Source organism: Vibrio sp. A2-1, assembly GCF_021728355.1.
GTDB classification, from domain to species: domain Bacteria; phylum Pseudomonadota; class Gammaproteobacteria; order Enterobacterales; family Vibrionaceae; genus Vibrio; species Vibrio splendidus_K.
Genome location: NZ_JAKKCO010000001.1, coordinates 1614803 through 1826148, shown reverse-complemented (window position 1 = coordinate 1826148; position 211346 = coordinate 1614803). Strand labels below are relative to the sequence as shown.

181 protein-coding genes, 1 rRNA gene, 4 pseudogenes and 1 riboswitch (1 of these 187 cut by a window edge) are annotated in these 211346 nt (G+C 44.3%); of the genes and pseudogenes, 84 read left to right on the top strand and 102 right to left on the bottom strand.

The genetic code is table 11. From position 1 onward, the window contains the following. A 16S ribosomal RNA gene (locus L3V33_RS07730) occupies window positions 1-350 on the bottom strand; the annotation flags it as partial. A gap of 593 nt (window positions 351-943) precedes the next feature. Then, window positions 944-1468, bottom strand: a complete 525-nt coding sequence (locus L3V33_RS07725) for a DUF3087 family protein (RefSeq protein ID WP_102550916.1) — start codon at window positions 1466-1468, stop codon at window positions 944-946. A 257-nt stretch (window positions 1469-1725) separates the two neighbouring features. On the opposite strand from L3V33_RS07725, the gene trmY reads away from it, so the two are divergent. Next, complete coding sequence (trmY, locus tag L3V33_RS07720; RefSeq protein WP_054546299.1) at window positions 1726-2325, top strand: tRNA (pseudouridine(54)-N(1))-methyltransferase TrmY; 600 nt, start codon at window positions 1726-1728, stop codon at window positions 2323-2325. A gap of 102 nt (window positions 2326-2427) precedes the next feature. Here the strand turns inward: trmY and L3V33_RS07715 are convergent, their stop codons facing one another. Beyond that, on the bottom strand, window positions 2428-3528 hold the full coding sequence (locus tag L3V33_RS07715) for a permease (protein ID WP_237290147.1): 1101 nt from the start codon (window positions 3526-3528) through the stop codon (window positions 2428-2430). 232 nt (window positions 3529-3760) lie between these two features. Between L3V33_RS07715 and L3V33_RS07710 the strand changes: the two genes are divergently transcribed. Together L3V33_RS07710 and sigZ are read left to right on the top strand one after the other, a co-directional pair. Next, window positions 3761-4057, top strand: coding sequence for a metalloregulator ArsR/SmtB family transcription factor (locus tag L3V33_RS07710; protein ID WP_004733042.1), 297 nt, complete (start codon window positions 3761-3763; stop codon window positions 4055-4057). Then, entirely contained in the window at window positions 4041-4640 is a 600-nt protein-coding gene (sigZ, locus tag L3V33_RS07705) for an RNA polymerase sigma factor SigZ (protein WP_171312083.1), read from the top strand. Before L3V33_RS07710 ends, sigZ begins: the two co-directional genes overlap by 17 nt. 135 nt (window positions 4641-4775) lie before the next feature. Here sigZ and L3V33_RS07700 read toward each other — a convergent pair whose 3' ends face one another. Beyond that, window positions 4776-5390 (bottom strand): YitT family protein, encoded by a 615-nt coding sequence (locus L3V33_RS07700; protein ID WP_029222369.1) that lies wholly within the window; start codon window positions 5388-5390, stop codon window positions 4776-4778. Between the two features lie 396 nt (window positions 5391-5786). Here L3V33_RS07700 and L3V33_RS07695 point away from each other — a divergent pair, with 396 nt between their 5' ends. The 4 genes from L3V33_RS07695 (at window position 5787) to L3V33_RS07680 (ending at window position 8619) form a co-directional block, all read left to right on the top strand. Next, entirely contained in the window at window positions 5787-6014 is a 228-nt protein-coding gene (locus tag L3V33_RS07695; protein WP_237290146.1) for a hypothetical protein, read from the top strand. 15 nt (window positions 6015-6029) lie between these two features. After that, window positions 6030-7235, top strand: coding sequence for an MFS transporter (locus tag L3V33_RS07690; RefSeq protein WP_054546296.1), 1206 nt, complete (start codon window positions 6030-6032; stop codon window positions 7233-7235). Window positions 7236-7460: 225 nt separating this feature from the next. Then, window positions 7461-8186, top strand: coding sequence for a sulfite exporter TauE/SafE family protein (locus L3V33_RS07685; RefSeq protein WP_237290145.1), 726 nt, complete (start codon window positions 7461-7463; stop codon window positions 8184-8186). Between the two features lie 70 nt (window positions 8187-8256). Then, on the top strand, window positions 8257-8619 hold the full coding sequence (locus tag L3V33_RS07680) for an MmcQ/YjbR family DNA-binding protein (protein WP_237290144.1): 363 nt from the start codon (window positions 8257-8259) through the stop codon (window positions 8617-8619). A gap of 52 nt (window positions 8620-8671) precedes the next feature. Here the strand turns inward: L3V33_RS07680 and L3V33_RS07675 are convergent, their stop codons facing one another. Continuing rightward, window positions 8672-9418: a phosphatase PAP2 family protein gene (locus L3V33_RS07675; protein ID WP_237290143.1), complete on the bottom strand. Its 747-nt coding sequence runs from the start codon at window positions 9416-9418 to the stop codon at window positions 8672-8674. 387 nt (window positions 9419-9805) lie between these two features. Beyond that, a riboswitch (FMN riboswitch) is annotated at window positions 9806-9956 on the top strand. Between the two features lie 187 nt (window positions 9957-10143). Between L3V33_RS07675 and ribB the strand changes: the two genes are divergently transcribed. Further along, the gene (ribB, locus tag L3V33_RS07670; protein ID WP_004733029.1) at window positions 10144-10800 is read left to right on the top strand and encodes a 3,4-dihydroxy-2-butanone-4-phosphate synthase; all 657 of its coding nucleotides are present in this window, start codon (window positions 10144-10146) and stop codon (window positions 10798-10800) included. Window positions 10801-11181: 381 nt separating this feature from the next. Then, complete coding sequence (locus L3V33_RS07665) at window positions 11182-12045, top strand: hypothetical protein (protein ID WP_237290142.1); 864 nt, start codon at window positions 11182-11184, stop codon at window positions 12043-12045. Between the two features lie 153 nt (window positions 12046-12198). Here the strand turns inward: L3V33_RS07665 and L3V33_RS07660 are convergent, their stop codons facing one another. Continuing rightward, on the bottom strand, window positions 12199-13095 hold the full coding sequence (locus L3V33_RS07660; protein WP_237290141.1) for a LysR family transcriptional regulator: 897 nt from the start codon (window positions 13093-13095) through the stop codon (window positions 12199-12201). A gap of 162 nt (window positions 13096-13257) precedes the next feature. Between L3V33_RS07660 and L3V33_RS07655 the strand changes: the two genes are divergently transcribed. Continuing rightward, on the top strand, window positions 13258-13896 hold the full coding sequence (locus L3V33_RS07655) for an NAD(P)-dependent oxidoreductase (RefSeq protein ID WP_237290183.1): 639 nt from the start codon (window positions 13258-13260) through the stop codon (window positions 13894-13896). A 77-nt stretch (window positions 13897-13973) separates the two neighbouring features. Here L3V33_RS07655 and L3V33_RS07650 read toward each other — a convergent pair whose 3' ends face one another. Beyond that, a complete protein-coding gene (locus L3V33_RS07650; RefSeq protein ID WP_237290140.1) occupies window positions 13974-14627 on the bottom strand; it encodes a cupin domain-containing protein in 654 nt (217 codons plus the stop codon). 135 nt (window positions 14628-14762) lie between these two features. Continuing rightward, window positions 14763-15530 (bottom strand): SDR family oxidoreductase, encoded by a 768-nt coding sequence (locus L3V33_RS07645; protein WP_237290139.1) that lies wholly within the window; start codon window positions 15528-15530, stop codon window positions 14763-14765. Between the two features lie 105 nt (window positions 15531-15635). Here L3V33_RS07645 and L3V33_RS07640 point away from each other — a divergent pair, with 105 nt between their 5' ends. After that, window positions 15636-15974, top strand: a complete 339-nt coding sequence (locus tag L3V33_RS07640) for a helix-turn-helix domain-containing protein (protein ID WP_004733017.1) — start codon at window positions 15636-15638, stop codon at window positions 15972-15974. A gap of 56 nt (window positions 15975-16030) precedes the next feature. On the opposite strand, the gene L3V33_RS07635 is transcribed toward L3V33_RS07640, so the two are convergent. Next, complete coding sequence (locus L3V33_RS07635) at window positions 16031-16936, bottom strand: LysR family transcriptional regulator (RefSeq protein ID WP_237290138.1); 906 nt, start codon at window positions 16934-16936, stop codon at window positions 16031-16033. Between the two features lie 282 nt (window positions 16937-17218). Between L3V33_RS07635 and L3V33_RS07630 the strand changes: the two genes are divergently transcribed. Further along, complete coding sequence (locus L3V33_RS07630; RefSeq protein WP_010433036.1) at window positions 17219-17938, top strand: SDR family oxidoreductase; 720 nt, start codon at window positions 17219-17221, stop codon at window positions 17936-17938. 109 nt (window positions 17939-18047) lie between these two features. Here L3V33_RS07630 and L3V33_RS07625 read toward each other — a convergent pair whose 3' ends face one another. Together L3V33_RS07625 and ompW are read right to left on the bottom strand one after the other, a co-directional pair. Further along, entirely contained in the window at window positions 18048-19874 is a 1827-nt protein-coding gene (locus L3V33_RS07625; RefSeq protein ID WP_237290137.1) for a choice-of-anchor I family protein, read from the bottom strand. A 202-nt stretch (window positions 19875-20076) separates the two neighbouring features. Beyond that, window positions 20077-20730: an outer membrane protein OmpW gene (ompW, locus tag L3V33_RS07620; protein WP_237290136.1), complete on the bottom strand. Its 654-nt coding sequence runs from the start codon at window positions 20728-20730 to the stop codon at window positions 20077-20079. A 398-nt stretch (window positions 20731-21128) separates the two neighbouring features. On the opposite strand from ompW, the gene glgC reads away from it, so the two are divergent. Next, a complete protein-coding gene (glgC, locus tag L3V33_RS07615) occupies window positions 21129-22349 on the top strand; it encodes a glucose-1-phosphate adenylyltransferase (RefSeq protein ID WP_237290135.1) in 1221 nt (406 codons plus the stop codon). A 122-nt stretch (window positions 22350-22471) separates the two neighbouring features. Here glgC and L3V33_RS07610 read toward each other — a convergent pair whose 3' ends face one another. Beyond that, on the bottom strand, window positions 22472-23902 hold the full coding sequence (locus L3V33_RS07610; RefSeq protein ID WP_171314370.1) for a Na+/H+ antiporter NhaC family protein: 1431 nt from the start codon (window positions 23900-23902) through the stop codon (window positions 22472-22474). A gap of 411 nt (window positions 23903-24313) precedes the next feature. Then, window positions 24314-24898 (bottom strand): hypothetical protein, encoded by a 585-nt coding sequence (locus L3V33_RS07605; RefSeq protein WP_171314369.1) that lies wholly within the window; start codon window positions 24896-24898, stop codon window positions 24314-24316. Window positions 24899-25318: 420 nt separating this feature from the next. On the opposite strand from L3V33_RS07605, the gene raiA reads away from it, so the two are divergent. The 3 genes from raiA to L3V33_RS07590 all read left to right on the top strand — a co-directional run bounded on the left by raiA (window position 25319) and on the right by L3V33_RS07590 (window position 26997). Beyond that, the gene (raiA, locus tag L3V33_RS07600; protein ID WP_004733000.1) at window positions 25319-25675 is read left to right on the top strand and encodes a ribosome-associated translation inhibitor RaiA; all 357 of its coding nucleotides are present in this window, start codon (window positions 25319-25321) and stop codon (window positions 25673-25675) included. A gap of 277 nt (window positions 25676-25952) precedes the next feature. After that, on the top strand, window positions 25953-26108 hold the full coding sequence (locus tag L3V33_RS07595; protein ID WP_237290134.1) for a DUF3012 domain-containing protein: 156 nt from the start codon (window positions 25953-25955) through the stop codon (window positions 26106-26108). Window positions 26109-26217: 109 nt separating this feature from the next. After that, a complete protein-coding gene (locus L3V33_RS07590; RefSeq protein ID WP_237290133.1) occupies window positions 26218-26997 on the top strand; it encodes an HAD-IIB family hydrolase in 780 nt (259 codons plus the stop codon). Between the two features lie 170 nt (window positions 26998-27167). Here the strand turns inward: L3V33_RS07590 and phnE (L3V33_RS07585) are convergent, their stop codons facing one another. From phnE (L3V33_RS07585) to L3V33_RS07535, 11 genes and pseudogenes are all read right to left on the bottom strand, one after another. After that, window positions 27168-27971, bottom strand: coding sequence for a phosphonate ABC transporter, permease protein PhnE (gene phnE / locus L3V33_RS07585; RefSeq protein WP_004732994.1), 804 nt, complete (start codon window positions 27969-27971; stop codon window positions 27168-27170). Further along, entirely contained in the window at window positions 27971-28795 is an 825-nt protein-coding gene (gene phnE, locus L3V33_RS07580) for a phosphonate ABC transporter, permease protein PhnE (protein WP_054541529.1), read from the bottom strand. Before phnE (L3V33_RS07580) ends, phnE (L3V33_RS07585) begins: the two co-directional genes overlap by 1 nt. Next, window positions 28783-29553: a phosphonate ABC transporter ATP-binding protein gene (gene phnC / locus L3V33_RS07575; RefSeq protein ID WP_237290132.1), complete on the bottom strand. Its 771-nt coding sequence runs from the start codon at window positions 29551-29553 to the stop codon at window positions 28783-28785. The genes phnE (L3V33_RS07580) and phnC overlap by 13 nt, the downstream gene beginning before the upstream one ends. A 128-nt stretch (window positions 29554-29681) precedes the next feature. After that, the gene (gene phnD / locus L3V33_RS07570; protein ID WP_004732989.1) at window positions 29682-30722 is read right to left on the bottom strand and encodes a phosphate/phosphite/phosphonate ABC transporter substrate-binding protein; all 1041 of its coding nucleotides are present in this window, start codon (window positions 30720-30722) and stop codon (window positions 29682-29684) included. Window positions 30723-31022: 300 nt separating this feature from the next. Then, window positions 31023-32243, bottom strand: coding sequence for a glycerophosphodiester phosphodiesterase family protein (locus tag L3V33_RS07565; RefSeq protein ID WP_237290131.1), 1221 nt, complete (start codon window positions 32241-32243; stop codon window positions 31023-31025). 290 nt (window positions 32244-32533) lie between these two features. Next, window positions 32534-33886: a sigma-54 dependent transcriptional regulator gene (locus tag L3V33_RS07560; RefSeq protein ID WP_237290130.1), complete on the bottom strand. Its 1353-nt coding sequence runs from the start codon at window positions 33884-33886 to the stop codon at window positions 32534-32536. Continuing rightward, a complete protein-coding gene (locus L3V33_RS07555) occupies window positions 33883-35856 on the bottom strand; it encodes an ATP-binding protein (RefSeq protein ID WP_237290129.1) in 1974 nt (657 codons plus the stop codon). Before L3V33_RS07555 ends, L3V33_RS07560 begins: the two co-directional genes overlap by 4 nt. Window positions 35857-36238: 382 nt before the next feature. Continuing rightward, window positions 36239-37225 (bottom strand): N-acetyl-D-Glu racemase DgcA, encoded by a 987-nt coding sequence (gene dgcA / locus L3V33_RS07550; RefSeq protein WP_237290128.1) that lies wholly within the window; start codon window positions 37223-37225, stop codon window positions 36239-36241. Between the two features lie 57 nt (window positions 37226-37282). Continuing rightward, window positions 37283-38290: an N-acetyltransferase DgcN gene (gene dgcN / locus L3V33_RS07545; protein ID WP_237290127.1), complete on the bottom strand. Its 1008-nt coding sequence runs from the start codon at window positions 38288-38290 to the stop codon at window positions 37283-37285. 91 nt (window positions 38291-38381) lie between these two features. Then, window positions 38382-39271: pseudogene (locus L3V33_RS07540) on the bottom strand (LysR substrate-binding domain-containing protein). A 116-nt stretch (window positions 39272-39387) separates the two neighbouring features. After that, entirely contained in the window at window positions 39388-40224 is an 837-nt protein-coding gene (locus L3V33_RS07535; RefSeq protein ID WP_237290126.1) for an SGNH/GDSL hydrolase family protein, read from the bottom strand. Between the two features lie 277 nt (window positions 40225-40501). Between L3V33_RS07535 and L3V33_RS07530 the strand changes: the two genes are divergently transcribed. Beyond that, the gene (locus tag L3V33_RS07530; protein ID WP_171314361.1) at window positions 40502-42562 is read left to right on the top strand and encodes an alpha-amylase family glycosyl hydrolase; all 2061 of its coding nucleotides are present in this window, start codon (window positions 40502-40504) and stop codon (window positions 42560-42562) included. 118 nt (window positions 42563-42680) lie between these two features. On the opposite strand, the gene L3V33_RS07525 is transcribed toward L3V33_RS07530, so the two are convergent. After that, window positions 42681-43193, bottom strand: coding sequence for an RNA methyltransferase (locus tag L3V33_RS07525; RefSeq protein ID WP_004732974.1), 513 nt, complete (start codon window positions 43191-43193; stop codon window positions 42681-42683). A gap of 275 nt (window positions 43194-43468) precedes the next feature. Between L3V33_RS07525 and L3V33_RS07520 the strand changes: the two genes are divergently transcribed. Then, entirely contained in the window at window positions 43469-45130 is a 1662-nt protein-coding gene (locus L3V33_RS07520; protein WP_237290125.1) for a methyl-accepting chemotaxis protein, read from the top strand. A gap of 104 nt (window positions 45131-45234) precedes the next feature. Here the strand turns inward: L3V33_RS07520 and L3V33_RS07515 are convergent, their stop codons facing one another. Beyond that, window positions 45235-46104 (bottom strand): LysR family transcriptional regulator, encoded by an 870-nt coding sequence (locus tag L3V33_RS07515; protein WP_017088293.1) that lies wholly within the window; start codon window positions 46102-46104, stop codon window positions 45235-45237. 262 nt (window positions 46105-46366) lie between these two features. Here L3V33_RS07515 and L3V33_RS07510 point away from each other — a divergent pair, with 262 nt between their 5' ends. Next, entirely contained in the window at window positions 46367-46714 is a 348-nt protein-coding gene (locus L3V33_RS07510) for a DUF3316 domain-containing protein (protein WP_114635660.1), read from the top strand. 154 nt (window positions 46715-46868) lie between these two features. Here L3V33_RS07510 and L3V33_RS07505 read toward each other — a convergent pair whose 3' ends face one another. Then, complete coding sequence (locus tag L3V33_RS07505; protein WP_237290124.1) at window positions 46869-48506, bottom strand: methyl-accepting chemotaxis protein; 1638 nt, start codon at window positions 48504-48506, stop codon at window positions 46869-46871. 261 nt (window positions 48507-48767) lie between these two features. Here L3V33_RS07505 and L3V33_RS07500 point away from each other — a divergent pair, with 261 nt between their 5' ends. Continuing rightward, on the top strand, window positions 48768-49193 hold the full coding sequence (locus L3V33_RS07500) for a DUF3010 family protein (protein WP_010432976.1): 426 nt from the start codon (window positions 48768-48770) through the stop codon (window positions 49191-49193). 106 nt (window positions 49194-49299) lie between these two features. On the opposite strand, the gene L3V33_RS07495 is transcribed toward L3V33_RS07500, so the two are convergent. After that, window positions 49300-50199 (bottom strand): DMT family transporter, encoded by a 900-nt coding sequence (locus L3V33_RS07495; protein ID WP_237290123.1) that lies wholly within the window; start codon window positions 50197-50199, stop codon window positions 49300-49302. Window positions 50200-50323: 124 nt separating this feature from the next. Between L3V33_RS07495 and L3V33_RS07490 the strand changes: the two genes are divergently transcribed. Then, window positions 50324-51751, top strand: coding sequence for a PLP-dependent aminotransferase family protein (locus tag L3V33_RS07490; RefSeq protein ID WP_237290122.1), 1428 nt, complete (start codon window positions 50324-50326; stop codon window positions 51749-51751). 97 nt (window positions 51752-51848) lie between these two features. Here L3V33_RS07490 and L3V33_RS07485 read toward each other — a convergent pair whose 3' ends face one another. The 3 genes from L3V33_RS07485 to L3V33_RS07475 all read right to left on the bottom strand — a co-directional run bounded on the left by L3V33_RS07485 (window position 51849) and on the right by L3V33_RS07475 (window position 54892). Next, window positions 51849-52397, bottom strand: coding sequence for a carboxymuconolactone decarboxylase family protein (locus tag L3V33_RS07485; RefSeq protein ID WP_017076508.1), 549 nt, complete (start codon window positions 52395-52397; stop codon window positions 51849-51851). Between the two features lie 340 nt (window positions 52398-52737). Next, window positions 52738-53706, bottom strand: coding sequence for an HTH-type transcriptional regulator YidZ (gene yidZ, locus L3V33_RS07480; protein ID WP_017076509.1), 969 nt, complete (start codon window positions 53704-53706; stop codon window positions 52738-52740). Continuing rightward, complete coding sequence (locus L3V33_RS07475; protein ID WP_145571879.1) at window positions 53681-54892, bottom strand: MFS transporter; 1212 nt, start codon at window positions 54890-54892, stop codon at window positions 53681-53683. Before L3V33_RS07475 ends, yidZ begins: the two co-directional genes overlap by 26 nt. Before the next feature lie 481 nt (window positions 54893-55373). On the opposite strand from L3V33_RS07475, the gene L3V33_RS07470 reads away from it, so the two are divergent. After that, on the top strand, window positions 55374-56537 hold the full coding sequence (locus tag L3V33_RS07470) for an aromatic amino acid transport family protein (protein ID WP_237290182.1): 1164 nt from the start codon (window positions 55374-55376) through the stop codon (window positions 56535-56537). A gap of 159 nt (window positions 56538-56696) precedes the next feature. On the opposite strand, the gene L3V33_RS07465 is transcribed toward L3V33_RS07470, so the two are convergent. Continuing rightward, window positions 56697-57134: a MarR family transcriptional regulator gene (locus L3V33_RS07465; RefSeq protein ID WP_171312141.1), complete on the bottom strand. Its 438-nt coding sequence runs from the start codon at window positions 57132-57134 to the stop codon at window positions 56697-56699. Between the two features lie 126 nt (window positions 57135-57260). Between L3V33_RS07465 and L3V33_RS07460 the strand changes: the two genes are divergently transcribed. The 4 genes from L3V33_RS07460 to L3V33_RS07445 all read left to right on the top strand — a co-directional run bounded on the left by L3V33_RS07460 (window position 57261) and on the right by L3V33_RS07445 (window position 60468). After that, window positions 57261-57683, top strand: a complete 423-nt coding sequence (locus tag L3V33_RS07460; protein WP_237290121.1) for an organic hydroperoxide resistance protein — start codon at window positions 57261-57263, stop codon at window positions 57681-57683. 192 nt (window positions 57684-57875) lie between these two features. Beyond that, a complete protein-coding gene (locus L3V33_RS07455; RefSeq protein WP_171314353.1) occupies window positions 57876-58184 on the top strand; it encodes a helix-turn-helix transcriptional regulator in 309 nt (102 codons plus the stop codon). A gap of 154 nt (window positions 58185-58338) precedes the next feature. Continuing rightward, window positions 58339-59679: an aldehyde dehydrogenase family protein gene (locus L3V33_RS07450; protein WP_237290120.1), complete on the top strand. Its 1341-nt coding sequence runs from the start codon at window positions 58339-58341 to the stop codon at window positions 59677-59679. A gap of 9 nt (window positions 59680-59688) precedes the next feature. Further along, window positions 59689-60468, top strand: a complete 780-nt coding sequence (locus L3V33_RS07445; protein ID WP_237290119.1) for an oxidoreductase — start codon at window positions 59689-59691, stop codon at window positions 60466-60468. Between the two features lie 91 nt (window positions 60469-60559). Here L3V33_RS07445 and L3V33_RS07440 read toward each other — a convergent pair whose 3' ends face one another. After that, window positions 60560-62539 (bottom strand): methyl-accepting chemotaxis protein, encoded by a 1980-nt coding sequence (locus L3V33_RS07440; RefSeq protein ID WP_237290118.1) that lies wholly within the window; start codon window positions 62537-62539, stop codon window positions 60560-60562. Between the two features lie 401 nt (window positions 62540-62940). Here L3V33_RS07440 and L3V33_RS07435 point away from each other — a divergent pair, with 401 nt between their 5' ends. Beyond that, window positions 62941-63114 (top strand): hypothetical protein, encoded by a 174-nt coding sequence (locus L3V33_RS07435; RefSeq protein ID WP_237290117.1) that lies wholly within the window; start codon window positions 62941-62943, stop codon window positions 63112-63114. A 154-nt stretch (window positions 63115-63268) separates the two neighbouring features. Next, complete coding sequence (locus tag L3V33_RS07430; protein WP_065206324.1) at window positions 63269-63853, top strand: TetR/AcrR family transcriptional regulator; 585 nt, start codon at window positions 63269-63271, stop codon at window positions 63851-63853. Window positions 63854-63960: 107 nt separating this feature from the next. Here L3V33_RS07430 and L3V33_RS07425 read toward each other — a convergent pair whose 3' ends face one another. Further along, window positions 63961-65832 carry a fructose-specific PTS transporter subunit EIIC gene (locus L3V33_RS07425; protein WP_237290116.1) on the bottom strand — a complete coding sequence of 624 codons (1872 nt, stop codon included), beginning with the start codon at window positions 65830-65832 and terminating at the stop codon, window positions 63961-63963. 227 nt (window positions 65833-66059) lie between these two features. On the opposite strand from L3V33_RS07425, the gene L3V33_RS07420 reads away from it, so the two are divergent. Continuing rightward, window positions 66060-66398 carry a PTS fructose transporter subunit IIB gene (locus tag L3V33_RS07420; protein WP_017074509.1) on the top strand — a complete coding sequence of 113 codons (339 nt, stop codon included), beginning with the start codon at window positions 66060-66062 and terminating at the stop codon, window positions 66396-66398. An 8-nt stretch (window positions 66399-66406) separates the two neighbouring features. Next, a complete protein-coding gene (locus tag L3V33_RS07415) occupies window positions 66407-67180 on the top strand; it encodes a PTS sugar transporter subunit IIA (protein ID WP_017074508.1) in 774 nt (257 codons plus the stop codon). A 44-nt stretch (window positions 67181-67224) separates the two neighbouring features. On the opposite strand, the gene L3V33_RS07410 is transcribed toward L3V33_RS07415, so the two are convergent. After that, a complete protein-coding gene (locus L3V33_RS07410) occupies window positions 67225-68064 on the bottom strand; it encodes an AraC family transcriptional regulator (protein ID WP_114635677.1) in 840 nt (279 codons plus the stop codon). Window positions 68065-68442: 378 nt separating this feature from the next. Here L3V33_RS07410 and L3V33_RS07405 point away from each other — a divergent pair, with 378 nt between their 5' ends. The 4 genes from L3V33_RS07405 (at window position 68443) to L3V33_RS07390 (ending at window position 73824) form a co-directional block, all read left to right on the top strand. Next, window positions 68443-70347 carry a fructose-specific PTS transporter subunit EIIC gene (locus L3V33_RS07405; RefSeq protein WP_237290115.1) on the top strand — a complete coding sequence of 635 codons (1905 nt, stop codon included), beginning with the start codon at window positions 68443-68445 and terminating at the stop codon, window positions 70345-70347. Window positions 70348-70462: 115 nt separating this feature from the next. Then, window positions 70463-71680 carry a mannose-6-phosphate isomerase, class I gene (gene manA, locus L3V33_RS07400; RefSeq protein ID WP_237290114.1) on the top strand — a complete coding sequence of 406 codons (1218 nt, stop codon included), beginning with the start codon at window positions 70463-70465 and terminating at the stop codon, window positions 71678-71680. A gap of 265 nt (window positions 71681-71945) precedes the next feature. After that, on the top strand, window positions 71946-72386 hold the full coding sequence (locus L3V33_RS07395) for a PTS sugar transporter subunit IIA (RefSeq protein WP_065206330.1): 441 nt from the start codon (window positions 71946-71948) through the stop codon (window positions 72384-72386). 13 nt (window positions 72387-72399) lie between these two features. After that, window positions 72400-73824, top strand: a complete 1425-nt coding sequence (locus L3V33_RS07390; protein WP_065206331.1) for a fructose-specific PTS transporter subunit EIIC — start codon at window positions 72400-72402, stop codon at window positions 73822-73824. 203 nt (window positions 73825-74027) lie between these two features. Here L3V33_RS07390 and L3V33_RS07385 read toward each other — a convergent pair whose 3' ends face one another. The 7 genes and pseudogenes from L3V33_RS07385 to L3V33_RS07355 form a co-directional block, all read right to left on the bottom strand. Beyond that, complete coding sequence (locus tag L3V33_RS07385) at window positions 74028-75533, bottom strand: bifunctional diguanylate cyclase/phosphodiesterase (protein ID WP_146455515.1); 1506 nt, start codon at window positions 75531-75533, stop codon at window positions 74028-74030. A gap of 209 nt (window positions 75534-75742) precedes the next feature. Next, window positions 75743-75985: pseudogene (locus L3V33_RS07380) on the bottom strand (diguanylate cyclase); the annotation flags it as partial. Then, window positions 75978-76243: pseudogene (locus L3V33_RS23240) on the bottom strand (LysR family transcriptional regulator); the annotation flags it as partial. The pseudogenes L3V33_RS07380 and L3V33_RS23240, both read right to left, overlap by 8 nt. Before the next feature lie 240 nt (window positions 76244-76483). Then, window positions 76484-76894: a cytochrome c3 family protein gene (locus L3V33_RS07370; RefSeq protein WP_237290113.1), complete on the bottom strand. Its 411-nt coding sequence runs from the start codon at window positions 76892-76894 to the stop codon at window positions 76484-76486. Window positions 76895-76909: 15 nt separating this feature from the next. Next, window positions 76910-77509: a cytochrome C gene (locus L3V33_RS07365; RefSeq protein ID WP_237290112.1), complete on the bottom strand. Its 600-nt coding sequence runs from the start codon at window positions 77507-77509 to the stop codon at window positions 76910-76912. A 79-nt stretch (window positions 77510-77588) separates the two neighbouring features. Beyond that, complete coding sequence (locus L3V33_RS07360; protein ID WP_237290111.1) at window positions 77589-78638, bottom strand: ethylbenzene dehydrogenase-related protein; 1050 nt, start codon at window positions 78636-78638, stop codon at window positions 77589-77591. A gap of 430 nt (window positions 78639-79068) precedes the next feature. Beyond that, window positions 79069-80694, bottom strand: coding sequence for an ABC transporter substrate-binding protein (locus L3V33_RS07355; RefSeq protein WP_237290110.1), 1626 nt, complete (start codon window positions 80692-80694; stop codon window positions 79069-79071). Between the two features lie 149 nt (window positions 80695-80843). Between L3V33_RS07355 and mpaA the strand changes: the two genes are divergently transcribed. Further along, complete coding sequence (mpaA, locus tag L3V33_RS07350) at window positions 80844-81551, top strand: murein tripeptide amidase MpaA (protein WP_237290109.1); 708 nt, start codon at window positions 80844-80846, stop codon at window positions 81549-81551. A 180-nt stretch (window positions 81552-81731) separates the two neighbouring features. Here mpaA and L3V33_RS07345 read toward each other — a convergent pair whose 3' ends face one another. Together L3V33_RS07345 and L3V33_RS07340 are read right to left on the bottom strand one after the other, a co-directional pair. Beyond that, window positions 81732-82439, bottom strand: coding sequence for an ion transporter (locus L3V33_RS07345; protein WP_237290108.1), 708 nt, complete (start codon window positions 82437-82439; stop codon window positions 81732-81734). Between the two features lie 80 nt (window positions 82440-82519). Next, window positions 82520-83614, bottom strand: a complete 1095-nt coding sequence (locus L3V33_RS07340; protein ID WP_237290107.1) for a type I restriction endonuclease — start codon at window positions 83612-83614, stop codon at window positions 82520-82522. Window positions 83615-84366: 752 nt separating this feature from the next. Here L3V33_RS07340 and L3V33_RS07335 point away from each other — a divergent pair. The 5 genes from L3V33_RS07335 (at window position 84367) to L3V33_RS07315 (ending at window position 88510) form a co-directional block, all read left to right on the top strand. Further along, window positions 84367-85515 (top strand): S-(hydroxymethyl)glutathione dehydrogenase/class III alcohol dehydrogenase, encoded by a 1149-nt coding sequence (locus L3V33_RS07335; RefSeq protein ID WP_017064961.1) that lies wholly within the window; start codon window positions 84367-84369, stop codon window positions 85513-85515. A gap of 154 nt (window positions 85516-85669) precedes the next feature. Continuing rightward, window positions 85670-86509: an S-formylglutathione hydrolase gene (gene fghA / locus L3V33_RS07330; protein WP_171314337.1), complete on the top strand. Its 840-nt coding sequence runs from the start codon at window positions 85670-85672 to the stop codon at window positions 86507-86509. A 160-nt stretch (window positions 86510-86669) separates the two neighbouring features. Further along, window positions 86670-87002 (top strand): multidrug efflux SMR transporter, encoded by a 333-nt coding sequence (locus L3V33_RS07325; RefSeq protein WP_012601126.1) that lies wholly within the window; start codon window positions 86670-86672, stop codon window positions 87000-87002. 145 nt (window positions 87003-87147) lie between these two features. Next, window positions 87148-87549, top strand: coding sequence for a hypothetical protein (locus L3V33_RS07320; protein WP_237290106.1), 402 nt, complete (start codon window positions 87148-87150; stop codon window positions 87547-87549). Between the two features lie 223 nt (window positions 87550-87772). Then, window positions 87773-88510, top strand: coding sequence for an NUDIX domain-containing protein (locus tag L3V33_RS07315; RefSeq protein WP_237290105.1), 738 nt, complete (start codon window positions 87773-87775; stop codon window positions 88508-88510). Between the two features lie 142 nt (window positions 88511-88652). On the opposite strand, the gene L3V33_RS07310 is transcribed toward L3V33_RS07315, so the two are convergent. After that, window positions 88653-90173, bottom strand: coding sequence for an aldehyde dehydrogenase family protein (locus L3V33_RS07310; protein ID WP_016785531.1), 1521 nt, complete (start codon window positions 90171-90173; stop codon window positions 88653-88655). A 355-nt stretch (window positions 90174-90528) separates the two neighbouring features. Here L3V33_RS07310 and L3V33_RS07305 point away from each other — a divergent pair, with 355 nt between their 5' ends. Both L3V33_RS07305 and L3V33_RS07300 read left to right on the top strand, forming a co-directional pair. After that, entirely contained in the window at window positions 90529-92319 is a 1791-nt protein-coding gene (locus L3V33_RS07305) for a sigma-54-dependent Fis family transcriptional regulator (RefSeq protein ID WP_237290104.1), read from the top strand. Between the two features lie 402 nt (window positions 92320-92721). After that, window positions 92722-94836, top strand: coding sequence for a methyl-accepting chemotaxis protein (locus L3V33_RS07300; protein WP_237290103.1), 2115 nt, complete (start codon window positions 92722-92724; stop codon window positions 94834-94836). 146 nt (window positions 94837-94982) lie between these two features. On the opposite strand, the gene L3V33_RS07295 is transcribed toward L3V33_RS07300, so the two are convergent. Beyond that, window positions 94983-95834, bottom strand: a complete 852-nt coding sequence (locus tag L3V33_RS07295) for a LysR family transcriptional regulator (RefSeq protein WP_237290102.1) — start codon at window positions 95832-95834, stop codon at window positions 94983-94985. A 98-nt stretch (window positions 95835-95932) separates the two neighbouring features. On the opposite strand from L3V33_RS07295, the gene L3V33_RS07290 reads away from it, so the two are divergent. Further along, window positions 95933-96580: a glutathione S-transferase family protein gene (locus tag L3V33_RS07290; protein WP_054546227.1), complete on the top strand. Its 648-nt coding sequence runs from the start codon at window positions 95933-95935 to the stop codon at window positions 96578-96580. Window positions 96581-96657: 77 nt separating this feature from the next. On the opposite strand, the gene L3V33_RS07285 is transcribed toward L3V33_RS07290, so the two are convergent. The 5 genes from L3V33_RS07285 to L3V33_RS07265 form a co-directional block, all read right to left on the bottom strand. Beyond that, on the bottom strand, window positions 96658-96891 hold the full coding sequence (locus L3V33_RS07285; RefSeq protein WP_017054877.1) for a helix-turn-helix transcriptional regulator: 234 nt from the start codon (window positions 96889-96891) through the stop codon (window positions 96658-96660). A gap of 10 nt (window positions 96892-96901) precedes the next feature. Continuing rightward, on the bottom strand, window positions 96902-97450 hold the full coding sequence (locus L3V33_RS07280) for a DUF2975 domain-containing protein (RefSeq protein WP_054546226.1): 549 nt from the start codon (window positions 97448-97450) through the stop codon (window positions 96902-96904). 130 nt (window positions 97451-97580) lie between these two features. Beyond that, window positions 97581-98519 (bottom strand): LysR family transcriptional regulator, encoded by a 939-nt coding sequence (locus L3V33_RS07275; protein ID WP_081008959.1) that lies wholly within the window; start codon window positions 98517-98519, stop codon window positions 97581-97583. Window positions 98520-98622: 103 nt separating this feature from the next. Then, window positions 98623-100113 (bottom strand): DUF1254 domain-containing protein, encoded by a 1491-nt coding sequence (locus L3V33_RS07270; protein WP_054546224.1) that lies wholly within the window; start codon window positions 100111-100113, stop codon window positions 98623-98625. 119 nt (window positions 100114-100232) lie between these two features. Beyond that, the gene (locus L3V33_RS07265) at window positions 100233-101714 is read right to left on the bottom strand and encodes a DUF1214 domain-containing protein (protein ID WP_237290101.1); all 1482 of its coding nucleotides are present in this window, start codon (window positions 101712-101714) and stop codon (window positions 100233-100235) included. 288 nt (window positions 101715-102002) lie between these two features. Here L3V33_RS07265 and L3V33_RS07260 point away from each other — a divergent pair, with 288 nt between their 5' ends. Then, the gene (locus L3V33_RS07260) at window positions 102003-103445 is read left to right on the top strand and encodes an N-acylglucosamine 2-epimerase (protein ID WP_237290100.1); all 1443 of its coding nucleotides are present in this window, start codon (window positions 102003-102005) and stop codon (window positions 103443-103445) included. A 134-nt stretch (window positions 103446-103579) separates the two neighbouring features. Here L3V33_RS07260 and L3V33_RS07255 read toward each other — a convergent pair whose 3' ends face one another. The 3 genes from L3V33_RS07255 to L3V33_RS07245 form a co-directional block, all read right to left on the bottom strand. Next, window positions 103580-105025, bottom strand: a complete 1446-nt coding sequence (locus tag L3V33_RS07255) for a sucrose-6-phosphate hydrolase (protein ID WP_237290099.1) — start codon at window positions 105023-105025, stop codon at window positions 103580-103582. Continuing rightward, window positions 105022-105981, bottom strand: a complete 960-nt coding sequence (locus L3V33_RS07250) for an aminoimidazole riboside kinase (RefSeq protein WP_237290098.1) — start codon at window positions 105979-105981, stop codon at window positions 105022-105024. Before L3V33_RS07250 ends, L3V33_RS07255 begins: the two co-directional genes overlap by 4 nt. A gap of 194 nt (window positions 105982-106175) precedes the next feature. Further along, window positions 106176-107615, bottom strand: coding sequence for a sucrose-specific PTS transporter subunit IIBC (locus L3V33_RS07245; protein ID WP_237290097.1), 1440 nt, complete (start codon window positions 107613-107615; stop codon window positions 106176-106178). Window positions 107616-107849: 234 nt separating this feature from the next. Here L3V33_RS07245 and L3V33_RS07240 point away from each other — a divergent pair, with 234 nt between their 5' ends. Continuing rightward, window positions 107850-108836, top strand: a complete 987-nt coding sequence (locus L3V33_RS07240; RefSeq protein ID WP_146455468.1) for a LacI family DNA-binding transcriptional regulator — start codon at window positions 107850-107852, stop codon at window positions 108834-108836. Window positions 108837-108971: 135 nt separating this feature from the next. Here L3V33_RS07240 and L3V33_RS07235 read toward each other — a convergent pair whose 3' ends face one another. The 4 genes and pseudogenes from L3V33_RS07235 to L3V33_RS07220 form a co-directional block, all read right to left on the bottom strand. Beyond that, the gene (locus L3V33_RS07235) at window positions 108972-110345 is read right to left on the bottom strand and encodes a carbohydrate porin (RefSeq protein ID WP_237290096.1); all 1374 of its coding nucleotides are present in this window, start codon (window positions 110343-110345) and stop codon (window positions 108972-108974) included. Window positions 110346-110896: 551 nt separating this feature from the next. Then, window positions 110897-111173, bottom strand: a pseudogene (locus tag L3V33_RS07230) (prolyl oligopeptidase family serine peptidase); the annotation flags it as partial. A 93-nt stretch (window positions 111174-111266) separates the two neighbouring features. Beyond that, a complete protein-coding gene (locus L3V33_RS07225) occupies window positions 111267-111674 on the bottom strand; it encodes a hypothetical protein (protein ID WP_029223609.1) in 408 nt (135 codons plus the stop codon). Window positions 111675-111867: 193 nt separating this feature from the next. Next, the gene (locus L3V33_RS07220; RefSeq protein WP_237290095.1) at window positions 111868-113199 is read right to left on the bottom strand and encodes a ferric reductase-like transmembrane domain-containing protein; all 1332 of its coding nucleotides are present in this window, start codon (window positions 113197-113199) and stop codon (window positions 111868-111870) included. 263 nt (window positions 113200-113462) lie between these two features. Between L3V33_RS07220 and L3V33_RS07215 the strand changes: the two genes are divergently transcribed. The 3 genes from L3V33_RS07215 to L3V33_RS07205 all read left to right on the top strand — a co-directional run bounded on the left by L3V33_RS07215 (window position 113463) and on the right by L3V33_RS07205 (window position 115509). Beyond that, a complete protein-coding gene (locus L3V33_RS07215; protein WP_054546217.1) occupies window positions 113463-114164 on the top strand; it encodes a flavin reductase in 702 nt (233 codons plus the stop codon). Window positions 114165-114300: 136 nt separating this feature from the next. Then, entirely contained in the window at window positions 114301-115092 is a 792-nt protein-coding gene (locus tag L3V33_RS07210; RefSeq protein ID WP_237290094.1) for a CLCA_X family protein, read from the top strand. A gap of 93 nt (window positions 115093-115185) precedes the next feature. Further along, window positions 115186-115509: a DUF4144 domain-containing protein gene (locus L3V33_RS07205; RefSeq protein WP_237290093.1), complete on the top strand. Its 324-nt coding sequence runs from the start codon at window positions 115186-115188 to the stop codon at window positions 115507-115509. Between the two features lie 125 nt (window positions 115510-115634). On the opposite strand, the gene L3V33_RS07200 is transcribed toward L3V33_RS07205, so the two are convergent. After that, on the bottom strand, window positions 115635-116483 hold the full coding sequence (locus tag L3V33_RS07200) for a MurR/RpiR family transcriptional regulator (RefSeq protein WP_237290092.1): 849 nt from the start codon (window positions 116481-116483) through the stop codon (window positions 115635-115637). Between the two features lie 93 nt (window positions 116484-116576). Then, entirely contained in the window at window positions 116577-118184 is a 1608-nt protein-coding gene (locus tag L3V33_RS07195) for a PTS transporter subunit EIIC (protein ID WP_237290091.1), read from the bottom strand. Between the two features lie 227 nt (window positions 118185-118411). On the opposite strand from L3V33_RS07195, the gene L3V33_RS07190 reads away from it, so the two are divergent. Then, complete coding sequence (locus tag L3V33_RS07190) at window positions 118412-119107, top strand: putative N-acetylmannosamine-6-phosphate 2-epimerase (protein ID WP_237290090.1); 696 nt, start codon at window positions 118412-118414, stop codon at window positions 119105-119107. Window positions 119108-119122: 15 nt separating this feature from the next. Then, on the top strand, window positions 119123-120259 hold the full coding sequence (gene nagA / locus L3V33_RS07185) for an N-acetylglucosamine-6-phosphate deacetylase (protein WP_237290089.1): 1137 nt from the start codon (window positions 119123-119125) through the stop codon (window positions 120257-120259). Window positions 120260-120483: 224 nt separating this feature from the next. Here the strand turns inward: nagA and L3V33_RS07180 are convergent, their stop codons facing one another. The 3 genes from L3V33_RS07180 to L3V33_RS07170 form a co-directional block, all read right to left on the bottom strand. Continuing rightward, on the bottom strand, window positions 120484-121881 hold the full coding sequence (locus tag L3V33_RS07180; protein WP_237290088.1) for a sodium/glutamate symporter: 1398 nt from the start codon (window positions 121879-121881) through the stop codon (window positions 120484-120486). Between the two features lie 177 nt (window positions 121882-122058). Next, window positions 122059-123198: an epoxide hydrolase family protein gene (locus L3V33_RS07175; RefSeq protein ID WP_237290087.1), complete on the bottom strand. Its 1140-nt coding sequence runs from the start codon at window positions 123196-123198 to the stop codon at window positions 122059-122061. A 90-nt stretch (window positions 123199-123288) separates the two neighbouring features. Further along, window positions 123289-124779, bottom strand: coding sequence for an aldehyde dehydrogenase (locus L3V33_RS07170; protein ID WP_237290086.1), 1491 nt, complete (start codon window positions 124777-124779; stop codon window positions 123289-123291). A gap of 102 nt (window positions 124780-124881) precedes the next feature. Here L3V33_RS07170 and L3V33_RS07165 point away from each other — a divergent pair, with 102 nt between their 5' ends. Then, the gene (locus tag L3V33_RS07165) at window positions 124882-125787 is read left to right on the top strand and encodes a LysR family transcriptional regulator (protein ID WP_237290085.1); all 906 of its coding nucleotides are present in this window, start codon (window positions 124882-124884) and stop codon (window positions 125785-125787) included. Window positions 125788-125940: 153 nt separating this feature from the next. On the opposite strand, the gene L3V33_RS07160 is transcribed toward L3V33_RS07165, so the two are convergent. Next, window positions 125941-127269, bottom strand: a complete 1329-nt coding sequence (locus L3V33_RS07160; protein WP_029225082.1) for an anaerobic C4-dicarboxylate transporter — start codon at window positions 127267-127269, stop codon at window positions 125941-125943. 411 nt (window positions 127270-127680) lie between these two features. Here L3V33_RS07160 and L3V33_RS07155 point away from each other — a divergent pair, with 411 nt between their 5' ends. The 10 genes from L3V33_RS07155 (at window position 127681) to L3V33_RS07110 (ending at window position 139292) form a co-directional block, all read left to right on the top strand. After that, entirely contained in the window at window positions 127681-128340 is a 660-nt protein-coding gene (locus tag L3V33_RS07155; RefSeq protein WP_017076947.1) for an HAD family phosphatase, read from the top strand. A 195-nt stretch (window positions 128341-128535) separates the two neighbouring features. After that, window positions 128536-129162 (top strand): HD domain-containing protein, encoded by a 627-nt coding sequence (locus L3V33_RS07150; protein WP_231902998.1) that lies wholly within the window; start codon window positions 128536-128538, stop codon window positions 129160-129162. A gap of 41 nt (window positions 129163-129203) precedes the next feature. Beyond that, window positions 129204-129719 carry an N-acetyltransferase gene (locus tag L3V33_RS07145; RefSeq protein WP_237290084.1) on the top strand — a complete coding sequence of 172 codons (516 nt, stop codon included), beginning with the start codon at window positions 129204-129206 and terminating at the stop codon, window positions 129717-129719. Between the two features lie 157 nt (window positions 129720-129876). Further along, window positions 129877-130563, top strand: a complete 687-nt coding sequence (locus L3V33_RS07140; RefSeq protein ID WP_237290083.1) for a DNA-3-methyladenine glycosylase I — start codon at window positions 129877-129879, stop codon at window positions 130561-130563. Between the two features lie 194 nt (window positions 130564-130757). Further along, on the top strand, window positions 130758-131492 hold the full coding sequence (locus L3V33_RS07135) for a GntR family transcriptional regulator (protein ID WP_017075215.1): 735 nt from the start codon (window positions 130758-130760) through the stop codon (window positions 131490-131492). A 454-nt stretch (window positions 131493-131946) separates the two neighbouring features. Continuing rightward, window positions 131947-133392: a xanthine dehydrogenase small subunit gene (xdhA, locus tag L3V33_RS07130; protein ID WP_267136824.1), complete on the top strand. Its 1446-nt coding sequence runs from the start codon at window positions 131947-131949 to the stop codon at window positions 133390-133392. Further along, on the top strand, window positions 133385-135790 hold the full coding sequence (gene xdhB / locus L3V33_RS07125) for a xanthine dehydrogenase molybdopterin binding subunit (protein ID WP_237290082.1): 2406 nt from the start codon (window positions 133385-133387) through the stop codon (window positions 135788-135790). Before xdhA ends, xdhB begins: the two co-directional genes overlap by 8 nt. A gap of 55 nt (window positions 135791-135845) precedes the next feature. Continuing rightward, on the top strand, window positions 135846-136727 hold the full coding sequence (gene xdhC, locus L3V33_RS07120; protein WP_237290081.1) for a xanthine dehydrogenase accessory protein XdhC: 882 nt from the start codon (window positions 135846-135848) through the stop codon (window positions 136725-136727). Between the two features lie 59 nt (window positions 136728-136786). Then, complete coding sequence (gene guaD, locus L3V33_RS07115; RefSeq protein WP_237290080.1) at window positions 136787-138121, top strand: guanine deaminase; 1335 nt, start codon at window positions 136787-136789, stop codon at window positions 138119-138121. A gap of 289 nt (window positions 138122-138410) precedes the next feature. Then, window positions 138411-139292: an AEC family transporter gene (locus L3V33_RS07110; RefSeq protein ID WP_054546206.1), complete on the top strand. Its 882-nt coding sequence runs from the start codon at window positions 138411-138413 to the stop codon at window positions 139290-139292. 113 nt (window positions 139293-139405) lie between these two features. On the opposite strand, the gene L3V33_RS07105 is transcribed toward L3V33_RS07110, so the two are convergent. From L3V33_RS07105 to L3V33_RS07055, 11 genes are all read right to left on the bottom strand, one after another. Then, window positions 139406-139786, bottom strand: coding sequence for a carboxymuconolactone decarboxylase family protein (locus L3V33_RS07105; protein WP_145563063.1), 381 nt, complete (start codon window positions 139784-139786; stop codon window positions 139406-139408). Between the two features lie 60 nt (window positions 139787-139846). After that, the gene (locus L3V33_RS07100) at window positions 139847-140203 is read right to left on the bottom strand and encodes a MerR family transcriptional regulator (RefSeq protein WP_237290079.1); all 357 of its coding nucleotides are present in this window, start codon (window positions 140201-140203) and stop codon (window positions 139847-139849) included. A 44-nt stretch (window positions 140204-140247) separates the two neighbouring features. After that, a complete protein-coding gene (locus tag L3V33_RS07095; protein WP_054546204.1) occupies window positions 140248-140766 on the bottom strand; it encodes a hypothetical protein in 519 nt (172 codons plus the stop codon). Window positions 140767-141014: 248 nt separating this feature from the next. Then, a complete protein-coding gene (locus L3V33_RS07090) occupies window positions 141015-141485 on the bottom strand; it encodes a GNAT family N-acetyltransferase (RefSeq protein WP_237290078.1) in 471 nt (156 codons plus the stop codon). 50 nt (window positions 141486-141535) lie between these two features. After that, window positions 141536-142771: an MFS transporter gene (locus L3V33_RS07085; protein ID WP_076647255.1), complete on the bottom strand. Its 1236-nt coding sequence runs from the start codon at window positions 142769-142771 to the stop codon at window positions 141536-141538. A 38-nt stretch (window positions 142772-142809) separates the two neighbouring features. Continuing rightward, complete coding sequence (locus tag L3V33_RS07080) at window positions 142810-143313, bottom strand: RDD family protein (RefSeq protein ID WP_145563071.1); 504 nt, start codon at window positions 143311-143313, stop codon at window positions 142810-142812. An 85-nt stretch (window positions 143314-143398) separates the two neighbouring features. After that, complete coding sequence (locus L3V33_RS07075) at window positions 143399-143863, bottom strand: DUF2846 domain-containing protein (protein ID WP_017105042.1); 465 nt, start codon at window positions 143861-143863, stop codon at window positions 143399-143401. A gap of 333 nt (window positions 143864-144196) precedes the next feature. Then, window positions 144197-144670 carry a GrpB family protein gene (locus L3V33_RS07070; RefSeq protein ID WP_017075226.1) on the bottom strand — a complete coding sequence of 158 codons (474 nt, stop codon included), beginning with the start codon at window positions 144668-144670 and terminating at the stop codon, window positions 144197-144199. Between the two features lie 16 nt (window positions 144671-144686). Further along, window positions 144687-144926, bottom strand: a complete 240-nt coding sequence (locus L3V33_RS07065; RefSeq protein ID WP_237290077.1) for a hypothetical protein — start codon at window positions 144924-144926, stop codon at window positions 144687-144689. Window positions 144927-145512: 586 nt separating this feature from the next. Then, window positions 145513-146109, bottom strand: coding sequence for a DJ-1/PfpI family protein (locus L3V33_RS07060; protein ID WP_145563078.1), 597 nt, complete (start codon window positions 146107-146109; stop codon window positions 145513-145515). 94 nt (window positions 146110-146203) lie between these two features. Continuing rightward, window positions 146204-147421 carry a DUF3644 domain-containing protein gene (locus tag L3V33_RS07055; protein ID WP_017075230.1) on the bottom strand — a complete coding sequence of 406 codons (1218 nt, stop codon included), beginning with the start codon at window positions 147419-147421 and terminating at the stop codon, window positions 146204-146206. 778 nt (window positions 147422-148199) lie between these two features. Here L3V33_RS07055 and L3V33_RS07050 point away from each other — a divergent pair. Further along, entirely contained in the window at window positions 148200-148940 is a 741-nt protein-coding gene (locus tag L3V33_RS07050; protein ID WP_237290076.1) for a MipA/OmpV family protein, read from the top strand. Window positions 148941-149029: 89 nt separating this feature from the next. Here L3V33_RS07050 and L3V33_RS07045 read toward each other — a convergent pair whose 3' ends face one another. After that, window positions 149030-149248 carry a hypothetical protein gene (locus L3V33_RS07045; RefSeq protein ID WP_132970713.1) on the bottom strand — a complete coding sequence of 73 codons (219 nt, stop codon included), beginning with the start codon at window positions 149246-149248 and terminating at the stop codon, window positions 149030-149032. Between the two features lie 217 nt (window positions 149249-149465). On the opposite strand from L3V33_RS07045, the gene L3V33_RS07040 reads away from it, so the two are divergent. Continuing rightward, on the top strand, window positions 149466-149912 hold the full coding sequence (locus L3V33_RS07040; protein WP_048658945.1) for a TetR/AcrR family transcriptional regulator: 447 nt from the start codon (window positions 149466-149468) through the stop codon (window positions 149910-149912). Between the two features lie 253 nt (window positions 149913-150165). Here the strand turns inward: L3V33_RS07040 and L3V33_RS07035 are convergent, their stop codons facing one another. The 5 genes from L3V33_RS07035 to puuE all read right to left on the bottom strand — a co-directional run bounded on the left by L3V33_RS07035 (window position 150166) and on the right by puuE (window position 154722). Continuing rightward, window positions 150166-151485, bottom strand: a complete 1320-nt coding sequence (locus tag L3V33_RS07035; protein WP_237290075.1) for a urate hydroxylase PuuD — start codon at window positions 151483-151485, stop codon at window positions 150166-150168. A 14-nt stretch (window positions 151486-151499) separates the two neighbouring features. Next, on the bottom strand, window positions 151500-152060 hold the full coding sequence (locus L3V33_RS07030) for an ureidoglycolate lyase (RefSeq protein ID WP_004732859.1): 561 nt from the start codon (window positions 152058-152060) through the stop codon (window positions 151500-151502). 15 nt (window positions 152061-152075) lie between these two features. After that, the gene (alc, locus tag L3V33_RS07025; protein WP_237290074.1) at window positions 152076-153062 is read right to left on the bottom strand and encodes an allantoicase; all 987 of its coding nucleotides are present in this window, start codon (window positions 153060-153062) and stop codon (window positions 152076-152078) included. Between the two features lie 183 nt (window positions 153063-153245). Then, the gene (gene uraD, locus L3V33_RS07020; protein WP_102424562.1) at window positions 153246-153761 is read right to left on the bottom strand and encodes a 2-oxo-4-hydroxy-4-carboxy-5-ureidoimidazoline decarboxylase; all 516 of its coding nucleotides are present in this window, start codon (window positions 153759-153761) and stop codon (window positions 153246-153248) included. A 22-nt stretch (window positions 153762-153783) separates the two neighbouring features. Next, on the bottom strand, window positions 153784-154722 hold the full coding sequence (gene puuE, locus L3V33_RS07015) for an allantoinase PuuE (protein WP_237290073.1): 939 nt from the start codon (window positions 154720-154722) through the stop codon (window positions 153784-153786). Between the two features lie 411 nt (window positions 154723-155133). Between puuE and uraH the strand changes: the two genes are divergently transcribed. From uraH to L3V33_RS06985, 6 genes are all read left to right on the top strand, one after another. Continuing rightward, complete coding sequence (uraH, locus tag L3V33_RS07010; protein ID WP_237290072.1) at window positions 155134-155487, top strand: hydroxyisourate hydrolase; 354 nt, start codon at window positions 155134-155136, stop codon at window positions 155485-155487. A gap of 247 nt (window positions 155488-155734) precedes the next feature. Next, window positions 155735-157078 (top strand): NCS2 family permease, encoded by a 1344-nt coding sequence (locus L3V33_RS07005; RefSeq protein WP_017075241.1) that lies wholly within the window; start codon window positions 155735-155737, stop codon window positions 157076-157078. A gap of 262 nt (window positions 157079-157340) precedes the next feature. Continuing rightward, a complete protein-coding gene (locus L3V33_RS07000) occupies window positions 157341-158792 on the top strand; it encodes a nucleobase:cation symporter-2 family protein (protein WP_054546195.1) in 1452 nt (483 codons plus the stop codon). A 175-nt stretch (window positions 158793-158967) separates the two neighbouring features. Then, a complete protein-coding gene (locus tag L3V33_RS06995) occupies window positions 158968-160332 on the top strand; it encodes an 8-oxoguanine deaminase (RefSeq protein WP_237290071.1) in 1365 nt (454 codons plus the stop codon). 761 nt (window positions 160333-161093) lie between these two features. Beyond that, window positions 161094-162332 (top strand): alpha-xenorhabdolysin family binary toxin subunit A, encoded by a 1239-nt coding sequence (locus L3V33_RS06990; protein WP_237290070.1) that lies wholly within the window; start codon window positions 161094-161096, stop codon window positions 162330-162332. Window positions 162333-162483: 151 nt separating this feature from the next. Further along, entirely contained in the window at window positions 162484-164880 is a 2397-nt protein-coding gene (locus L3V33_RS06985; protein ID WP_237290069.1) for a hypothetical protein, read from the top strand. A gap of 176 nt (window positions 164881-165056) precedes the next feature. On the opposite strand, the gene L3V33_RS06980 is transcribed toward L3V33_RS06985, so the two are convergent. The 3 genes from L3V33_RS06980 to L3V33_RS06970 form a co-directional block, all read right to left on the bottom strand. Beyond that, window positions 165057-166493: an amidohydrolase gene (locus L3V33_RS06980; RefSeq protein ID WP_237290068.1), complete on the bottom strand. Its 1437-nt coding sequence runs from the start codon at window positions 166491-166493 to the stop codon at window positions 165057-165059. Window positions 166494-166687: 194 nt separating this feature from the next. Beyond that, window positions 166688-169705, bottom strand: coding sequence for an efflux RND transporter permease subunit (locus L3V33_RS06975; RefSeq protein ID WP_237290067.1), 3018 nt, complete (start codon window positions 169703-169705; stop codon window positions 166688-166690). A gap of 2 nt (window positions 169706-169707) precedes the next feature. Further along, window positions 169708-170541 carry an efflux RND transporter periplasmic adaptor subunit gene (locus tag L3V33_RS06970; RefSeq protein ID WP_237290066.1) on the bottom strand — a complete coding sequence of 278 codons (834 nt, stop codon included), beginning with the start codon at window positions 170539-170541 and terminating at the stop codon, window positions 169708-169710. Window positions 170542-170773: 232 nt separating this feature from the next. On the opposite strand from L3V33_RS06970, the gene L3V33_RS06965 reads away from it, so the two are divergent. Next, complete coding sequence (locus tag L3V33_RS06965) at window positions 170774-171472, top strand: response regulator transcription factor (RefSeq protein WP_237290065.1); 699 nt, start codon at window positions 170774-170776, stop codon at window positions 171470-171472. A 56-nt stretch (window positions 171473-171528) separates the two neighbouring features. Continuing rightward, the gene (locus L3V33_RS06960; protein ID WP_237290064.1) at window positions 171529-172779 is read left to right on the top strand and encodes a HAMP domain-containing sensor histidine kinase; all 1251 of its coding nucleotides are present in this window, start codon (window positions 171529-171531) and stop codon (window positions 172777-172779) included. Window positions 172780-172874: 95 nt separating this feature from the next. On the opposite strand, the gene L3V33_RS06955 is transcribed toward L3V33_RS06960, so the two are convergent. The 5 genes from L3V33_RS06955 to gcl form a co-directional block, all read right to left on the bottom strand. Beyond that, window positions 172875-173492 carry a TetR/AcrR family transcriptional regulator gene (locus L3V33_RS06955; RefSeq protein WP_017111425.1) on the bottom strand — a complete coding sequence of 206 codons (618 nt, stop codon included), beginning with the start codon at window positions 173490-173492 and terminating at the stop codon, window positions 172875-172877. A 192-nt stretch (window positions 173493-173684) separates the two neighbouring features. Further along, the gene (locus tag L3V33_RS06950; RefSeq protein WP_237290063.1) at window positions 173685-174995 is read right to left on the bottom strand and encodes a glycerate kinase; all 1311 of its coding nucleotides are present in this window, start codon (window positions 174993-174995) and stop codon (window positions 173685-173687) included. A 187-nt stretch (window positions 174996-175182) separates the two neighbouring features. Beyond that, entirely contained in the window at window positions 175183-176079 is an 897-nt protein-coding gene (locus L3V33_RS06945; RefSeq protein WP_017086615.1) for a 2-hydroxy-3-oxopropionate reductase, read from the bottom strand. 37 nt (window positions 176080-176116) lie between these two features. Further along, window positions 176117-176893 carry a hydroxypyruvate isomerase gene (gene hyi, locus L3V33_RS06940; RefSeq protein ID WP_237290062.1) on the bottom strand — a complete coding sequence of 259 codons (777 nt, stop codon included), beginning with the start codon at window positions 176891-176893 and terminating at the stop codon, window positions 176117-176119. Window positions 176894-177045: 152 nt separating this feature from the next. After that, on the bottom strand, window positions 177046-178818 hold the full coding sequence (gene gcl / locus L3V33_RS06935; protein ID WP_237290061.1) for a glyoxylate carboligase: 1773 nt from the start codon (window positions 178816-178818) through the stop codon (window positions 177046-177048). Window positions 178819-179131: 313 nt separating this feature from the next. On the opposite strand from gcl, the gene aceB reads away from it, so the two are divergent. Beyond that, complete coding sequence (gene aceB, locus L3V33_RS06930) at window positions 179132-180757, top strand: malate synthase A (protein WP_237290060.1); 1626 nt, start codon at window positions 179132-179134, stop codon at window positions 180755-180757. 103 nt (window positions 180758-180860) lie between these two features. Further along, window positions 180861-181301: a heme-binding protein gene (locus tag L3V33_RS06925; RefSeq protein ID WP_016795812.1), complete on the top strand. Its 441-nt coding sequence runs from the start codon at window positions 180861-180863 to the stop codon at window positions 181299-181301. 122 nt (window positions 181302-181423) lie between these two features. Here L3V33_RS06925 and L3V33_RS06920 read toward each other — a convergent pair whose 3' ends face one another. After that, complete coding sequence (locus L3V33_RS06920; RefSeq protein WP_017075257.1) at window positions 181424-181861, bottom strand: DoxX family protein; 438 nt, start codon at window positions 181859-181861, stop codon at window positions 181424-181426. A 205-nt stretch (window positions 181862-182066) separates the two neighbouring features. Between L3V33_RS06920 and L3V33_RS06915 the strand changes: the two genes are divergently transcribed. Next, the gene (locus L3V33_RS06915) at window positions 182067-182972 is read left to right on the top strand and encodes a LysR family transcriptional regulator (RefSeq protein ID WP_237290059.1); all 906 of its coding nucleotides are present in this window, start codon (window positions 182067-182069) and stop codon (window positions 182970-182972) included. Between the two features lie 29 nt (window positions 182973-183001). On the opposite strand, the gene L3V33_RS06910 is transcribed toward L3V33_RS06915, so the two are convergent. Beyond that, the gene (locus L3V33_RS06910) at window positions 183002-183304 is read right to left on the bottom strand and encodes a hypothetical protein (RefSeq protein ID WP_146455395.1); all 303 of its coding nucleotides are present in this window, start codon (window positions 183302-183304) and stop codon (window positions 183002-183004) included. Between the two features lie 283 nt (window positions 183305-183587). Beyond that, window positions 183588-184070 (bottom strand): MarR family transcriptional regulator, encoded by a 483-nt coding sequence (locus L3V33_RS06905; protein WP_010432677.1) that lies wholly within the window; start codon window positions 184068-184070, stop codon window positions 183588-183590. Window positions 184071-184194: 124 nt separating this feature from the next. Here L3V33_RS06905 and L3V33_RS06900 point away from each other — a divergent pair, with 124 nt between their 5' ends. Next, a complete protein-coding gene (locus tag L3V33_RS06900) occupies window positions 184195-185088 on the top strand; it encodes a DMT family transporter (protein WP_145563148.1) in 894 nt (297 codons plus the stop codon). A 134-nt stretch (window positions 185089-185222) separates the two neighbouring features. Further along, the gene (locus L3V33_RS06895; protein WP_017075262.1) at window positions 185223-186146 is read left to right on the top strand and encodes a LysR family transcriptional regulator; all 924 of its coding nucleotides are present in this window, start codon (window positions 185223-185225) and stop codon (window positions 186144-186146) included. A 764-nt stretch (window positions 186147-186910) separates the two neighbouring features. Here the strand turns inward: L3V33_RS06895 and L3V33_RS06890 are convergent. Both L3V33_RS06890 and L3V33_RS06885 read right to left on the bottom strand, forming a co-directional pair. Further along, window positions 186911-187306, bottom strand: a complete 396-nt coding sequence (locus tag L3V33_RS06890) for a RidA family protein (protein WP_145563156.1) — start codon at window positions 187304-187306, stop codon at window positions 186911-186913. Beyond that, window positions 187306-187614 (bottom strand): antibiotic biosynthesis monooxygenase family protein, encoded by a 309-nt coding sequence (locus tag L3V33_RS06885; RefSeq protein WP_237290178.1) that lies wholly within the window; start codon window positions 187612-187614, stop codon window positions 187306-187308. The genes L3V33_RS06890 and L3V33_RS06885 overlap by 1 nt, the downstream gene beginning before the upstream one ends. A gap of 113 nt (window positions 187615-187727) precedes the next feature. Between L3V33_RS06885 and L3V33_RS06880 the strand changes: the two genes are divergently transcribed. From L3V33_RS06880 to L3V33_RS06865, 4 genes are all read left to right on the top strand, one after another. After that, window positions 187728-188630, top strand: a complete 903-nt coding sequence (locus L3V33_RS06880; RefSeq protein WP_237290058.1) for a LysR family transcriptional regulator — start codon at window positions 187728-187730, stop codon at window positions 188628-188630. Window positions 188631-188901: 271 nt separating this feature from the next. Beyond that, complete coding sequence (locus tag L3V33_RS06875) at window positions 188902-189819, top strand: DMT family transporter (protein WP_237290057.1); 918 nt, start codon at window positions 188902-188904, stop codon at window positions 189817-189819. A gap of 261 nt (window positions 189820-190080) precedes the next feature. After that, entirely contained in the window at window positions 190081-190929 is an 849-nt protein-coding gene (locus L3V33_RS06870) for a hypothetical protein (RefSeq protein ID WP_237290056.1), read from the top strand. 722 nt (window positions 190930-191651) lie between these two features. After that, complete coding sequence (locus L3V33_RS06865) at window positions 191652-193349, top strand: hypothetical protein (RefSeq protein ID WP_237290055.1); 1698 nt, start codon at window positions 191652-191654, stop codon at window positions 193347-193349. A gap of 954 nt (window positions 193350-194303) precedes the next feature. Here the strand turns inward: L3V33_RS06865 and L3V33_RS06860 are convergent. Genes L3V33_RS06860 through L3V33_RS06850 form a run of 3 tightly spaced genes read right to left on the bottom strand, consistent with a single transcriptional unit; the run spans window position 194304 to window position 196916 of the window. Continuing rightward, window positions 194304-195485 (bottom strand): MFS transporter, encoded by a 1182-nt coding sequence (locus L3V33_RS06860; protein WP_146455375.1) that lies wholly within the window; start codon window positions 195483-195485, stop codon window positions 194304-194306. Further along, window positions 195475-196620, bottom strand: a complete 1146-nt coding sequence (locus L3V33_RS06855) for a phosphotransferase (protein ID WP_237290054.1) — start codon at window positions 196618-196620, stop codon at window positions 195475-195477. Before L3V33_RS06855 ends, L3V33_RS06860 begins: the two co-directional genes overlap by 11 nt. An 11-nt stretch (window positions 196621-196631) precedes the next feature. Next, the gene (locus L3V33_RS06850) at window positions 196632-196916 is read right to left on the bottom strand and encodes a GNAT family N-acetyltransferase (RefSeq protein WP_004732803.1); all 285 of its coding nucleotides are present in this window, start codon (window positions 196914-196916) and stop codon (window positions 196632-196634) included. A 274-nt stretch (window positions 196917-197190) separates the two neighbouring features. Between L3V33_RS06850 and L3V33_RS06845 the strand changes: the two genes are divergently transcribed. Next, on the top strand, window positions 197191-197937 hold the full coding sequence (locus L3V33_RS06845) for a flagellar brake protein (protein ID WP_237290053.1): 747 nt from the start codon (window positions 197191-197193) through the stop codon (window positions 197935-197937). A 201-nt stretch (window positions 197938-198138) separates the two neighbouring features. On the opposite strand, the gene L3V33_RS06840 is transcribed toward L3V33_RS06845, so the two are convergent. Continuing rightward, window positions 198139-200499: an ATP-binding protein gene (locus tag L3V33_RS06840; protein ID WP_017083022.1), complete on the bottom strand. Its 2361-nt coding sequence runs from the start codon at window positions 200497-200499 to the stop codon at window positions 198139-198141. A gap of 240 nt (window positions 200500-200739) precedes the next feature. Between L3V33_RS06840 and L3V33_RS06835 the strand changes: the two genes are divergently transcribed. Together L3V33_RS06835 and L3V33_RS06830 are read left to right on the top strand one after the other, a co-directional pair. Continuing rightward, window positions 200740-201234: a hypothetical protein gene (locus L3V33_RS06835; protein WP_004732800.1), complete on the top strand. Its 495-nt coding sequence runs from the start codon at window positions 200740-200742 to the stop codon at window positions 201232-201234. A 12-nt stretch (window positions 201235-201246) separates the two neighbouring features. After that, complete coding sequence (locus L3V33_RS06830) at window positions 201247-202875, top strand: ABC transporter ATP-binding protein (RefSeq protein WP_237290052.1); 1629 nt, start codon at window positions 201247-201249, stop codon at window positions 202873-202875. Window positions 202876-203075: 200 nt separating this feature from the next. On the opposite strand, the gene L3V33_RS06825 is transcribed toward L3V33_RS06830, so the two are convergent. After that, window positions 203076-204089, bottom strand: a complete 1014-nt coding sequence (locus L3V33_RS06825) for a substrate-binding domain-containing protein (RefSeq protein ID WP_004732795.1) — start codon at window positions 204087-204089, stop codon at window positions 203076-203078. A 96-nt stretch (window positions 204090-204185) separates the two neighbouring features. After that, window positions 204186-207284, bottom strand: coding sequence for a GH116 family glycosyl hydrolase (locus tag L3V33_RS06820; protein WP_237290051.1), 3099 nt, complete (start codon window positions 207282-207284; stop codon window positions 204186-204188). 64 nt (window positions 207285-207348) lie between these two features. Here L3V33_RS06820 and L3V33_RS06815 point away from each other — a divergent pair, with 64 nt between their 5' ends. Then, on the top strand, window positions 207349-208296 hold the full coding sequence (locus tag L3V33_RS06815; protein ID WP_237290050.1) for an aldose 1-epimerase: 948 nt from the start codon (window positions 207349-207351) through the stop codon (window positions 208294-208296). Between the two features lie 73 nt (window positions 208297-208369). Here the strand turns inward: L3V33_RS06815 and L3V33_RS06810 are convergent, their stop codons facing one another. Then, a complete protein-coding gene (locus tag L3V33_RS06810) occupies window positions 208370-210784 on the bottom strand; it encodes a glycosyl transferase (RefSeq protein ID WP_237290049.1) in 2415 nt (804 codons plus the stop codon). 93 nt (window positions 210785-210877) lie between these two features. Beyond that, window positions 210878-211346, bottom strand: the final stretch of a protein-coding gene (ugpC, locus tag L3V33_RS06805) for a sn-glycerol-3-phosphate ABC transporter ATP-binding protein UgpC (protein ID WP_237290048.1). The gene runs 623 nt beyond the window's last position; 469 of the gene's 1092 nt are visible here — the last part of the coding sequence; the start codon falls outside the window, past its right edge; its stop codon occupies window positions 210878-210880.

Genomic DNA, 211346 nt, shown 5'->3' with positions numbered 1-211346 from the left:
AGTCTGGACCGTGTCTCAGTTCCAGTGTGGCTGATCATCCTCTCAGACCAGCTAGGGATCGTCGCCTTGGTGAGCCATTACCTCACCAACTAGCTAATCCCACCTAGGCATATCTTGACGCGAGAGGTCCGAAGATCCCCCTCTTTGGCCCGTAGGCATTATGCGGTATTAGCCATCGTTTCCAATGGTTATCCCCCACATCAAGGCAATTTCCTAGGCATTACTCACCCGTCCGCCGCTCGACACCCAACAAATCCTCCGAAGATTCAATGTTGTCGTTTCCGCTCGACTTGCATGTGTTAGGCCTGCCGCCAGCGTTCAATCTGAGCCATGATCAAACTCTTCAATTTAAAGTTTTGATTACCTAAATTAATAGGTGTGACTCAACGAATACTGACTTCAAAACTAATATTCATGTAAACATGAACATGTAATTCTAAAGCTATTACCATTCCAACAGAATGGTAATGAATTGACTGTGCCGAATAATTTCTTTCTACAAGAGAAAGTAGTTAAACGTATTGGTCACTCAGTTCATTGAAATCAAGTTTGTTACCGAAGTAACTGTTTTACCCAAAGGATAAAACGTTTTGATATTCATCAACGAGTGCCCACACAGATTGATAGGTTTAAATTGTTAAAGAGCTTTGCTTGTCGAAACTTTCTTTTTACAAAGAACCCCTTGAAAGCGGACGTGAATTCTAGCGATTTAATCTTAAGTGTCAAACACTTTTTAAAATTAATTTCTTTCGAACTTTCCGTCTTACTGATTACCGCTGAAGCCTTGTGGCGTCTGCCGTGTCAGTGAGGCGGCATTATAGAGATCATCGTAAACATGGCAACCCATTTTTTGATAAAAATTCAAAAAAGTTGCTTAAGCGTCTACTTTTACGTCAAAACCCTCTTTCATAGGCCAAAGTTAATACAATCAAGAGCATATAACTTAGAATTTCGCGACTAGATCTTTCGAAAATGCCTTTATATCCAGTTCGATACTCCACTTTTCACTCAGCTCCACTATGTTATCTAGCGATTGCTGAACCGTTTTTATCGTCAATGTATTGTTATCTAGGTCATATACCTGTTTTTGCGTAGTGTAATAGAAGTAAAGGATCGTCAGTGCTTCTCGATCGCCTTGCTCAGCTTTCGGTTGAATACGCTTGAGCTTGCGATAGATTTGATTGTGAGTTTGTTTAAGGTTCCACACATAAAGTGCTTCCTTAAAGTAATCATGCCCTTTCACACGACTCGCGATAAAGGCATTCAGTGCGACAGATAAAATCACCCCGAGTACATTCAAATGGAAATTGCCTGTCGCTTCCCCAGTAACGGATCCAACTGAACCAAAAAGTTCAATCAGAATGCTACCGAATACGATGGCAAACAAGGCGAGTGACCCAACCAATGAAACCAACAGTAAGTTCATCTTCTTTTTATATTCTTCTTTATTAATCTTCTGTAACTTCATCGACTACTTCCTTATGTAAGTCACCTGATAATTTGCGCATACTATCTATGTAAACCTTGGTTCGCTTCAACCTTTACCATCTTGTAATGTGGTCATTCTCTATTTAATACGTAGAGTTCTTCTGATCAGTACTATACATAACTCCATTTGACTTCATTAATAGAAAAGAGTTACATACCGCCATAAATTTTGGTTATTCATCAATTCATGTTGATAAAGCCTGTTTCGCTTTATCACATACTGACAAGGTACATTCCATGCGTTCATTTGTATTACGCGCTCGCGCAGCCCCTACAGAGAGTAAACTTATCTTAGAAGGTGTTGGTCAAGATGCTCATACCGAGATTCTGGCTCATACTCTGATGAACACGATCTTCGTTGCTCAATCTCACCGTGAGAATGTCACCGTGCACCTTGTGTTAGAAAGTACTAAAGACTTTTCACGTACCATTACATTCGATTCAAACGAGATCACCAACATTGGTGGCTTTCATGAATCGGCATTGTTATCAGCGGTAGTAAGAGCGGTTGACGCTTCTCAGGGTATGACAAAAGAACAGACACGTCAGGTTGAAGCTGGCATCACTGTTCGTACAATGAGCTTTGAAAAATTGGTTAAAGAACTGGCTGAAGACCATCAGCTGTACATGATGGATAAGAAAGGCGATTTTATCCGTGATGCCGAGATTGCGGAAAACCCATGTTTCCTTCTAACTGACCATATCCCTATGCCGAAGAAAAGCTACAACAGCTTGAAGCGTTTAGGGACAGAGAAGATCAGCTTAGGTCCAAACATGCTGTTCGCTTCTCAGTGTGTAGTGTTGATCAACAATGAGCTTGATATTCGCGGTTTCTAACCTCCTAGCTAATTATCTAAACAAAAAAAGAGCTCACTTAGTTGAGCTCTTTTGCTTATTTATCTCTCAGTATCGATGGTGTTATCTCGAAATCAGACCTGATTAACCAAAGATGAAGCTGTATAGGAAGCCTGCACCCATCGCCATGCTTAGGATAACGAATAGGAATGCTGCAATCATTTGGTTCTTGAAGATTGATTTAAGCAGGATAACTTCTGTCAAACTTGCACCCGCACTACCAATGATCAATGCCATGACTGAACCCAACGCCATACCTTTCTGAACTAGAGCAGCACTTAGTGGGATTACCGCTTCAGCACGAATGTACAGTGGAATACCAATTACAGCGGCTACAGGAATCGCATACCACATACCTTCACCAGCGTACTGTGCAATGAGGTCTGTAGGAATGAAGCCGTAGATGAATGAACCAATCGCGATACCCATCATTAGATAAGGGAATACTTGTTTGAAGTCTTTCCAAGTTGAGAACCAAATTCTCATCCAACGGCTAGGTTCTTTCTTCTCTACGATTTCAGCCGTCGCGCTTCCATCCGTTGAACAGCATGACACAGTCACTTGTGGTTCTTCTTTTTTCGAATCGCAGCAAGATGTCTCTTTTGCCATTACAGGTGCAGGCTCACCACATGCACTTGTACCACATGAAGATTCTGCTTTAGCAGGTACTGCTTTCTTAGGGGCAGAGTCATCACAACTAGTCCCACAGCTTGAAGAAGAACCTGTCGATTCATACGCTTCAGGTTTTACGTAACGCTCAAAGCCAAGCTTCTCAAGTGCGTAACCTGCCACTACCGATACCGTCATTGCTACAAGGAAATAGAACACCGCGACTTGCCAGCCGAACGTAATCACGAACAAGCCAATGATCACCGGGTTTAACAGTGGGCTACCAAATAGGAACACCATCATTGGACCGAAGCCTGCTCTTGCACGCAGCAATCCTTTTAGGAAAGGAATCGTCGAACATGAACAGAAAGGCGTAATCGCACCCAATAGTGCTGCAACCACATAGCCCTTACCGTTACGTGAGCTCAAGATAGATTGAATCTTTTCTGGCGTAAGAAACTCTTGCAGAATCCCAACAATGTAGCTGATCGCCAAGAAAAGGATGATTAGCTCTACTGCTAAGAAAGCGAACATATCAAGTGCGTCTTTTAGCATTGTTAACATTTCATTGCTCATAATAACTCCAAACTGGATTTAAGGCGGGACTCTATGAGGAAAGTAACCAACCCCTTAATTTCGAATATTCTCGAATTATAGAAATATTTCGTAACAGATCAAGATTTATTTCGATAAAAATCGAATTGATTTTAAAAGGAATAATTTTCAATAAGTTATTGAATCACTATTTTTACATTTGTATTCGGATTACATTTCGACTAATATCGAAATTAAATCTTGAGGAGTTAATATGAACTTAGAAGTCGTTGCGAAAGCACTTAAAGAGTTGGGTCACCCTATTCGCCTAACTATTTATAAGAGTGTCGTTAAAGCTGGCTACCAAGGCATTGCGGTTGGCGGCTTACAAGAAGAGCTCGGAATTCCGGGGTCTACCCTTTCTCACCACATATCAAGCTTGGCATCGGCAGGACTAATCAGCCAAAGACGAGAAGGAAGAACGTTATTCTGCGTGGCGGAGTATGAATGTCTAGAAGGCGTGATTGACTTCTTACAAGACGAGTGTTGCGTAAATGAACAATGCAACTAATGCACCTTTGAATAGGGCATCTTTGGACTTAGAACAGGTTTGGGCTGAGTATCAGCAAGCGTTAAAGTCATTCTTGCATTCTAAGGTCAGCAACACCGCCGATGTAGACGACTTGCTTCAAGAGATCTTGATTAAGACTTATCAAAACCTAGACAAAGTCCAAGATACAAGCAGCGTAAAATCGTGGCTATTCCAATTAGCCAATCACACCATTATCGACTTCTATCGTAAGCATGCTAGACAACAACGTGACAGCCAAATTGATGCTGAAGATCTATGGTTTACCGATTTAGACCACAATTCTGAGTTCAAACAGAAGCTTTCATTATGTATTGAACCCTTTATTCAGGCGCTACCTGAACAAAGTTCATCATTACTGCTTGCTGTCGACATCAAAGGCCAAAGCCAAAAAGAGATCGCAGAAGCTCAAAACATCAGCTACTCGACCGTTAAGTCTCGTGTTCAGAAAAGTCGCGGGGATCTTAAAAACCTGTTTGAAGAGTGTTGTAACCTGTCACTTGATCAACAAGGCAATGTGATTGACTGCGAGCTTAAGCCAGACAACGATTGCAGCAACTGCTAATGGCTACATCGAAATAGTTATTGAAATGAACAAAGCCAGCAATTGATGCTGGCTTTGTTGTTTTTATAATCTGCAAATCACTTTGCTTAAGCTAACCTAGTGCTTGAGCGAACCTAACTACTCTGCTTCCACTTACTACGCTGCTTCCGCTTTTACGACCGGTTGATAGCGCCCCGGTTTATGGTTCATCGCTAGAATCAAGTTGGTGACTATCGCACCAAGCACAGACAATAGAACCAGTGACACGTCAACAATAAACAGTGAAAGCACTACAATCGTACAGTCTAACGCCATCTGAACCTTGCCCGCTCGAATACCAAAACGTTCTTGTAAGAATAACGCCAAAATGTTGAAGCCACCCAAACTCATCTTATGGCGGAAGATCACCAGCATGCCGGTACCAATCAAGCCACCACCGATTAAAGCTGCATACAATGCATGAATTTCGGCAATCTGAATCACGTGATACAAATGGTCCACAGCGAACGAAACAATCGAAACCGCGATAAAGGTATTGATGGTAAAACGCCAGCCCATACGAGCAACCGACAAAATATAGAAAGGTAAGTTGAGCGCGAAGAACACTTGACCAAAACTTAGGTCTGTTACTTTGGTAATGAAGATCGCTAGACCAGCCGTGCCTCCGGTGAGCAAACCGACTTGATTGAAAAAGATAACGCCAAGTGAAACCAGTGCGCTACCTAAGAGCAGTGCCAGTAAGTTTTCGCGAAGATTATGATCTTTATCCATGTGAATGACTCTCCCTGAATCTTTGAACATCGCGTTTCAGTAGTTTTGAAACGATTTACGCCTAAATTTACGATGTTTGACAGATAAGTCGAGTGAACGGCTAATGTTGCTTAGTGATTAGTTTGTATATTAGTTTTTACAGTTTTGTGAAATCTTCAATTAAACAGATAGTTAAAAACCTGCAGTCAGGCTCTCATTATTAATTGCATGCTTCTATCGCTGAATGAGTGAACTTCGAGTTTTCCTCTTTATTGGTCACGTTTCGCCCTAATTCTAACGATGCTTAAATCTATGCATAAAACGCATAGACTAAATCACAAAAGGTCATTTGATACATACACTACTCGTCATTATGATGCGCGACTTCTTACAACATTGAGCGCATGTAAACACCTTATGTTTTCACAATCTCTTTTTGCCCAACTGGCCAGAATGACGCTATTCCTCGTCATTAGTTTGGTTATTGTGCATCACAGTCAGCCATTGATTGATCTCTTGGCTCAGCATGCCGTGAGCAGTGGATGCCACCAGCAGTCAACGCATGAGCATTCTGGACACGAACATCACCATGAGATGACTGACCAACACATGTCAGCGCAAGACCACTCACATCACCACCATTAATTTAAGAGTATTAGAATGAGCATTTTCCGTTTTCCTTTACTGGTATGGCTTGGGATCGGCACACTTATTATCAGTCTAGGGATCAGACAATCATTCGGCATTTTCATGATGCCAATTTCAGAGCATTTCGGCACGGGGCGAGAGTTTTTCAGCTTCGCTATTGCTCTACAAAACCTGCTGTTCGGTGTGTTCCAACCTTTTGTGGGTATGGCCGCAGACAAATGGGGAGCAAGACGCATCATTATTGCTGGCGCATGTGCTTACGGTTTGGGTTTACTTCTTACCTCAATTTCTACCGAATCAAGCATGCTTTACGTTTCATTGGGCGCACTCGTTGGCCTTGGATTGAGTGCGACAAGCTATGTGATCGTGTTAGGTGCAGTAGCAAAAGTAGTACCTGCAGAGCACGCGGCTAAGGCATTTGGTTTAACCACAGCAGCAGGTTCGTTTGGCATGTTCGCTGTGATTCCAGGCGCACAATACATGTTGAACGAATTCGACTGGCAAAGTGCGATGCAAGTATTTGGCGTGCTTTGTTGTTTCATGATCTCTTTTGCCCTGTTTATGCGAGCGCCGAAGTCGGCAACCAATAAACAAGTAGAAGACACTCAGACACTAAAAGAAGCGCTGTCTGAAGCATTTGCGAACAAAAGTTATTGGTTGATTCACGCAGGCTTCTTCGTGTGTGGTTTCCACGTGATGTTCATTGCTACGCACTTACCGAGTTACTTAGCCGACAAAAACCTACCCGCGAGCAGTGCAGCAATGGCATTGGCTTATGTGGGTATTTTCAACATCTTCGGGTCTTATTTCTGGGGTGTGATGGGCGATAAGTTCAGCAAGCGTCATGTAATGTCGGCACTGTACTTAGTTCGTACTGTAGTTATTGGTGCGTTTGTGACTCTTCCAGTAACTGAATCAACGGCTGCTATCTTTGGTGCGGCGATTGGTTTCTGTTGGTTAGGAACGGTACCACTCACCTCTGGACTAGTTCGTCAGATCTTCGGTGCGCGTTACCTATCTACTCTGTACGGTTTGGTGTTCTTTACTCACCAAGTGGGTAGTTTCTTAGGCGCTTGGGTTGGTGGTCGTATTTACGATTACTATGGATCTTACGAGCCAATCTGGTGGTCAACAGTGATACTGGCATTTGCGGCTGCGCTTATCCACTTACCAATTAATGACAAGCCTATTGAACGCCTGAAATTGGCAATGGCTTAACGTTTAACGCTGACTCCCCCATCAGCTAAAAACCAACAGTCATTCCAATAAAGAGAGTGAGTATTGAAGGATAACATCCTGAGGTATTCGCTCTCTTTTTCGTTGCCCGTTATATCGACAATAATAAAGGTCGATATTTGCATAAACCTCACTGAATAATAAGACTATTCTTTTCGTTTTAATTTATAGTATTCGTTAGCTCCTTTAAAACTAATCCGCAGGCTTATGGAATACATAGATCAGACAGTACTTATCGCGATGGCACTCATTTTTGTCGGCTCGTTTGTGCAAACCGCAATCGGCTTTGGCTTGGCTATTGTGGCAGCCCCACTGCTGTTTTTAGTCTCACCTGACTACGTACCCGCGCCTATCTGTCTCGTTGGCCTGTTCATTTCTATATTCAATGCGTTTAAACACCGAGCAAACATTTCTATCGGCGGATTAAAAATCGCACTGCTTGGACGCATTCCGGGGTCGATTGCAGGTGGTGCTTTGTTAGTGATGGTTTCAACGAGCGTGTTGTCTCTGTGGTTAGGCTTATTAGTGGTATTTGCGGTGATTGTCAGCTTGCTGCCGTTTAGGTTAGAGCCAACACCGACCAAGATGGGCATTGCTGGATTCTTCTCAGGATTCTTTGGCACCAGTTCAGGTATTGGTGGTCCACCAATGGCGTTACTACTTCAGCACCAAGATGCCAATCAACTTCGTGGTAACCTTTCTGCGTTTTTCGTGTTTAGTTCTATCATTTCATTACTGGTACAGATCCCAATTGGCTTCTTCACGCTACACCACTTGATCATCACTATACCTTTGCTGCCTGCTGCTTGGTTGGGTTACAAAGTGGCGTTAATGACGACACAAAGTATCCCTAAAGAGAAGATACGCATTGGTTCATTACTGCTATGTTCTCTCAGTGGCTTTACTGCTATCTGGCAGGGCTTAGCTGGCTAGTTCATAACGAAAACGCTGATAACGAAATAAGAACAGTTCCAACACACCGATCTATTGAAAGGACACTCCTATGACATACGACGAGTTCAACGCATTCTGCGAGTCACTACCTGCCACCAGCTATGTGATGCAGTGGAATAACTCTCACGTTTGGAAAGTAGGTGGGAAGGTGTTTGCGATTGGTGGTTGGGGGCCTAACGACGAGCCTGCGTTTATCTTTAAGGCATCCGATCAGAACTTCGACTTTCTGAAAGAGGAACTGGGCGATAAACCCGCGCCCTACTTTGCTTCGCGCGGAATGAAGTGGATTCAGCTTTTTGAAAGCACATCAGAAAGGGATGAGGAGCTGAGATACTACCTCACTGAATCACACCGAATTGTTTCATTAGGGCTAACCAAAAAGAAACAAGCAGAACTAGGGCTCAATCAATAACGTTTATCACGTATTGCTAATCTGAGCCCTCTTTCGGAATGAGGAAGGATCCCTAGGAAGTCTGTTTCAAAAATGCAGGTAAATAGCGTTCTATTTTTTGCTCTGAGATAAGCGGCACCAATAGATAGATAAGACCTGCAAAAGCGATAGATCCGGCTAAGTCTTCTGGGCGATGCATACCAAGCCAAACTCGGCTGTAAGCGACACCACCAGCCCAAACCAGTAAACCACCTACCAAATAAAAACGCTTCGCTTCTAAAAACAATCCACCGAAGAACGCCAAACACACACCGACGAAAATCATGTGTCCAGATGGGAAAGAATAGTCAGTCTCACCCAACCAGTGGCGCGTTCGCCACTCACTCACCTTATCTTGCACAGATGCAATCGCTGCGTTCTTTTCTACCAGTGGCAGTTCATAAAACACTTCTGGCATTTCGACAACTTCTTGCGTCACCAAATACTCAGAATAAGGTCGAGGGCTTTCTGTTGAATGCTTTAAGAAGGTTTTCGCTGTAAAGCTAAGAACCAACAACAGGCCAAGCTGCAGACACAGGCTGACTAGCTTAGCTTTGGAAAACTTCATCGTGAGCAATGCCAGAGACAAAACAGCTAGCGTTACCAAGAATCCTTGATTGCCTGCTGAGTACGTCACGAACGTCATGAAGGCACCATAGACAGGCAAAACCGCACTTCCAAGGTCAAAGTTCGATCCAAAGATCAAAAAAGGTACGAGAGAATACAAACTTAGAACGAGAAGTAATAAGCCTTTGGATTTGTTAGAGAACAGAGAAGTCATGGCTAAGATCTTTTAGGTAAAGTGTCCGGATGCTATCGCAGCTTAGCAGCGCTAATATCAATTTTATGTCAAAACGGTCAGTAAGACGTCATGGTGTAACAATATTGAATTATTAAGCCACGTTAGCATTCATTTGATAAACATTTGCTTTATCAACGATATGAATTGGACACACACTCATGTTCATAGACACATGAAAACTCTTTCAAACATCAAAAATCTACGCACAACTGTGTATGCAAACCAAGTGATGTCTGTTTCGTTGATAAAATGAGCACTTACCGCATTCAAAGAGCAGAATCTAAAAAACTTTGCTGTCAGTCCTTTAAATCCACTATTGAAAGGATTACCATCTGGTCTGCTTTCAAAGCAAAACAAATTATTAATTTTTATTCTCAGGGCGGGGCGAAATTCCCCACCGGCGGTATGTCCTTAGCAAAATCTAAAGATAAGCCCGCGAGCGCTCGATTCGTCGAGGTCAGCAGATCTGGTGAGATGCCAGAGCCGACGGTTATAGTCCGGATGAGAGAGAATGAAAACACACTCGTTTAAGTTGGAAAGGCGTACCCGCGTGAGTTGGGTTCGTGCCTCCAACTTAGACGGGTGCATTTCGTTTTGGATAAAACCATAATGAGCTAAAGCCTCTTGTAATGAGTTGGCTTTGTCGTGCTCGGTTGAGATCCCTCATACAGCCCTGATTCTGGTGATATTTTAGGAGTTTAACCATGAATCAGTCTTCACTACTTGCCGAATTTGGCGAACCAATCACTCGCGTTGAAAACGCACTGCAAGCTCTACGCGAAGGTCGTGGCGTACTTTTACTTGACGATGAAGATCGCGAGAACGAAGGTGACATCATCTACTCAGTAGAACACCTAACGAATGCTCAAATGGCGCTTATGATCCGCGAATGCAGCGGCATTGTGTGTCTGTGTCTAACCGACGAGCAAGCAAATCAACTTGAACTTCCACCTATGGTTGTTGATAACAACAGCGCCAACCAAACTGCGTTTACCGTAACTATCGAAGCAAAAGTTGGTGTAACAACAGGTGTTTCTGCCGCTGACCGTGTAACAACGATCAAGACAGCTGCAAACCCAACAGCTAAACCTACTGACCTTGCTCGCCCCGGCCACGTATTCCCACTGCGTGCTCGCAAAGGTGGCGTACTTGCTCGCCGCGGTCACACAGAAGGCACTGTGGATCTTATGCAAATGGCAGGTCTTCAATCGGCAGGTGTACTGTGTGAAGTAACCAATCCAGACGGCACGATGGCAAAAGCGCCAGAGATCGTTGCTTTCGGTAAAATGCACAACATGCCAGTACTAACCATTGAAGATATGGTGATGTACCGCACTGAGTTCGACCTTAAGCTTGCGTAACGTTTAATCGTCAGTGTCCCGCGCTGGCGATAATTGGATCGCTAGTAAATATTGAAAGGCCTCACTTTTTAATGCTGTTTCTAGTTAATAGCATTAAAGAATGAGGCTTTTTTAATTTCCGTACTTTGAGACGAACTAGAGATTGATCGCCGAAGTGTCCCTACCTATCGACACCTCCCCAGCCTAATCACAAGAAAAGCGTAACCTCTCAAAAAATCCTGCAAAATATGAGAAACATTCACTCGAATGGTGAAGTCATGCACCATCATTGATCATCCATAAATAAAGAAAAAACATAAACCACTGAAATATAACGCTTATTGATTTTGGCACGGTGTCTGCACTACCACTAAGTAGGTATACACATATTAGGAGTTAAATATGTTTGTAATTATTTCCGTTGGTTTATCCATAGCAGTACTTGCTGCCCTATTTCATTTTTCCAAAAAGAGACAAACGGCGCTATCACATAGGTTTGAAACCTTAGTTCTACTCAGAGAACTATTGCTGCTATCACGCAAACATCGCGCCGCAACGCATTATGCTCTTGGTTATAAGCTGTCTAGCGACTCGATTCGAAAAGTGAATGAGATTTACGACAACATACTTGAGGTGTCTGAACTGCTTCAATCTCATGTGTCGTTTGATAGCCGTCCTATGTATCGCATCTATCACCTCAAGCTCATCGCCATGCACAGTGACTGGCAAAACCGAACTTTGGTGCGTAACCAATCTATTCACGGTAAAACCATTCGCCACAGCATGTTCTTGATGGATGAAGTCATGATCATCTGGCTGATCCAATCTGAACGAGAAGACATGAGTAGCGAATACCATATGAATTGGCAACAGATCTTAGACTGCATGGAGATCTTGACCAAGCTTAGAATGTCTATCCCTGGAATAGAAAAGGCGGATATGGAGAAGCCAGAAGAGTATGCGAGATTCAAATTCTACGCCTCTCAGACACACAGAAAACTTAACCAATTATCAATTATCTGCCCTATAAGCAGTGGGTCACCGATTTGCACACGTGCGATGCATGCACTTACTGAGATCGCATCAAGTACCGAAGCAACTCAACCGGCAGATACCATGTACGAATTGACAAGCGATATATCAACCGTCGTTTCAAAAGTATACGACCAAGTATTGACGGACATTACCAGAAGCTTGTATCGACCTTTACCTGACATTAACGAAAAGGCGATAGACACCCGATTATCCGTACATCATTACATGTAAAGACTTCGTGAGAGGAGAGCGTGCTGGAACTCTGAATTATTGAGTTCAAATCCGATATCACCTTTGATATCGGATTTTTGTATTTATATGTTTATGCCTTGTGTACTTGTGTACTTGTGTACTTGTGTACTTGTGTACTTAGGATATATAACCTCAAACATCCTCAGATTTAATATCGTTAGACCAAGCTTCTGCTGCAAAATCAATAAACTGACGTACAACAGGGAGTTGATAGCTGCGTGATAGATACACCGCCCAAAGCACACTGCTCGGTGAAACAAAGTCTTCCAAAACACGTTTCAACTTACCATTGGCAATCAATAGATTCGCTAAGTCACACGGTAATCGCACGATCCCTTTGCCATGCTGTGCGGCGCGGGTTAACACCCCAACATCGTTGGCTTTAATAGTGCCAGACACCTCAACCGAATAATATTGGTTATCTTTCACGAAATCCCACTTCGTCACACTCAGATGGCGAAAGCAATTATGTTGTCGAAGTTCTTCAATCGTTTTAGGTTCACCGTGCTTGTCTAGATAAGCAGCAGATGCACACACAACCGAATCAATTTCCATTAGCTTTCTGGCAATTAAGCTTTCATCAGGTTGATCGGTATATCGAAGTGCAATATCTATCCTCTCATCCACCAACTGAGCAAAACGATCCGATGCAAACAACTCGACCGTGACATTAGGATGACACTCAGTGAATTGTTCGACCACATCCAGCAGCATGTTTTGAGTTAAACCAATGGGTGCAGCAATTCGAATTACCCCCGAAAGATCATCGGTTTGATTGAGCGAAGTGACTTCTAGCTCTGCGGTCTCGTGGAGAATTTTTTCGCAACGTTGTAACGCAACCTCCCCTGCCGCCGTCAAACTCACCTTTCGAGTGGTCCTGTGCAATAGCCTCTGCTTTAACCACCCTTCTATCTCTTGAACATGGCGTGAAACCTGTAATCGGCTCATGTCCAAATGCTCAGCTGCCTGAGTGAAACTGGCACAATTCGCAACTTCGACAAAACTGCGCATCGCCGTCAACCTATCCATCACACTCTCCTTGAACTGTTTAGCAGCTAATCGAATCTTATTAGATCACTATCTAGATACAATCTACATCATTTTTCGATATTTATCGCAACCTAGTGAGCTATTAGACTGCAATGGCTGTCGAGAAAACGACTTAATAAATTAGATAATTGGAGAGACATGATGAAAATTGCAGTATTAGGCGCATCAGGTTGGATTGGTAGTCACATCGCTCAAGAAGCTCAATCTCGTGGTCATGATGTGGTAGCTGTTGTAAGAGATGCAAACCGCGTGGAAACCAAAGGCATTGAAGTTCGTTCATTTGATTTACAAGACGAAGCCGCAAGTCTAGCAAACGCACTAGCCGGCGTTGATGCAGTAATTACTTCGATTGGCGGACGTGCTCTGGGTAATCACGACATCGTAAAAAACACTGCGACTAAATTGCTGGCAACATTACCAAGCATCGGTATCGAGCGCCTGCTTTGGGTTGGCGGTGCAGGCTCATTAGAAGTAGCACCAAATGTACCGCTAGTGACCGTTCCTGATTTTCCAGCGGATTACAAAAACGAAGCGCTAGCACAAGGCGAAGCTCTTGAAGTGTTCAAGCAATCGAACAGCGAAGTTAACTGGACGTTTGTTAGCCCTGCAGCAGAAATCTTCCCGGGTGAGAAACTGTCAACCTACCGCATAGGCGGCGACCAATTACTCACCGACGAAGATGGCAACAGCAAAATATCCGTCAGCGATTACGCTATCGCGATGATTGACGAACTAGAATCTGGCAAGTTCCCACGCCAACGTATTGGTGTCGCTTACTAGTCAGCTTATATGCAAAAACTAAAAAAGCCGCTTGTTCAAAACAATGCGGCTTTCTCGTCTTTATATTTAGCATTCCTTTAATCCAATGGCAGATGCCCCGTTTTCACTAGGATAACCGTCTCTTCTTCCACATAAGGGAAATGCTCGCTCATATGCGGGCTGCGCATCCATGTGTGTTTTGGATACTCACCATGTTCGTCTTTAAAGGTGCCAGAAAGTACAAATATCTCTTCACCGCCAAAGTGACGATGTGGCTGAAAACGTTCGCCAACTGGCCACTTCACTAACGCGACATGCTCGTGTTCGAATTCATGCAGCGGCATCACTTGTAAACCGCCAATCCCCGGAAGCCACTCTGTTTCTAGAGTATTGATGCGAACTTGAGTTAAGTCTCTCGCGTCAAACTGGTTGAGCTTAACCAAAATCGTGCAGCCATTTTTGCTTGATGGAGAGTGCGCGCTGCCCGGCGGATTACGGATATAAGTGCCTGCAGGGAAGTCTCCTGTTTCATCAGAGAATACACCCTCTAATACGAAGATCTCTTCGCCTTGTGGGTGTGGGTGCTCAGAAAACGAAGATTCGGGATCGTACTTCACCACACTGGTCGTGTGACCTGATTCTTTCTCTTCTCTTTCTAGCGGCTTACGCCATACCCCTTTGGCAGGGCTAGCGATCCAATCTAATGTCTCGGTTTCAATAACCAGCTTTTTTGAAAAGTCCATGCTGAACATAATGGCGACCTTACTCTTGTTATCGTTTTAATTATTATTGTTGTCTTTCTAGTTTCTATTCTACGCGAATACTCATCAAGGAGGCCATCTCGCTGCTATTTTGTCTACGCGACAGCCGCCTAAAAAGAATCCTAATTAATTGCGACCAGCAATCACACCGCCATCAACATCCCAGATTGCACCCGTTACCCAATCTGCACTGTCTGACAATAAGAAAGAGATGCTATTAGCGATGTCTTTCGGCAAACCTACTCGACCAATAGGGTGGAACGCGTTGAAGCCTTCTAACGCTTGATCCACTTCTTCCGGTTTAATGAAAGATTCGTAAATCGGCGTTTTAACCACAGCCGGGGAAACCGCATTCACACGAATGTTATGCTCAGCCAGTTCCATTGCCATGTGCTGTGTTAATGCGTGCAAGCCAGCTTTAGCCATTGAATAGGCAGAAGATGGCGTCGCTTTGATTGCCTGCTTACCCCACATAGAGCCAACGTTAACCACACTGCCACCGCCGTTCTTGATCATCAATTTACTTATCGCTTGAGTGATGAAGAAGGTTGCTTTATTCAGCTGCATATATTGCTCGTAATCAGATTCTTGATGCTCGATAAACGCTTTAGGGTTGAAGTAGCCAGCCGCATTAACAAGGTAACCAATACCCTCTTCAAGCGACTCTAGATGCGCAATGAGATTAGGCACACTCGCATCATCATAAAGGTTAGCTTGCCAGCCTGAAGCGTGACCTAACGATTGCAGTTCTGACACCGCTTTATCTAACTTAGTTGGGTTATTGCCGACAACCAACACATGGATGTTCTGAGCGACTAACTGCTTCGCTGTTTCAAAGCCCATACCACTTGTGCCACCGATAATTACTGCAATACCATTTTTAGTGAAGTTCATTTTGTTATCTCCTAAGTCATGTGAACGTGGTAATCTTAGGCCTTGAACTAACACTATGAATAGTAAGTACAAATCGGTTAGGTAGGTACTTATTGGTACATCTTTATGAAAAATCAGGAAAACTTTTTTTCAAGAAAATCAGCACCAGAGCGTTCAGCTCGCATGGTGGAAACCATCTACGGCTGTAAATGGTCGCTAACGGTTTACCAATTACTGGCAAATGGCATTAATCGCCCTGGTGAAATGGTGCGCTCGGTCGAAGGGTTATCGACCAAGGTATTGAATGAATGTTTGAAGCGAAATGTAGAATTCGGGATTTTAGATAAGCAAATGTTCAACGAACTGCCACCAAGAGTTGAGTATCAAGTAACACCCTTTGGTGAGAAGTTTTTACTGATTCTGGACCAGCTGGAAAACCTACAAAACGAAATCGACGAGATGTAAGTTCGAGCCGGTCCAACTATTGCCAAAAAACGCAAGGCGTAAAAAGCACGCACTATTTAGCTCACTGGCATTTGCTCAAAGCGACCTTTTACAAAATCAATAAAGGTTCGAATTCGGCTCGGTTGATAGCGGTCTCGATGGTAGATCGCTGAAAAATCGACCTTAGGCACCACCCATTCTTCAAATACTTGCAGCAGTTGCCCGTCGTTCAGTTCTTGCAAGCAATAGATGGTTGGTACACGAATAATTCCGTTGCCCGACTTCGCGCCCTGCACCAACACTCGCCCATTTTTACATTGCAGCCTACCTGTCACATGCACATCGACCGTTTTCTTGGTGTCATCTAGCGCTTGAAAGCTCCACTTGCGCACCGAGCCGGTTAAGCAATCATGATGGATCAGATCTTTGGGGTGACTAGGCTTTCCTTTACGAGCAAAGTACTCTGGGCTCGCGAGTGTTCCCATCTCAATGTCCAGAAGCTTTCTTGCGATAAACCCTGCATCTTCTAAGCTCCCCATGCGAAAAGCGATATCGAAAGCGTCTTCAATCAGGTCGACTCGGTTACTACTAAAATCAAGACTGATGCTGATGTCTGGGTAGAGCTGCATAAACTCATTGACCAGATCCGCGATGATCACCTCACCAAGATAACCCCCGACACAATTTACTTTTATGTCGCCACGCACTTCTTCGACATCGTCCACAGCAGCAATCAATGCTTGGTCTATATTATCTAAGGCTTGTTCGCATCTCGCGTATAGATCTTGCCCTGCGTTCGTCAACCTCAAGGTTCGAGTGGTGCGGATAAACAATGTCACTCCCATCTGTTTTTCTAGGCTACTCACTTGGCGCGACACATGGGAGCGCGAGACATCAAGCTCCTCCGCTGCTTTAGTGAAGTTACCTAAACGAGCGATAAGCACGAAAGAGCGAATATCTGACAGATTAATTTGATTGAGCATGGTCGCCAGCTTACTTGTGAAATTAAAAAGTGATGAAGCTATAGAGTTATGACGCTATAAATCTATAAATCTATAAATCTATAAATCTATAAATCTATAAAGTGAACATCTTTATTGTTGCACTACAGCAACAGTGTTTCAAGTAAAGCGCTATATATCAACAATGCTATTTTCCTTAATATACCTCCATCGCAACGAAACAAGGCAACAAGCACTTGATTCGAATGCACTTAAACAGCACGTCGTAGCCAACCGACGCAATAAAAGTACAGAGGAAATAAAATGAAAAAACTAATCGTAATTACAGGTGCAAGCTCTGGTATTGGTGAAGCAATCGCTCGTCGTCTAAGCGATGAAGGTCACCCTCTGCTACTTTTAGCTCGTCGTGTTGACCGCCTTGAAGCGCTGAACCTACCAAACTCACTATCAGTAAAAGTAGACGTAACAGACAAAGCGTCTTTTGATGCAGCAATCGCACAAGGTGAAGCGAAATTTGGCCCTGTAGACGCGCTTATCAACAACGCTGGTGCAATGCTTCTTGGTCAAATCGATACTCAAGACGCTCAAGAGTGGAAGACAATGTTCGACGTGAATGTAATTGGTCTTCTAAACGGCATGCAATCTGTACTTGCTCCGATGATGGAACGTAATACAGGTACTATCATCAACATCAGCTCTATCGCAGGTAAGAAAACATTCCCAAGCCACGCAGCTTACTGTGGTACTAAATTCGCGGTACACGCTATTTCTGAGAACGTTCGTGAAGAAGTGGCTGCTTCAAATGTTCGTGTTACCACTATCGCACCGGGCGCTGTAGAAACTGAGCTTCTGTCGCACACTACCTCTCAAGAGATCAAAGACGGTTACGATTCTTGGAAAGAAGACATGGGCGGCGTACTGGCAGCTGACGATATTGCTCGCGCGGTATCATTCGCTTACCAGCAACCACAGAACGTTTGTATCCGTGAAATTGCTCTAGCGCCAACTAAGCAACAGCCATAGAAGTTAATTATCACGCATATATTTGTGATGCATAAATAAAAAGCGCCATTACTGATTCAGTAGTGGCGCTTTTGTTTTTATTGAGTCTAGCTACAAGCAGTAACCGTGATTAAAACTCAACGCGGTAAACTGATGTGCTACCACTCACTTCGTTGCCAACCGCGATAAAGTGGTTACCAGAGCGAGTGAAATACTTGATTGACTCTGGGCCTAGGTCACCCGCTTTCGAGTTGTAAGTCTCGTTGTCGCAATCACCGCCTTCATCAACCTTAGTGCATACAGGTTGAGTAAAATCGCGGTTATTTAGATAGCTAATGAAACTTGCATTCTTAGGCTGCGTTACGTCGTAGACCATGATGCCACCTTGGCGCTCAAGTCCAATAAAAGCATACTGCTTGCCGTTAATCTCAGCCACTTCGATAGCTTCAGGCTCTACCCCTTTGTCATCACTGCGATCATCACCGCTTTGGTTGTTATCATTGGTGCTGTTGAAGTTTGCTGGATCTCGTTCAAGAACGATTCGAGCGAAATCATCACCACTATCAAACACTAACTCGCCTGACTCATCCCAGATAGAGAAAGAACGACTACCAAATGCTTGAACCTTTTGGTCAGCAGCAAGTGTTCCTTGTGGCTTAATCACTTTAAGACGAGCAAGTTGCTTATTGTCTTTGAGTGCCCCAGCCAATGGGTGGTTCGCGTCAACGTCTAGCTTCTTGCCACGCACTTCATCAACATAAGCGATACAAAAATCTTTTTCTGTGGTGTAGTTTTCGGTGCCTTGGTAATCGTCACCATCCCACTCAAAGCCTTTGTCATCACACATTTGCTGTGTCGTTTTGATGCCATATTCACGGCCATCACCTTCGTTCGCAGTCACGATATAGGTGTTGCCATCGACACTGTAGCTGGTGATGCTGTCTGGCATGTAAAGGCCTTCTAACATTGCGTAACTTTGTAGGTTGCCGATGTTTTTGTCTTTGTTCGACGCATCTAACTGAGCGGTATCCCAAGGCTTTCCACCTAATCCCAGAATCGCATCCACTTCTGCACTCTCGACGTCAATTGCTGCCAATACATTGTTCTCTTGCAGGGCTACGTAAAGCTTTCCGTTATCAGCAAACGTTAGGTATTCCGGTTCAAGGTCTTGAGCAACGGTTGCATTAGGCGCCGAGATTCGAACCTTGTCGGTTAGTTCTGCATGGCGTGGCTGGCCTTGGTTAAATGCCTTAAAATCAATCTGCGTGACTTTCGCTTGCAAAGGACCATTGGTTAGATCCACCAACGTTACTGAACCTTCAGGGTCAATGCTGTAATCCGCATTCGGCTCACCTTCATTTGCAGAGGCAATATAGCGACCATCTTTCGAGAAGCTCACCATGTCCGGCAATGCACCAGCCGTATAAATAGTGACCAGCTCTAACGTGTCTGAACGATAAAGTGCAATGATGCCATTTTGTTGCTTATCGGCGTTCTCAATCGCGACAGCAACTAAGCCCTGATGAGTCGATACACTGTTCGCAGCACCGATATTAATACCAGAAGCCGCAGCGGCTGATTGAAGATCGATAGAGCCTTCAGATGTCGGTGCGCTGTCAGCGTCCATCGATAACACATCAACTTTCTGTGCTTGAGCGTTAACCACATAAAGCTTGTCGGTACATGAATCGTAGCTGACGATTTCGGCTGCAGAAGTATCAAACGGAGCGTCAGCAATAGTACGACCAGCCAGACTAATCCCAGAAACAGTGGCATCTGTCATGTTCGGTTGTTGGATGGATTGGCATTGAAGGCTAAAAGCATTAAGTGACGTTTGAGATTGCGGAGCAGTCGTTGATGGTGTTACCAACGTTGAAGTTGACTGAGAACACCCAACCAGAGCAGAACTTACCGCGATAGGCAGTAATAGAGTCAGCTTATTAAATTTACGATTCATATATCCTCCATAATTAGAATCGCGATCATAGAGGGCTGTTATGACAGTTATCTTTCTCTTTTATTAACAATAAATGACGATAATAGGTTTCTTTTACTCATAACAACAGAAAGTTAAGATGAGCACTCTATTAACAAGCAAGCAAAAAAAAGCGCCCAAGCTGACTGGTGCTTGAGCGCCTTTAGTAAACTAATAAGGAGGGTTAGAAGTTGTAACCACCACCGATCATGAATACCCATGGGTCGATATCAACGTCTGTTGAGTATTGTGTTGTAGTTCCACCTACTGTTTGCTTGTACTTAGCTGTAGTACCAATATCTGCATACCAAACTGACGCATTCAAGAACCAATCGTCGTTGATCATGTAATCCATACCGATGTTAGCAGCCAAGCCCCAAGAATCATCAAGTGATAGGTCACTTAAGCCTGCAGCTTTACCCGTACCATTCAAACTTTCATCGAAAAATACAGTGTAGTTGATACCCGCACCTACATAAGGGCGGAAATCACTGTTCGCTTGACCGAAGTAGTACTGCACCATAAACGTTGGCGGAAGGTGTTTAGTGTCAGCTACTTTACCTAAGCCATTTACAGAAATATTGTGTGAAAATGGGCTCGCGGCTAATACTTCAAAGCTGATGTTATCTGTAAACATGTAGCCGAAAGTAAGGCCAAGCTGAGTATCAGAATCAACCGAGAACTCTAGGTCTGGATTGTTAAGTACAGCGCCACTGCTGTCATTTGGAGATACTGTCGCTGCACCTGCACGGATGATGAAATCACCTTCTTTATGAGCAAGAACGTTGGTTGACATAAGAGCCGCAATAACCGCAATACCACATACTGTTTTTTTCATTATTATTTCCTTTTGTAGGGCTTATTCTAATTGTGAATGAGTAATCATTTCTTATTTTTCGTGCAAGGTAGCATATAATAACCCTACTTTATTGATGGAAATCAATTTGTGAAAACTTGTAATTGTTTATGTAAATTTATATCGACTCGATCACTTTATTACCTCATTTTATTGACAATTTTGTAATGCAACTTTTCCGTGCGTCATGCCGTTAAATTCACCGCCTCAATCTTGCTCGGACCTTTTGGATCAAAATGGAGCAAGCCAACATTTCGTGTGCATCAATTTGGTGCGGCCTCGTATTATTAGCTCATACCTCGCTTAATATTCAATAGGTTACATTTGGCTTAGTGCTTGCAAGTGTATGTTCATAATCATAAATACATGAGGTTCTGACCATGCAAGACACTCTAACGATCGTTCTGGCCGGCGGTGTTGGCTCTCGGCTTTCTCCCCTCACCGATAACCGTGCAAAACCTGCGGTGCCCTTTGGTGGCAAATATCGAATCATCGATTTCACACTCGCGAACTGCCTGCATTCTGGACTTCGCCAAATTCTGGTACTGACTCAGTACAAGTCTCACTCTTTGCAAAAACATTTACGTGATGGTTGGTCGGTGCTTAACCCCGAGCTCGGCGAATACATCACCAATGTTCCTCCACAAATGCGAACGGGTGATAGCTGGTATAGCGGAACAGCCGATGCGATTTATCAGAACCTGTATTTGCTTTCTCGCAGCGAAGCGAAACATGTGGTGGTGTTATCAGGCGACCATATTTATCGTATGGACTACGCGCCAATGCTCAAACAACATAAACAGAGCGAAGCCGACTTAACGGTGGCTTGTATGGAAGTTTCGATTGATGAAGCCAAAGAGTTTGGCGTTATGGAAATCAACGAATCGCATCAGATAAACAACTTCACAGAAAAGCCCCGTTATCCTGCCTGCGTACCCGGAAGGCCAACACGAAGCATGGCTTCAATGGGGATTTATATTTTCGATAAAGAAGTGCTTACACAAGCACTATTGGCGGATGCAGAAGATCCAAATTCCAGCCACGATTTCGGTAAAGATGTGATACCTAAATTGGTAGGGGATAAAAGCGTTTATGCCTACAAATTTGGAGACACCGAAGGCAGAGTTACACAAGATACTTATTGGAGAGACGTTGGTACCCTCGACTCTTATTATCAAGCCAATATGGATTTACTAAAGCCAGTTTCCCCTATCGATTTATACCAACCCGATTGGGCAATCCGCACTTACGAACCTCAATTACCACCCGCTCGAACCATCGCTTCAGTTGAAGGGAATCAAGGGATCTTCATCAACTCGATGATCGCAAATGGTGTGGTGATAGAAGGTGGTTCAGCGCAGAACTCCATCTTTTTCCCAAAAGTTAAAGTCAACAACGCGGCCATTGTTATTGACAGTATTCTGTTTGAAGATGTTGAAATTGGGAAAAATTGTCATATACAAAACTGCATCATCGACAAGCATGTGAAAGTGCCTGATGGTACCCAAATAGGTATTGATAGTAGAGCGGATTCAGAACGATTTCATATATCAAATAAAGGCGTGATTGTGGTGCCCTCTTCTTACCAATTTGAAGAGTAATCTTGGTCATTGTAATAGCTTTTCTTTAAACGAAAAAAGGCAGCGAATTCGCTGCCTTCTTAGTAATTCACACGGCCTCAGTTAAACCCTAACTGTCCATGCATTCGATTAAACAGAAACCCTTAGAAAGGCCCTAGCTCAATCATTTGAGCAATCACAACTGAAATCAAAGCACCCACCGACCAGAACAAGAACAGCGGTAAGAAGAAGCGAACCCACTTAGTGTAAGGCACTTTTGCAATAGCCAATACCGCTAACAAGCCACCATTGGTTGGGTAAATATAGTTAGAAATACCATCACCCAGTTGAGAAGCAAGTGCGGCTACTTGGCGAGTCACTTGACCAATATCTGCCAATGGAATGATGATTGGCATAGTGATCACCGCTTGGCCACTGCCAGACGGAATGAATAAGTTGATCGCAGCCTGCGAGAAGTAGATCCCTGCCGCTGCCACAAGTTTAGAGCTACCAGAAATGATCTGTGCAAGATAGAAGATAATAGAATCAACAATCTTCGCATCTTCCATAATGGTCAACACTGATCGAGCGAAGAAGATGATCAGCACTGCCACCAATACATCGCTAACACCTTTGGTCCAATACTCACAAATCTTGTTCGGAGATAAACCGGCAACCAAACCCGGAATGATCGCCATTGCCACGAATGCACCCGCAATCTCGGTAAAGCCGAAACCCATCGTCAGCGTGCCGAAGATCATGTATGCGAATACGCCCAAGAACGCGATACCCGCAAGCTTTTCACGAGTAGTCAGTGTTTTCGCTTCAACGCTAGATTCGTAGTGGTAACCCGTACCATGCAACAAACTTTTGGTTGGATCTTGCTTAACTTTACGCGCGTAGTTAAGTACATACCAAGCACCCGTTAGCAACATGAACATGCCAACAATAAAGCGGTACCACATGCCTGAATACATAGGCAGTTCAGCAATAGTGTGTGCGATACCCGTAAAGAATGGGTTAGCCAAAGCTGCAGCGAAACCGGCACAACTTGCCAGTAAAACAACGCCAAGTGCCGTGATCGCGTCATAGCCAAGCTTAATACAGATCGGGATCATCAAAGAGATAAAAATGACATCAAGCTCACGCATACCCGTGAAGGTGACGTTGAAGAAAATCGCCGTCATGATCACAGGTGCAATCACGTACAAGCCTTGCTTCTTTAGCTTCGTCGTCAGCGCAACGACGGATGCGTCTAACAAACCCATGTGTTTGATAATGCCGAAAGCACCACCAACGAATACCACAACACCCATCACGCCAGAAGCGGATTTGAAGCCTTTAAAAAATGATTCGAAAAAAGAGGCTAATGTCGTTGGGTTACTGGCTAATAATGTGTAACTGTCTGGGTCAATCACAGTGCGACCATTCATGACCACTCGTTCAAACTCACCAGCAGGGATGAAGTAAGTTGCGATTGCAGCAACAATAACCATGATAACCAAAGAGAGAAACGGGTGGTTTACTTCTTTCTCTATCGGAGCTGTGTTACCAGCTTGAGATGTAGGTACGGACGTAGATACCGTAGTCGTCATATAGACTCCTTACTTGTCAGCAACTAAGGAGTACTTAGCCGCCGAGAGGGATTTTTGGAAAAACGAAACCCTTCACGCAGAACTAAGTTCGCGCTAATTTAGGCTGTTTCAAAAAGGCCTTTGATAGATGGTGCTCTCAAATGTACATAGTGAAGTAGTGAGTACTACTCTCTTTGCGTCCGAGCAAAATGCAGATGTTCAGCCAAGTCAGGCCAAACTGAATGAGGTCATTACGGGCAGATAAATAAAGAAATCCGCTGAGTAATATGTTTTTTATCAATTACAAAGACAAGCCGCGCATGCTAACACAACGAGCGGTAAATTGTCAGAAAAGTGTGAGTTTCGTCATGTTTTGGTGGGCTTTAAAAAAGCGCCTAGCAAAAACTGGGCGCTTTTTTACATTGAACTGAATTACTTAGGCGCTAGCTCATAGTTTTCTTGCATCTCATGAGGGGCAATCCCGTACTCATAATCCGCTAAGTAACCATCCTTATAGACCTTCATTCCCTTCTCATCCCAGCTCACTTTGATCATCGCCGTGTTGCCATCTTCACTGCCTAACAGCTCAAGAATTTCAGCATCGATCTTAATCGCTTTAATGGTTTTAATACGCTTAAAGGGCTTAGATTCAGTGGTTGAGGTTGGCAAAGATCCGTAGCTGCTGATCCATGTCTCTTTAGGTACTAGCCATTGGTTGAAAACATCATCCACAATCGCTTTCGGCATGCTTGCGATAACAACAGAATCTGTCATTACGTTATTTGTCTCGATGCTGTAACCGCCCTCACCGTCTGAAACATAGGTAGGGAAATCAATGCCAATTTCAGACTCTGCTGGCAAACGACCTAGAGTGACCGACTTCTTAACGTACAGTTCTGCCGTTTCAAACTGCTGCATGATCTCTGGAATTTTCTGAAACTCAACAGGGGCAGCAAAGGCATTAAAAGCGAAAGAAAGGGAAGCTGCGATTACAGCGAATTTAACAGGCATTTTCATGTTAACGGATCCAAATAGAAGATGGCAGTTAGAGTATCCCGTACTAAAATTCATCTCAATATCTCATTGTTCTTTATATCAGTAATTGTGATATCGACAGAGCAGATATGTTTTGTTCACTAAAATGGATGTGGATTTATAAAAGCAGACTAGAATAAGTATTTGGAGTGATGCGTGATTAGGGCGATAAAAACTAAGTTGAAAGAGTGAATTGGAGTAATACTTCAAAGGTGAGGGATTTTTAAACACGTTTGAAATTCACGAAACATAATATGCGACCAGTTCATCGGACTTTCAAGGGAGTAATGGGAGATTATTTGATAACACTGAAGTGAATCACACATGTGCTATTTCGCAGTTGGTTAAACTCACCGATGTTTGCTACGTTTAAATGACACAGTCATTGGAAAGGTATGATTTATGAAAATAAATGTTCAAACACATCACGTATCAATTAACGACGAGTCACGCAAAGACATCGAAAGTAAATTCGAGAAGATATCGAACCATTTCCCATCACTGATCAGTTGCGACATCATCATTACTAAAGAACACGGTCAACATCAGGTAGAAGTATTCACCAACTACGAAGGTGTACGAGTAACAGCAAAATCTACAGACGATGTTATGTACCCAGCTATCGCTGCAGCACTCAAGAAACTTGAAGCAGGCTTAAGTAACCGTAAGGGACAATTGAAAGCAGACCTACACGAGAAACCAACGAGCACGAAGCCAGAAATCGCTTCGGACATCATCCAAGAGATGAAACTGGTATAACTCGACAAGTAGTTAAAGCTCACTAACGAATAGAAGCGCACAAGAATTTCAAAGCCAGCACATGTTGCTGGCTTTTTCGATCCCCCTCAATCTCTTTATCAATCTATTACTTTGATTTTGCCTATCACGACGGCCTAACCTCTTCACTTCCCATCTTAGAACCAAGCCCAACTCTATATCGTTTTTAACAAACTTATGTCACTGGCTGCTATAACAATCTCTAGTCGTATTTGGTACAGTTATAAGCAGAAATTTAGAGAATAAAGGAATGTTTATTATGAAAAAAATCGTGCTAATTCTATTTCTAGCGACTCAACTGATGGCTTGTACAGAAGTGGGCAGTGAAGCTTGGTGTACAGATATGAAAGAAAAGCCGAAAGGCGACTGGACTGCCAATGAAGCCGGTGATTTTGCTAAACATTGTGTTTTCTAAACACGGTTAAGCGTTAATTAACGTCACTTAGTCAGACTGAGAGAAAGACGTTTAACGACGAACTGAGCACTCCACGCAACACAATAAACCCGAATAAGTGAGTTTGAGGATGGAACACCAACTAGGTAATGACTGGCAACACATCAACTGGGTATTAACCGACGTCGATGACACGCTCACTTGGCAAGGTTCACTCCCTCCAGAAACCCTGATTGCGTTACAAAAGCTGAGAGACAATGGAATCAAAGTGGTCGCAGTAACGGGAGCCTGTGCTGGTTGGTGTGACCATATTGCGCAGCTTTGGCCTGTCGATGCCGTGCTTGGAGAGAACGGCGCCTTCTTACTAGAGAAGCAAGATAGTGCATTACAACTCTCATCTGAAACACCGCTAGAACAAGTGCGTCAGAACCAAGCTAAGCTAAAACAAGAAGTTGAAGCGATCTTGTTGAGTTATCCCGACCTATCACTAACTTTGGATCAATCTTACCGCTTGTGTGAGGTCGCGATTGATATCGGCCAAAACCGTAAGCCTGTTGATCCTGAAACTGTTCAAGCGGTACTCGAAAGAATACACGCTTTAGGCGCACACGCGACGGCAAGTTCGATTCATATCAATGCTTGGTATGGCGAACACTCAAAGAAAAACGCAGTACACCGCTTCCTTGCTGATAAAGGCTTATCGCTTGAGCAAATCCACAATGAGGCTTGCTATGTCGGCGATTCAATGAACGATCAACAGATGTTCGAATCACTACCACTCACCGTTGGCGTGGCAAACATTAAGCATTATTGGGATAAGTTAGATCATCATCCAAGTAAGGTGATGTCGCAGCCGGGTGGCTATGGGTTTGCAGAATTTGTGGATGCGCTGCTGGCAGTTAAAAGCTAGACACTTAAAAACGAGTCACGCCCTTCTAACAAGGTCTCAGGTCACTCAATATACATAAAAAAACGACCGCTAGGTAGATCGAAGTACCTAGGGTCGTTTGAGCTTCAAAATGCTAGATAAGCTCTTAACTTTGACACATCACACAAAACACGCTGCATTGCACCATATGTTTATATGAGTTTGTTACGGATGTGGATCACTACGGCTTCTGCAACGATAACCACTGCGAAGATACTCACTAATACCATCGAAACTTTTTGCCACTCAAAAAGGTTCTGCGCATCGTTTAGCACCACGCCAATACCACCAGCGCCCACTAACCCCAATACCGCAGATTCACGCACATTGATGTCCCAACGGAACAACACGATGGAGTAGAATGCGGGCATCACTTGTGGCCAATACCCTTTAAGCAAGATGCTCATCCAAGAAGCGCCTGTTGCGCGCAGAGCTTCGATAGGCCCCATGTTCACTTCGGCAATCGCTTCCGCTAACAGCTTCCCTACAAAGCCGATACTGCGAATGGCAATTGCCATAATGCCTGCGAGAACACCGGGGCCAAATAGTGCGATAAACAACAAAGCCCAAACCAATGAGTTCACAGAACGTGAAGACACCAGAAAGAATTGTGCCACCCAGTTCAGCGCTTTATTAGGTGTGATATTTGGCGCGTTCAACAACGCCAACGGAATCGCAAATATCAAGGTAAACAAGGTACCTAACGTCGCAATGTGCAGTGTTTCAATCATCGCTGCGTGGATTGATTCAGGATAGAAAGCGTAGTCCACTGGCACCATACGCTCGAACATGTCAGCAAACTGCGCTGGCGCGTCGTATAGGAACTCTGGAATCACTTCAACCGTCTGCCAAGACCAAACAATCGCACACACTAAGCTCAGGTAAACGGCAAATCGAGCTACTCGTTCATTTGGTGTAAAACGCTGCCACTCTTTATCGATAGATGCTGTTGTCATTAGAAGATTCTCCTAACAATGTTGGAAAGAAATTCACCCACAAGAATCAATGCGATAATGGTGATCAAAATAGCGGCAACGAAGTCGTAGTCAAAGCGTTGGAATGCCGAAAATAACGTGCCGCCAAGGCCGCCCGCACCCACAATGCCAACCATGGTTGAGTTACGTAGATTTGAATCAAGCTGGTAACTAGCAAAGCCAATAAAACGAGTAAATACTTGAGGCATTACCGCATACAAAATGACGCTGATAAAACTGGCACCGGTTGCTTTAATCGCTTCAACCGGTTTAAAAGAGATCTCTTCAATCGCTTCAGCAAAAAGCTTGGCAATAAAACCAATCGATGCGAAGACCAAGGTCAGGATCCCAGCAAGAGCACCGAAGCCCACCGCTTTCACAAATAGGATTGCGATGATCACCGGGTGAAAAGATCGACATAGTGCGATGAAACAACGTATTGGCGTCGATACGATTGAAGGCATCATATTTCTCGCAGCTAACAAGCCCAGAAACAATGAAATAACGATGCCAAAGAAGCTTGAGATAATCGCAATTTGTAAGCTTTCCGCTAATCCACTCAGCAGTAAGCTAGTACGCGAAAAATCAGGCGGAAACATTCTTGATAGTAACCGCTCACTTTCACCAAAACCGATGACCAAACGATCAAAGGTTAGCCCTAACGTCGAGAAACTGTAAAACAGATAAGCAACTATCGCAGCGATGATTGCTCGGTTAGTCCATGAGGTTTTGAATGGGTTTTCATGCTTCGCTGGCGACTGGTTTGACGGTACGCTTGGCGATGAACTTGGGGTTAATCCAGCCATGACTCACCCCCGTAAATGATTTTTAGATCTTCTTCTGAGATCCATTCAGGGCTACCGTCATAATGCACTTTACCGTTACACATGCCGATGATGCGCTTGGCATAACGCTTGGCTAAGTTCACATCGTGGATGTTAACCAACACGGGAATGTTTTTCTGTTCTGCGAATGTCTCCATCAACTCCATGATCTCAACCGCGGTTTTCGGGTCGAGTGATGAAGTCGGTTCATCCGCCAATAAGATATATGGGTCTTGCATAACGGCGCGAGCGATACCGACACGCTGTCTTTGGCCGCCCGATAAACTGTCGGCACGTTGGTTAGCAAAGTCTTGCAGGCCAACAAATTCAAGTAACTCGAACGCTTTTGCTAGGTCTTGCGCAGAGTAGTTGCGACGCCATGCATTCCAAGCGGTCATGTAACCCAAACGGCCACTCAACACGTTCTCGATAACCGTTAAACGTTCGACAAGGTTATATTCTTGAAACACCATGCCGATGTGTCGACGCTGTTTACGTAGCGCTTGGCCTTTTAATTGAGTCAGGTCTGCGCCATCAAATATGATCTCACCTTGGCTTGGATCGTTGAGTCGGTTGATACAGCGTAGAAGTGTACTTTTACCTGTACCAGATGGACCAATGATCGCGATGATGCCTGGTTCATCGATATCAATATTAATGCCTTTAAGGATTGGCTTGCCTGCCACATATTCGTGGAAAAGGTTGTTTATCTTTATTCCTTCATAGCTTGCTACGGCCATACTGCATTTCCTTGTGCGAATTTTCGAATGATCTATGCCCTACCCGCGAGGGCATAGATATTTAGTTGAAGTAGGTATTTTAAAAGGGCTAAGTCTTTCTAAAACTTAGCCTTCTAATAGAAAAAGAGTTAGCCGTTGTTTGCTTGTTTTGCTAGCTCAGCTGCTTTTTTCTTTGCGCGTTTAGCCGCATCTTTTTCAGCCAATTTCTTCAGGCCTGTTTTGGTGTAAGCCGTACCTGTCGCATGAGCGATATCACGAATCACATCCCACTCTTCTTTGTAGCTGATTGGCGAGAAACGATCTGCACCTTTAAATGATGCGCTCATCTCTGGTGTAAAGCGGTAGCTAAAGAAAGCTTCGTTGATCTTCTCAACTAGCTCTGGTTTTAAGTTGTACGCGTAACCAAAAGCAGACGTTGGGAAACGTGGGCTACGGTAGATGATCTTCAGTTCAGAATCGTCAACACGACCTGCTGCTACCATACGATCGTACACGTCCGATGCCACAGGTGCTGCGTCATAATCTCCATTGAAGACACCTAGAATCGATTGGTCATGCTTACCTGAGTAAAGCACTTTATAATCTTCATCTGGCACTAGGCCTTTCGCTGGGAATAACGCACGTGGAGCTAGGTTGCCAGAGTTGGAAGATGCAGAAGTGTGTGCAACCTTTTTGCCTTTCAGATCAGACATTTTGTTAATGCCGCTATCTTTACGCACAATCGTGATTAGGTTGTAGCCTTGGAAACCAGACTCATCGCCCTTCACCGCAATTGGAACGTAACCTGCCAAGTTAACTGCGTAGCCTGTTGGGCCCGTAGAGAAACCAGCAACGTGCAGTCGACCAGAACGCATCGCTTCTACTTGCGCAGAGTTCGAGTGAACTGTGTAGTAAATCACTCGCTTACCTGTAATTTTACTTAGGTGAGCTTGGAAATCCGCAAACGCATCTTTGTACAACGCAGGGTCTTCTACTGGCGTGTAGGTAAACACAAGCGTACTTGGGTCATTCCACTCATCTGGGTTCTTTGGTGAATCGGCCACCAAATCTTGGTTTTCATCACAGTATCGATCGTCTAACACACCACGACTAGAGCAGTCGCTTGCCATAGCCATTGAAGGAAGTAGTAATGAGCTAGCGATTAACAGTCCTTTAACACTGATTTTCATATTCAAACCTTACTTTTACTTATTGTTGAAAGTCACCTTAGCTACTGCAGCCTTCGTGCCATATTTTTATTTACTAAATTTCAATAACTTACAACAAAACTCAAACTAGCCAAGATCTTTTGAGTCATTCGTGTCCAACTAAAAATCCATCATTTGGGTCATTTCTGTCCCACCAATTTCAGTGGTAAAAAAAGAGCCCGAAGGCTCTTTGGTTCACTGCTTTTTCTCTTATTATTCTTTGGCTAAGCGCTCTCTATACAAACGCTATAATTAGCGACGTAACAACGCTCTCAGAATCGCCTATGCGTCGTTGTCCATGCAGTTAGCGTAATAAGTTACCGTTGCAGGCCAGTCGCTGAATACGCCCATCACACCCACATCTTGTGCCAGCACATCAAGCATTTTCATCATATCGCCATCATTGTTGATGCCGTCCTTCACGCTCTTGTAGTACCAACCACCGCCTTGCGCTAGCGGGCCAGAACGTTCCAGTGTCCATGCGATAATGTCGAGGTCTGCATCCTTAGCCAGTTTCGCGTAGTTAGACGCCACTAATTCGTTGTTCTTATCAAGTTCAACCAAAGCAAACAGAGGTGGTGCGATGATATTCACACCCGCATCGTGCAGTTCTTTCATGTTCTCAACAGACGCGACAAAGTCCGTTTGCTCATAAACACGGTCATCAAGGTAAACCGCTTGTTTGCCGAACTTCGGCGTTTCATTGATCCAATACTTCACATCATCCAAGTTAAATGACTGTAGGTAAGTCTCAGAAGGCTTGAAACCCGCCTCTTTCAGTTCATCCACCAACTTCTGCGCGTACATCTCTTGGCTAAATCCATTGAAAGGCATGTCTACTGCTGCCGATTTCAATTCAGGTGTGACCTTAACGCCGTGCTCTTTAAAGAGTGCTGCACTTTCTGCGTGTGTCATCAGTGTCCCACTTTGACTGTAAAGATCGGTTCTCCAACCTGGAGTTCCGTTCATGTACTCTTCAACCGTGGTGGCTTTTGGGTTCGCACCATCCATTTTTCCTTTTAACGTCTTAAACTCAGCCAACGTGAAATCAGAAGTACGGCACTCCACCTGAGCATCTTCACCTGTCGTTGGATTAGCTGGTGTAAACGGGGTTGAGCACTTCTTAGCAAGATCTGGGTGCGCTAATACATCGGTTGTGGTGTGCAGATCACTTTGCGAGTGACGACATACCAACGCCTTATCTTTGGTAAAGGTCACATCACACTCTACAACACCTGCGCCCATTTGAATCGCCGCTAAATAGGATTCCTTAGTGTGCTCAGGAAACTGCATCGCAGCTCCGCGATGCCCAATAGAAAAATCACTACGATGAAAAGGTCCTTCGCTGCAACTCAACAGCTTAGTTTTCAAAGGGCTCTCATCCATATTGTTGACTAAAAAGAAGGGACGAGGTCCTAAGTTTGCTGGTTCTGCAGCGGCCCATGCCGTTATTGAACTCATGCCTAATATCAGAGCAATCGAACCTTTCAGTATTTGCTTCATGTTTGTATCTCCTTGCAACAAGCAATTATTTTTCTAATGTCCTTTATTCGATCATTCAATGTTGGATAACCGTCATATATTTTTTTGACTCAACACTGAATAACCTCATGTGGGCTGACGCCACAATGTAGGGATTGCACGCTTTGTGCCAGATGTTAAAGCGCTTTTATTACAATCACTTGAAACAGTTAGCCATTCGACTAAAAACCAAATGGGTCATTGTTGTCTTGTGCTTTTATTTTGGCTTTGGTTTTGGTTTTGGTTTTCCATTTAACAAACACCTGAACGAATTAAGCTTTGAAACTCTCTTTATCCAATTGGTGTTTCTTCATTTTTCGATAAAGGGTTTTACGCGGTAAATTCAGCTTACTTGATACCTCGTTAATGTTACCTGCGCTTTCTATTAGCGCTTCCGTCAGTACATTCCTTTCGTACTGCTCCATCTGCTTTTCAAAGGCGAAATCTTCTCCGGACGCTTCACAAATTGGCGATTGAAGATCGAAGCCATCACCAACGATACCCAACACAAATCGATCAGCGACATTACGTAATTCACGTACGTTACCCGGCCATTCATGTCGACATAGCTGCTGTATCTGCTCGGGGTAAATCGTCGATGGGCGCGTCTTATATTTGTGGCTCGCTTGAATCACAAAGTGGCGAAACAGCACCTGAATGTCTTCTTTTCGTTGGCGCAGTGCCGGAAGGTTTAAGCTTGCAATGTTCAAGCGATAAAAGAGATCGGCTCTGAATTCCCCAGACTCACTCAAGCTCACAAGATCGGCTTTACTGGCTGCGACCACGACGATGTCGACAGGTATCAACTCATTACCACCAACACGCTCAATCATTCGCTCTTGAATCACACGCAGTAGTTTTATTTGTACCGCAATCGGCATGCTCTCAATTTCATCGAGAAACAGAATACCGCCATTGGCTTGTTCTATTTTACCAATGCGCTTCTTGTTCGCGCTAGTAAACGAACCCGCTTCATGGCCAAACAACTCACTCTCAATAATGCTCTCTGTCATACCACCACAGTTAATCGCGACAAATGGCTTAGTCTTACGACGACTGAATTGATGCAGAGCTTGAGCTATCACCTCTTTGCCCGTTCCCGTTTCTCCGTTGATGATGGTATCGACGCCGGTATGCGCTAAAGCGAGCACTTGCTTACGTATCGTATCCATCGCTTTTGATTGGCCAATAACCACAGATTCAATCGGTAGCTCCTCTTGCTCATCGCCATCCGAGGTTGACGGGCAACTGTGCTGACATTGGGTAATCGCCAAATCAAGCTTCTCCACCAGCTCACTCGAATTAAGCGGTTTTTCCAGAAAGTCGAAAGCGCCCAGCTTCATCGCTTCGATCGCCATTGGGATATCGCCATGACCACTCATCAATAAAACGGGCACATTCGGGGCACGGTGTTGGATTGAGCTCAACAACGTCAAACCGTCCACTTTCGGCATGCGCACGTCACACAACACAACCGACTGACTGTTCGCTTTAAGCGACTTTAGGCCAAGGTTGGGATCAGTAAAGGTGGTGACACTAAACCCTTCTAGCTCTAACATTTCGCTCACGGCTTCGACGACATCTATTTCATCGTCGATAAGAACTATGTGTTTTTCTGAAATCATGAACCTGTGCCTTTTGGTAGAGTGACGATAAAGGTGGTGCCTTGGTGTTCAACCGATTCCACGTGAATCGAGCCGCCAAAGTCTTTTATTATGTTGTATGCGATAGACAAGCCGAGCCCGAGCCCCTTACCTGTTGTTTTGCTCGAATAAAATGGGTCAAACAAATACGGGATATCGTCTTCAGGTATGCCCAGTCCATTGTCCTTAACCAAAATCTGTATGGTGTTCGAAAGCTCTTGCGTAGCAATACTAAGTTGAGGCTGCTCTTTATGCTCAATGGCATCCAGAGCATTGCTGATGAGGTTCACCAGCACTTGTTCCAAGCGTATGCTGTTGGCTCGAACCATCTGGTAGCTTTGGGGCGAATACTGAATCGATACTGGGCTCTGTCTGGTTTCAAACAGATCAATCGCATCACCAATCACCTTCTCTAGTTCCACATTATCAATCTTGCCGTCGCTCTTACGTGAGAAGGCTTTTAAGTGACGAGTAATCGCAGCCACTTTGTCTAACAAGATCTCGATCTTTTTTAGGTTCTCTTCTGCCCTGTCTGGCCTTTGCTTGCCTAACCAAAGCTGAGCACTTCTAACGTGACTGTTTACTGCGGTCAGAGGTTGATTGATCTCGTGCGTGATCCCGACACTGAGTTGCCCCAATGCAGCCAGTTTTCCGGCTTGGATTAACTCATCTTGAGTCACTCGCAGCTTGGCTTCGGCTAGGGTTCGCTCTTCCACTTCAGCTTCTAATTTTCGGTTAGTTTGCTTAACGATTTTGGCCGTGGTTTGGAATACCTTTAGGTACTTGGCCATTTGCGTCACTTCGTCTTTGCCACGAATGGACACTTCGGTATCTAAATGGCCGGTAGAAATCGCAAACATGTTGTCTTTAAGCTGTAAAAGTCTTTCCAAAATACTCTTACGCACGTAGAACCATGAAATAGCAGCGGCAGCCAACACGCTAAATAGAGAAAGGAAGAGAGAAAGACGCTGGTTAGATTGCAAAGATTGCTGCGCCTGCTGAATCGATTGGTCAATATTGCTATTCACCTTGCTGGTGTTGCTTTCGATCTGCACGGTTAATTGGTTCAAATGCTCGCGGCTGTTTTGCAGGAAGTATTGCTCTTGATAAAGATGATCGAGCGCTTTATTTTTCATCCCATACAAGCTGCTATCGCTTGAGGCAAGGCTATAAATCACCGTGAGTTGATGATCTAATTGAGGAAAATCACTTCTTAAATCACCACTGACCCAGAGCTTCCACCACTCTTCCCCTACCTGCTCTAAACGGTAACTGGTGTAATCGAGCTCATTAAAGCTTGAGTCGTTATACAGCTTCTCTACCAAGCCTAATTGGTAATAAAGCAGAGATTTCAACTGGGTATATTGGATTTGATCTTTGGCTGGGTCAGATAAACTATCGAGTGAATCACTGGCTTGTTGCAATAGAGGATAAAAGCCCTCAAGCAAGTTACGAAGTTCTTGATTGAGTTGTTCTGACTCAATCTCACTTTGATACAACAAACTCAGACTATTGTTAACTTGGGCGATAAGGTCTTTAAAATAGGCATGATAATCAGGGAACTGAACCATAACGCTATTCATCACGGAAATAGCGTCTTCGATTTTTAGCATCGCCTGTTTGCGCTCTAAATTCGATTCAGCGTCACCAAGCTGAGAAGACGTTGTGATAATCACTCGCACCATATCATTAAGGCGTGCGGCATTATCTAAGGCCGGGATTTCACTCTCCTTTAGCTCAACAAGACGTTGGTTTAAATCATCGAATGTAAAGCTGGAGACAACCGAGAGGAAGATAGTGGTCATCGATAGCATGGCTAACGCAAGTACTAAGCGCAGCTCAATACCTTTCCAACCAAACCACTTACGACGTGGGATTTTGATCGAGAACGGGCGCTCAAAACTATCCTTATTTTCTACAACCTCGGAGACATGACTACTCACTCGCCCCACCTTCTTCTCATCAAATAATCAACAGGAACTGTCAATGATTCAATTAGTTAGGGTATGAGCCTTACTTAGGTTTGCATCGAATAGCTTTAGTGAAGCTATTAAATGAAGAGTAATCATTAACATTTCACATAAGATATCATAACAATTGTTTTATAAAGCTTGAGCTGTCTGTTTTGCGATAATAGAAAGTGACCGCACCGACAGAAACGTGATTACTTTATCAATACGCCCGTAAATCATACGAATAGCGCGCTCAATCAAGCAGTAAAAACCTTCGATTATTTAATAAGTTAAGGACTAGAGATCTAAAAAATCGCACAAGCTTTCACTCGTGCGATTTCATTTATGCCATGTCCATCGACTAACCCGAGGCTCAACGAACTTAGAGAATAATCATCCCATCGCGATAAGTCAGAGCAGGAGAAACGTCTTGGCCAAGTAAGACTGGGCCATCAAGGTCGACGATTTCAGATTGAACGGCGATAGGCAGAGCTGCACGCATCGCCAAAGAAGTACCAAGCATACAACCAGACATCAGAGTAAAACCGAGCCTTTGTGCTTCTTCTGCAAGAACCAATGCTTCAGTCAAACCACCCGTTTTATCGAGCTTGATGTTGACCATTTCATACTTACCCAACAGCGATGAGAGCTGTGAAGTGGTATGACAGCTTTCATCAGCACACAGTGGAATCGGGTGCTTGATGTGTGCCAGTGAAGCATCATGTTGCTGTGGAAGAGGTTGTTCGATCATCGCAATATCAAACTCTGTTAGTTGATTGAACAACTCTTCGAGATTCAGCCCTGTCCACGCTTCATTGGCATCCAATACAATCGTTACACCTTCCGCAACTTCTCGAACTGCGCGAACACGCTCTACCACTTGCTCTCCATCAAGCTTCACTTTCAGGAGTTTTGCCCCATTTTCGACATAGTCTCGAGCCTGAGTCGCCATCGCTTCTGGAGTGCCAATCGAGACGGTCATTGCTGTCACGATTTGATTCGGTAACTCAAACAGGCTATTTGGGAAGACCTGGTCATGTTGTTTGGCTTCAAGCTCCCAAAGCGCACAATCGACCGCATTTCGCGCTGCCCCTCCGGTCAATAAAGACTGAAGATGATCTCTTAGCTCTGCCGGAGCGGTAACGCCTCGCTCAAACATACCTTCAAGCGCACTAGACGCTTGTTGGATTTGCGCTAACACAGACTCCGATGACTCGCCGTATCGTGGGTAAGGGGTGCACTCTCCCTGAGCTTGTTTGCCATCATGCTCAATATAAACACGGACAACGTGACACTCAGTTCGGCTGCCACGAGAGATGCGAAAAGCCGTTTGCATCGCGATAGTAATGGGTTCTGCTGTAATCTTCATAATTTCACTCGGTTGATGTTCGCTTTAACAAATGGAAACGTAGAAATGATGGAGTCGTTAAAGTGAATGTCGCAAATGATCAGTAATGTGTTGTACACCAAAACGCACTGGATCCGTCACGAGCACTTGATAGAGTGTGGTCCATTCTTGGCATAATGTCTCAGCATCTTCAATGCTAATTGCCGACGTGTTCAAACAGATACCAACCAATTTCACATCTGGATTCGTCAATCGCGCGGCTTGCAAGTTCGCTTCAATAGTCTGCTCTATGCTTGGCAATTGCGCATGAGGAAGGTTGCGAATGTGTGGTCGCCCAACTTCGTGACATAGCACCAAAGCGTCAGCTTGTGCGCCATGCAATAACCCTAAACTCACGCCTGCAAAAGACGGATTGAACAACGAACCTTGGCCTTCAATGATATCCCATTCGTGGTCAGTAAAATCGGGGCTAATCGCTTCCACCGCGCCGGAAATAAAATCTGCAACCACCGCATCAATCGAAATCCCGCTGCCTTCAATCAAGATACCCGTCTGCCCTGTCGCTTTAAACTGAGCTGACGTTCCCGCTTGTTTAAGCGATTTTTCAATCGCCAACGCCGAGAACATTTTTCCTACTGAGCAATCTGTTCCGACTGTGAGAAGGCGTTTACCTTGTCGTGGTTTGCCGTTACCAACCTTTAGAGCACCATCAAAGTGGCGTACATCATGAAGCTTAGTCAATCCTTGTTGCTGCATGTCAGCAAGCGGTGAAAATTCACTCAAGCGTTGGTGCATGCCAGATGCAATCTGAAATCCCATTTCTGCAGCTTCCATTATGGTTGACTGCCAAGAATCAGGGATAACGCCACCTGGGTTTGCTGTGCCAATCACTAGCGTTTTCGCCCCCTGCGCTTGAGCAGCTTGCAAGGTCATATCCGTTAAGCCAAGTGAAACAGTATCGTCTGTTAAACGCAGTTGGCCTAAGCAAATTTCTGGTCGCCATTGTTGAATTCCGCGAGCGGTTTTTGCGGCAAGTGGGTCGGTAACATCCCCAAGAAAAAGAAGATAAGGTTGAGCAATAGACATGAGCATTCCTAATTAATAAGTCTTTGTATGGATTTACTTTAATTAAGAACTCAGAAGCTGCCGAATACCTATTTATGGCGAGCCTATAACCTTAAGTTATAAGGCGAGTATGGCTCTTCAATGAAGCGATAAATTGCTTAACGGAAATCGACTGAGGGGTGTGCTCTGCGCAAAGCATCGAGACCGAGAATTGGATATCTGGTTGAAGTGGCAACACACAAACCGAATCGTCATTTTGTACTGCTCTGCAGTCCACGGGTCAACGATCGCAAACCCTGCTTGGTGTTTCACCAGTTCAGCTGCCGCGCTGTATCCACGCACAGATATTGGATGATGATAATGCGCATCTCGCGCAATAAGGCTTTGATGTAACAGGAGGCCTAATGGATCGCGGCTATCGAGCCCGATGATTGGCAACGGATAATTGATTAGATCATCGAGGGTTAATTCCAAGGGTAAATGATCAACCGTATTGGATGGAACCAGAACCTTGAGTGATTCAGTTAAGAGCGTTTCACTTAATATAGCCGGCGGCGCTTCATCGCCAAACGCGATAGCAATATCAAGCTCATGCTTTAACAACCCAGCACACAGTTCATCGCGATTGGCAGTCAGCAACTCAAAAGAGATCTCTTGTTCGCGAGACATTTGGGCTATTACCGGAGTCAGCAATTTAGTCGCCAGAATCGGTGGTGCACCAATACGCAGGTGCTGATTGCCTTGCTTCACTTTATTGGTCAAAGAACGGAACTGCCCCAATTGCTGATAGACCTTTTCCGCTTCTGGCAGCAAGGTTTTCGCTTCAACTGTTGGTACTAAGCGCCCTTTAACACGCTCGAATAAACCGAAGTCAAGCTGTTGCTCGGTGTGCGCCAGAATACGGGTCACATTGGGTTGTGACACATGCAGATTACGCGCCGCTCCGGATACGGTACCGGTCTGCATAATGGCGTAGAAGACTTCCAACTGTCTTAGGTTCAAATCAATGTCCTTTTGGGTTCACTTAACTATTTAACTATTTAACTATTTAACTATTTAACTATTTAACTACTTAATCACTTATCTAATCAGCTATCTAATCCGTTACCTGAGCGAGTTTATTTTAATAACGCTTCTATCTTAGGTTGTAGAACCTCAGCCCAAACTTGATAAGCCTTAGCATTCAAATGCAAGTCATCACAACTGTATTCATTGGATAGTAATTGATTCGGTGCTAGCACACGGTTTACATCCAAAAACTCGATATCATGTTGTTCGCAATAAGCCTGTAGTCTTTTATTGAGTTCTGAAACTTGAGGATTCAACCCTTGCAGTTTATTGCCTACGTGCAGCGTTGATTGAACAAGAATAGTAATACCTTGAGCTCTCCATGTTGTAAGCATCTCAATATAGTTCTGATAGATATGGTCAACGCTGTAACCTTGTGCAAGATCGTTAATTCCCGCCATAAAACACACCAGCTTTGGCTTCACGTTCAACGTGGTATCAATACGGCGCAACATACCCGTTGTGGTATCGCCCGCAAGGCCACGGTTGACCATTGAGACATCACGGAAAATATCAGCCCACGGAGCCCACTCAGTGATCGAATCACCAAACATCACTAGGTCTGCATTTGGAGAAAAATGACGGTGATTGTCTGATGTCATGATGTAACGGCTCATGCTGTGGCCTCGTTGTTGAATCTCAGACTGAAGAGCGACCGCTTTGAGGATCTCGCTATCCGGCGTAGTTCTATCAAATTGAGCCAACAACCCTTCAATGTGAGGCTTAAAAGGGCTAAGACGAGTACTCAGTTGATGGTGTTCTTTAAGGGAAGATAGCTTTTCTAGTAATGCATACAAAGAGCGGTTTTGACCAACTTCTTGGAATAACTGATACAGATCGAGGACAGGATTTTGTTGTAGCGCGGCAAGTAATTGCATGTCTTCCATAGTGTTATCTAACCCTTCAATTATCTAGTGATGAACCAAAGATAATATCCGATTGCTTACGGGATAGATAACACTAGAAGCAGAGAGTTACTTAATCTGAACAAAACACATACGTACTGAATAAAATTTATGGCCGTACAAATCTCAACTGGGACTCAAAAACCAGCACTTCATCATAATATGCATAAGAAATTAGCTACATATTGTGACCCCAGTCTCTCAGCCTACCGTCTACTCCTATTGCCACTATTTAACGGAGGATTTATAGAATATCAGGATGGTGAATAATAAGTTAAATCATAATAATAAGGACCTTAACGTGAAACTTTCTCTATCCAATACCGCGTTGGCCGTTACCGCCATCCTACTTGCAGGTTGCCAATCTGCACCTGAATCAGTTCAAGAACCAACGACATACCAATGCCAAACGAATACGAATGCCGACGTGAATGACTTGAGGATCTATCAAGTGATGGTCGAAAGCTTTGTCAGTGGCGATGACTCAATTGGTCATGGGACAGGCTACGGAACCAGTCACCATAACGGAGATATCCAAGGTATTATCGACTCACTTGATTACATTGAATCTCTTGGCATGAACGGGATTTGGCTAACCCCAATCTTTAATTCAGAGCCTATCGAAAACCAAGACCATTGGGCTGATAGATTGGATGCAACCGGTTATTTTGCCACTGATTATTTCAATATCGACCCTAGATTCGGAACGATGGAAGAAGCTAAAACCTTAGTTGAAGAAGCGCATGCTCGAGGGCTTTATGTCTTCTTTGATGGCGTATTTGGCCACCACAAAAAAAACGTAGTGCCGTCACCTACAGGTAAGGTGCCCCAAGGAGAAGATAATCCAGTCTCATACCCTGAGAGCCTAGCCTTCTATCAAGAAGTTGCCGAGTATTGGATCAAAGAACTCAAAATCGATGGTTGGCGCTTAGATCAGGCTTATCAAGTGCCAAAAGAAGCTTGGAGTCAAATCAGAGAGACGGTAGACACTGCTTCTTCTCAAGTCGAATACGTAAACAGCGAAGGTAAAACCGTGAACCCTCTGGGTTATATGGTCGCGGAAATTTGGGCCGGTGAGAACCGTATTATAGAAACAGGTTACGGTTCAAATGAAGCACCGGCCTTATGTTCTGCGTTTGATTTCCCGATGCGCTACCGCCTAACAGAAACCTTTGCCGTAAACGAAGCAGGCGTGGGGAACAAAGGTGGAGAATGGCTTGCAGAAGGCATGTCTTTACATTCGTTATACCCAGACCACGCAAAGCCCAACTTGATGATTGGTAACCATGACCTTGTTCGCTTTGGTGACTTATTACAGCGCGGTGATATCGCTTCTCCACAAGACAAAGAGTATTGGCAGCGTTATAAAGCGGCATTTTCATTCCAAGCAGCTTATACAGGCCCAATAACCACCTACTATGGGGACGAAATTGGCGATCAACTAGAAGGTTTTTCAGATAAAGTTTGGACTGATGACTGTGCCATTAATGGCTTGTGCGATGACCATGTAGCACGTACTAGCGGTAAAGTAGAAGGTGTCACAACTCAACTCAATACCAACGAAAAAGACTTAAAGCAGTACGTTACAAACTTAATGAAATTAAGGGAAACGCACCCCGCTCTATCACAGGGTAAACGTACAAACCTAATCGCCAACGATATCGCATATGTCGATCACAAAGCCTATGAAGGCGATGCAGTTATCTACGCAGTGAACGTTACCAACAAAGAGCAGACCATAAAACTAACCAAAGAAAAAGCAGGCTCCAAAGCTGATCTGACGGATATTGAATCTGAGCAATCTATATCAGCAATTGATGGTCATTACTCTATAGTTCTAAACCCTTTTGAAGCTCGTTTCTTGTCGATAACACAACCAAATAAAAAAGGCCCTATAGCGGCCATAATGGCGACAGGGAATGAAGTTGGACAAGGTTTCATGGCTAAATGTAATAATCCAACGATTAACGCTGAAGGGCCAATTTCAAGCCCACTTTATGTGGTTGGCAACTTTGCTGATTCAGGTTGGAAACACGTAGCTAAACGAGAGTTTGCGTATAAAGGTGGAAACACTTACCAAGTCGTTACCACTGAAAAGCCTGGTAGCTATCGCATGCAATACGCGTCTAAAGCTTGGTCACCACAATTTACAGCGGATGGGCTCAACCTAAAACTGGGACAACTAAACTCATTAACTAAAGGTGGTTACGGGCAAGATACTGCTATTACCATCCGTAATCCAGGGCAGTATGTATGGAGCTTACAGTTCGATGAGACGGGACAACCATTAAAAATTATGGCTTCCAAATGTGCTGAATAGCCAAACCTAAGACCTAAGATCCAAGTTCAACCAAGTAAAAACCCCTTATTCCTACGAATAAGGGGTTTTCATTAATCGGCATTAGATATTAAGAGAGCACATACGATTAGAACGATATCTAGCCCTGTTTCACTTGCAAGTGATTGCGATTATCACGGCTCTTTTTAATAAGCTCGTTGCTTTCATCCATTTCATCTGACTTTGCAAGGCGATCATAAAGTAGCACGTTGACCGTCGCAGCTAGATTCATACAGCCTACCGTTGGCACATACACAACGTGGTCAGCTCTATCCGCAACATCTTGAGAAATTGAGCCGTCTTCAGGGCCAAAGATATAGATAGCGTTTTCAGGGTGTTTAAAACGAGGCAGTGGTGTCGCACCTTCTGCTAGTTCTACACACACAATCTGAGTTTCCGCATCAAGATTATCTAAAAATGACTCAGCGGCAGTAAGCGGGATCGTGCGCGCTGCGCTCTTCGTATCAGTGTGGAATTTAGCGGCTTTTTCGTAGCGTTGCCCTGTGTATTTAACTTCGTCGACTTGGTAACAACCAGCCGCACGCATAACAGCGCCAACATTCGTCGGGCTCTTTGGGTTAGTTAAACCAATAATCACATGGCTTTTGTTCATGAATATATCTCACTTAACGAATAAACATAGCAAGGTGCTACAAAGGGCCGCATTCTACCAAAGCAGCGTCGAATTCAAAAGCATGGATACAAACTCGCTTTTTCGCTCTTAAGCCTCTAATTGCAAGGCTTCTCACTTGAAAAACTTAACCATCATCATATTTATCAAACAAAAACACTCTAGAGTAACAATTAGACAACAAGCCCATTTACATTTTGAAACCACATTAATAATGTGTTGAAAATTGCATGAGAAAATCACACAGGAAGCGTGACATGACCCTAACCATCAAAAACCGCCTTTATATTCTCTCTTTCATTCCTTTGCTACTAATGGCAATTGGCATGATGAGCGTTACGTATATGAAGAGCACCGAGCTAACCGCACAGCAAGTAGAATCGACGCGTAGCAATATGATGGCGATGAAAGAAAAGGAACTCAAAGCGTACCTGCAAATGGCCTACTCTTCGATCAGCCCATTTTTAGATAAAGGGGCAACGCTAGAAGAGGCTTTACCAACATTGAGAACCCTAGAATATGGCGAATCAGGCTATATTTTTGGCTATGACTCTAAAGGTGTCCGAGTTGTGGTTGGGCAAAGTAACGATGGTATTGGTAAAAACTACTATGACCTTCAAGACAAACAAGGTAATTACCTAATCCGAGACCTGATCAAGAACTCAAAATTGGGTGAATTTACGACTTACTATTTCCCGAAACCGGGCCAATCAATCGCTTTACCAAAACTCAGCTACTCAGTATTTGTTCCGCAATGGGACTTAATGCTTGGTACTGGCTTCTACACCGATGACATCGACGCTGTTATTGCCGAGATGAAAGAGAGTTCAAATGTAGCGCTACAAAGTTCCTTGACTGCTATCGCGATTTTCTGCGGATTGATTGCCCTAGTGGTAGCCGTTTTCGCTGTTGCAGTGAACCGTACCATCATGCAACCTCTTGAGCAGTTCGACCGTTCAATTAGTGCCTTTGCAAGTGGCGAGGCCGATTTAACCGCTCGAATGGAAAAATTCAAAGCCCCTGAGTTCACTAAGCTCAGCGAGAACTTCAACGCCTTCGTTGCTAGCCTACAAACCATCATCCGCAGCGTGAGTGATGTTGGCCAGCAAGTTGTCGCTGAAACCAGCAGTATGTCTTCTCGCGCCGCTCAGGTTGATGAAATTGCCACTGGTCAGCGTGAAGAGACTGAACAAGTTGCAACAGCAATGACCGAAATGACAACAACAGCACAAGAGATCTCAAGTAACGCAAGCCAGGCGGCTGACTCAGCGAAGCTTGCTGAGGGTAATGCCAAAGAAGCTCAACAAATAGTGAACGCTGCTGCCAACTCTGTTGCTGGTCTTGCTAGCGAAGTGTCAGAAGCCAACACAGTGGTATCTAGATTAGAGGGTGATGTACAAAACATTTCGTCGTCACTGACGGTCATTCAAGATATTGCCGAACAAACAAACTTATTAGCACTGAATGCAGCAATTGAAGCCGCTCGTGCAGGTGAGCAAGGGCGAGGATTTGCAGTGGTTGCGGACGAGGTTCGTAAACTGGCAAGCCGAACTCAAGAAAGCACTGGCGACATCCATAAAATGATTCAGCAGCTAAAAGCTGCCTCAGATGCTGCCGTAAAAGCAATGGATTCAAGCCAAAATAAAAGTGCTCAAACGGTGGAAGAAGCGAATGCCGCAGCCGCAGCACTGGCGAAAATCCAAGAGTCGATTGATACGATCATGGACATGAACTCATTGATTGCTACCGCGACAGAGCAGCAAAACATTGTTGGCCAAGAGATATCTCAACGTATTGTGGTGATATCCGATCAAAGCTCACAATCGGCATCATTAGCGAATCAAAACCGTGCGGGTAGCCAAAACCTCAACAGCCGCGCAAATGAGCTGTACCACTTGGTTGATCGCTTCACGGTTTAACGTTTAACGTTTAACAAGTAAAGCTATAGAGCATTAATAAAAAGGTGCCTCAGAATTTCTATTCTGAAGCACCATTTTATCTGAAGTGATTTGGTAAAATAGAACTAATCCAATTGCTCAGACAGGAAGTCCACCAGCAAGCGAACCTTTGAAGACAGGTTACGGTTCTGCGGATACAGCGCCCAAATCCCCTCTTTATCGTCTCGATAATCGGATAGCACCTCAACCAACTCTCCCGACTCTAGATCTTCACTCACGTAATATTCTGGCAGTTGAACCAAGCCAATGCTCTGTTTAGCGGCGTCCAATAAGGCTAAGCCACTGTTACACCTAATTCGTCCATTAACACGAACCGAACGCGGACGACCATTTTCCTTGAAGCGCCAATGCTCAAAACCACCCACTAAGCATTGGTGATGACTCAATTCAGAGAGCGTATGCGGCTCACCATAGCGTTCAATGTATTCAGGGCTTGCACATACATAAAGCTGTCGCTGCGATAACTTCTTTGCGACCAAGCTTGAATCTTCTAAGCGGCCAAGGCGAATCGCCACATCAACACCAGAATCGATGAGGTCGAGCTTTTGATTGGTCAGCATCAGCTCAAGTTCTACTTGTGGGTGAAGCTTTAAAAATTGATGAAGTATTGGAGCGAGTTGGCGCTCACCATAGGTCACAGGCGCAGTGACTTTCAGTAAGCCTTTTGGCGTGGATTGCATCTGCGTGACCGCAAGCTCAGCAATTTCTAAGCCTTCAACCAGCAACTTACACTGCTGATAATAGAGTTGCCCAGCCTCTGTAAGAGAAACCTTACGCGTCGTTCGATTGAGCAGTTTCACCGCGAGTCGTTCTTCGAGATTTGCTACTCTACGACTGATTTGAGCCACCGACGTAGCGAGCTTCTGCGCCGCACCGGTAAAGCTTTCACGCTCTGCCACTGCAACAAACTCACTTACCCCTTCCCAATTGGCCATGTTTTTACCTTATGCTGAACGATGGTTACCCAGACAGTGTATTGAAGATAGATATCAGTGTCACCTTGCTTGATATGCGCTGTTCATAAATGGTCTTCATCTACAATCGTTCAAAATCAATACAACCAACACCTGACATTTCTCCATATTCCTTACCTAATACTAACAAAATCGGCTTTTCTCCTGACACTCATCTTACCACTTCATTGGTATGTTGGTTCTGTACCGGAACACAGGTATTCCAACAAAGTAAGGTAATCCTATGAAAAAATTAATCATACTTGCATCAACTCTTGTTCTCAGCACCACAGCGTTTGCAGCAACTAAAACAACAATTCAAGAAACAACGCTAAAGTCTGATACATTTGTTACTGAAGCGGAAGCATACGATGCAGGCACGAACCTTATGGATGAGTTAGGCACAAAAACTTCTTTTGAGCTTTCAAGAGAACTGCCACAGTTCCAACAAACAACAAAGTACGATTCGTTCAAGATTGATGACGCGAATATGGAAGTGAAGAAAATCACGAATATGAACGGCGACATTCATTACCAAGCGAACGTAAAAGTTGACTACCGTTACACATACAAAGACGGTCGTAGCAGCTAACAGCGAATGATTGATTAGGTCTAAAAACTGATCACCTAGTCAAAAAAAAGCCCGCACTCATAGAATGCGGGCTTTTTTGTCGTTCAGCTATGATCAATGGGAGCCAGAGTGAGCAACCATTGTCAGCTCATGTTTATCTGCTTATTTTTGAAGATTAAACCTCAAACTGAGATACAAGGCTATCAAGCGCTTCACACTGTTCGGCCAATGCCATGCAAGCATTCTCAGCGCTGCTCGCCATTTCAACCATTTGCATAGTGCTTTCTGCGATGCGTTGAACATTCTTGTTCACTTCTTCAGACACTTGAGACTGCTGAGAAGCTGCGGTTGCGATTTGTGTGTTCATGTCATTCATCTTGCCGATTGAGTTACGAATCTCACTCAGTGAAGACGCCGCAGTTCCTGCCTGAACAATGGTTTTCTCGCCACTCACTTTGCTTTCAGTCATCACGCCAACCGCGTGTTTAGCACCCACTTCTAAGCGTTCAATCATTGATTGGATTTCACCAGTGCTGTCTTGAGTTTTACTCGCCAGCGCTCTTACTTCATCTGCGACTACGGCAAAACCACGGCCTTGCTCACCGGCACGAGCGGCTTCAATCGCCGCATTTAATGCAAGCAGGTTGGTTTGCTCTGCAATGCCTTTAATCACGCCAAGAATTGAAGCTATGTTCTTCACATCGGTATCCAGATCTTGAACCACGCCACCCGCGTTCTCGATATCTTGCGCAAGGCGTTCAATAGAAGTCACGGTTAAACCCAACGTCGTATCTGCCGATTCCACTTCATGATTGGCAACGTTACTTGCAGTTGCGGCATCCAGTGCATTACCACTGACCACTTCGCTAGTTGCTTGCATTTCATGAACCGCTGCCGCGACGACTTCACTTTCTCTTTGTTGGTTCGATGAAAATTCAGCAACACTTTGCGTGAGTGATTTAATGTTTTCCATCTCGCCACGTACTGCGTTCGATGTAAGAATAACTTGTTCCACGGTTACATGGATCTTGCCAACAAACTGGTTAAATGCGGAGCTTAAGCGAGCAATTTCGTCGTTGCCTTCAACCTTCATACGTTGAGACAAGTTACCGTCGCCCGATGCGATCTCATTCATCGCTTTCTCTACGTTCTGGATTGGTTGGACGATAAAACGGTTAGATAACCACATCGCAAAAAGCGCAGCGAAAACAGCGACCGCCATACCCACTTCAATGATCAACTTACTTGATTCGATAGAGTCAGCAGCTTGCTGGCGAAGCTCTCTCTGCTTCTGTTCAATCAGGGTTCTGATATCACGAAGCTGAACACGAATGATTGAAAACTCAGCGTCTAATGCTGGTGAGTAATTGATGTTGTATTGGTATGCGTTGGCAGGATCTGCAAACATTGGCTCATGCAGCGCCACCCACTTGCTCATCGCGTTCACAAGCTTTGACAACTCACCGCGAGAAGAAGGATCCAGCACACCCGCTGTATATAAAGTTTCCACACTTTCAAAACGAGGAACCGCTTTGTAAGCGTTGTCTTTAAATTCAAATTTTTGGTACTCAATCGCCGCTTGGTCTTTCGCGAGTAGCAGACCTTGAGCAGAAGCAATAACTTGGTAAATGTCACGATACCCATCTTCCAAATTGTCTAGCACGGGCTGAACCACATTATTCAGCTCATGGTTGATCGCAGCCTGAGCATTAGATCTAATGACATTAAGCACAGTAACAGTCGAGAAAACAATCACGATTACCATTAGTGGAATCGCAATTTTACTCTTAATAGATAGGTTGTTGATACTCATAAGGGGGTTAATAACCACACAGTAAATAGGGACGCGCGCATAATATACAGTATCAATATAAAAGCTAGCTAAAAATTTGATAACCTAGTCGCATATCAAACGTTACCCTTGAATCGACTGTCTATTATTCAACCAAAGGTCAACTTTAAAAAGTAGAGCCAAAGACGTTTTTGCACTTATTTACCACAGACATGCTCAAATACTGGAGAAGTAATGGAAATAGCACCATAATGTACGGCTCAAAAGTAAATAGGTATGAACATGAAAATTTGTGGTGTTGAAATCAAAGGTAACGATGCTGTCATCTGTCTTCTTTCTCTGTCAGATGGTGTATTTAATATCCCTGATTGCCGAGTTTCAAAGGTTGCGATTAGCGACGCAAACGACACGCAGAATATGAAAGACTTTCAATTCTCTTTTGCAAAGTTAATGGAAGATTACCAAGTAGACAAAGTTGTGATTCGTCAACGCCAAACTAAAGGCAAATTTGCTGGCGGTGGCTTTGGTTTCAAACTAGAAGCAGCAATTCAACTGATCGACGGCCTAGACGTAACCGTTGTGTCACCTGCTGACATCAAGGAGAGCCTTAAGCGCAACCCTCTTATGATGAAGTTCAAAGAAACTGGCCTTAAGCAATACCAAGAAGCACCGTTTACAACGGCTTACGCTTGCTTGATGCAGCGCTAATCAATAGTCGCTAGCCAATATTTGATACAGAAAGAGCCTGAATATTCAGGCTCTTTTTTGTTTCTATCACTCGGCTTTAAACCCAGTTAGTTTTGATGAAATACGCTTACCGCTCTAACGCTGTTCGCCTGCGAGCCTTGATCCATTCTGGCTTCTTCACCACCAGATAAACAGCAGCGGCAGACAAAGCGAAGCCCATTGCGCCGTAGATATCGAACGACTCACCAAAGATAAGCCAGGCTTGAATGGCTGTCGTCGGTGGCACCAAGTAAAACACCGATGCCACACTTGAAGATGCACCATGCTCTACCATGTACAGTAGCAACAGTATTGCGATACAGGACAACACAACCACCAGCCAGATCAGCGTTAACGTAAATTCTACCGTCCAGTTCACTTGCATAGTTTCGTAACGCATTGCGAACGGTAGAAACAACGCTGCAGAAGCCAAGTATTGCACCATCGCGCCGCCGACCATATCCGTCCCTTTGCAGAAACGCTTTTGGTACAAAGTACCTACCGTGATACCCACCAGCGAAACCAAACACAACAGCGTCGCCATGCCCTTTTGATCATCTGATTGCCATTCAATATTTCCCATCAACACTAGGCTAATGCCCGCAAAGCCGAGGGCTAAACCCAGCCATTGTGCGAAGTTAAACCGCTGTGAAGTACAGCTGATCATAATCAAGGCAGTCAAAATCGGTTGTAAGCCAACAAGTAGAGAACTCAACCCTGCAGGCATACCCATATCAATCGCCAGATAAGTGCCACCAAGGTAGAAACCATGAATCAAGATGCCGACAACACAAGCATGGAAGAATGCGCGACCACGAGGGATACGACGCTTAAGGATTGCAATCAAAACCAAGAACAGCGCTACGTTGGCCACCATCCTCAATGAGAGTAATGTTGCGGGTTCCGCGTATCCCACACCAAGACGTGCGCCGACAAAACCTGACGACCACAATATTACAAACACAAACGGAATCATTTTAATCAGCATTACAAACCTCTGGTCAACTCTTCATCAATGCTGTTACCTTAGTTGGGTACAGATAACTAATAAAGATACAGATATAACACTTTAAATGGTTACAGATTGAGAGTGAGCAACGAGGGAGAATAACGTGGAAGTAGAACTCAGCGGCAATAAATACCTTGCTACCGAACAACATATTAAGGCTCAGATTGATAAAGGATTATTCCACCCAGATGATCGCCTTCCCTCAATTCGCCAGCTTAGTGAACAGCTTGGCGTAAGCAAAAACACCGTGATTCGTGCCTATCAAGAACTGGAGGCTACAGGCTGGGTTTATTCGGTCCCTAAATCAGGCTATCGCGTGAAAGCACCTAACACCACCAGCTGGGATGCATCAAGCCAACCTCAAAAAGTGGACCTCTTGTCTGTCACCAAATCGGTACTCTCTCGCCCGAAAGGCCGCCTGAAACTGTTGGCAGGTTCTGCGCACCCGAACATAAACAACCCTGCGATTCGTAGCTTGTATGCCGAGATTGGCCGCCACAGTCGATTACAAACTCAATTGCCCGGTTATTACCAATTACCTCCCGGCGATGAGCAATTAGTAAAGCAATTGTTAAAGATCACCCATGATCTAGGCGTACCTGCGGGATCGAAAGAGATTGCGATTACTCATGGTGCTCAACAGGCGATCAGTTTGGCATTACGTGCGCTCACCAAGCCCGGTGACATCGTGGCGGTCGAGTCGCCCTGTTACTTCGGTAATCTACTTTTACTTGAATCACTTGGCTTGCAAGCCCTTGAAATACCAAGCAGTGTTAGCCATGGCATTGATATCCCATCACTACAGAGTGCGTTGGACAAATGGGAAGTGAAGACGCTGCTGCTAACACCAAACTTTACTAACCCAACCGGCTCAAGAATGCCATTGGCGAATCGAAAAGCATTACTGGAGATCACCGGATCTTTACCAATTATCGAAGACGATGTGTTCGGTAGCTTGGCGTTCGATACACCAATCGCTAGCCTCAAAGAGCTTGATGACCAAGATAGAGTTATCTACGTGAACTCTCTATCCAAAACCTTAGACTCTCGCCTACGAATTGGTTGGTTACTCTCGGGGCGTTACCAAGCTCAAGTCGAAAAATATCTACTTTGCGACAACATGGGCAGTTCCAATCTCATGCAATCGGCGGTCGGACAGTTTCTCACCACAGGCAAATACCGCAGTCACCTGTCCAAAATGAAACGACTCTATCAAACCAATCAAAAGCAGTTTCAAAGCTTGTTAATACAAGCATTGGACAGCTATCCTCATATGGAAGGGCGTTATCATTTATCGAAGCCAGAAGGCTCTTTTTTAAACTGGATAACATTGCCTGAGTCGGTCGATAGTTATGCCGTCTACCAAGATTGTTTAAAGCACAAGTTAGGGATTTTACCCGGTACTGTGTTTGGGACGAATGACCAATATAAACACTGCTTGCGCTTCACTGTCGCCAATATTGAAGAGAGCAAAGAGTGGAAAGAAGGGGTTGTGACACTAGCCAAGATTATCTCTAAGCACGTACGTTAGGTTACCTTTCTAATTACCATCAAGACCAAAACAACAAAGCCCCACTCAACTGAGTGGGGCTTTCATCATTATCAGGTTTTTATTTGCTTAACGGTAATTAACCTTGCCAAGCGAACTGTTCAAATACTTTGTCTACTGGCGTTTTGGCAACGCGGTTTACGTAGTTGCTGATTACTTTCTGAGACAAGCCAAGAATCACTTCTAATACCTGTTGCTGACCATAGCCCGCTTCGAAAAATGCTGCCATTTCACTTTCAGGCACATTGCCACGATTACGTACCATGCTTAACGTGAAGTCGTGCAATGCTTGCAGTTTTTCAGTTGGCAGTGCGGTGCGATTACGAAGTGCTTCGGTGATTGCAGGATCAACCTTCATTGAATGTGCAATGCCAGTATGCGCAGGCACACAGTAATGGCACTCGTGCTCAACATTTATGGTTTGCCATACCACGGTTAACTCATCAGCATCAAAAGACGAATCACTAAATGCTTGATGAAGCTGCGTGTAAGCTTTGAGAGTATTAGGTGATTCAGCCATCACCCCAAAAAGACCAGGAACTCGACCCATCTGTTTTACAGCCCCTTCAAGAATAGGTTTGCTTTGCTCTGGTGCTGATTCTACTGAGTGAATTTTAAAGTTGCTCATGTTCTATTCCTTTCGATTCTTTATACTAATTTGATTCACAATCGGAGTGATATATGACTGTTCTCCGTTGGTGTGAAAACAATATAGATCAAAATAGAACGACCGTTCAAGTGTTCATTTGAACAATCGTTCAGATTAACACTATTTATCGAATCAACAATTAAGAAATAACCGTATTCATTTGAGAAGTTCTGACCCTATCCGTATGATTTAAATAAAAAACCCATCAGACAACACCTGATGGGCTCGCTTCTAACTCTGAATTCTTATTTCAATCAACGATCAATATTAACGGTACAAGCCTTCAGGTCATCTAATCACATTTAATCTCATCACAAGATTAGACACTTTTCCCTTCAAACTGATAAAGCTCTCTAAGCGTGTCTTTTAGCCATAGAACGATTGGGTTGTAAGCATTGCGTTTATGCCAAATCATGGTGAACGGGATCAGCAGCTTTGTGGCGTTCTCTTCATCTAGAGGAATAGGCAGACAAGTAAGATTAGGGTGAAGTTGTTCAACGTAACGTCGGCAGTAATTCGGTGCCACGGTAGTCATGGTGTGGTTTGACTGAGCCGCCATAAACAAAGACTGCTCAAAACCCGCTAGCGTAAGTGCGATATGTCGGTCGAGTTGCAAATCTGTGAGAATTTCATCCAACGCCCATGTTTCACTTTTCTCCCACACAATATTGATGTGAGGGTATTTGAGGAAAGCCTCAAGGTTCCACTCTTCTTGCAAGGCTGGGTGGTCTTTTCTCAGATACACCACGGGCAAATCGTGGAACAGCACCTCGAAATCAATGAAGTATGGCAGTGCATCTAGAGACTCTTTCGACCGTGGGTGGCTTTCTCGTCCTGAAAATCCAATATCAGATTCGCCACGTACGATGGAATCTATCGAATCGTAGTCCCAATTGCGCATTTTGATCTTCGCATTGGGATAACGTTGATACACGCTTTGCGTCAATTCGTTCAGCATGATCAACGATAACGGAGATTCGGCTTCTAAATTTAAACGTAAGTCCTTTGGGGCATCGTCGCCACGAGTAGTGAGTATTTGACTACCAATCTGCAACCAGTCTTGAAGATCTTTCACCATGCTCAGCGCAAGTGGTGTTGGCGTTAAGCCCCTCGGCGTTTTCACAAATAGGGGATCATCGAACCAGTCTCGAAGTTTAGTCAGTGATTTGCTTACCGTTGAAGGCGTGACGTTGAGCTTTTTGGCAGCTTTTGAAACACTCTGCTCTTGCAACAGCAATTGCAGAGTAAATAACAAATTCAGATCAAGACGGGCTAGTGGCTTCTTCATAATCACTTTTAACTTGGGAAGGACCTACCCATAGTATTAGAGCAATACTGATAACTCCACCAGCAGCCAATATAAATGCCAACATATTCAATGCACTTAGCCCGATAACGCCCATAAACCAGATAAACAGTGCTGAAGTGCATACTTGGGAAACTCCGAGTATTGAACTTGCCACACCTGCGCGCTGTGAATAACAGCTCAATGCTTGGCTCATCGCGACACCAAAACCCAGTGAGAAGCCGCCGCACACAAAAGCAAAGCCCAACAACGTCACGTAATGCCCTAACCCACCATCAATCGATGCGAGCAACAAGATAGCCGCAACGACAAAGCAAACTTGTGAAGTCAGCATTAAGTTCTTTTGCTTAAACACATTCAAAGCAAATGGTGCAGAGAATGACACCAACATACTCACCAATGCGGTTAATGCCATAGTGTAAGAATACTGACCTCGGTCGAAGCCAAGCTCTGTCATGATCAACAGTGGAGAGACATTCACATAAGTGAGAATTGCGGTCACTCCTAGGCTGGTCATGATCACTCGGCTGATAAACAACGGGTCTTTGAACGTTTCAGTTGAAGTCGGTTGAAATGTCTCAGATAAAGAAGCTTTCGCTAACACCGACCCTATAACTTTAGGTTTAGTCTCTTTTAGCACGAGCACCGACAACAAACACACCACCACACCCATGCTCGCCATGGTCGTGAACAAGCTCGGCCATGGGTAAACCGTCATGATTAAGTGGCCAATCACAGGCGCAAGCACTGGTACGATGCAGGTAATGCCATTCATCATCGACAGCACCTTAGCGCGTTTTTGGTCGTCCAATACATCTCGCAAGATAGCGAACGCCACCACATAACAAGAGCCAGCACCCACACCTTGAAAGAAACGCACGAGAAGAAATGGTTCTGCATTGGTCACAACACCGCCGAACATCGAAGAGGTAGCAAAGACAATCGCACCGAAAATAGCGACAGGTTTTCTTCCTACACTGTCGGCAAATTTACCGGCAAACAACATGGTGGTTGCCATTCCTGCGAGATAAATAGAGAACGCGGCATGAAGCTGAGCCTCAGACGCATTTAGATCCGCGGCAATTTGAGGCAACCCAACTAAATACAAATCAATAGCCGTTGGATACAAAAGAACAAGCGTAAAACTACAAAATAGAAAACGGTACATAACACCCCCACATAATTGGTGTGAGGATAATAAGAGCGAAACGCCAAACTACCGAGTGGTATCTACGACAACGGATCTTTCCATTTACGACAAACCCTCATGCTACAACTGGATAGCCTCTTCATTGAGGAGATCCAATTAGTACTCATAAAATAAGGAAATCCGGCAGGAAATCATCAAATAAGCAAGGTTTTGACTTGGTTTCACTGAAATTAAGGCATCCGTTAATCAGCCGTATAGAACGAATGATTAAACGGCTGTTAATGAACATAAGTTATCAAAAAGATAAAACAACTCACAAGATGAATACCAAAAACAACCAGCCATATGCAGCACAAATCTCTTCGTAAATTTTTTAGAAAAATTCAAAAATTATTAGAATTTAACCCCTAACTTTACTGAGTAATTTGTTAGTCTTGGCAACAAATATTTACAATCCAACTAAAAATTAATTGGATACCTCGAGGTTGTTTTTTTGAATATGAAATTATTCGGCAGTTCTTTGATTCTTTCAGGAACTGCATTAGGGGCTGGTATGCTTGCCATTCCCATGGTGTTGGCCCAATTTGGCTTCATGATCAGCTCAGTGCTTATGCTGCTTATCTTTATTGGCACCACCTACTCAGCACTCCTCCTCGCAGAAGCGTGCACCAAAACCAAAGACAACAGTGGAATGAGCAGTGTTGCTTACCTAACGTTAGGCAGCAAAGGCAAACACTTTATCAATACACTCTTTTACCTGCTGTTGGTGTGCATGCTCATCGCTTATATCTTGGGTGTCGGCGACATCATTCATAAGTTACTGCTCGATGTCGGCGTAGACATCTCTGCATCCGCTGCTTATACCGTTTTCAGCCTATTAATGGGTGTGATTGTGGTGGCGGGTAAGTCGTATATCGACAAGTTAAATCGCGGTTTATTCATCACGATGGTGGTGATGCTGCTTATCGTTATCGCCTCTTTGTTTAGCAACATTCGCCTTGATTACCTGACTCAAGCTAGCAAATACACGGCTAATGACGTGGTGCAGTACAGCGCAGTTATCTTTACCAGCTTTGCCTCTATGGTGGTGATTCCGTCACTGGTTATATACAACCGAGAAGCGACTCAAAAGCAGATCCGCAATATGATTCTGCTAGGCTCTGTGATTCCACTAATCTGCTACCTCACTTGGTTATTCGCGATTATCGGTAACCTTGGTACAGACGCTATCAGCCAATTCCATAACATTTCAGAACTGATCTCGGCGTTTAGCGGACAGTCTTCTTGGCTGAAAGTAGTGATTGCGCTGTTCTCAGTATTGGCATTGGTGACATCTTTCCTTGGTGTGTCTATGGCGCTGTATGACCAAAACAAAGATGCAGTCACCAGCAACAAAGCATTGGCTTATGCCCTAACCTTCGTTCTACCTTTGGTATTAGCTGAGTTATTCGCTAGCCAATTCGTGAGCATGTTGGATTACGCGGGGATGGTGTTGGTGTTCTTAGCTATCTGGGGACCACTTGCAATGGTGGTTAAAGTTCGTAGGCCAGACTTTCCTCACCTACAGACTCAAGGCAGCTATACCGCAGCCGGTGGCGACACGGCACTTATCGCAACATTTGGTTTTGGTGCGTTGATTTTTATCTCTTGGTTTATGGGTTAATTCTCAAACTAATACAATATCAAGTGACCATTTCAACGGTAGTCGATACCAGAAAGCCCGTGAGCATTACTCTGGATTAGCAATGACCGCTAATTAGTAGTAAAGGCTTATGGGCTTTTCATTTTCTGATTATCATTGCCGAGAACTAAAAGCCCTCTCTCATTTGGTCAAATTACCAAGCAATTGCTCACACTGTGCTTTTAGTGATTTAAGCTCATCTTCGTTCATCTTGGAGAGACACAGCATTTCGACTGGCACGGTTTGCGCTTGTTCTTTGAGATCGACCCCAGCAGGTGTCAACGTGATAACTCGAACTCGTTCATCTTCAGCACTGCGAGTTCTAAGCACATAACCTTTCGCTTCCAAACGCTTGAGTAGTGGCGTCAAGGTGCCTGAATCTAAATGCGTTTTTGCGCCTAGCGCTTTGACATTTATCTCTTTTTCTTCCCAAAGCACCATCATCACAATGTATTGCAAGTAAGTAAGATCAAGCGCTTTCAGTAAAGGTTGATACGCCCTACTCATTGCATTCGACGCACTATACAACGCAAAACACACCTGATTATCCAGCTTTAGATAGTCATCTTGGTCGCTCATGATCACCTCACCAATAAATTAAATTGTGCACAATATACTTGCGCGCTCAAATTTTATCAATTAAGCTAGCTTTAAATTAAATTGTGCGCAATTTAATTTTACACAATTCAAATAAGGACTAAAACAATGACAACACTCTACACAACTTCTGCAACAGCAACGGCAGGTCGTAATGGCCAAGTATCAACTGATGACAATCTACTCTCAGTGGCATTGAGCTACCCTAAAGAGATGGGCGGTACAGGTGAAGCGACCAACCCAGAGCAGCTATTTGCTGCGGGCTATTCTGCGTGCTTCTCAAACGCGTTGCTTCATGTAGCGAAAGAGATGAAGATTAAGATCGCATCAGCGCCAACAACTGCAATGGTAGGCATTGGTCCAAATGAGAATGGTGGCTTTGCTTTAACCGTTTCACTAGCCGTTGAACTCGATTTAGATCAGGAGCAAGCTGTTACGCTTGTGAAAACGGCTCACCAAGTCTGCCCATATTCAAATGCAGTTCGTGGCAACATTGATGTGAAATTGTCGGTTAACGGACAAACGCTTTAGTTCTTGGTTCTTGGTTCTTGGTTCTTAAAGCATAGAACGAGAACCTAGAGCTCAACTATGTAAATCAACACGCCGACGATAAACGTGAATGACATTCTTACCTCAATGTAGCGAAATTATAATATCGAGATATTGCGATATCTTGCTTTAAAGAGTATATTTAACGTTAATCGAAAACAGCAGCCAAACGCCATGTCAGATATGAATGAAGTTTTAAAGTCAATCAACAACCCTATACGAAGGGATATTCTTCACTGGCTTAAGTCGCCTCAAGAGCACTTTAACCTAGAGAAACAACTCGTTGATACCGATGTTGAGGGGGTATGCGTCAGCATTATTCAAGAGAAGAGTGGCTTATCCCAATCGACCGTTTCTTCTTACCTCTCGAACCTGCAGCGTGCAAAGTTGGTTACTTCAAAACGCATTGGCTCGTGGACGTACTACAAGCGTAATGACGAATACATCGAGACGTTTTTAAAAGAGTTATCTAACTCACTCTAACAAGCAGAATCAAAACAGACTGGGTGGATAACGCCGTCCATTTTAATCTTATCTATTTTCAGAAGATCAGATATCGAGATTTCTCGATATCTAGCTATTAAGATGTGGCATTAAATAGAAAAAATATACGAAAAATTAAACGGAGTTGGTAAACATGAGCAAGTCTATTCAATCTTTTAATCCTAGTAATGGAGAACTGCTTGGTGAGGTCAATAACGCCTCTAGAGATGAAGTAGTTCAAACGATTCGCCAATCAAAGGCAGCACAAAAAGCATGGAGAAAACTCCCGATAAATGAGCGCGTGCGAACCATTATTAGAGCTTACCAACACCTTGATCAGCATGCAGACTCCTTCTCAGAATTACTTGCCCGCGAAATGGGTAAAGATATTGATCGTGCAATTGGCGAAGCAACAGGCGCGATTTATATGGGTCAGCATTATGCAGAAGAAGCACAACGCGCGCTCAACACTCGCAAATTGTCGGGGTCAACAGAGCTTCAATATCGCCCACTTGGGGTTGTCGGTGTAATCTCTCCTTGGAACTACCCAGTGATGATGGCAAATAACCTCATCGTGCCTGCGTTAGTAGCGGGTAATACCGTGATTCTAAAACCTTCTGAAGAGACCCCTCTTATCGCTCAAGCATTCTTTGGTGAGCTACAGAAACACCTACCCGAAGGCGTATTAACAATTTTGCATGGCGACCGCAAAACGGGTAAGGCTTTAGTTGAAGGTGATATTCAAATGATCGCGTTCACTGGCTCAAAAGCAACAGGCCAAGACATCATGCGACGTGCAGCGAGCAAGGTAAAACGCTTGGTCATGGAGCTAGGTGGCAAAGACCCAATGATTGTGATGCGTGATGCCAACCTAGAACAAGCAGCTCGCTTTGCCGTCGCAGGCAGCTTTGAGAACTCAGGGCAAATGTGTACTTCGATTGAACGTATTTATGTTGATGATCGTATCGCTGAAAAATTTGAACAACGTGTCACCGAGATAGCTAACATGTACCAGATTGGCCCGTGGGATATGCCGAACGTCAATATCGGACCAATCATCAATGCTACGCAACATGGAAAAATCGCGGATCAACTAAAAGACGCACAACAAAAAGGAGCAACTTTCCTTCTAGGCGGGATTGAACAACCAGAGCGTTATATCCGCCCTACTGTTATCACTGGAGTGACTCCTGAAATGAAGTTAGAAACAGAAGAGACTTTTGGGCCAGTGGTCGCTATCAGTCGCTACTCTAACATTGAAGATGCGATTGAGCGCGCTAACAACAGCGAGTATGGGTTGGGTGCCGTGGTGTTCGGAAACCAAAGTGTCAATGACGTTGCTGATGAACTTGATGCTGGCATGGTTGGCATTAATCAAGGACAAGGCGGTAGTGGCGACGCTCCCTGGGTTGGCGCGAAACAGAGTGGCCTTGGTTACCACGGCTCGGTTGACGGGCACCGTCAGTTTGCACAAGTAAAAGTGGTTTCAAGATAGAGGTTGATGATGAATAACAATGAAAATTTCTATGTCGTTCGACGCGAGTCAGGTACCCAGCGCAGTGACCTTCCTGTTTGGGCACCAAATTCTGCAAACCCATTTGCACTTGATAAGAACGTTAACGCGGTATCACGCGTTGAAGTAGACAACGTTCCAGGGGCTTTCCAGTTGCGAGATGTGCTGCTTCCCGAAGAAGTTCAGCGCATACTGGATGAAGCCAACCAGCTTGGATTTACAGAAGATGCTGCTGTGTCTCTACCAAGAGAAGTTCGCCACAATCAGAATCTCAACTTGATCGCAGATACTGAAACTCTCGACGTTATTTGGAAGCGTTGCCGAGATCATTTCGTTGATAAATACGATCACTTTGCTGGTGTAAAACCTCTAGGCATTAACGGTCGTTTTCGCTTTTATCGTTACGATGAAGGGGATTTCTTTAAGATGCATACCGATGGATCGTGGCCTGGTAGTCAGATTATAGATGGGGAGTTGGTCGATGATTCTTTTGGCGACCGTTGGAGCATGTACACCTTCTTGATTCTATTAAGTGACGACTTCGTTGGCGGCGAAACTCAATTTATTATTAACCGTAATGACCCGAGCAAGCCTGCTCGTCGTCAAGGGCATAATCAGGAGAATGCCAATGTAGAATCGGTTAGAACACCAAGCGGCAGCGTGCTTTGTTTTCCTCACGGTACGCACCCCGCCCATTGTATTCACGGTTCTGCGCCGATACTTTCTGGGACTAAATACATTATTCGCACCGACGTTCTATTCGAGCTCTAAGCGACTCTACTGGTCGTTTCAACTCTTAAAAAAATGTCCCGCATTAGGCGGGACATTTTGTATAAGATGGAAAACTTCTAACTCTGGAATGTTAACTCTTAAACGTATTCGAAAGCTCTTTCAGTGATGTAGCCAGTTCAGCTTGCTCTTTAGCTGTTGCGGCAATTTGGGTTGCACCCGTCGTAGATTCTGTCGACTTCTGCTCTACCGCCACAACGTTCTGAGCGATATCCTGAGTGACGACAGCTTGCTCTTCGGTCGCGGTTGCGATCTGCTCTGTCATGCTGAATATTTCGCTCACCGCACCTGAAATATCTTGCAGCGTCTGCTCTACTCCTCGTGAATCTTCAACCGCTCTTGAAGACATCTTCTTACTATTATCAATCACATTGAACGCGGTTTGCACGTCTGATTGTAGAGAGCTAATGAAGCCTTCAATTTCCAAAGTAGACTCTTGAGTACGTTGCGCCAAAGTACGAACTTCATCGGCTACAACGGCGAAACCACGACCTTGTTCACCTGCACGTGCAGCTTCGATCGCTGCGTTTAGTGCTAACAAGTTGGTTTGGTCAGCAACCGACTTAATCACATCGATCACGCTGTTAATGTTATTGCTGCTTTCGTGTAGGTGGGTAATTTTCTCAGCTAAGCCGTTAATCTCAGATGCTAAGATTTCAATCGATTCATAAGAGTGTTGGACCGTGCTCAAGCCGGCTTGTGATTGCTCGTCAGCCAGTTTAGCTGAACTTGCTGTTTGCTGTGTTTTGGCCGCAACTTCGCTCACCGTTGCCGAAAGCTCTTCTGTCGCTGTTGCAATCAAGCCGATTTGGTCTTGCTGCTCAACCAAAGTATTAGAGTTGTATTGGCAAGTTTGCGCTGTCTCTTCAGCTGCTGAAGCGAGTGTTAGGCTAGACTGAGACAAGCTATCAATAACCCCAGAGAACTTCTCTAGTGTTTCATTAAGCGATGACGAAATCTGACCCAATTCGCTGTTACCTTCGTAAGTCGCGCGAACGGTTAGATCATTGTCATGACGGACTTTAGAAAGCACACGCGTTAGATCTTTAACTCGAGTTGTTAAATCTGTAATGGCTTTAAAGCTAATAAAGGTCGCAAACAGGGTGATCACAACAAACATCGTGATACTGCCCATCATTGCTGATTGAGCTTGCTGAGTTTTCTGATCAGTCAATGCAATAAGAGAGTCTGCCAGTTGGTTCTCGGTCTTCTTCAGCTGAACAATGCGCGCCGTTGATTGCGCGAACCAATAGACAGGGTCGACATCAAATCCGCTCATTTTCGATTCAGCCACATCACGAAGCTTCTCGACTTCCGCGACCGAGCGGTCATTCAATTGTTGTTCAAAAAAGCGAACATTGTCTGGGTTACCCAGAACTTCAAAGTTCGAGAAATAGGTATTTTGGTCAGTCACCAAAGAGATGAATTTAACCAACATACCTGGGCCAAATTCATTTTTAGAAAAGGTGTTGTTGAGGACAGCACGCTCGATACCAGCTCGCTCTTTGCCTTGCAAGAAATTGTAGTAAGCGATGGTTTCAGTAGTAATCGTCGAGTCTGAGCTCAGTTCCGCAATCAAAGTCGATACACTAAGCAGTTTTGCATTCAATTTTGTGTAGTAACCTAACGCCTCAGAGAGTGGAATTGATTGAGAATCCACTCGATTACGAATAGAAGTGATCTGATTGAGGCTCCGGCTGATTTCTGTATTCAACTTTGTGATTTGCGGCAAATCGATATCAGCAGACTGCCAGTATTCGTTTCTCTGATCACGTCGACTATCCGCACTAGTACGTTGTGAACGTAATTCACTCACAAATTGAGTGCCTTGAGAGCCGATAAAGCCAGCCGTCATGCCTCGCTCTTTCTGCAACTCATGCACCAATTCACTGTATACAACCGACAAGCGTGTTAGTTGATTCAATGAAGACATTTCACTGGTGGTTTCTACGCCTTTGGATATCGCAGAAACACTAAGCCATAAAAACCCTAAGATCGGCAAAGTAAGCAAAGCGATGATTTTTTGCTTAAAAGACATATCGGTTAAATTCATTTTATTTCCCTAGCGGCTAACAAATCTCTATCTGTCATGTAATTAGACACACTTCTAAACCGGTATGCCCTTGTTGAGATCATATAATTATTCAGTTTTAACAATTACCGTTCTATATCGACAGCAATCGATAAATCTAACACTTAACCTTATAAAACTCATTGATTTATTTATAAAACTGCAAGCTATGCAACCTTAGTAGCCGTACAAATGCGTGCAACAGCATTTTCTTGGCGGAGTGACTAAAAATTGACAGTTTATGCATAACCACAAAGAGGTAGATCGGCACTCACAGTATAATCCTTACCAAACCATGCACTCGCGATCATCTATAAATTCAACATCAAATATGTATAATGCCGAGCTCTTAAAATTAACGTAGATGCATAATTAGAGGTTTTATGAATTGTCCTGCTTGCGAAGAAAACATTGGATGGGAGTGGGTAGAAGAGGCAGCAATTGAACCCAACGAAGAATTCAACTGCCCAGAATGCGATGAAACTCTAATGTATACCATTGATGAAGGCACCTATTACGGCGCGCAACATAAAACTGTAGAAGTAATCGACGCGTAAATTACAGCCTTGTGGCTACACACTGGCCACTTTATTTCAAATACTTAGCAAATAACTAAACTAAGCGGCTTACTTTCTTGCTGGCTCTTCTTTACTAGAACGGGCGTTCAGCATAAAATATTGAACATATGTTCAGATTAATGAAGTAGATGTTATGGCCAAGACAGCGAAGTTCGATAGACAAGATGTAGTAGATAAAGCAACTAACCTGTATTGGGAAAAGGGCTTTCACGCGACTTCTATGCGCAACCTACAAGACGTGATTGATATGCGTCCGGGAAGCATCTACGCGACTTTTGGCAGCAAAGAAGGCCTATTTAAGGAAACTCTTGCTCGTTATACCGAGCTTGGTATTCTCAATCTGAACCGCTTCCGCAGCGAAACGGATTCTCCAATCAAAGCGCTCGAAAACTTCGTAAAGCGTGCCGTTGTCGAATCTAAACAGAGCTCTCCTAACGGCATGTGCATGTTAGCTAAAACGGTTGCTGAACTGACTGACGAGCACGCAGAATTATTAGCAGAAGCGAAGAAATCACTAAAGATCATGGAAGGTGAATTCGCCAAGTTGATAGCTGAATCACAAGATCTAGGTGAGATAAGCAAAGAGCGAGAACCCGCTCAGCTTGCTCGTCATGTTCAAGTTCAGATCGCAGGCTTGCGTACCTATGCCAAAACATGCGACGACATCGAATTACTCAACTCGATGGTTGAGGACGTATTTAAGTACCACCCTTTTTAGAGGCTGAACTTATATAAGCTCAGACCATATAAAAAGACGCCCAAGTATTGATAATAATACTTGGGCGTCTTTTTATTTATCGCTTTTCAGCCAATCTCAAGAGCCGATTACTTTAATACTTTCGTCATGATTAACGCCTGTGCATTAAGCATCGCTTCTTTGGTGCTGACATCTAAGGTTTTAACGTTCGCAAAGCGCTCGACTTCTTTGATTGCCACATCGTGAGCAAAAATCACTAGCCTAGCTTTTTCAATATCTTTTTGTGTAATGCGATTGCCTATCCCGTTTGCACCTTGTGTTTCGACTTTTATCCGAACCCCAAGATGATGTGCCGCCTTTTCCAAAGACTTGGCCGCCAGAAAAGTGTGCGCGACACCTGACGGGCAAGAAGTAATAGCAAGTACATCAGCTCGCCCTTCTTCCGTGACCGAACCACCCGCAAATTGATTAGAGCGAGACTCATCTTCAACCACATTCTTTTTAAGCAGTATCACGATCGCAGCCGTCGTCAGTGCACCCGCTAACGTCCCAACAATGTAGCCAATCTTGCCATCAACCACAGGCAAAACAATCCAGCCCCCCCAAGGAGCATGGTTTACTACGTGGAACATAAAGCCAACCACGTTACCGACAACGCCACCAGCCACAACCGCAGGCAGAACACGCGCAGGATCGGCCGCTGCAAATGGGATTGCACCTTCACTGATGCCAATCATTCCCATAATACCTGCCGCTTTACCTGCTTCGCGTTCGTCTCGTTTAAACTTCTTCGGCGATAAGAAAGTCGCCAGCGCCATACCTAATGGGGGTGTACAAATGGCAATGCCAACGCCCCCCATTAACCATGGCTGAGTATTCACCTGAGTTTGTGCAAACAGCGTGGCTACTTTGTTGATTGGGCCGCCCATATCAAACGCGGTCATTGCACCTAGAATGCTACCCAGCACCACTTTTCCTGAGCCAGCCATACCAGTCAGCATTTGGTTCATCTCAAGCATCACCTGCGCAATGGGGGCACCAATCACCCACATCACAGCCCCACAGGTAACAAACGTGCCGACAAGCGGATAGATGAAGATAGAGCTCAGCGAGATCATGCTGTCTGGCAGCTTGATCTTCTTAAGTAGATTAACCACAAAGCCTGCGAAAAAGCCGACCACAATCGCACCAAGGAAACCAGTGTTGTATTGATTAACCGCCACCCAAGAACCAATCATGCCTGGTGCTAAACCCGGTTTGTCTGCCATTGAATACGCGATGTAACCGCCGAGCACGGCGGTAAAAAGCGTTAAGCCCGCAATACCCATTTGTGCAATGTCAGCCAGAACGCCGCTCTCTGGAACGGCACCGTGACCAGACATCATTACAGATAAAGACAATAGAACACCGCCCGCGACCACGAATGGAATCATGTGTGAAGTGCCGTACAACAAGTGTTCTTTAAGGCGATTGAGAGATTGGGCCCAAGGGCTGAGCGGCTCGATGTACACTTCATGATAGTTGGAGGCGTAGCTGTCGAAAGAGTCAGAATTGGCTTCGAGAAACAACTCTAAAGCTTCCTCTACCGACTCCATCGCCTTTAATTTTGTAACAAAGTCATCTTCAATCAGTTTGGTCGATATTTGAGCCAATACCTCGATATGATGATCATCATTGTTATCGGGTGAAGCGAGCATGAAGAACACATCAGACAATTCACCACCGTCGGCCCCATAATCGATTCCAGAACAACTGATACCAACGGCGACAGCAGGTTTAGCTACGGCTTTACTTTTCGCGTGTGGAATCGCAATACCATCATCAAATCCAGTATTACCTATAGCTTCACGCTTCCAGATATCATCAAGGAAATCACTTTTACTCGAGAGCTTACCGGCACGGTCGAGCAGTTCAACAAGCTCTTCAAATACCGCCTGTTTCGAGTCTGCCTGTAATTCCAAGCAGATAATCTCTGGCTCGATAATATTAGTGATATCCATATGCTGCCTCGTACGAGTGCCTATTTAAGTAAATGAGCTAAAGAAGTTAATGAGATGAAAAGATTAACGACCCAAGGCTTCTCAATATATAGGACGAAAAGTGCATTAACTGGATAATTGTAACCAAGAACTCAGAGTGTGACGTCCACCTTTGAATTAAAAACGGCAATCCATAAAATCCACAGATTCGGATAATAGTATCTGATCCACACAAGCCGAGAATAATAATGAGAATTGTAGCGGTAACTGCGTGCCCTACAGGCATTGCCCATACCTACATGGCAGCGGATGCATTAGTTAAAACCGCCCCTAAGTTCAACGTTTCAATCAAGGTTGAAACGCAAGGTGCGATGGGTATTGAAAACTTACTGACAGATCACGATATCGTGCAGGCTGATAAAATCCTGATCGTCTCCGATATCGACATTGAACAACCAAACCGATTTGATCCTGCGAAAACCGTGTTGATCTCAATGGAGGAAGTACTGTTAAGCGTCGAAAAGGTCTTTATCAAGCATTGTCGTGACCTAAAACCTTGTCGTGATACGAAGCCTTGTCGCAGCTAATCCTCGGTATGAATGAATATCAGATCACCTTCTTCGTAGACGACCCAGCGGCTAATTCTCACGTTGCGCAGCCTCTCACCCGTTTGGCGAAGAAGTTCAAAAGTAACATCCGTATTATCAACATCACTCAAAATCGAACGGCCGATCTATCCAAATCTGTCGCGATGTTACAAGTCGGTCTACTTCGTGGTGATTTGTGTCAGATAACCGCTGTTGGTATCGATGCGGAACTGGCGTGCTTTGTTCTTAAAGACATAATCGCCGAGCATTACGCCATGGTTGGATCGCAAGTAAACCATGAGTTCTCTAACGATTTAATTCAGCGTATGCCGCAGATATGCCCACCTTGTGAGATCAAATGGCATCATGCCAAAGCACAAACTCAATTAACCAAATTCGAATGCTTAAAAGGACTCGCTCACTTAGTTCACCCAGACGATCCTGATGAGCTTATTCTGGCTTTCATTAAGCGAGAAGAACGCTCTTCAACGTGTGTATCGCCGGGCATCGCATTACCTCATGTGATGTTTGAATCGACCAAAGATCTTTCCATCGCGGTCATCGTCAGTGACGAAGCGATTGATTGGGCGTCTCAAATTGGCCAAGTACACGTTGCCATCGCACTTGTACTGCCAACCAAACCACAAAGAGAACATATTGTAGCAGCCACCAATCTAACCAGAAACCTGCTCCACGATCAGGTTAACGAGCGTTTGCAAAAGACCCGAAGCAGTGTCGACCTACAAGCCCTGTTGATGTACATCTCTTCACGTCTTATATAGTACTTCTTAACGGGATAGATCTGATTACCTATACAAACAGTTCGCTAGATTGACCCACGATATTGTGTCGGTGTTCTTCCTGTTCGGTTTTTGAACACTCGACAAAAGTAATTCACGTCCTTGAAGCCACAACGCACCGCCACTTCATTGAGCTTGAAGTTGTACTTTTTGAGCATGAACTTGGCACGGTCGACTCGCACGCGTGTGATGTATTCTGCCAGCGTCATATGGCCCTGCTGGCGGAACATTCGTGACAAGTGATTGGATGAAATACTAAAGCGTGAGGCAATGCTGTCTCGGGTTATTTGGCGATGGAAGTTCTCTTGAATGTAGATACAAATCCCCTGATACACATCCTGCACTCGGCTGTGAGACTTCTCGACCGGCGCATCCAACATCGACTTACTGTATTGCAGTAGAGCCTGTAGCAATAACTCATCCATAGGCTGCTTGTTGCTCTCTCTTGCTAGTGAGCTAAGCGCCTCTAGAATGTTATCAATCGCAAACCCAGATCGAGTCTGAATACTGTGCTTTTGAATATCATAGAAACTCTCTTCCCCTTTGCGCTTACTCACCAAACTTAAACCAAGCTGACGACGCCCAAACAACATGCTCAACACAGAACAATCGGTATCCCAATTAGGCTTATTCCAGCAGTTAGGCGGAATGAAAATCGCATCTCCGGCTTTGGCAATAACGTTAGTGATTTTGCGATCATGACTTTCCATTTCATTAATATACTCTCCGTCAAGAACCAACTCTAAACGCGGAAAGTTCACCTGATAACTAAAAGCTGAAGGCGTATGAAAATCTCCAGCAAACCAGATGTTATGAAACGGTTCTCTCTCATTTAGCACCGAGGAGATTAAGTCATGAAATATCATTATTCGTACTCTGATGGGCAGCAATAAGGCTACGAGAACAGATATACCCCTTAGTGAAACATAGCGCTATTGAGAAAAATCACAATTTGAGATCTAGGTTACAAAAATCCAGTCATAGAAATAAATATCCAGTCTAAAAACTGATATAGAACGTCATTTTTAAAATAGACCACTACGCCACAACCTTTATAAATAAAAGCCTCGTTGCATTATCAACGCTGTCAAGATAGGCCTAAAATCGACTGTTATACCGATCAAAATCACACTCTTTTTAGAACGCAACAATCATCCAGTAAATGCATTTTTTCTGCACTACAGAAGGTGAGTGATCAATTCCAGAATACCCATTACAAAATAAAAACGTATTAGGGGTTCATTATGATCACGACATTGATCAATCAAGATTTGATTAAGCTTTCGCTTAGCGCTAATTCAAAAGAAGACGTATTTAAAGAGCTAATAGACGTGCTTTATGCACAGGGTCGAATTTCAGATAAAACACAATTTCTTGCCGATATTAAGGCGCGTGAAGCACAAGGTAATACTGGCTTTGAAGAAGGTATCGCCCTTCCACACGCGAAAAGTAGCGCGGTAATCAAACCCGCGGTTGTGATCGGAACCCATAAACAGGGCATCGACTACGGCGCAGATGACGGTCAGCCATCCAAACTCTTTTTTATGATTGCCTCTCCAGATGGCGGCGATAACCATCACATCGAAGTTCTAGCAGAGCTTTCTTCAAAACTGATTGAAGAAGGTTTTATCGAAAGCTTCATGAATGCCGACTCTGAACAAGAAGCTTTGGAACTACTTCTTAAGAAACCTGAGCCATCAACAACCGAAACCAACGTTGAGAAGCAAGGCTTCATCATTGGCGTGACTGGTTGTCCTGCTGGCGTTGCACACACTTACTTAGCAGCAGAAGCACTTGAGAAAGGCGCGGCGGCACTTGGTTACGACATCAAGGTCGAAACCAACGGTTCTATTGGTGTTAAAAACAGCCCAACTCAAGAAGAGATCGAACGTGCTGACGCGATTGTCGTGGCTTGTGACAAGCAGGTCGACATGGCGCGCTTTGCGGGGAAACGCGTCATCAGCACCAACGTGAAAGCACCAATCAAAGACGCACAAGGTTTGATTAAGCAAGCGCTCAACGCACCAAGTTATCAAGCAGACCAAGCGCCGACCAACCAATCTGTTGTAGAAAAAGCCTCACAAGCGCGTTCAGACCTTTACCGTTACTTGATGAATGGCGTATCACACATGATCCCATTCGTAGTAACTGGCGGCCTATTGATCGCACTTGCACTGGCCATTGGCGGCGAGCCAAGTGAATCCGGCATGGCGATTCCTGCGGGCAGCATGTGGAACCAAATTCTAGAAGTGGGCGTGGTTGCCTTCACCCTAATGATCCCAATCTTGGCTGGCTACATTGCTTACGCGATTGCCGACCGACCTGCCCTAACCCCTGGCTTGATTGGCGGTTGGATCGCGAACAACGGTTCTTTCTACGGCGCTGACGCAGGTACAGGCTTCATTGGCGCAATCATCGCAGGCTTGTTAGTCGGTTACTTCGTTAAATGGATTACCTCATTTAACTACCACAAATTCGTTCAACCGCTTGTGCCTATCATGATCGCTCCGATCACTGGCTCTTTGTTCATCGCGGGTTTGTTCATCTTTGTTATTGGTGCACCTATCGCTGGGCTGATGGACGCACTAACTGCGCTGCTAACGAGCATGAGTACAGGCAACGTGGTTCTGCTAGGTATTGTCCTTGGTGGTATGGCTGGTTTCGATATGGGCGGTCCATTCAACAAGGTGGCGTTCCTATTCTCGGTCGGCATGATTGCGATCGGTCAAACTCAATTCATGGGTGCAATGGCGTGTGCAATTCCTGTTGCTCCATTGGGTATGGCTATCGCAACCAGACTTGGCCGTAAGTTCGACCTATTCGAATCTTCTGAAATTGAAGCGGGTAAGGCAGCAGGTGCGATGGGCTTGGTGGGCATCTCTGAAGGTGCGATTCCTTTCGCAGCTCAAGACCCGATGTCGGTTATCCCGGCCAATGTACTTGGCTCAATGACGGCAGCGGTTATGGCGTTCTCATTTGGTATCACCAATAGCGTTGCTCACGGTGGTCCAGTGGTCGCTTTACTAGGCGCAATGAACTACCCACTGCTGGCACTTCTGTGCATGGCATCGGGTGCGGGTGTGACTGCAATTACTTGTATCGCGCTTAAAAATCTACGCAAAGCCAAGCTAACGACAGCAGCGGCTTAAGCCATTTCAACTCCAATGGCTTGAGCCCTTCGACTCTCCTTTTTTAGTAGCTAACACTTTAGTTGCAAATAGGTCGAATAGAGCTCAAGCCATGTTTCCCTTCATGGTGATTTCGATGTCTGATTTTTCTTTAGCGAACGACTCGTTCGTACAACGCTTTTTCTACCCTATGACCAACGTGATTCAAAACTACGCATGGGGTAGCCCTTCTTCGTTTAGCCAACTGTTTGGTATTGATAACCAATCTGGCGAGCCGCAAGCGGAGATCTGGATGGGCGCTCACCCCAATGGTTGTTCTATGGTGAACAATAACGGGCAGCAGACCACCCTATCGAGCTTGATCTCTCAGAACCTAAACCTGTTTCTAAGTGAGAAAGTGGCGAGTCGTTTTGGTGAGTTGCCGTATCTGTTTAAGGTATTAGCAGCAGAGAAAGCGCTCTCAGTTCAAGTACACCCGAATAAGCAACAAGCGGAATCTGGGTATGCACTCGAAGAGCAGCAAGGCATTCCAATGACGGCGGGCAACCGTAACTACAAAGATGCCAATCACAAGCCAGAACTGGTGTATGCCCTAACCGACTACACGGCGATGAATGGTTTTAGGTCGATCGACGAGATCCTTGAACATTTCCACTACCTCGATATTCCAGAGCTGCATTCGATGATCAACGATTTAGCGGGCGATCAAACACCGAATGGATTAGCGTGCTTTTTCGCAAGCCTGTTGTCTTTGGAAGGCGAACAAAAAGGAATGGCACTCAACATGTTGTTGATGAAGGCGAAGCTTTCTGATAACTGTGTGTTCCAGTTGATTTCAGAGTTGGAACAACAGTATCCGGGTGATATCGGCCTGTTTGCCCCGCTGCTATTGAATGTGATCACCCTAAAGCCAGGGCAAGCCATGTATTTGGATGCCGAAACGCCCCACGCTTACATCAAAGGGACTGGATTAGAGATCATGGCGAATTCCGATAATGTGCTTCGTGCCGGGTTGACACCTAAGTACATGGATATCAATGAACTAGTCTCTTGTACTCAATTCAATGAAAAGCCTGCGGATAGGTTACTGCTAAGCCCAGTTGAGCAAGGTGATGTAATGGAATACCGAATTCCCGTCGAGGATTTTAAGTTCTCTATCGTCCAGAATTCTCATAAGAGAGAGATCACTACTGAGGGCGCAGAGATCTTGCTGCCGCTCGATGAATCCATGGTGCTCACCCATCAATGCGGTGAAACCTGTGTGATAGAGAAAGGCCAATCGGTTTTCATTCCCGCTTATGCTGAGAGTTACAAACTGGATTGTGTTGGGCGTGTTGCACGCGCTTACAGTTAGTCAGCACTGAGAAAATCTAAATAAACTCACACTGGTCATGCCCTGCTTTTGCGGGGCATTTTTGTTTTTACGAAGCCTATTGGCGTATCAAAACATAATCAAAACGCTATTAAGTATGACCCGTATCACACTGCATTAATGATGCAAATCACACTTAATTTTGCTTGGTACAAATATGCAGTGAAGGGCTTTTATTTGCTATTTCGCGAATCGGGTTAATCCATTAATTTTAATTCAAGAACTTCAATAGTGAATGAGTTAATAAATGATCACACAGCTAACTAACGTCAACTTAATTAATAACAACCTTCAAGCGAAAAATAAAAAAGAACTGTTTGAAGAATTGGCAGGCATGTTATTTGAAAACAAGCGAATCAGCAGTAAAGAAGCCTTCTTGGCAGACATCGAAGTTCGTGAATCTCAAAGCATTACCTCAATGGACGGCATTTCTTACCCACACTCAAAAAGCAAGGCAGTCACTGAACCCGCAATTGCTGTCGGTGTTAAGCGTGAAGGCATTGAGTATGGCGATGAAGACGGCATCAATCCAACCGTATTTTTTATGATTGCATCACCAGATAACGGTGCTGACCATCATATTTATGTACTACAAGAACTATTTGGAAAATTCAGCGATGAATTTATTCAAAATATCCATAACGCAAAAGACGAACAACAAATCCTTAATATTTTAATTAATTCATAAGGCGTAGAAAATTATGAGCACCCTAGCAAATCAAGCTACCAATACCAGTAGCAATTCTAATAATAAGAATAGTAGTAGCGACTATAAAAAAATCCTCAGTACTATGAAAGGTCACCTGCTTTTTGGTACATCACACATGCTACCTTTCATCGTAGCCGGTGGTGTTCTGTTGGCTTTAGCGGTAATGGCATCGGGTAAAGGCGCAGTACCTGCCGACGGCTTGCTGGCAGACATCTCTAATATCGGTATCAAAGGCCTTGTTCTTTTCCCAATCATTCTTGGCGGCTTTATTGGTTACTCAATTGCAGATAAACCAGCACTAGCTCCTGCGATGATTTCTTCTGGCATTATGGCTGACATGGGCGGCGGTTTCCTTGGCTGTATCGTGGCGGGCTTTATCGCCGGTGGCGTCGTCTTCCAGCTTAAGAAGATCCCACTTTCTGCGAACATGACAGCGCTAGGTGCTTACTTCATCTACCCGCTTCTAGGCACTTTAATCTCTGCAGGTATCGTATTGTGGGGCATCGGTGAGCCAATCAAACTGTTCATGTCTTCTATGAACGAGTTCTTAGCTTCAATGGCTGGCGCATCTAAAATGGTTCTAGGCACAATCCTTGGTGGTATGACGGCGTTTGATATGGGCGGCCCTATCAACAAAGTAGCAACCTTATTTGCTCAAACTCAAGTAGACACACAACCGTGGCTAATGGGCGGCGTAGGCATCGCGATTTGTACACCACCTCTAGGTATGGCACTGGCGACTTTCCTATTCAAAAACAAGTTCTCTAAACAAGAGCAAGAAGCAGGTAAAGCTGCAGCAATCATGGGTTCTATCGGTATCTCTGAAGGTGCTATCCCATTCGCAGCAAATGACCCAATGCGCGTACTTCCTTCAATCGTTGCCGGCGGTATCGTTGGTTGTGTGTTCGGTTTCATGACAGACGTTCTACTGCACGCACCGTGGGGCGGCCTAATTACGGCACCAGTATCAAGCAACATTCCAATGTACGTCGTCGGTATTGCACTTGGCTCACTAACCACAGCCGTTATCGTTGGCTTCTGGAAACCAGTGGCTGTTGAAACCGATGAAGACATGGCTGAAGCGCCAGTACAAGCTCAAGCGGCTCCTGTAGCAGGCGAAGGCGAGTACGACATCGTAGCAGTAACATGTTGTCCTTCTGGTGTTGCACACACCTTCATGGCAGCAAAAGCACTAGAGAAAGCAGGTTTAGCAGCAGGCCTTAAGATTAAGGTAGAAACACAAGGTCAAAACGGTATTCAGAACCGCATCAGCGACCTAGATGTGGCTAACGCAAGGCTGGTTATCTTGGCTCACGATATTCAAGTGAAAGACGCACACCGCTTTGCTAACGCGAACGTGATTGAATGCTCGACTAAGGAAGCGATGAAGAAAGCCGCGACTATGGTCGCTATTTAAAGCCAAAGGTTATCTAAAGCCAAAAGCTATCTAAAAGAATCAATAAATTAGTGAATGCTCACTATTGATAAAATAACTACCCCCTAGTAACTAAAATCCCCATTCGTTTATCAACGAATGGGGATTTTTTATAGTTAGGCTAACAGTATCCTTCTCGATACAAGTCATCTGTATCCCTGTCGCTTAGATGAAAAAATATTACGTTATGTTGTTGAACATGGTTCTTTTTCAGGGGTAAGACTTACTTTTAACTGTTTGGAGGACATCGGGTAGCCCAGATAATAACCTTGGGCTTGTTCGCAATTTAACGTTTTCAAAATTGACAACTGTTGAGCATTTTCAACCCCTTCAGCCACGACATTAATGCCAAACCCTCGCGCGATATCAATAATACCAGACGTTATGGCTCTAGAACGATAATCATCTTCTAACCCATTGATGTAACTGCGATCGACTTTGATTTCATCTACATCTAATTTGCTAAATATACCAAAAGAAGTGTAACCAACACCAAAGTCATCTATCGAAAAGGACACCCCTTGTTTTTTTAACGTCTGAACAGCGATTGCACACTGATCTATATCTTTCAAAATAGCGGTTTCAGTAATTTCAAGACAAAGTAAGCGAGCAAACTCGGGATCCTTTCGTAGATATTCATCCAGATGGTTCATGTCATCAACGCTATTTAGCTCTACCGCTGAAATATTGACCGAGACACTTTTAAGCTCATTTCCTAGCAAGCCATTAGCCCTAAGTTGTGACGCAGTCTTCTCTAGAACTAACGTAGTCAAATCACGACAAAAATGATTCTCTTCTGCTAGCGCGACAAAGATATCTGGTGAAACGACACCATAGCGCTCATGCGTCCAACGAGACAACACTTCCACGCCAGCGACAAATTTACTTTCAATGTTGTATTTAGGCTGAAACACAATATCAATCGCTTTGTCATCAATCGCTTTACGTAATTCTTGCACCATCTCTTGACGTTGACGTTCAAGCTCAGTGAGTTTTGGGTCATGGAACTCTATCGTATTCTTGCTTTTTTTTGCTTCAGTTAAGGCGTGGATTGCTGATGCCATAAGTTGCTTGGCATTATTTCCATCAGAGGGGAATAGAGCAGCGCCAATACAACAAGTGGCGTTGATATCATAACGATAAGCACATTGGTTAAATCTACGATGTACGAGAGCAATGTAGGATTCAATATCTTCCTTATCATCAAGTTTGACTAAACATGCGAAACCATCGGAATGTACCCGTGAAGAAAGTGGTTGATGCTCAATAGGAAGTTCAATCGATCGGGCGATGTCTTTTAAAAATAAATTCGTATTTTCGAACCCAATCTGATCAGCTACAGATTTGAAGTTATCAATATCGAGTAAGAAGAGGACATAATGGTCACTGGCCTGGGATTTTTTTAGCCTTTTGTTTAAATATCGATAAAAAACGGATGGGCTATGAAGCCCAGTGACACTATCAAGATCGTTAGCGCTCTCTAAATCTCGATTATTTTTCCGAACCATTACCCATAACAAAGCAGACGTTAGAATGATAAATACCAGGCCTTTGACTGTCTGTGCTAAGGCGTGTTCTCGCAAGTCATTTGATAGTGATTCAACCGCGAGATCAGAAAATAAAACCCATAAAGATGACAGTATTAAGTAACTGAATACTATGTTGGCCGGATATCTTTTTGTCTTGTTCATCGTTAGCTGCTATCTCTCAGTCTAATGTGTCATGACTTATATGTTATAAATTGCTCATAACGTAGCACCAACATAAATCGCAATCTACCGCTCGCGTTTTTATTTTTAACTTTTGTTTACCGATTTTCGTCATCACTCTGCGCGACGAAAACCTTTTAAGGCTAAAACATGGCAAGAACAATTTGTGTGAATATTAGCTCTTAGCCAAACTAAGAGCTGCCAATCGCTTTTGTTGATGTCGAGTAACTGTCATATGACTCTTCAATCACAATTGTATTTCGTCCTTTAAGCTTTGCTTGATAAAGCGCCCTATCAGCGCGATCGACACAGTCTTTCCACTTTTCATTTTCTGATAACAAGCTAATACCAAAACTAGACGTAATTGTTAGAGTTGGTTGTTGCTCAAGTTTGATCTTCTGAATTGCTGAGCGTAATTTCTCTGAAAGGGCTGCACACCAACTGCCAATGTTCTTGAAACAGTCGCTCGCAATGGGTGTCTTCGCTTTCGACCTTGCCGTTAGTCAGTTCGATATCAACATTCTGACAAGGGGTGGTTGATGGCCAGTCCACCAGCTGAATATCGAGCCTGATAAAAGAGTATTTTTTATAGAAGGGTGGCAGGCGAGGAAGGCTTCTAAACTTTTGAGCTGCTGGCTAACCGCCGCTTGAGTGACACAAAGCTCTCGGGCAGCCGCGCCAATGGAACCAATACGAGCAACAGCTTAGAACGCAACAAGAGCGCGTAGAGGGGGGTAACATGGCTCCATTGAGCGATAGATCCAAGCTCGCATCAGACTTATCTATTCTTTGATGTAGCGATCTTTGGAATAACGCAGCTCTAGAAAATGCAGATATTTGCGAAGCACGCACCGCTTAAAGACGTTGAAGAGAGTAAACCCATCACATCTAAAGTAAGAGTACTCGCTCTACTATTTTAATATGATGAGTTTCTAGAAATTAAGGCTAGACGTATTTAAATAGCGCTCTAGCCTAACTGAATAAAAGTCTGATAATTCCTCGTCTTCTTCATCGTGGCAATCTATACAGCTATCCTTAGGATCAAATTCTTCATGAGGAAGATGACACTCGACGCACTCCATCTCTTCGCTCTCTTTGTGCTTTAGATTATGCTGGCGCCCCTCTAGATGCCCAAAATCATCATGACACTCCACGCAGCTGTTATATTCAAACTCAAGATCGTCAGAAGGTTCCTCGTCTAGATGGCACTGCCCCACACATGTTTCATCCTTCAGGTGAATATTCGCTAGATTATGCTCATCTGGATTAGGTAAATCTTCAGCGACTACCAGAACGCATACTCCAGTAAGTAACACACCAATTAAATATTTAGTCGTACTCATAAAACTGGCTCCTTCTTACCGATGCGACTTAAGCGCTTTCTCACGCAGAATAGCTTCATGGCAGGTTGCACATAGCCCAATACGGAACTTCTTACTGATACCGATAATCGGGTCTGAATCTCGATGTAAATTGTGGCAGTTGGAACATGTTAATTTGGTGGCGTGTACATCGTGGGTCCACTCACTGGCCCTCAAGCTTTCTGGAGAATGACAGGCGATACACTTTTGGTTTTGTTCGAAAATTGGTAAGTCGATATGATCATCGAATGGAATCACACTCACTAGATCAGAATCTTTGGGGTGAGAACCTTTTCTGCCATGACAAGCCGTGCAGTTGTTGTAAAACTCGGTACTGGCATGTGCGCCTACAGAAGCGATGGCATCAATATTTTTAAGCAGACGCTTTTTTTGATGGCACCGTATACAACGCTTATTTTCCTTTATTAAAGTATGCATTCCCGCTTCATTGGTAATTTGGCTAGAAAACGGTTTTACATTATGGACAGCGGAATCCTGAACTGTTGGCTCAGAACAGAGCGATAACGGAATAAAGAATATACTCAACGTGGTCAACACAAATAAATAAGAAACATATTGAGTAACTGTTTTGACCATAATAGTACTCTTCTGTGAAGAAATGATTTGAGCCGATTATTTCGACACAAATCATTTCAGTTAGTGACGAGTGTTATACTTATTTAAACTCAAGATTTAACACACCACGATGGTATATGTGATTAATTTGAGAGTTATCAAAAACCGCAACACCAAATGGATATAATTGGCTCAAATCGTTAAATTGCACATCTTGCGTTTCTGAATTTTCACCAGTAGTGACAAGCTTACGCTTCATTTCAAGAGTCCAAATACCCTCTTTCCAAACGGCACCGACTTCGATATCACCACGAGAACCGGTAAATGGCTTACCCGTTAAACCTGGAATTCGTTCCAACTGATTGTAGTCAGGTGTAAATGGTTTCTTCCCTGAGTCTAAAATCAGTAACGTTTCATTAGTCAAGTTATCTGATACATAGGCTGGCTGGCCGTCTTTTACGTTATTAACGTACCCACCACCTGTTTTGCTGTCACCTTTACGTCCCCAACCTTTGTTTTGTTCTGGATCAGTATTGCTATCGACGTATTGGTCATCGAGCTGGTTATGAACCGCAGTTCTCACACCTTTCCAGTGCCACATATCAATAAACTCACCTTCACGATTGGTGTATTTCCGTGCAGGGTTCTTGTCATCACGCCCTGCGTTTTTTCCCTTTTTAGCTCTGTGACACGCAGCATTACACCCCTTATCAGAAAAGCCTTCAGCATTGATATTCCAATAGACCGCAAATTTGTCTTCGTAGTAGGTATTGTCATGTCCGGTGTCATCTTTATTTTTTAACTGTTTCCATGAACCATCCTCTTGCTTAATCCAAGGAAAGCGGTCAATACTTTTGGTCGGATCGGCATAACTAAACAAGAAATAAATGTATTCATCGTCATACATTGATTTCATTTCCACGCTGGTTTTTTTAATACCCTCATAGCCATTATTTGGCTTATACGGTAATTTATTCACCTTCTGAGTCAGCGGTTTAGCTTGATCCCAAACGGCATCAACGCTGCCATCGATAACTATATTTGAGGCAAGCTTACTGCTCTCTAGTATCTTATCTTTTGCTTGAACAGGACTGGCTGGAATGATCATAAGTACAGCCACGGCTGATAGCGTCATCATTGAGTACTTCATTATTACCCTCCTAAATCCCATTGCTCTATTTATATAATTAAGCGTAGGAATGAATTAGGCTTTTTCAATTGATCGATATCAACTTAAATACAAATAGACTAAATAGAAAAATAGATATTTAGAACTCAACAAATAGAGGGTAATTTTTGCAGAAACCTCAAATATTATAAATATCAATAGCTTTAGAGTGGCTCTCCGTAACGAATTCACAAATAATAATGGTTAGTATCGACTTCGAGCCTCAACGTTCATTTATAGGCAGCTAAAATTGCCTATAAATAGCCTTATCTAAAACAGAGATATAATAAAGGGACGTTAATCATATATTTATGTTCAACGTCCCTCTTCTTCTTTTTTTTAATCTTTATGCGCTATTTCTTAGATCCGTCATGTCTTCAAACCGCCATATCAGATCTCACAGTTAATCTATCTATTCTTTGATATAAAGATCCTTAGAATAGATGCGCCCTTCAACGTTGTTCTTAGCAAAACCACCGACACTTGGTCGCACTAGGCGAGCCTGCATGTAGTAATAGATTGGCGCGATAGGCATATCTTCAGCCAGTAACTGCTCCGCTTGATCATAGAAACCTTGGCGATCTTGCTCATTGGTTGCGGCTAATGCGCTGTCCATTGCAGAGTCGTACTTGTCGTTGTTGTAACGAGCAAAATTACCCGATGACTCAGAGCGCAATAGGCTCAAGAAGGTCGACGCTTCATTGTAGTCACCGCACCAAGACGCTCGCATCACATCGAAGTCACCTTGGCGACGTGATACTAGGTAAGATTTCCACTCTTGGTTCTCTAACTCAACTTGCGCGCCTAGGTTGCCTTTGAGCATTGAAGCGATAGCCACTGCAATCGACTTGTTCGATTCACTGGTGTTATAGAGCAATTTGAAATCTAATGGGTTAGACGCATCGTAGCCCGCTTCTTTCAACAGCTCTTTCGCCTTTTGGTCTCGTTCCTTTTGAGTCCATTCACTATATTCAGGCTGAGTCGCATCAAAGCCTGCCGTGTACTCATGGGCAAAGGTATAAGCCGGCAAGTTACCCACCTGAGTGACGCCATTGGTAATCACATCACGCATCATTGAGTAAGACACCGCTTTACGCACTCTCGCGTCATCAAACGGAGGTCGTGTGGTATTGAATGCGTAGTAATAAGTACACAGTAGAGGGACGGCGGTATAAGCGTCTTGATACTTTGTTTTCAGCTGTTGCGCCATATGTGTTGGTACATCAGACGTGATATCAACCTCACCCACCGCATAACGGTTAATCGAAGAATTTTGGTTCTCAAACGGAATGTATGTCACTTGAGTTAGGTTCGTATCTGAACTGTCCCAATAGTTAGGATTCTTCTTCAGTTCAATCCGTTCGTTCACCACCCACTCGTCTAAAACAAAAGCGCCATTCCCCACAAACTGCTTAGGATCGCTCCACGGCTTGTCGCTGTTTTCTAGCGTTGTCTTGTGAACTGGCATCATTGAGGTGTGGCCTGTCATCGCCACAAAGTAAGGCACTTTACTATCAAGCTCGAACTTCACCGTGTGCTTGTCAACGGCAGAGATACCTAACTCTTCAACGGGCTTCTTACCTTCCGCCACGTCAGCAATATTGCTGATTTGAGTAAGTTTAAGATACCAAACATTCGGCGAAGCCAGTTTCGGGTCGACCGCTCGTCTTATCGCATACACGAAATCATCGGCCGTCACCGGATCGCCATTCGACCATTGAGCGTCTTTACGTAGGTGGAATACAAACGTCTGGTTGTCTTCGGTTTCCCAAGATTCCGCAACACCCGGGGTGATATTGCCATCGCGATCTTGGATCACTAAACCTTCAAATAGGTCACGTAGAATGTGCATTTCAGGCAAGCCTTCTGCCTTGGCCGGGTCAAGCGTCGCAGCTTCTGCATCATTGGCACGCACCAAGTGTTGCTCTTTCGCCAGAGAAGTTCCGGCAGGCAATGTTTCAGCAACGGCAGTCACTGAGATAAAAGGGGTCAATAAAGATGAAATGATTAAAGCCGTTGAATGTTTCTTAAAATCCATGTTTTTTTGCTCTCCTAGCCTATCTTTGAAGCAAAGTAATAAAATTAACAATGCGACGGTTGACGAGTTTTGACGCTATGGTTTATTTAATAGAGGTCATCTAAATAGTAGTGACTATTTGATAGTACTTGATCAATCAGGAGATTAAGGTGAGTTTAATTCCAAGAACGGAAAGAGCTGCGTTTTCGATAAAGCCGCTGTCATATGGAAAATCGGTGTTGGGCGCACCCTTGCTCTACTTCCCCGCGCAAATAGAAAGCGAATCTCGCGGGCTAATTTTAGCAGGCACACATGGTGATGAAACCGCATCTATCGCAGGTTTGTCTTGCGCCCTAAGAAGTTTGCCTGCCGCCAACTTACGACACGATGTGATCCTGTCGATGAACCCAGATGGCAATCAACTAGGCACTCGCGCCAACGCAAATCAAGTCGATTTGAACCGCGCCTTTCCAACTCAGAACTGGACAGAAAACGGCACCGTCTATCGCTGGAGTTCTCACACCCCAGTCAGAGATGTAAAAGTAAAAACGGGACAAGCCGACCAACTTGAACCAGAAGTGCAATCGCTTATCAACCTCATCGAACAGCGCCAACCCAAGTTCGTCATCTCTTTCCACGAACCACTCGCTATGGTCGACGATCCAACCCAATCTGAACTCGCCATTTGGCTGGGTAAACAGTTCAACCTACCACTTGTCGAAGACGTCGATTACGAAACCCCAGGCTCATTCGGCACTTGGTGCCAAGAAAGAAACCTACCGTGCATCACCGTGGAGCTACCACCCGTTTCTGCGGATCTGACTATCGAGAAATATTTGGATGCGTTTGTGGCGGTGTTGGGGTGTGAGAGGGTTTAAATATACTTATCAGTGAATAGAAACGAGTTAATATTTTTTGCACGCACCAAGTATCGCTATACATTCGGTACTTTGGTAAAAATAAAAAGCCAGATTCCGATAGGATATTGAAATCTGACCTTACTAGTTGCTTATCAAAAAACACTTTAAGTGGACTATCTCAACTAGTGGCGCTGATAGCTAATCATTTGGCTTTCTTAACAACTCCTTGATTTCGCTTAGTTCTGACTTAAGTTCCGCTATCTCTTCCATAAGGTTATCGTTGTTATCACTTGCCATTTCATCTACAAAAATAGCATTAGCAAGAGAAAGTGCAATAAAGCCACCTAAAACTAAAACCACTATAACAAATGTATTTACAGCATAATAAGCATAAGGTTGGTTGAGTTCTTTTGCTGCTTCTGGTATCGCTCCCCAGTTTTCTATCGTAAAAATTCCAAAGATAGTATTCATTGAACGCAACGGATCACCGAAGTACTCAGGAATTACATTAGAAAACAGCGTAAAACCTAATAGCGAGAAAAACAGCAACTGCACAGCTAGCAATATCAAAACAGCTTTGGATGCCTTTAAAGCTCTTATAAGACCATTAACAATATGCTCAGTATTTGGCATAAGTCTGACAATTTTTATAAGCGATATTATTCTGAAAATTCTTAGGTAGATAACGCTTCCAAGAGCTTCATTTGGTAAGAACAAGAAGATCGAACTTATCATTACTATCGAGAAATCAAATTTATTGCCAAAAGTCGAGATGTATTTTCGCCAAGTTTGTTCTTTGATCTTGAAAAATGCTTCAAGAAAAAAGTAAGCAACGACTAGCCAATTTAAAGCATGTATAAGAGCTGAGTTACTATAACTACTAAAAAAGGCCAGTATTACAGCCATAACGATAGCTATAGCGTTGTATCGAGGTAACGTAAAATATTTCATATACAAAAAGGGAGGTCAAACCTCCCTTGCTCTATTTATTCAAATCTAGCTGCATTATCTAGCAACTTGTCAGATAAGCTGTAGATATCATCCAAGCTTTCAATTGGGTGGCGAGTTTCTTTTTTATCTTCACCAGTAATTCCAATATATTTTTGTTTCGCATTAAAGTGTAAACGACATAAAGGTTTACGGTTATTGTCATCGAGCAAAATACCAAAGTAACTTTGCGTGTCTCTTGCCGTAATACGTGAAACATCTAATTTTGCACGTAGAATGGCTTTAACAATATTGAAGCCGTCCGTTTCTTCTTCAGTCGTAACAACCCTTGGCTTATCTTCTTCGCCTTGCTCTAGTGTGATTTCTGTATCTACTACAGATTGAACTGGCGCTTGCGCCTTAATTGCAACTTCTTCATTAGTGCCAATCGCAGACTTTAAACGATCATTGATACTATCGTTAAGGAACTGTTTTAATGCTTTTGAGGTGATTTCAAGAAATTGAGCTTTAACTTTTGCAGTTTGAACACCATCATAAACTCTTGATGTGAAAAATTTTACAAAATCTTCTTCTGGGTTCTTAAACTGTACTTGTAGAACCTTCTTAATTTGATTTAGATATTTAAGCTCCCCCGCAGCATCGACAACAGAATCAACATCAAAAGATGATTTAGTTAGCTTCTTAACCTCTGGAACAATATGCTCATCGAGATCAGACATATTCAACGTTAAGAATGGCTTCTCGTCCATTTTGTTTGGAGCATCGAGATCTGTATAGAACTCATAAACTTCACCATTCGTAAGGATAGCGATACGAGCGTTCGTTACAGAGAAATAACGGAACAGTTGACTGGCGTGTTTAGTCGATAGCTTCTCTCCGAATTTTTTACATTCGATCAAGATTTGAACTTCACCATCTTTAAGCAGCGCATAATCTACTTTTTCGCCTTTCTTAGTACCTGTATCAGCATTAAACTCAGGGACGACTTCTGTTGGGTCAAAAACATCATAACCAAGAACTGAGTGTAGGAATGGCATAATCAATGCGTTCTTAGTTGCTTCTTCTGTTTCTAATGTTGCGCCAACTTGAACTATTTTTTTAGATAGCCCCTGTAGCCTTTCGATGAAATCCATAGCCTTACCTTTCTTAGTCTTTTGATAATTTATTTGTATATCATACCAAAAGGAAAAAATTGTTCTATAAATCCATTAAAAAAGTAGGCTTTAAGAACTATGAGCAAAAAAATTCGTTCATAAGAACAACAATTCTTTAAACATGGTAGTGATTAGTAGTTTTAAACTAGACAACCAGACCATAGTTAAACGCCTAAATGCGTTTGTTTCGAAGTCGTGGATAAGCCAGTTTTCTGAGAACACGCCTTAAGACCAACAAATAAGTGGCAAGCTTAGTCATACGGAATATTTCACAGGCCTATCTAAACGAACGTTAGGCGGCTCAATTTCCGTAGGGTGAACCTACTTAGATATGGATCGACATAGGCTAAATCTACGAACTGCATTACCATCTACTAAACAAACTCAATGACTCACCGAAGTAAAAAACAAGTTGATGACCACCATACCAAATCACATAGGCTATTAACTTACGTCCTATTTGTTTCCAATTAGTGCCTTCCATAGAAAGCTACCCAGAATGTTCTTACATTTTCTGAGTAACTCCCCCTCTTCGAACTCCTCTGAATACGCCTATTATTACAAATACGTAATAATCATTTTCTATTTAAGGGGATTATCAAAACATGCACTCACACCTATACTAGCTCCAACAAAACGAGAGAGCGGAAACAATTAAGCTCAACTACTCTTAACGGGTTGAAGCTAATTGCACAGTTATCCGCTGTACTGACATATATAGGAAGCATCCAATGACAATCGAAATTAAACCTGGTCAAACGCATATCAAATCAAAAGCAATGGTTGCTTGGGCAGCTGGCGAGCCACTAAAAATGGAAGAAGTTGATGTACAACTTCCTAAAGCTGGTGAGGTTCTAGTTCGCATCGTTGCTACTGGTGTTTGTCACACTGACGCATTCACATTATCAGGTGACGATCCAGAAGGTATCTTCCCTTCAATCCTTGGTCACGAAGGTGGCGGTATCGTTGAGATGATCGGCGAAGGCGTTACAAGTGTTGAGATTGGCGACCACGTTATCCCACTTTACACAGCTGAATGTGGCGAATGTAAGTTCTGTAAATCTGGTAAAACTAACCTATGCCAAGCGGTTCGTGAAACGCAAGGTAAAGGCCTAATGCCAGACGGTACAAGCCGCTTCTCTATCAATGGCGAAACAATTTTCCATTACATGGGTTGCTCTACTTTCTCTGAGTACACTGTACTTCCAGAAATCTCTCTAGCGAAAGTAAGCAAAGAAGCACCACTTGAAGAAGTTTGTCTTCTAGGTTGTGGTGTAACAACGGGTATGGGCGCTGTATTGAACACAGCTAAAGTTGAAAAAGGCGACAACGTTGCTGTATTCGGCCTAGGTGGTATCGGTCTTTCTGCAATCATTGGTGCTCGCATGGCTGGTGCTGACCGCATCATCGGTGTAGATATCAACGAGAGCAAATTCGAGCTAGCAAAACAGCTTGGCGCGACTGACTGCATCAACCCGACTAAATTCGACAAGCCAATCCAAGACGTTATCGTAGAGATGACAGACGGTGGTGTTGAGTACTCTTTCGAGTGTATCGGCAACGTAAACGTGATGCGTCAAGCACTTGAGTGCTGCCACAAAGGTTGGGGCGAATCAGTCATCATTGGTGTTGCAGGTGCAGGTCAAGAGATCGCAACTCGTCCATTCCAACTAGTGACTGGTCGTGTATGGCGTGGTTCTGCTTTCGGTGGTGTTAAAGGCCGCTCTGAGCTTCCAGAAATCGTAAACCGTTACATGGCGGGTGAGTTTGGTCTTCAAGAGTTCATCACTCACACTATGGGTCTACAAGACGTAAACGAAGCATTCGACCTAATGCACAAAGGTGAATCTATCCGTACTGTTCTACACATGGATAAGTAATTCTCCTTGGCCTCGGTTCTTTCGAGCATCGAGGCCAAAGCTATAAATGAAAAGCAACAAACTGTCTTCACCACCTCCTGCCCGGTGGGTGGTGAAACTTTAGATGATATAGACACGTTATTCCCCAAACCATCAACCTAACGGAGCACAATAGATGACAATCGAAAACATTAGCCAAGCAAAGGTTGCTGGTGGTTGGCACAAACAATACACCCACTTTTCTGCAACGCTTGACTGCAACATGCGTTTTGCGATTTTCTTGCCGCCTAACGCAAGTAAAGAAAACCCAGTTCCTGTTTTGTATTGGTTATCAGGCTTAACCTGTACCGATGAAAACTTCATGCAAAAAGCCGGCGCGTTCAAAGCTGCGGCTGAGCAAGGCATTGCTATTGTTGCCCCTGACACTAGCCCGCGCGGCGAAGGCGTTGCCAACAATGAAAGCTACGATCTCGGCCAAGGTGCAGGCTTCTATGTGAATGCCACTCAAGCACCATGGGACAGCCATTACCATATGTACGATTACGTGGTAACAGAGCTCCCAGCTTTGATTGAATCTTTCTTCCCAGTGACGTCTGTGAAATCCATTTCAGGTCACAGCATGGGCGGACACGGTGCCCTAACGATTGGCATCAAGAACGAAGATAGCTACCGTTCTATCTCCGCATTCAGCCCAATCACCAACCCAATGCAATGCCCTTGGGGACAAAAAGCATTCAACCAATACTTGGGCTTAGATATTGAAGAGTGGAAACATTACGACGCGTCTGAGCTTCTAAAAACCAAAGGCACTAAGCTGCCAATGTTGGTTGATCAAGGCGAAGCCGATAACTTCCTGATTGAACAGCTTAAGCCTGAGCAATTAGTCGAAGCCGCTAAGATAACCAATGCCGATTTAGAGCTACGTATGCAGCCAGGTTACGACCATAGCTACTTCTTCATCTCTAGCTTTATTGATGAACACATTGAGTTCCACGCAGCTTATCTGAACAAGTAGTCACACCGATTTAGCCCACACCTTGCAAAAGCGTGAGGTGTGGGCTTTTTTGTGCCTGCTATTTAGGCGAGCCCGCTGTACCTCAATAGCAGCAACAACGATTCACTCTTTCAAACACTCCGCTATACCAAAAAAAACAATACAACTAAAAGGTACGACTATGAGCTGGTTTTTCTTAATGATGGGCGTGATGGCGGAAGCACTTTCTCACGTAGCACTTAAAGCAACCGACGGTTTCAGTTTGTCTAAACCCATCCCTGCTCTATTGGTGATTTCAGGACACTTGGCGGCATTTCTATTTTTGAGCCAAGCCATGAAGGGGATGCCTGTAGGTGTGGTTCACTCTTTATGGGCGGGCTTGGCTATCGTAACCGTGAGCTTGATTTCTACATTTGTTTACCGCCAGCACCTCGATACTATGGTGTGGGTTGGTATGTTATTTGTGGCAGCAGGTGTTGTGATGATCAACCTATCTCAAGGTCACTCGCACTAGTGTAGATAGTGACTTATGAACAGTGTGTCAATTCATTCAAACTTCCTAACAGACAGGTGTCGCCTTCACTTATTCATACTCTTACAATCAACAAATCAAACCTGTTACCATAGCGTCTTCAACATCACCTATTTTGAAGGTTGCTATGAAAGCAATTAAGACTCTTTTCTTCCTGATGGTTTTACTGAGCGGTCTGTTTACTGCTTGGCTGTTTATCCCAATTCCAGCGACCATGGACAAGCAAACGCTCGATGTTCCATTAACGGAACCGTTCAAGCTTGTGGCGTACCGCAGCAACCCGAATAATGCGAGCAAGCCGCTGACTTACCACTACTATGTGATTTCAGATGTGGTTGGCGTGGACGATATGGACCCGTTCCTAGTTACCACAGACCAATTCGTGAAACTTGGCGAATTCGATGAGAACACGTTCAATTTAACGGTTAACGGCAAGATTGAGAGCTACACCAACGATTTGTGGATCAAAAAATCTGACGGCAAGCTTCAGCACTGGTACGTAAGTGTTGATGCAAACTATATTCGTTAGAGTAAACCTTAGATAAGATTCATCTTCAGACTGCGCTTTGGCTTCCAAGCGCAGTTTTTGTTTCAAGCCGCCCGCTTTACACTTCCCTACCTTTCCACTTTCACCCGTGACTGCCGTACTCTTAAAAATGCTACAAGCAGAGCAGGTTTTATAAGCCCTTAAGATGTTATAAGCTCCACCTATGCTCGACTCCCTATAAATCAAAAATAATAAAGGATCACCCGTGGAATTTACGCTCGACAAATTTAACGGCATCATCATCGACCCAGCAACAGCCCCTCACGATGCTGACTCATTCAATGCCGAACTTAGCGAGATCACCGAATTTTCAAAGCAAAATAACAAAGGTATCATTTGGATTAGTTTGCCTATTTCAGTCTCGCACCTTATTCCGGGAGCGACTGAGCTAGGCTTCGTGTTTCACAACTGCTTAGAAGACGAGATTACACTGATTCATAAATCCGAGATGGTAGAATTTGTGCCTTTCATTCCGACCCACACCTTGGGCGCTGGCGCGTTGATCACCAACGAACATAACCAAGTGCTGATGATTAAAGAGCACAGTATGACTGGCTACAAGTTACCTGGCGGCCATATTGAATTGGGTGAAGGCATAGAAGAGTCTGTGGTTCGGGAAACATTGGAAGAAACCGGTATCGAAGCCACGTTCGTTTCGGTGGTTGGCATGGCGACAAGACACCCGTATCAATTCGGTAAATCAAACCTCTACTTTATTTGTCACCTTATCGCTCAAACTCAAGATATCGCGATTCAAGACACTGATGAAATTGCAGAAGCTAAATGGATTGATGTTGAAGAGTATATTAACAACCCCGACAGCTACCCGTTTAACCGCCAGTTGGTCGGTACTCTGATCGGAAAGCAAGGTTTAGAGCTCACTCAGCTAGAAGGCAACTATGGCCCTGTCCATAAGCCCGAGATCTTCTTTTCGAAAAGCTAGACCAATTCAAACATAAAAACGCCCAACTCAATTGAATTGGGCGTTTTGCTTTCACTTTTTATTTTTCTTAATTAAGCCAACTGCGTTGTTAGTTATTCTTTGTACCCATGATTCATTCTCATACTTTTAGAACGAACCTGTATTAGAAGAAGCCCAACGGATTAGTATCGTAGCTGATCAACAGGTTCTTAGTGTTTTGGTAGTGGTCGAGCATCATCTTGTGTGTCTCACGGCCGATGCCTGATTTCTTATAACCACCAAACGCGGCATGTGCTGGATAAGCGTGGTAACAGTTCACCCAAATACGACCCGCTTCAATGTTGCGCCCCATGCGATACGCTAGGTTTGCATCACGCGTCCACACGCCTGCACCTAAGCCATATTCGGTGTCATTGGCAATCTCTAGCGCTTCTGCTTCATCTTTAAACGTCGTTACAGCGATAACAGGGCCGAAGATCTCTTCTTGGAAGACACGCATCTTGTTGTGCCCTTCCAGCATGGTTGGCTGAATGTAGTAACCGTTGCCGAGATCATCTGGTTGCTGCGCAATTTCACCACCTGTTAGCACTTTCGCACCTTCTTGACGACCGATTTCTAGGTAGCTAAGAATCTTATCGAACTGTTCTTTAGAGGCTTGTGCGCCAACCTGCGTATCAGTATCTAACGGGTTACCTTGTTTAATAGTTTGAGCACGCTCGACCACCTTGGCGATGAACTTGTCGTACACCGATTCATGGATCAACACACGTGATGGACAAGTACACACTTCACCTTGGTTGAAGAACGCAAGCAGCATGCCTTCGACACACTTATCGAGGTATTCGTCTTCATGGTTAAAGATATCTGGGAAATAGATGTTTGGAGACTTACCGCCAAGCTCAACCGTTGATGGAATCAAGCTTTCTGCGGCACATTTCAGAATATGATGTCCAACTTCAGTTGAGCCAGTAAACGCCAACTTAGCCAAACGATCGCTAGTTGCTAATGCTTGGCCTGCTTCGCTACCAAAACCATTCACGATGTTGACGACGCCTGCAGGTAGAAGATCGGCGATCTTTTCCATCATCACTAAGATCGATGTCGGTGTTTGCTCGGCTGGCTTCATCACCACACAACAGCCCGCAGCAAGTGCTGGTGCCAATTTCCAAGCCGCCATTAAGATAGGGAAGTTCCAAGGAATGATCTGCCCCACCACACCAATCGGTTCTGGAAAGTGGTAACTCGCGGTGTTTGAATCGAGCTCAGCTGCGCTGCCTTCTTGCGCTCGAATACAACCCGCAAAGTAACGGAAGTGATCGACAACCAAAGGAATGTCTGCTGCTAAGGTTTCACGCACAGGCTTGCCGTTTTCCCACGTCTCGGCGACTGCGATTTCTTCAAGGTTCGCTTCAATGCGGTCGGCAATTTTAAGCAGGATGTTGGAGCGCTCAGTCACACTGGTCGAAGCCCAACTAGCACGAGCAGCATGCGCGGCATCAAGTGCCAAGCTAATGTCCGCCTCGGTTGAACGCGCCACTTGGCAATACACCTGACCATTCACTGGGGAAGTGTTATCAAAATACTCGCCGCTGACAGGCTTCACCCACTCGCCACCGATAAAATTATCGTATTGCGCTTTAAAGTTAACCACTGCGTTATCACTACCCGGCTGTGCGTAAATCATAGTTAGATCCTTCTTAGATTTTTAGTCGTTGCTCATTCGTTATTGAGCTTATGTTGTCGAGCTAGCATGGCGGCTTCCCTTGAGAAGAGATCTCGAGAGAAGAAAGCTCGTAAGAAGAGAGCCACCATGTTTATGCTTTCTGTTTAAAACACTGATACTTCGTGTTTTCTTCACAACAGTAACAACGCAAATCACACGCCAGAACTTCAAAACTTGTTGTTAATAAATTGTAAAACTATGATTACCAAACGTTTACAACCCTAAGTGAGTTGGCATTGAACGGACGTATGGAAACCACTCCAGTGTTCAACTGTTCCAAATTGGCACACCCTCACTGTTACGACATGGAACAGTCATGCACCTTCAACAAGCAAACACCTCAGATTGGCTTTCATCCTCTTGGCACCGCAGCACAGAAGCGGGTCTAAAACAGAGACGACTCCCCGAAGACATTCGCCTGCCACAATCGATTCTTAAACAGCGACGTCATCAATCATCTGACTTGATTCACATCGTCGAACGTAATGCTCTTCCTTTGTTCAATCAGATGTTTGCTCGTACCGACAGTCGTTTGATTTTGACGGACATTGAGGGCGTGATTCTGGCGAGTTGGGGACAAGAGCGGTTTAAAGAGAAGCTGACGTCAATTGCGCTCAGCTCAGGAGCGTGTTGGCAGGAACAACTTAAAGGCACCAACGCGATTGGCACTGCGATTGTTGAAGCCAAGCCAGTATCTATCATTGGTGAGCAGCACTTCATCCACCAGCATCGATTTATCAGTTGTTCAGCAAGTCCGGTGTTCGATCACCAAGGCCAAATGGTTGGCATATTGGACATCACCAGTGAGCAGCAACAGCACGACAGTTCGGTGCAATTACTGGTTCAAAATATGGTTCAACTCGTTGAGAATCAGCTACTGAGTCACATCCCGCAAGGTACCACTCGTATTGACCTCGCGTGTGAGAAATCACTACTGCACAGTGGTTGGCAAGGGATAGTGATAGCCAATGAAGCTGGTGAGGTAGTGGCGCACAATCAAGTCGCCTCTCAGCTGCTGGATCAAACCTCAATCGTCGGCGAATGCATCGATACCCTCTTCAACCGAACCTCATTAGACACGCCCTTTGTGTTTGAGAAACAACACCTCAAGCAACCAACCACCAAACGCACGCGCTCCATTTCAGCATCGTGTGATCTGCACCATGGCGAACAACAAATAGAACACGCTTGGCAACAAGCCAATAAGGTTATTGATAAAGGGATCAGCCTATTAATCCTAGGAGAAACAGGGGTCGGAAAAGGCGAATTTGTTAAAGCATTACACCAACAAAGCCAGCGTAAATCTTCGCCCTTAGTAGCGGTGAATTGCGGTGCGCTACCCAAAGATCTTATCGAATCCGAACTGTTTGGTTACGCGCCGGGGGCTTTTACGGGCGCAAGCCACAAAGGTTTCCAAGGTAAGATCCGCCAAGCAGACAAGGGTATTCTGTTTCTCGATGAAATTGCCGACATGCCATTGGAGGCTCAATGCCGATTGCTGCATGTTCTGCAAGATAAGTCAGTCGTCCCTGTTGGCTCAAATCAGAGCTACCAAGTCGATTGTCAGATCATCGCTGCCACGCATAAAAACCTAGAACAGTTAGTTGTGACAGGAGAGTTTCGACAAGATCTTTATTATCGCCTGAACGGCTTAGCCTTCACTTTACCAAGCCTGCAACACCGACAAGATAAGCACGCCTTAATCGAGCACATTCATAGTAAATACGCCGAAGATGAGCAAACAATCTGCCCGCACTTAATGAGCTTACTGTGCGCCTATTCTTGGCCGGGCAACATACGTGAATTAGACAATTTACTTAAGGTCGCCACCCTACTCGCGAGTGATGAAGCAATACTCACACTAGAGCACGTACCGAGTCACCTCGCTCAACACCTCACGTCATTAGCGCAAGATAATCAGCATCAACTGACGACTCCTAATACCATCAAAGACACAACGAATAGCGATTTAAGAAGTACCGTTGAAGAAACCTTACTGCAAACGTATCAAGCGAACCAAGGCAACATCAGTAAGACTTCGCGAATACTCGGCATCAGCCGCAATACCATTTATAGAAAGCTAAAGAGCTTGGGGATTCTTCAATAAAACATGAACAATGATTTGGATGCTCTGATTGAGCACCCAAAGTAGAAACACACACTTTATAAGTGGACATACTGTGCTTCGAACCAAATTAAAGTGTGAGCAAAGTCACGTAATAAGTAATCCATATTCAGGACACCCTCAAACTACAACCTCTTGATTTACCGACAAATAAATATCATTAATAAATTTAAAAGATCAATGAATACAAATAGCTAATGAAATACTAACGGCCATTTACTTACCTTATAGAACCCGCCTGCAAGATATAAATCTGAGCACTATGCAATCCTATTTATAATTTTGATCACCCTATTCTTTTTATGTTCATTATTTTGAATTTTCCATTCACTTATCTTGTTTAAAATCTCTGGGAAATTACCAATATTTGGCTATAGGGATCATATGTTTAACAGTATACGTACGCGAATTGCGGTGAGTGCAGGTGGAGCAATGGCTTTCACTCTGTTGATCGCAATGGGCATGACCACCAGCGCATTTACCGATGTGAACAAACAAGTCACTGAAAAAGTAAAGACGCAGCTGACAGAAGCCACAACGACAGATTTGCAAAACACAGCCATTCAACAAGGTTTAAACATTGCCAACCAACTTGACCCTGTACTAGCAAACCTTAAGCAAGCACGATCTATTATCGAGTTAAGTTCAGAAACCAACGCAAGCGCAGACCTTATCGTTAAACAGTTTACTGCCGCCTTGGAAGCACAAAACAAAGCTGTATTTGCGGGTTACATGGTGTGGGAGAACAAGACTTGGCCACAACAAACCGATCTGAATAACGAGATCAGCTTGGACACCGAATTAGGTTTTAACAGTCAGGGCTACCTTGCGCCTTTCTTCTCTCCAAATGATCAGAACAGCTTTGATGCCGTCGCAATGGAGAGTTTCAGCAATACCGAACTTAACAGCAACGGTGAGCGCAAAGACGACTGGCACTTAATGCCATACCAAACCGGTAAGACATTTGTGATGGAACCCTATTTCTATCCAGTTCGCGGTAAGCAAGAGCTCATCACTACCATCAGCCAACCAATCAAACAAGACGGAAAAATCATTGGCTCAATTGGCTTTGATTTGTCTTTGTTCGAGCTTCAAAGCCAAAGTGAATTGCTTGCACGTAACTTGTTTGATGGCGAAGGAAAAATCCTTATTACATCATGGAAAGGCATAACTCTCGCCAACAGCCGAGCTGGAAACATGGTGGGTAAAAGAGTCTCTTCTGAATTGGAATCCGAATGGTCGACAATTCAATCTATCGCTAAACGAGAAGGTGCAGGCCTTGTTAATTTCGGCGGCGATGAGTACGCAATAACAGCCATTGATACGAGTGATGCGCCATGGGTAGTCATGGTATCCGTTCCCAGTAGTCACCTTACAAAAAGCGTCGACGACTACACGCAATGGAGTGATGCACAGAATTCAAAAGCACTTGAAAAAGGTGTGTGGGCGGGGATCATCGCAGCTATTCTAGGTATTGCCTCAATGGCATTCATTGCCAATTCTCTGGGCAAGGTTCTAAACAATTTAGTAGAGCGTTTTAAAGATGCTGCACAAGGCGAAGGCGACTTAACTTACCGCATTGAAGTGAAAGGAAAAGATGAAACCGCTCAGCTTGCACACTGGTTCAATACCTTCCTATCTCGTATGCAAGAGATGCTACTTACCGTGATGGTAACGGCCGACCAAGTAGATAAAAACGCAACAGAAGGCCAAGCTCGTGCTGAAGTTTCACGTGACCAGTTGAACTCTCAGGTTAACGAGGTGAACTCACTTGCCACAGCCATTAATGAAATGAGTGCGACTGCGCAAGAAGTGGCAAGCTCAGCCGTTCAAGCAGCCGCAGCAGCAAGCCAAGTACAAAGCAACAGCCTTAATGGCATGACACGCATGGACAATGCCGCCAGCGCTGTAGACAGCTTGGCTGTTCAGGTCAATGACGCACAGCAACAAACGCAAAATTTGGTCGATTCGAGTACTGCTATTCAAGGCATCTTGAGCGAGATTGGTGGTATTGCAGAACAAACCAACCTACTTGCGCTCAATGCCGCAATTGAGGCTGCACGTGCGGGTGAAGCAGGACGAGGCTTTGCTGTCGTGGCAGATGAAGTACGTAACCTCGCAAATCGCACTCAAGGCTCGACAGAAGAGATTCGCTCGATGCTGGCTCGCCTAGAGCAAGAGACTCAATCTATCGTGATATTGATGGAGCAAAGCCAGAAGCAAGCGAATGACACCAAAGGCGAAACCCAAGCAGCACATCTCGCCTTGTCGGAAATCAACCAAGCGATTGAAGTGATCAACGACATGAACAATCAGATTGCTTCCGCGGCTGAAGAGCAAAGCTCAGTATCAGAAGAGATTAACCGCAATGTAGTGATCATCAATGACACCGCTGTGGAAGTGATGGGCACCATGACATCATCAGTAGCAATCAGTAATGAGCTGACAGTGAAAGCCGGAGATTTGCACGGTGAATTGAGTAAGTTTAAGCTCTCTTAACGCACGTTCAGTCTTCCATAAAAATAAGGCCGAGAAACACCATGTTTTCTAAGAAACACAATGTTTTCGGCCTCTTCATTTCTTAATTCCCGCTCAGCTCCAAACTCATCGATTGCAGTTCATCTATTAAATCTTACGGAACAAAACTAATCAGACTCTAATTCCACAAGTTGATTGAGCACTTCTTTGTCTAACACCGGGTGATGTTTGCTCGCTAAGATCAGCACAATATCGACCGAGGGTAACGGCGGCATATCTCCAAGAATTTTCAAATCCGGAGTCACGCTAAGCTTACCCATAGCACCAATCGCTAAACTCGCTTTAACAATTGCTCGCTGCGCAGAAGCCGTGTTACTGCACGCCAACAACTGATAAGGCGTACCTTGCTTAGTTAAACCATTCACCGCCGCCGCATGATATTTACAGTCCGTTTGAAACAAGGCTAATGGAACAGGCTTGGAACCATCAAATACAAACTCAGGGCTGCTAATCCACACTCCGACATCATGAGTCAGCCAATACCCCTCTTCGCTGTCGGGCGCTCGAGTGACAATTGCGGCATCTAAACGGCCGTCATCCAACCACTCTCTCAGCGTAATGCTGGGCAGGCTGAATATTTGGATTGAGCACGTAGGCTCTGCTTGCTGTAACAGGCGAATCACTTTCGGAAGAATGGTGTCGTTGTAATCTTCAGGGCAACCTAATCTTAAGGGCTGTTTGTCTTCATAACGCTTTACTTGTTTAAGCGCGGTATTGTGAAGGGCGACCAACTGTTCAGCATGAGAACGCAGCGCTAAGCCCGCTTCAGTCAGTATTAAATTACGTCCTTCTTTTTGGAAAAGAGTGACGTTGAGTTCTTCTTCCAACTTACGCATCTGAGCACTGAATGCCGATTGGGTGCGGTTGATCTGCTTCGCGGCACGCGTGAAGCTGCTGGTTTCCACAAACGCGAGAAAGCCTCGCAACGCATCAATATCCATATCGAAATCACCACCCATCGTTTTTATTAATGTATTGCATCAAAATTATCCGTTAGTGCCTCGCAATACAATCCCCTAAGCTCAAAAGCATACCCACCAAACGCAAGGAAGCAACGATGCAGCTTTATATTGGAAACCAAAACTACTCAACTTGGTCACTGCGCGCATGGCTAATATTCGACAACTACAACCTCAATGCCGAAGTCATTAAGCTCAAGCTTTTCACCTCTGATTTCTACGACACTCTGGCTAAAGTGACACCAACGGCCAAGGTTCCAACCCTAGTTGATGGTGACGTTGCGGTGTGGGATTCATTGGCGATTCTCGAATACGTTAACGACGCCCACTTGAACAGTGCAGCGTGGCCTAGCTCAGTGAAAGAACGCGCCCATGCCCGAGCTATTTCCGCAGAAATGCACTCTGGATTTTTTGCCGTCAGAAATGAAATGCCAATGAATTGCCGCGCACAACGAAAGCTAAAACTCAGTGAAGATGCACTGAAAGACATCGCTCGTATCGATGCAATATGGTCAGCGCAAATGGATCTGTACCCAGAGGGATGGTTGTTTGGTGAATGGTCGATTGCCGATGCGATGTTTGCACCAGTGGCGCTACGCGTAGAAACCTATGGCATCAAACTTTCAAAGAAGGCATCACAGTATCAGCAACGCGTGCTTAACAGTCCATCAATACAAAAATGGCTAGCAGAAGCGAGCTTAGAAACCGATGTTGTTGAAGAGGACGAGGCAGGCAAGCCTGTATAAATAGTTAGCAATGAGTCTCGATAAGGGCATCGAGACTCATTCATTATTAGATAATTAGAAAGCGATTTCCTTACCGGCTACTCTTCAGCAACGCTGTCTTGATGATCATTCGGTTCAAACTCCAAAATATCACCAGGTTGGCACTCTAAAACTTCACACAGCTTATCGAGTGTCGATAGCCTTACCGCTTTAGCTTTACCATTTTTTAATACTGATAAGTTGGCTTCAGTAATCCCAACTTCTTTTGCCAATGTCTTCAATCGCATTTTTCGTTTGGCCATCATAATGTCTAAATTAATGCGGATAGTCATGACAAGTCCTTTAAATGGTTTGGCTATGTTCGTCAGCCAGAATATAACCTTCTTTCATCACCCATGAGATGATCAAAATAATTATACCCAATATCAGTGTTAAAAAGTCCATACCAACAAAACTAATCTCGAAGATACGTTCACCTGGTGGATTATTGAACGACAGAATCACTGACATCAATGAACCATAGATAACTGAACCTAATACCCAATAAAACAGGCTATATCCGAGCTTCTGGTAGGACATTGCGTTTTCTAAAGAGAAGATTTCACCTCGCTCATAGTTACGGAATAAACGTATCAGAACCATCAGTGCGTACATAAGGATGCTGGACATCAATAAGCCTGTGAACGCAGCAACGATTCTTGTTGTCATAGTAAGCGGCAACATCGTGAAATACCCGATGTCGTAGGTAAGATAAAAAATGCCCGTCGCACTAATAAAGTCATAGGGAGTCTCAACTGTTAGCCAGAAGTAGCACACCATTATAGGGGTAAGTACAAAAAGGGATTGCAATAGCATACGTACGCGTCGGCTTTGTTTTTGGATGTTAGACATACTTATATTCCTGTTGAATTGACAGGAGGATACTAAGATCAAAACAAACGCTAATCAATGAAAAATTATCGTTTTTCGATAATTTTTTATTGATTAGCATTTAACAAAGAAGCTATTCGCTATTTTATTTTCAGAGTATATTTTCCAACAACCCACTAAATCGTGACGCTATCCACTGATGCGAAGCGGATGTAAATGTACGTTGATGCTGCAACAAATAGAGATCTACGTGATATTGTTTACTGTCTACGAAATCGTAAATGTCCACAAACCGACTATCGAAATCAGGTAGTGAACTCAACGCGTTCATACCAAAAATCACCGCATCTGAGCGAGATGCAATCTCCATTAACACATGAGTTTGAGTACTTCTAAGTTTTGGTCGTTTATTGCTTTCAAGCTCTAACAATATTTGCTGAAGAGGGGTGTTAAATGCTTGTTTGTGGTCTTCTTCTACATTCATCGCGAGCACCGGGTATCGCATGATTTCATCTAACGTAGCGTTTATTCCTACTAGAGGATGGTCTCTCCGAACAAACAGTTTGGGGTAAATGGTTCCTAACTTTGTCGCTTGGTATTTTTGATCTAGCGAACTCGAATAATGAATAGCAAAATCTAACTTCCCTTTATCGAGCAAATCATAAGGATTACTTTTCGCTGCCATTTCTATCAAGTTCACATCTGGAGCTTCATCAAATAGCTCTAAAGCCAAATTAGGAAGAATGGTACTGCCCAGAAAAGTAGGCAGGGAGATCGAAAACGTATCATTGCATTCTCGGGGATCAAATTGATTACGCTGAAATAACGCACTCAACTGCGGAAGAATGTGTTGCAGTTCTTTGCCTAACTCTAAGGATTTAGCTGTCGGTGTCAGCCCTGTCGATGTTCGAATGAAGAGAGGATCATCGAACGTTTCTCTCAAACGTTTTAAGCTCCGACTCATGGCTGACTGCGAAACAAACAACGCCTTAGCAGCATTGGTGACATTACGTTCTTTAAGCAACGTATCAAAAGCCACCAGTAGATTTAAGTCGACTCGATTCAACTGATATGAAATATCTTTTTGCATAAGCCCTCTAGCTAGATTGAACAATGACAGTGCTAAACGTTGAATAACCTTAACATGAAAAGATGCACCCATTTATAGGGTGCATTCAAACTTACTATGCCTTCTATTTTATCTTAACAAAATCACTTGGCTTCCATGAATTATCAAACCACTTTTCTGTCGGTGAATACATGCGGAAGATGATATTAAAACCCTTACCTTCCGTCGTTTGAACCCAGTTATTTTCCATTCCTTTGGGTGCATTGGGAGCAAAGTGTATGGTTATAGAACCATCGACATTTTTCTGAATACTGTCACTCAAACCATCAATACCCGCAGACTTTTGATCCGTTTCTAACATAGAACGCGTCTGGTTATCGTAGATCATAAATGACCAAAACTTCTCTACAGGTGCATTTGGCGGCAGTGTCACCGTGTAATGTTGACTACCATCCAGTACTTCCTTGTTTGCATCACGTGTCGCCAATAAGTAATCCGACCCTTTGCCTACAGTTTTTGTCACCATATCAGGGGTAATCCCCGTCGCCATGAAGTGGAAAGTTGCTCGCATATCCGAGTCAATCACGCCATTCGCATCTTTAAATTCATGGCCTGAGACTAGCGGAGTAAACCATTGTCTATCATCGTAGCGGAACATTTCTTCTTTAGGATGGAAGTAGGTTGAACGTGCTTCAGCCGTTGCTATTTTTGCCGCTTCCGACAGTATTTTCTGCATGCGTTTATTAGGAGCAAACTCCTGGCCTTTTTCTATCCCAATATCTTTGGCTAGCGACAACCATTCAGCATCAAAAATAGCAGTAGGTTCGTACTGAATTAGAGCATTTACCTCATCGTAAAACGTCGCGTCCATAGCGTGAATGGTGTTGTAGTCAACACCTGAAATGTTCATGAACTCTGTCTTATCTTCTTCTCCATACGGGTAAAGCTTGGTGGTCGCTTTTAGTGTTTCAATGCTTTCTTGCATCTCTTCTGGAGAGCTCACAAGGCGCAGTAACAACCAATGTTGATAACCTTCACTAACAATCTCAATGTATCCCTCTGGCACTTCTCCTTTCCACGAAGAATGGCGAACGAAGTACTTACCTGATTTAGCGACGTTGTCTGGGTGAGTCACGCCAATTCTGTCTACATATTTGAACGCAGCATTGTCGAGTAAGCCAAGCACTGGAGTGGGAATATCCAGAATGACTGGGCCATTTCTTACATCAATCTCTGATGTGATATACGGTGTGGTCGTGTTCGCTGTTAACCAAAGGCTATTCGCGTCTAGATTATCTTCAGAAATTGCGATGGTTTGATTAGGTTTCATGCCGATGCTTTCATGTCCCAACAATAGTCCTTGTATTGAAGCAACGGGGATGCCAGATAGAAAAACACGAACGGCGTTGGATACTTGAACGAAATTTTGAACCTTGGTGTGTGTTTCGGCTGTCGGTGCGCCATCGGTATAATTCAGTTCACCTAGATAGGTAGACTCAACCTTATTTGGCGTGATGATGCTCTCTGGCACTTGTGCGCTGAATTTAGGCTCAGCTAGCGCCACAGATGAACAACCTAAAGTAATCAGCAACGTAGCAATAATCGATTTTTTCATAATAATTTCTCTTGTTAAATTTGATTCACATAGCCTAGGCCGCACCAATTGATATTCTTCGCTTAGGTGTCACGCTCTAGGCTATTTATTTCCAGAAACGGGTTAGCGTTTATTGCTGGTTAGCCACTGATTTTTTCCATGTCTTCTAGCATCCAGTTTTTAAAGAACGTCTTCGATGTTGGACGGTAAAGTCGGAACAATAAGAAGTAATCTTCACCACCGGTAGGAACCCAGTTTTCCTCTTGTCCTTTTGGCGCTTCCGGGCCGAAGTACAAATCATAAGAACCATCTGGATTCTTTTTCATCGTGTCTGCATTTCTAGACGATAGTCCTACTCGGTCGACTCCTTTAACAAAGTTTTTGGTTTCCATGTTGTAAACAATGGCTGACCAAAAATCCTCAACAGGCGTGTCGGCTGGCACATTAAGCTTGTATGTCGCTTTGCCATCTAGCATCTCACCTTTTGAATCACGTAAGCCCGTTAAATAAAAGGTTGAACCGCCCAATTGCTTCGGCAAGTAAGTGACGTAGAAGTAAGATGCTGCACGCTTATCGACTAACACCTCATTTTCATCCACAAAGGGGAAACCAAGCTGAGCTTGAGGGCCAAAATTCCAGAAGGACCATTGCGACAAAGGCTCGCCATTTTCATCTTTCCATAACGCACTCACCGTCTGATCAGGTTCTACAAATTTCGACTGCATGTGCGCATAAGCCATCAAGACACCTTCACGTATCGCTTTTTTCTGCTCATCTGTTGGGTCGAATTTTTTACCTTTTTCGATACCGAGATCTTTTAGTAATGACGCCATCGCCTTGTCTTGAGCTCTGACCGGGTTCTCTTGGATAACGTCATTGATGTCTTGAAAAAACGTCTCGTTGTAATACGGGAGGCTGTCATACGCGACTTCCGTTGCATCTAAGTAGTCTGTTTTGGGTGGGTTTTCAGCATCAACAAGATTGTAGATTTTGATTTTCTTCGCATAGTTACCCGCATCTAAATCTGTCGCACCATTCGTTAACGATGGTCTGAATGAAAAACCATACAGATAAGTGTCGGTTTCAAATACCAGATAACCTTGCCTTTCTAGCGCTAGCTTCGAACCAAACTCGTTGTTGTAACCTGGCGGTAAGAAGAGATATTTGCCTCCTTCACCTTCATCAGCACCTTTGTAGCCAACATCCGTGATCGGTACTTCCCATTGGTTCACAACCGAGCCAAAGTAATTCACTTTGTCAGTCGCGGCAGGCACTTCAATAACGACTGGGCCATTTTTAGAGGTTGTGGTTGCCCACGCATAAGCTGTGGTGTCATTGGCAGTGAGGAGGAACCCCTTTTCTGATCCGAAAGGTTCGTTCACGTAAATCACGTCATTGTAGTCGCCATTCAAATCACGGCGGGTCGCTTTTAAAAAATCTATTTGAGTAACCGCTGGCATGTAATGAATCGCCGTTTGAGTGGCACGTTGCACCATCATTTTGTATTCAAGGTTTTCAATCTGCGATGCGCGAACAAGGATGTCGTCGGTATCATCAAACGATTGAGAATAGACAGGCATTGTGCTGATAGTGAGTAGCGAAGCTAATAGAAGTTTTTTCATGTTGAGCATATCTCTTCGTAAAGGTGAAACATTCAATTGTTTAAAAAACATCCTTTGTTTGAACCGAGTATACGAACGCGACCAAAATTCATCCAATGACTTATAGTCATTACTAATTATTCGAATTATGGATAATGCTAGATGAGATTCGATTAACTCAATACGACTCAATGACCTTTAAGCTTCCCCTTTAAACCGTTTTAATTTGATCGATTGTGATCGCCGAATCACAATGTGCAGACCTGATTGTTTATATTCAACTAAATTCAAATCATTAAGATAAACATCATGTTACGAGCAACGATCGCATTACTCAGCGTGGCCAGTTTCGCTGTATCTGCCAATGTCACCCTTCCTTCCGGAGAAGACTGGATTAATCATGCTTCTGAAGGGCTCGCACCTTACTGGCTAATGCCTAGCGCTCAGGGAGAACCGATAGGCAATTTCCCGACGTTTCGTTGTGATGACGGTACCTTGCTTGATGTTTCTGATGTGTGTCCTGAATTAGACAGAGGCTGGATCACTCCCCACTTCGGCAAAGAGTTTACGCGCATGAAATCACGTCAAACTTATGCCTATGGCGTGCTCTACCATCTTACCGGAGACAAGCAGGCTTTAGCGCTTGCCAAACAAGGCGCCTACTACCTCATTGATCAACTAGAAGATAAGCAAAATGGTGGCTTTATTGGCTACACAAAAGAGGGCAAAGCAGGTCAGAATTGGCAGCAACGTACCTCTCAAGATCAAGCGTATGCGTTGGTTGGACTCGCGATGTATTACTACCTAACCCAAGACAAAAAGGTAGAAGAAGCACTCATCGCCCAACAAGCTTTTATCTTTGATAAGTATCGACTTAGCGACAACAGTGGTCTTGCTTGGGTACTTGCCGACGGTGAAGATGGAAAAGCCACACGACGTGAATTGGTCGCGCAACTTGATCAAATTAACGGTTACATGCTGTTAGTCGCCCCTTTGCTGAAAGAGCCCACCAAATCAAAATGGCTTGATGACCTAAATTGGCTAACACAAGCTATGATCGACCACTATCACTCTGAAGATGAACAACGCTTCTACGGGGCTATTCACGATAAAGCAGCCATGATGCCCAATGCCAATCACAACGATTTTGGACACACCATCAAAGCGTATTGGATGACCTATCTAACCGGTCATGCATTAAATAATTCCGATTTGTCGGAGTTTGGTTTAGACGGCATGAAACACACTCTGGATCAGGCGCAATATCAGAAAGACTTTGCCAATGTATCTAACTACTTTGGTGAGCGACTTCAGAAGATGTGGCAAGGGCAAGATATCACGGGCTGGCAAAGCAGACCGCACAGCCAGTGGGCGTCATCATGGGAATGGGCAGAGCTTGATCAAGCGGCTATGACGGTTTCGCTGGTCGATGGTTCAATGAAAGACGTCCTGCAATACACCCTACCGACCTTTCATGATGTATGGGTCGACCACAAATACGGTGGCGTTGGGCTTGATCCTAAGCGTACTAAAGCTTTCCATTGGGGCAATGGCTATCACCAATTTGAACATGCGCTGATTGGCTATTTATATGCTCAGCAAGTTAACGCTAAACTGGCTGTATTGCACTACGCAAGACCGATCAACAGCAATATGCCAATGGAACCGTATTACTATCAAGGGGATCTAGTTAAGTTGGAAAACACTGGAGATGGAACGCAGAAGGTCAGTTTCGATAACATTCGACCTTAGCGTTGATTGCTCGATCTAAATGAACTTTATGTGCGAGGAATGGGCAAAGTCAGAGAGTTAGCACAATAGTGATGTCGCAGACCAAACAAAAGCCACTGTTGATCAGCGGCTATTTTGATGGAGATAAACGGAGCTTAGTCGTCCAACCCTTTAATTGGGGTCATCGAGCGGTAAACAGTTTTTACATCACCGGTCATCGACAATGAACTCAAATCATCGATGAAGAAACGACTGGTCATTGTATGTTTACCGCCATTGATGAAGATTTCGATCACCGATTTATCGACATAAACTTCGATCATTTGCTTAGTGCTCAACCTCGGTGCTTTTCTCACAGAGCCAAACTCTTCCGCGTAAAGTTGAGACATCTTACTGCGATCAAGCATGAACTCCGTTTCTGTAGCACTGAACACGATGTTATCACCCGCAGCATTAACAAGCGTTAACTCAAACTCGTCCGTTTCCGTTTCAAGCTGAACCATGAAGCTGGTTGTATCCAGTTCAAGAACGCTCTCAACCGCAACAGCTTCGCCTTGCAACGCGTTCAATTCAGGTAAAGTCGATTGCACCAGATAGCCATCTTGGATGTTAAGCTCGCGTGGTAATGACAACATACCCGCCCATTGGTGCGCTACAGATGGAGCGTCGATATCAGGAAGGCCTACCCAAGCAATCAAGATCCGGCGACCGGAATCGTCTAAGTAAGTCTGAGGTGCGTAAAAATCAAATCCGTAATCAGGCTGCGCGATATCTTGATGGTTTTCAAATTCCATCGAATCTAAATTCAAACAATCACCAACAATGTAAGCCACTGAGTAAATGTTTTTAAAATCGTACGGATTATCGCTAGAGACACCTTGTGGAGAAAACAACATCACTGACTGGTTATCTATCTCGAAAAAGTCAGGGCATTCCCACATATAGCCAAGATTGTTGTAACGAGTTTGAATAGAACCTTTATGCTGCCAGTTCATGAGATCACGACTTCTGTACAGCGCCATTGAACCACGTTTTTCTTGGGTCTGAGCCCCAACAACCATCAAGTAATCGTCACCGTCCTTCCACACTTTTGGATCTCGGAAATGTTCTGTGTAGTGTTCATTTTCGATAACCACACCATGCTTTTCTATTTGCCCTTTGACGGACATCTTTGCAACACACTGAGTTGAGGACCTTTCCCAGTTTTCATCACGATGATTTCCCGTGAAGAATAAAATAGCTTCGTCGTTTTCAACGAGAGCTCCACCAGAATAAACCCCATGAGAATCGTAGTCTTGATCTGGATGCAGTCCAATGCCATGGTCTTCGAAGTGAACAAAATCTTTTGTAGACAGGTGATACCAATACTTCATGCCATGAACAGGGCCAACCGGCGTCCATTGGTAAAAAATATGATGCTCGCCGTTGAAGTAACACAAACCATTCGGGTCATTCAGCAAGCCAAATTGGGGAGCAATATGGTAACTAGGGTATCCAGAATCTTGCTTACGCTGTTTTACCATCGCATCCATACTGTCTTGAGAAATCTGCTCTACGCGACAGTACCTTTGCTCTACTGTCCAGTTCGAATTCAAACTCATACACTCTCCTCTACGGCATTCGTATTTGAAGAGTCTTTTTGAATAAACTGAGTGAGGGCCTCTTGCGTTGGAAGTGCGGTCATCGCGCCTTTTTGCGTGATTGCCAATGCACCGCAACCATTCGCCCACTGAATTGCAGAATCAACGACTTGTTGATTATTCCACTCTTCATGTTGAGAAAGCTTTGCAAGCAAACCACCAACAAAAGCATCGCCTGCACCCGTGGTATCCACTGGCGTCACTGAGCGACCTGAAATCAACTCACCTTGATTTTCAAATACTCGCCAAACGCCTTTCGCGCCCTGCGTAACCAAAACAAGCGTGTTGTTAAGATCTGCAATGTTAGCTAAACCTTGTTCCATCGAAGTTGAATCGGTTAAGAAATCCAGCTCGTCTTCTGAGAATTTAACCACATCAGCCAGCTCAACGGCTTTCATGACAACAGATTTTATTTCAGATGGGTTTTGCCACACTTCATCGCGAAGGTTTGGATCGAAGCTGATGTAACCGCCCGCGGCTTTCATGCGTCGGATTGCTTCAAAAGTGCTGCTACGGCTTGGTTCATTAGCCAAAGAGATTGAGCAGACGTGTAACCACTCGTTTGTCTTAAATACGGGAATGTCTTCAACAGACATAAACTGGTCGGCACTTGGTTTAACCATAAACGTAAAGCTGCGCTCACCTTGGCCATCAAGATCAACCACCACAGTGGATGTACGTTGTTCAGGGTCCTTAACCAAGTATTCAGTATTCACACCTTCTTTTTTCAGGGTCTCTTTCATAAAAGCGCCAAACGGGTCGTTACCCACTCGGCCGAAAAATGCGCTTTTGCCTAAAAGGCGAGAAATCGCTACCGCGACATTGGCTGGAGCACCGCCTGGACATTTCAGTAATGTCGCGTCAGTCTCCGGAATGAGGTCGACAACAGCGTCTCCAGTTACCCAAACTTGATTCATCTTTCTTACCTTAAAACTGAAAATCATGACAACCGAAAGCGATGGCAATCGAAAGCAGTAGCAACCAAAAGCAAAGTGACACTTCACGCTGTCATGTGAAAATATAAAAAGGCTAGCTAAGCCAAATCACCTAGCTAGCACCCCAAAGCTTAGGAAATGAAGTGAAAGGGGGGCTTCACTTCTAGGGATAAACGTTAAGCTGTTGCTTTAATATTTTGCTTGCTGCGCTCACGCAAACCTAAAGCAACAGTCAGTGCAAAGGCAGTTACGAACGCGATGATCATCCCCACCACGTAATAACCAATTTTTTCCGGAGATATTGAAATGACACCTGGAATACCCGCCGCACCAAGCGCTTGTGCTTTCACATTAAACATAGTGATAAACGCACTTGAAACCGCTGCGCCACAAACCGCAGCAATAAATGGGTAACGAAGTTTTAAGTTCACACCAAACATTGCAGGCTCAGTGATACCAAGCAGGCCTGTTACACCGGAAGGAATCGCAATACTCTTCATTTTTGTATCACGAGTCATGAAACCAACTGCCAGTGCTGCTGCACCTTGTGAGACGTTAGACATCGCCGCGATAGGGAAGATGAATGTACCGCCAGTCGTTGCGATATCTGCAAGCAACTGAGTTTCGATAGCGATAAAGCTATGGTGCATACCTGTGATAACAAAAGGTGCATAAATCAAACCAAGCGCCGCACCACCGACAAAGCCAGCACTGTTGTACAACCAATTCAGTCCATCGCCAAGTAGGAAGCCGATATCACGTGTAAATGGCCCTACAACCGTGAATGTTAGCAACCCCGTCACAAAAATGGCCAACATAGGTGTTAACAGGTTATCTAAAACAGAAGGAATAACTTTACGTAAACCGAGTTCTACTTTCGCTAGAATAAACGCAGATACTAAAACCGGAAGTACGGAGCCTTGATAACCAACCTTCTCAATCTCAAAACCTAGAATGTTCCAAACAGGAATGTTGCCCGACACTGATGCGCCACCGAAGCCCCAACCGTTTAGAAGATCTGGGTGAACCATCAACATACCTAAGGCTGCACCTAAATATGGATTGCCACCAAACTTCTTACTCGCTGAAAATGCTAATAAAATAGGTAAGTAGACAAAAGGAGCATTAGCAAATGTGTTGATCATATTGGCTAAGTCGGTTAAAGCCGGATTGACGTCGATTAAAGATTTGCCGTCAATAAACAAGCCTTGAGCAGTTAATAGATTGTAGATACCCATCAACAAACCACCAGCAACAATAGCCGGAATAATTGGCACAAAAATATCAGACAAGCCTTTCACGGCTTGTTGAATGATATTTTGGTTATCAGCTCCAGCAGACGCCACCTCTTTGGTAGACATCTCCGTCATCTCTGTCAACTTAGATAATTCAGCATAAACTTGATTTACAATCCCGGAGCCGAAGATAATTTGATATTGGCCCGCAACCTTAAATTGGCCTTTAACTCCATCGAGGTCGTCTATCGCCTTTTCATCAATCTTGTCTTGGTCTGCGACAGCAAGGCGCAAACGAGTCGCACAATGTGCGAGTGCAGTGATATTACTTTTACCACCTAATAGAGTGAGCAGCTCTTTTGCTACTTTTGGATAATTCATTACATACCCCATTGGATTATCATTTGAGCCTTTGAATTTTCGGGAACGTTTGCAAAACAAATTTTTACCTAGAAATAACAAATGATCAAAGATAATTGCTCAATACTGTGAGAATGATCTTCAAATTATCTCCCTAGGATAAGAAGACAGAGTTAAAATCTCCTAATAACAGGTAAATTTGATGCTCTGTTTGCAAACAATCCCAAAACTAAAATTACAATTGGATAATGAATAATGGCTAGTCTTCATGATGTCGCTCGTCTCGCTGGAGTTTCCAAGTCGACGGTCTCAAGAGTAATCAACGATGAGTATGGCGTAAAAGACGCGACCAAGGTGAAGGTGCGTAAAGCGGTTGAAGAGTGTGGCTATCTCCCAAACCAAGTCGCTAAAGACTTAAAATCTCAGAAAACTAACCTGGTTGGCGTGATTGTTCCTAGGGTTTCTTCCCACGCCACCTCTCAAGGTGTCGATGGTTTAACCGCAATATTAGAACAAGCGGGCAAGCATGTTTTATTAGCGAGCACGCACCAAACACACCACAAAGAACTTGAATATATTCAGATATTTAACCAAAAACGCGTTGAAGGTATCATCTTGTACGCGACCCACCTCGACAACAAATTAGTTAAAGCCATTCAAAGCTCAGCAGTGCCGGTGGTATTAGTTGGTCAAGACGGTTCAATGTTTAACATCCCAAGTATTGTGCACGACGACACTCGCGTAGGATTTGAAGCGGGCAACCGCCTCATAGCGAAAGGTTGTAAGCATATGGGGTTCATCGGCGTGCAAGGCGATGATATTGCGGTTGATAAGATGAGATCCGAAGGCTTCGCTCAATCGCTTCAATTTAACGACCTCACACTGCAATTTCACGCCCGTGGCGACTTCACCATAGAGTCAGGTTACCAACTGGCTAAACAGTCTCTAAAAGAGCACACCAAGCTCGATGGCCTGTTCTGCGCAACTGACCGTATAGCAATCGGTGCGATCAGAGCCATTCAGGAAGCAGGCCTCGTTCCAGGAAAGGATGTCTTGGTGCTTGGTGTGGGTGATGATGAGCTCGCTTCAGTATGCACACCAACGCTGTCTACGTTTAACTATGCGTTTGATAAGGCTGGAGAAAATGGAGCCAAGCTGCTGCTTGACCGTATTGAGAAAAAAGGCTTTGAAATGAGCAAGATGGTGTTGACCTTCAAGACTATTGACCGAGAGTCTTGCTAGCGATTTATTTCAGAGATCAAGTTATCCTAAGATAAAAAAATGCCAACCTTCGAGTTGAAACGATAAGGTTGGCATTTGATGATGCGAGTATCACATCATAATTAACACTCTCTATCTAAACGATATATCAGGCAATTAGAACCAAGTTTCCATCTGCAGCGCAAACAGAACCTCGCCACCCTCTCCCATCGTTGCAGCATCTGCTTCAGTGCTGATAGAGTAACCATTCAGGTCTTCACTCCAATCCACATAGCTCACAGCGAAACGCAATTCTGGTCGGTCAAAAAAGCCGGTACTGGTTGAAAGCTTTAACGTTGGTGCCACTGTCGCTTTGTAGAAACCGCCGCTCGCTTGCTCTGTCGAGTTGTCTAAATCCATGTACTGCAATGAACCTTCATAAACCATCTCAAAGTTCTCTGTGAACTCTTGAGCTAATCGAACGTTTAAAGAAGCCCATGTGAACTCGTCATTCTTCTTCAGACGGTCTTGGCTATGCTCTGCCATTAATGCAGGTGCTAAGCGCCAGTTGTCGCCAATGCGAGTAACACCGTAGCTAAACAGGCGAACGGCTTTTGCATCATCAAGTAAATCACCATTTGAGCCGATACCTTTTAGCTCCGCACCTAAACCGTTACCAATTAACATACCGGTCTTAGAGAAGCCTTCGCTCAAACCAAAGAAGTTATCTCCATGGTACGCAAACATTGCGTGTACACCGCTTTCAGCTGCGCCATTTAAGCGGCTATCGTTGTCTGCTGAGGTCATGCCACTCAACATCACTTGCCATTGGCCAATACGGTTATTCATGGTTGCAATATAGTTTTCTACATCTGTTGATGAGCTATCAATCTCACCAAAATCTCGGCCATAAATAGAGAAATTCGCTTTCCAGTTGTCGCTCATCTGAACATCGTAAACGCCCGCACCAGTACCTGATAAGAAGACAATATCCGAATCGAAAAAGTGAATATCAAAGTTGTCGCGATCGAATCGTTTACCCGCCCAAAACGTTGCTTCAGAAAATGCTTCGGATTCAGAGAACATGCTCAGGCGATTCAGTTCTGAATACACTTGTCGTACATTCAACTGGCTTTCACTGGCTGTCCATTCGTTATTTGTCTCAGTACTATCGGCTAACATGATACGAAACAAGGCACTAGAGCCATCATCCGCAAAGCGCTTATGAATCAAGTTCGCTTCAACATAATGATCATCTTCCACACCAAGTCGTCCAACTGGTGCACCAATCGCACCCGCCGCTGTCATGTAAGGACCAGTACCTGTCGCGCCGTTTAGGTCGTCATTGATCAACAATCCAGAGCGTGCGTAGCCGTGAAACTCAAACGAAGAAGCCTTTTCATTTGCCTCAGTAGAGACCAGCTCTGTTTGTGCAACTCTTTGTTCTAATTCATTAATGCGCTGTTCTAATGCTGCAACATCTTCACTTGCTAATACTGACGTTGTCATTAGCCCCATCATTACAGCAACCGTTAAAGTGTGTAGTTTCATTCTTATTTTCTCACGTTAATTATTTAGGATTATCTGCAAACGTTCCCAAATAAATTCGTAAGTACAGTTTTGCTTATAATTTTGATGTATAAGCGTTATATCAAAGAGAAATAGAAGTTAGTCGTGTTGATTACTTCACTTTTGTATCTGGGTGGATGATAGATCGACTCTTTCGGGAACGTTACCGAAAATGCATAATTCTGATAACTTTGTCACAAGTGAAATTGATTAATGGGCGAAAAATAGTGTATCGCGCACATTGACAGCTTTAGCAAGGTAGTCGATAAGCTTGAGTGAATAGCGCACAAAGCGTGACTCGCCACTCAATAACAGCCCACCTTAACTGATGGATAGCTCCATTATCGAAAGTAAAGACGGTTTTGTTCAATCTCATAAATGACGATTGAATGATAAAAGTGGGAGTTAGAAATGAATCCACATGGTTATGAAAGCGCCCAATAAAAAAGCCAAGTTGAACTTAAGTAATCAACTTAGCTTTAAATGGCTCAATGAGTACTTTCTAGAGCGTTGAAACGCTACAAAAGTAGAGATTATTTAATTGGATAATGTCGCTCTAAGAACGCAATCACATGCGGTACATACTTATCAGTATCAAAAATTGGATCACTATGGCCAACACCTTCCTCGATAAATAGCTGATTCTCAATGCCGTATTTATCCAAAACATCTTTGAAGATCTGGCTTTGTGCTAAAGGCACTCGCTTTATCCAGTATTCCATGGGACTGAATGTAAGGCGGAGCATCACTGTTTATATAGCTGGTCGTTGAAGCTTGTGCCGCGATCTCTGGCACTTCAATTGGAATATCAATATTTGGAGTGAAAGTATGAATTCAACAGTCAGCCATCAAGATCTAAAGCTCAGCTGAAGAGGGCTTAAGGTCGATGAAATATTGAATGCGTTACTTTTTTTTATTCTGCTCAACCAGCTTTTCATTCCACGCTACGTTGCCGTCTCGCTTGCTAACATCATACTCAGAACAAAACTGCGATATGGTCATGTTGTTGTCGCCTGTTGCTAATTTTAACGCTAACTGCACTTGCTGAAGCTTGCTTTGAAGGCGAAGGTTTTGACCTGCCTTTGGGCTTTTTTCTTTGGCGAACTTTAAAGCAGCATGTTTACGCTCGGCAGCACCCGCTCGACGATCGGCTTCTGATAATAGATATTTTAGCTGCGCGACACTTTTCCCTTTTTTGAAAGCAGGCTCAAGCAGTTCGACACACTCATCAAATGATGGATTTATAACATACGGATCAATTTTATGCGCTTGTTGGCGCATCCACTCTAACGCGAGCTTTTCATCTGACATTTTGCAATCTTTACCAATAAAACAGCCGTACATGGTATCGCTCAATAGCAAACCGCTGCAATAAAAAGTTGAGCAAGTTTTGCCTTTTTCACGAGTACTTGTCGTCAGGTATCAATTACAACAAATCGGACAGTCGCCCCTGCCCCGCAACAAAGAGCCAAACTTGGCGCTATTGATACCTCTTTCGGCCTTTTTAACGCATTACAAACAGCTCTTCGTGATAGTTCTGGTCAACGTTGAACTTGTACGTACCCAATTCTTTTTTAAGCGATGTTGAGAACAGCTCTGGCCCGCAAAAATACAGTTCATAATCGTTTAAATCACCACACTGGTGAGCGATACGTTCAGCGTTTAATCGAGGTGAATGTAAAGTATCTATCACGTTCAACTTCACTCCGACTTTATGTGCAAGGTGCCATAACTCATCCACCAAATGCTCATCGACACCACGAGTACAATAGAACAGCTCGATGTGAGAGTGAGTCTTCTCTGTTTTGAGCGCTTCAAGAGTTGCAAAAAACGACGCTATCCCGACACCACCCGCAATCCAAATTTGTGGCTTACTTAAATCAAACTCAAGTCGACCATAAGGCCCTTCCACCGTAACCGCGTCGCCCGCATTTACTCGTTCATAAAGACCATTAGTAAAGTCACCCAACTCTTTAATCAAGAAGCGCAGTTCTGAATTTTTGCTGCCCGAAACAATGGTAAACGGGTGCGGATCTTCATTGCCGAAGCGTAAGTACGCAAACTGCCCTGCTTTATGGCCTCGCCAAGATGTATTGGGCTTTAGCACCAACTCCATCACTTCAGCTTGTGGAAAATATCGAGTGGAGGAAACAGCAGCAGAGTGACGATTACGACGCCCTACAAAACCCAACAAACTGTAAATCGCCGCGATAGACCCAACCAAAGCAAACGCCACCGTTAGGTAATAAATAGGCTGACCCCAATAGGCATGTTTGAGCAGTAATACCGAGTGAAACGCGATCAAAAGATACGCAACAGACATCAAGCGATGTGACAATTTAAACGGTTTGTATTTCACTGCCGCCCACAACGACGCCACCAGTAAAACAAGCAGTAGATAGAAACCCCATTCTCCAATGTTTTCAGCAAAACCGTGTAGTCCATTGACCCACGCTTCCCAACCAGACAAAGCTCTTGCAGGGCCAGAACCGTCATGACGAACAGGCTTCGCCAACACTCCAGACATCACTAGCCACTTAGGGATCTGGTACCACAACCAGTGTGTCACACCCAGAGCTACACCACCGATACCCAACCATTTGTGGACGCGATACGCTTTATCCATGCCGTTGAGCCAATTCTCAACCATAGGCAAACGCATCGCCAAGATCATGGTGATGGACATTAACATCAGAGACAAAATACCCGAGTACTGAATCATGGCGGATCGCCATTCAAATAAATTGTTTGAAGCGAAGAGTTGCGGTTCCATCGCAAACCAAAAGGCTGACATTGTGGCAATCATTGCCCAGATGATATTGCAGACTGTTTTCATGTTTTCGCGCTCTCAAAGACTATAACTTTACTTTAGTTTCTTGAATGTAAAGGGGCGTCAAAGTGCGTAAATCTATGCAAATAGTTTGCACCACATAAAAAATCACACTTTAAAGAAGCACCTGTTTCGCAAAAATACCGACGAAACCAGTGCCACATAGCTATTCAGGGCAAACCCGTTGATCGATAGAAAGTGATACTGCGTACATATTGATCCGTTAGTAAGCAAGTTTGTGATAAACAAAAATGAGAAGAAGAGAAGATATGAAGGACATCAGCCTTTCGAAACATGATCTGCAAACAATGGATCAGAGGCATCGTACTCGATTGATTAACTCTCTGTCAGGGTTCAAAAGCGCCAACCTTATTGGTACCTGTGACAAACAGGGGTTCGATAACCTTGCTGTTATCAGCTCGGTAGTTCATTTAGGATCGAACCCACCACTGTTTGGTTTTATCGTTCGCCCCTGCGAAAGTCGACGCCACACGCTAGAGAATATTCTAGAAACTAAGCACTTCACGATTAATAGTATTGGTGCCGATTTTGTTAGAAAGGCGCATCAAACATCGGCTCGCTACCCTAAACCAATCTCAGAATTCAACGCGGTCGGTCTCACACCTTATTACGACAATGTGTTCCCTGCTCCGTTTGTCTTAGAAAGCCCTTTAAAAATAGGTTTGGCCTTCAAAGAACAAATCACAATAGAAAGTAATCAAACTCAAATGTTGATTGGTGAAGTTATTACGATTCACGCGCCAAAACGCGCCATGATGCCGGATGGTTACCTTGATTTAGAAGCGTTGGACTTGGTCACGATTTCAGGACTGGATAGCTACCATGTCACGCAAAGGCTTCACCGATTGAGTTACGCCAAGCCAGACAAGCCTCTGTTTCCGCTGACTCGTGAAGGTAACCCAACTTCATGGGAAGCTTTTGAGCTCAATCTAACTCATTTTGTTCGGTAATTGTCCGTCAAAAGTGCTAACTTTCTTTGACTCCAAGAGAGGCAGCTCAAAAAAGGATTCATAAGGACGCAGCTAAACGGTATGCATCCTTCAAGAGCATCTCATTCAATCTTAATTCTGTTCCCAAGGTCCCCCTTTGAAGTTAACTCACTTTAAATACAAAACACGCAAAGGCCCAGACTACCGACATGGCGATCAGGTGTCTTTCATGGACATCAAACAGACCTTCGGTATGGGGAGCATTCGCGTGGGCGCTTGGGTTTCTAAAGAAGAGAAAGAGCTCGCTGCGAACCTGATATTCGACTCGCTGGCAGACTTGGCTTACATCTTGGCTCTACCTCCAGAAGCGATTGGCCTGCGCGGCACGTTAGGCTTAGCCTTTGGCAGTGGTGGTAGGAAAGGTGTGCAAGCACACTACGCACCGAACCAACGAGAGCTAGCCCTCGCCAAGAACGCTGGCGCCGGTGCATTAGCCCACGAGTTTTGGCATGCGTTTGACCATTACATTGCCGAAAAGGCGTTTGAGATTGGTGATATGTCCGGCCCTCGAAAACAAATCTTGTTCGCCAGTGATTGTTGGCTACACGATAGAAAGGTGCGACCTCATCCATTAAACGAGAGTTTGATGTCTCTGTTCGATGCCACATTGCTCAGCGACAATAATCTGGATAAACACGACTACGTGGCTCGAAGTGTTATTGCCGACAAGGCAACGTCTGCCCGTTATTTCTCATTACCTACGGAGATGATGGCACGTGCCTTTGAAGCTACGATTGAATCCTGCTCTGATATCGAGAATTCTTACTTAGTCGATGGCACGACCAAACCGGATATGTTCCCTCTCTATCCAGACCTCAAGCATCGCAAAGATATTTATCAAGCGCTTCAGGGATACTTCGCACCATTAGGTCGTTCTCTAAGTAAGTAACGTCTTAAGTCGTTTGCTTGAAGAGATGACCAAGCAGTGGAAAATGTTTATAGTCGAGACTCAAACTTCAACATCCATGATTTAGAGGCAGTAATGATCAGTTGGCCATCTTTGGTAAAACTCGACGGTGATGATGAGCTTATTTACGTCGCATCCGAACACGAATTTCAGGCAGAATGCTCAGACATGATATTGGGCGAAGATGATTACCTAATTGATTCAGAAGGTGACAGCTACTCGCTTCAATCAAACTCAAATCAACTGTCTCTAGCGAAACGAGCAGACCAGTATTCGGTTGAAAGCGTAACTAAACTGATTCGAAACCACGAGTTCCAGAAAGCCGAAGTGTGCCTGATGAAGATCCACTTCCTAACTATCGAAGAAGCGATTCAGTCTTTGGCTTTTGAGCCACGTTAATATTGCTTTAGATTCGAAACCTAACTTCGAAGCACAGTAGTGAATTAATACAGTACAAACAAAAACAGCGCCTAACATAGGCGCTGTTTTTCAAAATCAAATCGAGTATCCAATAAATTCAGTACTCAGACCATGAACGCCATAGTTACTTCAGCGGTGTCTTTTACCGATTCTGCGTACTCTTCGTACTCGGCCACCAACTGATTAATCAAGACGTCGACCAGAAGCAATGCACTTACTTTTGATGCGAAAGCACCGCCAGTTAAAGGGCCTTCTGGTCTAGCGGCAACCAACACTTCATCAGAAGTCACTGATAATGGACTATGGCGAATGTTAGTTAAACTCACGACTGGAGACTGTTGACTCTTCGCTCTTGTCGCCGCGTACACCACATCTTTCGTTGAACCCGAGCTTGAAATCGCAAACCACAGGTCACTTGTTTTCGACTTAACGGCACGCATCGCTGCAATATGAGTGTCTTCGAACATGGTCGAGCATTTACCTATTCGAGTTAAGCGAAAAGTTAAATAACGACCAACAATACTTGATGCCCCAACACCGACACAATGAATATTGTCGGCTTCATGAATCATCTGACAAATACGATCAATCTGCTTTCTATCTATCAGTGTACTGGTGTCTTGCAGGCTGGTAATTGCACTTTGGGTCGCGCTGTCAATTCGATCTGCATTCTCATTAAGGGGTTCATTTGCTTTCTGTGCTCGCGGCTGACTGAGCTCAATTGCCAATCCCATTCGAAAGTCAGAGTAACCTTTAAAACCCAAGTCTCGACACAAGCGAATCACGGTCGCTTCACTTGTCGTAGTATCTCTTGCTAACTCTGTAATGGTTAGGTATTGAGCGCTATCAGCGTTAGATACAATAAAATCAGCCACTTTTTTTAACTTAGGGCTGTAACCTTCCATGCCATAGCGAAGGCGAGATAGTAAATTGACTTGAGATTGTGCGTTCATAATGCTCTTAATTCCATAACTAACGCAGGGAGTATAACGTAATTTCAAACAACAAGAACCTAGCGATTGCTAGGCTCTTATCTCAATCAATTGTTATAACTGATATTTTTCGATTATCTGATTCTTATAAGTTTCAGCCTGAGTTCCGTAAATCAACTGAATACCATTGCCGGAGCGAATCACTCCTTTGGCATCCAACGATTTCCAAACCTCATCACTGGCAGGCAACTCACTGTCTTTCACAGTAATTCGCAGGCGAGTGATACAAGCGTCAATCGAAGCAATGTTCTCTTTACCACCTAAATTCGTCACGATGTCATCAATCAGCCCACCCTCTTTACCGCTATAGTCTTTACGTGTGTAAAGTTTGCTCTCAGCATCGTTACGGCCCGGCGTTGAATAATTGAACTTGCGAATCATAAAGCTGAACACAAAGTAGTAAATCACAGAGTAAATCGGGCCAAGGATCAGAATCCATTGATACGAGGTCTTAGCTGTTCCTTGTAACAAACCAAAGAAGGTAAAGTCGATGATACCGCGAGAGAAAGTAATGCCAACCGCGACGTCCAGCATGTGCATCAACATGTAAGCGATACCTTCGAGCACTGCGTGTACCGCGTACAATGCTGGTGCAACAAACAAGAAAGTAAACTCTAGTGGCTCAGTAATACCTGTCAGGAACGACGTTAACGCAGCTGAGAACAAGATACCTTTTACTTTGGCTTTATTCTTATCGTCTGCACAGCGGTACATAGCTAAAGCTGCTGCAGGCAGGCCAAACATCATTGGTAAGAAGCCACCGGTCATTGTGCGTGTCGCTTCAGAGCTAAAATGTACCGTCGCTGGATCAGCGAGCTGAGCAAAGAAAATCTTTTGGCCACCAGCGACCATTTCACCGGCAACTTCTTGTACGCCACCTAATTCGGTATACCAGAACAATGGGTAAATCGCATGATGGAGACCAAATACGTTCAATAGCCGCATCAATGAACCGTAGAAGAAAGTACCGATGTACCCCATTGCAGAGAAGGCTTCACCTGCAAAAACGATAGATTTAAAAATTGGTGGCCAGATGAATGGGAACACAAATGCTAACGGAATAAAGAATACCATTGTCATGACGGGTACTAAGCGGTTTCCGCTAAAGAACGCCAAGTAATCAGGCAATGTCACATTTGAGAAACGATTAGTAATAAACGCCGATAGTAGGCCACATGTAATACCGCCAAACACACCTGTTTGTAGCGTAAATATGCCAAGCTCTTTGGTATACATAGAGGCTAAACCCACCGCTTCATCCGCATTGGCGCCAGCCGCAATAAGCCCCTCAACACTGGTAGTCTCTGGTGAGAAGCCCTGGAAACCAAGTACCGCACCAATCACGGTATGGAATAGTAAGAAGCCAAGTACTGCGGAGAGTGCCGCCGTTTCTTTATTATTATTCGCCATACCAATCGCAACGCCAACCGCAAATAGCAATGGTAGGTTTACAAACACGAATAGACCCGCTTGGAAACAAAGTACCAAAAACTGATTGGCAAGCGTCCCTGGAGCTAAGAAGGTCAGATTATAAGTTTCAATAAGTGGCCCACTCGTAAATGCCCCACCAACCCCAAGTAAAATACCCGCCATTGGCAAAACAGCAATGGGCAACATAAATGCCCGACCGATCTTTTGTAGTACAGAAAAGATACCGTTCATGTACCCTCCAAATCCTTTGATTTATTAAAATTGTATTTAAACCGCTATGCAGCTTCCCTTAATCGAGTCAATTATCAACACAATAAAAATAATCTTCAAACACCATGAAGAAAATCTGTGATCTATGTAAAAAATATAATCTTCACTATGGATGAAGATTATTTTTATTGGTATAACAACCTCATAAACAAGTTCTGAAGAATAAAGATCATATTAAGAGGCGAGTAATGAAGAACTGGGATATCACTAAAATAGCCAAAACACTGGCCGACACTATTGTCGTTTCTATCCAACCAGTTGAAGGAAGTCCACTCGATACCACTGAGTTTGTTGTTGCTATGGCAAAGGCCGCAGAAATGGCAGGTGCACCAGCATTGAGAATAGAAAGTGCTGAACGCGTTGCTGCTGTGGCGAAAGCCGTATCCATCCCTATCATTGGCATCGTAAAGAGAGATTTACCTGACAGCCCGGTGCGTATCACACCCTTTGTTGATGATGTGAAAGCACTAGAAGCAGCAGGTGCAGCGATTATTGCTTTCGATGCGACCGATCGAGTTCGGCCGGAAACTCGCCAAGTCATTGCGCAAGCTATTGTTCAATCTTGTTGTATTGGTATGGCCGATTGTGCCGAGTTTTCAGACGGATTCTGGGCGCATTCCCAAGGCATTGAATTGATCGGCTCTACGCTTTCTGGCTACACTGGCGAGACAACTCCGGAAGAGCCAGACTTTGAACTGGTTACCAAGTTTGCTCAAGCAGGCTATCTCACTATGGCAGAAGGAAGATTCAACTCTCCAGAACTATGCAAACAAGCAATCCAAGCCGGTGCGCTTTCAGTGACTGTTGGCTCCGCCCTAACGCGTCTAGAAGTTGCAACATCGTGGTACCTCGACGCAGCCGCTAGTGCAAAAATAGCGAAATAAGAAAAGGATAGCATCATGTTAAAAGCCATTACCGCGCACGTATTGTTTGACGGTGAACACTATCTAGAGCAACACGCTTTAGTGTTTGATCACACCGGGATCCTTGAAATAACCCCAATCGACAAACTCGATTCAAGTGCCGATTTGATTAGTTACGGTGACGCTATCATTACCCCAGGCTTTATCGATATTCAAGTCAACGGCGGTGGTGGCATGATGCTCAATGATGCTCAATCCGTTCCCACGATTGAAACCATCATAAAAGCTCACCGCAAAGGCGGCACAGCGTATCTATTACCTACCCTAGTGAGCGAAAAGCCATCCGCTATGGCAGCGGCGCTAAATGCGATTGAGCAAGGGATACAGAAAAAAGTTGATGGTTTGTTAGGCATCCACTTAGAAGGTCCATGGCTAAACCCTGTAAAAAAGGGGGCTCACGATGAAAGTAACTTCTACAGCCCGAGCATTGAACAGTTGGACGCTTTTCCGTGGCTAACGAAAGGCATTAACTTCATCACTTTAGCGCCTGAACAAGTGGATTCAGCATCCATCAAATGGCTATCAGGTAAGGGTTGTATCATTGCTGCAGGACATACCAACCTTGCCGAGCTAGATCTGGTTGGCAAGCGTGAGAACATCCATGGTTTTACCCACCTATATAACGCGATGTCATCACAAACTGGTCGTGAGCTTGGCGCAGTCGGTGTCGCACTAAGTGATGATGATTGTTGGGCATCTTACATTGCTGATGGTATTCACGTTCACCCAAAAAACTTGTTAATGGCTATCAAGCTAAAGCCAAAAGACAAAATGGTGCTGGTTACCGATGCTATGGCATCAGTAGGAAACCCTGATGAAAGCTTCCTTCTTGATGGCCAAAAGATTCGAGTCAAAGATGGTAAGTTAGTTAACGAAGCTGGCAGCCTCGCTGGTGCACATATCACCATGGCTCAGTCCGTCAAAAACCTTATTAATTGGGGCGTTAGCCCAGAACACGCTTACCAAATGGCCAGCACTAACCCTGCCCATGCGATGAATCTTGAAAATGAACTAGGCTACCTAAAAGTAGGATACCGAGCATCTGCAACAATTCTTGATAAAAACGGCGAACCAAATTCCGTTCTAGTCGATGGGAATTTATACTCCGGCTAAAAGCCCAACCTAAACTCCTAAAGGTCACTCACCCCCTATTGAGTGGCCTTTTTTAATGTCCTCTCAGATCATCGATACTTCAAAACTCAGTTAACCCACCTGCGCTTTAAGAGTTATAAATATTAAAACCACTTACGGGTTCTCCTTAATCACAAACAAAAACAGCGCCAAATTAGGCGCTGTTTTATTTTTGGTTTATGTCCAAATGAACTAAACCGTTGATGCTACCAAGCTCGCTTTTTAACAAAACCAAGTAAGAACAAAGACGCAATCATCGTCACTACATAGACCGTCAATACAGGTAACATGATCGAGTTACTTGATGGAACAAATGGCAGGTTAATGTAGATAATCTGCACAATTGGCAAAATAAATATGTTCATGATTGCCAACTCAAATGCTGCAGGTGATTTGAACTCAGGATCAACAATACGCAGCAGTAATAAACCTGAAGCAACTGTACCGGTATAACAACCAAATGCTGCTAGGCCACGTTCGAACCCGTATTTAGGCATACGACGAGCAAACCACACAATTACGAAGAAACTGATCACTGACGCACAAATCGTTGTCGTTAAGAACGGGACAATGATCTGCTGGATATCGTTAATACCAATCGCTAAGAATACCGCACAAATCATGAAATCAACGGTTGTACCCGTAATACGGCGCGTTGTAGAGTTATCTAACACATGACACGATTTGGCTTTTCTTAATGTCTTTCGCGTGATAACGCCAGCTAACATGCCCCAAACATAAAGCATTCCGAAACCAAGGCCTCTAACCTTCTCAATTGATTCAGGCCAACTGAATGTCGCCCATGCCAAAGCGAAAACATAACCCGCACCGTACAGCACAAACATCACAGCAAAATGGAAAGCAAAAGTGTCGATATTCGCGCTATGAGTCGTAGATTGTGCACAAGGTTCAGAGTTACCTTTACCCATGATGCCGGTTAATAACGGCTTCGGCATACTGGATAAGTGCTTTTCAGATAACCAGCCTTTCTTAATCGCTTGATTGGCAAATGGAATACCGATAAGTACAGCAAACAGAAAACCAGCGGCACCAAAGGCTAACCCAACTGTACTTGCGCTTTGTACGCCGTATTCATTTTCCCAGATACCTCCAATAGCTTGAGCTGCCCCAGGGTTTTGTGAAAACCCAACGCTTACTAGGTAGCCGTAACCAGTAAAGATTTCACCCGAGGTAAGGTACGAATAAAGTTCAAAAACAGTACGCCCAGTGATCCCTTGTATCGCGTAGATAAGACAGTAAATCAGAGCAAGCCAAAGTGCTCCACTTCTTATCCAGCTAGAGTTAGCTTTGTCAGCTTCAGGTTCATCTTGTTGGATTAAACCAATACCGATAAAACCAAACACAAACAAATGAGAAACCAACACACCAAACGCGCTCGTTGGTATCTCTTTCCAGCCTTCTTGAGTTGGCATACCTATTAAACCGAAATTCATGAGTACAAAGCCAATCACACCACCAATCAGGGCTGAAGGAATCAGGTTCTTCTGAAAGAAGGTAACTCTTGAGCGTAGGAAAGCTGCAAAAGACAGCAATACACCGACCCAAAAAAAGGCTCCTACGTATGGAAAAAACAATGATGACATAAAATAATCCTTTATTGATCTAACACGTTTTTACTACTGCTCACTCACGCAAATACGTGTTCCTATCAGTTTCAAAGCGAGAACTTTCCACAATATCATTCAGCGAAAAGGGAAAGATCACCGCCCAAATACAGTCCAAAATCTACAGATAATTCAAAGCTTGCAAGTCAACTGGGGTTACATGCCGCGGAAGAATTGCTGGATATCTGCCATCAACGCCTTAGGTTGCTCCATTGCAGCGAAATGACCGCCGCGTTCCATAACCGTCCAACTCTTGATGTTATACATGCGTTCTGAGTATTTCCTCGGTGGCCACGCCAATGTCTCTTTCGGAAACAATGCCGCTCCTGTCGGTACCTCTACACGGCTACCATTTTCACCTAATATACGACCGCCTTCTTCACGTCGTCCGTAGTAGATCCAAGTGGAAGAGTTGAAAGTCCCTGTCGCCACATAGATCATGATGTTGGTTAACATCTCATCTTTACTGTGAACGCTTTCAATGTCCCCATCGTCTAGGTCGGACCATGAATAAAACTTCTCAACTATCCAAGCTGCAATCGCAACTGGGTTATCTTGCATAGCGTAACTCAGTGTCTGTGGGCGTGTTGCTTGCAAAGTTCGATAGCCATCCTCCATAACAGATTCACTATCTACGCGATCTGACCATGCTTGCTCTTCTTCATCTTGAGGACCATCAATATGACGCATCGTCGGGAAGTTGATGTGAATCGCTTTACAGTGGTCGGCATAATCATGACCTAACCAACTACAAATCGCGCTTCCCCAGTCCCCACCTTGTGCTAGATAATCATCGTAACCAAGTACATCCGTCATTAAGCTGTTAAGAACCTTAGCCATAGCTCTTGGTCCCATTGGTCTTTCTGGTCGGTCAGAGAAGCCAAAACCGGGCAGCGAAGGAACAATAAGATCAAACGCATCTTCTGCTTTGCCGCCAAACAACTCAGGGAAAGCAAGAGGTTCAAGCAAATCAAGAAACTCAGCAACAGAACCGGGCCAACCGTGGCTAATAAGTAGAGGACGAGGCTCTACAGAGCTGCCGCGGATATGGATATAGTGAATATTCATCCCGTCAACTGAAGCAGTAAATTGCGAGAACTTATTCATTTTTCGTTCTTGCTTACGCCAATCAAACTCGTTCACCCAGTAGTCACACAGCTCCTTAAGGTATTTGATATTCGTACCGTAATCCCAACCACCGTCGTCAGGCATATAACCCCATTGGTACTCAGCAACATTTTTTCTAATATTGAACAAAATATCATCACTCAGGTTGACCTCAAATGGTTTAATCATAAAATCGTCCCTTTCATTTATGGCTGCGATATGTCGCCATCATCCTCTATATAACGACATATGCATCAGTTCTTATATTTTTATTAACGGCTATTTGTTTACATACCAGATAGTTTTCGTCTGTTGGTATTGGTCAAATGCTTCAACACCATTGTCTTTACCGCCAAATCCAGACTGCTTAAAGCCTCCGAAAGGAGTGCTGATATCCCCTTCAGAAAAACCATTAATCGAGATAGTGCCAGCATTCACAGCTGCCGCTGCGCGTTGAGCACGGTAGATGTCAGAGGTGTAAATCGAGGCAGCTAAGCCGTAATCAGTATCATTGGCAAGCTTGAGTGCTTCTTCTTCGGTATCAAAGGCCGTTACCGCTAGAATCGGACCAAAGATTTCTTCTTTGAAGATGCTCATATCCGCAGTCACATCACTAAAAATGGTTGGCTCAACAAACAGGCCGACCTCATCAGAAGCTGTACCGCCGTAAACCAATTGCGCGCCTTCACTTTTAGCCTTATCTAGATAGCTTTTCACTTTATCGAAGTGTTTTTGCTCAATCATTGGGCCAACAATAGTGTCAGCCTGAGTTGGGTCACCCATCTTCCAATCACGCATTTTCGTGATCATTTTTTCGATAATTTGATCGCGAATAGTACGCTCAACAATCAAACGAGAACCACAACTGCAGTTTTCACCCATGTTCCAAAATGCAGCGTTTAGCATGTCATCGATGAAAGCACCCATATCAGGGATATCTGAGAAAACGATTTGAGGTGATTTACCACCGCACTCAAGAACGATCTCTTTTAGGTTACTTTGTGCGGAATATTCTAAGAACTTACGACCAACTTCAGTTGAGCCAGTAAAAGAAATCATGTCGATATCATTGTGCAAACCTAACGGTTGGCCTGTGTCTTCGCCATGACCAGTGACCATGATAAGCACCGATTCAGGGATGCCCGCTTGGTGCGCTAATTCAACCATGCGATACGTACTCAATGAGGTTTGTTCTGCAGGTTTTACAATCACAGAGTTACCCGTTGCTAATGCAGGGCCAGCTTTGAATGCAAACATCAACGCAGGGAAATTCCAAGGTAGTACCGCACCCACAACACCAATCGGCTCTTTGACAATGAGTCCCATCGCATCACCATTGGTTGGTGAAACCTTACCAAACTGCTTATCTACCGCTTCTGCGTACCATTTAATAAGTGAAATAGTTTCTGGAACATCAGTTTCAAGACACTCAGCGATAGGTTTCCCTGCTTCAACACAATCGAGTGCTGCTAACTCTTCGGCATGCTTTTCAAGCAGCGCAACCCACTTGTACATCACGTCCTTACGCTCCGCTGGGTTCAATTTAGACCACTCGCCTTTATTGAACCCTTCACGAGCTGCATTCACAGCTAGATTAACGATTTCTGAACTGCCAGATTCAATTGCACCAATGACAGATTTGTTATGTGGAGCAATTGTAGGAAAAGACAACTCACGATTTACAGAGTGGTCAGGAATCAAATGACCTGCCCATAATTCACCCTGTTCGGCCAAAGAAAAAATATCTGCTGCGACGAGTACATTGTTCATTAATCATTCTCTTTTTAATTTAATGTTTCCAGAATGTTAATAATTTGATAGATTCCCGTAAAGCATCAGAAAGATATATCTTGATACCTTTTAGGAATGAGTATGAGTTTGAATTATGAAATCCGGCATCTAAAGCACTTTTTTGCATTGGCGGAGGAATTGAATTTTCGAAGAGCTGCAGAGAAGATCAACATCGCTCAGCCAGCGTTATCGAGATCATTACAAAAACTCGAATCTGACCTGGGAGTAATTCTTTTTATTCGAACTACTCGCCTCGTAGAATTGACCGATGCGGGGAAGGCATTTCATGCGGGAGCACACCAAGCTTTTCTATCGTTAATCGACGCAGAAAAGAGTGCGATGCGCGTGAAGATAGGGGAAGAAGGATCATTGAGAATTGGCTATACGAATTTTGCGATTACAGGTCAATTGCCTCAACTCCTAAAAGCATTCAAAGACTCTTACCCTTTGATTCGGCTAGAACTTATTCATCAATTTTCAGCAGATCAAATTGAGTCTCTAGAAAAAGAGCGTTTAGATTTTGGCTTCATTACTGGCCCATTAATATATAAAGGCATCACGTCATTTCCTTTTCAACAAGACCCACTCGTCGCCATCGTTCCAGACTCTCATCCACTGTCACATAAACCATCTATAGACCTTATCGATCTAAGACATGAGTCGTTTATTTTAGGGAATGCCAATAACTGGACTCATTTTTTCAAGATCATTCAAAGGGTATGTCGCAATGCTGGGTTCATGCCTAATATCGTAGAGGAGGCTTACGATACCGAAGCCATTTTAGGCTTAGTCAGCTCTGGGTTTGGTATCAGCTTACATGCAGGAACAGTTAAGAATTACTATCGAAAAGGCGTCAAGATCATCGATATCAACGATCACCTCGACACCATCAGTACAGAATTGATTACATTCAATCCAGCTCAGAGCCCGATCAAAAAGATCTTCTTCGATTTTGCCAAATCGTATAGCAAAGGTCTAAAGAATTAGCATCAACTACTATTGTTTAGTTAGCAACTCTCACTTAGCCAAAGTTAGTTAACGGCGGAGCGAACTGAAGGGATTTCCAATACAAAAACAGCGCCTAAATAGGCGCTGTTTTTCGTTTTATCTCGCTCGTAGATTACGCGACAAGAAGTTAGGTTAAGCGATAAAAATCTGTGCCAGTGCGTAGCCTAAACAACATGCACCTACTACACCGATTAAACCGACCGACATGAATGAGTGGTTGAAATACCACTTACCAATCTTGGTGGTGCCAGAGACATCGAAGTTAACCGTTGCGATGTCTGATGGATAGTTCGGGATGAAGAAGTAGCCGTAAACTGCTGGCATCAAACCGATAAGCAGTGCTGGATCTAATCCTAAGCCAAGGCCAACAGGTAGCATCATACGTGCAGTAGCGGCTTGCGAGTTCACCACAACCGATACGATGAATAGCGCTAGAGCAAACGTCCATGGGTAATTCGTTACCATTTCCACGATGCCAGACTTGAACTGAGGCATTGCGTATTGGAAGTAAGTATCCGACATCCAAGCGATACCGAAGATAGCAATCGCCGCCACCATACCCGATTTGAATACCACGCCGTTTGGTACATCACGTGGGTCAGTTTTGGTTGCCAGCAAGATGATACCGCCGAAACAGAGCATCATCATTTGGATGATCACCGACATCTTGATTGGCTTGTCGCCGTCTACGATGGTTCTGATCTCTGGCACCATCGCCACGATAACAATCACGACAATTGAAAGTAGGAAAATCAACACGGCATTACGAGCCGAAGTTGGAAGCACTTCATCCAAAGACGTCGCCGTCGTGTTCTCGATGCGTTTTTTCCACTCAGGATCTTTTAGACGTGCTTGATAATCAGGATCATCGTTCAGTTCTTTACCGCGTTTCAAGCTATATAGAGAAAGTAAAAGTGTGCCGAACAGCGTTGCAGGAACCGTCACCATCAAAATGGAAAGCAGAGTAATGGAGTGTTGGACATCGGAAAGTTGCGCGAGGTAATACACCACTGCAGCCGAGATTGGAGAAGCCGTAATCGCTAGCTGAGACGCCACTGATGCCGCAGCCATTGGACGCTCAGGACGAATACCATTCTTCAACGCCACATCGCCGATGATTGGCATGATTGAGTAAACCGCGTGGCCAGTACCCAATAGGAAAGTCATCGAGTAAGTCACGAACGGTGCTATCAAGGTGACGCGTTTCGGGTTCTTTCTCAGTACCCTTTCCGCTACTTGCAACATGTATTTCAAACCACCCGCTGCTTCTAAAATCGAAGCACAAGTCACAACGGCGAGAATGATCAACATGACAGTGACAGGTGGAGACGTTGGTGGCATCTTGAAGACAAACACCTCGATAACCAAGCCAATCCCAGAAACAACACCTAAGCCGATACCGCCATACCGAGACCCGATATAAAGTACGACTAATAAAAATAGAAACTCAAAATACAACATAAGCAACCTTGCTAAAAATATGGACTAATTATATTTTGTCCCTAAGCTCAGCCATTTACTTATTGCTTGGTCACACTATCATTGCAGGCTCACGCAAATTGTTTTTTATAAGATTATGGTCACGCTCCCAAGCCTGTAAGTTTATGAATTGTAATAGGAAGCTAGGCACTCAACCGAGATTTGTTATGTATGATAACCATTATTGTGTCTGTTAGAACCGCATGACCTATCAAACATCAGACTCATAACTGAACGATATTATTCCAACGCAAGTTAATCAGGTTTCACCTCATCTAGAAGCATATTACCGAGACAATTCGTCATATTCTTACTGAACACTGACTCGCCTATCTCCAGGCACTATGTCAAAATGCTCGCCCTCACGACGACAACACAGAAAGAACCACGTATATGAATTTTCAAGCTGCTATTTTTGATATGGATGGACTGCTGCTCGACACCGAGCGACTTTGTATGCAGGTTTTTGAAGAAGCATGTCACGCGCAAGGCGTTCCGTTTTTGCAGGATGTTTACCTAGGCATCATTGGCTGTAACGCAAAAACCATCGAACAGATTTTTAGAAATGGCTACGGTGAAGGGCTAGATTACCCAGCGCTGAACAACGAATGGCGCACACGCTACAGTGCGATTGTTAAGCACCAAGCTATCCCAGTAAAAGACGGCGTGATTGAGCTTCTTGAGTGGCTGAAATCAAACGACATTCCAATCGCGGTGGCGACCTCCACTCAGCTTGATATCGCGAAAAAGAAGCTTGAGCTGGCTGGCCTAGATTCTTACTTCACCTCACTAAGCACAGGCTGCGAAGTGACCAATGGTAAACCTCACCCAGAGATCTACTTACTAGCGGCAGAACGCCTAGGTGTTGCCCCTGAAACCTGCCTAGCGTTTGAAGACTCAAACAACGGTATTCGCGCATCAATGGCAGCCAACATGATCAGCTTCCAGATCCCTGATTTAGTAGAACCATGTGACGAAGTAAAAGCGCTTGGACACACCATCAGCCCTTCTCTGCATGATGTGTTAGCGCAGCTTCAACAAGCCGCTGCATAAGCTCTGATTACCGTTGATAACGCTTTAATCAACACAGAATAACCTTTCTATTAAGCCGACTCACAGAGTCGGTTTTTTGTGGGTATTCCTTTTATAAAAGATAAAAACTCGCGCTTGAAACTGTTACAGTCGATGTGAAACTGATGCTAAGTGACAAGCAACATTGATAACGTCTAGAAAGGGAGAAAGAGACACGTGATTGAGAAAATTGAAAGCCAACTGCTTGATTTTGCACAGCAAGAGATGACACAAGATGCAGCGCACGATATCAGCCATATTAAGCGCGTAGTCAAAACCGCCAAGGCTTTATGTACTCAAGAACAAGCTAAGCTTGAAGTCGTGCTGCCCGCCGCTTACCTTCATGATTGCTTCACCTTTCCAAAGAACCACCCAGACCGCGCTCAAAGCTCACAAATGGCAGCAGACAAAGCCATCTCTTATCTCAAATCTATCGAATATCCTGCGCCCTACCTTGATCAGATCCATCATGCCATTGTGACTCACAGCTACAGCGCCAACATCACACCTGAAACGTTAGAAGCTCAAATCGTCCAAGATGCTGACCGCCTAGATTCTCTCGGTGCGATTGGTATTGCACGCTGCCTGTACGTCGGTCAGAGTTTTAACGCAGAGCTCTATAACCACGAAGACCCATTCGCTGAACATCGAGACTTGGATGACAAACATTACAGCGTCGACCATTTCTACGTGAAGCTGTTCAAGCTGGCTGAAACCATGAATACAGAATCCGCCAAGTTAGAAGCCAACAAGCGCACCGACTACATGCGTGGTTTTCTTGAGCAATTGGGCTCGGAAGTTTAACGGCTTAAAAAAGAGACACGCGATAAGGGAGAGAGAAGGATATGGAAATAAACCGCTTTAAAGCGTCCGACGCCGACGAAATCGTCACTTGGTTCACATCCCTCGAAGACTACGTACTGTGGGGTGGGCGAACATTTGGTTGGCCGTTAAAAACCGCTTCCATCATCGAACGTTCTCAAGAACCACATGTCGAGCTGTATACCTTTTCTGCATCTAAGTCAGACTCTGAACCGAACGCCGATTCAAACGCCAATGACTTACTTGGCTTTATGGAATTTCAACGCATGTCAGACAACGAACTTCGCTTTTGCCGGGTCGCGATTCACCCAAACCAACGAGGCAAAGGGCTTGGGCAATCCATGATAGAAAGTGCATTAGAAGCAGCGAAAGAAATTCCTGATGTCACCACCATCAGCTTAGCGGTCTTTCAACAGAATATCGGCGCAAAGCGCTGCTACGACAAAGCGGGCTTTCAGGTGGTCGACAAAGAACCAAGCGTGAAAGAATTCAATGGCAAAACCTGGCCCTTGTATCAAATGGAATTAAAGCTCGGCTAGTTTGTTCTAATTATCAGACTGGTTTTGATTAATAAGATTGTTTTAATTAACAGACTTACTTTAGTTAACAGAATTGTTTTAATTGCCAGATTTGACCCCATATCATTAAGCATTGGCTAGACCACTCAAGATACACAGATGTAATTTGGAACCTTCAATGACCCAAGAAAAATTCGACACCATTTATCAGCGCGCGGCTCACCGCAAAGGCGGAGCGGCCGAACTCGAAAAGATTGTCCGTGCGCCACTGTCACAAGCCGAGCTATCACAAATCACCGACGACCGTTGGTTGGCCGCCTTTACTGAAAAGGTATTCCAGTGTGGCATTTCATGGAATGTAGTAAGAAAGAAATGGCCGCAATTTGAAGAGGTGTTCTTTGAATTCAATATCGAAAAGATGTTAATGCTGCCGAATGAGATGTGGGAACAGAAAGCACAAGACCCACGTATTATTCGCCACCTGACTAAGGTGATGACCATCCCTGCCAATGCCACCATGATTCACAACGCCAAGCGTGAAGCCGATTCATTCTCACAAATGGTTGCCGACTGGCCATCAGAGCGCATCACAGAACTTTGGGATTACCTGAAAAAACACGGTAAGCGATTGGGCGGAAACACAGGCGCCTACACTTTACGCCAAATGGGCAAAGACACCTTTATCTTGTCTTCGGACGTTGAAGCTCACCTACGCAGCACAGATGTTGTCGATAGCGGCCGTAACACCAAGCGAGCACAACTGGCAGCGGGTAAAGCCTTCAACGAATGGCAACAACAATCAGGGCGTAGCCTGAGCGAAATAAGCCAGATCGTGGCGTACAGCTGCGGTGATAATCGCCTCTAGCCGCACTCCAAATGATTTAAAGCTCAAGATTGCACACACTTCACCGAAAACTAAATGTTACAAGTCATTAACAAATAAGCGTACATCGCACTTTCACTCGGTGGCATTGTATAGATAAGTGTATACAATGTAGGGTAGCACTCATGAATTATTCTCGATTAACCCTATCCGACCAAACAAGGGCCCTTATCTCTATGACAGTTCTCAAAAACTCTGTCTCCAAAGGTGTAAAAACTAAAGTCACAGGCCAGACTCAAGACGATGTTGTTTACTGCCATATCTTCGACGCGATACTAGAACAAAGGCTGCCACCAGCCACCAAATTAAGCGAAGAAGCCCTAGCAGAAATTTTTAGCGTTAGCCGTACAATTATCCGTCGTGCCTTACTGCGTCTTTCTTTAGAACAAGTTGTGGTGATCCGCCCGAACCGAGGCGCAATGATTGCCGCCCCAACAGTGGATGAAGCCAAACAAATTTTTAAAGCGCGCGAAGTGATGGAGATTGCTATCACTGAACTTGCGGTGAAAAACGCCACCAAAGCACAGATAGAAGAATGCAGAAAATTAGTCGCGAAAGAGAACTGTGCCTTTGACCAAGGTGATTACGGTTCTGGCTTGCGATTGTCTGGCGAGTTTCACATCAAACTGGCTGAAATGGCAGAGAATGCACCACTGCTCGCTTTTCAACGCAGCTTGGTATCGCAAACCTCACTGTTGATCGCTCAGTACGAGACAGGTAACCACTCGAACTGTTCTCTAGACGAACACTCAGGCTTACTAGATGCAATTGAGTCAGGTAACGAACAACAAGCAGTAGAATTGATGCAGGAACACCTAAGCCACATCCGTTCAAAGCTCAACCTAGACAGCAGCACAGCTTCTAGTGATCTGCATGTCGTGTTCTCAGATCTGCTTAAGAGCAAGTCATAGACGATTCAACAAGCGATTAATAACCATCATTCAACAGCTTTTTGTTAACAAAATTGGAGAGAAGTAAGCCTCTGCGTTTACTTCTCTTTTTTATGCACTCTCCCCTAAAAATAAAGACGACCATCGGCTCACATCCATCTAAAAACACTGTCTATTCTAGCCTCAACAACGATCTTAGCCTCTACAGGATCACTTCCAACAGTGCCATAAACCCCGCCTTTATCTTGTATACATAGCTATCAATTCATTCACACCAAAAAACTGTTCACCTTAAATTCAACCCCTTATAAAACAAACAACTATAGTCAAAATGAAATTGTATACAATCATCTGCGAAGACTGTTTGTTGCATTTTTGTAAATAAATAGTTGACCACAGGGTCAGGATGGATAATTATTGACCTAGAAGTCAAAAAGAATACACATGGAAATATGTCGATTTACAAGGAGGTCTCTTGATTACTTTTTTGCTCAATCAGGAAATAAGACGTGAAGATAATCTGTCGCCAAATATGACAGTGCTCAACTACCTTCGTACCAAAGTTAATAAAACGGGTACAAAAGAAGGTTGTGGGTCGGGTGACTGTGGTGCATGTACGGTAGTTCTGGGTGAAGTGGTTGATGGACAGCTGCAATACCGCTCGGTGAACTCTTGCCTAACTTTCGTTTCAGCACTGCATGGCAAGCAACTGATCACAGTAGAAGATCTACAAAACCGAGATCGCTCTTTGCACCCAGTGCAGAAAGCGGTGGTGGATTTTCACGGTTCACAGTGTGGTTACTGCACGCCGGGCTTCATCATGTCGATGTTTGCCCTAGGCAAGAACAAACCCGATGCGAGCAAAGAAGACGTCATGGAATCACTGGCGGGTAACCTATGTCGCTGTACTGGCTACCGACCAATTGTTGATGCTGCGATGTCGCTTTCAACAGACCAGCCTTTGATTGACCAATTTGCAGAACTTGAACGCAACACCATCAAGAAGCTAGAAGGTATTCAAGACACTGAAGCCAACTTACGCCTTGGTCACCTCACCGCTTTTTCCCCGAAAAGCACTTATGAGCTGGCCAAGCTTTTTCAAGCCCACCCGAACGCTAAGCTGGTTGCTGGCGGTACGGATTTAGCGCTGGAAGTGACGCAGTTCCACCGTGAAATCGAAACACTGATCAGCGTAAACCTTGTTGAAGACATGAAGGTATGCGAAGAAACCGACACCGATTTAATCATTGGTGCCAACCTGCCTATCAGCGATTCTTACTCACTACTGAAAAAACACTACCCAGATTTTGGTGAGCTACTGCACCGCTTTGCGTCACTGCAAGTACGTAACCAAGGCACCATTGGCGGTAATGTGGCGAATGCCTCGCCTATCGGTGATACCCCTCCTCTGCTGATTGCTCTCGATGCGAAAATCAAACTTCGCTGCGGCGACGAGTCACGCACGATGCCGATTGAAGATTACTTCATCAGCTACAAAGTGACGGCGCAGAAACAGAGTGAATTCATTGAACAGATCATCATTCCTAAGCCAACCAACGACAGCTTCCGAGCTTACAAAGTGTCGAAACGTTTAGACGACGACATCTCTGCGGTGTGTGGCGCGTTTGATATTCAAATTGAAGATGGCAAGGTTTCTTACGCTCGTATCGCTTTCGGCGGTATGGCAGCAACGCCTAAGCGTGCAACTCGTTGTGAAAATACGTTATTAGGCAAACCGTGGACAGACGCTAATATTAAGTTAGCGATGCAGGAACTGTATAACGACTTTGAGCCGCTCTCTGACTTCCGTGCAAGCCAAGAATACCGTTCATTGTCGGCGGCCAACATGCTGCGTCGCTACTTCATTGAACGACAGAACAAAAACAACCAAATCGAAACAAGGGTAACGTCTTATGTCTAAATCAAATTCCTCTGTTCACAAGAGCAATGCGATGACCCACGAAGAGATGGTTACCATTGCAAAACAAGACCTAAAAACTGGCGTCGGTAAAAGCGTTAAACACGACAGTGCAGCCAAGCAAGTCACGGGCGAAGCGGTATACATTGACGACCGCCTAGAGTTCCCAAATCAGCTGCACGTATACGCACGCCTGAGCACTCAAGCGCACGCTAACATCACCAAAATAGACCTATCTCCATGTTACGAATTCGAAGGTGTGGCAATTGCTATTCAAGCGAAAGACGTACCGGGTGAACTGGATATCGGCGCCATCCTACCGGGTGACCCACTGCTTGCAGACGGCAAAGTAGAATACTACGGCCAACCTGTGATTGCGGTAGCAGCCAACGATTTAGAAACCGCGCGCAAAGCCGCACACGCAGCCATTATTGATTACGAAGAGCTACCCGCGATTCTTGATGTAAAAGAAGCGCTAGAGAAAGAGCATTTCGTAACAGAAAGCCACACTCAACAACGTGGTGACTCGAAAGCCGCACTGGCAAAAGCGAAACACGTGATCTCTGGTGACCTAGAGATCGGCGGTCAAGAGCACTTCTACCTAGAAACTCAAATCAGTAGCGTGATGCCCACTGAAGATGGCGGCATGATCGTTTACACCTCGACCCAAAACCCGACCGAAGTTCAAAAGTTGGTTGCGGAAGTGATTGGCGTACCGATGCACAAAGTCGTGATTGATATGCGTCGTATGGGCGGTGGTTTCGGTGGTAAAGAGACTCAAGCAGCCTCTCCAGCGTGTATGGCCGCGGTGATTGCTCACCTCACCGGTCGACCTACCAAAATGCGTCTGCTGCGCAATGAAGACATGCAGCAAACCGGAAAACGCCACCCGTTCTACAATCAATACACAATCGGTTTTGACGATAATGGTGTGATTCAAGGTGCCGACATTACCGTTGCAGGTAACTGTGGTTACTCTCCAGACTTATCAAGTTCTATCGTCGACCGCGCAATGTTCCACTCAGACAACGCCTATTATCTAGGTGATGCAACTGTGGTTGGTCATCGATGCAAAACCAACACCGCATCGAACACCGCTTACCGTGGCTTTGGTGGTCCGCAAGGCATGATGACCATCGAACACATCATGGACGAGATTGCGCGTTACCTGAAAAAAGATCCTTTGGAAGTACGTAAGGCGAACTACTACGGCGAAGAAGGCCGTAACGTGACCCATTACTACCAAACCGTTGAAGACAACTTTTTACCTGAGATAACCGAACAGCTTGAACGCAGCAGTGACTATCACGCACGTCGTAAAGACATTGCCGAGTTCAACAAGCAGAGCCCTATTTTGAAGAAAGGCCTTGCGATCACACCAGTGAAATTCGGTATCTCGTTTACTGCGACTTTCTTGAACCAAGCAGGTGCGCTCATCCATATCTACACCGATGGCAGTATTCATTTGAATCACGGTGGTACGGAAATGGGGCAAGGCTTGAACATCAAAGTGGCACAAATCGTTGCACAGGAGTTCCAAGTCGATGTCGAACGTATCCAGATCACCGCTACAAACACAGACAAAGTTCCGAACACATCACCAACCGCAGCCTCATCGGGCACCGACCTCAACGGTAAGGCCGCGCAAAACGCCGCAATGACCATTAAGCAGCGCCTGATCGACTTCGCTTCTTCGCACTTCAAAGTGTGGCCTGAAGAGGTGGTATTTAAGAACGGCATGGTGCAGATCCGCGATGAGATCATGACCTTCAACTCATTTGTTGAACTGGCTTGGTTTAACCAAATCTCGCTGTCGAGCACTGGCTTCTACCGCACTCCGAAGATCTATTACGATCACGAGAAGGCGCGCGGTCGCCCGTTCTACTACTACGCGTATGGTGCCTCTTGTTCAGAAGTCATCATCGATACCCTAACCGGCGAAAACAAGATTCTGCGTGTCGATATCCTGCATGACGTGGGCGCTTCATTGAACCCAGCGATTGATATCGGCCAAGTCGAAGGTGGCTTTGTGCAAGGTGTCGGTTGGTTAACGACGGAAGAGTTGGTGTGGAACCAGCAAGGTCGCTTGATGACCAATGGCCCTGCGAGCTACAAAATCCCAGCCATTGCCGATATGCCAATTGATTTCAGAACGCACCTTTTAGAAAACCGTAACAACCCAGAAGACACCGTCTTCAACTCGAAAGCCGTGGGTGAACCACCTTTCATGTTGGGTATGTCGGTATGGAGCGCACTGAAAGACGCCATTAGCTATGTCGCCGTCGATGGGGCGATTCCTAAGCTGAATACACCTGCAACGCCAGAACGTATTCTCATGGCGATTCAGGAAGTGTCTGAAACGGCTCCGACCTCGGTCGATGCTCAATCAGAAACGGCTTAAGGCTCATATCGATCGTTTAGCTTGGGAAGCATAAAAAAGGGATTTAGGAGGACATATGTTTAAGGATAATTGGATTCACGAACTGGCAAAACTGGAAAAGAACTACGAACCGTGTGTAATGGTGACGGTGCTCGAAGACAGAGGTTCCGTTCCACGCGATGCGGGCACCAAAATGCTTGTCACTCGTGACCGAATCATCGCTACGATTGGTGGTGGTCACCTTGAACATGTGGCCACTAAAATGGCGCGCGAAATGCTGATTGCCAGCGAAAAATCGCTCAAAGTGGAACGCTTCAACCTAGGTGCTCGTTTAGGCCAATGTTGTGGCGGAATGGCAACGTTAAGCTTCGAACCGATTGGCACTCAGCAGAACCACCTTGTGCTGTTCGGCGCAGGCCATGTTGCCAAAGCGCTGCTGCACATTGTCGCAACCCTGCCCTTCCGCGTGACCTGGATTGATGAACGTGAAGAAGTGTTCCCTGAAACGCTGCCACATGGTGTGAAAAAGCTTGTTTCAGATGACCCGGTTGGCGAAGTGAAACACATGCCGCCGAACAGCTATTACCTAGTGATGACCCACAACCACCAGCTCGATTTTGACCTAACCAAAGCCATTATCGACCGTGAAGACAGCCGTTACTTCGGCATGATTGGTTCGCTCACTAAGCGCAAGAAGTTCGACTTCCGCTTAGAGCAACGCGGCTATAGCCAAGAGCAAATCGAAACTATGCTTTGCCCGATTGGTATTAGTGCGGTGAATGGCAAACATCCTGCGGAAATTGCGGTGTCGGTTGCGGGTGAACTGATCGCACACTATCAAGGCCAAGCACTTGAACAAAAGCGCCCAACCAAACAATATCGAAATCAGGATTTGACCGATCAACACAGTCAACCAAGCGACGTAGGCGAACCACCATTGGAAGAGAAGATCGCCTAATAAAAGTCGCAAAGCTTCAGTGGCCATAAAGTCGCTGAAGTCATTAAAAGGAAGTAAACATGACAACCCAACGCAAAGCTTATCGCGCCAGTATTTTACACAGCGTCGCCGACCCAAAAGACGTCGGTATCGATGAGTCTTACGACTATTTTGAAGACGGTGTTTTAGTGGTTGAGAACGGCCATGTCGTCGACTTAGGCCATGCCGACGAAGTATTGGCTCGCCAACCTAAAACACTCGAAGTAAAACAATATAAAGACAAGCTGATCACCTCCGGTTTCATTGATACGCACATCCATTATCCACAAACAGGGATGATCGCGTCTTACGGTGAGCAGCTTCTAGATTGGTTAGAAAACTACACCTTCCCAGAAGAAAAACGCTTCAAAAATCCAGTCTATGCACACAAAGTGGCGAAGCTATTCCTAGACGAATTGGCAAGCAACGGCACCACAACTGCACTCGTATTTGGCACGGTACACAAAGAGTCGGTTAACGTGTTCTTTGAAGAAGCCGAGAAGCGTAACCTACGTATGATCGCAGGTAAGGTGCTAATGGATCGCAATGCGCCTGATTACCTGACCGATACTCCAGAATCAGGCTATGCAGACTCAAAAGAACTGATCGAAAAATGGCACAAGCGCGGTCGTTTGCACTATGCCGTAACACCTCGCTTCGCACCAACCAGTACACCAGAACAACTCGAAACGGTAGGTAGACTGCTAGAAGAATACCCAGATGTGTACATGCACACTCACCTTTCTGAAAACAAGAAAGAGATCGATTGGGTATTAGAACTGTTCCCAGAGCGCGACAGCTATTTGGATGTGTATGACCACTATGGTCTACTGCACAAACGTTCGGTATTCGCGCACGGTATTCACCTATCAGATTGCGAATGTAAGCGCCTGGCAGATACCGATTCGGCAATCGCTTTCTGCCCAACTTCTAACCTTTTCTTAGGCTCGGGGTTGTTCCGATTACCAGAGATGGAAGATCACGGTATTCGTGTCGGCGTGGGTACTGATGTAGGCGCAGGCACTAGCTTCTCAATTCTGCAAACAATGAGTGAAGCGTACAAGATCATGCAGCTACAGCATAAGAAGTTGCACCCGGCTAAGTCGCTGTTCTTGGCAACACTAGGCGGTGCACGTTCGCTGCATTTAGAAGACAAGATTGGTAACTTGGAAGTGGGCAAAGAAGCGGATTTCGTGGTGTTGGATCTACACGCTACACAGCTGATGCGCTTTAGAATGGAACAAACCACCAAGCTTGAAGAGAAGCTGTTTGTATTGATGAGCTTGGGCGACGACAGAACCGTTAGCGAGACTTACATCTACGGCGAAAAGGCCTACGATGTGAACTTCAAAGATTACAAGAAGCTCGTTAGTTAGGCTTAAAACCGAGTAACAATCGCTAGACAGCGACAAGCCGTCGTTAATTATATAATCCGTCCAGATTTATCTAGCCTTTAAAGACCAGTTGCTGATGCCACTGGTCTTTTTTGTGCTTCATTCAAAGAAATAATAAATTAACCGCTCACAGACAACGATCTTCGGTGACGCCAAGTCATTATATTGATAGGTTAATGTTTATACATATCGACTTTATGCTTCGTTTGGCGTCTCTCTAAAACATTCGTTTCTCAGCTGAATGGAAGCACCCAATCTAGAAAGGAATTCTATGTTCGAACAGGTCGTCAGCATTCTGTTTCCCGTTTTTGCTTTAGCCAGTGCTGGCTTTGCGGTGGGTCGTTGGCTCAAGCCCGATTTCAAACCGATCAATCGCATTAACATGGATGTCTGTATTCCTGCTTTGGTGTTTGCATCACTGACCACCATGCCTCTCGACACAGAACAACTGCCACTCATCACCGCCTCTTTGGTCGCGGTGTTGGTGCCCGCTTTATTGATGATACCAATCTGTAAGATCTTTAAGCTCAACTTCAAAGCTTGGGCTCCGCCACACATGTTTCGCAACAGTGGCAACCTCGCGATTCCCCTATTCACCTATACCTTTGGCGAGAGCGCATTAGCCCCTGCTGTATTGCTGTTTGTGGTGTCGGCTTGCGTGCACATTAGTGTTGGCTTGGCGCTGTTGAGTGAAGGTAATCCGATCAAACAGATCCTCAAGATGCCGATATTCTTAGCCGCTGCATTAGCGATGACGCTGAACTTATCTGGAGTTGGTGTTTGGAACCCAATCTACGAAGCCACATCACTACTCGGCCAAGCAGCCGTGCCAATCATGCTGTTGTCGCTAGGCTCGCAAATGGTCAACTTAAGGCTGAGCGGATTAAAGGTCGGCTTGTTGTGCACGGCTCAATCACTGTTTACTGGGGCCATCGCCTTTACCATCATCTACTTCTTTATCCCGCTGCCAACGCTGCACCTGCAAATGATGGTGCTGTTCACCATGCTGCCACCCGCCGTGATGAACTACCTGTTTGCAGAAAGGTTCAATGTAGAGCCACCCAAGGTCGCGTCTATGGTGTTGTTCGGCAACTTCCTGAGCGTGGTTACCTTGCCGATCTTGTTATCATTCGCGCTGTCTTTGTCACCTTAAAGAACCGCGAACCTTCCAGATTAACGACCTTTAAAACTTAGCCAATAAATAAAAAGGGAGCTCAACTTAGCCAAGTTGAGGCTCCCTTTTTCAGACTATATTTCTTGTTTCTCTTACACTGTGTTTCTCTCCGCAAGCACCTCTTTAAATGCGAACATGCCATTTAATGCCGAAGGGAATCCCGCGTAGACCGACATCTGCAATATCACTTCTTTAACCTCTTCCTCGCTGCATCCAACATTGAGTGCCGCATTTAAATGCACCTTAAGTTGAGGAGCACAATTACCGAGTGCGGTAAGGGCAGCGACGGTCGCGATCTCTCGTGATTTCAAATCCAAACCGGGGCGTGAATAGATGTCTCCGAAGGGATACTCGATAGTATATTTGGCAAGATCAGGGCAGATGTCTTGCAGGCTTTCGATAACCTGTTGCCCTGCTTCTCCGTCGATGTGATTAAGCCTTTCTAAGCCAGTTTCAAAACGTGATTGATTCATGAGTCTGTTCCTGTATTTATAGTTCACAGGAACACCTTACAAGTTAGAGTCGACTCTAAGTCAACGGACTTTTCCACCTCGATACAAACTAATTTTTTCTTCCAACGCTGCCATGTGCTTTTGCTGCTCTTCGATATGCGCTCGCAAATTCTGTTGATGTTGTTCGAGTAACACTTGGCGTTGAGAAGTCGATTCTGGCCCTAACTCCCTCAGCTTTGCGTATTCTAAAATCTCATCCAGTGGCATTGCGGTGTCTTTCAGCCGCTTCACAAACTCAATCCAAGTGACGTCCTTCGATGTATAGACTCGATGGCCGCTACTGTTCCGCTGAACATTCTTCAACAAGCCGATTTTTTCATAGTAGCGAAGCGTATGGGCAGACAAACCCACCAACCGAGAAAACTCACTCACATTCATTACTTCACCTTTTCTATCTGGGTAATAAGTACTAGGAACTCAAACTATGCGCACTTATCTAATTTGAGCTCTGCGGTGACTTTCGTCAAACGCAACGCAATCGCGAAACAAACTAAGTAAGGACTCACATACCAAAAGATGCTTTCTAGTGGCTGCTTCACCTGCGCTTCTCTGGTTTTTATGTACTGGTTTTTCTGCTTCTCATACTGACTCAACATACCATCCACCCACACTGCATCACTTTCAACCAGCGACACGCTAGGCGCAGGAACCGTAAAATCTGATGCGTTGGGTAACAAGGTGAAATCGACATCTTTGAACGTGATCGCCGTATTCAAATACCACAAACACGCTTCATGGTGCTGGGCATGATTATCTAAAGACGGCTGACCAGTGCAGATATCACTTCTTAATTTATCCAAAGAGAACTGCTGAACAGATTCTAAAATCGCCACCGCTCTGGTTTGTTCGGTTTCAACCCAATCACCAGCCACCGATGCTCGAATTTCAGAAACAGCACCCAGCATGCCGATACCCGCCAAGAACGGCCATAAATAATCCATGAGCTTCCACTTTCGTCGGCTCAAGTTGAACCCACACCAAATCGGAAGATGAAAAAGGAACGTTAGCCCTAGTGATAGCAAAACGAAATTCAAGGAGCTAGAGAGCATGAGTTCGCTATCGAAGAAGTTCTTCATAATGAGAGACTTGCCTGTATAACAAAGAGAAATTTGATACTAGGTTCGATATTTGAAAAGAGTGTAAGGGGAAAGTAAAAACAGCACCAACCATTGGAGTTAGCGCTGTTTATTTAAGCAAGTAGCGGCTTTTCCATCGGGATACAGTCGAGGCTAATACCTCTAGGAGAGTGATAAGTGGAAAGTTCATCGCCGATAAAACCACACGAACGATAAAATTCCGCAGCATTCAGGGTCGATTCTAGCTTCATTAACGGCAAGTTGTGTTGAATCGCGAGTTCCTCTAAGAACTGCAACATCTGCTTAGCTGTACCTTTTCCTGCAAAGTCAAGGTCAACAAAAATAGCATCAATCATACCGGTTTCGATGTTAATCTTACCGCTGCCAATCACTCGACCATCAACTTCTGAAACGTGAAAAGTTTGGGCTACATCGCTTATGAATCCATCAGACATTCCACCCTGCGTCCATATTGACAGCTGTTCTTCTGAGTAATAAGCCGAGCACTTCTCGACAATGGCACGGCTTCGAATATCGAAAATATCCTGAGCATCAGACTCAACCGCTTTTCTAATTGTAATCATAAGCCTACCTCTGGTGACTAAAAGATACTACTTGCTAGTAAATCGAATAACTACTCGGTGACTAACGCAGGAGATTGCTTCCCCTTAGCTGACATAAGATAAAAACCAACGGCACCAACAACTGAAATTAATATCACACTAAACCAAGTGAAAGTGTACCCATAATCATCGATAAAGTAGCCAATCACGATAAAACTAGGCATAACGAAAACCGTTCGCAAGGTAATGAGCACGCCTTGAATGCGTCCACGATGACTCGAAGGGGAGTTGTTTGCTAAATATATGCCCTCTTTTGTCAAAAGAAGAACCTCGCCCGCAGATAGAAATAGCCAAGCAAAAAAATGAACAGGAATGTTGGGAAACAACATGACGAGCATATAACCAAAGGCAAACATAAAGCCTGCATAGGCAAGGCTTACGGTTTCAGCCTTACCTGACGTGAACTTCATTAAGATTGGAGTAATCAGCACTACCACAACACAAGCGTAAGTCATGAGTTGCCCGAAAATAATTGGGCCTTGCTCTCCAAACACATGGCTCAAATACAATGGACTAGCCATAGTCATTTGATTTAGCGAATACCACAGTAATCCACATAGAAAAGTGAACAACAAAAGCCGTGGCCTTGATTTTAAAACTGACCAAACCGAACCAGAAACGGGCTGTTCCAGTTCACTCTCGCTGGTCGATTCCGTTCCAGGTTGCAACTTCACAAACGCAGCCACAATAAAAACACAAAAAAGAGCAGCAAAACCATTGCCGAAAAAGATCCAGTCGGTGTGATTCCAGAACAAGTAGCCAGCCATAACAGGACCAAGAGCTGAACCAAAGTTATAGGCTAGATAACTCAGTGACATGACTGCATCACGATTCTGAGGGGTAGAAAGATCGGCAACTAAAGCATTACTCGCAGGTAAAGCTAAACCGCCAAAGAAATAGGCACAAAATAAGAACACAGGTACGACTACCGGAGCATCGGCGAAGAAACCACAAATAATCAATAATACAGCACACATAAACTCGCCAAACACCATGACCCGTTTATGTCCCAACCTGTCGGCTAGTCTCCCACCTAAAAAGCTCCCTAAAAGGTAAGAACCCGTCACACCCATGGCAAGGGAACCTGCGACTGTCGCGGAATAACCCAACTTATCGGTTAACAGTAAGACTAAAAATGGAACGATAAAGTTACCCATTCCCAGAATCATTCTAGCCAGTGCTAAATAATAGATATTATTCGGTAAATACCTGTAAATAGAAATGGCTGAGAAAAGCTTATGAATCATGAAGTTCCTAAAGTATTTAAGTGCTTGATTATGAATTTCTATTCGATAGTACTGAAATCTAGGTTTCTCGGCACCGAAACACTAACAACCTGAGTTCCTGCGATTAAATCATGTAGGCAACGCTTGTCTTTGCGCAAAACAAACAGACAATCTAGCGTCGTTATAAAATGACCAATTACAGGTATGTACGTAACGATTGTCATAGGTATCATTCGTTTACCCACTATTTTGAATAACCCTATATACTTACCTTCCATATCGACAATCGCGATTTCCATTAGATTTTTGCCAATCGTCTGCCCCTTCTTATGCAGCAAATATCCGTGTAACAAAAAGAACACCAACCAACCGTAAGCTGAGGCTATAAGTAGTTCTGTCGTATCAATTTTCCCTGTATCGAATATTTTTTGAAAATAATCGGTATAGAGAAAGATTGGCGTCATCATAGCTATACCAATCAGGCCATCAATCAAACTTGCCCCTACTCGGGACCATCGAGACGCGAGTACAATTGTAGGGGTGTTTTCTATTACTTCAGACATGTCCTTTCCTAAAGTCAAAATGCCTATAAATTAAAAAACGTCAGAAACTCGAAGCTCTGACGTCATCTTGAATTAGATTGAATCACTATATAGAAGGGCAGTTACCGCTTTCAGCCATTGCGACTTTGCGTACTTCAGCTTTCCCTACTTCTTCATCGACTAACTCAACACCTGCACCACCGACAAAAACGCCCATTTTAATGTATTGGTTAACGAAGTAATTCCGACCTTCAGCAGTAAAAAGGGAGACGTGATTTTCAGAAAATTCAGATTCCGTACTGACGACATGCTCTTCGTTTCCTTTGACCTCGTGATAAAAGAACACACCAGGAGCCGTTTCACCTACGCATTCTCCATCAACATATACGTACTTTTTGAGCGCGCCACCGACAAAAGTATCTTCACGATAGATATAGATGCCTGTATTACCTTCTTTAGGAGCAGGGAACGTTTTCGCTTGATCAGAAACTGAAGAATCGACTGTTGGCACAGAAGCACACCCAGATAATGCGAGAAGAAGAGCAGAGCAAAGAAATACCTTATTTTTCATGTAATAACCTAGACTTTATAAAAATGCGAGAAACATAACATATGCAAATGATTTAATTTTAAATGCCCATGCATATGTGTGAGCCACATTGCATAATGAGTAGTTAAAATTCAGAGAAGTAGATGAATCGAACTAAACCATTGTTCTGTATAAGCTTAATCACTCACGTGCAATTTTAATCAAATGGTTAGAGGATCTATTTTATGCAATCACTTCTAATGAACAGGAGATGTTCCGAGGTGAAAGCCTTTAGATAATGTGCACTAAAAAACGTACGCCTAGCGATTTAACTAGGATATATAGATTGGAGACAAAAAGGGTAAGGACTGCTGACTATTTCAGAGCCAGCACATGCTCGATAAAAGTCGACTTCTTTTCGCGGTATTCATCTTGTGGCCAACTTTCACAAGACATTTTGAGGGTGTTGTATCGCTCCACCAATGCCGGATTCACACGTAGCTTGTCACGAAACGTTAGAAAGCATTCAAACTCAGAACCATTAATGACCACTTGCAAGGCCACATCATCAACGGATGTAGATTCCAACATACACAGTTCGGGTGTTCTTAACGTATCGAGTTTCTCTGTAAAGCCGAGTGTTGTAAGTCGCTCTATAGCATCCTCAAGTTCGCCAAGCTCAACTCCAACGAATATATCTAAATCGCCCTTAGATACGGCTGATGGAATCGAAGATGCGCCTACATGCTCGACTCTCGCATTAGGTATCAGCTTTCTGATGTCACGCTCATATCGAGCAAACATTTCATGACAAGCAGTTTGGTATTGTTCAGCGGGGTAAAATTTCATGTATCCTCACTCCGAATCACAAACTATTGAACACACCAATTGCTAAAAGAAGCAACACGGTGCTAATAGCTCCGATATACGAGATTCTGGTTCGCTCTTTTTCAGTTGGAATCAATGGGGGGAAGCGCCCTAATGTAAATACTTTACAGACTATCCAGCCAGATCCGTAACCAATGAACTCAATCACTAACGACTGAAACATATATCTGAAGAATGCGCTTAATGCCCTAAAATACGCGACTATCACCTCTTCCATTTTCTGTCCTAATTAAAGTCAATTTGGAACAAAAAATGCCACGGGTAGAGATTCAGATCAAGAACCTTATACAGAACTACATATGCATACAGTCTTTCAGACGAACACCGTACATCTCATTTAGATCGCTGCAATATTTGGGTATACGCTTTTGAGAAAGCACTCGGTATTCCTCAAGTTCATCGATGGGTTCGTATGATGAAACATGTTCTTCAACTTCGTTCTCCGCTTCAGTCCTTGGTAAAATTAAAGGCGTAGTTGGGTTATTACAGACCACGCTTTCACAAATGGTATCTTGGGAATGGTTAAATTCTTCGGCATCCAAAAAATCAGAGGTCGTTGCAAGAGTAATAGGGGTTAAAAGTAAAAGATTAAGAGGAAGAAAGTTGGTAAATCTCAAATTGATCATCACTTAAATTAATAATAAAAATTAAGTGATAATTATTATCAATAAAATGAACAATGTATAGACTTTACTGACAGGTCAGAGGTTTGATAAATATCTGAACCTCCGAATGAAATATTAAGACAAAGGGGAAAATCGCCAGTATGAATGATTAACACGTGAACTAGAACTAATACACGGCTAAAGATAATCACTCACTACCGACATGCAATGACTCACGGAATCTTCTTTCTCGCCGACAGGTGCAACATAGTGAATTGCAGCTTCGGCATGTAATTCGTCTGCTAGCTTACTGATAACCCATGCTGCGAGGTATTTGGACGACAAACAGCCACCCGCCGTAGCAATGTTACCTTCCGCATAGAACGGCTGATCCAACACAGTCACACCGGATTCAATTACCCATAGCTTCGTTGTTAAATCAGTGCAAGCTGGAACTTGATTCAGCAATCCCAATACCGACATTAACAAAGTCCCTGAACATTGACCGCCAATCAATTGTGTTTGTGGATTAAGGTTTAACCTTGAGAGCAATTTAGAATCTTGGGCGATATCGCGGGTCAACATGCCACTACCAAACAACACCGCATCAGCAGTATTGGCAAATTCCAGAAGTTGCTGAGATTGAACTGTGACTCCATTCATTGAAGTCACTGATTCTGTAGGGCTAGTAATCTGCACATTCCAGCCAAACTCTTTCATTCGGTTCAAAATACCCGAAGCGATGAAAGAATCCAGCTCGTTGAATCCATCAAATGTTAGGATGGCAATATCCATATTTATCCTTATCTCTTTGAATAATCCAAATTTCAGTTCAAGTATTATATGTACATTAACCTTGAACTGAACATACTAGCCTAAGATATTATCATCAGACAGTCGCTTTCTTACGCCTATTACGATAACTCTTCAAAGCACCAGTCAACCAATTCTTCTGATGTAAATTATTAACAAACCATTCAATGAATGCTTCTGAGTATCTATGTCGCCCATCTAACTCATAATGGTAATTTGAACATTTGGAGTTCTGAGTTTTATTTTTCTTAACAACCGCCTGAAAGGAGTGGCTTGTAATATTTACGTACTCTTGTCTTGCGTTGATTTCTTCAATGGCCGTTTTCTGGTGATACGGATGAGTGATATCTGGGCCTTTGGTCTCTCGGATGATGATTGCTTTCTCACCACTGTCACTCAGGGAGAGCGACAAATCACTTTCTGACGATTTTTTAGTCAATGCCAATTTGTAATCTATAGATATAGAAAATTCATCAGAATCACACTCTTTCGCAATTTCAGTAAATTTCGTCAAAAAACTCTTAACTTGGCAAGCGGTAAGCTCTCCATAAGCTTCTTTAATTACCGCGGTTTCAGGCTCAAATCCATCAACAATGAGACTAAGTAAACCTACACTTTGACCAGCTAGTGGGCTATTACCCATTAGCAATTTATACCGTTTTTGGTAATTAAGAACCGTTGCTTGAAATAAACGCGATAGTTGAGGTTGTAGCTCTGGAATTAAAAGATGGATAGCCTGATCACGTAAGTCTATTAAGGTTTCCAAATTCTTAAATACATTGTCAGAGGGGTCCATTAGTTTAGACGTAGCTTCACGAATACTAATACTAAAGTCGCCATCTTTAAAAATGCTTGATGCTCCGTCTCTTTTAGCCAATTCCGATTTCAACATAAGCTCCCAAGCGTTCACCATCATAATCGTAAATGCTTCTACACGATTACCTAATGTAGGCCGGTTATATACCTCCAAAGCTAAAGTAAAAGCATCATGACTTCTTTTAATGAGCTGATTAGAGAACACTTCATCAGGTGACTTTCCTTGAGTATTTTGACTCTGAGACATCAATAAGAAAAACTGGTCATTTGATAGTTGCGTGATACCGCTACATTTCCAAAGTGAGCGACTTACTTTAGTAACATACTTACCTTTTAATTTTTCATTAAAATACTTATTCACCGAGTTAACACTGTAGCCAACAGATTCAGCAACTTCTCTTGCAGTAAATTCGGATCCATTTTCTTCAAGCGTTCGGAGTTCATCCAGTAACTGAAGAAGCATACCTTTTCTAACCATCTCTATTTTCCCTTCGGAAAGCACATGTTCACAATGACTTATGTTTATTTCTAATCACAACACAGCTTTTGATATATCCAAGCTGTTGTTAAAACACTTTAATTCACATATGCATATAGAGTCACCAACTGAATTATATTTCTGCATTTCCTTTGTCCAAAAAAAAAAAAATCCCCGGCGATAGGAGCCGGGGGAAGATGGGGAAAAATGAGTCTGAAGTATGCCTGCTCCTAAACTCCCCCTAAACCTCATCTAAAATTGATGTCCTAGTTGAGGGCTGGCAATGTGTCGTTGAAACGTAGTGCCTAGCGCTGCTAAAGAGTTAGTCTGAAAGAATCACCATCTATCCTCAATATCTCCTTTGATCATGCGATAGACCAGAAATGCAGCGACAATGCATAGAACAGCCATCACGATGCTGCTAATACCAAGAAAAACATAAATTGGTTCCACTTCGTCTCCCATCACTCTCTCCAGAAATAAGCCTCGATGACTCAGACACATCAGTAACACACTAATATTTAATGATAAATTAAAGGTTAACACCCTTTATTTGGCCGTAATTTTTGTTTTATCGCTAATTATTAATTAGCCAAAGCCAACGAACTGTTGTTATACTCGCCAAAAATAAGGGTCGACACCCTTTATTTTAAAAGTCTACGTTTAGTCAGACTTATCGTCAAGCTACTTCGTGGCCAAAAGTCAGAATAACCGCTCAACTCTATTGAAGTTGGGTTCCTAAATTTGAACATAGAGTCACCCCTTACAAGAGCAAAACATGAAAAAAGTAGCACTCACTACCCTCATTTTAGCCATGTCTTTATCGGCACCAATTAACGCTGAAATTGGCGTGGGACTTACCGCCAGTTACTCGCCAAATGTTTACAAAGGAGGCGATACCGAAGTTACGCCATTCCCTTTAATTAGTTACGATAATGGCCATTTTTTCATTGAAGGTGTCCAAACTGGCTATCGCTTGGCTCCAAAAGGCAGCGTGAACAATCTCGTTATATTTGCGGCCTACGATCCTCGCACCTTAGACGCGAAGGAATCCAATGATCCCGATATCAAGAAGCTTAATGATCGCGATCCTTCATTCATGGGTGGGGTCGCTTATGTATTGACGACGAATGTTGGAGAACTGAGAGCGGGTGTGGGGACAGATATCAGTTCGGTTCACAATGGCCTTTATGCTGAAACTCGTTACAGCTACCACATCAATATGGGGCCATTTGGTTTGATCCCAGCGATAGGATATTCACTCAATAGCGATAAATTGAATGAGCATTTGTACGGTGTTTCGGCGTCTGAAGCAGCCAATACTCGCTTTGAAGAATTTAACCCAAACTGGAGTGGACGTTACTTTGTCGGTTTAACCGGGTACATGCACTTATCAAAACGATTACGTTTAACGGGTGGGGTTAGATATGAAAACCTCGACTCTGAAATCGAGAAAAGTCCGATACTTGAAAGTACAACATCGGTTATTGGAAATGCTGGAATAAGTTACACTTTCTAATGTGTTTGAGCGGGGTTAACGAGACTGAATATAAGCGAAGCTGGTTTAGAAAAAGGACTTTCTACAACCTTAAACGTAAGTTGAAACCGCTATACGTACAGATCTATTTTGTTCATTTTCTTAACCACATCTTCCCCTTGAATCCTTTTTAATACCGTTCCATTCGACGATGAGATAACAATTTGCTTATGGCTATCTAGCTTGGCTGACAGGTCGGCCTTGTTCGCTGAAAACGTCGTGTTGATGTAATCAGTGGCGCTATTCAGTTTGTGACTGCTCAATGGGGAATGTATCAGGTTGGTCATCATTTCGAGTTTTTAAAAATAAAGGTTAACAACCTCTATTCTATATGCTAAATGTATAATTTCAATAGCATGAACTCGATGAGGCCTGTTTAAGCCCATTAATGTCAGTTACTCAACGATTGATTGTATCGCAAGCTTTGTGCCTTTATTCTACGGCCTGTTACTGCTGATTATCGATGGCACATAAAACACAGCCATCATCCAACATTCGGAGGCAAGAGTGGGAAGAGCAAGCGCTGCACAAGCGATTATTACACGACAAAAGATCATCGATGCTGCATTTGATATCGCATTAAATGAAGGCTTCGACAAGGCAACCTTTGCTTATATTGCTAAAAAAGCAGGTGTGTCTAAGTCAGGGATTAATGCTCACTTCGACAGAAAAGCCGATATTGCCAAAGAGCTTGAGCCTCTGTTTGCAAAGATCATCAATGAGCACTTAAATTACGAGTCGACCGCGGCGTTTTCGAAGACTTGGCAGAAAGCCATTGATAGTGAACCGAATTTTGTGGCAGCTATTATTGCATTTGGTCCTATTATGCCAACTGAGAAAGGCATCAAAGGGCTGCAATCCAAGATCCAAGGCGAAGAGCAAGAAGTGCTCGACTGTATCTATCACTGTATCGGCTATGCGGTTTGTAATATTCAATCTCGCCAATCCGCTTAATTCGCCTATCTTCATTCCGCAGATTTAACGAATAAAGCGACCGATATTCAGCTCCACGTTACCTGTTTTCTCTTTCCTATTGCCGATTGTCCAAAAACAAAAAGCCCCGGTTATAGGAACCGGGGAAACAGGGTGGGATGAGTTTGGCGCGTGCCCGAAACCAAACTCTCCCCAAGCCTCACCTAAGACTCATGCTCTTAGGTAAAGGATACTGAGTACTGTTATTACAAAGTACTGCTATTGCAAAGTACGGTTATTGAAGCGTAGCGCCTTGCTCTACCCAAGTGCCGATGAGTGCGCGCTCTGCATCGGTCATTTGAGTCATGTTGCCGAGCGGCATCACCTTGGTTGTTACCGTTTGAGCAACAATTCTTGGTACGTTGGCTTTAATCTCTTCTGGGGTATCAAACATCACACCGGCTGGCGCAGCAGCAAAAGCGGCGTGGCTAGGGGTTGATGAATGACACACAGAACAGCGCTCTTGAATGACTTTGTTGATGGTTTCAAAGCTTACGCCTGCGCTAGCAGTTTGCATTGCGTGATCTGCTGGTGCAATTTGAGAACTCGCCGTAGTTGAAGCAGTACCGTTTTCAGCAAGCTCTTCTGTCGCCGATTCAGTCGCACTTACTTGCACTTCTTGAACCACAGGTGCTTGCACAACCGGAGTCATCTGCTTTTTCGCATAAGGTGAGGTCACAAACGCCAGCGTGATCATACCCAATGCTGCTACTGGTACTGTCCATGCGAACTTCTGGCTACCATGACGCGTGTTGAAATAGTGACGCACCAAGATACTGAAGATCGCTAAGCCAGCAAGAATCAGCCAGTTGTATTCCGAGCCATAAGTGCTTGGGAAGTGGTTACTGATCATGATGAACAGCACTGGCAGTGTCATGTAGTTGTTGTGACGAGAACGCAATAAACCTTTCGCTGGCAATGCAGGATCCGGTTCGCGCTTCTCTTCAATCGCTTTCACCAAGTTACGCTGCGCCGGCATGATAACGCGGAATACGTTACCCACCATGATGGTACCAATGATGGCACCCACGTGGATGTAAGCACCACGACCACTGAACACTTGAGTTAGGCCATAGGTCGCAGCAACGAGCAACACAAACAGCACAACACCAAGCAACACGGGGGTTTTACCTAATGGTGAGTCACACAGTAAGTCGTAGATAAACCAACCAGCAACGAATGAACCAATACCAATCGCGATTGCCGTTGTTGAATCAAGGCCAGAGCCCGGTGCAATCAGGTAAATCTCCGCGTTAAGGTAGTAAACCACGCCCAGTAGACACACACCGGTGATCCACGTGAAGTAGGCTTCCCATTTGAACCAGTGCAGGTGCTCTGGCATCTCTGGGGGCGCAAGTTTGTACTTCTCTAGGTGATAAATACCACCGCCGTGAATTGCCCATAAGTCGCCTGAAAGGCCCGTTTTTGGGTTTACTCGATTAAGGTTGTTCTCTAACCAAACAAAATAAAATGATGCGCCTATCCACGCAACACCAACAATCATGTGAGCCCAGCGTATTGCTAAATTCAACCACTCTGTAATATGCGGATCCATAATAAACTCCTGTATCACAACGCTTTAGCTAAGCGTTGCTCTTCCTTATTGTCGTCCGTTGGCAGATCGTCCAAATGTAATGCCACTCGATCGCTGTCGAAATAAACTTCATCACAATTGTGCCCTTCGCCGCCTCTATCGACGATCAAGAACTGGTCTTGATCAGTAAGCGCGAGAACTGGGTGATGCCACACCCCTTTGTGATAGTTCACTCCTTGACGGCCGTTGCTCAAGAAAGCTCGGCTATTGGCTAATGTTGGATCGTCGCCTTTTGGCGCAACAACAATTAAATAGGGTTGACCAAGTAATGGAATGAATGCCTGAGAGCCAAGTGGATGACGCTCTAACATTTTGATGGTCAGTGGGTAGCTCAACGGTGTGGCTTGGAAGATGCTGATGATCGCTTCTCCGTCTTGGTCTTGCACATCCGTTGTCGCTAGCTTGTGGTAGCGACGTGTTGATCCACTGTTGATCATGAAGAAATCACTATTATCGGACTCGATAACATCGCCAAACTCTGCAAAAGCCTGCTTGGTTAACGGTTCGATGGATAAACGACGTATTCCATTACTCATATCTGATTTCCTTACCTATTTCGCCTTCGTACCAAACAGACGCAAACGGCTGATACCACCATCTGGGAATATGTTTGCACGTACGTGGGTAATTGCACCAAGGTCGTTTACCTCAGAAATGAATTCGTGAATCTCGTGTGCTTGCAGCTTTTGTGCAGGCAACAATTCACGCCAGAATAGGCTTTGTGTTTCTACTTGGTCGTCGGTACCGCCTTTCACGTAAGCCGCTTGAATTGAGCAGCTGTCAGGGTAGTTACCTTTGAAGTGAGCCGTGTCCACTACGATACGTTCGATGTTGCCTGGGTGGCCTAGTGCCACGATAACCCAGTCATTACCCGGTGTACGACGACGCGCTGTTTCCCAACCGTCACCCATGTTTTCACCGCGGCCTGGACTTAAGATGTTGGCTTTGTTGCCGTAGTGCTCATCGCTACATGCCAGTGCTCGGCCACCGTGTTCAACCGATGCTAGGTCGACTTGTTGCTGAGAATCAATTGCTTCCCAATCCACACTTGGTCGGCCATAAACACGTAGGCGCGCTACACCGCCGTCTGGATAGATGTTCAAACGTAGGTGCGTAAATACTTGGTCACTTTCAATCGCTTCAAGATGATGATGATCACCTTGTAGTGCCATTGAAGGCAGAATTTCTTGCCACTCTGTTGAGTCAGTTGGCTCACCTTGTGGTGAATAACACGCGTCAATTGATGCCGAAGGTGGGAAGTTACCTGTGAAGAATGAGGTATCAATATCAACACCAGCAATAGTGCCAGCTAGGCCAAGGCGAACGACACAGTAGTCGTAACCTTCACCACGTTTACGTCTGCTTTCCCAGCCGTCCATCCACTTGCCGTTATCGTCGTATAAATCGTCTTTCCACTCTGGCGCTGCGTGGCTGAGTAGACGGCTTTTATCCGCGAAAAAATCGTCGGTTGCGAAGATAGCTTCTGCGCCGAGTTTTTCGTCTGCAAGGTTTATGAATTGTTCAAATGTTTGGGTCATGTCCGTATAATCCTATCCAATTAATCAAGTAATAATAAAATGAGAACTTAGTGGCTTATGCTTTATTCAATAAGGCTTTGATAAACAAGCCTTCGATAAATCAAGCTCTAATAAGCAGCGCTCTAATAAACAAAGCTCTTGGCTCACTAAGACTGGGCTGAGATAGCTGTTAACTCCGTTAACTTACATATCCCAGAGACGAAACATCGCGATCTTGTTGATCTCTTGAATCGCCGTAGCAAACTCAGTTTCACTATCATTTCCTAATCGCATCTCGAACGACTCAAGAATTTGGTAACGATTGGCTCCCTTCACCGCCATGATAAAAGGGAAATTGAAGCGACTTTTGTAGCTGTTGTTGTAAGAAGTGAATTTTTCAAATTCTTCGGCGTTGCACTGGTCAATGCCCGCCCCCGCTTGTTCTTTGGTCGACGACTCGGTAAGTTCGCCGTTTACTGCTGCTCGACCGGCTAAATCCGGGTGAGCGTTGATCAAAGCCAACTGTTTGCCTTGGTCTGCACTTAACAAGGTCGATGCCATTTTCAGATGAAGATTCTCGATATGGTCGTCTTCGGCATTCAAACCTTGGTCATACACCAGTTCTGCAACCCACGGGCTGTGTTCGTAGACATCAGCAAAATGAGCGACAAAGGTATCGCGGTCCATGGTTGTTGGTTGGCATGATCGAAATTCAGTCACGTTAAGCCTCCTTGCTTCACTGCTACTTTTGCGGTTGATGAATAGCGTTATTTGGTTGATATGGATGATGTTGGTGCCAGTGGTTAGCAATATCGATTCGACGACACAACCACACGCTGTCGTGCTGTTTTACGTAATCTAAGAAACGTCTCAATGCAGCAATACGACCGGGGCGACCAATCAAACGACAGTGAAGCCCAACCGACATCATTTTCGGTACGGTTTCACCTTCCATATAAAGGGTGTCAAACGTGTCTTTCAGATACTGGAAGAACTGCTCACCCGAGTTGAAGCCTTGCGCGGTTGAAAAACGCATGTCGTTCACATCGAGAGTGTATGGGATCACCAGTTGCGGATGACCGGTCTCGGTGTGCCAATAAGGTAGGTCATCATCGTAGGCATCCGAGTCATAAAGAAAACCGCCCTCTTCTGCAACCAAGCGACGCGTATTTGGACCGGTTCGACCTGTGTACCAACCTTGTGGGCGTTGACCTGTCACTTGCTGGATGATCTCAATCGCCTTGGTCATGTGGTCGCGCTCTTCAGACTCATCAATGTATTGATAGTCTATCCAGCGATAACCGTGACTACAGATTTCGTGCCCGGCTTCGACCATGGCTTTGGCAACGTCTGGGTGACGCTCAATCGCCATAGCAACCGCAAAGACGGTCAATGGGATTTCATATTCATCGAACAAGCGAAGAACACGCCATACACCCGCACGGCTACCATATTCATAAATGGATTCCATGCTCATGTGACGTTCGCCTTTGATCGGCTGTGCGGACGGGATCTCTGAAAGAAAAGCTTCAGACTCGTCGTCTCCATGTAACAAACAACGCTCACCGCCCTCTTCATAGTTCAATACAAAAGAAACCGCGACGCGCGCATTACCTGGCCATTGAGGGTTTGGAGGGTTAGCTCCGTAACCGATCAAATTTCTTGAATAATCCTTATTCATCCAAGTACTCCTAACATAAGTGGTTGGCTTAGCCGCTCTTCAAGTGAGTCACCAAATGATTCAACCAAATGGATTCTCGATAAACAGAGCAACCTTACCCCTGTACATTTATTGTATACAATTATTTATCTCAATGTAAAGATTTTGTTATTCAAGTTAAATTTACGCACTATTGCCAATTAAAAACAATAACTTAACCAATACAACACTCACCAAAAAACGATAATAAAAATCTATAAATTCAGAAAAAACGATACAATGGTTAACATTTTCCCAACAATTCGCTTTACTAATTGTGTACAGTTCGTACATAGTTAGTGATAACAAAGTGACCAGTTGCATTCTTTGCAAGGTCGAAACAGACAGATAAACCACGGAACAGAGGAGCGCCAAAAGCGCTATTAAAGGACTATGGGAAGATTAACAACACACGTATTAGACACCACGCACGGCTTACCGGGCACAGAGATCAAAGTAGAGCTTTATAAGGTCAATGAAGACTCAACAGAAAAGCTGGCGACGGTGATCACCAACTCCGATGGCCGAACCGATGCGCCGATTCTGGCAGGGAATGATTTCCGACCAGGGAAATATCAATTGGTGTTCTACGTTGCGGATTATTACAAAAGCAAAGATGTGGAATTGGATGGCGTGCCTTTCCTAGATGATGTGGTCATTCGTTTCGGCTTAGATGATCCAGACGCGCATTATCACGTTCCTCTTCTCGTCTCGCCTTACAGTTTCTCAACCTATCGGGGCAGTTAGTCCCGTGTCCTAGCACTTAGAACTAGGCTCAACCATCGAATAATAAACAGATTCGTGCGTGCATCTAAAATGATGCGCGCTCACTAAACACGCTCATATAAAAATACTAACAACGTTATTAGTTAGAGAGTTGATGACTAAACAACAGATAACTAAAGAAATAACGGCTAGGAAAAAACCTTAAAACTTAATATTGAAATCTCGCTGTATTCAATAAATGGATCACAACATAAAAGGACTTGCTGACATGAGTGAGAGTAAAACAGAAATACTCAACCAAGACGCGAATAACGGAATTTTAGAGAAACTCTTTAAAATTAAGGCCCACGGAAGCAGCGTGAAAGATGAATTAATGGGGGGTGTGACTACCTTCGCCACTATGGCTTACATTATCTTCGTTAACCCACAAATTATGGCTGCGTCAGGCATGGATGCAGGAGCGGTATTTGTCGCGACTTGTATTGGTGCTGCGATCGGTTGTTTGTTAATGGGGCTATTTGCGAACTGGCCTGTCGGCCTTGCACCGGGCATGGGCTTGAATGCCTTCTTCTCATTCACGGTAGTAAGCGAAATGGGCTACACCTGGGAAGTGGCGTTGGGTGCAGTGTTTATCTCCGGCATCTTGTTTGTCGGGATGAGTTTCTACAAGGTTCGTCAATGGATAATCGAAAGTATCCCGGTGAGTCTGCGTTATGCCATGACAGCGGGCGTTGGCCTATTTTTAGGTCTAATTGGCCTTAAAACAGCGGGCATCGTCGTCGAAAACCCAGCGACTTTGGTTTCTTTAGGGGATTTTACTAAACCTGAAGCTCTACTGGCCGCTATCGCCTTCTTGATCATCGCGGTACTCAGTGAGCGTAAAATATTTGGTGCCGTGTTAATCGGAATTTTGAGTGTGACTCTGGTCGGCATGATGCTTGGCTTAGTGCATTACAACGGCTTCTTCGCAGCGCCACCAAGTTTAGCGCCTACGTTCCTAAAAATGGACATTATGGGTGCGCTTGATGTTTCGATGATCAGCGTTATCTTGGCTTTCCTTTTCGTCAACATGTTCGATACCGCAGGTACTTTGATGGGCGTGGCTGAGCGTGCAAATCTGACGAACCCTGAGACAGGCAAGATCGAAGGTCTGAGCAAAGCGCTGAAAGCCGACAGTATCTCAAGCGTGGCAGGTGCGTGTGTGGGTTGTCCGCCAGTCACCAGTTACGTAGAAAGTGCCGCAGGCGTTGCAGCAGGTGCGCGAACTGGCTTATCTGCGATTGTGGTTGGCGTGTTGTTCTTAGCGGCGATTTTTCTATCGCCACTTGCAGGTATGATCCCCGCTTACGCAACCTCTGGCGCGCTGATTTACGTAGCGTTCGTAATGATGAGCAGCATGCAACACGTTGATTGGAAAGACTTCACCAACGGTGCGCCTGCAGCTATTACCGCCCTGATGATGCCACTGACATTCTCTATCGCAAATGGTATAGCACTGGGTTTCATTACCTACACGGTATTGAAACTGGCGACAGGTAAAACAAAAGACGTATCAATTTCGATGTACTTCCTAGCCGCGATTTTTGTCGCGAAGCTCGTGTTCATCGGTTAATCAAATCGTTCTTGAGCCGTCGCTTAGACATATGGTCATTTAGAGATGGCTCAAGAATGAGTGCTTGGTTTGTTCACAAGCCAAGCTATCAAGACACATGCTAGAACAACATTTTTAAGAAAAAGCTAATAGTGCTAATCAGCGGAGTGCAGACGCATTCCGCTCGGTTAGTGCACCTTTTTTATGACCCTACGCAGTTTGTAGAAGTCATTATTTGACCGCCAATCGCCTGTAAACGGAAACGCAGGCAGAGGAATATCAAATGAAACTTCTGTACACCCTAAATGAAAGACCGCCTCACGGCTTAACCTTCCTACTCGCATTACAGCACATGCTCGCTTCGATTGGTGGCATCGTTGCTGTTCCCCTTATTGTCGGCGCGTCAATTGGCTTGCCTAACACCGAGATCGTTTCGCTGATCAATGCTGCGCTGCTGGCGTCAGGTATTGTGACCGTCGCTCAATGCCTTGGTTTCGGCCCTGTAGGCATTCGACTGCCCGTTGTGATGGGCTCAAGCTTTGCCTTTTTGGGCGTCGCCATTTCAATCGGCAACGAAGGCGGTGTCGCCGCGATTATGGGCTCGGCGTTGATCGGCTCGTTTGTCGTGATTGGTGCCAGCTTCTACATGGACAAGGTTAGAAAGCTTTTTCCAACCGTGGTAAGTGGTGTGGTGGTTACCCTAATCGGCTTAACCATTTTACCGGTTGCCATGAATTGGGTCGGAGACTCCCCAGCCAATACGGAACAATTCGCTACGCTACCAAAACTGTTTCTAGCTCTGGTCTCTTTGGGGATTGTGGTTGGTGTATCGGTTTACTGTAAAGGCGCGGTTGCCGCTTCGGCCATCGTGATTGGTTTGGCGGGCGGCTACATTGTGGCGCTATCGCTCGGTATGGTCGACCTTGAGCAAATCAGCTCTGCGGCTTGGGTCGGTGGTCCTGAACCTTTCAAGTACGGCTTTACCTTTTCTGCGAGTGCCATCATCAGTATGAGTTTGGTGTACATCGTGGTTATCGCCGAAGCAACAGGTGACTTCATGGCACTAGGCAACAACTGCCAAACCCAAGTCAGCGGTAAAGACTTAAAACGTGGTCTATTAGGCGATGGACTTGGTAGTACCTTGTCTTCCATTTTAACTGCAATGCCATTGGCGTCATTCAGCCAAAACGTCGGCATTGTAGGTATCACAGGGGTAGCAAGTCGCTATGTAGTGGCTGCAACCGGTGGTTTGCTAATTTTAGGTGGTTTATTCCCGAAATTAGCCGCAATTGCCGTCACGATTCCGAAACCTGTTCTAGGTGGTGTAGGTTTCGTGATGTTCGGTATGATTGCCTACGCGGGCATCCGCATGCTGATAAAAGCCGCAGACACCAAACGAAATGCCTTGGTAATCTGTGTCGGTTTGGCGTCTGGCTTGGCCGTCACTTTCGAACCAAGGTTGCTGCAACACTTGCCGCATGATCTAGCGAACTTTCTTCACTCTGGCATTACAACAGGCACCATCATGACGGTTCTGCTAAACCTTGTGTTGCCGAAATCTTCACGAGCAGAAGAGCAAGAAGCGTTGGCCGAGAGCCAAGCGCAAGTTGAGCTAGAAATGAAAGAACAAGCGGAAGAAGAACGACACTCAGACGAGCAATTAGAGATTCAACAAGCAAGTACAGAAACAGATGTTCAAGCGGCATCAGAAAATCCTGAGCCCAAAGCGAACTAGCTGATTCCCTAATTAACTGGTTCACTGACTAGCGTAAAACCGATTTTCACAGAATCAGGGAATGATTAGAGCGTTGAACGTTTTAGCGCCCCTGATTCGAATTTATCTTTCAACAGCAAATACCAATAAAGACCCTCTTCCCTGAAAAGGCTGAGATGGCTAAGGACTACTATGAATGGAAACCATCTGGATTAAGAATCCTCTCGCAATCTACACTGGCTCACTGGCTGATGCAGAAGGTGGTATTGTCATTAAAGGTAATACAATCATTGAGCTGGTTGGCAAACACAAAGAGCCAACCTTACCCGTAGATTACAGCGTCGACGCCTCTCGTCATGTTGTGACTCCTGGGCTTATCAATGCGCACCACCACTTCTATCAAACCCTAACGCGAGCCTACCCCGGCGCACTGAATAAAGAACTCTTCCATTGGCTACAAAGCCTCTACCCTGTTTGGGCTAACCTCGATGCTGAGATGATGAGCCTTGCCACTGAACTGGCGCTGGTTGAGCTAATGATGTCAGGTTGTACGACAGCGTCAGACCATCATTACTTGATACCTAACGGGCTAGAGCACGCCATCGATTTACAAGTCGAGGCCGCAGAGAAACTAGGTGTAAGAGCGATATTCACTCGCGGCTCCATGAGCCTTGGAGAAGATGAAGGTGGACTACCTCCACGACACACCATTCAAACCGAACAGACCATCATTGATGACAGTGAACGCTTAATCCGCGATTACCACCAGCGTGATGAAGGGGCGATGATTCAAATCGCACTCGCGCCTTGTTCGCCGTTTTCAGTCACCACCGATCTAATGAAAGAGACAGCCAAGATCAGTGAGCGTGAAAACGTAATGATGCACACGCACCTTTGCGAAACCTTGGATGAAGAAGACTTCTGTATTGAGAAGTTTGGCTTGCGCCCTGTCGATTATCTCGAAGATGTGGGTTGGCTGAACGAACGCACTTGGCTTGCTCATGGTATTCACTTCAATCCAGAAGAGATCAAACGTTTGGGTAAAGCAGGCATTGGCATTAGCCACTGCCCAACGTCCAACATGATGTTGGCTTCCGGTATTTGTAAGAACAACGACCTTGAAGCAGCAGGCGTAAAAGTCGGACTGGGTGTGGATGGTTCCGCCTCAAACGACGGTTCAAATATGATTGCCGAAGTGCGCATGGCAATGTATCTACAACGCCTGCAATATGGTTCTGCCAATGTTTCACACCTCGATGCACTGCGCTGGGCAACGTCAGGCTCAGCACGCGCAATGGGCAGAACCGACATTGGAACGCTAGAGGTTGGCAAACAAGCCGACATCGCAATGTTCAAACTCGATGATATTCGTTTCTCTGGTAGCCACGATCCACTGGCTGCATTACTACTTTGTGGTGCTCAACAAGCGGATAAAGTGATGGTAGCCGGAAAATGGCGAGTTAATGATGGTGCCGTTATTGGCGTAGACATGGAGCAACTGATGCACCGTCACCACGCCGCTGCGATGAAACTTGGTAAGTTAGCGATGAATAACCATTAGTTGAAACACTTGCCCATCAAACACTGCAAGCCAAAGCGAGTGGCTTTGATGGGCAAACCTCCATAAACGTCCACAATGATTCGAAAACATCCCAAATCATCCCAAAAAATGTAAACCTGATGCCTCTCAGTCTATTTCCTAATTAATTTCGACTCAATATACCAAAAACATAAACCGCCAATAATTAAAGAAAACCTAATTTAACTCTATCTAATATAAGATTGACTAATAAAACATTCACTAATAAAAAATCACTCATAACCCCTTCGGTAAATATCAAATCACCCGTACATTATTTGGCACAGATCAAATTTAAAACGTTCGTTCTATTTATATATTCATCAAATTAATCAACAGATTTAGTAATAATACGAATAATGGCGATAATTATATTTTTATCACTTACCACCTTTATGAATAGAATGAAAACCTCTCGAGACCTTTCCATACCTAGCCTGACAAAAGAACCAAAACTAATGATTCAAATATCATTAAATTCAATAGATCAACAAACGATCAATATGAATCCAAATGTGTGACCTAAATGGAACTTTTCATTATAAATCTGCTATAGATTGGCCAAATCTTATAAAAACAAAAAACACATTAAAGAGGTTAGTTTTAAAGAACAAAAAATAATCACAAAAATAACAATATTAAAATATTCAATAACCCTTCATAAATATTTAAAAATACCATCTAAATGGTAGAGGATTATTGACTTTGCAAAAAGCTAATAACAAATCTAACAGGGCTAAATAATGAAAAAAATCACAAAAAAACTCGTATTATCTTCGATTTCGATTGGGCTACTTTCCTCTTTTGCACTCACTTCTCAAGCAGCTCCAGTTCAAATCAACCAAGCGTCAGCTGAACAAAACATACCTCAAGTCACCTACGACACGATCATCGGTGAAAATGGGGTCTTTATCGATCTAGAGACCTACAATTTTATTCTTAAGCAACAAGAGTGGTATCAAATCCAAGCGTATGTCGAAGGCGCTTTAGCGCTGCCGGTGACAGAAGCCAGTATGAAATCTACTTTAAGTATTCCTAACGACATTCCTTTCTCTAATTTCCAAGCACTGGTTCAGCAATACTCAAATATTCACGATACCGCCTTTTATTGGAAAAAAGATCTTTATCCAAGCATCGTTGGTCTTTCATTAAGCTTGGCCAATTACGTCCAAATTAAAGACTACATGCTTAACCCACTTAGCGATGCTTTGAATGAAATGCTGGCCAAAGCATTCTCGCCGCTCCCGGAAGATATCGAAGCGGTAGAACGCAATAGAAAGGTGGCGATCGCTTACCTGAAAAGCCTGCAGAGTTTTTCCATGAGATACCAACAAGAAGTGTCTGACGTTGGCGGTAACCTATTGGAATTTTCAGCTACATTAGATACACAAAAATTGCAGTTAGATGTATTAGAAGGCACTCACAACGGTTACCTAAGCGATGATGGCAGCGCGCTTCAACAACGAGTGAATGACATCAATGCACGTATCACTCAACTCAACAAAGACTACACTCACTATGTTACGGTCGCCTCTACCGCAGTAACTTATGCATGGTTCCCTCTGGTTGCAGGACCAATCATGGGTGTATACGGCGATAAAGCAGAAAAAGCGCGTAAGCTTCGTAACGAATTACAAAACGAAGTAAAAGAGCTTCAAGAACAGTTAACTTACACACAGAAAATATATAACTCTTATCATCGCTCTTCAGAGAGTATCGATATGATTTCTCAACAAATAGAAAATGCGATTCCACATATTAATAAGCTGAAACTAAATTGGCAGAAAATGAATGCCGACTTTACTTCACTGCTCGTTGCCTTAGAACAAGCCCAGAATAATGCAGACATCATGAAAGACGACGCAATGCTAGGCGCAATAGGCGCTCTTGCCAATACAACGGTTGCAGAAAGTAACTGGAGTAATATTAGTGAGAAAGCAAAAGCGTTCGCAAACAATGCATATATCCAAGAAATGGAATAGTCCATAGACCTCTCGATCATATAAAAACACAAAAAATATAACGCAATAGCCAAAAATATATCCCTAACAGAAAGCCACACCTTATCAAAATTAAGGTGCTGGCTTCTGCTACCCAAAATTTGGCAAATACTAATTTCGACAGGACATCAATATGAGACTTCTACCTATTATTATTTCTCTTTCATTCTCTCCACAGGCTTTTTCTAGCGATTGGCTTGAACTGAACAATTTACCCAATTCAACCGAATACCCAACTTGGGTTCAATCGGCCTATTCCGATGTCGGCGTTCTATCTCGTTCCACATCCGATTTACACATCAACCTCAGTGATTGGATAGCAGAACAAAACCTTTACGTCACTCAACCCTCAAAAATCGTCGTTTTTGCAGATACCATTGAAATTCCAGAGAATTTCAACTTGCTTGTAAACAACCAAAACATCCTTATTTTTGCGCGAAAAATCGTTGGCCAAGGCACGCCGACGTTTGTGCTCGGACAGCAAGGCTCTGCAGCCTCAATTTCTGTGATTGCCGGCGAAATAGAAACACCCATTAATGTGCTCGCTTTCCAAAGCGATGGCAGCATTACACGAGACGCCCTAACAGGAAAAACTGGTGATGGCGAGTCCGTGGTATTGGCAGGAGAACACTACCGAAGAACGACCATTGACTCGAACATTACTGGGCAAATGAAACTGGCTACTGAACCTTTTACAGACATTGTTAATCGCTCGTTTGATATGGCAGCCAGCTTATACGATACCAACCCAAAGCTTAGCCTCGACCTCATCAACTGGATTGAACAGAGCCTGCGTTACTCAGGTTCAGTGGTTGAAGACGATCCGATTCTTTCCGACCTTTACCTACAAACGGTCGCGTTCAAGCAATTCATTAGCTTCAGCACCAAAGAGAGCAATTACGTTCCTTATCTCGACAAGGTGTTATATCAAGATAAATACGAAGCCTATTTGAACGCTATGATCGCGTATCAAACTCAATGGGACATTATTCAAGATAGAAACACGGTCATTGAAGACAAGATTGAAGCCGCCAAGTTAGCACTCGCTAACATCGAAGACGTTCTACGCGCTCAGAGTTCGATCATCACACAAACCCAATCCAACATAGACAAGATAGGCGATAGCCTGACCGAGGTCGATAGCCAATATAAAGCACAAGAACTGGTCACTCTCAGTTCAAGAACCACTTATTTAGTTGGTGTCGAGAATTGGAAAACCCAACAACAACTCAATGCGGCTCTAGCTATATTCAAAGCAATAGCCGAAATTGGAAGTGCCGTGAGTGGGGTATTCACAGGCAACCTTTCTGGTGTGAATGACCTAACCGAGCAATTGGCTAAAACACCTGAAGCATTAGAAAAAGCGAAAAACCTCGTCACCAATATCAAGTCCGTCACAGGCATTATTGATAGCGTGACCAAAACGATTTCTGGCATTTCTCAGTTAACCGCGGATATTAAATCAACCATCAAGCTCCAGAAGGTATCTGAAGCGATGGATGGCTTTAACTTCAACATCCCAACCATCAATGAAAGCAATCTGGCGTGGGATCTGATGATCACCGAGATCCGCAGCAACTTAAGATATGCCGATAGCTTAGGTATCAAAGGAGCAAGACAATACCTACTCGAACTCGAAAAGCAGGTTCTTCTGGGTAAGGCAATTAACATCACGCAGCTTAACTTTGCTCACGAGCAAGCGAAGTTGGTAGACCTCTTACTCACCAATAACGTGACTATCAATCAACAACAAAGATTGAACGATGGGATCGAGGGTTATCAAGTAGACACCGACAGCTTCGATTCGATTGAACGTGAACTATCACGAGTATTGATGCACTTCAAACGTCCGATGTTCGTTGCTTTGTCTAACTATGTTCAGGCGTACGAATATTGGGCATTGAAGCCAAGCGAAGTTACGCCTTCTCTGAATAAAAGCTACTTGGACTACCAATTTGATTTGGCTACTGTCGAAAGTGAGTATGTAAATGCTCTGTCTTCTTTCCAACCAGCACCACAAGATTTCACCATCGACAACTACACCATTTCTAGCCCCGAGCAACTAGAGAGCTTTGCAACAACCGGACAACTAAACTTCACTATTCCATTAGAACAAGTCCAATTGTGTTCGTTTGACCGCGTTAGACTTTCCACGGTACGAGTGTTCTTAGAAGGGGAAAACTTACCTTATGGCAAGCAACTCAACTTACGAGTTTCCAGTTCGGGTAATTATTTAGACCGATATGAGAACAAGGACTATCAGTTCAGTTCTAACCCTGTTTCACGCGCGTTCTATTACCGCCTAGATGATCCAACCACCAACGATGTTAGCATCATCACCGATGGTGCCGTGGCGAATAAATTCGAATACGCCTACTTCCAACCCACTCCGTTTTCATCATGGAATGTCACGCTCAACAACTTTGATAAAACCGAACAAACGAACAACCAGTACCTAAAAGATGTCGAACAAATTCGCGTCGAGTTCTTAGGTAGCGGTATTCCTAACGGCAACAGTTGCTCTAATTAGCTAAGTACTACTTTAGTTAGCCGAAGCCTTGCTTTAATTAACCAAGCGTCGATTTCATCCAAAGAACCGAGGTTCAAGGAGTAAGGTTCTGGAGAGAGTTCGTAACAAAAAGGCCGACATGATGTCGGCCTTACTTATTCATTCACTCTATTCGATTTTAGAATCAAGTTTACGTCTTAGTCCATCAAACTCTTAGACTTAATCGCCTTCTTAGAAAGCTCTTTGGCAAACGCTTTGATATCAGTTTCAAACTCATCGACACTTTGGCGGATTTCATCCAGTTGAACCGTCTGCATCACGCGGTTTTCCATTACGATTTGACCGTTAACGATAGTGGTGTCGATATTGCTTGGGTTCGCTTGGTAAACCAAAGTCGCGTATGGGTCGTAATTTGGCATCATGTTCGCTGATTGTGTCTCTACAATCACGATATCTGCTTTCTTTCCGACTTCAAGAGAACCGATTTGATCTTCCATGTGCAAAGCTTTCGCACCGCCTAATGTCGCCATATCAATCACTTGCTCAGGGATCATGATGGTGCGATCGGAATGCTTCAATCGTTGCATGTTTGCTGCGTAACTTAGGGTACGCATGATATCAACTTGGTTTGAGCTCATGGGGCCATCGGTTCCCAAACCAATACGCATATCAGCTCGGTACATTTCCCACGCAGGAGCTATTCCTGTCGCACCTTTGGCGTTCGCCATTGGATTGTATGAGATACCCGCATCAGCCTGTTTCAATAGCTTTTGGTCGTTCTCTGAAAGGTGGATACCGTGAGCAATCACTACACGCTCATCGAGCACACCGATTTCATCCATGTATTCGACTGGTGACGTGGCTTCAGTTTCATCTTTGATACGCTTTTCTTCATTCGGAAATTCAGCAACGTGAATCAGCACTGGCACATCGTATTGAGCCGATAGCTTATTAATTTCTTGAAGCTTATCTTTACTCACGGTGTACACCGCATGTGGCGCATACGCCGGCGTGATTAGCTCATCGTTTTTGTACTGCTCGATAAAGCCTTTGGCATACTCAATCCCACCGTAAGGTTCTTTGGCATCGACCACCGGGAACTTAATCACGGTTTCGCCCAACACGGCGCGCAAGCCAACTTCTTTGGTCGCCTTCGCCATCTCATCCATGTGGTAATACATATCGGCATAAGTGGTCACGCCGCTTTGTGCCAGTTCGATGCTGCCTAGCTTAGTCGCGTTGTAAATCAGTTCACGGCTTAACTTTTCGGCTTCTAGAGGGAAGAAGTAAGCAAACAGACGATTCGAGATGCCCTCTTCCCCTAGGCCACGAAACGCGATCATAGGTAAATGGTTGTGAGCATTGACCATGCCCGGCATGACGATTCCATCTTGAGCATCAATCACTTTTTCTGCGCGATATTGAGTCATTAAATCCTCGTTACCGACTGCGATGATCTGGTCGTTTTTCACCACTACAACGCCATCTTCAATCACATCCATTTTTGAATTGATCGTGAGAACCTGTCCATTGGTGATGATCAGATCGGCGTTGTATGTTTGCGTCGCGACCGTCGAACCACAGCCTGCCAGTAGAACTGTGCTGATGGTGCATGCCAAGCTTTTGAGCGTCATTGCTAAACCTTAATGTTGTGCGTGTAATACCGTTAGCGGCTTCATCTTTAAGTTTCCAGCTTTTCGCTTTTCAGAAGAATAAGTGCCGCCAATTTTCGCGATACTATAACCTGTTATTTAAATGAAATGGCATACCTAATCAAACCAGTTTTAAGTTAAATGACTTATTGCACAACAAGTCACAAAACCGCACGTCATGACTCACTGTTTTTAGATCGAGAAAAGAACAACGCATACATGGCTGGAATCACCAACAGTACAACGGGTAATGAGAACAACAAACCATAGCCCAGTGTGAGCGACATCGGGCCCATAAACACATCCGTTCCACCTAACCCGTAAGCTAGAGGTAGCAGACCTGCAACTGTGGTCAGTGACGTCATTACAATTGGACGCAGACGACTGACCGCCGCTTGAGTCACCGCCGTTATCACATCTAAACCTTCGATTCTTAGCTCATTGATTCGGTTTATCAGCACTAGTGAGTTGTTGACCACAACACCCGTCATCCCAAGTACACCAATCAATCCAAACAAAGACATCGGCTGCATGTGAACCACGAGTGCCATCAATGAAGCCATAATCGCGAACGGGATGACCGCCATAATAAGCAGTGGTTGCAACAATGAATTGAACATCACCGCCAATACGAAGTAGATAGCAACCATCGCCGCAGGGAATACCACCATGAAGCCACTCATGGTTTCGTTGGTACTTTCAGCCTCGCCGCCTACGTTAATGGTCACGCTCGGTGGATATTGACCCGTTAGCTCTGTCAGTAGTTCATCGGATAACGCAACCGGACTAATACTCTCATCAGACAAAGCCGCCGATACCGTTACTTCTCGCTCACCGTTGTAATGCTTAATAAGGCGAGGGATTTCTATCTGTTCAACCATAGCTAATCGACTGAGTGGTACTTGCTGCCCATCTGCTGTGTAAATTTTGGTGGTTTTCAGTTTCTCGATATCGCGAAATTGCTCGTCCAAGACCACACGGATATCGACTTCTTGATCGCCAAGCCAAGTGGATGTCACGCTGTTGCCATCAAAACCCACACGCAACGCATTCGATAAATCACTCACCGTTAAGTTGTACTTCGCCAACCAATGATACTGAGGAACAATATTCAATTGAGGATCTTTCAATGCCTCACTGTGATTGATGCTGGTCACGCCTTGGTAGTCTTCTAGCCAGGCCATCACCAAATCCACAGTTTGATTACGTTCACTCTCAGTCCCGCCAAGTACACGTACCTCAACTGGGTCGCCGGGAGGAGGGCCACCAGCATCAATCGAGAACTTAATGAACATGTCATCAGACAGCGCTGCCAACTCTTCATTGAGCGCCGTAATAATCTGTTCCGCAGAGCGGGTGCGCTGGTCAAAGTTAGTTAAGTTGATAACCCCTTGAGATACTGGTGACGAGTAAATCAACTCATAGCTAACCAATTCATTTTCTGGCAAAGATTCTATCGCTTGCTCTATCAATTGATGAGCATCGCGCACTTTAGTGAGCGGAGTACCCGCCTTCACTTCGGTGTACACCTCAATGTATTTACCTGCTTCTGTCGGGAAGATATCCACTTTCAACGAAGATACCAAAAAGCCAGAAGCTGCGAAGCCAACCAACGCCAATGCAATCACTGACTTCTTGTAGTTCAGAGCCATATTCAGCAGAGAACGGTAACGGTTTGAAATCCATTCAAATCGATCTTTCTCTTGTGTCTTTGAGTTGCTCTCTTTAGCCAACGATAAATGCGCTGGCAACGTTAAGGTACATTCAATGAATGAGAAGACGAGCGCTGCGATAACGGTAATCGGGATCACAGCAACCGCTTTACCCATGGTGCCTGGGATGAACATCATCGGGATAAACACCAAGGCCGTTGTGACAAGGCTTGCCATCAATGGTTTGATCACTTTTAAAGTACCCGACACCGCAGCATCGACACCTTTTTTGCCCGCTTCTTTTTCTTGGAAGATGCTCTCGGCGATGATCACCGAGTCATCAACGATAATGCCGATCACCAACAACAGTGCTGCGAGTGTGATGCTGTCTAAGTTCAACCCCATGATTGGCAAAACGATCATCACACCGAAGACGCAGAATGGGATAGAGACCGAGACCCAGAAAGCGACGCGTCGTTGCAGGATCATGCTCAAGATCAACAGAACCAACACCAAACCTATCGCACCATTGGTTGCCACGATAGAGAACTTCTCATCCATATCCCGACCAAGATCGAGGCTGGTCTGGAAAATAAATTGGTCGCCAATGCGTCCGCTTTCTTTGTCCAACAGAGCCTTAATGCTGTCGATAGTTGTAATGACATCTGCACTGCCGCTATTTGTGATAGAGAAAATGACCGCAGGTTTTCCGCTCATCACCGGATCTTCGGTTGCTCGCGCGAAGGTATCAATAACGGTCGCCACATCCGACACACGGACAACTTGACCAGAATCTAGCGCCTTAATCACGATGTTAGACACATCACCCGTCGACTCTACTTTGGTCATGGTGACAATCTTTTGCTCTTGGCTCCATGACTCGACAAAACCACCCGATTGAGACAGGTTGTGTTGCTCTATCGCGGTACTCACATCATCGAAAGCAACTTGATAGCGGCGTGCTTTTTCAGGGTCAACTTCAACCCAAAACTCTCGCTCATTAAAACCAGAAAGCTTGATAGAACCCACGCCACCAAGACTGTTAATTTTCTTTTCTAATTGATACGCATAATGCTGTAACGACGCTGAATCTGTATTGCTCTCAGTTAGGCTCACGCCAAAGTGATAAACATCAAAAGAAGAGGTTTTCTGCTGAGTCACAACCGGGGGCGAGTCAATATCTTTCGGCAGATTACCGACTCGGTCCACGGCTTGCTGTATATCTCTCAAGATCACAGCCGCATCTTCACCAGGCAAATATTCGACCTCGATAAAAGAACGTCCTTCTGAGGATTCTGATGAAAAGTAGGCAATGCCATCCACAGAACGAAGTTCTTTCTCTATTGGGTTAGTGATGTTCAGTTCAATGTCTTGAGCTGTCGCGCCCGGATAGCTGGTTTCAATTTCTGCCGTGTCCATCGCAACATCTGGATACTCTTGTAAATTGAGCTGCATTAGCGACATAGCCCCCGTCAACAACACCATAACGGTGATGATACGAGCCAAAAACTGACGATTCGCGAAGTATGCTAAAAAGTTCATCTCTACTGCCCTTTACTGTCATTCGATATTGCTTGATTCGATGCTGTTTGAGCAGTTGTCATACTTTGAATAGAAAGATCCGTCGAGGCGTAAACTGACATGCCCGGCTTAAACTGATGACCTTGGTTGGTAATCTCGACCAATACTGGGTAGGTCAAATTTTGCATCTCAACGCCAATACGCTGCACGCTCGCTTCCATCTTTATCTCAGGGTTGGTTTCAGACCACACCACCACTTCTTGACCAACAGTGAAGTGTTTCAGGTCATACTCACTTGCCATAAATGACAGAGTGACCTTATCAATATTGACCACTTCATAAAGCAAGTCCCCCTCACTTACCCAAGCTCCCGATTGCGCGGGTTTGTTGGATATATAACCCGAAATAAGAGATTCAATCTGAGTATTTTCAAGGTCCACTTGAGATTGTTGGTAGTCAATTTGAGCGACAGACACCGACGCTTTCGCGCTTAAAAATTCAGCACGTGCTGTGTCTAGTTCACCGATTGAGAGGCTGTTCTTTTCAATAAGGGCTTGATAGCGGTTATAGGTCGCCTTTCGCAATGCAAGATCCGCTTCGGCAAGGGCTAGATTGGCCTTAGCCTTATTGACGCTAAACTTAAAATCATCGGCTTTAATTTGAGCAAGCACTTGTTGTTGGTTGACGGCGTCGCCCACTTCAAGGTTATTCATCTCCACGACACCGGGCACTTCTGCCACAACACTGTGTTTGTTCAACCCTTGAACATGACCGATCAGCTCTGTTGCTTGAGTTATTGATACTTGAGTCGTTGAGACACCGAGAAGTGCAGCCAGCACGATAATTTGAGTTTTCATAATTCAACCTTCACCTATTGATGTGAGCTATTGTTGAACTGTCTTTGTCGAATTAAAGTCGAAGTCGATTCGACATTGAAAAATAATCGGAAGACGTTGAATTTTTTTGATTAACGCTATCAATTAGACATAAATTCGACATAATTTTGGATAGGCTACGTTTTTGTTTGGAGTCGAAATTTTCCGGGAGTTGATGTTTTGATGAGAGCAGATATTTTAATGGAGCAGATAGATGCTTGAGCGCAGTCGTATTTTAGTTGTTGAAGACAATATCGAACTACAAGGCATTATTGCCGACTTCTTAGAGGTTAAAGAGGCTATCGCGGATTTTGCTTCAGATGGAGATCAAGGCTTCAAGCTAGCTATGAAGAACGACTTCGATGCAATTATCCTAGACGTTATGCTGCCCAAGCTTGATGGTATGCAAGTGGCGACTAAACTGCGCCAAAATGGCGTAACGACACCAATTTTGATGTTAACGGCCTTGAATGGCCAAGAAGATCTATTAAACAGCTTCGATTCTGGTGCCGATGACTTTGTGACTAAGCCCTTCAATTTTCCAGAACTAGAAGCTCGTCTTTGCGCGCTCATCAAACGCAATAAAGGCTTGGTTGCTCAAAAGACATTAAGCTTTGGCGAAGTGACGATTGATGAGAAAACACACACCGCTTCAAGAGACGGACAAACGCTAACTCTGACCCCTATCTTGTTTCAGATTCTGAGAGAGTTGGTGAAGGCTCAGGGCGGCGTCGTATCTCGTGAAAGCTTAATCTTCATGCTTTGGGGCGATGACATTCCTGACAAAGATGTACTCCGTAGCCATATCTATTTGTTAAGAAACGTCCTCGATAAGCCATTCAAGTTTCCTATGTTAAAGACGATTCCTAAACACGGTTTTCAATTGATCTTATCAGCAAGTGAGCCGCAATAAACATGAAGATTCGAACCAAGCTAGGCAACTCCATCGAGGATGTCAGGATTCGCACCATGCGTACCTTTTCTGTCATCGCACTGGTTTCTTCATGCGTGGTATTTTTTGTGTTCTCGCTTCGTTTAGTTTGGCAGGAAGAGGCTCAAATCGAGAGCCACCTAAAATCATTTAAAGGTGTGGCAGAACAATTCTACAAACGCCTTTCACCGGAAGGTAGCCTAAAGCTCTCGGACAACGTGACGGCTTATTATGGTGAAGGCGACTTTACCGACCAACTCAAAAAATTACCGCCCATGGCATTGGATACAGTGGATCGCCAACGTTTTGAACTAAGACTTTCTGAAGAAGACATTATTATTCCCGGCGTGATCGTCTATCACTTCTCCTTCGAAGATCAAGGCAAAAACATTCCGACTTACATCGCCATCAGCTCTTTTGATATGGATTTGTGGGACGACAGTTGGGGTGTATTGATGGCAATCTCAACTTTGCTTATGCTCGGACTGATCATTGTGTTGCGGATTACTCTCAAGCGAGTGTTCGACCAACTGATGGCACCGATTGAAAACCTCAGCACTCAACTCAGCAAACATGAGTCCGATAACTTCCATGTCCCGACGAATACCGTTGATGAATTGCAGATGCTCACCTCACACCTCAACAGTTACTCAAAAATGAAAGACCGACTTGCCAAGCAAGAGATGATGTTTGCGAAATACGCGAGTCATGAATTAAAAACACCGATAGCGATTGTTCTTGGCGCTGCCGGATTGCAAGCTATGAAGCCTAACGACCCAGCATTCCAAACCAAGCAACGCGAACGTATTCTTGGGGCGGCCAATGGCATGAGCTCCACCGTTGAGGTGTTATTGAACATTGTTAAACAAGAGAACTCTTCAACCGAAAAAACACTCACCGTTATCGACGATGCCACTATTGATTTATCGAAGTACCACACGATGTTGGCTTCTGGCGTCACGTTAGAGCTAAACGTTGAGCCAAGCACCACGCTCAACATGCCATTACCTCTGGTGAATATGGTGTTGAAGAACTATGTTGAAAACGCAATCCGATTTACCACGCAAGGTGAAATCTCGGTGACCATCAACTCAAACACGATTTCCGTTTCTGATACTGGCGCAGGGTTGAGTGATGATACAAAAACAGAACACGGCCTAGGTTTAATCATCGTCAAACGTATTGGAGAGAGCTATGGCTGGACATCAACACTGATCGATAACGCACATTCAGACTCGACATCAAACAGCTCTGGCTGCACTGCGAACTTTGCTCGAAACGATATATAAAAGCGGCGTCTATTCAAAATAGGCTCTTACACGAAACAGCGTATACAAAAAAAGACATCGAGAGATGTCCTTTATTAGTGAACCTGAGGAATGAACTACTCCGCCTTTCCTTTAACACCACACCCTTTAATCACTAGCTGAGTGATGAACTCAGCGGCATCTTCATAATCTTTGTCATCGAGCTGATCTTTCTGCATCACGCTGCAAATCTGCCAGCCAAAATCGGCGTAGGTTTGGGTGGCTGCCCAGATGGTAAACATCAGGTGGTGTGCAGGAACGTCATCCATTAAGCCTTGTGCTGACCACGTTGAAAACTTATCAAGGATCATCTGGGATTGCTTATACAGCTCGTCACCAATCTCTTTCGGCAATACTTTAGCGCCCGACATCACTTCATTGGCAAACACTTTAGAGGCGTGCGGATGATCACGAGAAATGATCAGCTTGGTTTGAATATATTGAGACAAGGCTTCAACAGGGTCGCTGAGCTCTTCAATCGGACGTGACGCTTCCAGTAAGGGCTGAGTGACGGTTTCTAAAACGGCATTGTAGAGCTTATCTTTCGAGCTGAAGTAATAGAATACGTTGGGTTTGGGAATGTCGGCCGCTTTCGCGATATCGGCCATTTTTGTTGCGGCATAACCATGAGTAGCGAATTGTTCACACGCGACTTCGATGATTAAATCTTGATTCTTTTGTCTGATCCTAGACATATTGCATCCTTTACAGCTCATTACTTAAGCCATAGTAATCAACGTGCTTCATTAGTCCAGAAGATAATCTCAGAACTCGAGGTCACAACATTGATAGCAATAAAATGGTCGCTCTTATGTGGAGAAAAGCGACCATTCAATAGTATGCGTTTTCGAACTTTAAGGTTTTTCAGTCTATTCGAACTATTCAGGTTAAAGAATCAATATTGCGCGGAAGTCATTCACGTTGGTTAGCGTCGGCCCTGTGGTCAACAGCACACCGACTTGCTTAAAGAAGTCGTAGCTATTGTTGGCATCGAGATAGTCTTGCGCTTTAAGCGACAGGCTCGAACCTTGTTGCCATGTTTGAGGGGTAATCCACGCGCCCGCATTGTCTTCAACACCATCAATGCCATCAGTATCAGCCGCGAGGGCGAATATGTTTTCCTGCCCTTTTAACTCGTTATACAAGCTTAAAAGGAACTCACAATTACGCCCACCGCGACCATTGCCTTTAACAGTTACTGTGGTTTCGCCACCGGAAAGTATCACGCAAGGCGTCTCGAATGGGTGCTTGTTATTGGCCACTTGCTTGGTCAACGCAGCATGAACCTTCGCTACATCTCGAGCTTCTCCTTCAATGCAGTCACTCAGCACATAGGCAGGTATACCTAAACCTTCGGCCTCTGCCGCGGCTGCTTCCAATGCCGACATCGGCGTGGCAATAATATGGTGCTCTGCGTTTTTCCAACAAGCGTCATCCGGCTTCACAGTTTCTGACTCTGGATTATTTAACCATTCAAATGCCGAGCGTGGTGTTTCTATCTGGTAACGTTCTAAAATTGCCATCGCATCAAAACGCGTAGTGGTGTCGGGTACGGTTGGGCCAGAGGCAATCACACTAATGTCATCGCCCGGCACATCTGAAATCGCCAGTGACACAACCCTTGCAGGATACGCGGCTTTGGCGAGTCGACCGCCTTTTATCGAAGATAGATGTTTGCGAACACAATTCATCTCATCAATGGCTGCGCCTGACTTGAGCAGCGCCTTATTGATTTGTTGCTTCTCTGCCAAGCTGATATTACCACCGGGTAAGCTTAATAGTGCAGAGCCACCACCCGACAGTAGGCAAATAACCGTGTCATCTGCGCTCAAGCTACTCACCAATTGCAGCATGCGCTGGCTCACTTCTAAGCCCATCGCATCTGGCACGGGGTGCGCCGCTTCAATCACTTCGATATGTTCGCAAGGGGCGGTGTGTTCGTAACGAGTCACCACCAAGCCTTCAAGGTCACGCAGTGCAAGATCTTGTTGTTTCTTTGCCTGCCACACCGCTTCGAGCTCTGCTGCCATTGATGCGGCCGCTTTTCCTGCTCCTATCACCACAGTACGCCCGGCTTGATTAGCAGAGCGATAAAAAATGTCTTGAGGAAGAAAAGGTTCGATGTGATTTTTAGGTAGCGCCTGATTAACAGCACTTGAGAAAAGGGTTTGTAGAAACTGCTTAGCATCAATGTCCATCAGCCACTCCTTAGTTGACGGAGAAAAAAAGAACCCCGATACAAGGCCAAAGGGTGCCTGCTAAGATCAAGTTGGAAAGGAACAACTTCAACCTCTGGCTCGTATCAGGAACGCGTATAAAAGGAGACGAAACTACGCGATTTATAAACAAACTGTTGGGCTACGAATCGATAGCAGCCCTAATTAATTAGCGAATCGAGTGGTCAGAACGTTTCTCTATCGCTTGGATAAGCGCAGAGTGGTCCCAACCTTCACCGCCCATTTCGGCGCACTCACCAAATAGCTCTTGTGCGTTGGCCGTGTTCGGCAGTGCAACCCCTAGCTCTTGTGCGCCAGTTAGCGCTAAGTTGAGGTCTTTCTGGTGAAGTGAGATTCTAAAACCAGGGTCGAATGTGCCTTCAACCATGCGTTCGCCGTGTACTTCCAAGATCTTAGAGTTAGCAAATCCACCCAATAGAGCCTGACGTACGCGCGCTGGATCGGCACCGGCTTTCGAAGCAAACACTAACGCCTCAGACACCGCTTCAATATTCAACGCCACAATGATCTGGTTAGCCACTTTACACGTTTGGCCTGCACCGTTATCACCCACCAGCGTGATGTTCTTGCCCATGATTTCGAACAGAGGTCGTGCTTTATCAAAGGCGTCTTGCTCACCGCCAACCATGATAGTCAGCGCAGCATTGATAGCGCCTACTTCGCCGCCGGATACCGGAGCATCAAGGTATGACGCGCCGCCTTCATTAATTCGCGCTGCAATTGCTTTGGTGGCGATAGGCGAGATGGAGCTCATATCGATAACCAGTTTTCCAGCTGCACCGCCCGCCGTTAGACCTTTCTCGACGCCGTTGTCACCAAACAGGACATCTTCAACTTGTGGTGTATTCGGCACCATTAAGATAATGATATCTGCTGCTTCAGCCGCTTCCGCTGGTGAATGGCAGACCGTTGCGCCTGCTGCTACAAGATCGGCAGGTGCTGCATTAAAGTGATCCGACAGAATCAAATCGTGACCTGCTTTTTGAAGGTTACTCGCCATAGGTTTACCCATGATGCCAGTTCCGATAAATGCAATTTTAGACATGTTGTTCTCCTTAACGTTTGAGGGTTACCAGACGCAATTAACGGTACTGGTGTAGCCAACCAAGGCCTTCTGTCGTGGTTGTTTTTGGCTTGTATTCGCAGCCAACCCAGCCTTGATAGCCAAGCTCATCAAGATAATTGAGCACAAATGGGTAGTTGATTTCGCCAGTACCCGGTTCGTGTCGGCCTGGGTTATCCGCCAGTTGCACGTGTGCAATTTGACCAATGTTCTGTTGCATGGTCGGCGTAAGATCGCCTTCCATAATTTGCATATGATAAATATCGTATTGGATAGAAAGGTTATCGCTCCCTACCTCTTTGATGATCGCTTTAGCTTGCTCTGTGGTATTCAAGAAGAAGCCCGGAATATCGCGGGTATTGATCGCTTCTATCACTAAGCTGATGCCTTCTGCTGCTAGCGCGTTCGCCGCGTAATGCAGGTTAATCACAAACGCTGATTGCGCGTCTTGTTGGGTCACACCTTGTGGAACAATCCCGGCCAAGCAATTCACTTGAGCACAGCCGAGCGATTTTGCGTAAGCGATGGCTTTAGGTACACCCGCTTGAAACTCTTCAACTCTTGCTGGGTCTACCGCGATACCGCGGTCGCCAGCGTCCCAATCACCCGCAGGCAAGTTAAATAGCACTTGCTCTAGGTTATTAGCGTCGAGCTTTTGTTTAATCTCATCCGCATCAAAGGCATATGGGAAAAGGTATTCGACACCTTGAAAGCCCGCTTCTGCGGCAGCTTCAAAGCGATCCATAAAATCAACTTCCGTGAATAACATTGACAAGTTTGCTGCAAATTTTGCCATGACTCTGTCCTTATTCTTTATTTGGTGAAACTATGACTGTTTAGTGAAGCAACGGTTATTTGATGGAGCTACGGTTGCTTAGCAAGCCTCGCTCTATTGGAGACTTTCCGTAGAGCTAAACCTCAGCTCTACAGATACACATGACTTAATGATTACTTGTACGCTAGCGCTGTTGGGGCATCGCCACGGCTTTCGGCAAGCGGTTCAAATTCATTGATGGCGTTGATCTCTACGCCCATCGCAATGTTGGTTACTCGCTCAAGAATCAGCTCAACGACCACTGGCACCTTGTGCTTGTTCATCAGCTCTTTGGCTTGCTCAAACGCCGCGGCAATTTGGTCTGGTTCACGAACTCGAATCGCCTTACAACCTAAGCCTTCAACAACGGCTACATGGTCTACCCCGTAGCCTTCAAGCTCTGGTGCATTCTGGTTATCAAACGCCAGTTGTACACAATAATCGATATCAAATTGGCGCTGTGCTTGGCGAATCAAACCTAAGTACGAGTTGTTCACCAACACATGAATGTATGGCAAGTTAAATTGCGCGCCAACGGCCAGCTCTTCGATCATGAATTGGAAATCATAGTCTCCAGAGATAGCGACAATATCGCGATCAGGATCAGCTGCTCGTACACCCAATGCGGCTGGTGTTGTCCACCCCAATGGGCCAGCCTGACCACAGTTGATCCAGTTACGCGGCTTATAAACATGCAGGAACTGAGCGGCAGCGATTTGCGACAAACCAATGGTGCTCACATAACAAGTGTCACGACCAAATGCCTTGTTCATCTCTTCATAAACACGCATCGGTTTCATTGGCGCTTCATCGAAATTGGTTTTACGCAGCATGGTCGACTTGCGTTCCTGACACTCACTTGCCCAAGCATTTCGGTTCGGCAGCTTGCCAGCGTCACGCCACTCTTGTGCCACTTCAACCATTAGCTCTAGTGCAGCTTTTGCATCAGAGACAATGCCTAAATCAGGACAGAACACGCGTCCGATTTGGGTTGGTTCAATGTCGACGTGTACGAACTTACGGCCTTCGGTGTAAACATCCACAGAGCCGGTATGACGGTTAGCCCAGCGGTTACCAACACCAAACACAAAATCAGAACTCAGCATGGTTTCGTTACCGTAACGGTGAGAAGTTTGTAGCCCCACCATACCCGCCATTAACTCATGATCATCCGGAATCGAGCCCCAACCCATTAAGGTTGGAATAACAGGAACACCAGTGATCTCGGCAAACTGCTGCAACAATTCAGACGCGCCAGCATTAATCACGCCACCACCCGATACAATCAGCGGTTTTTCCGATTGAGACATCATGGTTAATGCTTTCTCAACCTGCGCTCGGGTTGCTTGCGGTTTGTAAGGTTCTAGCGGTTCATAGGTATCGATATCAAACTCAATCTCAGCCAGCTGAACATCAATCGGTAGATCAATCAGGATTGGCCCCGGACGACCCGAACGCATTAAATGAAAGGCTTTTTGGAATGCGCGTGGCACTTGTGCAGGTTCCAGCACCGTGGTTGCCCACTTAGTCACTGGCTTAGCAATGGATTCAATATCAACCGCTTGGAAGTCTTCTTTATGAAGGCGAGCACGCGGAGCCTGACCTGTGATGCATAGAATTGGAATCGAATCTGCAGTCGCAGAATAAAGGCCCGTGATCATGTCCGTTCCCGCAGGACCAGAAGTACCAATACACACACCTATATTGCCTTGATTGGTACGTGTGTACCCTTCAGCCATATGGGATGCACCCTCTACGTGACGAGCTAAGACGTGGTCGATTCCTCCGAGCTTTTTCATAGCCGCATACATAGGGTTTATTGCTGCGCCGGGAACACCAAATGCGATGTCTACACCTTCACGTTTAAGCACTTCTACCGCTGCTTCAATCGCTTTCATAACTGCCATTCGAACCTCCAGTTCAGATTGTATACAATTAAACTAACTTTTGTGTACTATGAACCATCCTCGCTATTTATCAACCCCAAAATGAAACAATCTTGTTACATCACACGGCCACTTTGAGTAAGCACCAACCTTGAAAAGCTTACAATTCATTGCTTTACATAAAATATCTTTACGTAAAAATAAATTACAAAAAGACCAAATGATAAATAAATGTTAAATACCCTTTGCTTGTTTACAATTTATGCAATATAAATATCCTTAAAAAGAGCATTTTGTATACAAAGTGACATCGTATTGTTCAAAGGAGACAACAATGATGAATGACGTAAAAGAGAGAGAAGAAGTACAGTGTATGCAGGTACTCGGGAATATGGACAACTCCGAGTACAAAGAGATCTTGTCTAAAGATGCATTAAAATTCTTAGAAGCTCTCGTGAATAAGTTTGGAGATCGCCGTCATACCCTGCTAAGTGACCGCGACATAAAACAAGCTCAATATGACGAGGGTGAGTTACCCAACTTCAGAAAAGACACCGTTTCCATTCGTCAGAATAAAGAGTGGAAGGTAGCAACACCGCCACCAGAACTACTGGATCGCCGCGTAGAGATCACCGGCCCTATCGAAAGAAAAATGGTGATCAACGCACTAAACTCAGGCGCGAAAGTCTTCATGTGCTGTTTTGAAGATGCGTCTTCCCCGACTTGGGCCAATATGGTCGAAGGGCAAATCAACCTAAGAGATGCCAACCTTGGCACCATTAGTTATTTCGATGAGAAGAAGCAGAAGCGTTACCAATTAAACGACGATCCTGCACTGCTGATCGCACGCCCACGAGGGATCCACCTTCCTGAGCAATCCATCCAATTCAACAATCAGCCTATCGGCGGTTGCTTGATGGACTTCGCCTTGTACTTTTTCCAAAACTATCAATCACGTGCACAACAAGGCTTAGGCGTTTACTACTACATTCCAAAGCTAGAAAGCATGGAAGAAGCACAGTGGTGGGACGATATTTTCAGCTTCACCGAAAACTATTTCCACGTACCCAAAGGCACCATTCGTGCGACGGTTTTGATTGAGACACTTCCAGCCGTATTCCAAATGGAAGAGATCTTGTATGCAATGCGCGATCATATCGTAGCGATGAATTGTGGCCGTTGGGATTACATCTTTAGCTACATCAAAACGCTGAAAAACCATAAAGATCGTATCCTGCCTGACCGCCACGGGATCGGCATGGATCAAGAGTTTCTAAATGCCTACAGCCAGCTTTTGGTACGTACTTGTCACGCTCGCGGTGCACTGGCGATGGGTGGTATGTCGGCCTTTATTCCAGCAAAAGACCCGCAAGAGATGGCGCGTGTGACTGCCAAAGTAATTGAAGACAAACAGAGAGAATCTCAAAACGGACACGATGGGACTTGGGTCGCGCACCCTGCACTGGTTGATTTAGCGATGTCGATATTCGATAAGCACCTTGATGGCAAAGTAAACCAAATGGATTTCCAAAGCCCAGAGCATGTGATCAATGCAGACTCGTTACTAAAACCTTGTGAAGGCAGTCGTGACGAAGCGGGCGTTCGTAAGAATATACGCATCGCACTGTATTACATCGAAGCTTGGATTCAAGGCTATGGCTGTGTACCTATCTACGGCCTTATGGAAGATGCCGCGACCGCTGAGATCTCGAGAGCCAATATCTGGCAATGGATCCACCACGGGGTAACACTCGATGATGGCCAAACCTTTACCAAATCACTATTCCGCTCTTGGCTTTACCAAGAGATAGACACCATAAAACATGAAGTCGGAGACTCGCGCTATGCAGCAGGTCGATTTGAAGAGACAGCTGATCTTTTCTATCAACTTTCTACAGCCGATGAGTTCGCTGCCTTCCTAACTTTACCCAGCTATGGGCTATTACAAGAGTCCAGCTAAGACTCTTGTTCCGAGCTGAATCAGCCAATGATATTCACCAACAAGAGTAATGATTGGCTGGCTGAGCTTGGTACGAATGCCCCTTGAAAAACTAGGAGATAACATGGGAAGTTTGACTCTACAACAAGCGTTAACCATCATCGATGGCACCTTAAAAGCAGGAAGTAAGATCCACACAGAACCTTTGACGGTCGCCGTCTTAGACAGTGGTGGCAAGCTGATTTCCCTGCAACGTCAAGACGGTTCTAGCATGATGCGACCAGACATCGCGATTGCTAAAGCGTGGGGGGCTCTCGCACTGGGCTGTTCCTCTAGAAAACTCGCCCAAGATGCTGACAACCGACCAGCATTCATCTCCGCCGTAAACGTGCTCGCACACGGAAACATGGTACCAGTACCAGGGGGGCTACTGATTCGAGACAAAGATAAAACGGTACTGGGCGCTATCGGGGTTAGCGGCGATATATCAGATATCGACGAAAGCTGCGCCATTAATGGCATTGGCTGTGCTGAACTGTTTAGCGACGAGATGCTGCAAGCTTAACTAGCCAATTCACTGTACTGAAGTTCTTAAACAGAAACAAAAAACCGAAGCCTGAGCTTCGGTTTTTATTCATAAGTTGCGCCAACAACACTAACGAATAAACTGCGATTAGACAAAAACCACTAACGAACAAGAACCATTAAGCGCGTCCATTTGGCGTCTTGCTTAAACTTATTAGACAACCAGTAATCAACACTAAACGATCCCGCACCAAGTACCGCTAACGCCAAATACCCACCAGCAACAGAGACGTTTTTGTAGAAGTGAATCATTTGCCCCGATGAACTTGGGTCGAAGTGAAACATAACACCAGAGACTAAAGAGAAAAATGCAATCGAGAACGCTGTAAAGCGAGTCATAAATCCAGCTAAAATTGCAAGCCCGCCACCGAGTTCAAGCAAGATAACCAAAGGCAACAAGTGAGCACTAACTCCTTGAGATGCCATATATCCCGCGGTTCCTTCATAGCTAAATAGCTTTCCCCAACCCGCTTGAATAAACAAGTAAGCCAATAAAATACGAGCGAAAAAAGTCAGTGTGTCGTTCAATCTAGTGTTCATAGTTCTAAGCCTTGATAAGTTTCATTGCCGATAGGTTATTCGACTTAGCATTAAGATGATAACGAGAAAAATAGAACAACTTGTTTGAAATTTTAGTAGACATACTCGCATACAAATTACTGACTAAATCCGAAGATTCAACAACCTCAATACTGTTACCATGCCTTAAACTCATTGAAACACTTGCCCCATTTTTATTGATTTTATGAAGACTCTGAAGAAAACACTGCCGCTCGACACCTTACAAATATTGGATGTTCTACAACGTGAAGGGACTTACTCGTCAGCCTCTGCGCATCTCAATCGATCCGTTTCTGCATTGAGTTATCAGATTCAAAAATTGGAAGATGAACTCGGCATCTTGATCTTAGATCGTTCAGGACACAGAGCCGTGTTTACTCAGGTAGGACAAATGTTAGTGGAAAATGGCCGACAGTTACTAACTGGGTCAGATGAACTCATAAACCAAATACAACGTTTCTCAAGTGGTTGGGAAAGCGAACTGTTTGTTTCCTATGACGGCATTATCGGACAAGACATTGCGTTGTCGTTAATCGCCGACATGGCAACAGAATGCAGCACGCAACTGTATGTCCAAGAGGATATTTTGTCGGGGGGCTGGGAAGCATTAATCTCAGGAAAAGCGGATATTCTTATCTCATCGATGCCCAATATCGAACTACCGAATACCGTGAACAGTAAAACTATCGGCCGTGTAGAAATGATCTGGGTGGCCGCGAAAAGTGCCTCCATTTTAAACGAACCCAATCCGCTCAATGAAACCACACGACGTAAACACACGATCATCGCAGTGGCCGATACCGCTAAATCTGCGCCTAAAATAACCAAAAATATATTACTGAATCAAAAAACCAGTACGGTCAGTTCAATGAGTAGTAAGTTAACGGCAATTCAACGGAACCTTGGTATCGGCACTCTGCCTAAACAGCTTATAACCACCGAGTTAGAAGCCGGAAGTTTAGTGGAAATTGGCCACGCAAGAACCGTTGATATCGTGCTCGCGTGGCAAATAGGTAACATGGGGAAAGCAAAAACACTCGCTTTGAAAAAGTTAGAAAAATGCTGGAGAGCGTCGGCTCAAACTCACTAGCTCGATCCTATCCAGATAAGCCGACAAATCTATTTATCTCGTCCGATGAATCGACTTTGTTGGACACTCTCCCCTTGAGGTGTGGTTGCTTCAAATCGGTACACCCTCGGGATATTTCCCTTATAGAAAAAGGCTTGTCCTCTGTCTGATGTTTCCGTGACCTGCTGACCTCTAATATTAGTGGTCACCTGCGCATTAGGGACGCGTTCTCCATCTTTATAAACCGTGACGACGACGCCGTTAGTTTGTTCATTGATCGACATTTTCAATTCTGCATGAGATGCAAATGACGTCACTAGTAGTGCTGCGCTAAGGGCTATTTTAAGTTTCATTTCAGTAATCTCTGTATTGTGGGAATACGAGAAATATACGGATGGGGACTCTCTATTGATAACGGGAAGTCTTAAATAGGATGTCCTAAAATATTGAATTACATCGATGGAACTTGTTCGGTTTTCTGGCTCAGTGCCGTTCCCAAATTAACCGATACTAAATAGCGCAACACAAATTGCAGACACAAAAAAACCGAAGCTCATCACTTCGGTTTTCAAATCAGATTAAGCTAGCTCAGTTCAAGAAATTCAATAAGTTCAGCAAGCCGATCCAGCCAGTCAATTACTCGTAAGCACTCAACCATGTTTTCAGCAGCTGGTTAGTGTTTTTCTTCTGGCTCGCAGACAGAGATTTCACCAGCTTCTTCTGCGTTTCAACATGCTCAGTCATCATTTGGTCAATCAAGATCAAACCATCTTTGGTTAACTGCACACTCACGCTGCGTCTGTCTTCTTTGCTGTGCTCACGACTGATCAACCCTTTAGCTTCTAGCTTATCAAGGCGATTGGTCATCGCGCCGGATGTCAGCATCATCGAACCTATCAGCTCAGAGGGAGTGAGTCGATAAGGCTTTCCAGAACGTCGCAACGTGGCTAGCACATCAAACTCACCGAGTTTCATGTCGTATTTTTTATGAAGCTCGGCAACCTGCGTCTCCATATACTTGGCAATACGCATAATCCGGCCCATCATTGCCATAGGCTCAGTTTCTAATTCGGGCTTTTCCTTTGCCCATTGCTCTACAACGCGGTCGATAGCATCCATTTGCAATCTAGCTCCGTGATTAGTCTTGTTTACTTCAAACTAGTTTAACATAAAGATACTTTACAACCACTAGTTCTCAGTATACAGTTCACACAATAGTTATCTTAACGTAAAGATATTTTAAATGAACATATTATTAGCAATGATCCCCGCGTTCTTTTGGGGAACAACCTATGCAGTGACGCAATTTACGCTACAGGAGTGGCCACCATTATTATTAGGTGCTTTGCGTGCGTTACCTGCTGGTTTGTTATTGCTAGCAGTAAAGCCGACACTGCCTAAAAAAGGCGAGTGGCAGATCATTTTCACATTGGGCCTTATCAATATTGCGACCTTCTTTGGCCTGATCTTCGTGATGGCACTAACGCTGCCTTCAGCGATTTCTGGCGTGGGTATGATCTCTGTGCCTGTGTTCGCGATGATCTTCCATTGGGTAGTGAAAAAGCAGCGCCCGCATTTGATTCAAGCCCTGTCTGGTATTGGCTTGATCACCTTAGCGTGGATACTGTTTAACCCAAGCCAAATCGCTTTGAATCCAATTGGTTTAGGTGCCATGTTCGCCGCGATCATGTGTATCGTCATCGGCAGCAGCATTACCAAATCACTGGGTAATCGCATGCACTGGTGGAAGGTATTAACGTGGCAGCTGATTCTAGGCGGTGCGATTTTGTCTGTCGCGTCTGGCGTTCATGCGTTCATCGACCCACAACCTTATGTTAATGCTGTCACTCATTTCGATTCTCGCAATGCAATGGGTCTATTGTGGGTAATTGGGCTAAATACAGCACTAGGTTACGGCATGTATGTATGGTTACTACAACGTATGTCAGTGGTCGATTTCACCTTCGGTGGCATCGCTAACCCAGTGGCTGGCATCGTTACGGGAATGGTGTTGATGGGTGAATCCTTTACTCCAGTACAGTATTCACTGATGACAGGCATGATCGTGATGTCACTACTACCACAGCTTATTCTGGCAGTAAGGCAAACCAAAACGGTCAAACCCGTTACGCAGTAAAAGATTTAGATTGTTACTTATGAACCCGCCAAGTGCGGGTTTTTCTTTACAGGCATCACACCTATATAAAATATGTATTTGTTCTCGTACCGACCCAACCTTATAGTTAAATAACTAATAATAAGGTGCTCAATATGGCAAAAGACTTGTTTTCTAGCTTAGATTTAAATCTACTGCGAACTTTTATGATCCTGCATCAAGAGCGGAATATGCGCAAAGCATCCGAACGTTTGTTCGTATCTCAACCGGCGATCAGTAAAGCTCTACAAAGATTGCGCGATCATTTCGACGATGAGCTATTTGTAAAAACGCACCACGGATTACGTGCAACTGATCACGCGACTATGCTAGCGGAAAGCATTTCACCAATACTTGATGAACTTTCTTTCGCTATTAATAACAGCAATGATTTTAATCCCGCCGAACTACAAGGAGTGGTCAAAGTCGCATTGTCCCCATATTTGCTGTCGTCTCTTTCAAGTAAGCTCTTTAAAGCCATTCGTTCTGAAGCACCACTAGTACAAATTCAGCTATTGAATTGGTCAGGCACAACCATGACCGACATTATTAATGATGAAGTTTACATAGGGTTGAACTACGAGATTAACCATGCCCCTAAAGAACTACTACAAAAGCCTATTGCGCAAGATACTTTCAAAGGGTATGTCAGGAAAGATCACCCATACGAAAAAGAATTTTTAGAAATTAAAGACGGAGTAAATTTTGAATTAGCTTCAGTCATTGCGGTTGATTGGAATTCACACCAGTCACAAGCGGAGAAAATACTCAAAGTAAAAGGGTTGAAAGCAAACATTGGTTTTCGTTCAGAATTACCGTCTGCAGTTATTGATGTCGTCAAAAACTCAGACATGTTATTCCCAGCATCTAAATTCCTAGATATTGAACAAGAAACCTCATTAAGAGCCATCAAGTTGCTGTTTGATAGTAGCTATTACGAACCAACGGTTTGTGCGTACTATCATCACAAAAACCGAAATAGCCCAATGACGCTGTGGTTGAGGAAAATACTTGAATCACAACTCAATAATAACCAGTAGTTATCACCCTCTTTACTCTGTTTCATTAATAACTCATCGTTAAGGCCTCTATTCTTTTAAGAGATTAGAGGCTTTTTTGTTCAGTCCATATACTTCTCTCATCGGCTAGGAACGCCACATAACTAGCGATTGAAGCATCTTAATATTCAGAAGGCTATCTAGCCGAAAATTAAATGAACGACTAATTACGGACATAGAATCAGCTAACACCATTGATATAAATATGCCAGGTAAGATGAAAAAGGGACGCAGAGCGTAGTTAATTTATCTCAGGTTTAGGGTCGGATCAAAGTCGTAAAAACAAAATCTCTTTAACAAAAACAACGTCAGAAAATAAAACAAGCCGTCAAAGACCGCGCTAGTCAAAATAATAAATATAAAAGCAAAGGGGCCGCTTATCAGCGGCTCCTTTTTTGAAAGTTGAGGGTACGATGAAATGATTATTGATACCTTTTGTTGTATCTACAAACAACCATCAAAGACAAACATTCAATTACCTAGATCAAAGCTTCAAACAGCCAAGACGTCACTTTTACGCTGAAACCCAAATGGGTGGAACCATATGTGAAATATACATTCGGTCAAAAGCGCGTTAGTCCAAGTGACCCTACCCGTTCAGATGGCAGCGTCGAGCTAGGTTTCAACCTTCGTTTTTAGTTTACCGTTTCGTGTGGTAGCTCTCACCCCTTTATAGTCTGATTCAATAAAGGGGCTTTTTGCTTCATATCATGTCTTTCGTATCAATTGAGCATACAGCGATCGACTTAAATCACTTTCGCGGCCTCAGCTTCAATTTCGACTTTCCATCGCTCATCAAATAACCCACTAACAAACAATAATGTCGTTGGGAGACCACCAACATCGAAAGGCAAGCGTTGCTTTGCAGCTTGATACTCAGGCATATCATTTCGATCAACTAAGTACAGCCTTACACTGATAAGATCTTCCACATCCATTTGATTGGCCTGAAGCACGCCTCTCAAATTTTTCCAAGCTAATACAATTTGTTCTTCCGCACTCTCAGCAACCATACCTTGGCTATCAATCCCTAGTTGCCCGGCTATATGTAACCGCGTCGAGCCAGCAGGAATCAACGCACACTGGTGATAATTAGCGGCCGGAGCGGGTACTGAAGAAGGGCTCCATATCTTATTCATCATTACGCCTTAGAGACTGTGACGATTTTTGACATGACGGTGATAATTGGCATATCCGTAAGCATCGCGCCTAAACGGTCAAAATCGCCAATATCTTTGCGCCAAGCAATGTATTCATTGAAGTGAGCGGTACTTTCCCATTCTTCGCATAGAACCAAGGCGTTTTCAGACAGATCTTTTTGGTAAAGTTCCGCAGAAAGGTTACCGTTGAAAGTTCGAGTATCTGGCAATATTTCGTTAAAAAATTCAACGATCTCTGCCGTTTTATCTTCAGTATGGCTCAAGGTGAATTGCACTAAAATAGTCATTATTCTCTCCGTTTTCTTATTTTGTTAAGGTACGAGGAGAAGCTTACTTGTTTGTGAAAATAGATAAATACAGTAGGATTTCAAATATCGTTCGATTTTATGAGACAATAACAACAATGAAAAACGAATTACATCGTATGCAAGTATTCGCCCAAATCGTAGATTCTGGCTCTATAACCAAAGCGGCTGATAAACTAGAACTATCAAAATCTGTCGTTAGTCACCATTTACAAGGGCTTGAGCAATACCTTGATGTAAAACTACTCACTCGAACAACACGTCGACAATCTCTAACTGATGCTGGTCAGCGCTTGTATCAACGATGTTTGGAAATGCGAAAATTAATGACACTTGCTGAAGAAGAAGCACGCGAGTCCTGTTCTGATTTTGCAGGCACCATCACCATCACCTCGCCACACACATTGATGACAAATCTTATTGGACCGGCGATGTGTGAGTTCATGAAAGCCCATCCCCGTATCGAACCTCAATTATTAGCCAGCGATATGCGCCTCAATCTCATCGATAAATACATAGATCTATCGGTCACAGTAGGCGACCTACCAGATTCAACATCTCGAGCAATAAAGCTTGGTGACCTTCAACAGGTACTGTGCTGCCACCCAGACTATCTTGCGAACACACAATTACAGTTACCCGTCACCTCAAATGATCTTTCCGAATATGATTATATTGCCAATCAGTGGGAAGGTATTAACAGCCAAAGAAGTTTTGAAGTGAGCAAAGGGAAAGTGAACACCTATCAATTCAAAGCCAGCCGTACCGGGGACAGTGTTCCTACCATAAAAATGATGGCTTTATCTGGATTAGGCATTGCTTGCTTACCAAAACAAGCTATTGAAGAAGAACTACTCAAAGGTACATTAGTGAGCCTTTTGCCGGAAGGGCAGATACTTAAAGCCCCTTTCTATATCGTGCATAACTATGGCTTGCAAATGCCAGCCAGGATTCGAGCTTTTATGGACGACCTAAAACGACACGCTGAATCTTATTCATAAGTGACTCACACAATCAAACGAAGAGAATTAAATATTAGAAGGCCCATTTCTAATATTTAATTTGACCCCACAAAGAACAATGATATTGTGAAATATAAACATTGAAGAAATAATTTACTTCTAATTGTAATATTGGAGATTTTATTTCTATAAAAAAGCAAAATCAGAGACAAAAAGACAAAAAATTTCTCCGACTACTTATCTATACTGTGCCACGTCATTAAGGCGCCACAAGCCTATGATTTAAAATAATTATTAATGAGTAGTCACCATGAATTCGAAGTCTCTAACTATCTTGCTTTTTGTCTCTGTTTGCTTAATTTGGGGAACCACTTGGTTCGCTATGGAAGTGGCATTGCATTCTATCCCACCTATTTTTGCCACTGCACTGCGCTTTTTCCTTGCAGCACCTCCGCTAGTCGTTTTAGCGAAAGTCTTTAATCAACCACTCCTGTTCCCAAAAGGTAAGCGTCAGTGGTTACTTATTGTGGCACTGATGTACTTCGCGATTCCGTTTACTTTGATGATCTACGGCGAGCAATACATCTCTTCTGGTTTAGCGTCGATCATCTTCGCGAACATGCCGGTTGCTGTCATGCTAATGTCTGGCTTATTCCTAGGCCTACGATTGGCAAAGCACCAAATATTCGGTTTGATCACGGCTGTTGTGAGCCTATGTTTAATCCTTGGCAACGAAATGCAAATGGGTGGCGATGATTACCTAATGGGTACTATTTGCCTAGGACTTGCTGTCGCCATTCACGCTGTTATGTATGTGTTGGTTCAGAAACACTGCAAGGGCATTGAAGTGCTGACTTACAACGCATTACCGAGCTTTATTGCTTCTCTATTCTTGTTCGCGGTCTCGGCTATCGGTGAAAACGTCAATGTTGAATCGTTCACTTGGGATTCGATTTCAGCCGTGATTTACCTAGGCTTTGTAGCGAGTGTTGGGGGCATTGTTGCTTACTTCAAGCTGGGACAGGTTTCGTCACCTTTCCAAGCTTCTATCTGCTTCCTGATTTTCCCTGTTGTTGCTCTACTGATCTCTTGCTACGTCAATGGTGAAGTTCTGTCTGAACAATCATTGTTTATGATGATTCCCCTGCTTTGCGGCATCTTGCTCACCAAGGCGCCAAAGGGAATTTTCAAGCTTCGCTCTACGCTAAAAACGGCAAGCAGCAACTAAGCTCTATGTTAATTCATCCAAGAAGCTCGCAATGAGCTTCTTGGGTTTTATTGAGTTACTCGAATCGAAGCTCCTACCTCACTCCCCTCCGCATACACTCCAACTGGTCTCACCGCGATCACGGTGTAACGACTCATAGTTAATAGTTAATAACACGCCAAGCGAATGACTTAAAAGTTACTATCAACTACATTAGAAACAACTAGAATCGTCGACCATTGTCTTAGCCTACACAACATCAGTATTCAGAAAAGGAACGTCATGAGAGCACCCATTAAACACGTTCTACTCATCAAAGGTCAGCCTTGCCGTGCCACCGAGCTGTCTAAAAACGATGACGACGCGTTTCTTGAACCACACAGGCATGAATATTGGGAGTTGGTATGGTGCGTGGATAACCTAGGCAGTCAGAGTATTGATTTCGTTGACTATGACAACAAGATCGGGCGTATTTTTACCATAGCTCCCGGTCAGGTGCACCGCTCAGAACTGGTGGGAGAAAATGCTCGTTTACTGGTATTTACCCCAGGTTTTGTCAAAACCAATCATCGCAACACACAATTAGTCGACACTGTTTTTGCCATGCATCAAAGTCGCCCTCCCTATTTGGATTGCAGTGAGGAAGGCAACCGCTACCTGCTGCCTATTTTCACCATGATCAAAGAAGAATGTGAGCGAGTGGATAGCGACTGGGATTTGGTAGAATCACTCATGAATAGCTTTTTGCGCTACATATTACGCTTTGCCACCCAATCCTCATTGAAAGGTGAAGTGCGCGACAGCCGAGTAAACAAGGTTGCTGATTTGATTGGACTGTCATCAACCGCATTGACGTTCTTCTTCTTTGCTGTGCCGCTGATGGGCATAAACTTGGTGATCGCCAACCTGTTTCAGGCAACGGCCAAACCTAAGCAAGCAACACTAATATCTCTAGGACGAGGTTTTGTGTTCGTCGCATTGGGTATCATGATTTTGCCAAAGCTATTCCCAGAACAAGGTATTTGGGCAAGTATCCTGTTTGCTGAAACCTTAACAGCCATATTCAGCCTTAGTATGTTACGCAGCTATAAGAAGCGTTTTTCAGGCTCATTAGAAAAACAGGTGGCATAGGAAGTAATCCGTTTAGAGCGTGACGCTTCTTTGACCATCCGTAGTAGGTTTACTCATGAGTAGAGCTTCCTCATCATTATTCTATCATCAAGCTCTTGTTTCATTAGAACCAAAAAATGAGCTGCTCAAAAATTTACACCATGGAAAATGAAGACTGTAATAGTCAAATAAAAATGAACGGTAAAACCCTCAAAACAATCTTCCATGAGGGCTTTACTTATTTTACACATCCCAACGTACATTTTAGAAACCCAAGACAAATAACCACTTAGCTAGGGGTAATTCAATGATATTTTGTATATATTCACCCATAACACATCAACAACTGAACATTAATTTAGACATTAAATAATCAACACACAGAAAGGCTTATTAGATTTCATACTTAATATGACACATATTTAAATATAAACATTCTGATAAAGTGCTTAAAAAATTATGATTATAATTTTAGAAAACCCCACATACAAACTCTGTTCACTCCATTTTCCTAAGTTACGTGTATTAAAGATAGTGTCGCTAATTGTCTCGTAGGTTGACGAATTAGAAAATTAAGGTCTTTGTAAAGTGCTAGATATCACGTTTATTGAAAAGTAATGTTGATGATTTAAATTTAGATTTAAAGAGAATTAGTAATTATTCTATAGCTCAACTAATCAATAGACAGAGTTTAAGGTACTCATCAGCACTTCGGATTAATTTTCTACCTATGGAGGGTCACAATGACCAAAAAGTACATTTTTCTTATATTCACCGCATTAAACTTATCTGCATGTGGAAGTGATTCATCTCCATCATCAGACACTCACCAAGACAACTCTTCTCTGACCGTATCCCAGTCAATTCAAGCTAAAAGCATACTTTTAGAATGGCATAAAATTGAAGGAATTAAACATTATAAGTTGATACGTTATAGACCCTCGGCTCATGGCTTAATTAGCGAAGTAATTGAACCATCAATCACTGGTACTTCATATAAGCTAAAGATCGAACTCGTCGATTTTGATGCCGCAGCTTCTGATTATGAACTGCTAGCCTGCAAAAATAATGATTATTGTCTTGTTCAATCTCCACAATTTCAATTAAAAAATCTAGAACAAACTGTCATACGGGTTAAAACGAACCTTAAGCATTCCGATTCGAGCAACGTTCGCTTTGGCGATGCACTAACCTGGAAAAATGATCATTTAATCGTCAATTCAGGTGAAGAATCAAATCATATAGTTGGTATTTATACTGCGCAGGAAAATGGCAATTATAATTATGATGAAGAAATAGCGAATAGAACGAGCTATAACACTGAAGCACGAAAATCAACGAATAGCTTAGTGGCCATAGGTAACACTTTCGAAGACATGATGCTTGCAACATCGACGTATTCTGCTTCGGATGAAAACAAAGCGCTCGTTATTTTTGGCAAAACAAATAGTCACTATAATAATGGACACTTAGAACATTGGTTTGAAAATTACAGCGATTCAAGTGGTTCTATTACTGATTCTTATGGCCAAGCTTTAGCTAGCTCAGGTGATAATGGTGGTATCATTGTCATGGGGCACAAAAATAAAAATATGGCAGGAGAAGTCTCACTCTTCCTCAATAAAGATCTCAACTTTCCATCGGCTCCTGAATCGGGCATTAAAACAGTACGTCACCCTAGTGAACTAAAACTAAAGCGTCCAGATGATCTAGCTATCGATGCAAAATTCGGGGCTAGTGTCGCTATTGCAAAAGACAACGTTATAGTCGTTGGTTCTCCTATGGATTCATTACGAAAAGATACAGGTAGCGAAGTCAAGCACGGTGGTACTGTCTATGTATACCGCCTTAACCCCTATCCAAACCATTACACCGATATTTGGCGCTTAGAAACCGTATTGAAAATGCCCATCCCAATTGAAAACAGTGGTTTCGGGTCATCAGTCACTATAAATAAAGACGCAAACCTTATTCTCGTTGGAGCACCTGGGGTTGATAAAGTCTTTAGTTATAAATACGACTCACAGAAAGGTTTTTGGTCAAACGTCGATTCAATAGATCCAGTAAAGGCATTTAAAGGTCAAAATTTTGGTTCTGATATCGCGCTTAGTGACAACGGTTATCTAGCGGTATCCGCCCCACAGGCCCCATGGCGAGGGTTTGGTTTTCATCACAGCCCTGATACCTTAGAAATTGGTGGTGATACAGACGGTGCGGTTTATGTTTACCACTTAACTAACTATGGTGATCGAGACTACGCATGGGAAGGCGTTTTTACTGGTGATAGTGTCAGTGGTGTAAACGAGGAGTTCGGGAAGTCAATGATGTTTAAACCCGGCGCTGATGAGCTTGCTATTGGAGCACCTGGACATCCTTCGGATCCTCTTCTCGATTGGAGTGATAATTCCTGGAAAAATGCTGGATCCGTGTACATTTTCTAAATTAGTAGAGTAACTGTACATCAGCTGAAAGGGTATGGGGAACCAAATTACAACCCGCGCTTGAGAAAAGTAATTAATGGGATCAATAACGTAGATATTCACATCTAGGATTTTATTATCTAGTGGCAATCACCTAATGAGCATGACTTTAATGTAAACATTGAAATTCATATCGAATCAGTCTTGAACTTAACCCTGTGAGTAGGACAATGATATTTAACTTTGTATTATGTTTTTATTTATTGATTAGTTTACATTAGGGGCTTATTTCACTGGTAATAAACTCGATGACTTTACTTATACCCATATCAATTATTGATGGCATCAACCACTCTATAACTAGTCAGAGCCAATGTAAGTTATTATAAAGTTTTATTTAAAATAATATTAGTCACTAAAAAGTAGGAACATTGAAATGAGATCAGGTTATGAAAGTGAACTATCACTTGTTTTTGGTGGTGAAGATATAAAGATGGATCGTATATTATTTCTGATGGAAAGAACTCACCAGTATGAGAGAAGCCTATATTGGATGAAAATGAAATTTCTGATCTTCGGGATGATAATTCCCACAGTACTATCAATAGCTGCACTCTTTTTCTCGGTTATTAAATAAACCGTTTACGTGTATTAACTTAGTCGCAAGGTCGAGCCTACGCTCGACCTATCACATTATATCCAATTATAAATCATCGTGATTCGAACCCAACATACGAGACTTGTCCATTAGGCTGCTATACACATTCCTTTGAACATGAGAGCTTGAAGCGAAAACTGCTTATTTTATCTCGCGTTGATGAAATATATCACACCTTACCCTACTGTTCGTAAATCCGAGCCTTCAAAATCATACGTTTAGAGCGTGACGCTTCTTGATCATCAAACAACGCATACAAAAAAGATCCAATATCACTATTGGAGCTTTTTGTTTATCTCATCAGATTGAAATGCACATTAGCGCCAGCTAAACATCCGGACTTCGTTACCCTCTTCAGGCTTCTTAGGAATGTTTAAAGACAGCGCCAGAGAAACCACTGCCATTGCTGCACCAATGTAAAAAACTGTCGCAGGGGAAGACAACCAAATCACACCAAACGCGACTGGAATAACAACCGCGGCGATATGGTTGATGGTGAAAGAGACACCCGCGGTTGAGGCCATATCAGCAGGATCTGCAATTTTCTGGAAGTAGGTTTTGATCGCTAATGCCAACGCAAAGAACAGATGATCGACCACATACAGCGCGGCTGCCCACTCCGCCGTTTGTACTAAAGCATACCCAACGAACACACCAATCAAACCGACATACTCGAAGATCAGCGCTTTACGCTCACCGACTACACCAATAAATCGACCAATACGTTTGGCAAACAAGAAATTAAACAGATAGTTGATTAAGAACAGTAGCGTTATATCAGCAGCCGAGTAACCGAACTTCTCTACCATCAAGAAGCCTGCGAATACCGTGAAGATTTGTCTTCTTGCACCACTCATAAACGTGAGTGCGTAGTAGAGCCAGTAACGCTTTCTCAGCACCAATTTCTTATTTTGTTGAGTCTTGGTTTGAAACTCAGGGAAGCCAAAGGTCATCACTAAAACCAGAATAAAACCAATGCCTCCAGTAATGCCGTACACCCAAGCGAAATCCAGCTTAAGCTGTTCCAACATCACCCAGATAGATCCGTACGTTATCAATGACGCGAGCGCGCCCACAGAGATCATTTTACCCAGCATCTCTGGTGCTTCTTCTTTATTCAGCCACTGCAAAGATAAAGATTGCTTAAGCGTTTCAAAATAGTGAAAGCCCGTCGACATCAAAATCGTAGTTAGTAACAAGCCTGTGAGTGTAGGAAATAAACCGGTAATCGCCGTGCCTACGGTCAGCATCGCCAGCGATATCAACATAAAGCGTTGCTCACGAATGAATGCCAAAACAAACACCACGGTAAACGCTAAGAAACCAGGAATCTCACGAACGCTTTGCAACAAGCCAATATCGGCACCATCAAAGTTCGCTTTCTCTATCACGAAGTTATTCAGCAGAGCCATCCAGCTTGAAAACGCGACAGGGACAACAATCGAAATCAGTAATAAGAAGTTTTGCGGCGTTTTCCAGCTCGCGGTTTTATCGAACATTTACGGACTCCTGTTCGTCTAATTGAGTGAGCACTCGTAAGGTCAATTGCTCAGTATACGGGTTGATCTTCCAGTGCTCTGGGCTCCAACCTTTTACGAAACGTTGAAAATCAGCCCACGCCACATAAAACATAGGTCGCCATGCTTGCTCTACATCATCGAACGAAAGCTGTGGCTGATAGTACGTCAATGCCTCTTCCAAGTATCGGAAGTAAGTCTCTAACATCTGTGATTCAAGCTTTGCACAATCTTGCGGCCTCACTGCGCTGCTCATAAACAGAGCCACGTCTTTCATCGCACAACCATAACCCACATATTGGAAATCGACCGCAGCCGCGCGTTCGCTTTCCGAATCAAAACAAAAATTGGCGAGCTTGGCATCGCCATGGACTAAGGTTTGATATGGACATTCTTTTAGTAAACGGTCGATGTGCTTGGCTTGGTTCTTCAAGGGTAAATCTGCCAAGGCATTAAACTCATCAGGGCGTGTGTCTAAATGCCAATAAGTACCGACTTGCCACAATGATGACGACTGTTGTTGATTGATATTGATGTGCTTTGCGTGAAAATTAGCGAGCCATTTAAGGCAAGCATCGCGTTGTTTTTGCTCTTCTCGTGTGTAACCAGACGCCAGTTCAGGCTGAGTATCTTTGGTTGCCAGATCGTCAGAAGCAGCAAGCACATCAAACTGAGAGATCAACGGAAAACCGATCTCGGCCAAGTCTTGCATCACAATCAGCCACTCGTTTTCTTGTAACTCACATTGCAACCCTACAGGCACAGGGCAACGCTCATCCCACTGTTGGGTAAACGACTGATACCAAGCCGTTTCCACTTGGTAAGAGTGCACCTTTCGTTGGTGAGATAATTTAGTATTCCAACCCTTGGGGTGTTCTGCTTTATCTGGCAACGCGACATGTTTAACAATCACACTTTTCGGTTCAGCATGGCCTTCTTGAGAAAAGACCAAGCGAACTAACTCGCCATATCCCCCCCACAGGCGTTGAATCACTTGGACATCAAACCCTTCATGACAACCCAACGAGGTCGCTATTTTTTGATAAAGCTCAGGCTGATTTTGACTTGAACTCGCTTCAGGTTGAGCCCGATTATTTGACGATATTGATTGAGACATATTACTCGTTGCTATGCTTTATCAGATAGAAGATGTGACCACTGTGGCTGCCTATTCATGTAGTGAACGACATAGCTACAAACTGGCACAATTTTAAAGCCTGCTTGTTCAATTTCAGGCAAGACCGATTCCATCATCACCTTGCCAAAGCCCTTGCCTTGTAGTTCATCAGGGATTCGTGTCGAAGTGATATGTAGTACATCTCCGTCCTTTTGATACTTAACGACCGCGAACTGGTTGGGTTCTAGCTCAACTGTGATCTGGTTCACTTCTTGATCCCATTTTACTGCCTGCATTCTCAACTCCTGCAAATAATTGATACGACAAACAATAAAAGTTTGAAGTATGAGTTCCTTGTAATAGACTAACGCAAGTGCATATAAATAAAACTAAGTACTTACAAACAAAGTAGTCAATTCAGTGCCATCGGCTTAATATAAAAACAGCAATGATAAAAGGCACTCTATAAATCTATGTGAGTACGCCTACTCAATCTAGCACGTAATAACCCCTTGTTAGCAAGTTACCAATATAACTAACAGACGCATGTTGGCGCATGGAGAATATATAATGAACGCACCACTGAAGAAGCCTTTGGAGCATAATCAGGCACTTCAAGATCCTCGTAACCGCACCGTTTCTACGATAAACAGCACCGATGCACTGGCCATGATTGAGCACGGCAGTGAGCTGACATTAAATGTCTCGACTCCAGTTGGCACGAAGTTTCTCGCCACCACCAAGTTTATCGGTACACACAGTGATAACTGTATTGTGGTTGAGGTTCCCGAGGTATCCAATGAAGATCTGAATTTTTTCTTTCAAGAAGGTTTTTGGATGACCGCTCGAGCCTACTCTCTGCGAGGTGAGGGCGCACTTATTCACTTTAGAAGCCAAATTCACCATAAGATTGGTGAACCCTTCCCTATTCTTGTACTTTCGACACCAAGCACGATGCAAGTCACTCAGTTGCGTAAAGAAACACGCTATGAAGTGAACTTGGCTTCAAGAATTATCTTCAACGACCAACGAGCAAACTGTGAGGTAAGAGACTTATCGAAAAGTGGTTGTCGTTTTGTGACCTCTCCGACCTCTCGTGCAATTCAGATTGCCGATCGAGTGTCTATCGAGATTACGCCTGAGAACTACAATGGCCCTCTTATCCCTCCATTGAGAGGCATCATCTGTAATCTGCAAAAATCGACGCACTACGCTCGATACGGTGTGGAATTTGATGATATTGGCCGAGCTAACGCCAAAAACTTGTTGGCAAAATTAAAGTTCGATGGCACCAAGCTCTGCTTACGAAACGGCTAAGATCATTTAACACACTGCGCTCATCTAATTCGTGAATTGACCAAATACAAACCACTCACTCGCGAGCTAAGTCGCAACCAATAAAAAAGCCATCGACTCTAGAATCGATGACTTTTGCGTTTTGGCTGTTTATTTATCTGTTTATCTGTTTATCTGTTTATCTAGGCATAAACTAGCTAACTATCTAGTCTAGCTATACAGCTATTTACGCAGTGCGTTCAGTTTAGCTTGAGCGATACCAAAGATAGTATCAATTGGATAGCTACCCTCATCACTTGCCTCACCTGCGGCTTTGCCTGTGAACAGTTCAATCGCCTCTGTGACATGGTCAATCGCCCAGATATTGAACTCGCCTTTTTCAACTGCTTTCACGATGTCACCGCGCAGCATTAAGTTATGAACATTCGAACGTGGGATTATCACCCCTTGTTCGTTTGAACGTCCTTTGATTTCACACACATCAAAGAAACCTTCAATTTTCTCGTTCACACCACCAATTGGCTGAGATTCACCGAACTGGTTCATTGAGCCGGTAATCGCAATATCTTGGCGGTTTGGCTGCTTAGAAAACGCAGACACCACCGCACAGAACTCGGCCATACTCGCACTGTCACCATCGACACCACCATACGATTGTTCGAAGGTGATGTTAGTGGTGAGCGGGACTTTAGCTGTCTTACCAAACACTGAAGAAAGATAAGCAGACAAGATCATCACCCCTTTCGAGTGAATACTGCCACCTAGGTCTACGTTTCTTTCAATATCAATCACTTCACCGTCACCGTAAGCTGTGGTAGCCGTGATTCGGTTCGGCGCACCAAACATATGATCGGTAGTACTAAGTACTGACAGAGCATTGACCTGCCCAACCGCCTGACCATCAACATGGATTAGCGTTGTGCCGTTAGTGAAGGTTTCCATTACGCTGTCTTGCAGTCGTCCGACACGCATCTGTTGGTTAGATAACGCTTGGTCGACGTGCGTTGCACGAATCAAGTTCGATTTTGAGCCTCTCGCCACGTAGTTTGACTCACGAAGCAGATTCGCAATGTGTGCCGAGTGCAGCGACAACTTACCTTGGTCACCCGCCTGACGAGAACTGTGCTCAATGATGCGAGCAATCGCTTTACGATCACAATGCAGCATGTTGTTGTCATGTACGATGCTCGAAATGAAGCGTGCATAATGCATTTCAGAATCCGCAGTACGCTTCATCTCATCTTCAAAATCGGCTGTGACACGGAACAGTTCACCGAACTCCGCATCGTAATGTTGCAGCAGTTGATAAGTGCGGTAATCACCAAACAAAATGATCTTAACGTCTAATGGAATGGGTTCAGGATCAAGCGATACCGCTCCCGTTAACGTGACCTCTTTTTCTAATGAAGTGAAGCTCAATTGACGCGAACGTAGCGCGCGCTTCAGGCCTTCCCAAACATAAGGCTGTTCGAGGACTTTAACCGCATCCATCAACAACACACCACCATTGGCTCTATGTAAACTACCAGCGCGAATCAATGAGAAGTCCGTAAATACAGTACCTTTAAAAGTTGCCGTCTCGACATAGCCAAACAGAGAGTGATAATTCGGATTCTCTTCAACCACGATCGGCAAAGTCTCCTCCTTCTGGCTCACAATCACGTTAACCTTGTAGCGACGCGGCATTTTCTTATCCAAAGAGGCGGTCGCAACTTCTGCTTGCTCTGTGCTCTCTTCCAAGAAAATATCTGCGTTGTCGACAATGTCTTTACGCAGTGCCGTCAGGTACTTTTTGATATCTGGATATTGGCTGTAATCTTGCTTCAACTGCTTGATGAAGTGCGTGATCACATCTCGCGCCGTATCATCATTAAGCTTTTGAATTTTCTCTGTATACGTCTCTTCAAGCTCGGTCAGTTCGCGAGAAATGGTTCGTAGACCCACTTCCAATCCATCGATGGTTTTATCGAACTGGTCTTGCTCTTCCGGCGAAAGCAGATCGAAGCTCTCTTCGGTATGAAGATCATCCCCATTCATTGCGACAAACTGGTAATCACCCTGAGTAGTAATCGTCAGGTTGATGCCCTTGTCTTTCGCTTCTTGGCTAATTGTTTCGAGTGCAGCTTGTTGCTTCGTGGCCAATTGGTTTTTAAGCCTATCTGCACGGCTAAAGTACATCTCATTGTCGAATGCGAGCGGCATGGCTTTAAGCAATTTACGCATCAGCTTTTCAATGTCTTGCTTTAAGCTGCTGCCCACGCCACGTGGCAACTTGAGTACCTTCGGTGTACGAATATCTTCAAAGTTCGCGATATAACACCAATCAAAAAGCTCTTGGACCTCTTGAGTGTGTCGGTTTAGATAGCGCAAAATCATGGTTCGCTTACCCAAACCATTTCGCCCTATCGCATAAATGTTGTAACCCTTTTCCTTGATTGACATCGCGAACTCAACGGCCTTTTGTGCACGTTCTTGCCCGACGATTTCGTCAATTGGAGCCAGTTCTTTGGTCGACTTACATGGTAGCTTATCGAGTTCCGCTACCTTATACAGCTGTTCTGTATTGAGTCTTTGCATCGCCATCGCCGCCTCCTTAGTCCTTCATTGCTTGGGTGTAGATAAAATCAGTGTAGATGTAATTTCCTATAAATTTAGTGACTTACGCAACACCGCTGTTCAACTGAACAAATAACGCACAATTTGAGCCATTTTTAAGAATAACCGGCCATTTTATTCATTAACTTAACACGTGAATGATTTTAATTTGCATTTGATAATAAATATCATTAACATTTTCAGATATTATAAATTGAGGATGTGGATATGGAAATTGAACGATGCTGGATGCACTACCTAAAAGCTGAACAGTTAATGGAACAAGGTCACTGGCCAGAAGCACAGCGCCTGTATGGTGATGTTCTAACGTCTCTTCCTCACCACATCCAGGACGCTGCATACCAAAGCGACATCAAGCCCTGCCAATTTGCCTGTCTACTTGCAGGGCTTAGAGACGCAAGTGTCGCTCAATCAGAGATTTTCAACCGTTTAGGCCACCATCAGCAAGCCTTCGACACCTTGAATCAGTCTTACGCACTGATGCAATTTATCTCTCTCGAAAGTACAGAACTGATCCAACGCACCTATTCACTGCTGGAAAAACAGAGTGAAGATCTACTCAATCATTTGATCGCTTTTTGCAGTGCTCAACGCAGTTCGTATTGGATGCTCGAACTAGAACAAATTCAACGTGCTCATCACCATTTTGGGCAACTTAAAACCACGTCAGAAGTGAAATCTTCACCTAATGTCTTAAATTGATAAGGATATATCATGTCGGACCGGGCCATTCTTAAAGTCAATAACCTCTCCGTTAGCTTCACAACCAATGATGGAATCATTGATGCGGTAAAAAAGGTTAACTTTACCCTTAATTCTAGCGAAACCTTGGCCATTGTTGGTGAATCAGGTTCAGGTAAATCAGTCTCTTCTAACGCACTCATGCGTTTGCTCCCTGATAACGCCATCATTGATGCTCAATCTGAAATAGAATTTGAGGGGCAATCAATACTTGGCAAGACTGAACGAGAAATGCAGTCGATTCGTGGCGACAGAATCGGCATGATCTTTCAGGAACCGATGACCTCTTTGAACCCATATCTGCGTGTGGGTATTCAAGTGGCTGAAGCCATTATGTGTCACCGTAAGGTATCAAAGTCAAAGGCCAAACAGCGCGTACTTGAGCTGTTTGAACTGGTTCACCTACCAATGCCAGAGCAAGCCTACACTAAGTATCCTCACGAGTTTTCTGGTGGTCAGCTGCAACGCATCATGATCGCAATGGCCTTGATTAATGAGCCCGATATTTTGATTGCCGACGAACCCACTACGGCATTAGATGTAACGGTTCAGGCTGAAGTGCTCTCTTTGATCAAAGAGATTCAAAGCAAGATGGGCATGGCGATTTTGTTTATCACCCATGACCTTGGGGTAGTAAAACACTTTGCAGACCGTGTTCTGGTGATGTGTAAAGGTGAACTGGTTGAAGAAGGGGTTACTCAAGCCTTATTCGAAAACCCAAGACACGACTACACCCGCATGCTGATTAACTCGATTCCTAAAGGCGCTAAGGTTCCTGTTGAGGCATCAGCTCCAGAGCTGTTGTCTGCTGACGATATCCGAGTTCAGTTCTTGGTTAAATCACATTTCATCAAGAGTAAAAGTCAGTACTTCGAAGCCGTAAAAGGCATTTCGTTGAATCTTAAACAAGGCGAAACGCTAGGCATTGTGGGGGAATCAGGGTCAGGTAAATCGACCCTTGGACGTGCATTAATAGGCTTGCTGCCAAGTACCGGACGTATTGTTTACAAAGGCCAAGATGTTAGCTTGTTAAATGACAAAGAGCGCCACAAGCTCAAGAAAGATGTCCAAATGGTGTTCCAAGACCCTTATGGTTCTTTATCACCACGCATGACAGTTGGGGAAATCATCACCGAAGGCTTAACGGTGCATCAACCTCATCTATCCAAGCAAGAACGTTTAGAAAGAGCGCGCAAAGCATTGATTGAAGTTCGCTTAGAGCCGAATTCAATAAACCGTTATCCACATGAGTTCTCTGGCGGACAAAGACAACGTATCGCGATTGCTCGCGCGCTGATTCTTGAACCTTCTTTCATTTTGCTGGATGAACCGACTTCGGCACTCGATCGCTCAGTACAACTGACCGTGATTGACCTGCTCAAAGACATTCAAGCCAAGCACAATATCGGCTTTCTGTTCATCAGCCACGACCTCTCGGTAGTGAAAGCACTGTCGGATCGTGTATTAGTGATGCAGAAGGGTGAAGTGATGGAAGAAGGGTCTGCAGAAGAGATTTTCAACAACCCGAAAAACGACTACACCAAGAAGTTAATCGCAGCGTCATTCGACTTAGAAAATAAATCGAAAAAAAATGCGGCGTAACGGGAACTAATCAACATTAACAGCGTCTTATATTTACATTCTGAATAATCTCCTAATGGATTGAAATCTAGAATGGATATAGCAAAACTGGTTTGGCCGCCAAAAGAAAAATGTCGCATGGATGCGACATTTTTCGTTTCTGAAGGGAAATAATTCTTCTCGAAGTGTCATTCCCTGGCATCAAATCACTTCATGGCATACTAACGATACAAAGACTTGGTCGACTCTCTCACAATCAAATCAATCGGTGGCAAGCGAGCTTCATGCCTCTCGCCAGATAACAAGTTCAAAATCGACTGAGCACACACCTCACCAATCTCTTCAATCGGCTGTCTCAGCGTCGTCAGGGCTGGCGTGAAATACTTAGACGTAGGCAAGTCATCAAAGCCAATCACAGACACATCTTCTGGCACTTTATAACCGTGGTCAGACAGCGCCTTAATCGCACCGTAAGCCGTTTGATCATTGGCTGCGAATAGAGCGGAAAAATGAACCTTCGACTCTATCAATTCAACGGTTTTCTCATACCCAGATTCACTACTGAAATCACCTTGTTTAACGAGTTTTGGCATCACTTTTATGCCCGCCTCTTGAAGTGCTTTCTTATAGCCTTCAAAGCGATTCCCCGAATCAGGTTGACTTGAAAGCCCCTTAATATGAGCAATATTCACATGCCCTTGTTGCAGTAAATGTAAGGTTGCCATGTAGCCGCCCAATACGTTATCAATGTTGATGGATCGGACGTTATTCTCAACAAAATCGTAGCCAACCATCACGATAGGAATGTCTTGTGCATACTTGGCAATCTCTTCCTGAGTAATACTTCCTGTCACGATGATCATGCCATCCACGTTACTTTTTGCGAGATACTCCAACGCGTGCATTTCCAACTTTTTCTGCCAATGCCCTGTCGCGATTACTAACGAATAGCCTTGAGCGATCAGTGTTTTCTCCATGTCATTGAGAATACGACTGGTATAGGGGCTGTCAGGGTGTTGCACCAACACACCAATGGTGAGTGAACGTCGGTTGGTGTTTTCTTGCATTTGAAAATTAGGTTTGTAGCCAGTATCTTTAATCGCTTGCTCAATATTTTGGCTTTTATCGTCAGACACATAAGTGGTTCGATTAAGGAAGCGAGACACGGTACTGGGAGAAACACCAGCCAGTCTTGCTACATCGTATACTGTTGTTTTTTTTGTTTTAGTGCGCATCTCGATACCCTAATCAAGTGACATTCGGGGAGCTTTAAGCTCCCCATCAGTTTCAACCTGCATACCACTGCTTTCGTTGAAAATCGTGTCATTAAGTTAATACATGTAGGCGAAGATCATCCCCGGTCTGAAGTAACGGCCAGCCGTGTATTTCAAGCCAGTACTCAATAGCCATTTGTGTAAGCCTGCCAGCTTTTCTAACGGAATTTCGCCGCCTATCATTTTAACAAAATTGTCAGTATCTTTCGTTAATGTTGGGTTGATGCGACCGTCAGACAGCACACACTTTTGACATTTAAGTACACTTAGCCAGCTTTTCGCATCATTTTGCGACACTTTAAATACTTCTATAAGATCTTTCTCGTTGACAGACACAGAGCAATTGAATCCCTCTGGCGCTGCAAATGGAATTTTCGAATAGTCATAGAGCGCGGTATACACAGTATCCATCAATGTTTCTGCTTGTTGCGATTTCCCCGCTAAGTTCAACGCCGTTGCCACGCTAAACTGAACACCAATCCACACATCTTGTGCCTGAAATGCTTCATGTGGTGAACCGTCGGCTAACGTCATATTCGCAACACCCAACTTAGGACTATTAATTTCAAAGTTGTGCTTATAAACATAGTCCAATGCGCGTTGGATGTTCTGTTGTGGGAAAATACCTTCCAAGCCGATGAGCTTTAGGTAACTGTCGGCCAACAAGGCATCACCAAAACTGTTATCGGAATCAGGTACTAGTTCTAGATATTCTTGAGTAAAGGCTTGAGGCGCGGTCTCACTCAGCAAGCGTTTCTTAGAGACTCTTTGAGATACCTTACTGATATTGATAGAAGTATCTGTTTCATTTAAATAGGTATTGAGCGTGTTCTTGTCAGCAATCGCATCGCCAGTCAATGAAAGTCCTAAGGTTTCCAGAGCTTGATAGCCCGCACCGGTTAGATGCTTGGCTTGAACTGGCGTCACGAAGAAGTGGTAGTAACCCTCTTTGTCATCCCACAAGCTTTGCTCAACCGTGGCTAACGCCTTTTTAGAACGCGTTAAGTAACCGCTAGCTAGCTCGCTTTCACCCATCAATTGTGCAAGTTCGCTCGCGGCTTGTAGACCTGCTACCCAAAGGCTCGCGCAGTAAATAGAGATGCCGTGAGACGCAAGGTTATCAAAGGTATCGTCTGTGCCACGGGTTAGCGGTAAATCGTCACCTTCAGCGATCAAATTCGATAAGAAATCGATGCTTTCAGTTACCGCTTGCCAGCACTCTTTAACCACAGAGAGATCTTGGGTGTTTTGGTAATGGCGGTACACCATCAGAATGTATTTCGGCGCTAAGTCCTTCCACTCTTTCACGTTGTGCCAGCTGTAAGCATCGGGCTGGATGTCAAACGGACTACCCAAGTCGTGGATTACCGCACCTCGAATTGCACGCACGCCTTGGTACTTGTCATCAATCAATTCGGCATTGGGCGTCGCTTCGTATTCCCAGTAGCGGCGCTCGGTAAAGTCTTCCGCCAAAATGGCCTTAGAAAACTCTTTCATCACGCAGCCATCAAGCTCAGGCAACAAATAAAGTAGTGAGAATGAGCCGTAGAAATACACATCCAGAGAGTTAAAGAATGGGTAGTCGACACACTCTTTTACTAAGAATTTATCTTCTTTATCCCATACCGTTGATTCCGCTAAGAACGACAATGAATTCATCGCCATCGTCGCATAGCGAAGTGCTGAATCAGGCTGCGAGATCTTGCTTTGAGCTTGCTCTAGGAAGGTTGCTTGTTGCTTCACGATCTGTTGCTCAATCGCTTCTAGCTCAGGCAATACGTCTTCTAACATCGGCAGAGCTGGTTGCGTTTGCGGGTAAAATTGCGTGTAAGCCTTCTCTGAATGCCAACCATTAAGCATGACTTTGCTGTGTGCCATTACTTGCGCAAAACGCAGGTCAACAGACTCTCCCGCTTCTAGCTCAACCTGCACCACAACCAAAGCGCTCAGTGCTTCACGCCCCGTGTAAATTCCCGTTTGGAACTCACCGTTTGTGCGACCTGTTTTCAGTGCAAATTCGGTTTGTTTCGCCGTTTTAGATGTATAAAACGTCGGTTTCACGGACACCGATACTTTGCCAGATTCAGTCAGGCGATTATCAGTTTGGACACCGAATACCACCTCGCCTTCAATATCACTTTGATAAGGCGATTGGCTGTAGAGTTGAACACCAGTAAAACTGCAGCTTTCGCCCTTTAAGTTAACCGCATCATGCTGCTGAGCGATTGGGTTTTGAGACAGAGTACATGCCGAATCTTGAATGCCATCACGACCTTTTTGATAGGTTGAACCAATCAAGTTTTGTAGTGGTTGAGCAAGCGTAATCACGCGTGGTTGCGATGAATTATTTGTTAATTCGAAGTGATTCCAGTGCATCGGTAAAGAACAGAGGCGTTTGTTCTCTTTAACGATCGGAGATACTACCTTGCGCTTTATATTAATATCTTCGAAGCTACTGTATTTATATTCAGCCAATGGATATAAAGCTTGGTATTCTATATCTCTGCCATTAACTCTATCTATATCACTGCCATTGAGACTATCCATATCATTATTATCACCCGCGGTAAGCGATAATAACTTCGTTGTATCATTTATTAATAAACCATTAAAGAAATCTAAGGCTACATATAATTGACAAATAGTTGAGTCTGAATCTTCTTCAATTAACAATTGAGTCTTATTTGAAAATTCAACGTTCCATTTTGTAAAGTTAGCTTTATTTTCTTGGTAGAAGCGACCATTTTTTAATGCTGCTTGAATGAGACTAATCGCATCCGACATTTCTCTACTTTCAATCTTTTTTCCATCGAACAAAGCCGGATAAAAGTTCAGGTGAACGCTTAGCTCTTGTTCATTAAGAACTTGCAGCGTGTCGATGGTTGGCACATTCATCACTGACGCATAAAAATCATTAAAATTAATAACTTGCTCTGAACAATCAACAAATATTCCCGGAATAAAGCTGAAATTTGGTGTTTTGCCGTTTGGCGTCAGTGTAAATGTGTTACCAATTCCGCCCACCGCCATACCGGTATTTTCTGGTGTGGTAGAAATTGGCGTGTACCAAGGTTGAATAAATTCAACTGCATCACCTTTTTTACATAAGTATTCCGAATTTCCTGAGTAGCTCGTATATGGAATTTTATTATTCATTTTAAAACCGCCATTGAATATTTTTTTCTTCTTGTTAATATCTTTTAAAAATGGAGACATCAACATGTTTAAAATTACAAATGAAAAATTTGGAAATATTGACTCTGTCACATTAATAAACCACCAACATGGTATAGAACTTCAAATAATCAATGGATTTGGTGCTGTTATTAATAAATATATCGTAAATAACAGTCCATTCTCTTTTATTTGTGGTTATCAGAATTATGATGAACTGATCAACCAACATCCGTTCTTTTCCCGCAGTGCTAAATTATTCCCTTTTCCAAACCGTTTAAACTTAGGTCGTTACAGTTTCGATAATCAAAACCATCAACTCCCAGCTAATTTTCCTTGGTCTGATCACGCCGTACACGGCCTGCTCTACAACCAACCTTTTTCAATCACAAACAACGTAGCCACTGAAGAATCCGCCAGTGTGACGTTGCAGTATCAAACATCGTCTTTGCACCCTGCTTTCCCGTTTGCTTTCAACCTTGAAGTAACCTTCACTGTCGACATCACGGGTAAACTCACTTCCTCAACGACCGTCTCTAATCTGGGTGATTCAACCTTCCCATTCGGTGATGCTTGGCACCCTTATTTCTCACTCGGCACTGAGCTAGAACAATGTGGACTCACTATGTCTCCTTGCTCTGAGGTCATCCACGAAAACGACCTACCCAATGGTGAAAAACTGGCTTTTGACTGTTTGTCTTTGGAGGATTCACTCACCAATCAAAGCTTAAATCACTGCTTTGAATTTGATTCCAAGACAACCAATCAACTTGCGTTTACGCGCTCAGATTCGTCTGCCGCAATTCGCTATCAACAAGATGCAAGCTACCCATTCGTTCAGCTTTACACACCGACTAGCGAACAAAGTATTGCAATAGAACCAATGACTTGCCCAGCTGATGCATTCAATAACCAGATAGGCTTATTGACGCTTAGCCCGAACCAATCTCAGACCTTTACTTGGCAATGCCAAGCCAGCTATCAACCACAGTGATGCAACCAAAATAAAGCGACACTAAAGAGAAACCAAAAAGCAATAAAGGGCGCATAAAGCGCCCTTCTCATTGTTAACCTAAAACCACTTCTATGGTGTGCTCACCCGATGTAAATACCGGTGCTTTGTTACCTGAAATCAGGTCACCATTTACCTTCATCTCTACCACACCTTTGCAGACGTTATTCGGGTTAGTGACATGAATGTTGTATGTTGCACCACGGAACTGACGACGGACTTTAAACTCAGGCCACTCAGCCGGAATACAAGGGTCCACCAGCAAACCATCCACTTCAGGGCGGACACCCAAAATCCACTGCGTACCCGCCACGTAGGTCCAAGATGAAGTACCAGAAAGCCATGCGTTACGTCCTAAACCAAACTGCTTGTGCTCGTCACCCAAGATGTTTTGAGGGTAGCAGTAAGGCTCAGATTCAAAGGTATCAATGTCATCGTTCTTAGACGCTGGGTTTATTTGACGGTAGTACTCATACGCACGTTCGCCGTTGCCCATTTTCGCTTCTGCAATCATTACCCAAGGGTTTGAATGCAGGAAGATGCCGCCATTCTCTTTCGCACCCGGTGGGTACGTTGAAACGCCACCTAGCTGTGGATCAAAGCCGTTGTAGCCTGGCGTTGAAAGCTTGATGCCATTCGCCGTGTTCAGTTTGTTGTAAACCGAATCTAACGCTTGTGTTGCGCGCTCTTGCGTTGCAAAACCAGAGATCACAGGCCAGCTTTGACCATTAGTGTAGATCTGACCTTGCTCGTTTTTATGAGAACCAATTGGCAAGCCTTGCTCATCGAAGTAACGAACGAACCATTCGCCATCCCAACCACACTCATTGACCGTACTCTGCATCTGCTGATATTGGTCCTTGAACTTAGCCGTCAGTTTCGCTTCACCACGCAACTCACATAGGTCCAACATATCGAGCAGTGCTTTGCCGTACATATTGGCAACCATCATTGACTCAGCACCTGTTGGTAGGTTCACCGTGTCATTCCAGTCAGCGAAACCTAATAGCGGTAAGCCATGTTCACCCGTGTTGGTGTAGGTAAATTCAATAGAGCGACATAGGTGGTTCCAAACGGTTCCGGTTTCAACGGGGTTGCCGTCTTTGTCTTTCTGGTAGAACGGGATCTCTTTATTCAAGAAGTCCGCATTGCCCGTTTCTTTCACATATTGAGTCACCGCATAGATGATCCACAGGTGATCATCGCCGTAGTAATCAGGGCGGTCTTCCTCTTCACGAGAGTCACCCGCGTTCGCTTCCATTGTTGATGGGAAGAACTGATGCATCGCAGAACCGTTAGTATTCTGAACAGACAACAGACGCTCGATGAACTCACGCGCCTCTTCTGGCATGTGAGTAATTACGCCTAAAGTATCTTGCGAAGAATCACGGAAACCGATGCCACGAGCCCCATAACCAAGCTGGTACAGAGACAGGTAACGAGACCAGTTTTTGGTTGTGTGACACTGACGTGGGTTATGTACGTTCAGCATCGAGTTCATTGCCGGGTCTGGCGTTTCAACCTGAACCGCTTGTAGGTAACCATCCCAATGTTCCGCCAGTTCAGCGAAAGCAGAATCGACCACTTGATGGTCACGGTATTTAGCCAATAGAGGCAATGCTGCTTCTAGGCTCTGTTCTTGCGCGATTTGTACAATCGTACGTTCGGTCTGCTCTGGAGATAACCAACCTAGACGCAGGTTCAGTGCGCCAATGTTGTCGCCACGCAAACACTCGGTGTTGCCTAATTCATCATTGTTTAGTGCTTCTGGCGCTGCCCATGTACCGTAGCCCAAATTACCTAGGAACGATTGGCGATCACCATCAAAAGACGTCGCAGGGCGATCCGCTGTCATCAGGTTCACCGCGTAGTCACGCTTCATGAAAGCATACTGCTCAAGCACGGTATAACCCGATTCTTGTTGGTGTGCTTTTAGCGTCATGGTTTGTGGAACCCAGTCCGCATTGAGTAGCTGTTTAAGCGCATCGAAGTGTGTGAATTCGTACACAGGCACCACATCAACGTGTAGCGCTTTGTCTGAAATGTTGGTGACTTTGATGTCTTGTAGCAGTACTTGGTCAGCTTTTGGTACAAAGAACGTCGCTTCACAACGCACACCAAAGGCTTCTGCAATGATGGTGGTGTATGACAAACCAGTGTGGTTTTCAAACTTGTCTAATGGCTTTAAAGTTGGCGTGTAGAAAGGTGAGAACACCTCTACGTTGCCCGCTTCATCACGTACCTTGAGGTACATAGTCGAGCCTTTGAAGTCTGAGTTTGGCAGTTGAGCAATGTACTTAGTAATGCGGTTGAGTGCCGGATCGCCCTTACACAGCAATACGCCGCCGTTGCTATCTACAATGCCACCGAAATCTAATGTGCCCACGTAGTTACACCATTTGATCGGTGTGCACGGTGTGGTTGCTACGTATTCTTTGTTTTTATCGTCAAAATATCCGAATTTCATCATCACTATCCCTAGCCCCTCCCAAATCAGGAGGAGCCAAAACAATTTGTCGTAAGTTGGTTGGTGTCAGCTCAATGGCTGATTTAAATTGACTGGTTAGCTCGCTAGCGAGTTCTCACTGAGAGCATCGAACAAGTGGAAAGCATCCAAATCCAAGTAAAGCGTCAGATCTTTTACATCCACTTCAGCCGCTTGGGTTTCAACCATCAGCGGTTGACCGCCAATTTCTGTTTTCAGAAGAATGCTTGCGCCCAGTAATTCCTTGTCTTTGATTTTCACAGGGAATGGCAGCACGCGGTCGTGGTCAACTTGCTCGGCACGTAGGTGAATGTCCGTTGGACGAACACCAAAATGCAGCGCTAGGTTCTTAGATGCCAGAGACTTAAAGCGCTCAGGAAGTGGGATATGAACATCGCCAATTTCAACGAAGTACTCACCTTCAGTCTCAGTCAGTTTCGCTTCCAGCATATTCATTGACGGGTTACCAATGAATTGCGCGACAAACTTGTTAGCAGGGCGTTGGAACACCTCAGTTGGCGTACCGACTTGTGCCACATAACCGTCT

Bases quoted from the DNA above. Each gene is read 5' to 3' on its own strand.
- L3V33_RS07270 (WP_054546224.1), bottom strand. From the start codon at position 100,113: ATGAAAAAATCGATTATTGCTACGTTGCTGATTACTTTAGGTTGTTCA.
- raiA (WP_004733000.1), top strand. From the start codon at position 25,319: ATGAAAATAAATGTTCAAACACATCACGTATCAATTAACGACGAGTCA.
- L3V33_RS07515 (WP_017088293.1), bottom strand. From the start codon at position 46,104: ATGGCCAATTGGGAAGGGGTAAGTGAGTTTGTTGCAGTGGCAGAGCGT.
- alc (WP_237290074.1), bottom strand. From the start codon at position 153,062: ATGACCCAAACATTTGAACAATTCATAAACCTTGCAGACGAAAAACTC.
- L3V33_RS07170 (WP_237290086.1), bottom strand. From the start codon at position 124,779: ATGAACAATGTACTCGTCGCAGCAGATATTTTTTCTTTGGCCGAACAG.
- L3V33_RS07055 (WP_017075230.1), bottom strand. From the start codon at position 147,421: ATGGTTAGAAAAGGTATGCTTCTTCAGTTACTGGATGAACTCCGAACG.
- L3V33_RS07505 (WP_237290124.1), bottom strand. From the start codon at position 48,506: ATGAGTATCAACAACCTATCTATTAAGAGTAAAATTGCGATTCCACTA.
- L3V33_RS07645 (WP_237290139.1), bottom strand. From the start codon at position 15,530: ATGAACTTCACTAAAAATGGTATTGCAGTAATTATCGGTGGCACAAGT.
- L3V33_RS07650 (WP_237290140.1), bottom strand. From the start codon at position 14,627: ATGTTCAGCATGGACTTTTCAAAAAAGCTGGTTATTGAAACCGAGACA.
- L3V33_RS07590 (WP_237290133.1), top strand. From the start codon at position 26,218: ATGGAACACCAACTAGGTAATGACTGGCAACACATCAACTGGGTATTA.
- L3V33_RS07175 (WP_237290087.1), bottom strand. From the start codon at position 123,198: ATGATTAAACCATTTGAGGTCAACCTGAGTGATGATATTTTGTTCAAT.
- L3V33_RS07495 (WP_237290123.1), bottom strand. From the start codon at position 50,199: ATGCTGATTAAAATGATTCCGTTTGTGTTTGTAATATTGTGGTCGTCA.
- L3V33_RS07275 (WP_081008959.1), bottom strand. From the start codon at position 98,519: ATGCAAAAAGATATTTCATATCAGTTGAATCGAGTCGACTTAAATCTA.
- L3V33_RS07605 (WP_171314369.1), bottom strand. From the start codon at position 24,898: ATGAAAATGCCTGTTAAATTCGCTGTAATCGCAGCTTCCCTTTCTTTC.
- L3V33_RS07140 (WP_237290083.1), top strand. From the start codon at position 129,877: ATGACCCAAGAAAAATTCGACACCATTTATCAGCGCGCGGCTCACCGC.
- L3V33_RS07035 (WP_237290075.1), bottom strand. From the start codon at position 151,485: ATGGATCCGCATATTACAGAGTGGTTGAATTTAGCAATACGCTGGGCT.
- L3V33_RS06850 (WP_004732803.1), bottom strand. From the start codon at position 196,916: ATGCAGGCAGTAAAATGGGATCAAGAAGTGAACCAGATCACAGTTGAG.
- L3V33_RS06975 (WP_237290067.1), bottom strand. From the start codon at position 169,705: ATGAACTTTTTAGCATACTTCGCGAATCGTCAGTTTTTGGCTCGTATC.
- L3V33_RS07305 (WP_237290104.1), top strand. From the start codon at position 90,529: ATGCACCTTCAACAAGCAAACACCTCAGATTGGCTTTCATCCTCTTGG.
- L3V33_RS07215 (WP_054546217.1), top strand. From the start codon at position 113,463: ATGAAGGACATCAGCCTTTCGAAACATGATCTGCAAACAATGGATCAG.
- dgcN (WP_237290127.1), bottom strand. From the start codon at position 38,290: ATGTCTATTGCTCAACCTTATCTTCTTTTTCTTGGGGATGTTACCGAC.
- L3V33_RS06990 (WP_237290070.1), top strand. From the start codon at position 161,094: ATGAAAAAAATCACAAAAAAACTCGTATTATCTTCGATTTCGATTGGG.
- L3V33_RS07325 (WP_012601126.1), top strand. From the start codon at position 86,670: ATGAGCTGGTTTTTCTTAATGATGGGCGTGATGGCGGAAGCACTTTCT.
- L3V33_RS06965 (WP_237290065.1), top strand. From the start codon at position 170,774: ATGCTTGAGCGCAGTCGTATTTTAGTTGTTGAAGACAATATCGAACTA.
- L3V33_RS07565 (WP_237290131.1), bottom strand. From the start codon at position 32,243: ATGAAGCAAATACTGAAAGGTTCGATTGCTCTGATATTAGGCATGAGT.
- L3V33_RS07440 (WP_237290118.1), bottom strand. From the start codon at position 62,539: ATGAATTTAACCGATATGTCTTTTAAGCAAAAAATCATCGCTTTGCTT.
- hyi (WP_237290062.1), bottom strand. From the start codon at position 176,893: ATGGCAAAATTTGCAGCAAACTTGTCAATGTTATTCACGGAAGTTGAT.
- L3V33_RS07295 (WP_237290102.1), bottom strand. From the start codon at position 95,834: ATGGGTGGTGATTTCGATATGGATATTGATGCGTTGCGAGGCTTTCTC.
- phnE (WP_004732994.1), bottom strand. From the start codon at position 27,971: ATGACAACAGCATCTATCGATAAAGAGTGGCAGCGTTTTACACCAAAT.
- L3V33_RS07030 (WP_004732859.1), bottom strand. From the start codon at position 152,060: ATGAGTAATGGAATACGTCGTTTATCCATCGAACCGTTAACCAAGCAG.
- L3V33_RS07280 (WP_054546226.1), bottom strand. From the start codon at position 97,450: ATGTCTAACATCCAAAAACAAAGCCGACGCGTACGTATGCTATTGCAA.
- L3V33_RS06950 (WP_237290063.1), bottom strand. From the start codon at position 174,995: ATGGACATTGATGCTAAGCAGTTTCTACAAACCCTTTTCTCAAGTGCT.
- L3V33_RS07425 (WP_237290116.1), bottom strand. From the start codon at position 65,832: ATGGATATCACTAATATTATCGAGCCAGAGATTATCTGCTTGGAATTA.
- L3V33_RS07050 (WP_237290076.1), top strand. From the start codon at position 148,200: ATGAAAAAAGTAGCACTCACTACCCTCATTTTAGCCATGTCTTTATCG.
- L3V33_RS06970 (WP_237290066.1), bottom strand. From the start codon at position 170,541: ATGAAAACTCAAATTATCGTGCTGGCTGCACTTCTCGGTGTCTCAACG.
- L3V33_RS07145 (WP_237290084.1), top strand. From the start codon at position 129,204: ATGGAAATAAACCGCTTTAAAGCGTCCGACGCCGACGAAATCGTCACT.
- glgC (WP_237290135.1), top strand. From the start codon at position 21,129: ATGCAAGACACTCTAACGATCGTTCTGGCCGGCGGTGTTGGCTCTCGG.
- L3V33_RS07630 (WP_010433036.1), top strand. From the start codon at position 17,219: ATGAAAAAACTAATCGTAATTACAGGTGCAAGCTCTGGTATTGGTGAA.
- L3V33_RS07345 (WP_237290108.1), bottom strand. From the start codon at position 82,439: ATGGCTGTAATACTGGCCTTTTTTAGTAGTTATAGTAACTCAGCTCTT.
- L3V33_RS07410 (WP_114635677.1), bottom strand. From the start codon at position 68,064: ATGATATTTCATGACTTAATCTCCTCGGTGCTAAATGAGAGAGAACCG.
- L3V33_RS06820 (WP_237290051.1), bottom strand. From the start codon at position 207,284: ATGAATAATAAAATTCCATATACGAGCTACTCAGGAAATTCGGAATAC.
- L3V33_RS07655 (WP_237290183.1), top strand. From the start codon at position 13,258: ATGAAAATTGCAGTATTAGGCGCATCAGGTTGGATTGGTAGTCACATC.
- L3V33_RS07075 (WP_017105042.1), bottom strand. From the start codon at position 143,863: ATGAAAAATAAGGTATTTCTTTGCTCTGCTCTTCTTCTCGCATTATCT.
- L3V33_RS07340 (WP_237290107.1), bottom strand. From the start codon at position 83,614: ATGGATTTCATCGAAAGGCTACAGGGGCTATCTAAAAAAATAGTTCAA.
- L3V33_RS07100 (WP_237290079.1), bottom strand. From the start codon at position 140,203: ATGAATGTGAGTGAGTTTTCTCGGTTGGTGGGTTTGTCTGCCCATACG.
- puuE (WP_237290073.1), bottom strand. From the start codon at position 154,722: ATGAATAAGGATTATTCAAGAAATTTGATCGGTTACGGAGCTAACCCT.
- L3V33_RS06825 (WP_004732795.1), bottom strand. From the start codon at position 204,089: ATGCGCACTAAAACAAAAAAAACAACAGTATACGATGTAGCAAGACTG.
- L3V33_RS07090 (WP_237290078.1), bottom strand. From the start codon at position 141,485: ATGATTACAATTAGAAAAGCGGTTGAGTCTGATGCTCAGGATATTTTC.
- L3V33_RS06900 (WP_145563148.1), top strand. From the start codon at position 184,195: ATGAACATATTATTAGCAATGATCCCCGCGTTCTTTTGGGGAACAACC.
- L3V33_RS07220 (WP_237290095.1), bottom strand. From the start codon at position 113,199: ATGAAAACAGTCTGCAATATCATCTGGGCAATGATTGCCACAATGTCA.
- L3V33_RS07470 (WP_237290182.1), top strand. From the start codon at position 55,374: ATGAAATTATTCGGCAGTTCTTTGATTCTTTCAGGAACTGCATTAGGG.
- L3V33_RS07165 (WP_237290085.1), top strand. From the start codon at position 124,882: ATGAGTTTGAATTATGAAATCCGGCATCTAAAGCACTTTTTTGCATTG.
- L3V33_RS07205 (WP_237290093.1), top strand. From the start codon at position 115,186: ATGATCAGTTGGCCATCTTTGGTAAAACTCGACGGTGATGATGAGCTT.
- L3V33_RS07500 (WP_010432976.1), top strand. From the start codon at position 48,768: ATGAAAATTTGTGGTGTTGAAATCAAAGGTAACGATGCTGTCATCTGT.
- L3V33_RS07335 (WP_017064961.1), top strand. From the start codon at position 84,367: ATGACAATCGAAATTAAACCTGGTCAAACGCATATCAAATCAAAAGCA.
- L3V33_RS07265 (WP_237290101.1), bottom strand. From the start codon at position 101,714: ATGAAAAAACTTCTATTAGCTTCGCTACTCACTATCAGCACAATGCCT.
- L3V33_RS07105 (WP_145563063.1), bottom strand. From the start codon at position 139,786: ATGAATCAATCACGTTTTGAAACTGGCTTAGAAAGGCTTAATCACATC.
- L3V33_RS07685 (WP_237290145.1), top strand. From the start codon at position 7,461: ATGGAATACATAGATCAGACAGTACTTATCGCGATGGCACTCATTTTT.
- xdhB (WP_237290082.1), top strand. From the start codon at position 133,385: ATGTCTAAATCAAATTCCTCTGTTCACAAGAGCAATGCGATGACCCAC.
- guaD (WP_237290080.1), top strand. From the start codon at position 136,787: ATGACAACCCAACGCAAAGCTTATCGCGCCAGTATTTTACACAGCGTC.
- L3V33_RS06955 (WP_017111425.1), bottom strand. From the start codon at position 173,492: ATGTCTAGGATCAGACAAAAGAATCAAGATTTAATCATCGAAGTCGCG.
- L3V33_RS06810 (WP_237290049.1), bottom strand. From the start codon at position 210,784: ATGATGAAATTCGGATATTTTGACGATAAAAACAAAGAATACGTAGCA.
- L3V33_RS07180 (WP_237290088.1), bottom strand. From the start codon at position 121,881: ATGTCATCATTGTTTTTTCCATACGTAGGAGCCTTTTTTTGGGTCGGT.
- L3V33_RS07635 (WP_237290138.1), bottom strand. From the start codon at position 16,936: ATGCTCAATCAAATTAATCTGTCAGATATTCGCTCTTTCGTGCTTATC.
- L3V33_RS07695 (WP_237290146.1), top strand. From the start codon at position 5,787: ATGTTTTCACAATCTCTTTTTGCCCAACTGGCCAGAATGACGCTATTC.
- L3V33_RS07525 (WP_004732974.1), bottom strand. From the start codon at position 43,193: ATGAACAAAAGCCATGTGATTATTGGTTTAACTAACCCAAAGAGCCCG.
- L3V33_RS06840 (WP_017083022.1), bottom strand. From the start codon at position 200,499: ATGGCGATGCAAAGACTCAATACAGAACAGCTGTATAAGGTAGCGGAA.
- ribB (WP_004733029.1), top strand. From the start codon at position 10,144: ATGAATCAGTCTTCACTACTTGCCGAATTTGGCGAACCAATCACTCGC.
- L3V33_RS06980 (WP_237290068.1), bottom strand. From the start codon at position 166,493: ATGACGCTCAAAAGCTTGGCATGCACCATCAGCACAGTTCTACTGGCA.
- L3V33_RS07560 (WP_237290130.1), bottom strand. From the start codon at position 33,886: ATGATTTCAGAAAAACACATAGTTCTTATCGACGATGAAATAGATGTC.
- L3V33_RS06960 (WP_237290064.1), top strand. From the start codon at position 171,529: ATGCGTACCTTTTCTGTCATCGCACTGGTTTCTTCATGCGTGGTATTT.
- L3V33_RS07700 (WP_029222369.1), bottom strand. From the start codon at position 5,390: ATGGATAAAGATCATAATCTTCGCGAAAACTTACTGGCACTGCTCTTA.
- L3V33_RS07510 (WP_114635660.1), top strand. From the start codon at position 46,367: ATGAAAAAATTAATCATACTTGCATCAACTCTTGTTCTCAGCACCACA.
- L3V33_RS07390 (WP_065206331.1), top strand. From the start codon at position 72,400: ATGAGCACCCTAGCAAATCAAGCTACCAATACCAGTAGCAATTCTAAT.
- L3V33_RS07080 (WP_145563071.1), bottom strand. From the start codon at position 143,313: ATGTCTGAAGTAATAGAAAACACCCCTACAATTGTACTCGCGTCTCGA.
- L3V33_RS07355 (WP_237290110.1), bottom strand. From the start codon at position 80,694: ATGGATTTTAAGAAACATTCAACGGCTTTAATCATTTCATCTTTATTG.
- L3V33_RS07460 (WP_237290121.1), top strand. From the start codon at position 57,261: ATGACAACACTCTACACAACTTCTGCAACAGCAACGGCAGGTCGTAAT.
- uraH (WP_237290072.1), top strand. From the start codon at position 155,134: ATGGGAAGATTAACAACACACGTATTAGACACCACGCACGGCTTACCG.
- L3V33_RS07680 (WP_237290144.1), top strand. From the start codon at position 8,257: ATGACATACGACGAGTTCAACGCATTCTGCGAGTCACTACCTGCCACC.
- L3V33_RS07595 (WP_237290134.1), top strand. From the start codon at position 25,953: ATGAAAAAAATCGTGCTAATTCTATTTCTAGCGACTCAACTGATGGCT.
- gcl (WP_237290061.1), bottom strand. From the start codon at position 178,818: ATGGCAGTTATGAAAGCGATTGAAGCAGCGGTAGAAGTGCTTAAACGT.
- L3V33_RS07155 (WP_017076947.1), top strand. From the start codon at position 127,681: ATGAATTTTCAAGCTGCTATTTTTGATATGGATGGACTGCTGCTCGAC.
- L3V33_RS07675 (WP_237290143.1), bottom strand. From the start codon at position 9,418: ATGACTTCTCTGTTCTCTAACAAATCCAAAGGCTTATTACTTCTCGTT.
- L3V33_RS07520 (WP_237290125.1), top strand. From the start codon at position 43,469: ATGACCCTAACCATCAAAAACCGCCTTTATATTCTCTCTTTCATTCCT.
- L3V33_RS07405 (WP_237290115.1), top strand. From the start codon at position 68,443: ATGATCACGACATTGATCAATCAAGATTTGATTAAGCTTTCGCTTAGC.
- xdhC (WP_237290081.1), top strand. From the start codon at position 135,846: ATGTTTAAGGATAATTGGATTCACGAACTGGCAAAACTGGAAAAGAAC.
- nagA (WP_237290089.1), top strand. From the start codon at position 119,123: ATGTTAAAAGCCATTACCGCGCACGTATTGTTTGACGGTGAACACTAT.
- L3V33_RS07360 (WP_237290111.1), bottom strand. From the start codon at position 78,638: ATGAAGTACTCAATGATGACGCTATCAGCCGTGGCTGTACTTATGATC.
- L3V33_RS06875 (WP_237290057.1), top strand. From the start codon at position 188,902: ATGAATTCGAAGTCTCTAACTATCTTGCTTTTTGTCTCTGTTTGCTTA.
- L3V33_RS07430 (WP_065206324.1), top strand. From the start codon at position 63,269: ATGGCCAAGACAGCGAAGTTCGATAGACAAGATGTAGTAGATAAAGCA.
- L3V33_RS07660 (WP_237290141.1), bottom strand. From the start codon at position 13,095: ATGGATAGGTTGACGGCGATGCGCAGTTTTGTCGAAGTTGCGAATTGT.
- L3V33_RS06920 (WP_017075257.1), bottom strand. From the start codon at position 181,861: ATGAACACTAGATTGAACGACACACTGACTTTTTTCGCTCGTATTTTA.
- L3V33_RS07445 (WP_237290119.1), top strand. From the start codon at position 59,689: ATGAATAACAATGAAAATTTCTATGTCGTTCGACGCGAGTCAGGTACC.
- L3V33_RS06910 (WP_146455395.1), bottom strand. From the start codon at position 183,304: ATGAAACTTAAAATAGCCCTTAGCGCAGCACTACTAGTGACGTCATTT.
- L3V33_RS07225 (WP_029223609.1), bottom strand. From the start codon at position 111,674: ATGTCAGATGAAAAGCTCGCGTTAGAGTGGATGCGCCAACAAGCGCAT.
- L3V33_RS07625 (WP_237290137.1), bottom strand. From the start codon at position 19,874: ATGAATCGTAAATTTAATAAGCTGACTCTATTACTGCCTATCGCGGTA.
- L3V33_RS07610 (WP_171314370.1), bottom strand. From the start codon at position 23,902: ATGACGACTACGGTATCTACGTCCGTACCTACATCTCAAGCTGGTAAC.
- phnE (WP_054541529.1), bottom strand. From the start codon at position 28,795: ATGGCTGGATTAACCCCAAGTTCATCGCCAAGCGTACCGTCAAACCAG.
- L3V33_RS07190 (WP_237290090.1), top strand. From the start codon at position 118,412: ATGAAGAACTGGGATATCACTAAAATAGCCAAAACACTGGCCGACACT.
- L3V33_RS07245 (WP_237290097.1), bottom strand. From the start codon at position 107,615: ATGAATTATCCAAAAGTAGCAAAAGAGCTGCTCACTCTATTAGGTGGT.
- L3V33_RS06845 (WP_237290053.1), top strand. From the start codon at position 197,191: ATGAACGCACCACTGAAGAAGCCTTTGGAGCATAATCAGGCACTTCAA.
- L3V33_RS07640 (WP_004733017.1), top strand. From the start codon at position 15,636: ATGAAAAATCAGGAAAACTTTTTTTCAAGAAAATCAGCACCAGAGCGT.
- L3V33_RS06945 (WP_017086615.1), bottom strand. From the start codon at position 176,079: ATGTCTAAAATTGCATTTATCGGAACTGGCATCATGGGTAAACCTATG.
- L3V33_RS07065 (WP_237290077.1), bottom strand. From the start codon at position 144,926: ATGGAAGAGGTGATAGTCGCGTATTTTAGGGCATTAAGCGCATTCTTC.
- L3V33_RS07475 (WP_145571879.1), bottom strand. From the start codon at position 54,892: ATGTACCGTTTTCTATTTTGTAGTTTTACGCTTGTTCTTTTGTATCCA.
- L3V33_RS07715 (WP_237290147.1), bottom strand. From the start codon at position 3,528: ATGAGCAATGAAATGTTAACAATGCTAAAAGACGCACTTGATATGTTC.
- L3V33_RS06865 (WP_237290055.1), top strand. From the start codon at position 191,652: ATGACCAAAAAGTACATTTTTCTTATATTCACCGCATTAAACTTATCT.
- L3V33_RS06815 (WP_237290050.1), top strand. From the start codon at position 207,349: ATGTTTAAAATTACAAATGAAAAATTTGGAAATATTGACTCTGTCACA.
- L3V33_RS07485 (WP_017076508.1), bottom strand. From the start codon at position 52,397: ATGAGCAACTTTAAAATTCACTCAGTAGAATCAGCACCAGAGCAAAGC.
- L3V33_RS06860 (WP_146455375.1), bottom strand. From the start codon at position 195,485: ATGTTCGATAAAACCGCGAGCTGGAAAACGCCGCAAAACTTCTTATTA.
- L3V33_RS07240 (WP_146455468.1), top strand. From the start codon at position 107,850: ATGGCTAGTCTTCATGATGTCGCTCGTCTCGCTGGAGTTTCCAAGTCG.
- L3V33_RS07005 (WP_017075241.1), top strand. From the start codon at position 155,735: ATGAGTGAGAGTAAAACAGAAATACTCAACCAAGACGCGAATAACGGA.
- L3V33_RS07535 (WP_237290126.1), bottom strand. From the start codon at position 40,224: ATGGAAGACATGCAATTACTTGCCGCGCTACAACAAAATCCTGTCCTC.
- L3V33_RS07690 (WP_054546296.1), top strand. From the start codon at position 6,030: ATGAGCATTTTCCGTTTTCCTTTACTGGTATGGCTTGGGATCGGCACA.
- L3V33_RS06855 (WP_237290054.1), bottom strand. From the start codon at position 196,620: ATGTCTCAATCAATATCGTCAAATAATCGGGCTCAACCTGAAGCGAGT.
- L3V33_RS07370 (WP_237290113.1), bottom strand. From the start codon at position 76,894: ATGAGTACGACTAAATATTTAATTGGTGTGTTACTTACTGGAGTATGC.
- L3V33_RS06895 (WP_017075262.1), top strand. From the start codon at position 185,223: ATGGCAAAAGACTTGTTTTCTAGCTTAGATTTAAATCTACTGCGAACT.
- yidZ (WP_017076509.1), bottom strand. From the start codon at position 53,706: ATGAAGAAGCCACTAGCCCGTCTTGATCTGAATTTGTTATTTACTCTG.
- L3V33_RS07255 (WP_237290099.1), bottom strand. From the start codon at position 105,025: ATGAGTTTGAATTCGAACTGGACAGTAGAGCAAAGGTACTGTCGCGTA.
- L3V33_RS07310 (WP_016785531.1), bottom strand. From the start codon at position 90,173: ATGATTTACGCACAGCCGGGTAGTGATAACGCAGTGGTTAACTTTAAA.
- L3V33_RS07195 (WP_237290091.1), bottom strand. From the start codon at position 118,184: ATGAACGGTATCTTTTCTGTACTACAAAAGATCGGTCGGGCATTTATG.
- L3V33_RS07450 (WP_237290120.1), top strand. From the start codon at position 58,339: ATGAGCAAGTCTATTCAATCTTTTAATCCTAGTAATGGAGAACTGCTT.
- L3V33_RS07290 (WP_054546227.1), top strand. From the start codon at position 95,933: ATGCAGCTTTATATTGGAAACCAAAACTACTCAACTTGGTCACTGCGC.
- L3V33_RS06835 (WP_004732800.1), top strand. From the start codon at position 200,740: ATGGAAATTGAACGATGCTGGATGCACTACCTAAAAGCTGAACAGTTA.
- L3V33_RS07250 (WP_237290098.1), bottom strand. From the start codon at position 105,981: ATGAATCAAGTTTGGGTAACTGGAGACGCTGTTGTCGACCTCATTCCG.
- L3V33_RS07160 (WP_029225082.1), bottom strand. From the start codon at position 127,269: ATGTTGTATTTTGAGTTTCTATTTTTATTAGTCGTACTTTATATCGGG.
- L3V33_RS07710 (WP_004733042.1), top strand. From the start codon at position 3,761: ATGAACTTAGAAGTCGTTGCGAAAGCACTTAAAGAGTTGGGTCACCCT.
- L3V33_RS07070 (WP_017075226.1), bottom strand. From the start codon at position 144,670: ATGAAATTTTACCCCGCTGAACAATACCAAACTGCTTGTCATGAAATG.
- L3V33_RS06870 (WP_237290056.1), top strand. From the start codon at position 190,081: ATGAGAGCACCCATTAAACACGTTCTACTCATCAAAGGTCAGCCTTGC.
- L3V33_RS07725 (WP_102550916.1), bottom strand. From the start codon at position 1,468: ATGAAGTTACAGAAGATTAATAAAGAAGAATATAAAAAGAAGATGAAC.
- L3V33_RS07465 (WP_171312141.1), bottom strand. From the start codon at position 57,134: ATGAGCGACCAAGATGACTATCTAAAGCTGGATAATCAGGTGTGTTTT.
- sigZ (WP_171312083.1), top strand. From the start codon at position 4,041: ATGAACAATGCAACTAATGCACCTTTGAATAGGGCATCTTTGGACTTA.
- L3V33_RS07385 (WP_146455515.1), bottom strand. From the start codon at position 75,533: ATGAACAAGACAAAAAGATATCCGGCCAACATAGTATTCAGTTACTTA.
- L3V33_RS07235 (WP_237290096.1), bottom strand. From the start codon at position 110,345: ATGAAACTACACACTTTAACGGTTGCTGTAATGATGGGGCTAATGACA.
- L3V33_RS07200 (WP_237290092.1), bottom strand. From the start codon at position 116,483: ATGAACGCACAATCTCAAGTCAATTTACTATCTCGCCTTCGCTATGGC.
- L3V33_RS07420 (WP_017074509.1), top strand. From the start codon at position 66,060: ATGAGAATTGTAGCGGTAACTGCGTGCCCTACAGGCATTGCCCATACC.
- phnC (WP_237290132.1), bottom strand. From the start codon at position 29,553: ATGGCCGTAGCAAGCTATGAAGGAATAAAGATAAACAACCTTTTCCAC.
- L3V33_RS07285 (WP_017054877.1), bottom strand. From the start codon at position 96,891: ATGACTATCCGCATTAATTTAGACATTATGATGGCCAAACGAAAAATG.
- L3V33_RS07365 (WP_237290112.1), bottom strand. From the start codon at position 77,509: ATGGTCAAAACAGTTACTCAATATGTTTCTTATTTATTTGTGTTGACC.
- L3V33_RS06890 (WP_145563156.1), bottom strand. From the start codon at position 187,306: ATGATGAATAAGATATGGAGCCCTTCTTCAGTACCCGCTCCGGCCGCT.
- L3V33_RS06915 (WP_237290059.1), top strand. From the start codon at position 182,067: ATGAAGACTCTGAAGAAAACACTGCCGCTCGACACCTTACAAATATTG.
- dgcA (WP_237290128.1), bottom strand. From the start codon at position 37,225: ATGAAGATTACAGCAGAACCCATTACTATCGCGATGCAAACGGCTTTT.
- L3V33_RS07045 (WP_132970713.1), bottom strand. From the start codon at position 149,248: ATGATGACCAACCTGATACATTCCCCATTGAGCAGTCACAAACTGAAT.
- L3V33_RS07260 (WP_237290100.1), top strand. From the start codon at position 102,003: ATGTTACGAGCAACGATCGCATTACTCAGCGTGGCCAGTTTCGCTGTA.
- L3V33_RS07320 (WP_237290106.1), top strand. From the start codon at position 87,148: ATGAAAGCAATTAAGACTCTTTTCTTCCTGATGGTTTTACTGAGCGGT.
- L3V33_RS07000 (WP_054546195.1), top strand. From the start codon at position 157,341: ATGAAACTTCTGTACACCCTAAATGAAAGACCGCCTCACGGCTTAACC.
- L3V33_RS06880 (WP_237290058.1), top strand. From the start codon at position 187,728: ATGAAAAACGAATTACATCGTATGCAAGTATTCGCCCAAATCGTAGAT.
- trmY (WP_054546299.1), top strand. From the start codon at position 1,726: ATGCGTTCATTTGTATTACGCGCTCGCGCAGCCCCTACAGAGAGTAAA.
- L3V33_RS07530 (WP_171314361.1), top strand. From the start codon at position 40,502: ATGGTGAATAATAAGTTAAATCATAATAATAAGGACCTTAACGTGAAA.
- L3V33_RS06925 (WP_016795812.1), top strand. From the start codon at position 180,861: ATGGGAAGTTTGACTCTACAACAAGCGTTAACCATCATCGATGGCACC.
- L3V33_RS07135 (WP_017075215.1), top strand. From the start codon at position 130,758: ATGACAGTTCTCAAAAACTCTGTCTCCAAAGGTGTAAAAACTAAAGTC.
- L3V33_RS06995 (WP_237290071.1), top strand. From the start codon at position 158,968: ATGGAAACCATCTGGATTAAGAATCCTCTCGCAATCTACACTGGCTCA.
- L3V33_RS07110 (WP_054546206.1), top strand. From the start codon at position 138,411: ATGTTCGAACAGGTCGTCAGCATTCTGTTTCCCGTTTTTGCTTTAGCC.
- L3V33_RS07395 (WP_065206330.1), top strand. From the start codon at position 71,946: ATGATCACACAGCTAACTAACGTCAACTTAATTAATAACAACCTTCAA.
- L3V33_RS07435 (WP_237290117.1), top strand. From the start codon at position 62,941: ATGAATTGTCCTGCTTGCGAAGAAAACATTGGATGGGAGTGGGTAGAA.
- manA (WP_237290114.1), top strand. From the start codon at position 70,463: ATGTCTGATTTTTCTTTAGCGAACGACTCGTTCGTACAACGCTTTTTC.
- L3V33_RS07300 (WP_237290103.1), top strand. From the start codon at position 92,722: ATGTTTAACAGTATACGTACGCGAATTGCGGTGAGTGCAGGTGGAGCA.
- L3V33_RS07665 (WP_237290142.1), top strand. From the start codon at position 11,182: ATGTTTGTAATTATTTCCGTTGGTTTATCCATAGCAGTACTTGCTGCC.
- L3V33_RS07085 (WP_076647255.1), bottom strand. From the start codon at position 142,771: ATGATTCATAAGCTTTTCTCAGCCATTTCTATTTACAGGTATTTACCG.
- L3V33_RS06905 (WP_010432677.1), bottom strand. From the start codon at position 184,070: ATGGATGCTATCGACCGCGTTGTAGAGCAATGGGCAAAGGAAAAGCCC.
- L3V33_RS07060 (WP_145563078.1), bottom strand. From the start codon at position 146,109: ATGGATATTGCCATCCTAACATTTGATGGATTCAACGAGCTGGATTCT.
- L3V33_RS07095 (WP_054546204.1), bottom strand. From the start codon at position 140,766: ATGGATTATTTATGGCCGTTCTTGGCGGGTATCGGCATGCTGGGTGCT.
- aceB (WP_237290060.1), top strand. From the start codon at position 179,132: ATGATGAATGACGTAAAAGAGAGAGAAGAAGTACAGTGTATGCAGGTA.
- L3V33_RS07415 (WP_017074508.1), top strand. From the start codon at position 66,407: ATGAATGAATATCAGATCACCTTCTTCGTAGACGACCCAGCGGCTAAT.
- phnD (WP_004732989.1), bottom strand. From the start codon at position 30,722: ATGAAAATCAGTGTTAAAGGACTGTTAATCGCTAGCTCATTACTACTT.
- ompW (WP_237290136.1), bottom strand. From the start codon at position 20,730: ATGAAAAAAACAGTATGTGGTATTGCGGTTATTGCGGCTCTTATGTCA.
- L3V33_RS06985 (WP_237290069.1), top strand. From the start codon at position 162,484: ATGAGACTTCTACCTATTATTATTTCTCTTTCATTCTCTCCACAGGCT.
- L3V33_RS06830 (WP_237290052.1), top strand. From the start codon at position 201,247: ATGTCGGACCGGGCCATTCTTAAAGTCAATAACCTCTCCGTTAGCTTC.
- fghA (WP_171314337.1), top strand. From the start codon at position 85,670: ATGACAATCGAAAACATTAGCCAAGCAAAGGTTGCTGGTGGTTGGCAC.
- L3V33_RS07455 (WP_171314353.1), top strand. From the start codon at position 57,876: ATGTCAGATATGAATGAAGTTTTAAAGTCAATCAACAACCCTATACGA.